At 68.4% G+C, this 224,872-nt stretch carries 203 protein-coding genes and 1 pseudogene (1 of these 204 cut by a window edge); 105 read left to right on the top strand and 99 right to left on the bottom strand.

What is annotated here, in order from left to right; all coding sequences use genetic code 11:
* The 6 genes from dnaA to E5P3_RS00030 all read left to right on the top strand — a co-directional run.
* A partial coding sequence (gene dnaA / locus E5P3_RS00005; protein WP_162584111.1) for a chromosomal replication initiator protein DnaA occupies positions 1 to 1,380 on the top strand: 1,380 nt, incomplete at its 5' end.
* A gap of 268 nt (positions 1,381 to 1,648) precedes the next feature.
* A complete protein-coding gene (dnaN, locus tag E5P3_RS00010) occupies positions 1,649 to 2,755 on the top strand; it encodes a DNA polymerase III subunit beta (protein WP_068676673.1) in 1,107 nt (368 codons plus the stop codon).
* A 101-nt stretch (positions 2,756 to 2,856) separates the two neighbouring features.
* Positions 2,857 to 5,478, top strand: coding sequence for a DNA topoisomerase (ATP-hydrolyzing) subunit B (gene gyrB / locus E5P3_RS00015; protein WP_162584112.1), 2,622 nt, complete (start codon positions 2,857 to 2,859; stop codon positions 5,476 to 5,478).
* 239 nt (positions 5,479 to 5,717) lie between these two features.
* Positions 5,718 to 6,218 (top strand): hypothetical protein, encoded by a 501-nt coding sequence (locus tag E5P3_RS00020; protein ID WP_162584113.1) that lies wholly within the window; start codon positions 5,718 to 5,720, stop codon positions 6,216 to 6,218.
* Between the two features lie 122 nt (positions 6,219 to 6,340).
* The gene (locus E5P3_RS00025; protein WP_162584114.1) at positions 6,341 to 6,802 is read left to right on the top strand and encodes a hypothetical protein; all 462 of its coding nucleotides are present in this window, start codon (positions 6,341 to 6,343) and stop codon (positions 6,800 to 6,802) included.
* A 128-nt stretch (positions 6,803 to 6,930) separates the two neighbouring features.
* Positions 6,931 to 8,121 (top strand): metallophosphoesterase, encoded by a 1,191-nt coding sequence (locus E5P3_RS00030; RefSeq protein WP_162584115.1) that lies wholly within the window; start codon positions 6,931 to 6,933, stop codon positions 8,119 to 8,121.
* 133 nt (positions 8,122 to 8,254) lie between these two features.
* Here the strand turns inward: E5P3_RS00030 and E5P3_RS00035 are convergent, their stop codons facing one another.
* Positions 8,255 to 8,755: a polyhydroxyalkanoate granule-associated phasin gene (locus E5P3_RS00035; RefSeq protein ID WP_162584116.1), complete on the bottom strand. Its 501-nt coding sequence runs from the start codon at positions 8,753 to 8,755 to the stop codon at positions 8,255 to 8,257.
* Between the two features lie 174 nt (positions 8,756 to 8,929).
* Here E5P3_RS00035 and E5P3_RS00040 point away from each other — a divergent pair, with 174 nt between their 5' ends.
* A complete protein-coding gene (locus E5P3_RS00040) occupies positions 8,930 to 9,502 on the top strand; it encodes an acyloxyacyl hydrolase (RefSeq protein ID WP_162584117.1) in 573 nt (190 codons plus the stop codon).
* Here E5P3_RS00040 and E5P3_RS00045 read toward each other — a convergent pair.
* Genes E5P3_RS00045 through E5P3_RS00065 form a run of 5 tightly spaced genes read right to left on the bottom strand, consistent with a single transcriptional unit; the run spans position 9,490 to position 15,350 of the window.
* Entirely contained in the window at positions 9,490 to 11,019 is a 1,530-nt protein-coding gene (locus tag E5P3_RS00045; RefSeq protein ID WP_162584118.1) for a UdgX family uracil-DNA binding protein, read from the bottom strand. The two genes, E5P3_RS00040 and E5P3_RS00045, sit on opposite strands and share 13 nt — an antisense overlap.
* A 42-nt stretch (positions 11,020 to 11,061) precedes the next feature.
* Complete coding sequence (locus tag E5P3_RS00050; protein WP_162584119.1) at positions 11,062 to 12,336, bottom strand: putative DNA modification/repair radical SAM protein; 1,275 nt, start codon at positions 12,334 to 12,336, stop codon at positions 11,062 to 11,064.
* Between the two features lie 37 nt (positions 12,337 to 12,373).
* Positions 12,374 to 13,378, bottom strand: a complete 1,005-nt coding sequence (locus E5P3_RS00055; protein ID WP_443083222.1) for a lysylphosphatidylglycerol synthase domain-containing protein — start codon at positions 13,376 to 13,378, stop codon at positions 12,374 to 12,376.
* Entirely contained in the window at positions 13,375 to 14,601 is a 1,227-nt protein-coding gene (gene clsB, locus E5P3_RS00060; protein ID WP_162584120.1) for a cardiolipin synthase ClsB, read from the bottom strand. Before clsB ends, E5P3_RS00055 begins: the two co-directional genes overlap by 4 nt.
* Positions 14,602 to 14,621: 20 nt before the next feature.
* Complete coding sequence (locus E5P3_RS00065) at positions 14,622 to 15,350, bottom strand: endonuclease/exonuclease/phosphatase family protein (protein ID WP_162589454.1); 729 nt, start codon at positions 15,348 to 15,350, stop codon at positions 14,622 to 14,624.
* Between the two features lie 254 nt (positions 15,351 to 15,604).
* On the opposite strand from E5P3_RS00065, the gene E5P3_RS00070 reads away from it, so the two are divergent.
* Positions 15,605 to 16,036 (top strand): serine/threonine protein kinase, encoded by a 432-nt coding sequence (locus E5P3_RS00070; protein WP_162584121.1) that lies wholly within the window; start codon positions 15,605 to 15,607, stop codon positions 16,034 to 16,036.
* Positions 16,037 to 16,098: 62 nt separating this feature from the next.
* Here the strand turns inward: E5P3_RS00070 and E5P3_RS00075 are convergent, their stop codons facing one another.
* From E5P3_RS00075 to E5P3_RS00130, 12 genes are all read right to left on the bottom strand, one after another.
* Positions 16,099 to 16,644, bottom strand: a complete 546-nt coding sequence (locus E5P3_RS00075; RefSeq protein WP_162584122.1) for a Spy/CpxP family protein refolding chaperone — start codon at positions 16,642 to 16,644, stop codon at positions 16,099 to 16,101.
* Between the two features lie 133 nt (positions 16,645 to 16,777).
* Positions 16,778 to 17,848, bottom strand: a complete 1,071-nt coding sequence (locus tag E5P3_RS00080; RefSeq protein WP_162584123.1) for a flavodoxin family protein — start codon at positions 17,846 to 17,848, stop codon at positions 16,778 to 16,780.
* Positions 17,849 to 17,942: 94 nt separating this feature from the next.
* Positions 17,943 to 18,857, bottom strand: a complete 915-nt coding sequence (locus E5P3_RS00085) for a pirin family protein (protein WP_162584124.1) — start codon at positions 18,855 to 18,857, stop codon at positions 17,943 to 17,945.
* A gap of 89 nt (positions 18,858 to 18,946) precedes the next feature.
* Positions 18,947 to 19,693 carry an aspartate/glutamate racemase family protein gene (locus E5P3_RS00090; RefSeq protein ID WP_162589455.1) on the bottom strand — a complete coding sequence of 249 codons (747 nt, stop codon included), beginning with the start codon at positions 19,691 to 19,693 and terminating at the stop codon, positions 18,947 to 18,949.
* A gap of 2 nt (positions 19,694 to 19,695) precedes the next feature.
* Entirely contained in the window at positions 19,696 to 20,601 is a 906-nt protein-coding gene (locus E5P3_RS00095) for an ABC transporter permease (RefSeq protein WP_162584125.1), read from the bottom strand.
* Entirely contained in the window at positions 20,601 to 21,515 is a 915-nt protein-coding gene (locus E5P3_RS00100) for an ABC transporter permease (protein ID WP_162584126.1), read from the bottom strand. Before E5P3_RS00100 ends, E5P3_RS00095 begins: the two co-directional genes overlap by 1 nt.
* A gap of 127 nt (positions 21,516 to 21,642) precedes the next feature.
* Positions 21,643 to 22,917, bottom strand: coding sequence for an ABC transporter substrate-binding protein (locus E5P3_RS00105; protein WP_162584127.1), 1,275 nt, complete (start codon positions 22,915 to 22,917; stop codon positions 21,643 to 21,645).
* 49 nt (positions 22,918 to 22,966) lie between these two features.
* Positions 22,967 to 24,070 (bottom strand): ABC transporter ATP-binding protein, encoded by a 1,104-nt coding sequence (locus E5P3_RS00110; protein ID WP_162584128.1) that lies wholly within the window; start codon positions 24,068 to 24,070, stop codon positions 22,967 to 22,969.
* A gap of 88 nt (positions 24,071 to 24,158) precedes the next feature.
* Positions 24,159 to 25,436 carry a biosynthetic peptidoglycan transglycosylase gene (locus E5P3_RS00115; protein WP_162584129.1) on the bottom strand — a complete coding sequence of 426 codons (1,278 nt, stop codon included), beginning with the start codon at positions 25,434 to 25,436 and terminating at the stop codon, positions 24,159 to 24,161.
* Between the two features lie 10 nt (positions 25,437 to 25,446).
* Positions 25,447 to 26,031: a hypothetical protein gene (locus E5P3_RS00120; RefSeq protein WP_162584130.1), complete on the bottom strand. Its 585-nt coding sequence runs from the start codon at positions 26,029 to 26,031 to the stop codon at positions 25,447 to 25,449.
* Positions 26,009 to 26,941 carry an exosortase Q gene (gene xrtQ / locus E5P3_RS00125; protein WP_162584131.1) on the bottom strand — a complete coding sequence of 311 codons (933 nt, stop codon included), beginning with the start codon at positions 26,939 to 26,941 and terminating at the stop codon, positions 26,009 to 26,011. Before xrtQ ends, E5P3_RS00120 begins: the two co-directional genes overlap by 23 nt.
* Before the next feature lie 13 nt (positions 26,942 to 26,954).
* A complete protein-coding gene (locus tag E5P3_RS00130; protein WP_162584132.1) occupies positions 26,955 to 29,027 on the bottom strand; it encodes a VIT and vWA domain-containing protein in 2,073 nt (690 codons plus the stop codon).
* A gap of 203 nt (positions 29,028 to 29,230) precedes the next feature.
* On the opposite strand from E5P3_RS00130, the gene creD reads away from it, so the two are divergent.
* Positions 29,231 to 30,649, top strand: a complete 1,419-nt coding sequence (creD, locus tag E5P3_RS00135) for a cell envelope integrity protein CreD (RefSeq protein WP_162584133.1) — start codon at positions 29,231 to 29,233, stop codon at positions 30,647 to 30,649.
* Entirely contained in the window at positions 30,646 to 33,000 is a 2,355-nt protein-coding gene (locus E5P3_RS00140; protein WP_162584134.1) for a penicillin-binding protein 1A, read from the top strand. The genes creD and E5P3_RS00140 overlap by 4 nt, the downstream gene beginning before the upstream one ends.
* 12 nt (positions 33,001 to 33,012) lie before the next feature.
* On the opposite strand, the gene creC is transcribed toward E5P3_RS00140, so the two are convergent.
* Complete coding sequence (gene creC, locus E5P3_RS00145) at positions 33,013 to 34,452, bottom strand: two-component system sensor histidine kinase CreC (protein WP_162584135.1); 1,440 nt, start codon at positions 34,450 to 34,452, stop codon at positions 33,013 to 33,015.
* A gap of 93 nt (positions 34,453 to 34,545) precedes the next feature.
* Entirely contained in the window at positions 34,546 to 35,304 is a 759-nt protein-coding gene (gene creB / locus E5P3_RS00150; RefSeq protein ID WP_162584136.1) for a two-component system response regulator CreB, read from the bottom strand.
* A gap of 80 nt (positions 35,305 to 35,384) precedes the next feature.
* Here creB and E5P3_RS00155 point away from each other — a divergent pair, with 80 nt between their 5' ends.
* Positions 35,385 to 36,311: a YcjF family protein gene (locus tag E5P3_RS00155; RefSeq protein ID WP_162584137.1), complete on the top strand. Its 927-nt coding sequence runs from the start codon at positions 35,385 to 35,387 to the stop codon at positions 36,309 to 36,311.
* A gap of 39 nt (positions 36,312 to 36,350) precedes the next feature.
* Here E5P3_RS00155 and E5P3_RS00160 read toward each other — a convergent pair whose 3' ends face one another.
* On the bottom strand, positions 36,351 to 37,124 hold the full coding sequence (locus tag E5P3_RS00160) for a TIGR04325 family methyltransferase (RefSeq protein ID WP_162584138.1): 774 nt from the start codon (positions 37,122 to 37,124) through the stop codon (positions 36,351 to 36,353).
* A 113-nt stretch (positions 37,125 to 37,237) separates the two neighbouring features.
* Positions 37,238 to 37,432 (bottom strand): heavy-metal-associated domain-containing protein, encoded by a 195-nt coding sequence (locus E5P3_RS00165; protein ID WP_068676631.1) that lies wholly within the window; start codon positions 37,430 to 37,432, stop codon positions 37,238 to 37,240.
* 236 nt (positions 37,433 to 37,668) lie between these two features.
* Between E5P3_RS00165 and E5P3_RS00170 the strand changes: the two genes are divergently transcribed.
* Entirely contained in the window at positions 37,669 to 38,358 is a 690-nt protein-coding gene (locus E5P3_RS00170) for a response regulator transcription factor (RefSeq protein WP_162584139.1), read from the top strand.
* Positions 38,359 to 38,398: 40 nt separating this feature from the next.
* Positions 38,399 to 39,796 (top strand): sensor histidine kinase, encoded by a 1,398-nt coding sequence (locus E5P3_RS00175; RefSeq protein ID WP_162589456.1) that lies wholly within the window; start codon positions 38,399 to 38,401, stop codon positions 39,794 to 39,796.
* On the opposite strand, the gene E5P3_RS00180 is transcribed toward E5P3_RS00175, so the two are convergent.
* Positions 39,778 to 40,881: an alkene reductase gene (locus E5P3_RS00180; protein WP_162584140.1), complete on the bottom strand. Its 1,104-nt coding sequence runs from the start codon at positions 40,879 to 40,881 to the stop codon at positions 39,778 to 39,780. The two genes, E5P3_RS00175 and E5P3_RS00180, sit on opposite strands and share 19 nt — an antisense overlap.
* Positions 40,882 to 40,996: 115 nt before the next feature.
* Here E5P3_RS00180 and E5P3_RS00185 point away from each other — a divergent pair, with 115 nt between their 5' ends.
* The gene (locus tag E5P3_RS00185) at positions 40,997 to 42,211 is read left to right on the top strand and encodes a YbfB/YjiJ family MFS transporter (RefSeq protein ID WP_162584141.1); all 1,215 of its coding nucleotides are present in this window, start codon (positions 40,997 to 40,999) and stop codon (positions 42,209 to 42,211) included.
* A 10-nt stretch (positions 42,212 to 42,221) separates the two neighbouring features.
* Here E5P3_RS00185 and gstA read toward each other — a convergent pair whose 3' ends face one another.
* Positions 42,222 to 42,830, bottom strand: a complete 609-nt coding sequence (gene gstA / locus E5P3_RS00190; protein ID WP_162584142.1) for a glutathione transferase GstA — start codon at positions 42,828 to 42,830, stop codon at positions 42,222 to 42,224.
* Positions 42,831 to 43,005: 175 nt separating this feature from the next.
* Here gstA and E5P3_RS00195 point away from each other — a divergent pair, with 175 nt between their 5' ends.
* From E5P3_RS00195 to E5P3_RS00235, 9 genes are all read left to right on the top strand, one after another.
* Complete coding sequence (locus E5P3_RS00195; RefSeq protein WP_068676623.1) at positions 43,006 to 43,191, top strand: DUF1328 family protein; 186 nt, start codon at positions 43,006 to 43,008, stop codon at positions 43,189 to 43,191.
* A 25-nt stretch (positions 43,192 to 43,216) separates the two neighbouring features.
* Positions 43,217 to 44,131 carry a transglutaminase-like domain-containing protein gene (locus tag E5P3_RS00200; protein WP_162584143.1) on the top strand — a complete coding sequence of 305 codons (915 nt, stop codon included), beginning with the start codon at positions 43,217 to 43,219 and terminating at the stop codon, positions 44,129 to 44,131.
* A 150-nt stretch (positions 44,132 to 44,281) separates the two neighbouring features.
* Positions 44,282 to 46,231 (top strand): tRNA uridine-5-carboxymethylaminomethyl(34) synthesis enzyme MnmG, encoded by a 1,950-nt coding sequence (gene mnmG, locus E5P3_RS00205; protein ID WP_162584144.1) that lies wholly within the window; start codon positions 44,282 to 44,284, stop codon positions 46,229 to 46,231.
* A complete protein-coding gene (gene rsmG / locus E5P3_RS00210) occupies positions 46,228 to 46,866 on the top strand; it encodes a 16S rRNA (guanine(527)-N(7))-methyltransferase RsmG (protein ID WP_162584145.1) in 639 nt (212 codons plus the stop codon). The genes mnmG and rsmG overlap by 4 nt, the downstream gene beginning before the upstream one ends.
* Positions 46,867 to 46,924: 58 nt before the next feature.
* Complete coding sequence (locus tag E5P3_RS00215) at positions 46,925 to 47,539, top strand: LysE family transporter (protein ID WP_162584146.1); 615 nt, start codon at positions 46,925 to 46,927, stop codon at positions 47,537 to 47,539.
* A 1-nt stretch (position 47,540) separates the two neighbouring features.
* Positions 47,541 to 48,389 carry a ParA family protein gene (locus tag E5P3_RS00220; RefSeq protein ID WP_162584147.1) on the top strand — a complete coding sequence of 283 codons (849 nt, stop codon included), beginning with the start codon at positions 47,541 to 47,543 and terminating at the stop codon, positions 48,387 to 48,389.
* Between the two features lie 38 nt (positions 48,390 to 48,427).
* Complete coding sequence (locus E5P3_RS00225; protein WP_162584148.1) at positions 48,428 to 48,970, top strand: RBBP9/YdeN family alpha/beta hydrolase; 543 nt, start codon at positions 48,428 to 48,430, stop codon at positions 48,968 to 48,970.
* 5 nt (positions 48,971 to 48,975) lie between these two features.
* On the top strand, positions 48,976 to 49,917 hold the full coding sequence (locus E5P3_RS00230) for a ParB/RepB/Spo0J family partition protein (RefSeq protein WP_162584149.1): 942 nt from the start codon (positions 48,976 to 48,978) through the stop codon (positions 49,915 to 49,917).
* A gap of 118 nt (positions 49,918 to 50,035) precedes the next feature.
* Complete coding sequence (locus E5P3_RS00235; protein WP_162584150.1) at positions 50,036 to 50,929, top strand: CsgG/HfaB family protein; 894 nt, start codon at positions 50,036 to 50,038, stop codon at positions 50,927 to 50,929.
* A gap of 45 nt (positions 50,930 to 50,974) precedes the next feature.
* Here E5P3_RS00235 and E5P3_RS00240 read toward each other — a convergent pair whose 3' ends face one another.
* Entirely contained in the window at positions 50,975 to 52,399 is a 1,425-nt protein-coding gene (locus tag E5P3_RS00240) for an FAD-binding oxidoreductase (protein WP_162584151.1), read from the bottom strand.
* A 58-nt stretch (positions 52,400 to 52,457) separates the two neighbouring features.
* Between E5P3_RS00240 and E5P3_RS00245 the strand changes: the two genes are divergently transcribed.
* The 3 genes from E5P3_RS00245 to E5P3_RS00255 all read left to right on the top strand — a co-directional run bounded on the left by E5P3_RS00245 (position 52,458) and on the right by E5P3_RS00255 (position 53,933).
* Entirely contained in the window at positions 52,458 to 53,030 is a 573-nt protein-coding gene (locus E5P3_RS00245) for a cob(I)yrinic acid a,c-diamide adenosyltransferase (protein ID WP_162584152.1), read from the top strand.
* Between the two features lie 26 nt (positions 53,031 to 53,056).
* Positions 53,057 to 53,410, top strand: coding sequence for a hypothetical protein (locus E5P3_RS00250; protein ID WP_162584153.1), 354 nt, complete (start codon positions 53,057 to 53,059; stop codon positions 53,408 to 53,410).
* 121 nt (positions 53,411 to 53,531) lie between these two features.
* On the top strand, positions 53,532 to 53,933 hold the full coding sequence (locus E5P3_RS00255) for an RcnB family protein (protein ID WP_162584154.1): 402 nt from the start codon (positions 53,532 to 53,534) through the stop codon (positions 53,931 to 53,933).
* A gap of 6 nt (positions 53,934 to 53,939) precedes the next feature.
* On the opposite strand, the gene E5P3_RS35620 is transcribed toward E5P3_RS00255, so the two are convergent.
* Both E5P3_RS35620 and phaP read right to left on the bottom strand, forming a co-directional pair.
* Positions 53,940 to 54,086 carry a hypothetical protein gene (locus E5P3_RS35620; RefSeq protein ID WP_232072928.1) on the bottom strand — a complete coding sequence of 49 codons (147 nt, stop codon included), beginning with the start codon at positions 54,084 to 54,086 and terminating at the stop codon, positions 53,940 to 53,942.
* A 223-nt stretch (positions 54,087 to 54,309) separates the two neighbouring features.
* Positions 54,310 to 54,801: a TIGR01841 family phasin gene (gene phaP / locus E5P3_RS00265; protein ID WP_162584156.1), complete on the bottom strand. Its 492-nt coding sequence runs from the start codon at positions 54,799 to 54,801 to the stop codon at positions 54,310 to 54,312.
* 122 nt (positions 54,802 to 54,923) lie between these two features.
* Here phaP and E5P3_RS00270 point away from each other — a divergent pair, with 122 nt between their 5' ends.
* Together E5P3_RS00270 and E5P3_RS00275 are read left to right on the top strand one after the other, a co-directional pair.
* A complete protein-coding gene (locus tag E5P3_RS00270) occupies positions 54,924 to 55,526 on the top strand; it encodes a TetR/AcrR family transcriptional regulator (protein ID WP_162584157.1) in 603 nt (200 codons plus the stop codon).
* A gap of 203 nt (positions 55,527 to 55,729) precedes the next feature.
* Complete coding sequence (locus tag E5P3_RS00275) at positions 55,730 to 56,650, top strand: alpha/beta hydrolase (protein WP_162584158.1); 921 nt, start codon at positions 55,730 to 55,732, stop codon at positions 56,648 to 56,650.
* 13 nt (positions 56,651 to 56,663) lie between these two features.
* On the opposite strand, the gene minE is transcribed toward E5P3_RS00275, so the two are convergent.
* The 3 genes from minE to minC are packed head-to-tail and all read right to left on the bottom strand — an operon-like array spanning position 56,664 to position 58,576.
* On the bottom strand, positions 56,664 to 56,942 hold the full coding sequence (minE, locus tag E5P3_RS00280; protein WP_162584159.1) for a cell division topological specificity factor MinE: 279 nt from the start codon (positions 56,940 to 56,942) through the stop codon (positions 56,664 to 56,666).
* A gap of 3 nt (positions 56,943 to 56,945) precedes the next feature.
* A complete protein-coding gene (gene minD / locus E5P3_RS00285; RefSeq protein WP_162572238.1) occupies positions 56,946 to 57,761 on the bottom strand; it encodes a septum site-determining protein MinD in 816 nt (271 codons plus the stop codon).
* A gap of 59 nt (positions 57,762 to 57,820) precedes the next feature.
* A complete protein-coding gene (gene minC, locus E5P3_RS00290; RefSeq protein ID WP_162584160.1) occupies positions 57,821 to 58,576 on the bottom strand; it encodes a septum site-determining protein MinC in 756 nt (251 codons plus the stop codon).
* Positions 58,577 to 58,811: 235 nt separating this feature from the next.
* Here minC and E5P3_RS00295 point away from each other — a divergent pair, with 235 nt between their 5' ends.
* Entirely contained in the window at positions 58,812 to 59,150 is a 339-nt protein-coding gene (locus tag E5P3_RS00295; protein WP_162584161.1) for a hypothetical protein, read from the top strand.
* Here the strand turns inward: E5P3_RS00295 and E5P3_RS00300 are convergent.
* Positions 59,117 to 60,481, bottom strand: a complete 1,365-nt coding sequence (locus E5P3_RS00300; protein ID WP_162584162.1) for a solute carrier family 23 protein — start codon at positions 60,479 to 60,481, stop codon at positions 59,117 to 59,119. The genes E5P3_RS00295 and E5P3_RS00300 overlap by 34 nt on opposite strands.
* A 42-nt stretch (positions 60,482 to 60,523) precedes the next feature.
* Positions 60,524 to 60,949 carry a hotdog fold thioesterase gene (locus E5P3_RS00305; RefSeq protein WP_068676584.1) on the bottom strand — a complete coding sequence of 142 codons (426 nt, stop codon included), beginning with the start codon at positions 60,947 to 60,949 and terminating at the stop codon, positions 60,524 to 60,526.
* A gap of 110 nt (positions 60,950 to 61,059) precedes the next feature.
* Here E5P3_RS00305 and E5P3_RS00310 point away from each other — a divergent pair, with 110 nt between their 5' ends.
* Complete coding sequence (locus E5P3_RS00310) at positions 61,060 to 62,379, top strand: AsmA family protein (RefSeq protein ID WP_162584163.1); 1,320 nt, start codon at positions 61,060 to 61,062, stop codon at positions 62,377 to 62,379.
* Between the two features lie 18 nt (positions 62,380 to 62,397).
* Here the strand turns inward: E5P3_RS00310 and E5P3_RS00315 are convergent, their stop codons facing one another.
* Positions 62,398 to 63,312, bottom strand: coding sequence for a LysR family transcriptional regulator (locus tag E5P3_RS00315; protein WP_162584164.1), 915 nt, complete (start codon positions 63,310 to 63,312; stop codon positions 62,398 to 62,400).
* Between the two features lie 72 nt (positions 63,313 to 63,384).
* Here E5P3_RS00315 and E5P3_RS00320 point away from each other — a divergent pair, with 72 nt between their 5' ends.
* Genes E5P3_RS00320 through E5P3_RS00330 form a run of 3 tightly spaced genes read left to right on the top strand, consistent with a single transcriptional unit; the run spans position 63,385 to position 68,070 of the window.
* Positions 63,385 to 64,785: an aminotransferase family protein gene (locus E5P3_RS00320; protein WP_162584165.1), complete on the top strand. Its 1,401-nt coding sequence runs from the start codon at positions 63,385 to 63,387 to the stop codon at positions 64,783 to 64,785.
* A gap of 28 nt (positions 64,786 to 64,813) precedes the next feature.
* Entirely contained in the window at positions 64,814 to 65,788 is a 975-nt protein-coding gene (locus E5P3_RS00325; protein ID WP_162584166.1) for a Bug family tripartite tricarboxylate transporter substrate binding protein, read from the top strand.
* Entirely contained in the window at positions 65,785 to 68,070 is a 2,286-nt protein-coding gene (locus E5P3_RS00330) for a LamG domain-containing protein (protein WP_162584167.1), read from the top strand. Before E5P3_RS00325 ends, E5P3_RS00330 begins: the two co-directional genes overlap by 4 nt.
* A gap of 3 nt (positions 68,071 to 68,073) precedes the next feature.
* On the opposite strand, the gene E5P3_RS00335 is transcribed toward E5P3_RS00330, so the two are convergent.
* Entirely contained in the window at positions 68,074 to 69,045 is a 972-nt protein-coding gene (locus E5P3_RS00335) for a threo-3-hydroxy-L-aspartate ammonia-lyase (protein ID WP_162584168.1), read from the bottom strand.
* Between the two features lie 49 nt (positions 69,046 to 69,094).
* Positions 69,095 to 69,415 carry a winged helix-turn-helix transcriptional regulator gene (locus E5P3_RS00340; protein ID WP_162584169.1) on the bottom strand — a complete coding sequence of 107 codons (321 nt, stop codon included), beginning with the start codon at positions 69,413 to 69,415 and terminating at the stop codon, positions 69,095 to 69,097.
* 123 nt (positions 69,416 to 69,538) lie between these two features.
* Here E5P3_RS00340 and E5P3_RS00345 point away from each other — a divergent pair, with 123 nt between their 5' ends.
* Both E5P3_RS00345 and E5P3_RS00350 read left to right on the top strand, forming a co-directional pair.
* Positions 69,539 to 70,102 (top strand): carboxymuconolactone decarboxylase family protein, encoded by a 564-nt coding sequence (locus tag E5P3_RS00345; RefSeq protein WP_162584170.1) that lies wholly within the window; start codon positions 69,539 to 69,541, stop codon positions 70,100 to 70,102.
* A gap of 103 nt (positions 70,103 to 70,205) precedes the next feature.
* Positions 70,206 to 70,952, top strand: coding sequence for a hypothetical protein (locus tag E5P3_RS00350; RefSeq protein ID WP_162584171.1), 747 nt, complete (start codon positions 70,206 to 70,208; stop codon positions 70,950 to 70,952).
* 52 nt (positions 70,953 to 71,004) lie between these two features.
* Here the strand turns inward: E5P3_RS00350 and E5P3_RS00355 are convergent, their stop codons facing one another.
* The 7 genes from E5P3_RS00355 to E5P3_RS00385 form a co-directional block, all read right to left on the bottom strand.
* The gene (locus tag E5P3_RS00355) at positions 71,005 to 71,775 is read right to left on the bottom strand and encodes a fumarylacetoacetate hydrolase family protein (protein WP_162584172.1); all 771 of its coding nucleotides are present in this window, start codon (positions 71,773 to 71,775) and stop codon (positions 71,005 to 71,007) included.
* Positions 71,776 to 71,852: 77 nt separating this feature from the next.
* Positions 71,853 to 72,635, bottom strand: a complete 783-nt coding sequence (locus tag E5P3_RS00360; protein WP_232072929.1) for a 2-keto-4-pentenoate hydratase — start codon at positions 72,633 to 72,635, stop codon at positions 71,853 to 71,855.
* Positions 72,611 to 74,023, bottom strand: coding sequence for an amidase (locus tag E5P3_RS00365; protein ID WP_162584173.1), 1,413 nt, complete (start codon positions 74,021 to 74,023; stop codon positions 72,611 to 72,613). Before E5P3_RS00365 ends, E5P3_RS00360 begins: the two co-directional genes overlap by 25 nt.
* Before the next feature lie 5 nt (positions 74,024 to 74,028).
* Positions 74,029 to 75,321 (bottom strand): TRAP transporter large permease, encoded by a 1,293-nt coding sequence (locus tag E5P3_RS00370; protein ID WP_162584174.1) that lies wholly within the window; start codon positions 75,319 to 75,321, stop codon positions 74,029 to 74,031.
* Positions 75,318 to 75,968 carry a TRAP transporter small permease subunit gene (locus E5P3_RS00375; RefSeq protein WP_162584175.1) on the bottom strand — a complete coding sequence of 217 codons (651 nt, stop codon included), beginning with the start codon at positions 75,966 to 75,968 and terminating at the stop codon, positions 75,318 to 75,320. The genes E5P3_RS00370 and E5P3_RS00375 overlap by 4 nt, the downstream gene beginning before the upstream one ends.
* 11 nt (positions 75,969 to 75,979) lie before the next feature.
* Positions 75,980 to 77,041, bottom strand: a complete 1,062-nt coding sequence (locus E5P3_RS00380) for a TRAP transporter substrate-binding protein (protein ID WP_162584176.1) — start codon at positions 77,039 to 77,041, stop codon at positions 75,980 to 75,982.
* A gap of 170 nt (positions 77,042 to 77,211) precedes the next feature.
* A complete protein-coding gene (locus E5P3_RS00385; protein WP_162584177.1) occupies positions 77,212 to 78,042 on the bottom strand; it encodes an IclR family transcriptional regulator in 831 nt (276 codons plus the stop codon).
* A 169-nt stretch (positions 78,043 to 78,211) separates the two neighbouring features.
* Here E5P3_RS00385 and E5P3_RS00390 point away from each other — a divergent pair, with 169 nt between their 5' ends.
* The 4 genes from E5P3_RS00390 (at position 78,212) to E5P3_RS00405 (ending at position 84,160) form a co-directional block, all read left to right on the top strand.
* Complete coding sequence (locus tag E5P3_RS00390; RefSeq protein ID WP_162584178.1) at positions 78,212 to 78,937, top strand: maleate cis-trans isomerase family protein; 726 nt, start codon at positions 78,212 to 78,214, stop codon at positions 78,935 to 78,937.
* Entirely contained in the window at positions 78,937 to 79,653 is a 717-nt protein-coding gene (locus tag E5P3_RS00395) for a GntR family transcriptional regulator (RefSeq protein ID WP_162584179.1), read from the top strand. Before E5P3_RS00390 ends, E5P3_RS00395 begins: the two co-directional genes overlap by 1 nt.
* Positions 79,654 to 80,231: 578 nt before the next feature.
* Entirely contained in the window at positions 80,232 to 81,212 is a 981-nt protein-coding gene (locus E5P3_RS00400) for a filamentous hemagglutinin N-terminal domain-containing protein (RefSeq protein ID WP_232072930.1), read from the top strand.
* Positions 81,143 to 84,160, top strand: a complete 3,018-nt coding sequence (locus E5P3_RS00405; RefSeq protein ID WP_162584180.1) for a beta strand repeat-containing protein — start codon at positions 81,143 to 81,145, stop codon at positions 84,158 to 84,160. The genes E5P3_RS00400 and E5P3_RS00405 overlap by 70 nt, the downstream gene beginning before the upstream one ends.
* Positions 84,161 to 85,177: 1,017 nt before the next feature.
* Here the strand turns inward: E5P3_RS00405 and E5P3_RS00410 are convergent.
* From E5P3_RS00410 to E5P3_RS00425, 4 genes are read right to left on the bottom strand one after another with little or no spacing between them, the layout of a single operon-like run.
* Positions 85,178 to 86,989 carry a feruloyl-CoA synthase gene (locus E5P3_RS00410; protein ID WP_162584181.1) on the bottom strand — a complete coding sequence of 604 codons (1,812 nt, stop codon included), beginning with the start codon at positions 86,987 to 86,989 and terminating at the stop codon, positions 85,178 to 85,180.
* Positions 86,990 to 87,013: 24 nt separating this feature from the next.
* Entirely contained in the window at positions 87,014 to 87,964 is a 951-nt protein-coding gene (locus E5P3_RS00415; RefSeq protein ID WP_162584182.1) for a 3-hydroxyacyl-CoA dehydrogenase NAD-binding domain-containing protein, read from the bottom strand.
* 3 nt (positions 87,965 to 87,967) lie between these two features.
* On the bottom strand, positions 87,968 to 88,960 hold the full coding sequence (locus E5P3_RS00420) for a Bug family tripartite tricarboxylate transporter substrate binding protein (protein ID WP_162584183.1): 993 nt from the start codon (positions 88,958 to 88,960) through the stop codon (positions 87,968 to 87,970).
* Between the two features lie 39 nt (positions 88,961 to 88,999).
* Positions 89,000 to 89,917: a 3-keto-5-aminohexanoate cleavage protein gene (locus tag E5P3_RS00425; protein ID WP_162584184.1), complete on the bottom strand. Its 918-nt coding sequence runs from the start codon at positions 89,915 to 89,917 to the stop codon at positions 89,000 to 89,002.
* A 105-nt stretch (positions 89,918 to 90,022) separates the two neighbouring features.
* On the opposite strand from E5P3_RS00425, the gene E5P3_RS00430 reads away from it, so the two are divergent.
* Complete coding sequence (locus tag E5P3_RS00430; protein ID WP_162584185.1) at positions 90,023 to 90,730, top strand: Crp/Fnr family transcriptional regulator; 708 nt, start codon at positions 90,023 to 90,025, stop codon at positions 90,728 to 90,730.
* A gap of 21 nt (positions 90,731 to 90,751) precedes the next feature.
* Here E5P3_RS00430 and E5P3_RS00435 read toward each other — a convergent pair whose 3' ends face one another.
* Positions 90,752 to 90,961 (bottom strand): hypothetical protein, encoded by a 210-nt coding sequence (locus E5P3_RS00435; RefSeq protein ID WP_162584186.1) that lies wholly within the window; start codon positions 90,959 to 90,961, stop codon positions 90,752 to 90,754.
* Positions 90,962 to 91,080: 119 nt separating this feature from the next.
* On the bottom strand, positions 91,081 to 91,362 hold the full coding sequence (locus tag E5P3_RS00440) for a hypothetical protein (RefSeq protein ID WP_162584187.1): 282 nt from the start codon (positions 91,360 to 91,362) through the stop codon (positions 91,081 to 91,083).
* A gap of 154 nt (positions 91,363 to 91,516) precedes the next feature.
* Here E5P3_RS00440 and E5P3_RS00445 point away from each other — a divergent pair, with 154 nt between their 5' ends.
* Positions 91,517 to 93,919 (top strand): catalase, encoded by a 2,403-nt coding sequence (locus E5P3_RS00445; protein WP_162584188.1) that lies wholly within the window; start codon positions 91,517 to 91,519, stop codon positions 93,917 to 93,919.
* A gap of 33 nt (positions 93,920 to 93,952) precedes the next feature.
* Here E5P3_RS00445 and E5P3_RS00450 read toward each other — a convergent pair whose 3' ends face one another.
* Positions 93,953 to 94,915 carry a LysR family transcriptional regulator gene (locus tag E5P3_RS00450; protein ID WP_162584189.1) on the bottom strand — a complete coding sequence of 321 codons (963 nt, stop codon included), beginning with the start codon at positions 94,913 to 94,915 and terminating at the stop codon, positions 93,953 to 93,955.
* A gap of 104 nt (positions 94,916 to 95,019) precedes the next feature.
* Between E5P3_RS00450 and E5P3_RS00455 the strand changes: the two genes are divergently transcribed.
* The 3 genes from E5P3_RS00455 (at position 95,020) to E5P3_RS00465 (ending at position 100,375) form a co-directional block, all read left to right on the top strand.
* Entirely contained in the window at positions 95,020 to 96,378 is a 1,359-nt protein-coding gene (locus E5P3_RS00455; RefSeq protein ID WP_162584190.1) for an aspartate aminotransferase family protein, read from the top strand.
* 136 nt (positions 96,379 to 96,514) lie between these two features.
* Positions 96,515 to 99,697, top strand: a complete 3,183-nt coding sequence (locus tag E5P3_RS00460; protein WP_162584191.1) for an adenylate/guanylate cyclase domain-containing protein — start codon at positions 96,515 to 96,517, stop codon at positions 99,695 to 99,697.
* Positions 99,698 to 99,724: 27 nt separating this feature from the next.
* Positions 99,725 to 100,375 carry a redoxin domain-containing protein gene (locus E5P3_RS00465; RefSeq protein ID WP_162584192.1) on the top strand — a complete coding sequence of 217 codons (651 nt, stop codon included), beginning with the start codon at positions 99,725 to 99,727 and terminating at the stop codon, positions 100,373 to 100,375.
* A gap of 1 nt (position 100,376) precedes the next feature.
* Here the strand turns inward: E5P3_RS00465 and E5P3_RS00470 are convergent, their stop codons facing one another.
* The 6 genes from E5P3_RS00470 to E5P3_RS00495 are packed head-to-tail and all read right to left on the bottom strand — an operon-like array spanning position 100,377 to position 107,256.
* Entirely contained in the window at positions 100,377 to 101,606 is a 1,230-nt protein-coding gene (locus E5P3_RS00470; protein ID WP_162584193.1) for a porin, read from the bottom strand.
* Positions 101,607 to 101,643: 37 nt separating this feature from the next.
* Positions 101,644 to 103,272 (bottom strand): 3-(methylthio)propionyl-CoA ligase, encoded by a 1,629-nt coding sequence (locus E5P3_RS00475; RefSeq protein WP_162584194.1) that lies wholly within the window; start codon positions 103,270 to 103,272, stop codon positions 101,644 to 101,646.
* A 27-nt stretch (positions 103,273 to 103,299) separates the two neighbouring features.
* Positions 103,300 to 104,271, bottom strand: coding sequence for a quinone oxidoreductase family protein (locus E5P3_RS00480; RefSeq protein ID WP_162584195.1), 972 nt, complete (start codon positions 104,269 to 104,271; stop codon positions 103,300 to 103,302).
* A 37-nt stretch (positions 104,272 to 104,308) separates the two neighbouring features.
* Positions 104,309 to 105,280: a Bug family tripartite tricarboxylate transporter substrate binding protein gene (locus E5P3_RS00485; RefSeq protein WP_162584196.1), complete on the bottom strand. Its 972-nt coding sequence runs from the start codon at positions 105,278 to 105,280 to the stop codon at positions 104,309 to 104,311.
* Positions 105,281 to 105,299: 19 nt separating this feature from the next.
* Entirely contained in the window at positions 105,300 to 106,358 is a 1,059-nt protein-coding gene (locus E5P3_RS00490) for a 3-keto-5-aminohexanoate cleavage protein (protein ID WP_162584197.1), read from the bottom strand.
* Positions 106,359 to 106,407: 49 nt separating this feature from the next.
* Positions 106,408 to 107,256 (bottom strand): TauD/TfdA dioxygenase family protein, encoded by an 849-nt coding sequence (locus E5P3_RS00495; RefSeq protein ID WP_162584198.1) that lies wholly within the window; start codon positions 107,254 to 107,256, stop codon positions 106,408 to 106,410.
* 143 nt (positions 107,257 to 107,399) lie between these two features.
* Between E5P3_RS00495 and E5P3_RS00500 the strand changes: the two genes are divergently transcribed.
* The 3 genes from E5P3_RS00500 (at position 107,400) to E5P3_RS00510 (ending at position 110,964) form a co-directional block, all read left to right on the top strand.
* Positions 107,400 to 108,449, top strand: a complete 1,050-nt coding sequence (locus E5P3_RS00500; protein WP_162584199.1) for an AraC family transcriptional regulator — start codon at positions 107,400 to 107,402, stop codon at positions 108,447 to 108,449.
* A 483-nt stretch (positions 108,450 to 108,932) separates the two neighbouring features.
* Positions 108,933 to 110,642, top strand: a complete 1,710-nt coding sequence (locus E5P3_RS00505) for a uracil-xanthine permease family protein (protein ID WP_162584200.1) — start codon at positions 108,933 to 108,935, stop codon at positions 110,640 to 110,642.
* 94 nt (positions 110,643 to 110,736) lie between these two features.
* Positions 110,737 to 110,964 carry a hypothetical protein gene (locus E5P3_RS00510; protein WP_162584201.1) on the top strand — a complete coding sequence of 76 codons (228 nt, stop codon included), beginning with the start codon at positions 110,737 to 110,739 and terminating at the stop codon, positions 110,962 to 110,964.
* 212 nt (positions 110,965 to 111,176) lie between these two features.
* Here the strand turns inward: E5P3_RS00510 and E5P3_RS00515 are convergent, their stop codons facing one another.
* Entirely contained in the window at positions 111,177 to 112,157 is a 981-nt protein-coding gene (locus E5P3_RS00515; protein WP_162584202.1) for a Bug family tripartite tricarboxylate transporter substrate binding protein, read from the bottom strand.
* Between the two features lie 122 nt (positions 112,158 to 112,279).
* On the opposite strand from E5P3_RS00515, the gene E5P3_RS00520 reads away from it, so the two are divergent.
* The 3 genes from E5P3_RS00520 to trxB all read left to right on the top strand — a co-directional run bounded on the left by E5P3_RS00520 (position 112,280) and on the right by trxB (position 115,051).
* A complete protein-coding gene (locus tag E5P3_RS00520) occupies positions 112,280 to 113,227 on the top strand; it encodes a LysR substrate-binding domain-containing protein (RefSeq protein ID WP_162584203.1) in 948 nt (315 codons plus the stop codon).
* Positions 113,228 to 113,312: 85 nt separating this feature from the next.
* Positions 113,313 to 114,065, top strand: coding sequence for a glutaredoxin domain-containing protein (locus E5P3_RS00525; RefSeq protein WP_162584204.1), 753 nt, complete (start codon positions 113,313 to 113,315; stop codon positions 114,063 to 114,065).
* A gap of 44 nt (positions 114,066 to 114,109) precedes the next feature.
* Positions 114,110 to 115,051, top strand: coding sequence for a thioredoxin-disulfide reductase (gene trxB / locus E5P3_RS00530; RefSeq protein WP_162589458.1), 942 nt, complete (start codon positions 114,110 to 114,112; stop codon positions 115,049 to 115,051).
* A gap of 323 nt (positions 115,052 to 115,374) precedes the next feature.
* On the opposite strand, the gene E5P3_RS00535 is transcribed toward trxB, so the two are convergent.
* Entirely contained in the window at positions 115,375 to 116,295 is a 921-nt protein-coding gene (locus E5P3_RS00535; protein ID WP_162584205.1) for a restriction endonuclease, read from the bottom strand.
* 328 nt (positions 116,296 to 116,623) lie between these two features.
* Between E5P3_RS00535 and E5P3_RS00540 the strand changes: the two genes are divergently transcribed.
* Positions 116,624 to 117,289: a nuclease-related domain-containing protein gene (locus E5P3_RS00540; protein WP_162584206.1), complete on the top strand. Its 666-nt coding sequence runs from the start codon at positions 116,624 to 116,626 to the stop codon at positions 117,287 to 117,289.
* A 56-nt stretch (positions 117,290 to 117,345) separates the two neighbouring features.
* Positions 117,346 to 118,332 carry an HNH endonuclease gene (locus E5P3_RS00545; protein ID WP_162584207.1) on the top strand — a complete coding sequence of 329 codons (987 nt, stop codon included), beginning with the start codon at positions 117,346 to 117,348 and terminating at the stop codon, positions 118,330 to 118,332.
* A gap of 15 nt (positions 118,333 to 118,347) precedes the next feature.
* Here E5P3_RS00545 and E5P3_RS00550 read toward each other — a convergent pair whose 3' ends face one another.
* The 9 genes from E5P3_RS00550 to E5P3_RS00590 all read right to left on the bottom strand — a co-directional run bounded on the left by E5P3_RS00550 (position 118,348) and on the right by E5P3_RS00590 (position 127,429).
* The gene (locus E5P3_RS00550) at positions 118,348 to 119,049 is read right to left on the bottom strand and encodes an ABC transporter ATP-binding protein (RefSeq protein ID WP_162584208.1); all 702 of its coding nucleotides are present in this window, start codon (positions 119,047 to 119,049) and stop codon (positions 118,348 to 118,350) included.
* Position 119,050: 1 nt separating this feature from the next.
* Complete coding sequence (locus E5P3_RS00555; RefSeq protein WP_162584209.1) at positions 119,051 to 119,797, bottom strand: ABC transporter ATP-binding protein; 747 nt, start codon at positions 119,795 to 119,797, stop codon at positions 119,051 to 119,053.
* Positions 119,794 to 120,750 carry a branched-chain amino acid ABC transporter permease gene (locus E5P3_RS00560; RefSeq protein WP_162584210.1) on the bottom strand — a complete coding sequence of 319 codons (957 nt, stop codon included), beginning with the start codon at positions 120,748 to 120,750 and terminating at the stop codon, positions 119,794 to 119,796. The genes E5P3_RS00555 and E5P3_RS00560 overlap by 4 nt, the downstream gene beginning before the upstream one ends.
* A gap of 1 nt (position 120,751) precedes the next feature.
* The gene (locus E5P3_RS00565; protein WP_162584211.1) at positions 120,752 to 121,624 is read right to left on the bottom strand and encodes a branched-chain amino acid ABC transporter permease; all 873 of its coding nucleotides are present in this window, start codon (positions 121,622 to 121,624) and stop codon (positions 120,752 to 120,754) included.
* A gap of 30 nt (positions 121,625 to 121,654) precedes the next feature.
* Positions 121,655 to 122,824, bottom strand: a complete 1,170-nt coding sequence (locus E5P3_RS00570; RefSeq protein WP_162584212.1) for an ABC transporter substrate-binding protein — start codon at positions 122,822 to 122,824, stop codon at positions 121,655 to 121,657.
* Positions 122,821 to 123,624: an alpha/beta fold hydrolase gene (locus tag E5P3_RS00575; RefSeq protein ID WP_162584213.1), complete on the bottom strand. Its 804-nt coding sequence runs from the start codon at positions 123,622 to 123,624 to the stop codon at positions 122,821 to 122,823. The genes E5P3_RS00570 and E5P3_RS00575 overlap by 4 nt, the downstream gene beginning before the upstream one ends.
* 79 nt (positions 123,625 to 123,703) lie before the next feature.
* Positions 123,704 to 125,251 carry a benzoate-CoA ligase family protein gene (locus E5P3_RS00580; protein ID WP_162584214.1) on the bottom strand — a complete coding sequence of 516 codons (1,548 nt, stop codon included), beginning with the start codon at positions 125,249 to 125,251 and terminating at the stop codon, positions 123,704 to 123,706.
* 35 nt (positions 125,252 to 125,286) lie between these two features.
* On the bottom strand, positions 125,287 to 126,846 hold the full coding sequence (locus tag E5P3_RS00585; protein ID WP_162584215.1) for a 3,4-dehydroadipyl-CoA semialdehyde dehydrogenase: 1,560 nt from the start codon (positions 126,844 to 126,846) through the stop codon (positions 125,287 to 125,289).
* 118 nt (positions 126,847 to 126,964) lie between these two features.
* Positions 126,965 to 127,429: a 4-hydroxylaminobenzoate lyase gene (locus E5P3_RS00590; RefSeq protein ID WP_162584216.1), complete on the bottom strand. Its 465-nt coding sequence runs from the start codon at positions 127,427 to 127,429 to the stop codon at positions 126,965 to 126,967.
* 167 nt (positions 127,430 to 127,596) lie between these two features.
* Between E5P3_RS00590 and E5P3_RS00595 the strand changes: the two genes are divergently transcribed.
* From E5P3_RS00595 to E5P3_RS00620, 6 genes are all read left to right on the top strand, one after another.
* Positions 127,597 to 128,523 (top strand): helix-turn-helix transcriptional regulator, encoded by a 927-nt coding sequence (locus tag E5P3_RS00595; RefSeq protein ID WP_162584217.1) that lies wholly within the window; start codon positions 127,597 to 127,599, stop codon positions 128,521 to 128,523.
* 137 nt (positions 128,524 to 128,660) lie between these two features.
* Entirely contained in the window at positions 128,661 to 130,331 is a 1,671-nt protein-coding gene (gene boxC / locus E5P3_RS00600; RefSeq protein WP_162584218.1) for a 2,3-epoxybenzoyl-CoA dihydrolase, read from the top strand.
* A gap of 25 nt (positions 130,332 to 130,356) precedes the next feature.
* Positions 130,357 to 131,784, top strand: a complete 1,428-nt coding sequence (gene boxB, locus E5P3_RS00605) for a benzoyl-CoA 2,3-epoxidase subunit BoxB (RefSeq protein ID WP_162584219.1) — start codon at positions 130,357 to 130,359, stop codon at positions 131,782 to 131,784.
* 202 nt (positions 131,785 to 131,986) lie between these two features.
* Entirely contained in the window at positions 131,987 to 133,270 is a 1,284-nt protein-coding gene (gene boxA / locus E5P3_RS00610) for a benzoyl-CoA 2,3-epoxidase subunit BoxA (RefSeq protein WP_162584220.1), read from the top strand.
* A gap of 9 nt (positions 133,271 to 133,279) precedes the next feature.
* Positions 133,280 to 133,717 (top strand): MaoC family dehydratase, encoded by a 438-nt coding sequence (locus E5P3_RS00615; RefSeq protein ID WP_162584221.1) that lies wholly within the window; start codon positions 133,280 to 133,282, stop codon positions 133,715 to 133,717.
* Positions 133,718 to 133,737: 20 nt separating this feature from the next.
* On the top strand, positions 133,738 to 133,905 hold the full coding sequence (locus tag E5P3_RS00620; protein ID WP_162584222.1) for a hypothetical protein: 168 nt from the start codon (positions 133,738 to 133,740) through the stop codon (positions 133,903 to 133,905).
* A 123-nt stretch (positions 133,906 to 134,028) separates the two neighbouring features.
* Here the strand turns inward: E5P3_RS00620 and E5P3_RS00625 are convergent, their stop codons facing one another.
* From E5P3_RS00625 to E5P3_RS00640, 4 genes are all read right to left on the bottom strand, one after another.
* Positions 134,029 to 134,916: a DMT family transporter gene (locus E5P3_RS00625; protein ID WP_162584223.1), complete on the bottom strand. Its 888-nt coding sequence runs from the start codon at positions 134,914 to 134,916 to the stop codon at positions 134,029 to 134,031.
* Positions 134,909 to 135,739 (bottom strand): DUF2182 domain-containing protein, encoded by an 831-nt coding sequence (locus E5P3_RS00630; RefSeq protein WP_162584224.1) that lies wholly within the window; start codon positions 135,737 to 135,739, stop codon positions 134,909 to 134,911. The genes E5P3_RS00625 and E5P3_RS00630 overlap by 8 nt, the downstream gene beginning before the upstream one ends.
* Before the next feature lie 12 nt (positions 135,740 to 135,751).
* Positions 135,752 to 136,354 (bottom strand): DUF1326 domain-containing protein, encoded by a 603-nt coding sequence (locus E5P3_RS00635; RefSeq protein ID WP_162584225.1) that lies wholly within the window; start codon positions 136,352 to 136,354, stop codon positions 135,752 to 135,754.
* 191 nt (positions 136,355 to 136,545) lie between these two features.
* Positions 136,546 to 137,433 carry a LysR family transcriptional regulator gene (locus tag E5P3_RS00640; RefSeq protein ID WP_162584226.1) on the bottom strand — a complete coding sequence of 296 codons (888 nt, stop codon included), beginning with the start codon at positions 137,431 to 137,433 and terminating at the stop codon, positions 136,546 to 136,548.
* Between the two features lie 123 nt (positions 137,434 to 137,556).
* Here E5P3_RS00640 and E5P3_RS00645 point away from each other — a divergent pair, with 123 nt between their 5' ends.
* Positions 137,557 to 138,102, top strand: coding sequence for a hypothetical protein (locus tag E5P3_RS00645; RefSeq protein WP_162584227.1), 546 nt, complete (start codon positions 137,557 to 137,559; stop codon positions 138,100 to 138,102).
* Positions 138,103 to 138,230: 128 nt separating this feature from the next.
* Positions 138,231 to 139,487, top strand: a pseudogene (locus tag E5P3_RS35630) (MFS transporter); the annotation flags it as partial.
* Positions 139,488 to 139,543: 56 nt separating this feature from the next.
* Here the strand turns inward: E5P3_RS35630 and E5P3_RS00650 are convergent.
* Positions 139,544 to 141,478 carry a PAS domain-containing hybrid sensor histidine kinase/response regulator gene (locus tag E5P3_RS00650; protein ID WP_197893924.1) on the bottom strand — a complete coding sequence of 645 codons (1,935 nt, stop codon included), beginning with the start codon at positions 141,476 to 141,478 and terminating at the stop codon, positions 139,544 to 139,546.
* A gap of 309 nt (positions 141,479 to 141,787) precedes the next feature.
* On the opposite strand from E5P3_RS00650, the gene E5P3_RS00655 reads away from it, so the two are divergent.
* From E5P3_RS00655 to E5P3_RS00665, 3 genes are all read left to right on the top strand, one after another.
* On the top strand, positions 141,788 to 142,651 hold the full coding sequence (locus tag E5P3_RS00655) for an alpha/beta fold hydrolase (RefSeq protein WP_162584229.1): 864 nt from the start codon (positions 141,788 to 141,790) through the stop codon (positions 142,649 to 142,651).
* A 121-nt stretch (positions 142,652 to 142,772) separates the two neighbouring features.
* Positions 142,773 to 143,879 (top strand): DnaJ C-terminal domain-containing protein, encoded by a 1,107-nt coding sequence (locus E5P3_RS00660; RefSeq protein WP_232072931.1) that lies wholly within the window; start codon positions 142,773 to 142,775, stop codon positions 143,877 to 143,879.
* Between the two features lie 155 nt (positions 143,880 to 144,034).
* Entirely contained in the window at positions 144,035 to 144,373 is a 339-nt protein-coding gene (locus tag E5P3_RS00665) for a hypothetical protein (protein ID WP_162584230.1), read from the top strand.
* A gap of 42 nt (positions 144,374 to 144,415) precedes the next feature.
* Here the strand turns inward: E5P3_RS00665 and E5P3_RS00670 are convergent, their stop codons facing one another.
* The 4 genes from E5P3_RS00670 to E5P3_RS00685 are packed head-to-tail and all read right to left on the bottom strand — an operon-like array spanning position 144,416 to position 148,867.
* On the bottom strand, positions 144,416 to 145,642 hold the full coding sequence (locus tag E5P3_RS00670) for an ABC transporter substrate-binding protein (RefSeq protein WP_443083223.1): 1,227 nt from the start codon (positions 145,640 to 145,642) through the stop codon (positions 144,416 to 144,418).
* A 19-nt stretch (positions 145,643 to 145,661) separates the two neighbouring features.
* Positions 145,662 to 146,438, bottom strand: a complete 777-nt coding sequence (locus E5P3_RS00675; protein WP_162584231.1) for an SDR family oxidoreductase — start codon at positions 146,436 to 146,438, stop codon at positions 145,662 to 145,664.
* Positions 146,439 to 146,450: 12 nt separating this feature from the next.
* Positions 146,451 to 147,278: an enoyl-CoA hydratase/isomerase family protein gene (locus E5P3_RS00680; RefSeq protein WP_162584232.1), complete on the bottom strand. Its 828-nt coding sequence runs from the start codon at positions 147,276 to 147,278 to the stop codon at positions 146,451 to 146,453.
* A gap of 32 nt (positions 147,279 to 147,310) precedes the next feature.
* A complete protein-coding gene (locus E5P3_RS00685) occupies positions 147,311 to 148,867 on the bottom strand; it encodes an AMP-binding protein (protein WP_162584233.1) in 1,557 nt (518 codons plus the stop codon).
* Between the two features lie 113 nt (positions 148,868 to 148,980).
* On the opposite strand from E5P3_RS00685, the gene E5P3_RS00690 reads away from it, so the two are divergent.
* Positions 148,981 to 149,793 (top strand): IclR family transcriptional regulator, encoded by an 813-nt coding sequence (locus E5P3_RS00690; protein WP_162584234.1) that lies wholly within the window; start codon positions 148,981 to 148,983, stop codon positions 149,791 to 149,793.
* A 38-nt stretch (positions 149,794 to 149,831) separates the two neighbouring features.
* Here the strand turns inward: E5P3_RS00690 and E5P3_RS00695 are convergent, their stop codons facing one another.
* Positions 149,832 to 150,926 (bottom strand): response regulator, encoded by a 1,095-nt coding sequence (locus E5P3_RS00695; protein WP_162584235.1) that lies wholly within the window; start codon positions 150,924 to 150,926, stop codon positions 149,832 to 149,834.
* A 151-nt stretch (positions 150,927 to 151,077) separates the two neighbouring features.
* On the opposite strand from E5P3_RS00695, the gene E5P3_RS00700 reads away from it, so the two are divergent.
* The gene (locus tag E5P3_RS00700) at positions 151,078 to 151,923 is read left to right on the top strand and encodes a plasmid replication/partition related protein (protein WP_162584236.1); all 846 of its coding nucleotides are present in this window, start codon (positions 151,078 to 151,080) and stop codon (positions 151,921 to 151,923) included.
* Between the two features lie 11 nt (positions 151,924 to 151,934).
* Here the strand turns inward: E5P3_RS00700 and E5P3_RS00705 are convergent, their stop codons facing one another.
* Positions 151,935 to 152,273 (bottom strand): hypothetical protein, encoded by a 339-nt coding sequence (locus E5P3_RS00705; protein WP_162584237.1) that lies wholly within the window; start codon positions 152,271 to 152,273, stop codon positions 151,935 to 151,937.
* Between E5P3_RS00705 and E5P3_RS00710 the strand changes: the two genes are divergently transcribed.
* The gene (locus tag E5P3_RS00710) at positions 152,266 to 152,457 is read left to right on the top strand and encodes a hypothetical protein (RefSeq protein WP_162584238.1); all 192 of its coding nucleotides are present in this window, start codon (positions 152,266 to 152,268) and stop codon (positions 152,455 to 152,457) included. The genes E5P3_RS00705 and E5P3_RS00710 overlap by 8 nt on opposite strands.
* Positions 152,458 to 152,592: 135 nt before the next feature.
* Here the strand turns inward: E5P3_RS00710 and E5P3_RS00715 are convergent, their stop codons facing one another.
* The 3 genes from E5P3_RS00715 to E5P3_RS00725 all read right to left on the bottom strand — a co-directional run bounded on the left by E5P3_RS00715 (position 152,593) and on the right by E5P3_RS00725 (position 154,583).
* On the bottom strand, positions 152,593 to 153,189 hold the full coding sequence (locus tag E5P3_RS00715) for an ATP-dependent Clp protease proteolytic subunit (RefSeq protein ID WP_162584239.1): 597 nt from the start codon (positions 153,187 to 153,189) through the stop codon (positions 152,593 to 152,595).
* 346 nt (positions 153,190 to 153,535) lie between these two features.
* Positions 153,536 to 153,961 carry an arsenate reductase (glutaredoxin) gene (gene arsC, locus E5P3_RS00720; protein ID WP_162584240.1) on the bottom strand — a complete coding sequence of 142 codons (426 nt, stop codon included), beginning with the start codon at positions 153,959 to 153,961 and terminating at the stop codon, positions 153,536 to 153,538.
* A 163-nt stretch (positions 153,962 to 154,124) separates the two neighbouring features.
* Complete coding sequence (locus tag E5P3_RS00725; RefSeq protein WP_162584241.1) at positions 154,125 to 154,583, bottom strand: adhesin; 459 nt, start codon at positions 154,581 to 154,583, stop codon at positions 154,125 to 154,127.
* Positions 154,584 to 154,796: 213 nt separating this feature from the next.
* Between E5P3_RS00725 and E5P3_RS00730 the strand changes: the two genes are divergently transcribed.
* The gene (locus E5P3_RS00730; protein WP_162584242.1) at positions 154,797 to 155,219 is read left to right on the top strand and encodes a CopG family transcriptional regulator; all 423 of its coding nucleotides are present in this window, start codon (positions 154,797 to 154,799) and stop codon (positions 155,217 to 155,219) included.
* A gap of 22 nt (positions 155,220 to 155,241) precedes the next feature.
* Complete coding sequence (locus tag E5P3_RS00735) at positions 155,242 to 156,318, top strand: extracellular catalytic domain type 1 short-chain-length polyhydroxyalkanoate depolymerase (protein WP_162584243.1); 1,077 nt, start codon at positions 155,242 to 155,244, stop codon at positions 156,316 to 156,318.
* Positions 156,319 to 156,373: 55 nt separating this feature from the next.
* Here the strand turns inward: E5P3_RS00735 and E5P3_RS00740 are convergent, their stop codons facing one another.
* The 5 genes from E5P3_RS00740 to E5P3_RS00760 form a co-directional block, all read right to left on the bottom strand.
* Positions 156,374 to 161,302, bottom strand: a complete 4,929-nt coding sequence (locus E5P3_RS00740) for an SAV_2336 N-terminal domain-related protein (protein WP_162584244.1) — start codon at positions 161,300 to 161,302, stop codon at positions 156,374 to 156,376.
* 23 nt (positions 161,303 to 161,325) lie between these two features.
* A complete protein-coding gene (locus tag E5P3_RS00745) occupies positions 161,326 to 162,351 on the bottom strand; it encodes an AAA family ATPase (RefSeq protein WP_162584245.1) in 1,026 nt (341 codons plus the stop codon).
* A gap of 21 nt (positions 162,352 to 162,372) precedes the next feature.
* A complete protein-coding gene (locus E5P3_RS00750; protein WP_162584246.1) occupies positions 162,373 to 164,523 on the bottom strand; it encodes a hypothetical protein in 2,151 nt (716 codons plus the stop codon).
* A gap of 3 nt (positions 164,524 to 164,526) precedes the next feature.
* Positions 164,527 to 165,666, bottom strand: a complete 1,140-nt coding sequence (locus E5P3_RS00755) for a hypothetical protein (RefSeq protein ID WP_162584247.1) — start codon at positions 165,664 to 165,666, stop codon at positions 164,527 to 164,529.
* A gap of 79 nt (positions 165,667 to 165,745) precedes the next feature.
* Positions 165,746 to 165,973 carry a hypothetical protein gene (locus E5P3_RS00760; protein WP_162584248.1) on the bottom strand — a complete coding sequence of 76 codons (228 nt, stop codon included), beginning with the start codon at positions 165,971 to 165,973 and terminating at the stop codon, positions 165,746 to 165,748.
* A gap of 101 nt (positions 165,974 to 166,074) precedes the next feature.
* Here E5P3_RS00760 and E5P3_RS00765 point away from each other — a divergent pair, with 101 nt between their 5' ends.
* Genes E5P3_RS00765 through E5P3_RS00785 form a run of 5 tightly spaced genes read left to right on the top strand, consistent with a single transcriptional unit; the run spans position 166,075 to position 171,031 of the window.
* Positions 166,075 to 167,247, top strand: coding sequence for an ABC transporter ATP-binding protein (locus E5P3_RS00765; RefSeq protein ID WP_232072932.1), 1,173 nt, complete (start codon positions 166,075 to 166,077; stop codon positions 167,245 to 167,247).
* Entirely contained in the window at positions 167,244 to 168,182 is a 939-nt protein-coding gene (locus E5P3_RS00770) for an ABC transporter permease (RefSeq protein ID WP_162584249.1), read from the top strand. The genes E5P3_RS00765 and E5P3_RS00770 overlap by 4 nt, the downstream gene beginning before the upstream one ends.
* Positions 168,175 to 169,005 (top strand): ABC transporter permease, encoded by an 831-nt coding sequence (locus E5P3_RS00775; RefSeq protein ID WP_162584250.1) that lies wholly within the window; start codon positions 168,175 to 168,177, stop codon positions 169,003 to 169,005. Before E5P3_RS00770 ends, E5P3_RS00775 begins: the two co-directional genes overlap by 8 nt.
* Positions 169,006 to 169,038: 33 nt before the next feature.
* Complete coding sequence (locus E5P3_RS00780; protein ID WP_162584251.1) at positions 169,039 to 170,145, top strand: TauD/TfdA family dioxygenase; 1,107 nt, start codon at positions 169,039 to 169,041, stop codon at positions 170,143 to 170,145.
* Positions 170,135 to 171,031 carry a GntR family transcriptional regulator gene (locus tag E5P3_RS00785; RefSeq protein WP_162584252.1) on the top strand — a complete coding sequence of 299 codons (897 nt, stop codon included), beginning with the start codon at positions 170,135 to 170,137 and terminating at the stop codon, positions 171,029 to 171,031. Before E5P3_RS00780 ends, E5P3_RS00785 begins: the two co-directional genes overlap by 11 nt.
* Before the next feature lie 43 nt (positions 171,032 to 171,074).
* Here E5P3_RS00785 and E5P3_RS00790 read toward each other — a convergent pair whose 3' ends face one another.
* Both E5P3_RS00790 and E5P3_RS00795 read right to left on the bottom strand, forming a co-directional pair.
* Positions 171,075 to 171,473 carry a RidA family protein gene (locus E5P3_RS00790; protein ID WP_162584253.1) on the bottom strand — a complete coding sequence of 133 codons (399 nt, stop codon included), beginning with the start codon at positions 171,471 to 171,473 and terminating at the stop codon, positions 171,075 to 171,077.
* A 29-nt stretch (positions 171,474 to 171,502) separates the two neighbouring features.
* Positions 171,503 to 172,099: a nitroreductase family protein gene (locus E5P3_RS00795; RefSeq protein WP_162584254.1), complete on the bottom strand. Its 597-nt coding sequence runs from the start codon at positions 172,097 to 172,099 to the stop codon at positions 171,503 to 171,505.
* Positions 172,100 to 172,178: 79 nt separating this feature from the next.
* Here E5P3_RS00795 and E5P3_RS00800 point away from each other — a divergent pair, with 79 nt between their 5' ends.
* From E5P3_RS00800 to hemC, 9 genes are all read left to right on the top strand, one after another.
* The gene (locus E5P3_RS00800; RefSeq protein WP_162584255.1) at positions 172,179 to 173,231 is read left to right on the top strand and encodes an extracellular solute-binding protein; all 1,053 of its coding nucleotides are present in this window, start codon (positions 172,179 to 172,181) and stop codon (positions 173,229 to 173,231) included.
* An 8-nt stretch (positions 173,232 to 173,239) separates the two neighbouring features.
* The gene (locus E5P3_RS00805; protein ID WP_162584256.1) at positions 173,240 to 174,055 is read left to right on the top strand and encodes an alpha/beta fold hydrolase; all 816 of its coding nucleotides are present in this window, start codon (positions 173,240 to 173,242) and stop codon (positions 174,053 to 174,055) included.
* A 59-nt stretch (positions 174,056 to 174,114) separates the two neighbouring features.
* A complete protein-coding gene (locus E5P3_RS00810) occupies positions 174,115 to 175,215 on the top strand; it encodes an amidohydrolase family protein (RefSeq protein ID WP_162584257.1) in 1,101 nt (366 codons plus the stop codon).
* A 9-nt stretch (positions 175,216 to 175,224) separates the two neighbouring features.
* Entirely contained in the window at positions 175,225 to 176,547 is a 1,323-nt protein-coding gene (locus E5P3_RS00815) for a metal-dependent hydrolase family protein (RefSeq protein WP_162584258.1), read from the top strand.
* A 5-nt stretch (positions 176,548 to 176,552) separates the two neighbouring features.
* Positions 176,553 to 177,554 (top strand): PDR/VanB family oxidoreductase, encoded by a 1,002-nt coding sequence (locus tag E5P3_RS00820; RefSeq protein ID WP_162584259.1) that lies wholly within the window; start codon positions 176,553 to 176,555, stop codon positions 177,552 to 177,554.
* A 46-nt stretch (positions 177,555 to 177,600) separates the two neighbouring features.
* Positions 177,601 to 178,485, top strand: coding sequence for a fumarylacetoacetate hydrolase family protein (locus tag E5P3_RS00825; RefSeq protein WP_162584260.1), 885 nt, complete (start codon positions 177,601 to 177,603; stop codon positions 178,483 to 178,485).
* Between the two features lie 63 nt (positions 178,486 to 178,548).
* On the top strand, positions 178,549 to 179,532 hold the full coding sequence (locus tag E5P3_RS00830; RefSeq protein ID WP_162584261.1) for a Bug family tripartite tricarboxylate transporter substrate binding protein: 984 nt from the start codon (positions 178,549 to 178,551) through the stop codon (positions 179,530 to 179,532).
* 15 nt (positions 179,533 to 179,547) lie between these two features.
* The gene (locus tag E5P3_RS00835; RefSeq protein WP_162584262.1) at positions 179,548 to 180,570 is read left to right on the top strand and encodes an isopenicillin N synthase family dioxygenase; all 1,023 of its coding nucleotides are present in this window, start codon (positions 179,548 to 179,550) and stop codon (positions 180,568 to 180,570) included.
* An 8-nt stretch (positions 180,571 to 180,578) separates the two neighbouring features.
* Positions 180,579 to 181,457, top strand: a complete 879-nt coding sequence (hemC, locus tag E5P3_RS00840; RefSeq protein ID WP_232072934.1) for a hydroxymethylbilane synthase — start codon at positions 180,579 to 180,581, stop codon at positions 181,455 to 181,457.
* A gap of 16 nt (positions 181,458 to 181,473) precedes the next feature.
* Here the strand turns inward: hemC and E5P3_RS00845 are convergent, their stop codons facing one another.
* The gene (locus tag E5P3_RS00845) at positions 181,474 to 182,064 is read right to left on the bottom strand and encodes a nitroreductase family protein (RefSeq protein WP_162584263.1); all 591 of its coding nucleotides are present in this window, start codon (positions 182,062 to 182,064) and stop codon (positions 181,474 to 181,476) included.
* A 136-nt stretch (positions 182,065 to 182,200) separates the two neighbouring features.
* Here E5P3_RS00845 and E5P3_RS00850 point away from each other — a divergent pair, with 136 nt between their 5' ends.
* The 7 genes from E5P3_RS00850 (at position 182,201) to E5P3_RS00880 (ending at position 194,026) form a co-directional block, all read left to right on the top strand.
* Entirely contained in the window at positions 182,201 to 183,295 is a 1,095-nt protein-coding gene (locus E5P3_RS00850; protein WP_162584264.1) for a TauD/TfdA family dioxygenase, read from the top strand.
* Positions 183,283 to 184,329: a TauD/TfdA family dioxygenase gene (locus E5P3_RS00855; protein ID WP_162584265.1), complete on the top strand. Its 1,047-nt coding sequence runs from the start codon at positions 183,283 to 183,285 to the stop codon at positions 184,327 to 184,329. The genes E5P3_RS00850 and E5P3_RS00855 overlap by 13 nt, the downstream gene beginning before the upstream one ends.
* A gap of 44 nt (positions 184,330 to 184,373) precedes the next feature.
* A complete protein-coding gene (locus tag E5P3_RS00860) occupies positions 184,374 to 185,351 on the top strand; it encodes a Bug family tripartite tricarboxylate transporter substrate binding protein (protein ID WP_162584266.1) in 978 nt (325 codons plus the stop codon).
* A gap of 302 nt (positions 185,352 to 185,653) precedes the next feature.
* Positions 185,654 to 187,825 (top strand): UDP-forming cellulose synthase catalytic subunit, encoded by a 2,172-nt coding sequence (gene bcsA, locus E5P3_RS00865; protein WP_443083273.1) that lies wholly within the window; start codon positions 185,654 to 185,656, stop codon positions 187,823 to 187,825.
* Entirely contained in the window at positions 187,825 to 190,086 is a 2,262-nt protein-coding gene (gene bcsB / locus E5P3_RS00870; protein ID WP_162584267.1) for a cellulose biosynthesis cyclic di-GMP-binding regulatory protein BcsB, read from the top strand. The genes bcsA and bcsB overlap by 1 nt, the downstream gene beginning before the upstream one ends.
* Positions 190,087 to 190,097: 11 nt before the next feature.
* Positions 190,098 to 191,288, top strand: a complete 1,191-nt coding sequence (gene bcsZ / locus E5P3_RS00875) for a cellulose synthase complex periplasmic endoglucanase BcsZ (RefSeq protein ID WP_162584268.1) — start codon at positions 190,098 to 190,100, stop codon at positions 191,286 to 191,288.
* Positions 191,285 to 194,026, top strand: coding sequence for a cellulose biosynthesis protein BcsC (locus E5P3_RS00880; protein ID WP_162584269.1), 2,742 nt, complete (start codon positions 191,285 to 191,287; stop codon positions 194,024 to 194,026). Before bcsZ ends, E5P3_RS00880 begins: the two co-directional genes overlap by 4 nt.
* A gap of 45 nt (positions 194,027 to 194,071) precedes the next feature.
* On the opposite strand, the gene E5P3_RS00885 is transcribed toward E5P3_RS00880, so the two are convergent.
* Both E5P3_RS00885 and E5P3_RS00890 read right to left on the bottom strand, forming a co-directional pair.
* Positions 194,072 to 194,548, bottom strand: a complete 477-nt coding sequence (locus E5P3_RS00885) for a C40 family peptidase (protein WP_162584270.1) — start codon at positions 194,546 to 194,548, stop codon at positions 194,072 to 194,074.
* 19 nt (positions 194,549 to 194,567) lie between these two features.
* Complete coding sequence (locus E5P3_RS00890) at positions 194,568 to 195,494, bottom strand: LysR family transcriptional regulator (protein ID WP_162584271.1); 927 nt, start codon at positions 195,492 to 195,494, stop codon at positions 194,568 to 194,570.
* Positions 195,495 to 195,634: 140 nt separating this feature from the next.
* Here E5P3_RS00890 and E5P3_RS00895 point away from each other — a divergent pair, with 140 nt between their 5' ends.
* Genes E5P3_RS00895 through E5P3_RS00910 form a run of 4 tightly spaced genes read left to right on the top strand, consistent with a single transcriptional unit; the run spans position 195,635 to position 198,570 of the window.
* A complete protein-coding gene (locus tag E5P3_RS00895) occupies positions 195,635 to 196,612 on the top strand; it encodes a Bug family tripartite tricarboxylate transporter substrate binding protein (RefSeq protein ID WP_162584272.1) in 978 nt (325 codons plus the stop codon).
* 55 nt (positions 196,613 to 196,667) lie between these two features.
* On the top strand, positions 196,668 to 197,162 hold the full coding sequence (locus E5P3_RS00900; protein ID WP_162584273.1) for a cupin domain-containing protein: 495 nt from the start codon (positions 196,668 to 196,670) through the stop codon (positions 197,160 to 197,162).
* Complete coding sequence (locus E5P3_RS00905; protein ID WP_162584274.1) at positions 197,159 to 197,878, top strand: alpha/beta hydrolase; 720 nt, start codon at positions 197,159 to 197,161, stop codon at positions 197,876 to 197,878. The genes E5P3_RS00900 and E5P3_RS00905 overlap by 4 nt, the downstream gene beginning before the upstream one ends.
* Positions 197,875 to 198,570, top strand: a complete 696-nt coding sequence (locus E5P3_RS00910) for an RraA family protein (RefSeq protein ID WP_232072937.1) — start codon at positions 197,875 to 197,877, stop codon at positions 198,568 to 198,570. Before E5P3_RS00905 ends, E5P3_RS00910 begins: the two co-directional genes overlap by 4 nt.
* A gap of 90 nt (positions 198,571 to 198,660) precedes the next feature.
* On the opposite strand, the gene E5P3_RS00915 is transcribed toward E5P3_RS00910, so the two are convergent.
* A complete protein-coding gene (locus E5P3_RS00915) occupies positions 198,661 to 198,951 on the bottom strand; it encodes a DUF1330 domain-containing protein (protein ID WP_162584276.1) in 291 nt (96 codons plus the stop codon).
* 191 nt (positions 198,952 to 199,142) lie between these two features.
* Between E5P3_RS00915 and E5P3_RS00920 the strand changes: the two genes are divergently transcribed.
* From E5P3_RS00920 to E5P3_RS00950, 7 genes are all read left to right on the top strand, one after another.
* The gene (locus tag E5P3_RS00920) at positions 199,143 to 200,072 is read left to right on the top strand and encodes a LysR family transcriptional regulator (RefSeq protein ID WP_162584277.1); all 930 of its coding nucleotides are present in this window, start codon (positions 199,143 to 199,145) and stop codon (positions 200,070 to 200,072) included.
* Positions 200,073 to 200,213: 141 nt separating this feature from the next.
* Positions 200,214 to 201,203 carry an acrylyl-CoA reductase (NADPH) gene (acuI, locus tag E5P3_RS00925; RefSeq protein WP_197893925.1) on the top strand — a complete coding sequence of 330 codons (990 nt, stop codon included), beginning with the start codon at positions 200,214 to 200,216 and terminating at the stop codon, positions 201,201 to 201,203.
* A 1-nt stretch (position 201,204) separates the two neighbouring features.
* On the top strand, positions 201,205 to 203,367 hold the full coding sequence (locus E5P3_RS00930; protein ID WP_232072938.1) for an acetate--CoA ligase family protein: 2,163 nt from the start codon (positions 201,205 to 201,207) through the stop codon (positions 203,365 to 203,367).
* A gap of 16 nt (positions 203,368 to 203,383) precedes the next feature.
* Positions 203,384 to 204,208 (top strand): enoyl-CoA hydratase/isomerase family protein, encoded by an 825-nt coding sequence (locus E5P3_RS00935; protein WP_162584278.1) that lies wholly within the window; start codon positions 203,384 to 203,386, stop codon positions 204,206 to 204,208.
* Positions 204,209 to 204,218: 10 nt separating this feature from the next.
* On the top strand, positions 204,219 to 205,049 hold the full coding sequence (locus E5P3_RS00940; RefSeq protein ID WP_443083224.1) for an ABC transporter ATP-binding protein: 831 nt from the start codon (positions 204,219 to 204,221) through the stop codon (positions 205,047 to 205,049).
* Positions 205,046 to 205,900, top strand: coding sequence for an ABC transporter permease (locus tag E5P3_RS00945; RefSeq protein ID WP_232072939.1), 855 nt, complete (start codon positions 205,046 to 205,048; stop codon positions 205,898 to 205,900). Before E5P3_RS00940 ends, E5P3_RS00945 begins: the two co-directional genes overlap by 4 nt.
* Before the next feature lie 101 nt (positions 205,901 to 206,001).
* Positions 206,002 to 207,102, top strand: a complete 1,101-nt coding sequence (locus tag E5P3_RS00950; protein ID WP_232072940.1) for an ABC transporter substrate-binding protein — start codon at positions 206,002 to 206,004, stop codon at positions 207,100 to 207,102.
* Between the two features lie 59 nt (positions 207,103 to 207,161).
* Here the strand turns inward: E5P3_RS00950 and E5P3_RS00955 are convergent, their stop codons facing one another.
* The 4 genes from E5P3_RS00955 to E5P3_RS00970 all read right to left on the bottom strand — a co-directional run bounded on the left by E5P3_RS00955 (position 207,162) and on the right by E5P3_RS00970 (position 216,827).
* Positions 207,162 to 209,588, bottom strand: coding sequence for an autotransporter outer membrane beta-barrel domain-containing protein (locus E5P3_RS00955; RefSeq protein ID WP_162584279.1), 2,427 nt, complete (start codon positions 209,586 to 209,588; stop codon positions 207,162 to 207,164).
* 1,219 nt (positions 209,589 to 210,807) lie between these two features.
* The gene (locus E5P3_RS00960; RefSeq protein ID WP_162584280.1) at positions 210,808 to 212,610 is read right to left on the bottom strand and encodes a kelch repeat-containing protein; all 1,803 of its coding nucleotides are present in this window, start codon (positions 212,608 to 212,610) and stop codon (positions 210,808 to 210,810) included.
* 492 nt (positions 212,611 to 213,102) lie between these two features.
* Complete coding sequence (gene ligD / locus E5P3_RS00965; protein WP_162584281.1) at positions 213,103 to 216,456, bottom strand: DNA ligase D; 3,354 nt, start codon at positions 216,454 to 216,456, stop codon at positions 213,103 to 213,105.
* A gap of 44 nt (positions 216,457 to 216,500) precedes the next feature.
* Positions 216,501 to 216,827 (bottom strand): hypothetical protein, encoded by a 327-nt coding sequence (locus E5P3_RS00970; RefSeq protein WP_162584282.1) that lies wholly within the window; start codon positions 216,825 to 216,827, stop codon positions 216,501 to 216,503.
* A 147-nt stretch (positions 216,828 to 216,974) separates the two neighbouring features.
* On the opposite strand from E5P3_RS00970, the gene ku reads away from it, so the two are divergent.
* Complete coding sequence (gene ku, locus E5P3_RS00975; RefSeq protein WP_162584283.1) at positions 216,975 to 217,883, top strand: non-homologous end joining protein Ku; 909 nt, start codon at positions 216,975 to 216,977, stop codon at positions 217,881 to 217,883.
* Between the two features lie 37 nt (positions 217,884 to 217,920).
* On the opposite strand, the gene E5P3_RS00980 is transcribed toward ku, so the two are convergent.
* Both E5P3_RS00980 and E5P3_RS00985 read right to left on the bottom strand, forming a co-directional pair.
* Positions 217,921 to 218,196, bottom strand: coding sequence for a hypothetical protein (locus tag E5P3_RS00980; protein WP_162584284.1), 276 nt, complete (start codon positions 218,194 to 218,196; stop codon positions 217,921 to 217,923).
* Positions 218,197 to 218,386: 190 nt separating this feature from the next.
* Positions 218,387 to 218,692: a hypothetical protein gene (locus tag E5P3_RS00985; RefSeq protein ID WP_162584285.1), complete on the bottom strand. Its 306-nt coding sequence runs from the start codon at positions 218,690 to 218,692 to the stop codon at positions 218,387 to 218,389.
* A gap of 226 nt (positions 218,693 to 218,918) precedes the next feature.
* Between E5P3_RS00985 and E5P3_RS00990 the strand changes: the two genes are divergently transcribed.
* Complete coding sequence (locus tag E5P3_RS00990; protein ID WP_162584286.1) at positions 218,919 to 219,104, top strand: DUF3606 domain-containing protein; 186 nt, start codon at positions 218,919 to 218,921, stop codon at positions 219,102 to 219,104.
* 18 nt (positions 219,105 to 219,122) lie between these two features.
* Positions 219,123 to 219,569 carry a hypothetical protein gene (locus tag E5P3_RS00995; RefSeq protein WP_162584287.1) on the top strand — a complete coding sequence of 149 codons (447 nt, stop codon included), beginning with the start codon at positions 219,123 to 219,125 and terminating at the stop codon, positions 219,567 to 219,569.
* Positions 219,570 to 219,606: 37 nt separating this feature from the next.
* On the opposite strand, the gene E5P3_RS01000 is transcribed toward E5P3_RS00995, so the two are convergent.
* Positions 219,607 to 220,551 (bottom strand): lipase family protein, encoded by a 945-nt coding sequence (locus tag E5P3_RS01000; protein WP_162584288.1) that lies wholly within the window; start codon positions 220,549 to 220,551, stop codon positions 219,607 to 219,609.
* Positions 220,552 to 220,925: 374 nt separating this feature from the next.
* Here E5P3_RS01000 and E5P3_RS01005 point away from each other — a divergent pair, with 374 nt between their 5' ends.
* Both E5P3_RS01005 and E5P3_RS01010 read left to right on the top strand, forming a co-directional pair.
* Positions 220,926 to 221,186 carry an alpha/beta fold hydrolase gene (locus E5P3_RS01005; RefSeq protein ID WP_162584289.1) on the top strand — a complete coding sequence of 87 codons (261 nt, stop codon included), beginning with the start codon at positions 220,926 to 220,928 and terminating at the stop codon, positions 221,184 to 221,186.
* A 17-nt stretch (positions 221,187 to 221,203) separates the two neighbouring features.
* Complete coding sequence (locus E5P3_RS01010) at positions 221,204 to 222,604, top strand: tetratricopeptide repeat protein (protein WP_197893926.1); 1,401 nt, start codon at positions 221,204 to 221,206, stop codon at positions 222,602 to 222,604.
* Here E5P3_RS01010 and E5P3_RS01015 read toward each other — a convergent pair.
* Positions 222,576 to 224,872 carry the 3' portion of an indolepyruvate ferredoxin oxidoreductase family protein gene (locus E5P3_RS01015; protein WP_162584290.1) on the bottom strand. It continues 1,300 nt past the right edge of the window, so the window shows 2,297 of its 3,597 coding nt (coding positions 1,301-3,597); its start codon lies beyond the right edge, outside the window; the stop codon is at positions 222,576 to 222,578. The two genes, E5P3_RS01010 and E5P3_RS01015, sit on opposite strands and share 29 nt — an antisense overlap.

Below are 224,872 nucleotides of genomic sequence, written 5' to 3' on the forward strand. Positions count from 1 at the left end.
ATGCCGAGTGAAGGCATTGGCGACAGCCTTTGGCAGGCCTGCGTCGACCAGCTCGCGCAGGAACTGTCGGAACAACAGTTCAACACCTGGATCAAGCCGCTGACCGCCAGGGTCGCGGACGATCTTTCGCGGGTCACCGTCTTCGTCGCCAACCGCTTCAAGCTGGACTGGATCCGGGCTCAGTACGCGGGCAAGATTGCAGCCATGGCTGAGAAGCTCTATGGTCAGCCGGTGATCATTGAGTTAGCGCTTGCTCCTCGGGAAATCGTCGCGCGGCCGGTGTCGATGGCCGTGACCGTCGAGACCGATGTGCCTCGCGACGTGGCCGGTCCGGGCGAGGATCCATCCGGTGGCGCCTTCAAGAACAGGCTCAACTCCGGCCTGACCTTCGAGACGCTGGTCGAAGGCACGGCCAACCGGATGGCACGCGCCGCCGCCATGCACGTGGCGGGCATGCCAGGGCATCTCTACAATCCGCTCTTCATCTACGGCGGCGTCGGCCTGGGCAAGACCCACCTGATGCATGCAGTGGGCAACCGCCTGCTCTCCGACCGCCCCGACGCCAAAGTTCTCTACATCCACGCCGAGCAATTCGTGTCGGATGTGGTCAAGGCGTATCAGCGCAAGACATTCGATGAGTTCAAGGAGCGCTATCACTCGCTCGACCTGCTGCTGATCGACGACGTCCAGTTCTTCGCCAACAAGGACCGGACACAGGAAGAATTCTTCAACGCCTTCGAGGCTCTGCTGGCCAAGAAGTCGCACATCGTCATGACGAGCGACACCTACCCAAAGGGGCTGTCGGACATCCACGAACGGCTGGTATCGCGCTTCGATTCCGGGCTCACGGTGGCGATCGAGCCGCCCGAGCTCGAGATGCGCGTGGCAATCCTGATCAACAAGGCGCGCGCCGAGAACGCCGAGATGCCGGAGGAAGTGGCCTTCTTCGTGGCCAAGAACGTGCGTTCCAACGTGCGCGAGCTCGAGGGCGCGCTGCGCAAGATCCTCGCGTACTCGCGCTTCAACCAGAAGGAAATCTCGATAGCCCTGGCACGCGAGGCGCTGCGCGACCTGCTGTCGATCCAGAACCGGCAGATCTCGGTCGAGAACATCCAGAAGACGGTGGCCGACTACTACAAGATCAAGGTCGCCGACATGTACTCGAAGAAGCGGCCGGCGTCGATCGCCCGGCCGCGTCAGATCGCGATGTACCTGGCCAAGGAGCTGACCCAGAAGAGCCTGCCCGAGATCGGCGAACTGTTCGGCGGCCGCGACCACACGACGGTGCTGCACGCGGTGCGCAAGATCTCCGGCGAGCGCCAACAGCTCACCGAGCTCAACCAGCAGCTGCACGTGCTGGAACAAACCCTCAAGGGCTGATGCATGCCTGCCATCGCAGATTCATTGGGGCGTGTCAAAGGACAACTCTGGGGAAAGTTCCGGCACAAACGGGCTGTTGTCCACAGGCGAGTCGCGCGCCCGGAAGTTGTGCGCCTTGGCGCGACACCACCGAAGCGCGCCTGCACACAGGCAGCCGGCAACGACAAGTGCCTGTCGGCAAAGCGGAAAATCGCCCTGTCCACAGCGGGGCCCGTCCCTTATCTACTACTACTAATTTGAATTAAAGAAATAAAGGAAGAGGTAAGTCATGATCGTTTTGAAGGCTACACAAGACAAAGTCCTCGCCGCCCTGCAGTCGGTGGCGGGCATCGTGGAGCGACGGCACACGCTTCCGATCCTGGCCAACGTGCTGATCCGCAAGACCGGACCCCGCCTGCAGCTGACCACCAGCGACCTGGAAATCCAGATCCGCACCCATGCCGAGCTCGGCGGTGACGACGGCAACTTCACCACCACCGTGGGCGCGCGCAAGCTGATCGACATCCTGCGCACCATGCCGGCCGACCAGACCGTGAGCCTGGAGTCGAGCGCGAGCAAGCTGGTGCTCAAGGGCGGCAAGAGCCGCTTCACGCTGCAGTCGCTGCCGGCCGAGGACTTCCCGCTGGTGCAGGAATCGGCCAACTTCGGTCCCGTGTTCAGCGTGCCGCAGAAGACCCTGAAGGACCTGCTGAGCCAGGTTTCCTTCGCGATGGCGGTGCACGACATCCGCTACTACCTGAACGGCATCCTGTTCGTGGCCGAGGGCAAGCAGTTGAGCCTGGTGGCCACCGATGGCCATCGCCTGGCGTTCGCCTCCGCCATGCTCGACGTGGAAGTGCCGCGCCAGGAGGTAATCCTGCCGCGCAAGACGGTGCTGGAAATGCAGCGCCTGCTGTCGGACGCCGAGGGCGCGATAGAGATGCAGTTCGCCAACAACCAGGCCAAGTTCGCCTTCGAGGGCATGGAGTTCGTCACCAAGCTCGTGGAGGGCAAGTTCCCGGACTACAACCGCGTGATCCCCAAGAACCACAAGAACTCGGTGACGCTGGGCCGCGCGACGCTGCTGGCCAGCCTGCAGCGCACCGCGATCCTGACCAGCGAGAAGTTCAAGGGCGTGCGCCTCAACATCGAGCCCGGTACGCTGCGCATCGCATCCAACAACGCCGAGCAGGAAGAGGCCCAGGACGAGCTCGACATCGACTACGGCGGCGACGCCATCGAGATCGGCTTCAACGTGAGCTACCTGATCGACGCGCTGGCCAACATGGGCCAGGACATGGTGAAGCTGGACCTCGCCGATTCCAACAGCTCGGTACTGATGACGATCCCCGAGAACGCTTCCTTCAAGTACGTCGTCATGCCGATGCGCATCTGACGGCGTTTGGCAGGGAGTGACGAGACCCGCTCGCGGCTTTCCGCGGGCTTGGTCTTTGAAGAGACGAATAAAACCCGGTTCCGAGAGAGAGAAAGATCCTGATGAGCGAAGACAACAAGCCGGACGTGCCGCACACCGAGCCCGTCTACACCCCTGAGATCGACAGCGCCATTCCGATCGAAGTGACACCCCCCGCCGCGGACACCTACGGCGAAGGCTCCATCACGATCCTCGAGGGGCTGGAGGCGGTTCGCAAGCGCCCCGGCATGTACATCGGCGACACCTCGGACGGCACCGGGCTGCATCACCTGGTCTTCGAGGTGGTCGACAACTCCATCGACGAGGCGCTGGCGGGCTATTGCGACGACATCATCGTCACCATCCACACCGACAACTCGATCTCGGTGGTGGACAACGGCCGCGGCATCCCGACCGGCGTCAAGATGGACGACAAGCACGAGCCCAAGCGCTCTGCCGCCGAGATCGCGCTGACCGAGCTGCATGCCGGCGGCAAGTTCAACCAGAACAGCTACAAGGTCTCGGGCGGCCTGCACGGCGTGGGCGTGAGCTGCGTGAATGCGCTGAGCAAGATGCTGCGCCTCACGGTGCGGCGCGAGGGCAAGGTGCACGTGCTCGAGTTCTGCAGGGGCTTCGTGCAGAACCGCATCGTCGAGACGGTGAACGGCGTCGAGGTGTCGCCGATGAAGATCACAGGCGATACGGAGAAGCGCGGCACCGAGGTGCACTTCCTGCCCGACACGGAAATCTTCAAGGAAAACGCCGACTTCCACTACGAGATCCTCAGCAAGCGCTTGCGCGAGCTGAGCTTCCTCAACAACGGCGTGCGCATCCGGCTGCTGGATGAGCGCACCGGCAAGGAGGACGACTTCTCCGGTGCGGGTGGCGTCAAGGGTTTCGTCGAGTTCATCAACAAGGGCAAGACGATCCTGCACCCCAACGTGTTCTACGCCGCCGGAGAGCGGCCGGCCGATACCTACGGCGGCATCCCCGGCACGCATATCGGCGTCGAGGTCGCGATGCAGTGGAACAGCGGCTACAACGAGCAGGTGCTGTGCTTCACCAACAACATCCCGCAGCGTGATGGCGGTACCCACCTCACCGGCCTGCGCGCCGCGATGACGCGGGTGATCAACAAGTACATCGAGGAAAACGAGCTCGCCAAGAAGGCCAAGGTCGAGGTCACCGGGGACGACATGCGCGAGGGCCTGTGCTGCGTGCTCAGCGTGAAGGTGCCCGAGCCGAAGTTCTCCAGCCAGACCAAGGACAAGCTGGTCTCCAGCGAGGTACGCGCACCGGTGGAGGACATCGTCGGGCGGCTGCTCGGCGACTACCTGCAGGAGCGCCCCAACGACGCCAAGATCATCTGCGGCAAGATCGTCGAGGCCGCGCGTGCGCGCGAGGCAGCGCGCAAGGCGCGCGAGATGACGCGCCGCAAGGGCGTGCTCGACGGCATGGGCCTGCCCGGCAAGCTGGCCGACTGCCAGGAGAAGGACCCCGCCCTGTGCGAGGTCTACCTGGTCGAGGGCGACTCCGCCGGCGGCTCCGCCAAGCAGGGGCGAGACCGGAAGTTCCAGGCCATCCTGCCGCTGCGCGGCAAGATTCTCAACGTCGAGAAGGCGCGCTACGAGAAGCTGCTGACCAGCAACGAGATCCTCACCATGATCACGGCGCTGGGCACCGGCATCGGCCGCGCCGGCGCGACCACCGCGGGTGGCGGCGCCGACGACTTCAACGTCGCCAAGCTGCGCTACCACCGCATCATCATCATGACCGATGCCGACGTCGACGGTGCCCACATCCGCACCTTGCTGCTGACCTTCTTCTATCGCCAGATGCCCGAGCTGGTCGAGCGCGGCCACATCTACATCGCGCAGCCGCCGCTCTACAAGGTGAAGGTCGGCAAGGAGGAGCAGTACCTCAAGGACGGGCCGGCGCTCGACGCCTTCCTGCTGAAGGTCGCGCTCAAGGATGCCAGCATCCAGACCGGCGGCGACAAGCCGACGACGCTCAGCGGCGAGACATTGGCCGAGCTGGCCCGCAAGCACCAGCTGGCGGAGGCGGTGATCGCGCGCCTGGGCAACTTCCTCGATGCCGAGGCGCTGCGTGCCATCGCCGACGGCGTCTCGCTCGACCTGGACACCACTCCCGCTGCAGAGGCCTCGGCCGTCGCGCTGCAGGCGAAATTGCGCGAACTCAGCGCCACCGGCGTGCCGGCCGAGGTGGCCAGCGAGTTCGATGCGCGTACCGACAAGCCGCTCCTGCGCATCAGCCGTCGCCACCACGGCAACATCAAGAGCAGCGTGATCACGCAGGACTTCGTGCATGGCGCCGACTACGCCGCGCTGGCCGAGGCCGCCAAGACCTTCCGCGACCTGCTGGGCGAGGGCGCTGTCGCTCGCCGCGGCGAGGGCGAGAAGGCCAAGGAAGAAAAGGTCGGCGATTTCCGCGAGGCCATGCGCTGGCTGATCGGCCAGGCCGAGAACGCCACCTCCCGCCAGCGTTACAAGGGCCTGGGCGAGATGAACCCCGCGCAGCTGTGGGAAACAACCATGGATCCCAACGTGCGTCGCCTGCTCAGAGTGCAGATCGACGATGCGATCGAGGCCGACCGCGTGTTCACGATGCTGATGGGCGACGAGGTCGAGCCGCGGCGGGAGTTTATCGAGCAGAACGCGCTGCGGGCCGCGAATATCGACGTGTGAGAGAGCGGCGGCGCGCTACGCGCCGCCCTCGGCACACCGGAGCCCGGTCCGGGCGCAGGGCAGCGGGCGCTCGAACGCAGCCATCGCCCCCGCTCCAGCATCCCATGAGAGCCAAAAAATTGCCGCATTCGGGCCCAGCCGGCGACCGAACTGCGCGTAAACGCTATACCTAGCCCGACTTTTGCTAAGCAAGAATTTCGGCCGATTGGACGCCGTTTTTTGGAGCGAGGACAGAAGCGATGAAACCGAACCGGTTCGGGTGGCCCCTGGCGGCACTGGTCTTCCTGGGTGCATGGACGTCGGCGCAGGCGCTGCCGTCGAACCCGCCAATCCTGATGACCCAAGGCATCGAGTACATGTGCGGCGGCAAGAGCAGCGCCGAGGCGGCATTCATGCGCATGGTGTCGCCGCGCTGGGCCGCCACGCTGGAGTTCTCGGTCAACCGCGCGAAGCCGGGCGACGTGCCGGACGACGTGACGGTGGTGGTGCGCGAGCGCTATACCGGCCGCCCGGTCATGCAGGCCGTCGCGGGGGCGCCTTTCATGCTGGCGCGGCTCGATCCCGGCGCCTACGAGGTCGACGCCACCCTCGGCGGGGTCACCCTGAGGCAACCGCTGACGGTGTTCAACGGCGTCGCGTCGCGGGCCGTGTTCGTCTGGCCTTCCAATGTCCATTTCGCCAATGCCGGCGGCCCGCGCATGGCGGAGCAGCAGGCCGCTGTGCGCAGCAGCAGCGACTGATGCAGCGCCCGCGGTGGGGCGCCACCTGAAGTTCAGGTTCATCTAAGACTGGCTGGCCATAGTTCGGGCGCGGGGGCGATTCGCTTCGCTCCGCTTCGCACAACCCGAGCAAGGACACGGCTATGAACACAACCCCTTTTTGGCGGCCGGTGGCCGCCCTGGCGCTTGGCGGTGCATCGCTTCTTGGTGCGCTGTCGGCGCATGCGGCCTACAACCCGCCCATCCACATGGCCAACGGTATCGAGTACATGAGCGGCGGCGTCAGCAGCGACGAGGCTGCGCTGATGGAGACCGTGGCGCCCCGGTGGCCGGCCACCTTCGAGTTCGCAGTCAAGGACGGCAGCCGTTCGGAGTTCGCGTCCGATGTCGCCGTGACGGTGCACGACGCCGCCGGGCGCACCGTGCTGTCGCAGGTGAAGGCGCAAGGTCCCTTCATGGTGGCGCGCCTCGACCCCGGCCGCTACGAGGTGGAGGCGACGCTCGCCGGCCGCACGCTGAAGCAAACTGTCGAGATTCATGCCGGCAGCCCGACCCGGACCCTGTTCCTCTGGCCCGCCGGCACGGACGTCAGCGCGCACTCGTGAACCGAGGTCCTGGTGTCGAGTGAGATCGCCCGGCTTCCCGCTTTTCCGGGTTGGCACGCGCCTTGAATGTGGCGAGGGCAGCGCCCACATGCGCTCCTTGCGTCCTGCTGGTACCGTGCAAGGCCTCGATGCCGCTTCGCCCCCTCACCCTCCTCATCACGCTGCTGCATGCCTACATCGGCCTGCGGCTGCTGCCTGCGCTTGCCGTGCTCACCGGCGCCTGGCCGCTGCTCCTGGCAGCGCTGGTGCTGTCGGCCGCCACCATGCCGCTGCCCTTCGTCGGTGCGCGCGGCGCCGGCAGGCGTGCGCCCTTGTCGGACGGCTGGAAATGGCTCGGCCTGCTCAGCATGGGGTGGTTCTCCTCGATGTTCGTCCTGACCCTGGTGCGCGACCTCGGCCTTCTGCTGACCTGGATCGTTGCCGCCTTCGGCGGATGGGCGTTCGATGGCCCGCGCACGCAGGCCTGGAGCGCGGCGGCGGTGCCCTTCATGGCGACGCTGGTCTCGCTGATCGGCTTCTTCAACGCCCGGCGCACTGCGAGCGTGGTGCGCGTGGACGTGCCGATCCGCGACCTGCCGGCGAGCCTCGAGGGCTTCACCATCGCCCAGCTCAGCGACATCCACGTCGGGACGACCATCCGGCGCGGCTACCTCCAGCGCATCGTCAATGCGGTCAACCGGCTGGGGGCCGACATGGTCGCGATCACCGGCGACCTGGTTGACGGCACCGTGGCCGAACTGCGCGATCACGTGGCGCCGCTGGGCAGCCTGCGTGCGCGCCACGGCACGTTCGTGGTGACCGGCAACCACGAGTACTACGCCGGCGCTCACGCCTGGATCGACGAGCTGCGGCGCCTCGGGCTGCGCGTGCTGCTCAACGAGCACGTGGTGCTGCAGACGCGCAACGTGAAGGGTGCGCAGACCGACGAGGAGGCGTTCGACAGCGCCCTGGTCGTGGCCGGCGTGACCGACTACACCGCCGGGCATTTCGACGCCGCCCATGCCAGCGATCCCCTGCGCGCCCTGCACGGTGCGCCGCCGCTGGTGCGCACCCGGCTGCTGCTCGCGCACCAGCCGCGCAGCGCGCCGGCCGCAGCCGAGGCGGGCTACCAGCTGCAGCTCTCGGGGCACACGCACGGGGGCCAGTTCTTCCCGTGGAACCTGTTCGTGCCGCTGCAGCAGCCCTTCACTGCCGGGCTGCACCGACTGCGCGAGATGTGGATCTACACCAGCCGAGGCACCGGCTACTGGGGTCCGCCCAAGCGCTTTGGCGCGCCCTCCGAAATCACGCTGCTGAGGCTGGTGCCGGAACGGCCCTGAACGAATGCGCCCTCAGCCAGGAGCGCGGTAGGCCGGCAGCAGCTCGCCGATGGCGGTCAGCGAGAAGCCGATGGGTCTCGCCATCGCGATGAACACCACTTCGCGCCGCATCGACTCCCTGCCGCCGCGGCGCTCAGGCTTGCGGGCCTGCGAGCCGCTGCGCGTTGGCACTCGCCTTGGCGTGGATCGGCTTGAGGCCGCGCTGTGCGATGCGTGCGCCGGCGCTCGACAGCTGGCTCAGCGTGGCGGCCGAGCGCGTGGCTGCGCCAACGAGCGCTCGGCCGTGGGTCGAGATCTGCGCCGGCGTGGTGCTGGTGGCCAGCGAAGCCATCGCGACAGCGCCGCCCAGCCATTGCCGAACGGCGCGGTGGACGAGCGCGAACTGGGTGCTGTGCAGCTGGTTGGCGATCGCGGCCCCCGACTCGGTGGCCGCCGCCAGCTTCTCATGGCCCATGAGTTGCATCTCGGCGAGGTCCGCTTCGCTGGGCGCGAGGCCGGCCCTGGCCATGCGCTCGGTGCGCAGCTGGATCACGAAGCTGGAATACAGCAGCATCTCCTGGGTCTTGAAGGCCACATCCGCCCATAGCATGAACGGGTTGAAGAACCGGGAGGAGGAGAAGAAGGCTGTGGACATGAACGTCATACGATAGGCTGGAACCCACTATAGGCCCGTCGAGGGGGGCCGTGGCAGCGCGGCGAGTTTTCGGCGAAGATTTCGTCTCATTTGTCGCGGCGACCTGGCCACGTCCGCCCCCTGTAAGGTGGCGGTGGCAGGCGCCGTTTCCGTTTCTTCCCCAGGCCTGTTGGAATGCCCAATAAAAAAACGCCCTGCGCCAAGGTTCTGCTGTGTGCCGGTCTCTTGTCGCTTTCCGCCGCCGCGTCCGCCTTCGAGGATCGCGCGCCCGCCTTCTACTTCGATGCCGGCCGTGCGCCGCACAACGACACCAGCACCCGATCGCTGACGATCGGTGCGGTCCTGCCGTGGGGGCAGCAGGACCTCGTCTGGGGGACCCAGGTCACTGCGTATGCGGACTTGTTCCTCAGCCAGTGGCGCACGCCGAAGGTCGATAGGAGCGGGCATCACAACTACTCGCAGCTGGGCGCCATTGCTGGCTGGCGCTTTCGCTTCGAAGAGGGCGCCTCGCCATGGTTCTTCGAGGCGGGCCTCGGGATCACCATGATGAACGACCGCTACCAGTCGCCCGATCGCAGCTTCAGCACCCGCTTCCAGTTCACCGAGCAACTGGGCGTCGGCCGCAACTTCGGCGCGCGCGGCGAGCACGAGCTCTCGCTGCGGATCCAGCATTTCTCGAACGCCGGCATCCGGAAGCCGAATCCTGGCGAGAATTTCTACAAGGTGCGCTACCTCTACCGCTTCTGAGCGCCACGCTTGCGCGCGGCCAGGTAGGCGCCGGCGACGGCGAGGTCCTGCAGCCACAGGGCATAAGCGGATTCCCGCTGCTCCGGATCGCCCCTGAGCAGCGCAGACGGATGCAGCGTGACCAGCACCGGCAGGCCCCGCGCATCGGTGTGCCACTGGCCGCGCTCGCGCATCACCGCCACCGGCCGCCCGAGCAGGGCGCGTGCGGCCGTGGCACCGAGCGCGATGACGGCATGCGGGCGCACCTGGGCAATCTCGCTTTCGAGCCAGTGCAGGCAGATGGCGACTTCGCGCTGGGCCGGCGTCTTGTGCATGCGGCGTTTGCCGCGCAACTCGAACTTGAAGTGCTTGACGGCGTTGGTCACATACAGCTGGTCGCGCGACCAGCCCAGGTCTGCCACGGCCTTGTCGAACAGCCGTCCGGCCGGACCCACGAAGGGCCGGCCTTGCAGGTCCTCCTGGTCACCGGGTTGCTCGCCGACGACCATCACCGCGGCAGCGGCCGGGCCCTCGCCGAACACCGATTGCGTGGCGTGCTCGCCGATCGGGCATGCGCGGCAGCGGTCCGTCGCCTGGCTCAGCGCTTCCAATGCCTGCTGGGGGTTCTCGGGCAATCCGGGAGGGTCGGGGTAGGCGGGGGAATCGGGGTTATCGGGCATGGCAACCTCCATCGATCCGGGGCCTCGTGCGGCGGCCGGAATGCGGCGCATGGGCGTGGTAGGCGCGGCTTCGATCATGCGCTCGCTGCGCGATGCCGCGTCGCCTGCGAGCGCGCCGATGAGTGGGGCTTCGGGCAGGTTGTGCCAGTAGCTGCGCGGCATCTGCCGTTGCATGGTGGCGAGCTTCAGGCGTGCCGGGTTGAAGACATGGCGGTAGTAGGTGAGCCACAGGTGCTCGCCCGCGTCGGGCGGCGGCGCACGATCGCGCGAAACGCCGGGACCGCATTCGAGCACCCCGCCGTCCCAGTGCAGGCTGCATTCGGGCGTGAGGATCGCCCAGCTCATCCCGGTGAAACGCTGCACGAAGAAAGGCGCGACCGCCTCCACGATGTGGTGCTCGGGCTCGAACCAGGCCACGTGCAGCGGGGCGTCCGCATCCGGCTCCTCGACCGTGCGGAATCGAATGAAGGCTTTCATCCGGTGCATGTCCCTTCGCACCGCCTGTGCCATGCGGCGAGCGCGTAAGCGTTCCGGATCCAGCGGGTCGTGGCGCAATCCGGGCTCGTGCACCAGGCGCCACAGCAACCGATAGAGCAGCGCGAAGCGTGCCGGATCGGCATGCAGGATCACGGATTCGCACAGCGAAACAAAGGATGCGGGCACCACGAGAGTGCCGCCGCCGGTGTCTTCGCCGTGCTCTTGAAGCGCTATCTCGCCGAAGAGCTCGCGGGTGCTTCCCTCGCGCGTGCACCAGCTCACCTGCTCCGGCGGCACGAGCCGGGCAAGCAGGCTGCGGGCCTCTCGGCGGAAGCCGGGCCAATCGGTTTCGCCGGCCAGCGTGACGAGGTGATGCACCATGCCGCACGTTAGAGAACGAGCGGGCGGCCGTGTTGTAGGCCTTCAGCCGGAAAACAGCGAAGCCTGGACCGGCGCAGGCTTGAAGCGCGCGGTGATGTCCATGGCGTCGAGAGGGCGGCCGGGCCGATGGTCCTCGGTCACGACGAACAGCATCACCGTCGCCAGCGGGACGCGCAACCGGCGCAGGTCCTCGCTGCGCAGCCGCCGCACGCGACGTGCGGCCAGCAGCCGCTCGACGGCCTTCACGCCCAGCCCCGGTACCCGCAGCAGCATCTCGCGTGGGGCACGGTTCAGGTCCACGGGAAAGCGTTCGCGATGCGCCAGCGCCCACGCGAGCTTGGGATCGACGTCGAGCCGGAGCATGCCGTGCGAGGCGGGGACGATCTCCTCGTGGGAGAAGCCGTAGTAGCGCATCAGCCAGTCGGCCTGGTACAGGCGGTGCTCGCGCGCCAGCGGCGGCGCCTGCAGCGGCAGGGAAGGCGAGGCGTCGGGGATGGGGCTGAAGGCCGAGTAGTACACGCGGCGCAGCCCATAGGCGCCGTACAGCCTGGCGCTGGTCGCGAGGATCGCGCGATCGTCGGTGGCATCCGCGCCGACGATCATCTGCGTGCTCTGCCCGGCGGGCGCGAACGGCGCGGGCGCGCTGCGCCGGGGAGGCGCACCGGGCATCGACACGGGCCTGGCGGACGCTGCCTCGAGCGATTCGGCGCGGGACTGGTCGATCTGCGTTCGCAGCCGAGCCATCGAGCGGCGGATGGCATGGGAGTTCTTTTCGGGCGCGAGCGCGGCCAGCCCTTGCACCGTCGGCAGCTCGATGTTGATGCTCAGCCGGTCGGCGTATCGGCCGGCCCGCTGCAGCAGCTCGGGCGCCGCATCGGGAATGGTCTTGAGGTGGATGTAGCCGCGAAAGTCATGCGTTTCGCGCAGCACGCGCGCGACCTCGACCACCTGCTCCATCGTGTAGTCGGGACTGCGGATGATCCCCGAGCTCAGGAACAGTCCCTCGATGCAGTTGCGGCGATAGAAGTCCAGCGTCAGCGCCACGACCTCGTCGACCGTGAAGCGCGCGCGAGGCACGTTGCTGCTGACGCGGTTGACGCAATAGAGGCAGTCGTAGCCGCAGTAGTTGGTGAGCAACACCTTGAGCAGCGAAACGCAGCGGCCGTCCGGCGTGAAGCTGTGGCAGATGCCGTGGCCATCGGTGGAGCCGATGCCACGGCCGCCGATCGAGTCGCGGCGCACGCCGCCGCTGGACGCGCACGAGGCGTCGTACTTGGCAGCGTCGGCGAGGATGGAAAGCTTTTGCTGGATGTCCACTGTATAAATATACAGTTGCCGTACTCCCCCACACGCGTCAGGGTCGCCCGATGTCGGCCGCGCGCCGGCGCTGCCGCGCGCGCACTTCGGTCAGGAAATACGCGACGGACGCGATGCACAGCGGGAGCAGGTAGTAGATCGCCCGATAGGCGAGCAGGGCGCCGAGCAGCCGATCGGTCGGCATCTGGTGCGACAGCAGCGCGACGAACACCGCCTCCAGCACGCCGAGGCCGGCAGGCACATGCGTGATCACGCCGGCCACAGCGGCGACCAGCAGCACCGCCAGCACCTGCGGATAGGGCAGTTGCTGCTGGAGCAGAAACCAGATCACCCCGCCGATCAGCGCCCAGTTGGTGCAGGACATCACAAGCTGCAGCAGCGCCATGCCGAGCGCCGGGGTCTGCAGCTCATGCCCGCGGATTTCCCAGATGTGCTCCCGCGCCACCGCGCACAGGACCAGGTAGGCGAGCGCCAGCGCCAGCAGCGTCGCGCCGAGGATGCGCAGCCCATCCGCCTCGATCTTCCAGTCGGGCGGCAGTGCCATCGGCCAGAAGAAGAAGGCGACGCCCGCCACCGCCAGGTAGCCGAACCAGTTGGTCAGCATGCTGAAGCCGAGCACGCGAGTGATGGTGAGGTTGTCCAGGCCGTGGCGCGAATAGAGGCGATAGCGGAAGGCGACGCCGCCGATCAGCGAACCGAGGTTGAGGTTGAAGGCATAGCTGATGAAGGTAATGCCCATGACCGTGCGCGCGCCCAGGCCGTGGCCGGTCATGTGCCGGCCCAGCAGGTCGTAGCTGCTGTACAGCGCGAAGCTGCACGCGGCCAGCAGCAGGGCGGCCAGCAGCGCGGGCAGCGGGATCTCGCGCACCGCCTGCAGCACCTCGCCCCAGTCGATGGTGCGTGCCTGGTGAACCAGCAGCCAGGCCACCAGGCCGAAGAAGGTCCAGGTAGCGATGCGCTTGAGCCAGGGCCACCACGCGCGCGTGGTCACGTGCCCCGGCGCGCCGCCGGGCAAGGAGGGGCGCGCGCTGCCGCTCATCATGCGTTGTCCGTTCGCGCCGCGCCGCCATGCGGGCCCTGGCCAGGCAGCGGCTTGAGGCGCGGCGCATGGCGCGGCAGCCAGCCGACCCACGAGGGATACCAGCGCAGCAGGTGGAAGATGAAGAAGCTGCGCACCAGCCGCCAGATGCTCCATTCGCTGAGATCGGCCGCCTCGACCTTCTTGCAGTGGTTGCGCATCAGGAAGCCCAGGCGCTCGTCCAGTTGCAGGGCGAACTTTGCGTCGCGCACGATCACATTGGCTTCGAGGTTGAGCGACAGGCTCAGCGGGTCGAGGTTGCTGGAGCCGATCGTGCTCCAGTGTTCGTCCACCAGCGCGACCTTGCCGTGCAGCGGCCGCTGGCAGTACTCGTGGACATGCACGCCGGCGTGCAGCAGGTGGTGGTAGAGCATGCTCGCCGCCACCTTGACGATCGGCATGTCGGGCTCGCCCTGCAGGATCAGGTTCACCTCCACGCCGCGCCGCGCCGCACGGCGCAGTGCCTTGATGAGCCGGTAGCCCGGAAAGAAGTAGGCATTGGCGATCACGATGCGCTGGCGCGCGCTGCGGATGGCGGCGAGATAGTGGCGCTCGATGTCGTTGGTGTGGCGGCGGTTGTCGCGCGTGACGAACTGCACCTGGGCGTCGCCGGCTGCAGCGTTGGCCTGCTGCGGCGCGGCCTTGAGGCGGCGCCGGAACCAGCCGGCGCCCTTGTTGCCGACCGCGATCGCGTGCAGCACGAAGCGGTGGATCTCCGAGACGATCGGTCCCTCGAGTTCCACCGCGTAGTCCTGCTTGGCCTTGGGACCGAAATCCATCATGTGGTCGGCGGAGAAGTTGATGCCGCCCACGAACGCCAGCCGGCCGTCGACCACAGTGATCTTGCGGTGCATGCGGCGAAAGAGGTTGAGACGCTGGCCGAGGAAGCGGCGGCCCGGGTCGAACACGCGCACCCGCACGCCCGCGTCGCTCAGACCCTGGATGAACTCGTCGGACAAGTCGGGCGAGCCGAAGCCGTCGATCATCAAGTCCACCTTCACGCCGCGCAGCGCTGCCTCGCGCATGGCTTCGTGCAGCGCGAGGCCTACCTTGTCCTCGAACAGGATGAAGGTCTCGATGATCACCTCGCGCTCGGCGCTGCGGATGGCCTCGAAGACGCGCGGAAAGAACTGCTCGCCGTTCTCGAGCACCTCCACGCGGTTGCCGGTTGTCCAGCGCTGGGCCATGGAAGGACTCTTGTGGGCGGTCAGAACTCGATCTCCGCCACCAGCGGCGCATGATCGGACAGGTGGGACCACGGCTTGCGCGGCAGCACCACCGGCGCGTGCACGCCCGCGTTACGCACGTAGATGCGGTCCAGCGGCAGCAGCGGGAAGCGCGAGGGAAAGGTCTTTGCGGCGCTGCCGTGGGCGTGCACGAAGACCTCGCGCAGCGACGCGCCCTGTTCGAGGATGTCATGCGCGCGGCCGCGCCAGTCGTTGAAGTCGCCGGCCACGATCAGCGGCGCGTCGGACGGCACCTCGTCGCGCACGATGTGACAGAGCAGCTCGAGCTGCTGGATGCGGTGGTTCTCGGCGAGGCCCAGATGCGCGCAGATCGCGTGCACATCGACGGGGCGGCCGGGCAGCCGCAGCACGCAGTGCAGCAGCCCGCGCTTTTCGGGGCCGACGATCGACACGTCATGGTTCTTGAAGTGGACGATCGGGAACTTCGACAGCACCGCGTTGCCGTGATGGCCGCGGGGATAGACCGCATTGCGGCCGTAGGCGAACTGCGGCCACATGGTGTCGGCCAGGAATTCGTAGTGCGGCGCCTCCGGCCAGTTGTCGATCTTGCGCGAGTGGCGCGAATGGGTGCCCAGCACCTCCTGCAGGAACACCACGTCGGCACCGACGGTGCGCACAGCTTCACGCAGCTCGGGCAGGATGAACCTGCGATTGAGCGCGGTGAACCCCTTGTGGGTGTTCACCGTCATGACCTTGAGCGAGGTGGGCGTGGTCGCCGTGCCAGCAGCGGGAGTGGAGGGCTTCACACGCGCAGTTGTAAGCCGAGGCGAAGGCACTTGCTGTAGGAGCTTGCCACCTATTCGCCGGCCTGCGCGACGCGGCGGCAGGCTCCTACAGGCGGGGCTGCCCGATCCCCACACCGGCCCCGCCGAGGGCCGCCTACGTTGAATTCAGAGCTCGCGCGAGGGCTCACGCTCAATTTGACTTTTGAAGGGGACATATCATGAAGAGAGCCTTGATCGCCAGCACCGTGCTCACCGGCCTGATGGGGCTGGGCGGCGCCGGTTTCGCACAGACCACCACGGTCCCGGCCCAACCCGACCCGGCCAAGGGTGGGCAGGCCAGCACCAAGAGCGTGCCGGGCGGCGTGGCCAACGCCACCCAGCGGCCCGATGGCAGCGACCCTGCCTCCCGCGAGGCGGTGAGGGCAGAGGCACGCGCCCACAACCGCAACAACACCAACAACCCGGTGCCCAAGGGCGAGGCGACAACCACGGTGAACAGCCAGCCCAATGCCGTGCCGAGGCCTACCGGCGAGATGTCGCGTGCCGAGGTGCGCGCGGACGCCCACAAGGTGAAGCGGCCCTTCGGCGAAAGAGGCGAGCGGCCGGAAGTGCCGACCAACCCGACCAACAAAACGGGCACGCCGCAGTAGCGCGACGCGATCGCGAAAAAGCCCGCATCGCTGCGGGCTTTCCGTGGGCGCGCGTGCCGCGCTCAGCTCTTTGCGCCCTCGCGAGGGCCATGGTGCGGGTGGCCATGGCCGCCGCGGTGCCCGGCGTGCATGGTTTCCGCATCGAAGGTCTTTTGCTGCTCCGGCGAGAGCGCCGCGTAGAAGCTGCGCGTGGCCTCGATGCGCTGGGCGAAGCGCGCGCTGCGCTCGGCCTGGCGCGCCTGCATGTGCTCCAGTCGCTGCGGCGTCGGCAGCTTGGCGAATTCGGCGCGATCCATGCGGGCCTGGCCTGCTGGGCGGGCCGGCCGCTGCTGCGCGGCAGTGAAATTGTTCCACGCGCCTTCCTGGCTGGCATCGAGCCTTAGCTTCTGCTTCAGCTCGGCCAGCCGCTGCGTGCGCTTGGCCTGCATGCGCTCGAAGCGCTGCGTGCGGTCCATGTGCGGGCGGGAGGACTTGGCGTCGGCCGGGGCAGCCTGCGCGGTCGTGGCGGGGAGGGCCGTCGAGGCCGACTGCGCGAAGCCGGTGCTGCAGGCGAACGCGGCCGAGGCGATCAGGCCGGCCATGAGCTTTTTCTGACGAGACGAGATCATGAGAGTGCTTCCTTTCGAAGAAGCCTGCCGATACCGCGGCAGGTGAGGCAAGTTTGGAAGCCCTCTGTATCGCCCCCGTCGCGCCGGAGTGAGTGCGAGGTAAAGAAAAATATCGGTCCGTTTCGCACCGCGCCTACTTGCGCCGCGGAGACTCGAGGCCTGCATCCGGCGGCTGGAGCTGCCCGGCGCGCAGCGCGGCCACCGCACGGGCGACCGCGCGCGCGACGTTGCGCACCTCTTCCTGCAGGCCGGTGTCGCGGTCGAGCGCGTCGTGGCTGGTGGCATAGGGTTCGTAGTAGCCGACATAGCGGTCCAGCCGCGCCTGCGCGCCGGCATCGATCAGGCCCATCCAATCCAGCCAGTCGCTGAGATTGCGCCGCAGGCTCTCGATCCCGGCCACATCGCCGTGCACCACCAGGCCGTAGGCGCGGCCCGCCAGGTGCTTGGGATAGTCCCAGCCCTTGAGCTCGATGGCCTTGGCCTCGTCCGCCTTCTTGCCATGGGTGGAGGTCGGGTCGGGATTGCCGCCGTCGGCGCAGACCAGGCGGTCGGCCATCAGCTTGAGCGGGCTGGTGGCCTGGTACCAATGCGTCGGCGTGAAGATGATGACGCCGTGGGCGGCGGCCCAGCGCTCGTAGATCTCGTTCATCCAGTCGCCGGTCTGCCGCAGCGAATGGTTCGGGTAGCAGCTGCAGGGCCAGTGGCACAGCGGCATCGCAGTGGAGACGCAGCCCTTGCATGGATGGATGTGGCGGCCGTAGTCGGACGTCAGCCGGCTGAGATCCAGTACATCGCAGTCGAACTGCTGCGGGTCCAGCACCTCGCGGGCCAGCTGCAGCAAGCGGAAGGTCTTCGACATCTCGCCGGGGCAGGTGCCGTCGTTGCGCGGCGAGCCGTTGATCAGCAGCACGCGCGACTTCGTCTCCGGCCTGGACCGGGCGGCCTGCGCGCGCTCGATGCGCTCCTTCGCTTCGAGCCACTCGATGGAGAGCTCGTACCCGGGGTCGGCATAGCCGGGGCCGGCCTTGCGCGTCACCGGTGCCTTGCGGCCTTGCTGGTAGGCCTCCCACGCGATCACCTCGATGCGCGCCAGCGACTCCGACTCGGCCTGGAAGGCCGGGTCCCGGTAGGTCTGCATGAAGCGATCGTGGAACTCGGTGCGCTCGATGGGCGACGGCGCCTGGCCTTTGCGGACTTCGGTCATCGCCTCAATCTACGCAGACCCTCGCGCCCGCGCTGCACCGCCGGACGCAAGCTGCCGTAGGCGCATGACTACAGCGCAGCCTGCTCTTGCGCGCTCAGCCGAGCTTTCCGCTCTGGAAATCGTGCATCGCCTGCGTCAACTGCTCGCGCGTGTTCATGACGAAGGGGCCGTACTGCGCGATCGGCTCGTGCAGTGGCTTGCCCGCGATCAGCAGCGCCCGCGCCGGGCTGTGGTTGGACGCCGGGGCACGCAGCAGCACGCCGTCGCTTTCCGCTTCGTTGGCGAGGATGGCCATGCGCTTGGTCGGGATCTCGCTGCTCCCGATGTAGAGCGACTCGCGGAACACATAGACCAGCGCGTTGCGGTCCGGCGTCAGCGGCTGGGCGAACTCGGTGCCGGGCGGCAGTGTGAGGTCGAGGTAGAGCGGCTCGGTGTGCGGGCGCTGTACCGCGCCCGCAATGCCGTGGCTCTCGCCCGCGATCACGCGCACGCGCACGCCGGCCGGCGTCACGAGTTCGGGGATCTCCTCACTCTGGATGTCGCGGTACCAGGGTTCGCGCATCTTGTCCTTGGCCGGCAGGTTGAGCCAGAGCTGGAAGCCTTCCATCAGCCCTTCCTCCTGCTCGGGCAGCTCGCTGTGCACCAGGCCGCGGCCGGCGGTCATCCACTGCACGCCGCCGTTGGCCAGCAGACCCTCGTGGCCGGCGCTGTCGCGATGGCGCATGCGTCCCGCGATCATGTAGGTGACGGTCTCGAAGCCGCGGTGCGGATGGCTGGGGAAGCCGCCGATGTAGTCGCCGGGGTTGTCGCTGCCGAAGGCGTCGAGCATGAGGTACGGGTCGAGCCGCTGCTGCAGCGGCTGGTGCAGCACGCGGGTGAGCTTGACGCCGTCGCCGTCGCTGGTGGAGACGCCGGCGACGATCTGGTCGATGCTGCGCGGGTGGGCCAGCGAGACGGGTTCGACATGGTGCGGGGAGTGGGTCGTGTTCGGCGTATGGGGAGTGTTCATGGAGGTATCTTCGCCTTCGGCTGCGGGACGAGCGCCTTCGGGCGGGCGGCGCTCATCCGCATGATGGTGGCACGGAGCCGACGACCGCGTCAGGGGTGTGGATGCCGCCCCGCCAGCGCCTCGAGCTCCCAGGAGACGCCCTGCCAAGCCACGTCGATGCTGGCGGCGAATGGGCCGGGCGCGGTGCGCCCCGCCTCGATGGCCCAGCGCGCGCCCGCGCTCACGCTGTCGACGAGCGGCACCGGAAGCCGGGGCGCGATGGCCGTGGCCAGGCCGGCCAGCCCGGCGCCGCCCAGGATCACCGCCTCGGCCCTGAAGCGGGCCACTGCCTCCAGGCAGGCGTCGGCCAGCAGCGCATGGGCGCCGGCCGGATCGGCGGCCAGCTCGGCGCCGCTTTGCGCCACCGTGTGGATGCCCGCCAGCGAGCCCGCGTGGCCGAGCGCCAGGACCAGGCGTTCGAGCATCGGCCGCCAGCGCTCGCCGCCCGTCACCACCGCAAAGCGCCCGTGCCCGGCCGCAGCCGCGAAGGCGGCCTGCGCGAGGCCGCCCACCGGCACGCCGCAGGTCTCTCGCAGGGCGAACAGCCCCGGGTCGCCAAAGCAGCCGATCAGTACTGCGTCGGGCCGCTCGCCACGCTCCACCGCCGCTGCCCAGGCGTCGAGCACGGCGTGCTGCGCCACCGCGTAGCTGGCCTCGCTGGCGATGTAGGGCGCGCCGAAGCGCGCGGTGACGGTATGCACCTTCAGGGCTGGGCTGACCTCGCCTTGCACATGGCGCTGCAGCAGCGCGCTCACCGTCGCCGAGGTGTTGGGGTTGATGATCAGCAGGCGGCCCATCGTCATCGGCGCCAGGGTCGCTGCCGCGCGGCGCGCCGGCGCAGCCAGGCCGCGGTGCCGAGCGCGATCGCCATCACCGCGAAGGAGACGACGGTGGTCACCGTCCCAAGCGCGTAGATGGCGGGTGTGGTGACGGTGGAGGTCAGGCCTTGCAGTTCCAGCGGCAGGGTATTGACATCGCCGATGGCCTGCGAGGTGCGCGCGATCTCGTCCCAGCTGAGCGTGAATCCGAACATGCCGATGCCGACGACCGACGGCCCGATCAGCGGCAGCACTACATGCCGGAAGCTCTGCCAGGGCGTGGCGCCGAGGTCGCGCGCGGCCTCCTCGTAGGCCGGGCTGAAGCGGTTGAAGACCGCGAACATGATCAGCAGGCCGAAGGGCAGCGTCCAGGTGAGGTGCGCGCCCAGCGCGGAGCTGAGCAGGCCGAGCGCGGTGCCGTAGTTCTCGAGCGCGCCGTTGGCCTCGAGGGCCGCCAGCGCGCCCTTGATGCCGCTGTCGAGCAGGCGGAACTGAAGGCCGATGCCCAGCGAGACGATGATGGAGGGCATGATCAGGCTTGCCACCGTGACGAAGAACAGCGCGTTGCCGCCCCGGAGCTTCTTGCGGAAGGCCAGGCCCGCGAGCACCGAGAGCGCGACGGTGAAGAGCATGACCACCGTGCCCAGCATCAGCGAGCGCCGGAAGGCCGCGCCGATGTCAACCGTGCCAAGGCCTTGGGCGAGCTTGTGGAACCAGTGCAGGGAAACGCCCCGCAACGGAAAGGTCAGGCCCCCTTCGGGCCCCTGGAAGCTCAGCACGAAGATCGTGATCATCGGCCCGTAGAGGAAGAGCACGAACAGCGCGAACACCATCGCAAGCGGCCAGAAACCTGGGGTGCGCTGTTCGCCGAGCGGGGCGCTGCGCATCACAGTTCCTTTCGGATGTCCACCAGCCGCGTCAAGCCCCAGATGATCATCAGCACCACCGCCAGCAGGATCACGGCGTTGGCCGCTGCCAGCGGGAACTGGAGGTAGGAGGTCTGGATCTGGATGATCTTGCCGATCGAGGCGATCTGCTGGCCGCCCATCACGCCGATGGTGACGAAGTCGCCCATCACGATGGTGATGACGAAGATCGAGCCGATGAGGATGCCGGTGCGCGAGAGCGGCACGACCACGTTCCACAGCGTCTGCCAGCCGGAGGCGCCGGCGTCACTGGCCGCTTCGAGCAGCGAGCGGTCGATGCGCATCATCGAATTGAAGATCGGCACGATCATGAACATCGTGTAGAGGTGCACGAAGGCCAGTACCACCGAGAAGTCCGAGAACAGCAGCCACTCGACGGGCGCATCGACAAGGCCCAGCCCCACCAGGCCCTGGTTGACGAGCCCGTTGCGCCCGAGCAGGGGGACCCACGAGATCATGCGGATCACGTTCGAGGTCCAGAAGGGCACGGTGCACAGCACGAACAGCAGGGTCTGCATGCCCGGCGAGCGCACGTGGAACGCGAGGAAGTACGCGACCGCGAAGCCGACGGCCAGCGTGATCGCCCAGACCAGCAGGCAGAACTTGAGCGTGCTCAGGTAGGTGGAGAGCGTGACGCAGAAGTCGCCGTTGTCGGTGAGGTGCGAGCAGCCTTCGAAGATGCTGGCGTAGTTGCGCAGCGTGAGCGCCGGGATCAGCTCGTACTCGTTGAAGTTCCAGAGGCTGACCATCGCGATCAGCGCCAGCGGGATCACGAAGAAGAGCAGGAAGACCGCCGCGAAGGGGCCGGCCTGCCACCACGCCTTGATGGCGTGCACGGGCATGGTGGCGGTGTACGCGCTGGTGGGAGAACTCATGATCCGACGAGAGGCGGCTTTTTCGGGGAACACCGCGGAACCGGCTTTGCCTGGCCGCTGGTGTTGCCCCCGGTCGGGGGTGGGAGTCGCGACACGAAGTGCGCAGCGACCTGGGGGCGAGCCAAGGTCACGCTGCGACGAACTCGTTCCACTTTCTCACCATGTACTCGTTCTCGTCCATCACCGCGTTCCAGCAAGCGATGCCACCCATGCGCTGTTCGTAGCTGCCGCCGTCGCGCACCGCGCCGGTCCTGGCCAGCAGATCGCCGTTGGGGCTCTTGATGTCCTGCGTCGCGGCCTTGCCCTCCATCCAGTAGGCCCACTCGTACGGCTCCATCCTGGCCTTTGCGGTTTCCAGCACCGCGCTGTAGTAGCCCTGGCGGTTGAGGTAGGCACCGGCCCAGCCGTCGAGGAACCAGTTGATGAACTCGTAGGCACCGTCGAGCTTCCTGCCCGAGAGCGTGGCCGGCAGGCCGAAGCCCGCGGCCCAGGCGCGGTAGCCTTCCTTGAGCGGCTGGAAGTTGCAGGCGATGCCCTTGGTGCGCACGGCCGTCACGGCGGGCGACCACATCGACTGGATCACGACCTCGCCCGAGGCCATCAGGTTGACCGACTCGTTGAAGTCCTTCCACAGCGCGCGGAACTGGCCGGCCTTCTTGGCCTCGATGAGGGTCTTGATCGTGAGGTCGATCTCCGCCTTGGTCATGTTGCCCTTGTCGGCGTACTTGTGGATGCCCTTGGCCTCCACCACCATCGCTGCATCCATGATGCCGATGGAGGGGATGTTGAGGATGGCGGTCTTGCCCTTGAACTCCGGGTTGAGCAGCTCCGCCCAGGTGTCGATCGGCCGCTTGATCAGGTCGGGCCGGATGCCCAGCGTGTCGGCGTTGTAGACCGTCGGGATCAGCGACATGAACTGGGTCGGCGACTTCGCGAACACCTTGCTTTTCTCGCCTTCCAGGAAGATCACTTTCTTTGGCGCCGTGCCCTGGTCGCCCACCTTCTTGCCGCCGACCTCGCCCTTGGTGAAGAGCGCGGTGATCTTGTCGGCGTTCTTGATCTTCTTCGTGTCGATGCCCTTGAGGTTGCCTGTGGGGACGATTTTCTTCAGCGAGAAGTACTCGGTGTCGATCAGGTCGAAGCTGTTGGGCGCGGTCACCGCGCGCTTGGTGACGTCGTCGGTGGTGACGGCCACGTACTGGATCTCGATGCCGGTGTCGGCCTTGAACTTCTCGGCGATCGCCTTGTCCTGGTTGACCGCGGTGCCGAGGTAGCGGAGCACGATCTTCTCTTGCGCGTGGATCGCGGGGAACATGCCCGTGGCGAGGATGCCGGCCGTGCCCTGAAGCAGGGTGCGGCGCTGCACGCCTTTGCCGGTGGTCGAGTCGATGGGTTCGGACATGGTTTGGCTCCTGAGGGCGCAGTGATGAATGGGGTGGATGGGCGGGAGGTCAGGCCGCCATCGCCGCGAGCGCGGACAAGGGCGCGGGCCGCGACACCGGCCCGGCGGGAGGCTCCCCCTGGGGACGGACGGCACCGGGGCCCAGCGCACGCGCATCGGACGGCGACCACGAGAGGCGCACGCCGTCGCCGGGTGCATAAGGGTGCGCGGCGAAAGCCTTCTCCGGCAGCAGCACCGAGACGCCGCTGCGCTCGGGCGCCGTGTCCGCGAGCTGCAGGCCGATCAGCACATAGGTGCCCTGGTATTCCACGTCGGTGACGCGCGCCGCGAGGCCGGGCTCGCCGCCCTCGGGCGCGATGCGCATGTGGTCGTTGCGCACCGCGATCAGCCCGCCGGGCGTGTCCAGCACGTTGTGCCCGCCCATGAAGCGCGCGACGAATTCGCTGGCCGGGTGGTTGTAGACGGCGTGCGGCGTGCCCACCTGCTCGATCAGCCCGTGGTTCATCACCACCATGGTGTCGGCCAGCGCCATCGCCTCTTCCTGCGAGTGCGTGACGTGGATGAAGGTCAGGCCCAGCTCCTTCTGCCAGCGCCGCAGCTCGGCGCGCATCTGGATGCGCAGAAAAGGGTCGAGCGCGGACAGCGGCTCGTCGAGCAGCAGCACGCGCGGCTCGGTGATCAGCGCGCGCGCCAGCGCCACGCGCTGCTGCTGCCCGCCCGAGAGCTCGCCCGGCTTGCGCTGCGCCAGGTGCCCCATGGCGACGCGCTCCAGCAGCTGGCCGGCGCGGCGCTGGCGCTCGACCTTCGAAACACCCTTCATCTTGAGACTGAAGGCCACGTTGTCGAGCGCCGAGAGATGCGGAAAGAGGGCGAAGCTCTGGAACATCATCGCCGTGCCGCGGGCCGCGGCCGGCAGGTGCGTGATGTTGCGGTTGTCCAGCAGGATGTCGCCGCTGGTCACCGGCTCGTGGCCCGCCACCATGCGCAGCGTGGTGCTCTTGCCGCAGCCCGAGGGGCCGAGCAGGCAGCAGTAGCTGCCGCTGGCGATGCGCAGGTCGATCTGGTCGACTGCGGGCGGTGCCCCGCCCGCGTAGCGCTTGCTGAGCGCCGCGATCTCGACGGCCGCGGGCGGGAGGGCGGTGACAGCATCCATCGATACCGGCATCGCAAGATGGATGCCAGCGGCCGGCCGGCTTGGGGCGGGCCGTGGGTGCGCCGACTTGGTGCGGGAGGTGCCCGCTTCAGGGCGGCGGTGCGAAGCGACCTGCGGCGATGTTCCTCTGCAGCGACTCGCGCTGGCCGCGGGTGAGGCCGCGCAGGCCCTCGGCCACCCATTTGGCGCGCTCCCCGTCGATGCGCCCGTCGCGCTGCCATTTGTCGAGCGCAGCGCCCGGGTTGTTCAGCATCGCGGCCAGCCAGACCGCCTGGGCCGGCTCCAGGTTGCGGGCGCTGCGCTTGAAGTAGCGGCGCGCCGCCGCCTCGGCGCCGCACAGGCCCCCCGGGCCCCAGGGCGCGTTGTCGAGGTAGAGCTGCAGGATGCGGGGCTTGCCCAGCGTCTGCTCCATCTCCACCGCGTAGAGCAGCTCGCGCAGCTTGCGCTCGGCGCTGCGCTCGCTGCCGGTCACGACCAGCCGGGCGAGCTGCTGGCTGAGGGTGCTGCCGCCGCGCTCGACCTGGCCGGCTTTCTGGTTGACGTCGAGGGCAGCCGTGAGCTCCGTCAGGTCGTAGCCGGGGTGGCTGAAGAAGCGCTGGTCCTCGGCCGCGATCACCGCGCGCGCGAGCCAGCTGTCGGGGGCCAGCCGGCTCGGCGGGCCGCAGCTGGTGCGAGCGTCGAGCAGGGCCTCGGTGCCCAGGCCCTCGACGCTGAACTGCTCGATGCGCGGATGCAGCGAGAGATGGTTCGCCGGCAGGTCGAGCTGGGCGCGCAGCGCCAGCGTGCCGCCGATCCGGGCCCGCTGCAGCTCGGGGATGGCGGGCGCCAGCACGCTGTACCAGCGGGCGATCGGCGCCTCCGGCGCGTCGATGTGGATCTGCAGGGACTTCTGCGTGAGCTTGCCGTCCCAGCGCGCGCGCAGCACGTTGTCGCCCGCCACGCTGGACACGGTGGTGGCGGCCGGCGTGGCTTCGAGCACGCCGTTGAGGGACCCGGCATCGCGGCGCGCGGTGAAGCGCAGGTTGTCGAGGCGCAGGGGCGTGTTGCCGAGCGCCGGCACGGCGGCGCTGCAGGGCGCGCAGTCCAGCTCGAGGGTGGTGGCGGCCTCGTTCCAGCCGACCCGGACCGGGCCGTGCTCGGTCTGGAAGCTGCGGCCGGCCAGCCACGGCGCGAACCACGAGGAGGTGGCGAGCCGGATTGCGGTGGGGACGCCGACATCGAGCGCGAAAGGCCCCGCCTTGATGCGGGTCGGCCACTCGCCCGGACCGGGCGCCAGCGCCAGCTTTACGACCAGGTAGATGGCGACTGCGGCAGTCAGCACCAGGGCCAGCAGCCCGAAGAGCAGGAAGAGCAGCGCTTTCTTCAAAAAATGTCTCTCAATCCACGAACGCGATCGGCCTTGCCAGGGTGACGGCCTGCCACGGCCCCTTGGACCGGCCACCGGCCGCCGCCCAGTACCAGGCTGAAGTGTCGGTGAAAGCCGTGCCCTCGGCATCGACGATGCGCTCGCAGACCCGCAACTTTCGTCCGTCGGGGCCCTGGGTGACGAAACAACGCCACAGTCGGTCCTTCGGATCGCGTTCCAGCCGGGTCTCGCCGATGCGAAAACCCAGTGCGCGGTAGCAGTCGGCAGCCGGATGCAGCATGCGCGTGGGCGCATTCACCTGGCGCAGCACCACGGTCTGTCGCCCGTCGGTCAGGCGGGCGATGGCGCCGGGGAAGCGCTCGGCAAACCGCTGCTCGACCGCGCCCAGGGCCATCGGCCGCAGCGCGGCGCCGTCCCAGTGGCTCGGCCATTCGTGGAAGCTGGCCACCGGCGGCGGCGCCGGCGGCGGGCGCAGGGCCGAGGCGGCGGACCACAGCAGGCACAGCGCCATCGCGAGCGCGAAGGCGGCCTTGTGCGCGATGCGGTTGAGGAAGCGGTTGCCGAAGCAGCGTTCAAGATAAAGCGGTATCGACACGGCGGGCTCCGGGGGCGGTGATCAGGCCGGGAATGGCGCTGGGGGTGAAGGAGGACGCGCGGCGCGCCGGCGCCATCAGCTGGGCGATGGCGCCGCAGACCAGCGCCAGCACGGCCAGGCCGACGGCCTCGTGCAGCCAGGGCGCGAGGGCATGGCCCGCCCCTTCGAAGCCCACGAGCACGCTGTTGCGCAGGATGTTGCCGAGCAGCACCAGCAGGCCCACGGCCGGCAGCCGGGCGAGAAAGCGCCGGTCTCCATGCCGTGCCCAGAGCGCTACCGCGCAAGCCGTGAAATAGCCGAGCCACGCCATCTGCACGCCCGAGCAGGGCGCATCGACGATGACCAGCCGGCCACCGACCAGCAGGCTGCTGCCCTCGCGCAGCACCGAGAAGCCGGGCGCCAGCAGCCAGCGGCTGGCCTCGGCCGTGATCACGCGCAGCGGGTAGCCGGCGTAGAACTGCAGCGAGGAGAGCAGGGGCAGGGCCAGCACCGCGAGGCCCAGGACGGGGAGCCTGGCCACCTGGCGCGGCAGGAAGGCCAGCAAGCCGGCGGCCAGCGCCAGCACGGCGACCAGGCCGGCCGCGAGCGGCGGGAATGCCGGCAGGGGGCCGACGCCGGTGCGCAGCAGTGTGGCCGCCAGCGTGCCGACGGCGGCGAGGGCGAGCCAGCCGAGGCGCGGCGCGGCGCGCAGCGAGCAGCGCTTCGACCACGCGAAGAGCGCCAGCGCGCCGAGCGCCAGCAGGCCGAGCGGATCGTCGGCGCCGTCCAGCAGGCGGCGGGCCATCCAGAGCCAGGTCGGCACCAGTGCGGCGGCCTGCAGCGCCAGCCAGGCGGCGGCGGGCGCGCGGTCGAGGCGAATGCCCCAGTCGAACAGGCGGGGGCGCGTGCGGGCGAATTGATCGAGGGTCATGCCTGCGTCCTCGTCATGCGGTGAAGCGGCGCGGATCGTGGCGGCGTGCGCGGCGGCGCAGCATGGCCAGCATCGACAGCAGCACCGCGATGGCGCCCCAGGTCTCGGGCTCCGGCGTGCTCGGCACTTCGGCGCCCAGCGTCTGTCCCTGGCCCAGGGCCAGTTCGCTCACGCCCTTGGGCAGCGGCTGCGGCTGGTCCACCGAGGTGCCGGCCTGCGGCGCCGGATTGCGCACCACCTTGTCGACCGCAATGAAACTGGTGTACTGCGTGAGCAGGCCGTAGCGCAGGCCCAGCCCGGTGATGCGCTGCCTGAAGGCATCGCCACCCTCCAGGGCCTCCTGGTCGCTCAGGCTGGCGATGCGGTGCCGCGCCCACAAGCTGCGCAGCGCGGCGGCGTCCTGGCGCGTCTTCCCGTCGATCACCAGTTCCTGCCGGTAGGGGCCTTCCGCACCTTGGCCCTGGATCACGACACGGCCCTTGGGCTCGCCGCGCCACTTGCCGAACACGATCACCGGGCGCTCGCCCAGCACGTCGGGCAAGGCCTGGGGTTCCACGTCGTAGACATCGAGACCGCCGAAGGTAGCCTTCACGTTGGTGAGTACCGGCGACTCGACCATGCGCTTGAAGCGCGCCGCCTGCGCGGGCGCCTGGACCGGGTCGGTGATGATGAAGGGCTCGCCCATGCCTGCGCGCGCCAGGCCTTCCATCAGGTGCCGGTTGACCGAACTGCCGATGCCGAAGGCGAAGACGTTGGCCTTGGACAGGTTGCGGCGCACCAGCTCGAAGGCCTCGCGCTCCACCGTCACGTAGCCGTCGGTGACGACCACCACGGTGCGCGACACCTCTTCGGCCTTGGGCTCGGCATAGACGCGCTTGAGCGCCGGGATGAGCTCGGTGCTGCCGCCGCCGCTGTAGTTCCTGATGGTGGAGAGCGCCTGCTCGATGTTGGCGCGGGTCGCGGGCACCGACTGCGGCGACAGCATCCTGCTGCTGCCCGAGAACAGCAGCACGTTGAAAGTGTCGCTGGGCCGCAGCCCGCCGATGAGCCGCTCCAGCAGCGCCTTGGCGGTGTCCAGCGGGAAGCCGTGCATCGAGCCGGAGATGTCCACCACGAAGATGTAGTCGCGTGGCGAGATGGCGTTGGCCGCCGCCGACTTGGGTGGCTCGACCATCGCGAGGAAGAAGTTCTCTGCGTTCTCCCCCTGCCCCTTGTAGAGCATCAAGCCCGATTCGATCTTCTCGCCGGCCAGGCGCCAGTCGAGCACGAAGTCGCGGTTGTTCGCGGGCTCGCCGGTGCGCGCCAGCGTGATGTCGGCATGCTGGTCGTCGTCGCGCTTGCCGACATCGATGGCATGGGTCGTGGAGCGCACGTCCTTGATGCCCAGGGGCGCGTCGAGCGCGACCTTCATCCGGAACGTCGTGTTCGGCGCGATCCCCGCGCGCAGCGTGGGCTGCGTCACCCATTTCGCATTGGCATTGGAGGACTGCGGACTGTTGTAGCGCGGCCCCACCACCGTCGGGAACACGAACTGGTAGTTGCCGGCCTGCGGCACCAGCAGCTCGGTGTAGCGCAGCTCCACCTTGACGTCGTCGCCCGGCAGGATGTTGGCGACGTTCATCTGGAATACGTTGGGCAGGTGCTGCTCCAGGAGCGCGGCAGTCCTGCCTTCCTTCTTCGCGGCGTCGTAGTCGATGCGTGCCTGCTGCTTCTCGCGGATCTGCGCGGCGACCAGGCGATCGCCCAGTCGCACGTTGAGTCCGCTGACGGCGGCCCGCGTCGAGCCCGGGAAAACGTATCGGGCCTCGATGGCGCGCGTGCCCTCGTTGCGGTAGGTCTGCGTGACGGTGACGTCTGCGATGACGCCCGAGACCTTGACGTCGACCTCGGTGGCCTTGAGCGGCAGCGCGTCGACGGCCGGGTCGTCGCTCTTGACGAAGAAGTACGGGCTCTCGGTCTTCAGGCGCGGCCCTGGTGCTTCCTGTGCGTGCAGGGGCCGCGCGACGAGCAGCGCGAAGCCCGCGCTCGCGAGGCCGATGGTCGCGAGCCAGAGCCAGCGGCCGGGGCGGGTGTTGGTGGCTTCCATGGCGATGGTCCTTTTCCCTCGATGTGTCGTGCAACGGTGCACGGCAGCCACTGTCGAAGGCACAGGCGAAGGCAGTTGGAAGCCCTCTTGAAGCGCTCGGCGTTGTGTGAAGTCCATGTGAAGTCCGGTGTCGTGCGCACTTCACAGGCGCTTCGGGTAGCGCGCCGAGCATCGGCCCATCGTCATCGATGAGGAGAACTTCCATGCTTGCGCGGCTTCGGCATTCCGTGCTCATCAAGGTCCTGGGCCTGCTGGCCCTGACCGTGCTGCTGTGCATCCCCCTGGCCCGGATCGAGGACCTGACCCGCGAACGCGGCAACAGCCAGCGCGAGGCGGCCGCCGAGCTGGCCTCCACCTACACCGGCGCGCAGACGCTGGTCGGGCCCTTCCTGGTGCAGCCCTACCTGGAGCGCTGGATGGAGCCGCAGCGCGACGCGCAGGGGCGGGTCGTAGGCCAGGAGGTGCGCAGCAAGGAGATGGCGCATCTTGTCTTCCCCGACAAGCTGCACATCGAGGGCAGCCTGGCGCCGCAGGAGCGCTACCGCGGCATCTTCCGCATTCCGTTCTTCGCGATGGACGCGTCGCTGGAAGGCGCGTTTTCCGCCTTCGATGCGGCTGCGGTGCCACACAGCGAGAAGGACTCCACCCTCGAGTTCAAGCCGCCCTACGTGGCCCTGCACCTGAGCGACCTGCGCGGCCTCGACGGCTCGCCGGCGCTGCGGCTGGCGAACGAGACGCTGCGCTTCCAGCAACGCCTGCCGGGCGTGGCCGAGGACGCGGCGCTGGCGGGTGGCATTCATGCGCCCCTGGCCGGCAGCGCGTTAGCGGCGTGGCAGGCGCGCCGGCCGCTGGGCTTTACGCTCAAGCTCGGCGTCGTCGGCCAGGAGCGGCTCGCGATGGTGCCCATCGGCGAGGAGACCACGGCGCACCTGGTCTCGCCCTGGGCCCATCCGAGCTTCGGCGGGCGCTTCCTCGCCTCCGAGCGCAGCGTGACGGCGCAGGGGTTCGACGCGCGCTGGCGCGTGTCCTCGCTGGTGACCACGGCGCGCGAAGAGGTGCGCGAGGCGCTGCGGGGCGGGCGTGACGGCCGGCCGGCCGGTGCGGGCGCGGCAATGCAGAGCTTCGACGTTTCGCTGGCGCAGCCGCTCAACGTCTATGCGATGTCCACACGCGCGGCCAAGTACGGCCTGCTCTTCATCGGGCTGGTGCTGATGGCTGCGTTCATGTTCGAGCTGTTCCGGCGGCTGCGGCTGCACCCGGTGCAGTACGGCCTGGTGGGCCTCTCGATCGCGGTCTTCTTCCTGCTGCTGCTCGCGCTGTCTGAAAAGCTGGCCTTCTGGCTGGCCTATGCCTGTGCGGCGAGCGCCAGCGTGCTGCTGCTGGGGGCCTACTTCAGCGCGGTGCTGCGCGGCCGGTGGCGCGGCGCCTCCTTCGCGGCCTACGTGGCCCTGCTCTATGGCGCGCTCTACGGCTTGCTGGCGTCGGAAAGCAATGCGCTGCTGCTGGGCGCGCTGCTGGTCTTCGGCATGCTCGCCGTGCTGATGCTGGCGACGCGAAAAGTCGACTGGTACGCCCTGTCGATGGGCGAAGCGGCCGCGTCCGGTGCAGGAGCGCAATCATGAAGGCCGCCGCGAAGCGCGTGCTGCTGTGGGGCGTTGCCGCGATGGCAGTCAGCGCAGCTGCCGCGCTGTGCGCGGCCGGTGTCGCGATCGCGGTGCTGGTCCCGCAGCTGCCCGACGTCTCCGAGCTCTCCGACTACCGGCCCAAGCTGCCGCTGCGCGTCTACACCTCGGATGGCGTGCTGATCGGCGAGTTCGGCGAGGAGCGGCGCGAGCTGGTCCCCATCGCCGAGATGCCGAAGCAGCTCAAGGATGCCGTGGTGGCGGTGGAGGATGCCCGCTTCTACGAGCATCCGGGCATCGATCCCAAGGGCTTGCTGCGCGCGGTGCTGGCCAACCTGCGGCATGGCGTGCACCAGGGCGCCTCCACCATCACGCAGCAGGTGGCGCGCAATGTCTACCTCACCGCCGAGCGGACGCTGAAGCGCAAGATCCTGGAGGCGCTGCTGGCCTTCCGGCTCGAGCAGCACCTGAGCAAGGACCAGATCCTGGAGATCTACCTGAACCAGATCTTCCTCGGCCATCGCGCCTATGGCTTCGCCTCCGCCTCGGAGCGCTACTTCGGCAAGCCGCTGCGGGAGATCACGCTCGCGCAGGCCGCCATGCTGGCGGGCCTGCCCAAGGCGCCGGGCACCAACGACCCGGTGAGCAACCCGCGCCGTGCACGCGCCCGGCAGCTCCACGTGCTGGACCGCATGGTGGCGACCGGCGCCATCAGCGCGGCGCAGGCGGCCGAAGCGAAGCTGGAACCGCTGCGCCTGCGCGACGCTTCCGAACCGAAGCGCCTGCATGCGGAGCACGCGGCCGAGACCGTGCGGCAGCTGATGGTCGCGCAGTACGGGGCGAGCACCTACACGCGCGGCTTCAAGGTCTTCACCTCGCTGGTGGCGAGCGAGCAGGCGGCGGCCTGGCAGGCCCTGCGCAAGGGCATCCTGGACTACGAGCGGCGGCAGCCCTGGCGCGGGCCGGAGCGCTTCGTCGAGCTGCCCGCCGATCCGGCCGGACTGGACGATGCGGTCGACGAAGCGCTGGCCGAGTATCCCGACAGCGGCGACGTGCTGGCCGCCGTGGTGCTGCAGGCCGATGCGAAGGAGGTGGTGGCCGTGCGCGCCAATGGAGAGAGCGTGCGGATCGCGGGCGAGGGCTTGCGCACGGCCCAGGCCGGCCTGTCGCCGCGCGCCGCGCCGAACCTGCGCGTGCGCCGCGGCGCGGTGATCCGCGTGGCGAAGACGCCCAAGGGCGCATGGGAGATCACCCAACCGCCCGAGGTCGAAGGCGCCTTCGTGTCGCTCGACCCGCGCGACGGAGCGATCCGGGCCCTGGTGGGCGGCTTCGACTTCGGCAGGAACAAGTTCAACCATGTGACCCAGGCCTGGCGCCAGCCGGGGTCGAGCTTCAAGCCCTTCATCTATTCGGCGGCGCTCGAGAAGGGCTTCACGCCGAGCACCCTGGTCGACGACGCGCCGCTGTTCCTCGACGCCGCGGCCACGGGCGGCTCGCCCTGGGATCCCCGGAACTACGACGGCCGCTTCGAAGGACCGATGACCTTGCGCCGCGCGCTCGAGCAGTCGAAGAACATGGTCACCATCCGCGTGCTGCAGTCGATCGGGCCCCGCTATGCGCAGGACTGGATCGGCCGCTTCGGCTTCGAGCGTGCGAAGCACCCGGCCTACCTGCCGATGGCGCTGGGTGCCGGCTCGGTCACGCCGATGCAGATGGCGGCGGCGTACGCGGTCTTCGCCAACGGCGGCTATCGCGTGAGCCCCGCGCTGGTGACGCGCATCACCGACCACAGGGGCCAGGTGCTGGTCGAAGCGCCGCTGGCAGTGCGCGACGAGACGACACGCGCCATTCCCGAGCGCAACGCCTTCGTGGTGAGCTCGCTGCTGCAGAGCGTGGTGCGGCACGGCACGGGCTTCAAGGCCTGGCAGTCGCTCCAGCGCGACGACTTGCACGGCAAGACCGGCACCACCAACGATTCGATCGACACCTGGTTCGCGGGCTTTGCCTCGACGCGCGTGGGCGTGGCCTGGATCGGCTACGACACGCCGCGCCAGCTCGGCGTTCGCGGCGAGACCGGCGGCAGCCTGAGCCTGCCGATCTGGACCGGCTACATGCAGGCGGCCCTGCAGGGCGTGCCGGTTGCGCCGGTGCCGGTGCCGGCGGGCGTGGTGCTGGTGGAGGGCGAGTGGTATTACGACGACTACGCGCCGGGCCGCGGGATCGCGAGCCTGGGCGCGGATGCGGACGCGGGTGCAGGAACGGTGGCGCCGGCCGAGACGCTGGCCGGCGTGCCTGTCAGCGACGTGCCGACGCCGGAAGAACGCAGCAGCATCCTCGATCTGTTCCGCTGAGCCACGGCCTTCTCACCCAGGCGAAGCCAGCGGTAGCGTGAGCGTGGCCAGCGCGCCGCCGCGCGGCGCGTTCGCGAGCTCGATGCGCCCGCGGTGCAGCGCCGCGATCTCCTTCACGAAGGCGAGCCCGAGGCCGGTGCTCTTCTTCTGGCTGTGCGGACGCGCCAGCGAATAGAACTTCTCGAAGACCTTGTCCTTGGCGTAATCGGGGATGCCGCGGCCATGGTCGCGCACGGTGATGCGGGCCTCGCGCGCGCCGGCATGAAGGGCCAGCGCAACCTCGGCGCCGGCGGGCGAGAAGTCGATCGCGTTGTCGAGCAGGTTGCTGACCGCGCGCCGCAGCAGGAAGGGATCGCCCTCGACATGGGCCTCGGTGTCGATGGCCACGTGCAAGCGGATCTCGCGCGCCGCCGCCGCGCCCTGCGCGCTGGCCGCCACCTCCTGCAGCAGCGGCGCGAGCGCGACGGTCTCGCTGCGGTCCAGCGCACGCTGGGTCTCGAGCGCGGTCAGCTCCATCATGCGGTCCACGATCTCCTGGATACGCTGGGTCTCGCGCGTGATGTTGGCGAGGAAGCGCTCGCGCTCGGCCTGCGGCATCGAGGGTTCCTGCACCAGCTCGGCGGCGCCGCGGATCGCCGACAGCGGGCTCTTGATCTCGTGCGTGAAGGTCTGCACGTAGTCGGCGACGTAGCTGCGGCCGGTGAACGCATCACGCATTTCGCCGAAGCCGCTGCGCAGCGTGTCCACCGCGCGGCGCGCCATGCGGGAGAGGCTCCAGCTGCGCTGATTGCGCAGCCAGCGCCAGTAGTCCGAGATCAGGCCGAAGGGCCGCACCAGCCAGACCGAGACGATCAGCGCCCCCACCAGCAGCGCGAAGGCCGACCCCATGCCCACCCACAGCGTGCGGGCGCGCGCGTCCTGCACGAACTGGCCGAAGCTCTGCACCGGCTTGCCCACGCTGACCACGCCGACGATCTCGTTGTTCCAGCGCACCGGGGCGGCGGCGTACATCACCGAGGTCAGCGGGTCGCCCTCGATGTCGCGCGAGGTGCGCGCGCCGTACAGGCCGGCCAGGGTGCGGCTGACGTCGCTCCACCGGGAGAAGTCGGCGCCGGTGCTGCGGCCCAGCGAATCGAAGAGCACGCGGCCGCTGCGATCGGTGACGTAGACGCGCAGCTCCACGCGGCTCTTGTGCAGGTTGTAGATCTGCGCCGAAAACTGACGCGCGTAGACGGAGCGGAACAGCGGCTCCAGCCGCTCGGTGTTGATGGCGCCGGCGATCACGTCCTGCTCGACCAGGCTGGCCATGAGCTGCGATGTGTCGACCAGCGACTCCTCGGCCGACTCACGGTAGCGCGGGTCGATGTCGGCGACGACGCGGTAGAGCAGGAAGGCGATGCCCGCCGCGTAGATCAGCAGGATGCCGATGAAGATGCGGGTTCTACGGCTCAAAGGATGGCCCCCACGCTCCGCACCTCGTGTCGTCGCCGGCCCCGAGGGGGCCGCAGGCCGTCTTGGGGCGGCCCGGCGCCGGCCGGTCCCGCTTCATCGCGGGGGCAGCTCTTCATTGAGCGCGTAGCCGGTGCCGCGCAGCGTGCGGATCGCCTCGACCTCGGGCGCGACGGCGCGCAGCTTGGCGCGCAGGGTCTTGACGTGGGCATCGACGGTGCGGTCGAAGCTCTCGCTGGCGTCGTCCCACACGAGTTCGAGCAGCTCGTCGCGCGTGAACACGCGGCCCGGGCGCTGGACCAGCAGCTTGAGCAGCCCGTACTCGTAGCGCGAGAGCTCGAGCAGGCGGCCGTAGTAGCGGATCTGCATGCGCTCGGCATCGAGCGCGAAGGGCGAGACCGGCACGCTCCTCGCAGGCGCGGCTGGCGCGGCTGGCGCGGGGATCGCCGTCGAAGGACCGTTGCCACGACCACTACGCCGCAGGATGGTGCGCACGCGCGCCACCAGCTCGCGCGGCGAGAAGGGCTTGGCCACGTAGTCGTCGGCGCCCAGCTCGAGGCCCACGACGCGGTCGATCTCGTCGCTGCGCGCGGTGAGGAAGAGCATCGGCACCTCCGCGCCACCCTGCTCGCGGTTGAGTGCCTGCAGCCGCTTGAAGAGCTCGAAGCCGTTCATGTCGGGCAGGCCCACGTCCAGGATGGCGAGCGCGGGCGGGTCGGCCGCGAACTGGGCGATGGCCTCCTCGGCGGTGGCGCACCAGACGGGCACGAAGCCGTCGGTCCTGAGCACGTACTGCAGGGTGTCGGCGATGCCGGACTCGTCTTCGGCGATCAGGATCCGCGGGTGGGAGAGCATGGGGCGGATGGTAGCGGCCCGGAACCTTTGCGTGCCGCGGCGAACGAACAGGGCCTTTTCATTTCCGAAAGACCCCGACCGTGACCTCATCCGAAACCCGGGCCATCCTGAGCCTGAGCCTGCTGGCGGCCTTCGTCGACGGCGAGAAGCACGAGCGCGAGCGCGCCGAGATCAAGCGGATTGCCGAGGGCCTGTCGCAGGCCGATGGCGTGCAGCTGCCCACGCTCTACCAGGACGTGCTGATGAAGCGCGTGTCGCTGGCCTCGGTGGCCGGCGAGCTGAAGAGCCCCGAGGCGCGGCAGCTGGCCTACGAGATGGCCGTGTGCGTGTGCGACGCCGACGGCGCTCAGTCGCAGGCCGAGCGCCTGTTCCTCGCCGATGCCCGCACGGCACTCGGGCTGGATACGCCGGGAGCGACGCAGTTTGCGCAGCAGGCCGAGGAGATCGCGTCGGTGCCGCTGGCGCCGTCCGCGGCGGCGGCTCCTGCCGTCGACGGTGCCGCGCTGGACCAGGCCATCCTCAACGCCGCGATCCTGAACGGCGCGCTGGAGCTGTTGCCAGAGACGCTTTCGACCATGGCCATCATCCCGCTGCAGATGAAGCTGGTGTATCGCATCGGCAAGGCCCACGGCTTCGAGCTCGACAGCGGCCATGTGAAGGACTTCCTCGCCACCGTGGGCGTCGGCCTGACCTCGCAGTACCTCGAGCAGGCCGGCCGCAAGCTTCTGGGCGGCCTGCTCGGCAGGGTGGGCGGCGGGCTGCTGGGCGGCCTGGGCAAGCAGGCCGTGAGCTCGGGCATGAGCTTCGCGAGCACCTACGCCCTGGGTCAGGTGGCGAAGCGCTACTACGCGGGCGGACGCACGCTGTCGACGCAGATGCTGAAGGAGGCGTTCGCGAGCGTGACGCAGGAGGCGCAGGGCCTGCAGACTCGCTACCTTCCGCAGATCCAGGAGAAGGCCCGCACGCTCGACGCAGGCAAGGTGCTGGCGATGGTGCGCGGCGGCTGACCTCCAGGGCGGACGCGCCGCCGCGGCAGGGGCGCGGCTTCAGGCCTGGTGCAGGTCGAAGCAGCAGCCCGCGTAGAAGGGCTTGTCGCCGCCTTCCACGAAGGGCACCTCGATCGCCTTGCCCTCGTTGCGCCAGGCGTCGCGCCGCTTGTAGCCGGACGCGGCCAGCTCGGCCAGCAGCTGGTCATGGTGCTGGATGCGGTAGGGGCAGACGGCGAAGCCGATGCTGTTGAGCGTGTAGAGCGTGCGTTCCGGGTGCACGGCGGTGGTGTTCAGCACGATGCGCCGCGGCTTCACGGGCAACGCGGCAATGATCTCGGAGATGCGTTGCGGCAGGTACTGCAGGCTGCCGGAGGCGTAGAGCACGTCGTAGCCGCTCGCGTCCCGGAAGTCGGTGCTGAAGCTCAGCTGCGCGGTGGCCTCGCGCTGCACTGCAAGCTCGCGGCCGGTCTGGACCACGGTGGGCACGTCGCAGACCGTCCAGCGCAGATCGGCCGGGTAGTTCAGCATGCGGCGAAAGGCGTAGTACTTGATGCCGACGTGGCCGCCCAGGTCGAAGATGCTGCGCATGCCGTCATCCAGCGCGCGGCCTATCCAGAACAGGCCCGGATAGTCGTAGGGGGCGACCTGATGGCTGTAGAAGGCGTCAGCCGGTGCGTTGTCGTAGCCGACAGCCTTGGTTGGCGGCGCGCCGGCCTCGGCGGCGGCGAAGCTCTCGAAGGAACCCATGAAGAGGTTCTCCTCGCGGTTCTCCAGGAACTTGCGGCGGTAGGCAGCTTCACGGACCGACGGGGGGAGAAGACTCGTAAGCATGGGGCCCTTTGCCTCTGTGTTGAATGCAATTGCAGTCGCATTTTGCACTTTGAAACAAAAGTATTCAACCTCAAACTGAACGGCGCGCAGTCCGCGCGTCCGCCGGGCGCCGGCTACTCGACGCGGTAGCCCGCGTTCTCGATCGCCAGCACGATGTCCTGGCGCGGCTGCGTGCTCAGCACGTCGACATGGCCGGTTTCGAGGTCCACCGTGACCTGCGCCTTGGGATCGACCGCTTGCACCGCGTTCTGCACCGCGCTGACGCAGTGGTTGCAGCTCATGCCCGACACCTGGAATTTCTGGCTCATCGTTGCTCCTTCATGGGGTTGAAGCGAGAGAGTGTCAACTTTGCCACGATGTCAATGTCAAGGACGATGACATCGCCACGTTTTGTTGAAGGGGATGCCATTCGCGGGGAACCGCAGCGCCTGGCGCGCTGTCGTATCCTCGTGCCCGTTTGTCGCGCCGCTGGCCGGTGGTCCGCCGAATGCCAGCTTTGCACGGACCTGGTCGCCCGGGCTTTCCGCCTTCTTCTCTTTCACCCATGCGAATCCTCCTGGTCGAAGACGATGCCGTTCTGCGCGGCGTGATGTTGCGCAGCTTTGGCGATGCCGGGCACCGCGTCGACGTGGCGGCCAATGCCGAGGACGCGGATCACTTGTGGCGGGTGCAGCTCTTCGATGCCGTGCTGCTCGACCTCAGCCTGCCGGCCACCGCGAGCGCGACCAGCGGCCTCGGGAGCGGGTTGACCGTGCTGCGCCATGCGCGTGCGCGCGGCGACCGCACGCCGGTGCTGGTGCTGACGGCACGCGGCCGGACCGAGGAGCGCATCGCCGGTCTGGATGCCGGTGCCGACGACTACCTTGGCAAGCCCTTCGACCTGGCCGAGGTCGAGGCGCGGCTGCGGGCGCTGGTGCGGCGCGCGCAGGGCACCGAGGACATCGCGACCCTGGGGCAGCTGAAGCTCGACCGCAAGGCGCGCCGCTTCGCGGTGTCCGGCGCACCGCTGGACCTGCCGGCGCGCGAATTCGAGGTGCTGTGGGAGCTGATGAGCCCGCCGGGCCGCACGGTGAGCAAGCGTGCGCTGTCCGACAAGCTCTCCACCTTCGACGAGGCGCTGGGCGACAACGCGCTCGAGGCCTTCATCTCGCGACTGCGCAAGAAGTTGAGCGGCAGTGGTGCGGCCATCCGCACGCTGCGCGGCATCGGCTATCTGCTGGAAGCGGCGACGTGAGCGCCGCGCCACGGCGCTCGGGGGAGGCCGTCCGGTGAACATGCCGGCGCGCCGTGCTGCGGCGGGCGCGCCTTCGCTCACCGCACGCGTGCTGCGGCGGGTGCTGCTGCCGCTGGCGCTGACATGGCTCGCGGGCACGGTGATCGCCGTCGCCGTGGCCAGCCATTTCACCGAGCAGGCTTTCGACCGCTCGCTTCTCGACGACGCCTACGCGGTCTCGGCCAACGTCGAGGCAGGCGAGCGCGACATCCAGCTGCGGCTGACACCGCGCGAGGTCACGAGCGTGTTGTTCGACCAGTCGGAGACCAACTACTTCGCGGTGCTGCGGCAGGACGGCTCGCTGCTGGCGGGTCGCGCAGGCCTGCATGCGCCGCTGCCCGAGGAGGGCGCGCGCTATCGCTTCTCCGACATCGTGCACGAAGGCCAGCCGCTGCGCGCGGTCGTGCTGGACCACGAGTCGCCCAACGCCTTCCGCGTGGTGATCGCGCAGACGACGCTGGCGCGCAGCGCGCTGGTGGAGCGCCTGCTGGCCTACGCGCTGGCGCCGCAGCTGCTGTTGCTGGCGCTGCTCGCGATCTGGCTGTGGCGTGGCATCGAGGGCGAGCTGCGGCCGCTGGGCGAGTTGCGGCGGACGCTGGACCGGCGCGATGCGCGCGACCTGGCGCCGGTGCCGGTGGCGCGCAGCTCGCGCGAGCTGGAGCGCCTGGGCGAAACGCTCAATGCGCTGTTCGAGCGCCTTGGCCACAGCGTGCGCGCGCAGCGCGAGTTCGCGGGCAATGTGGCGCACGAGCTGCGCACGCCGCTGGCGGGCATCCGCGCGCTGGCCGACTACGGACTGGCGCAGCAGGCCCCCGCCGTCTGGCGCGAGCAGCTGCAGCAGATCGCCGCCAGCCAGGCGCGCGCCAGCCGCCTGGTCGACCAGCTGCTCGGCCTGGCGCTGGCCGACGAAGGACGCACGGGCCTGCAGCGTGAGCCGCTGCGGCTCGACGTGTTGGTGGAACAGGCGGTGCTGCGCCATCTGGCGCGGGCCGACGCGCAGGGCGTGGACCTGGGCGCGCTGGGCCTGGAGGTGCCGGTGACGGTGCAGGCCAACGCCGCGCTGGTCGAGGGCATCCTCGACAACCTGATCGACAACGCGTTGCGCTACGGCGGCCGCACCATCACCATTGCGCTGGCCGGGCGCACGCTGTCGGTGATCGACGACGGCCCTGGCATCGCGCCCGAGCTGCACCGTGCGCTGGTGCAGCGCTGGTCGCAGGGGCCCGAAGGCATGAAGCTGGGCCAGGGCGCCGGCCTCGGGCTGGCGATCGTGGCGCGCTATGCCGCGCTGCTCGACGCGGAACTGCGCTTCGAAAAAGCCAGCGAAGCCGGCGGGCTGCGGGTCAGCGTGGCCTTCGGCGCGCCGCCCGCGACCCAGGCTCAGGCCAGCGCCGGGTAGTCGATGTAGCCCTTCTCGCCGCCGCCGTAGAAGGTGCTCTTGTCCCAGGGATTGAGCGGCGCGTCTTCCCGCAGCCGGCGCACCAGGTCGGGGTTGGAGATGAAGGGCTTGCCGAAGGCCACGAGGTCGTCGCCTTCCTTCAGCGCAGCTTCGGCCAGCGGCTTGTCGTAGCCGTTGTTCACCATCCAGGCGGCCTGGCCGCCGGCGGCGCGATAGGCGGCCTTGAGGGCCTCGTAGTCGAAGGGCCGGTCCTGCAGCTCGCGCGGCCCGCCGGTGGCGCCTTCGATGACGTGGACGTAGGCCAGGCCCAGCGGCGCGAGCTGTTTCACGACATATTCGAAGAGCGGCTGCGGGTCCGCGTCGTGCACGTCGTTGGCGGGCGTGACCGGCGACAGCCGGATGCCGGTGACGCCGCCGCCGACCGCGTCGACCACCGCCCTTGCCACTTCGAGCAGCAGGCGGGCGCGGTTCTCGATGCTGCCGCCGTAGTCGTCGCGCCGATGGTTGCTGCCGCTCTTGAGGAACTGGTCAAGCAGGTAGCCGTTGGCGGCATGGATCTCGACGCCGTCGAAGCCGGCGGTCTCCACGGCATTGCGGGCGGCTGCCGCATAGGCATGGACGATGCCGGGCAGCTCGCTCGCGTCGAGGGCGCGAGGCTCCGAGGTCTCGACGAAGGTGGGCACGCCGTTCCTGATCAGCACCGTCTTGGTCTTGGCTGCGATGGCCGATGGAGCGACCGGCTTGCCGCCGCCTGGCTGCAGCTCTTTGTGCGAGACCCGGCCGACGTGCCACAGCTGCACGACGATCTTGCCGCCCTCGGCATGGACGGCATCGGTGACGCGCTTCCAGGCCTGGAGCTGCTCCGTCCCGTAGAGGCCCGGCACGTCGGCATAGCCCTGACCCTGGTGGCTGATGGCGGTAGCTTCGGTGATCAGCAGGCCGGCGCCGGCGCGCTGCGCATAGTAGGTGGCGGCGATCGGGGGCGGCACCGCGTTGGGCGAACGGTTGCGCGTGAGCGGCGCCATGACGACGCGGTTGGCGAGCTTCAGATCGCCGGCCTGGATCGGATCGAAAAGGGAGGACATCCATTTTCCTTTTGTTGTGACGAGAATGCACCCGACGGTAATGCGATGCGCACGGCCGCGCTGTCACGGGGTTGTCGTTTTGCTGGTAGTGCATGCCGCAGAATGGCCGTCCCCGATGACGACCCTCGCCGCCCCGCTCACGCCCTCCCGAGCCCTGCGCCTTGCACTTGCGCTGTCCCTGGGGGCTGCGGTGTCGCTGGGCATCACGCGCTTTTCCTATGGCCTGCTGCTGCCGCCGATGCGCGCCGACCTGGGCTGGAGCTACACGCTGGCGGGCGGGATGAACACCGCCAACGCCGCCGGCTATCTGGTCGGTGCGCTGATGACGCCGGCCTTGATGCGCCGATTCGGGCCGCTGCGGCTGCTGGTCGCCGGCGCGGTGTGGGCCAGCATCTTCATGGGGGCCAGCGGCTTCTTCACATCGGCGCCGGCGCTGTTGGCGCAACGGCTGCTGGCCGGCGTCGCGAGCGCCTGGGTCTTCGTCGCCGGCGGGCTGCTGGCCGCGCGTCTCGGTGCGCTGCAGCCCGAACGCGCGGGCCTGCTGCTGGGCCTCTACTACGGAGGCACGGGCCTCGGCATCACCCTGTCGGCGCTGCTGGTGCCGCCGGTGCTGCGGGCCGCGGCCGGCCAGGCGCATGGCTGGGCCTGGGCCTGGTGGGCGCTGGCGCTGGCGTGCATGGCGGCGACGGCGGTGCTCGGTCTCGCGTCGCGCGCCATGCCGGCCGATGCGCCCCCGGGCGCTGCGGCATCGCCGGCGGTTGCCGCAGCCCCGCGCGACGGCGTGCATCGCCTCGGCTGGGCGCTGGCGGGCTACGCCATGTTCGGGATCGGCTACATCGGCTACATGACCTTCGTGATCGCGCTGCTGCGCGAGCAAGGGGCGAGCCCGGAGGGCATCACGGCCTTTTACGCACTGCTCGGCGTCGCCTGCGTGGCATCGGCGCGGCTCTGGGCGGGACTGCTGGATCGCTCTCGCGGCGGGGCGCCGCAGGCCATCCTCAACGCACTGCTGGGGCTGGCGACGCTGCTGCCGGTGCTCAGCACGGCGTGGCCGGTGGCGCTGCTGTCGGGCCTGTTGTTCGGCGCGGTCTTCCTCTCGGTGGTGGCCTCCACCACGGCGCTGGTGCGCCACAACCTGCCGGAGGCGCAATGGGTGGCCGGCATCAGCGCCTTCACGATCATCTTCGCGCTGGGACAGATCGTGGGGCCGACGGTGACGGGCTGGATCTCCGATGGCGCGGGCGGCTTGGCGCACGGCCTCGTGGCCTCGGCTGCGGCGCTGTGGGTCGGCGCCGCGCTGGCGTGGCGACAGCGGCCGCTCGACCGCTGAGCCGCGCGCCTTACTTGGCGAGGCCCTCGGCCTTGAGCGCCTCCTGCACGTTCGGCCTGGCACCGACGCGCGCATGCCAGGCCTGGACGTTGGGATAGGGTGACAGGTCGATACCGACGGGCTTGGCCCAGTTGGTGACGGTGAACAGGTAGCCGTCGGCGACAGTGAAGTGTTCGCCCATCAGGTATTCCTTGCCCTCGAGCTCGCGGTTGAGCCACTCGTAGCGCGATTCCAGCTTGCTCTTGAAGACAGCTTTCGCCTCCTCGGGCATGGCGGGGTTGAAGAAGGGCGAGTAGGTCTTGTGGATCTCGGTGCCTATGAAGGTGAGCCACTCCTGCAGCCGATAGCGCGACAGCGTGCCGGCCGCCGGCGCGAGGTTCTTGGTGGGGGCGAGATCGGCGATGTACTGCACGATGGCCGGGCCTTCTCGCAGGCGCGTGCCATCGTCGAGCTCGAGCATCGGCACATAGCCGAGCGGGTTGATGCCGTAGTAGTCGGTGCCGTCCTTCAGCTTGTGGCTCTTGGTGCTGGCGAGCACGGGTTCGAAGGCGATGCCGGCTTCGCGCAGCGCGATATGCGGCGACAGCGAGCAAGCGCCCGGCGAGTAGTACAGCTTCATGCAAAAGACTCCGATGGAATGTTGAGGAACGCTTGGGAAAGCAGAGCATGCTAGCGGTTTCGCGCCGCGTTTTTGTCCTACGGTGCCACGGGCGGGCCGACTATCGGTGGCCGGAGAGGGTTTTCTTATTCTGCGATGCGCCGCGGCTTGGGCCGCGATTCGAAGGAGCTCCTCTATGTTGAAGTACGCCATCATCTTCGCGATCGTCTCGCTGATTGCGGGCGCGCTCGGCTTCGGCGGTATCGCCGCGGGCGCGGCCGGCATTGCCAAGCTGCTCTTCGGCCTGTTCCTGATCTTGGCGGTGCTCTTCCTGGTGCTGGCGGCGCTGGGAATCGGCGCCGCGAAGAAAGCCTTGGACTGACGGCGCCGGGGCTCGGGGGAGGAACATGCATGCGTCGAACCTGGAAGCCGTGCTCGACTACCAGGTCGAGGCGCCTTCGCACCTGGTGTTCAACATCGAGGCGGCGCGCAGCGGTGCACAGGCCGTAGCGAGCGAGGAGCTCGTGATCGAGCCTGCGGTGCAGCGGGAAACTTTCTGCGACGAGGCCAGCGGCAACCGCTTCGTGCGTTTCGACGCGCCGGCGGGGCCGCTGAAGATCCGCTATCGGGCGCAGGTCCAGCGCTCCCACGTGCTGGTGCCGCCCGACCTCGCGGAGCTGCCGGTGAACCAGGTGCCGCACGAGTTGCTCGGCTACCTGATGCCGAGCCGCTACTGCGAGTCGGACTTGATGTCGCGCTGCGCGCAGCAGCTCTTTGGTGACCTGCCGCCGGGCATCGGACGCGTGCAGGCGATCGCCGACTGGATCCACGACAGCATCACCTACGAGCCGGGCAGCAGCGATTCGACCACCACCGCGCGAGAGGTGTTCGTCGAGCGCGCGGGCGTGTGCCGCGATTTCGCGCATCTCGGCATTACCTTCTGCCGCGCTCTCAACATCCCGGCGCGGCTGGTGGTGGGCTATGTCTGGTTCGACGAGCCACCGCAGGATTTCCATGCGGTGTTCGAGGCCTGGCTTGGCGGGCAGTGGGTGCTGTTCGATGCGACGCGCATGGCGCCACCGGACCGGCTGGTGCGGGTGGGCACCGGCGCCGATGCGAAGGATGTGGCCTTCTGCACCTTCTTCGGGCCCGTTCGCATGACCGGCAAAACCTTGAGCGTGCAAGAGGTGCAGGACGAGCGCCTCGTCGTCTCCGCCGGGCCAGTGCCCAGCGGGCAGCTGGTGGGCATCGAGAAGCCGGTGCCGGTGGCAGCGGCCTCGGTGTCCCTGCTCCAGGCCCCCGCGACTGCGCACGTGCTATAAAAAAGATAGCAGACCGGCGCGACGGCAGGCGCTTTCGAGGCAAAAGCAGCAGCCCGGTGGCCTTGCCCCTGCGGGCCTATGGCTGCGGCCTGCGCGATTAAAATCGACACCCCCTTTCCGCAAGCGCACGCGCAAGTGCGCCCCTCCCCAATGCTGTATCCCGAAGAATTCGATGTGATCGTCGTCGGCGGTGGCCATGCCGGCACCGAGGCCGCGCTGGCTTCGGCGCGCATGGGCGCCCGCACCCTGCTGCTCACCCACAACATCGAGACGCTGGGGCAGATGAGCTGCAACCCCTCGATCGGCGGCATCGGCAAGGGGCACCTGGTCAAGGAGGTCGACGCGCTCGGTGGCGCGATGGCGATTGCGACAGACGAGGCGGGCATCCAGTTCCGCATCCTCAACTCGAGCAAGGGCCCGGCGGTGCGGGCGACGCGCGCGCAGGCCGACCGGGTGCTCTACAAGGCGGCGATCCGGCGGCGGCTGGAGAACCAGCCGAATCTTTCGCTCTTCCAGCAGGCGGTCGACGACCTGATGATCGAGGGCGACCGGGTGGTGGGCGCGGTGACGCAAGTCGGCATCGCGTTCCGGGCGCGCGCCGTGGTGCTGACGGCCGGCACCTTCCTCGATGGCCGGATTCATGTCGGCCTCGACAACTACCAGGCCGGCCGGGCGGGCGATCCGCCGGCGGTCAGTCTTTCGGCTCGGCTCAAGGAGCTGAAGCTGCCGCAGGGCCGGCTCAAGACCGGCACGCCGCCGCGGCTGGACGGCCGCAGCATCGATTTCTCCAAATGCGTCGAACAGCCCGGGGACGGCATGCCGGGCGGGGCAGGGCCGATGCCGGTCTTCAGCTTCATGGGCCGGGCGGACATGCATCCGCAGCAGATGCCATGCTGGATCACCAACACGAATGCCCGCACGCACGAGATCATCCGCTCCGGCTTCGACCGCAGCCCCATGTTCACCGGCAAGATCGACGGGGTGGGGCCGCGCTACTGTCCCAGCGTCGAGGACAAGATCAACCGCTTTGCCGACAAGGAAAGCCACCAGATCTTCCTGGAGCCAGAGGGGCTGACAACCAACGAGTACTACCCGAACGGGATCTCCACCAGTCTCCCCTTCGATATCCAGTACCAGCTGGTCCGCTCGATGGCAGGGCTGGAGAGCGCGCATATCCTGCGGCCTGGCTATGCGATCGAGTACGACTACTTCGATCCCCGCGGGCTCAAGAGCAGCTTCGAAACGCGTGTCATACAGGGGCTCTTCTTCGCTGGGCAGATCAACGGCACCACCGGCTATGAAGAGGCCGCAGCCCAAGGGCTCTTCGCCGGGATCAACGCAGCGCTGTTGTGCCGCGGCGAGGCGGCTTGGCTGCCGCGTCGCGACGAGGCCTACCTGGGTGTCCTTGTCGACGACCTGATCACCAAGGGCGTGACCGAGCCCTACCGCATGTTCACCAGTCGGGCCGAGTTCCGGCTGCAGCTGCGCGAGGACAACGCCGACATGCGCCTGACAGAGGCGGGCCGCAAACTGGGGCTGGTGGACGACGTGCGATGGGAAGCGTTCTCGCGCAAGCGCGATCTTGTTTCACGTGAAACAGAGCGGCTGCGTTCGATCTGGGTGAATCCGCGGAACCTGCCGGTCAGCGAGTCGGAGCGCGTTCTCGGCAAAGCCATCGAGCGCGAGTACAACCTCGGCGACCTCCTGCGGCGCCCCAATGTGGACTATGCGTCGTTAATGTCGCTGGACGGCGGCAAATATGCGTCAGCCCAAGCGCTGGGCGAATCGGAGATCGAGCAGATCGAGATCGCCGCGAAGTATGCCGGCTACATCGATCGGCAGCACGACGAGGTCGAGCGGGCCGCGCATTTCGAGAATCTCAAGCTCCCGGCCGATCTCGATTACGGGCAAGTCAAGGCGCTGAGCTTCGAGGTACGGCAGAAGCTGGCCAAGCATCGGCCTGAAACGCTGGGACTCGCTTCGCGCATCTCCGGCGTGACGCCGGCGGCTATCTCGCTGCTGATGATCCACTTGCGCAAGGGCGGACAACGCGCCTTCGCACAGAACGCGGCGGCCGAGTCGCAGCAAGTCGGCGAATGAGTTCCGATCGGGAGTTGCGCGAGGGCGCGGCGGCGCTCGGGCTGAGCCTGGATGACCGCCAGCGCGAACAGCTTCTGGCCTACGCCGCGCTGATTCTGAAATGGAACAAGGTTTACAACCTGACTGCGCTGCGCGACCCCACGAGCGTCCTGACCCATCACTTGCTCGACAGCCTGTCCGTCATCGGGCCCTTGGCTCGTGAGTGGCCGGGGAGGGCGGCGCTGCTCGATGTGGGGACGGGTGCCGGTTTGCCGGGGGTGGTGATCGCGATCGTGCGCGGCGACATCACAGTCACATGCCTGGACGCGGTCGCCAAGAAGGCGGCTTTCGTCCAGCAAGTGGCGGCTGAACTCGGCTTGCCGAACCTGCGGGGCTCGCACGGCAGGGTGGAGTCGCTGTCCGGCAGCTTTGAATTGGTCTGCTCGCGCGCCTTCGCGTCCTTGCCCGATTTCTTTGAGGGGTCGAAGCATCTGCTCGCGCCCGGTGGCCTTTGGCTAGCCATGAAAGGCAAGACGCCAAGCGAGGAACTGTCCCAGGTGCCGGCCGAGATCGAGGTGTTTCACGTGGAACAACTGCGTGTTCCCGGCTTGGACGCCGACCGCTGCATCGTCTGGGCGCGAAAACAGGCGGCTTGAGCGACCTTGGCTCACCGACCTCGCTTAGACTCGAAGCCTCCCCTTCCGAGGCAAATCCATGTTCGGCATCGCTGACTACGGCGCGTTCGTTGTCGCCATCATCGTTTTTCTGGCGATCCCCGGGCCAGGGAATCTGGCCATCATCACCTCCACGGGCAAGGGCGGCATCCGCGGCGGGCTGGCGGCCGCCCTCGGCCTGATTGCAGGCGACCAAGTCCTGATGTGGGCGGCCGTGGCGGGGGTTGCTGCGCTGCTGAGTGCCTACCCACCGGCCTTCAAGGCAGTGCAGTGGCTGGGTGCTGCCTACCTGGCCTGGCTGGGATTCCGGATGCTCACCGCCAAGCCCGGCGCCGCGCCAATCCTCAACATCCGTCCGCGGCAGTACTTCCGGCAGGCAATGATGATCACGTTGCTGAATCCGAAGGCGATCGTTTTCTACATGGCCTTCTTCCCGCTCTTCGTCGACCCGGCCCGCCACCAGGGCGTGCTGACCTTCGGTGTGATGGCCCTGACGATCGCGGCGTTGACCTTTGCCTATTGCCTCGGCGCCACGCTGCTCACGCACTTCCTGGCGGAGCGCCTGCGGGCCAATCCCCGCATCAAGGCTCTCCTCGAAAAGCTGGCTGGCGTCTTCCTGATTGGCTTCGGCGCCAAGCTGGCGGCCTCTCAGTAGCATGGCCAAGATCTTCTGCATCGCGAACCAGAAGGGAGGCGTGGGCAAGACCACGACCGCCGTCAATCTCGCTGCTGGCTTGGCCAAGGTGGGGCAGCGGGTCCTGATGATCGACCTGGACCCACAAGGCAACGCCACCATGGGTTCCGGAATCGACAAGCGCCAGCTGGAAACCACGGTCTATGACGTGCTGCTCGAGTCAGCCTCCGTGGCCGAGGCGCGGGTGAAATCCGAAAAGTGCGGTTACGACGTGCTGGGCGCCAACCGCGAACTGGCGGGCGCGGAGGTCGAGATGGTGACGCTCGACCGCCGCGAGAAGCGGCTGCGCACGGCGCTGGTGACCGTCGGCGCCGAGTACGACTTCATCCTGATCGACTGCCCACCGAGCCTCAGTCTGCTGACGCTCAACGGCCTGTGCTCCGCGCACGGCGTGATCGTGCCCATGCAGTGCGAGTATTTCGCGCTCGAAGGGCTGACCGATCTGGTGAACACCATCAAGCAGGTGCACGCCAATCTCAACAAGAACCTGCAGATCATCGGCCTGCTGCGCGTGATGTTCGATCCCCGCATCACGCTTCAGCAGCAGGTCAGCGAGCAGCTCAAGGCGCATTTCGGCGACAAGGTGTTCGATACCGTGATCCCGCGCAATGTGCGCCTGGCGGAGGCCCCCAGTTATGGCTTGCCGGGGGTGATCTTCGATCCGGCGGCGCGGGGCAGCCAGGCCTTCGTCGCCTTCGCGGAAGAACTGGTGCGGAAGATGCCGCCGGCGAGCGCGCTCGCCGGTGCCGCACCGGCGCCGGTGCCGATGGAGGCCCCGCCGGTCACCGTGCAGGACCCGGACGGCGCCTGAGTCCCTGTCGGCCTTCTTTGCTATCCATATTGCAGCAGATGCCCACGCCCACCATCCTGTTGCTGCCCGGCTGGCAGAACAGCGACCCGCCGCACTGGCAAAGCCGATGGGAGGCGGTTCATGGCGACCGCCGTGTCGAGCAGCATGAATGGATGCGGCCGCTGCGCGGCGACTGGGCGGCCCGACTCGAGGAGGAGGTGCTGGCCGCGCCCGGCCCCGTGGCCCTGGTCGCGCACAGCCTGGGCTGCATCCTCGTGGCCGCCTGGGCCGCCCATTCGCGCAACACTCGCAAGGTGCAGGCTGCCTTCCTGGTTGCCCCGGGCGATCTGGAGCGCGACGATCTGCGCCAGATGATCCCCGGTTGGGCGCCGATCGTGCGCGAGCGCCTGCCTTTCCGGGCGCTGATGATCGCCGCCAACGACGACCCCTACTGCAGCGCCGCACGCTCCCGCGAAATGGCGCGCGACTGGGGCGCCTGCTACCACGATGCCGGTCCGGGCGGCCACCTCAACGGCGAATCCGGTTTGGGGGACTGGCCCGAAGGCCGGCAATTGCTGAACGAACTCCTGAAAGAAGAATGACCTCGATGGCCACCAAGAAACCCAAGGGCCTCGGCCGCGGACTCGAAGCCCTGCTCGGGCCCACCTTCACCGGCCCCGACAGCTCGGCCAACGATGATGCCGCGCCGCCCAACCCGACCACCCTGAACCTGGACCAGATGGTCCCCGGCGTCTACCAGCCGCGCACGCGGATGGACGAGGGCGCGCTTTACGAGCTGGCCGAGAGCATCAAGGCGCAGGGCATCATGCAGCCCATCCTGGTGCGGCGCCTCGATGGCGACGCCTCGCGCGCCAAGAACGCCGAGTTCGAGATCATCGCCGGCGAGCGGCGCTTCCGTGCCGCCAAACTGGCAGGCCTCGACAGCGTGCCCGTGCTCGTTCGGGACGTGCCGAACGAGGCCGCGGCGGCCATGTCGCTGATCGAGAACATCCAACGCGAAGACCTCAACCCGCTGGAGGAAGCTCAAGGCCTGCAACGCCTGGTCTCCGAGTTTGGGCTCACTCACGAGTCAGCGGCGCAGGCTGTCGGCCGTTCGCGCAGCGCCGCCAGCAACCTGCTGCGCCTGCTGAACCTGGCTGAACCTGCCCAGGCCATGCTGATGGCGGGTGACCTCGACATGGGCCATGCGCGCGCTCTCCTGTCGCTCGACAAGGGCACGCAGATCACCGCCGCCAACCAGATCGCGGCCAAGAAACTCTCCGTGCGCGAGACCGAGGCACTGGTCAAGAAACTAAGCGCCGAGTTCAGCCTGCGCCCGCCGGTGCGGCGCGGCGGTGCAGACAAGTCGCGCGACCTGCAGCGCGTCGAGGAGGAACTTGCGGACCTGCTCGCAGCCGAGGTCGAGGTGCGCATCAAGAAGCGCAGCAAGCGCGGTGGCCGGGTGGAGCAGAGCGGCGAGCTCGTCATCCACTTCGGGTCGCTCGAGGCCCTCAACGGCCTGATCGACCGCATCCGCCAAACGGCCTAATTGCTAAGTCGGGAAGTCCTAGCTTCCGGACAGTTGTCCGGGGCCTTCATTCCGCCTATGCTCTGCCGGTTACTTTTTCTAACCTATAACCTGAAAGTACTCTGAGGGGATTCCGACCATGAACACCGCCCGTCTTTCGCTCGTTACCGTCGCCGTGGGTGCGCTTTTCCTGACCGGTTGCCAGACCACCGACATGCAGATGGGCAGCCAGAGCGCGAAGACGGTAGCCACCGGCAGCGCCGCCGGCAGCGCCTCGGCCAACACCAGCAGCGCGCTCGAGCGCTGCGCCTCGCCGCTGGGCACCGTCTCGCTGATCGAGAACCAGTCGGCCGGCTGGTACACCATCCTGCGCAACGAATACCGCCTTCCGCCCACCGCGAACCTGCTGCGCCTGCTGGTGCAGCAGTCCAACTGCTTCGTGGTGGTGGAGCGCGGCGCGGCCGGCATGAACGCCATGTCGCGCGAACGCGACCTGATGGCTTCGGGCGAGATGCGCCAGGGCAGCAACTTCGGCCGCGGGCAGATGGTGGCTTCCGACTACGGCCTCTCGCCCGAGATCGTCTTCAACAACAGCAATGCTGGCGGCATGGGCGGTTCGCTCGGCGGCCTGGTCGGCGGGCGCTACAGCGGCGTGCTGGCGGCCGTGGGTGGCAACCTCCAGACCAAGGAAGCCAGCGCGTTGCTGACCTTGATCGACAACCGCTCGGGCGTGCAGGTCGCCGCCTCCGAGGGCAGCGCCTCCAAGACCGACTTCGGTGCCTTCGGCTCGGTCTTCGGCAGCGGCGGCGCAGGCGGCCTGGGCGGCTACACCAACACGGCGCAGGGCAAGGTGATCAGCGCCGCCTTCATGGACGCCTTCAACCAGATGGTCGTCTCGCTGCGCAACTACAAGGCGCAGACGGTGCAGGGCCAGGGCCTGGGCGGCGGCGGGCGGCTGGGTGTGGACGGCGGGGTGGCGCCGTCGCAGACCTCGGCACCGGCCGAGCGCGCGCCGGCGCGCCGCCGAAAGTAGATCGGAGGGGCGCGGGTGCCGGAGGTCCGACCCCGGTCCCCCGCCTCAGAGGCTGAAGATCTTCCCCGGGTTCATGATGTTCCTGGGGTCGAGCGCGCGCTTGATCGTGCGCATCATGTCGATGGCCCCGACGCCGGCCTCGTTCACCAGGAACTCCATCTTGTGCAGCCCTACGCCGTGCTCGCCGGTGCAGGTGCCTTCGAGCGCCAGCGCGCGCGACACCAGTGCGTGGTTGAGCTTCTCGGCGGTCACGCGCTCCTCCGGCGCGTTCGGGTCGAGCAGATAGCCGAAGTGGAAATTGCCGTCCCCCACGTGGCCGACGAGGAAGTAGGGGATACCGCTCGCATCGGCCTCGGCGACGGATTCGAGCAGGCAGTCCGCCAGCCGCGAGATCGGCACGCAGGTGTCAGTGGAGATCACGCGGCAGCCGGGGCGCGACTGCACCGCCGCAAAGTAGCTGTTGTGCCGCGCGGTCCACAGCCGCGTGCGTTCTTCCGGCGTGCTGGCCCACTCGAAGGCGTTGCCGCCGTGGCCGCTGGCCAGCTCCTGCACCGTCTCGGCCTGCTCCTTGACGCCGGCCGGCGACCCGTGGAACTCCATCAGCAGCATCGGCTCCTCGCGCAGCGCCAGCTTGGAGTACGCATTCACCATGCGCACCGTGTTCACGTCGATCAGTTCCACGCGCGCGATCGGCACACCCAGCTGGATGATCTCGATGGTGGTGCGCACCGCGGCCTCGATGCTCGGGAAGGAGCAGATCGCGGCCGAAACCGCCTCGGGCAGCGGGTAGAGGCGCAGGGTGATTTCCGTCACCACGCCCAGCGTGCCCTCGCTGCCGACGAAGAGGCGCGTGAGGTCATAGCCGGCCGATGACTTCTTCGCGCGCGTGCCGGTGCGGATCACCTCGCCGCTGGCGGTGACGACCTCGAGCGCGAGCACGTTCTCGCGCATGGTGCCGTAGCGCACCGCGTTCGTGCCGCTGGCGCGCGTGGCGGTCATGCCGCCGATCGAGGCATCGGCGCCGGGGTCGATGGGGAAGAACAGGCCCGTGCTCTTGATCTCTTCGTTGAGCTGCTTGCGCGTGACGCCGGGCTCCACCGTGACCGTGAGATCCTCCGCATTGACCGAGAGCACGCGGTTCATGCGGCTCACGTCCACGCTGATGCCGCCCTGCACCGCGAGCAGGTGGCCTTCGAGCGAGGAGCCGACGCCGAAGGGAATCACCGGCACGCTGTACTCGCTTGCGAGCTTCACCGCGTCGGCCACGTCCTGCGTGCTCTCGGCGAAGACCACGGCCGCGGGCGGCGGCGCATCGAAGGAGGACTCGTCGCGGCCGTGCTGCGTGCGCACCGCCAGCGCGGTCGAGCACTGCTCGCCGAAGCGCGCCTTCAGCGCCTGGAGCAATGCGTCCGGCACGTCGCGCAGCGCAATGGCGGGGGTGAGATGGGCGAGGGCGGTGGGCGCGTTCATCGGCGGGTCTCCAGAGGGGGCTACCATTCTACGAACCAGCTTCCACGAAGACAGCGACATGGGCAACCGACTCACGCAGATCGCCACGCGCACCGGCGACGACGGCACTACCGGCCTCGGCGACAACACGCGCGTCCCCAAGGACCACCGGCGGGTGCACGCGATGGGCGATGTGGACGAACTCAACTCTCACATCGGCCTGCTGCTGTGCGAGCCGATGCCGGTGGCGCTGCGCGAGCTGCTGGTCGACGTGCAGCACCAGCTCTTCAACCTGGGCGGCGAGCTGTCGATGCCCGGCTTCACGCTGCTGAAGGCCGATGCGCTGCTGCAGCTCGACAACGCCCTCGCCGAACACAATGCGGCGCTGCCTCGGCTGGCCGAGTTCATCCTGCCGGCGGGCACCCGCGCGGCCGCGCAGGCGCATGTGTGCCGCACTGTCGCGCGGCGTGCGGAGCGCGCGGTCGTCGCGCTCGGTGCCGAGGTGGAGCTCAACGAGGCCCCGCGCCAGTACCTCAATCGACTGAGCGACCTGCTGTTCGTGCTCGCGCGCGTGCTCAATCGCGTGGACGGCGGCGACGACGTGTACTGGAAGAGCGAGCGGCTGGCGCGCGCCGCCGACGCCGACGAATGAAAGACCCGATTTCCGGAGACCGACTCATGCCCATGAAGCCCCTCTCGTGCGCCTGCGCCGCCGCGCTCGCAGCCTGGCTCGTGCTGCCGACGGCCGCAGCCGCGCAGAACGCCAACGCTCCACCCACCGCGCAGCGCGCTCATACGCTCAAGGCGCCGCCGCAGAACGGCAAGGTCCTGGGCGGGATCCAGCGCGGCTCCGATGCCGCTGGCCGCGGCATCGACAACGCCGACTCGGCCACGCGCCGGGGCATCGGCAACGCCTCCGAGCGCGCCAGCCGGCCGATCCGCAACTTCGGTGAATCGCTGGGCCGCAAACTGCCCGGCGGGCAGGGCCGTGGGGCGCAACCGGCTGTAGGCCCGCAGGGCAGCGCGCCCTGATCCGTTCAGAGGGTCTTTACCTGCGCTTACACCCTTCATGCCGGCCACACCGGTGCCGCGCTGCGGAGATACATGGGCTTTCCATACTGCACCCATGTTCCAACGCACTGAAGGAGTCGCAATGAACAACAAGCGCATCAGGACCCGTACAAGCATCGTCGCCGCCGTGCTGGCTCTCGGCATGGCCGGCAGCGCGCTGGCGCGCGACGGTGGCTACGGGGATCGCGGCCGTCACGACGACAATGGGCCGCGCCATTCGCAACGCTTCGATCGCGACCACGACCGCCGCGGGCATTGGGACGCACGCGCCAACGACCATCGCCGCTGGGACGACCGTCGCAACTGGCGTCGCGGCGGCTACCTGCCGCCGACCTACCGCGGCCACTATCACGAGGTCAGCGACTGGCGCGCCCATCGGGTGCAGGCGCCGCCCAGCGGCTATCACTGGGTGAGCGCGGACGGCAACCTGGTGCTGGCGGCGATCGCGACCGGGCTGATCGCCCAGATCATCGCCTCGAACTGAGCTCGGTCAGGCGGCGGTGGCGGCGGTCTGGGCACACACGTTGTGTCCCGTGATGGTGAGCCGCAACCCGCCGCCGTGCCACTCGAGCCAATTGAGCGCCACGTAGGCCTCGATGTCCGCCGGGGCGATCTGGTCGGCCTGACGCTGTTTCAAGAGATTGACCGTGGCGGGCAGAGCCTGCCGCAGCCTTTCCCTCGCGGTGGCCCGATCGGCTGCCGCGGGGGAAAGGTTGCGCGTGGGAAGAGAAGTCGATGCCTTGGCCAAAATCGCTCCGATCGCAGACGAAAGAGACCAATGTACGCTTCCTGCGAACGCCGTCACGGACCTTTTTCGCAAAATCCACCGGCGGGCGGGCGCCGCCCGGCCGCGAGGGCCCCTACTTGCGCGGCGTCTTCAGCAGCTTGCTGACCTCGTCCACGTTGTCGCGGATGCGCTGGCTCACGATGTCGAAGGCCTCGGCCTGCGATTTGGCCGCCAGCTCCGACAGCTCCCGGATGTCGTCGAGCGCCTGTTTGAAAGCCGCCTTGCCCAGGGCATCGAGCTTGGCGAGGTTCTCGCGCGGCTCGGCGGGCGACATGCCCTTCACTGCGCCCTGCCATTCCTCGATCGAGGCCTTCAGCATCTCGGTCTGGCGCGCCACCACAGTCTGCAGCCCTTGATAGGACTTCTGGTTCGCCTCCATCAGCGCCTGCAGGTCCTTGCGCCCGCTTTCGACGATGGTGCTGGCAGCGCCGGCCAGCGGAAGGTTCTGCAAACGCTCGGCCATGCCCTTGAGCGGCTTGATGAAGGCGTCCTGGACATCATCCGCGGCCGTCGGCCCCGCCTTCCTGGCGCCGGCCGTGCTGCTCGTCTTGCTGCTGGTTGCCATGCTTGTGTCTCCGGGTTGTGTTGGAGCCGCCACGATACGCCCACACCCCGGCTGGATGGAAGCCGCAAACGCCCCAATTCTTTCGGTCTTGCTATTTCGCACGTCTGTGCTAAATTTGCCGGATGGATGCCAAGACCCAGAAGAGCGAGCTGACCCGCACCGCCATCGTCGGCGCGGCGATGGATCTCGCTTCGGCGGAGGGTCTCGACGCCATCACCCTGCAGGCCGTGGCCACGCGGCTGGGCCTGTCCAAGAGCGGTGTGTTCTCCCGCGTGGGTTCGCGCGAGGCGCTGCAGAAAGCAGTGATCGAGGAATACGGCCGCCGTTTCCTGGCCGACGTGTTCGTGCCCGCGATGCAGAAACCCAAGGGATTCGCGCGGCTGGACGAGATCGTCTCGCGCTGGATCGTGCGCACCCGCGACGTCGAGACCGAGACCGGCTGCATCTACACCGCCGGCGCCTTCGAGTTCGACGACCGCGAAGGCGAGTTGCGCGACCTGCTGGTGGAGGAGGTCACGCGCTGGCGCACCGCCCTGCGCCGCACCGTGCTGCAGGCCATCGAGACCGGCGAGCTGAGGGCCGACACCGATCCCGCGCAACTCGTCAGCGAGATCAACGGGTTGATCATGTCCCTGCTGCACGACGCGCGCTTCCTGCGCGATACGCGCGCCGCAGACCGGGCCCAGCTCACCTGGCAGCGGCTGGCCGCCAGCTACCGGGCTTGAATTCCATGCGTCGCGTCCTCCCTGCCTACCGCCCGTTCATATTTCGCACAAACGTGCGATAAAGGAGAAGCCATGTTGATCGCTCTTTTCTTTCTGGGTGCCTGCCTGCTGGGGCTGGGCGTGCGTACGGTGCTCGACACCGTTCGCAGCCTGCCGCTGAGCAACGACGACTGGGTCTGGTACTGAAGAACCCGCAAGCCACGATGCCGACCTCCACGTCCACCACCTCCACCGCCGCCGCTCCCTCTGCCGCGGCCTCCAACTACTATGGCGCCAGCCCCTGGATGCGCGCCCTGCGCCTGGCCCTGGCTGCAACGCAGCGCGCCTGGCCCGCGTTCGGCGTGCGCGCCGCCTACCGCGTCTTCGGCACCCCGCTGCCGCTCAAGTGGCTCAACCGTCGCCACGGCCCCGACGCCGGATGGCAACGCGAGGCCTGGGCGTTCGAGGAGGCCAGCCTCGGCCTCTACACGCCCGATGCCGCGCCGTCCGAGGCGCCGCGCGTGCTGCTCATCCACGGCTGGGGCGGCCACGCGGGCCAGATGCTCCCGCTGGCGCAGGCCCTGATCGCCGCCGGCTTCGCCCCGCTGCTGCTGGAAATGCCGGCCCATGGCCGCAGCGCCGGCATGGTGAGCAACCTGCCGCAGTTCGCGCGGGCCATCGACTATGTGGCCGCCCGGCTGGCGCTGGAGGGCACCGCGCTCAAGGCCATTGCGGCGCACTCGCTGGGCGCGAATGCGCTGGCCTACGCGGCCAGCCGCGGCCTGCGCGCGGAACGGCTGGTCCTGCTGGCGCCGCCCGCGTCACCGCATGCCTTTACCCGCTATTTCGCGCATGTGTTCGGCCTCAGCGAGCGCACGCGCGCCGCCATGCAGCTGCGGATCGAGGCGCGCGAGGGCATCCTGATGCCGCTGCTGGAGCCCGCCGCCGTCGGCCCGCGCATCGCACAGCCCACGCTGGTGGTGCATGACCGCGACGACCGCGTCAACCGCTTCGCCGACGGCGTCGCCTACCGCGATGCCATCGCCGGCGCGCAGCTCATTGCCACACAGGCACTGGGCCACCGCCGCATCCTGCGGGAGCCCTCGGTGCTGCAGCAGGTGGTTGCCTTCGTTGCGAGGGCCTGACCGGGGAGGGTGCTCAGCGCGCCGCCAGTGCAGGCCCGTCGGGCAGCTCGATCTTGACTTCGAGCACCTCGAGGTCGTCCTGCTTCTCCAGGTGGACCTTGATGTCCTCGGCCTTGATGGACACGTACTTCGAGATCACCGCGATCAGCTCGCGCTGCAGCTCCGGCAGGTAGTCGGGCCGACGCTTGCCGCTCAGGCTGCTGCGCTCGTGCGCCAGGATGATCTGCAGGCGCTCCTTGGCGACGTTCGCCGTGTTCTTCTTTTCGCCCAGGAGGAACGAGAGGAAGGACATTGCTTATCTCCCCCCGAAGAAGCGCTTGAAGAAGCTGGGCTTCTCGGCCTCGACGAAGCGCATGGGCCTGTCTTCGCCGAGGAAGCGCGCCACCACGTCGCTGTAGGCCTGGGCCACCTCGGTCTCCTTGTCGTGGATCGCCGGGATGCCCTGGTTGGACGCCTGCAGCACGCTCTCGGATTCCGGGATCACCCCGATCAGCTTGATGCGCAGGATGTCCTGGATGTCCTCCAGCGACAGCATCTGGCCGCCAGCGACCCGGTTGGGGTTGTAGCGCGTGATCAGCAGGTGCTCCTTGATCGGTTCGCCGCCTTCCTTGGCCCGCTTGGTCTTCGAGCCGAGCATGCCGAGGATGCGGTCGGAATCGCGCACCGAGGAGACCTCGGGGTTGGTCACGATCAGCGCCTCGTCGGCGAAGTGCATCGCCATCAGCGCGCCGGTCTCGATGCCCGCGGGCGAGTCGCAGACGATGTAGTCGAAGCCCTGTTCACTCAGCTCGTTGAGGATCTTCTCGACGCCCTCCTGCTTGAGCGCGTCCTTGTCGCGCGTCTGCGAGGCTGCCAGCACGAACAGGTTGTCGCACTGCTTGTCCTTGATCAGCGCCTGGCTCAGGTTGGCCTCGCCCTGGATCACGTTGATCAGGTCGTAGACCACGCGCCGCTCGCAGCCCATGATCAGGTCCAGGTTGCGCAGGCCGACGTCGAAGTCGATCACGGCCGTCTTCTTGCCCGCCAGCGCGAGCCCCGATGCAAAGCTCGCGCTCGTGGTCGTCTTGCCGACGCCGCCCTTGCCCGAGGTCACCACCACAATCTTGGCCATTCGAATCCTTCTCTTCTGTTTCGTTTGTTCAGGTGCGCGCGTTCGCGCCGATGGGCGCTTCATTCGATGGCGCTCATCACGATCTTCTTTCCGTCCAGCGAGATCTGTGCCGCCTTGCCCGCGACTTCCGCCGGCAGCGCGACTTCCGCGGTGCGGTAGATGCCCGCGATCGCGACCAGCTGCGCTTCCATGCAGGTGGTGAAGATGCGTGCCTCGGTGTTCCCGCGCGCACCCGCGATCGCCTTGCCGCGCAGCGGCGCGTAGACGTGCACGTTGCCGTCCGCGATCACCTCGGCGCCGAAGCTGACCACCGCGGTCACCACCACGTCGCCGCCGCGCGCATACACCTGCTGGCCCGAACGCAGCGGCTTGTCGATCACCAGCGTGCCGTTCGCCGGCACCGGCACCTCGCGCACGATCTGGGGCTGGGGTGCCTCCGCCGGCGGCGGGGCCGGCCGTGGGCTCGGTGAGGGCGGCACCGGCATCGCGCTCACCGACAGGCCGGCGGCGCGCGCCGCGGCGTTCTGCGCATCGCTGCCGCCGCGCACCGCGATCGGCTGCGTCTGGTGGCGTGCCAGCAGCGCTCGCAGCGCGGCGAAATCGAGACCCGCCGCCGCCTCGCTCTGCTCCAGCTGCGAGAGGTCGATGACGACCGGCTCCTGGTCGAAGAAATCGGGGGAATCGGCGAGTTGAGCGTCCAGCGCCTCGGCCAGCACGCCCAGGTCCGCGGTCTTGAGGATCACGGCGATCAGCGGAAGCGTCGCGCTCTTGAATTCGAAAACCGCTCGGGTGCGCGCGGCGGATGCGTCGGCCATGTAAAACGTGGGTGCGAAAAGCGTTGGAGTCTAACGGGGAGTGGCGGGCAACCTGTCGATGCTTCCCGGAAAGATGACGGGGCACAACACTTCTTGCACCGGGTTTCATATTGAACCGTGCATGCAACACCGGCGTCAACGTGCGCTTGACTCCTACACGCACGCAAGCGTTCTTTTTGGAGACTCGCCCGCTTCAGTCCTCCCGGGCTGCTCGTTTCCCTCCTTTCCTCCTTTTATGCAACCTATCCTCGACATTCGCTCGGTGCGCCCGGACCTGTACACCTACAGCCTCGGCGCTGCACCGGCGGCCGAGCTCCAGTGCGGCGATTTCTTCGACACGGCGGAACGCTGCCTGCTCGACGCGGGGCGGGGGCTGTACAGCTACTTCGACAGCGTCCAGATCCGCTTCGCAGGACTCGCGCTCGGCAGCTACCCGGTGGCGCGCATGGTGGAAGACCCGCTGGGCCTGTTCCAGGAGCTCATGGGGTGCGTCTTGCGCATCTGCCGGACGCACGCGCTGCCCAACTGGTGGAGCCCGCCTCAGGCGGCGCGCGAGCGGTTGAGCAGGGCGTAGAGCAGGATCGCGCCGAAGGTGGCGGTGCCGATGCCACCCAGTGCGAACTGCCCGAACTTGAGCGTGAAGTCGCCGGTGCCCAGGATCAGGGTGATGGCCGCCACGATCAGGTTCCGGTTCTGCGAGAAGTCCACCCGGTTGTCGACCCAGATCTTGGCCCCCGCGACCGCGATCAGGCCGAAGACCACGATGCTCACGCCGCCCATCACCGGCAGCGGAATGGCCTGGATCAGCGCGCCGAACTTGGGGCTGAAGCCCAGCAGCAGCGCGATCAGCGCCGCCACCACGAAGATCGCCGTGGAGTAGATCTTGGTGGCCGCCATCACGCCGATGTTCTCGGCATAGGTGGTGACCCCGGTGCCGCCGGCCGCGCCGCTCACCATGGTCGCGATGCCGTCGCCGATGAAGGCGCGCCCCAGGTACGGGTTGAGGTCGCGCCCGGTCATCGCGCTCACGGCCTTGATGTGGCCCAGGTTCTCGGCCACCAGGATCACCGCCACCGGCGCGATCAGCAGCATGGCGTTCACCTCGAACACCGGCGCCGCGAAACTCGGCAGGCCGAACCAGGGCGCCGCCGCCAGTGGGCCGAGGTCGATCGGCTTGCCCAGGCCCAGGCCCAGGCCGTTGGTCAGCACGGCGTAGATGAGGCTGGCCGCGATCAGGCCCATGAGGATCAGCAGCCGTTGCACCATGCCGCGCGCGTAGACCGCGATCAGCCCCACGCACAGGAAGGTCAGCGCCTGCATCCAGGTGTCGAAGCCGGTCGGCGCCATGTTCTTGATCGGCACGCTCGCCAGGTTGAGCCCGATCACCGCCACCACCGCGCCCGTCACCACCGGCGGCATCAGCCGCTCGATCCAGTGCACCGCGACGTCCTGCTCGATCTCCTCCACCTCGACGCCGCGGATCGGCGTCGACTTGCGGTGCCGCTCGTTGGTGAGCGCCACCAGCACGCCGATCAACACGTAGACCGCGCCGCAGGCGATGATGCCGCCGAGCGCCACGCCGAGGTTGGCGTTCGGCCCCTGGCCGGCATAGCCGGTGGCCGCGATCACCACGCCGATGAAGGCGAAGCTGGAGCCCAGGTAGCTCGGCACCCGGCCGCCGGTGACCAGGAAGAAGATCAGCGTGCCGACACCGCTCATCAGGATCGCGATGTTCGGGTTGAAGCCCATGAGGATCGGCGCCAGCACGGTCGCGCCGAACATCGCGATCACATGCTGCACCCCCATGGCGGCCGTCTGCGGCCAGGGCAGGCGCTCGTCGGGCGCCACCACCGCGGCGTGGCCCGCGGCCACCTCGCGCCAGCGGGGAAGGTAGGAATCGCTCATCGTCTTTTCTCCTCGGTTGTTGTTCTGGGCCGCCCGGCGGGCTCAGCCTTGCGGGATCAGCACCGCCATCGTCAGTCGCGAGACGCAGGTCAGCTCGCCGGCGTCGTTCGTGAGGTCGATCTGCCAGACCTGCGTGCTGCGGCCGCGGTGTACCGGACGCGCCACGCCCGTGACCCAGCCCGAGGTCGTGGCCCTGATGTGGTTGGCATTGATGTCCAGCCCCACCGCGCGGTGGCCTTCGGGCGCCGAGTAGTGCGCGCCGCAGGAGCCCAGGGTCTCCGCCAGCACCACCGACACGCCGCCGTGCAGGATGCCGTAGGGCTGGCGCGTGCGCTCGTCCACCGGCACGCGGCCGCGGATGAAGTCGGGGCCGATTTCGAGGAACTCCACCCCCAGCGTGGCGACCGCCGTGTTCACGTGGCTGCGGGTCAGCTCCTCGATCGAAATCTCTTTCTTCCAGATGGACATACGCTTTCTCCGGTTCGGTTGGGTGCGGCCAAAACTATAGCGACTGGTCCTGACACGGCCACGAGCCCGCGGCCGATGCGGGCGCCGGGCGATGGATCTAAGCTGGCGCCATGAAGCTGACGCGTGCCCGGCGATGGGTCATCGGCTCGGTGATCGTGCTGCTCCTGCTGGCAGGCGGCGGGGCATGGTTCGCCTGGCGGCTGCTGCCGAGCGACGAGGAACTCGCGGCCCGCATCAGCGAGAGTTTCGAGCGTGCGAGCGGCATCGGCCTGCGCGTGGGCAGCGCGAGCTGGTCGCTGCGCCCGGAGCCGGTCGTGGTGCTGCGCGACCTCGCCACCGAGCAGCCGCGGCCGATCACCGTGCGCCATGTCGCCCTTCGGCCGCGGCTCGTTGCGCTGTGGCGCCGCACCATCGCCATCGAGGCCCTCGAAGTCGAAGGCGCCGTGCTCCCGCGAGCCTCGGTGCGCGCCTTCCGCGGGCGCTGGAAAAAGGGCGAGCTCCCCGGCGTGATGGCCGGCGCGTGGACCCCCGCCGAGATCCCGATCGAGCGGCTGCAGCTGCGCGACATCACATGGATCAACCGCCGCGACATCGCCCTCGCGTACGACGCCGAGCTGCGCTTCGACCCCGGCTGGCGCCCGCGCGAGGCGGAAGTGCTGCGCCCCGGCGTCTCGCCCACCACCCGGCTGCGTCTCGCGCGCGAGGGCGGGGAAGATCGCTGGCGCGTCGAGATCGATGCCGGCGGCGGCACCTGGAACGGCCAGGCCGAGCTGCAGGCGCCGGACAAGGGTCCCCTGCGCCTCAGCGCCCAGCTGGAGCCCCGGGGCGTGGACGTGGGCGAACTCGTGAGCGCCTTCCGACGCAACCAGGCGGTCGAAGGCCGCTTCGATGGCCGCACCGAAGTGCGCAGCGAGGGCGATGACGTCGACGAGCTGATCCGCCACCTGAACACCCGCACCCGCTTCGCCATGAAGCCCGCGACCCTCAAGGGCTTCGACCTGTCGAAGGTAGTCGGCGCGCCCGGCGCCGCGCGCGGCGGCCAGACCGTGCTCGACGAGCTCACCGGCACCGTCGAGACGCAGAACACCGAGGACGGCGTCCTGCTGCGCTACACCGGCCTTAAGGCGCGCTCCGGCGTGCTCAGCGCCAGCGGCAGCGCGAGCGTGCTCAATCGACGCCTGAACGGCGAGATGGCGATCGACCTGGTCGATGGCATGGTCGGCGTGCCGCTCAAGCTGGCCGGCACGCTCGACGATCCCCAGCTGTCGATGACCGGTGGCGCGCTGGCCGGCGCCGCGGTGGGCACGGCCGTGCTGCCGGGCGTGGGCACCGCCATCGGCGCGCGCATCGGGCAGCAGGTGGAAAAACTGTTCGGCGGCGAGGACGAGAAGAAGAAGCCGCAGCGCCCCGCGCCCTCCAAGGCGCGTTGAGCCGGCGCTCCTTCGTCGTCACGCGGGCCTGAATCCCGGCAGCGCGTGCATGCGCTGCTTCAGTGCTTCGATGAAAGCCGTCACCCGCGCCGGCCGGTACAGCCCCGGCGGCAGCGCCACGTGGATGCCGATCGGCTCCAGCCACCAGCGCGGCAGCACCCGCTTGAGCCGGCCGGCCTGGATGTCCGCGTGGCACATCCACGGCGCGGCGGCGCCGATGCCGGCGCCGTTGAGGATGGCGCGGTAGCTCGACAGCAGGCTGTCGGTCTTGATCGGTGTGTCCAGCCGCACCATGCGCGAACGGCCCGACCGGTCGAGCAGCCGCACGCTGCCCTCCACATAAGGCACCAGGCCCACGCAGGGCAGCGAGGGCAGCCGTGCCAGCGTGACCGGGCCGATGCGCTTGAGCAGGGCCGGCGTGGCGATCAGCACGCGCTCCATGGCCCCCAGGTGGCGGCTGACCAGGCCCGGGTCGCGCACCTCGCCGACACAGACCCAGCACTCCGCGCCCGAGGCCGCGAGGTCGACCACGCGATCGGTCAGCGTCAGCTCGATGCGCAGGCCCGGATGCGCGGCGCGCAGGTCCGTGACCGCGTCCGTCAGGAAGCCGGTGCCGTAGCCCGAGGGGCCGATCACGCGCAAGGTGCCCTCGGGCCGGCTCTGGCCGCCCGACAGCCGGTGCGACAGGCCCGACCATCGATCGGTCAGGTCATGCGCCTCGGCCAGCAGCGAGCGGCCTTCGTCGGTCAGCGAGAAGCTTGCGGTCGTGCGCAGCGCCAGCTTGCAGCCCAGCAGCCGCTCCAGCTCCAGCAGGCGCCGGCTCACCGTGGGCTGCGTGGTGTCCAGCAGACGCGCCGCCTTGCTGAGCGATCCGCTCTCGCCGATGCGGATGAAGGTCGCGAGCAGGTCCAGGCGGTCGTGGGTGTGCTTCATGCGCATGACGTATAGCACTTCATCGCTCGATACGTCTACCCGCCGGGGCGCTCTGTTCGTATCGTGCCCGGCATGAACAACACGGCTCCCATCGCCCGCACTGTCGGGGATACGCCCCAGGGCGGCACCGTCCTCGGCTTCTACGCGCCCAAGGGCGCGCCGCGCCCGCCGCGCATCGCCCGCGGCGAAGGCATCTTCCTGTGGGACGCCGACGGCCGGCGCTACCTGGACGCGACCGCCGGCGCGGTGGTGGCCAACATCGGCCATGGCAACCCGCGCGTGCTCGCCGCGATGACCGAGCAGGCCGCCAAGGTCAGCTTCGCCTATCCGCGCTTCTTCGAGAGCGAGCACAACATCGCGCTGGCCGATCGTGTCTGCGCGCTGGCGGGCGAGGGCTTCGACCGCGCCTTCTTCGTCTCGGGCGGCTCGGAGGCCAACGAATCGGCCATCAAGCTGGCGCGGCAGTACGCGGTGGTCACGGGTCAGGGCAGCCGCAGCAAGGTGATCTCGCGCGACCCCAGCTACCACGGCTCCACGCTGGGTGCGCTCGCGGTCACCGGCGATGCCAACACGCTGACGCTGTACGGACCGATGATCCGTTCGATGCCCAAGGTGCCGGCGCCGCTGTCCTACCGGGTGCCGGAGGGCCACACGGTCGCCTCCCACGAGATGGCCTGCGCCGACGAACTCGAGCAGACCATCCTGCGCGAGGGCCCCGAGACCGTGCTCGCCTTCATCCTCGAACCCATCGGCGGCCTCTCGACCGGCGCGGTCGTCTCGTCGGCCGCGTACTTCGAGCGCGTGCGGCAGATCTGCGATCGCCATGGCGTGCTCGTCATCTACGACGAGATCATGAGCGGCGCCGGCCGCACCGGCGCCTTCCTCGCAGCGCACCACTGGCCTGCCGCGCGGCCCGACCTGGTCACCCTCGCCAAGGGGCTGGCCGCGGGCTACACCCCGCTCGGCTGCCTGCTGGCGCCCGACCGCATCGTCGACGCGGTCGCCGCCAGCGGCGGCTTCGTGCATGGCCACACCTACTTCACCAATCCACTCTCCTGCGCGGTTGCGCATGCGGTGGTCGACGAAGTGATCCGCCAGGACCTGGTCACGCGGGCGCACGAGCGGGGCGAGCTGCTGATGGCGCGGCTGCGCGAGATCGCGGCACGCTCGCCCATCGTCGGCGACGTGCGCGGCAAGGGCCTGCTGACGGCGATCGAGATCGTCGCCGACAAGTCCACCAGGCGGCAGCTGCCCACGTCCTTCAACGCGCCGGCGCGGCTCACCGAGCATGGGCTGAAGCATGGCATCGCGCTCTACAACCGGCGCGCCAACCTTGGCGCCTTCGGCGACTTCCAGATGATCACGCCGCCGCTCACCATCAGCGAGGCCGAGATCGACATGCTGGCCGAGCTGCTCGAGACATCGCTCGCGGACCTCGCCGACGAGATCGCGCGCAAGGGCCTCGCGGCCTGACCTTTTCCCCATCCTCCAAAGGCTCACCATGATCCATCGTCTCCTGCAGACCGCGCTGGCCTGCGCCAGCCTTGCCTTCGCCGCTGCCGCGCCCGCACAGATCGCCACCAACAAGGGCCCGGTCAAGCTGATCGTCGGCTACCCGGCCGGCGGCTCGGCCGATGTGCAGGCGCGCACCCTGTCCGACAAGCTCGCAGCCGAGCTCGGCACCACCGTGGTGGTGGACAACCGCACCGGCGCCGGCGGCCAGATCGCGGCCGACTACGTGCGCAACGCCGCGCCCGACGGCCTCACCGTGCTGCTGGCCAACATGCACATGATGGTGATGCTGCCGCTGACCTCGAAGTCGGTGCGCTACGACCCGGTGAAGGACTTCAAGGCCGTGGGCCGCGTCGCCAGCTTCTACGAAGGCATCGCCGTACCCGCCGCACTGCCGGCCAAGGACGTGAAGCAGTGGCTCGACATCGCGCGCGCCGATCCGCAGAAGGCCAGCTACGGCGTGCCCGCGCCCGGCAGCGTCGCGCAGTTCATCGGCTACCGGCTCGGTGCCGAAGCCAAGGTCAACCTGGTGGCCGCGCCGTACCGCGGCGCCGCACCGCTGGTGCAGGACCTGCTGGGCGACCAGATCGCGGCCGGCATCACGCCCATCGCCGACCTGGTGGCCCACCAGCAGAGCGGCAAGCTCAAGGTGCTGGCGGTCAACGGCGCCAGGCGCGCCGCGCTGCTGCCCGACGTGCCCACGCTGAAGGAGCTGGGCCAGCCGCAATTCGACAACCTCGAATGGACCGGCCTGTTCGTGCCGGCCGGAACGCCCAAGCCCATCGTCGACCAGCTGCACGCCGCGCTGGGCAAGGCGCTGGCCGACAAGGAGGTGCAGGAGCGCCTGCTCAAGCTCAGCAGCGATCCGCACCCGAGCAGCGGGGAAGAGCTGAGCCGTCTCATCGAAGACGACCTCAAGCGCTGGGGCCCGGTGGTCAAGGCCTCGGGCTTCACCTCCGAATGAGCACCATTCCCCCGCACAAGCCTCTTCATCTTCCCGGCGTCCACGGCTATGCCGACCACAAGAGCGTGGCGGCCGGGGAGCTGCTGCGCTTGCACGTCAGCAGTGATCGGGCCTGCCAGCTTTCCGTCTGCAGGCTGGGCAGCGATGTGGAAGGGCGCAGCGACGACGTGGTGCTGCATCGCTTCGCGCCCTCGGCGGCGCGGGTGCAGCCCATTCATCCGGGCTCCTATGTGCATGTCGAGAAGGGCTTGCCCGCCGCACTGCCCTTGCGCGGCCTGACGGTGGAATGCTGGGTCAAGCCGTGGCGCATCGACACGCGGCAGAGCCTCATCGGCCAGTACGACTTCCCGGCGCATTGCGGCTGGGGCCTTTTCATCGAGGAGGGCGGGGCGCTGGGCTTCCACCTCGGCAGTGGCGGCGCCTTTCGCGCCGATGCGCTGCAGGCCCGGGGCCGCCTGGCCGCGCGGCGCTGGCAGCATGTGGCCGCCACGTGGAACGGCCGCGTCGCCGCGTTATGGATCGATGGCGTGCAGGCCGGGCAATGGGAGGCCGCGCAGGAGCTGCGGCCCGGCCCCGCGCCGCTGCGCCTCGGCGCCGCCGCCATCGACGGCCTGGCCGACCTCTTTCTCGACGCCGACCTGGCGATGCCCGCGCTCTACGACCGCGCGCTCGAAGCGCAGGAGATCGCGCAGCGCTTCGCGGCACGCGGCCTGATCGTTCCCACCGGCCGCTCGGTGCTGGCCTGCTGGCCGCTGCGCGAGGAGCGCGGCGCGCAGGTGGCCGATGCGAGCGGCCATCAGCGCAGCGGCCGCATCGTCAACCACGGCACCTGGATGATCGTCGGGCCGGCCTTCGAGCCGGCCAAGGTCGGCACCTACGAAGACGCCGAATCGGCCTACGATCCCTTCAGCGATCCCACGCGCGGCCATGGCCTGCGGCTGGCGAGCGATGACCTCTACGACTGCCGCTGGGAGGCCACGCACGAGTTCCGCGTCCCGGAGGATGCAAGGCCCGGCCTCTACGTCGCTCGCCTGCGCTTCGAGCTCGACGGCCGCGACGCCGACTACGACATCACGTTCATCGTCCGCAAGCCCGCGCATGCGGCGCCCGCGCCCGTCCTCGTGCTGTGCGCCGTCAACAGCTGGCTGGCCTATGCGAGCACGCCCTTCGCGAAGAACGTGGTGAACGATCCCGTGTGGCCGCGCCGCTCTGCGGGGCTCGAGAGCTGCCATCCGCAGGCCCCCGCCTATTGCAGCTACACCTACCACCGCGCCGGCCAGCCCTGCTACCAGGTCGGCCTGCGCATGCCGTGGCCCAACGCGAGCCCCAATGCGCTGTACGACCCCGAAGGCAGCGGTTTCAGCCAATGGGCGCGGCTCGAGCGCCGTCTCCATGTGTGGCTGGAGCGCGAGGGCTACGACTTCGATGTGGTCGGCGACATCGACCTGCATCGCGACCCATCTCTGCTCTCGCGCTACCGCAGCGTCATCGTCAACGGCCACAGCGAGTACTGGTCGACCCCCGCCGTGGATGGCCTGGACGATTACCTGCGCCGCGGCGGCAGCGCGATCGTGCTCTCCGGTAACACCATGTACCTGCGCGTGAGCTACGACGAAGACATGACGGTCATGGAGCAGCGCAAGGTCAATGGCCCCGGCCATGACGAGACCGTGCCGCCGGTGGGCCCGCCCGCCGGCCCCTTCGGCGAGCAGTACCACAGCCAGGACTGGGCGCGGGGCGGGCGGCTCAAGGCCTCGGGGCGGGCGGCCGCCGACATCGTCGGCCTGGAGACCGCGGGCTGGGCCTTCGCCGACGGCGAGGACTTCGGCGTCTACCACGTGACGCAGCCGCGGCATGTCCTGTTCAACGAGCCGCACCCGCTGGGCCTCGCCGAAGGCCAGACCTTCGGCCATGCGCCGGGCGGCGGGCTGCCGCGCGCGATCGGCCACGAGTGGGATCTCACCATCGCCACCCTCGCGCGCATGACGAAGCAGGTGCCCCCGGGCGCGTCGCTGCCCGTGCCGCAGCAGGGCATCGAGGTCATCGCCCACGGCATCCGCCGCGTACCGGGCCGGCTCGACGCCTACCTCGACTGCTTCTCCAACCTCACCGAATCCATCGACGGCCTCTCGGCCGAGATGATCTACTGGGAGCGCCCCCAGGGCGGCCGTGTGTTCCACGCCGGCGCCGTGGGCGCGGCCTGGGTGCTGGGCAGCGACCCGGTCTTCGGCCGCTTGCTGCGCAATGTGCTGTACCGCTTCGGCGTGGAGCCCAGGGAGTGAAGCTCAGCCTGCGAGCAGGGCGCCCAGGCGCTCCACGTCGACATTGCCGCCGCTGATCAGCACGCCCACGCGCAGGCCGCGCAGCTGCGCCTTCATCTCGCGCGCTGCCGCGAAGCCCAGGCAGCCGGTGGGCTCGACCACCAGCTTCATGCGCGCGGCGAAGAAGCGCATCGCCTCGACCAGTTGTGCGTCGCTCGCCGTCAGCACGTCGTCGACGTCGCGGCGGATGACGGCGAAGGTGTGCTGCCCCAGGTGCTGCGTCTGCGCGCCGTCGGCAATGGTCCTGGGCGTGTCGATGTGGACGATGCTGCCGCTGCGAAAGGACTGCTGCCCGTCGTTGCCCGCCTCCGGCTCCACTCCGTAGAGCTTGCATTGCGGCGCCAGTGCCCGCGTGGCCAGTGCCGAGCCGGAGAGCAGCCCGCCGCCGCCCAGCGGCACGAACAGCGCATCGAGCGGGCCGGCTTCCTCGAACAGCTCCTTCGCCGCCGTGCCCTGGCCGGCCATCACGTCCGGGTGGTCGTAGGGCGGGATCAGCGTCATGCCGTGCTTCTGCGCCAGGTCGCGTCCGATCTGCTCGCGATCGTCCTTGTAGCGGTCGTAGATGACCACCTGCCCGCCGTAGCCCTCGGTAGCCGCCACCTTCGCGGCCGGTGCGTCGTGCGGCATCACGATGGTGGCCGGCATGCCGAGGATGCGCGCCGCCAGCGCGATCGCCTGCGCATGGTTGCCGGAAGAGAAGGCCACCACGCCGGCGCGCCGCTGCTGCGCGTCGAACTTCGCGAGCGCGTTGAAGGCGCCGCGGAACTTGAAGGCGCCCATGCGCTGCAGGTTCTCGCACTTGAAGAAGAGCTGCGCACCCAGTTCCTCGTCGGCGGTGCGCGAGCGCAGCACCGGCGTGCGATGGGCATGGCCTTCGATGCGCCGCGCGGCGGCGGCGACATCGTCATACGTGGGGAGCTTCAGGGGGTCTGGCATGGCGGTAGTTCCTGTTTCTTGGACGGATTGTTCATGTCTGGACGAATCGTCAAAGCGCCTCGAACCAGCGGTCGGCCCACTGGTTGAGCGGCTTCAGGCGCTTGACGAGTTCCACGCCCGATTCGGTGAGCACATAGCCCAGCTCGGCCAGTTCGACGATCTGCAGCGCGCGCAGCTCCTTGAGCCGGTCGTTCAGCACCGAGGGCGACATCTCGCCCGCGTTCGCCTGCAGCACACGAAAGCTCTGCGGCGCGCCGTCGCGCAGCTCCCACAGGATGCGCAGCGTGCCCTTGCGGCCCAGCTGCTCGAGCAGCGCCATGATGGGGCGGCGGGCGGCGAGCTGGGCGTTGTCGGTGGCAGCAGGGGGCATGGCGGCGGGTGAAGGGCGTGGCACGGCTTGCGCTACGAAATCCGTAGCGATAGACTGCGTTCGATCGCTACGGATTTCGTAGCGCATCGCAAATCGCCGCCATTCTAGTCAGAGGAGTCTTCCATGACCACCCACCCCCCACCCCGCATCCTGCCGCCCGAGCCGCCCTATCCGGAGGAGCTCGGCGCGCTGCTGAGGAAGATGACGCCGCCCGAAGCGCCGGAGATCCTGGCGCTGTTCCGCGTGCTGGCCGTCAATCCCGCGCTGGCCGAGCGATCCCTGCCATGGGGCGGCTACCTGCTGGGCCGCAAGGCGAGTCTTGCGCTGCGCGACCGCGAGATCGTCATCCTGCGCGTGTGCGCACGCTGCGGGGCGGAGTACGAGTGGGGCGTGCACTGGGCCGCGTTCGCGCAGGCCGCGGGTCTGGGCGAGCGTGAACGCGAGGCCATCGTCTCCACCGGTGCCGCGCTCGACGGCCTTGCACGACACGATCGCCTGCTGATCGAGCTGGTGGACGCGCTGCACGACCGGGGCGATGTCAATGATGCGTTGTGGCAGGCGCTGTCCGTCCATTGGACCCCGCCGCAACTCATCGAGCTGCTGATGCTGGCGGGCTGGTACCACGCAATCAGCTATGTGTGCAACGTGGCGCGGGTACCGCTGGAATCGTGGGCGGCGCGTTGGTGAACCTGTCCGGAATGAAGTTGGAGTAAGCGGCGCCCACGCGGCGCACGTCGTGTTTTTCCCCTGATGCCCTGTTGGCGAGCCCCTGGCCTGCCGATAGACAGGCATGAGCACGTGGAAGACGCCGGCCGAGGGCGCGCCGAACTACCGAATCCTGCAGCGCGAAGGCTGCACGATCGTGTACGGCCACATGCCGCTGGGTGCCTGGCTGCGCCTGCTGCGCCAGGCCAGCGATCTGCATGTGCTGCATGCCGATGTGGCGCGCATGCTGGGTGCCACCGCCGTCATCGGTCCGCCCGAGGGCCTGGCGCGCATCCGCGAGCAGGAGGCCGCGGCTGCCACCGGGCGGGTGCGCGCGCAGCTGGGCCGCGCCGCGCGCCGGCTGGACGCGCAGGCCGTGCGCTGGCTGGCGGCCGGCGAGCAGGGCCTGTCGAGCCTGGCGCTCTTCACCTTGCTGACCGGCATCCGTCCGCCTCACTACGGCGGCACCGCGCTGGACCTGCCCCGCGACGCCCAGGAGTTCCGGCGCTGCCGCCTGCTGGTGGAAGAGGTGCCTTCGATGCAGCGCGCACTGCTTCGGCTCGCGCGCCGCGTGGCCGACCCCGAACTGGTGTCCTGGGCGGCTCTCGCCGAGACCTGGAAGGACCTCTGCGCCCAGATGGACCATGAGTGGCCGTCCTGGCGCACGCAGGCCGGCCGGGCGCCGGGCGTGAACGCGATGCTGGCCTGCTTCCACGAGGTCGAGACCGACCGCGCCGTGCTCCAGTCCAGCCGCACGACCGCGTCGCTGCCGCTGCCCTATGGCTTGCCGCACGCGGGCCCGGGCCGCGGCGAGGCCCGCTGGCTGCGGTAGGGCGCGCGAAGCCTTCGCGCCCTGATGTCCCGGCTATCCCTTTTAGACCGCCCTACAACTGCACCGACGCCCGTCCAATGCCCGGGAACTCGGCCGTGACGAGATCGCCCTCGGCCGCGTGAAGAATGCCGACCCAGCTGCCGGTGGTCACCACGGTCCCCGCCGCCAGCGTCGCGCCTTCGCGCGTGGCGTGGCGCAGCCAGCCCGGCAGCAGAAAGGCGGGATCGCCGAGCGTATGGGTGCCGTGCCGCTCCACCGGCGCCTGTGCGCCGATGCGCACACGGCAGGTCTGCGTACGCCAGTCGCGCGCCTCGAAGGGAATCCAGTCCCCGAGCACCAGTGCGCCATGCGACTGCAGGTCGGCCAGCTTGCAAAGCGCAGGCGCCTCCAGCGCTTCGCGCCAGCGCGAGTCGACCAGTTCGATCGAGACGGCCATCGCATCGACCAGCGCGCTGGCGCTGGCCACGTCCAGCGTGGCGGCGAGCGCGGCATCGACGTCGCGCGCCAGCCGCAAGGCCACTTCCGCCTCGATGCCGCGCTGGTGGAAGGGCCAGGCTTCGCTTCGGGCCGGGCTGGTCCAGACGCCGGCCGGCGGCAGCGGCGCATGCGTCAGCACCGCCTCGCGCGACGGGCCGCCCGATTTCCAGTGACGCGGCGCCGCGCCGTCGAACCAGCCGAGTTCGGCGCCCACGCGCTGCTGTACCGCATAGGCATCGGCTGCATCGGTGAGCGCGGCAGCGAGTGGCGCCGCGTCGGCCGGCACATGATCGCGGCGTGCGCGCACCAGCGCATCCACCACGGCGTCGATAGGCGAAAGGGTCATTTGCATTCCTCTGTTGCTCAAAAGGGGCGAAGCCCGGTCGACCGTAACAGCAATCGGCATCGGCTATTGGAGGCCCGCTAGAACGACACGCTCAAGGGCGCGAGCCCGCCGATCTCCACCTGCACCTCCGTGCCCCGGGAGGCGAACAGCATCCCCGTGCAGGAGCCGCTGGTGATGACCTGCCCCGCCTTGAGCCCCGCACCACGCGCGGAGCAATGGTTGGCCAGCCATTCGAGCAGCGTGCCCGCATCCGGGCTCGGATGCTCGCCCACGGTGTGGGCCACGATCTGCTCGCCGAAGCGCAGCTCGGCTTCGACGCTCGCCAGGTCGAACCACGCCGGCTCGAAGGGCTGGCGCCGGCCCAGCACCAGCGCACCGTGGCTCAGGAGATCGGCCAGCTGCGCCCGGGCGCCCGCACCGAGCCAGTCGGCCAGGCGGGTCTCCACCACCTCGATCACCGGCAGCACAGCCCGCACCGCGAAGGCCAGGTCGTCCCGCGTGTAGGGCGCGGCGCGGGGCGGCAGGTCGACGCCGAGCTGGAAGCCCACCTCGACCTCGATGCCGCGCAGCCGCCAGGCCGGGCCGGTCAGGAATGCGCCGTCGGGCAGCAGCCCCTCGGCCGGCAGCGGCGCGCAGGTCGGCGCCTGGCCGGCGCGGGCGCCGACCTTCCAGCCGCCGATGCTGCCGAGGGCGGCCAGGGTCGCATCCTGGATGGCGTAGGCCTCGTGCTGATCCGCGGGCTGCACCAGCGCCGTGGGCACGCGCCGGCCGTCGCGCCGCGCCACGAACAGCGCCCGTGCGGCGGTTGCCGGCGTGACGGTGGCCGCTGCCTGCGTCACAGCTCGGGAAAGCGCTGCCACGGATGGGCGCCTTCGAAGGCGCGGGCCAGGGCGAGCAGCGCGTCGTCGCCGCCTTCGCGCGCGACCAGCTGCAGGCCGACCGGCAGCCCCTGGGCGAAGCCGCAGGGCAGCGCGATCGCCGGCAGCCCGGCTGCGTTGACGAAGCCGGCGAAGACGGCGTGTCCGCGGGGACCGACCTCGCGGCCGTCGATGCGCGGCGGATGCGTTTCACCCGCCGGCCACGGCAGTGCCGCCGCCGCCGGCGTCAGCAGGAAGTCGTGGCGCTCGAACAGGCTCGCCAGCGCCGTGCGCAGCCGTTCGGCCTCGAACAGGAGGTCGAACAGCGCGAGGGCGGATGCATCGCGGCCGGCCTGCGCATTGGCTTGCATGACCGGCCCGAACGAGGCCGGATCGAACGGACGCGTGGACGACAGCGCCTGCGGATGCGCAACCAGCCACGCCAGCCCGACCTGCGAGAGCAGCGGCCATCGCTCATTCACGGCCTGCGCCATCTCGAAGCGATCGGCCGTCGTGACTTCGTGGCCCAGCGCCGCGAGCTGGCGCGCGGCGGCATCGGTGAGCGCCGCGATCGCCGGGTCGACCGGGTGATCGCCGAAGCGCGGGATGTAGAGGATGCGCGCCGGTATCGTCGCTACAGCCGGCACCGGCTGCACGCCGCCGCGCCCGATCACCTGCATCATCGCGGCCACGTCGTCCACGCAGCGCGCCAGCGGCCCCGCGACCTCGAAGTCGAGAAAGATCGGCGGCAGTCCGCCACCGCGCGGCACGCGGCCGCGCGAGGGCTTGAGCCCGACCAGGTTGGTGTGCGAGGCAGGTCGCCGGATCGAGCCGCCGCCGTCGGTGGCGAGCGCGATCGGGCACCCGCCGGCCGCGACCAGCGCGACCGCGCCGCCCGAGGAGCCGCCGGGCGTCAGCGCCGGGTTCCAGGGATTGCCGGTCGCGCCGAACACCGGGTTGCCGGTGTAGCCCTGCATGGTGAACTCGGGCACGTTGGTCTTGCCGAAGATCACCGCGCCGGCCTCGCGCAGCTTCGCCACCGGCAGCTCGTCGCGCTCGGCCACGAGCCCGGCCAGTGCCCGGCTGCCCCAATGCGTGGGCAGGCCGCGCACGTGCAGGTTGTCCTTGATCGTGAGGGGCACGCCGTCGAGCGGGCCGAGGGCGCGCCCGGCCCGCCAGCGTGCGCTGCTCTGCTCGGCCGCGTGGGTCGCGCCCTCGGCATCCAGCGCGACCAGCGCGTTGAGCCGCGGGTTGACCTCGGCGCTGCGCGCCAGGCAGGCCTCCAGGGCCTGCAGCGGCGTGAACGCGCCTTCCCGGAATCCGGCCGCGAGCTGCGCGGCCGTGAGTCGCCAGAGCGGAGTACGCGAGGTGAGCGCAGTGGTGGATCTCATCGCGCTCACATGTGGGCCGGCAGCCACGTCACCAGCTGCGGCACGGCCATCAGCAGCAGGGTGAACAGGATCATGATCAGCGCGTAGGGCAGCGCGCCCCAGATCGCGTCCTGGATGCCGCCCTTGTCCGGGCGGATGCCGTGCACCACGAACAGGTTCATGCCCACGGGCGGCGTGATCAGGCCGAGTTCGCACATCAGCACGATGAAGATGCCGAACCAGATCGGGTCGACGCCGAGCGCGACGGCGATCGGGTAGGTGATCGGGATGGTCGCGACCTGCATCGACAGCACGTCCATGAACATGCCCAGGACCAGGTAGAACACGATCAGCGCAAGGATCAGCCCGGTGGCCGATAGGCCGAGGCCCGCGACCCATTTCGTCATCGACTCGGCGACCCCGGTCAGGCTGATCGTCAGGTTGAGGATGAAGGCGGCGGCGATGATCAGCAGGATCATCCCGCTCACCCGCGCCGTCGAGACGAAGCAGTTGCGCATCAGCTCCCGGCTCAGCTTGCCCGAGTGCCAGACGAAGCCGAGCGCCGCGACGACGCCCAGCGCCGCGCTCTCGGCCGCTGTCGCAATGCCGAAGTAGAGGCTCCCCATCACGATGCCGAACACCACCACGGGCGGCACCAGGTGCACCAGGGCGCGCAGGCGCTGGTCCAGCGGGACCTTGGGCTCGCGCATCGCCTTGCCGCTGGCCAGGCTGGAGATCGCGATCCACAGCATGAAGAGGCCGGTCAGCAGCAGGCCGGGAATGATGCCGGCGATGAACAGCTTGCCGATGGAGTTGTTGGTGAGCGAGCCGTAGACGATCATGTTCACGCTCGGCGGGATCAGGATGCCGAGGGTGCCGCCGGCAGCCAGGGAGCCCAGCGAGGCGCGCATCGGATAGCCACGCTTCTGCAGCGAGGGCAGCGCCACCGTGCCAACGGTGGCCGCCGTGGCCACCGAGGAGCCGGAAGTGGCGGCGAACAGCGCGCAGCTGCCGATGTTGGTGTGCAGCAGGCCGCCCGGCAGGCGGCCGAGCCAGGCCGACAACGCGATGTACATGCGGTCCGCAATGCCCGAGCGCAGCAGCAGCTCGCCCAGCAGCACGAACAGCGGGATCGAGGTGAGCAGGCTTTCGTTCTGCACGCCCCAGACCACCGGCGCGATCGAGTCCATGAAGGGGGTCCCGTAGGCGGCGATGCCGCCGACGATGCCGACCAGCGCCATCGAGACCGCGATCGGCATGCCGACCAGCATCATGGCGAGCATCGCGAAGAATGCGACTGCGATGACCATCACGTTCATGGCCTGCCCCCTTCGGCTTCCTGGCGCACCGCGAGATCGTCGAGCTCTTCCTTCAGCTCCTCCTTGGCGCTCTTCGGATGGAAGTCGCTGTTCAGCCTGGCGATGTCGCCCGCAGCGAGGAGGCGCGTCGCGCGCAGCGCGAAGCCGCAGGCCACCAGCGCGAAGATCACGAGCCCCGCGTACCACACGCCTTGCGGAATGATCAGCGGCGTCGCCCAGGGCGTCTGCGCGGTGCTGCGATAGGCCATCGTGTCGCCGATCACCTTGAATGCGACCCAGGCGATGAAGAGCGCGAACGCGGCCAGCAGGACGATCGAGATCCAGTTCAGCAGCGCCTGTGCGCGCGCCGGGAAGCGTTCGTGGAACACGTCGACGCGGATGTGGTTGCGCCCCATCAGCGCGAGGCTGAAGGCGATGGTCGAGCCCACCGCCAGCGCGTAGCCGCCCAGCTCGTCGGCACCCTGCAGCGAGATGTTGAACAGCTTGCGCGCCAGCGTCTCGACGGTGACGATCGCGGCCAGGCCGAGGAAGATCGTGCCGAACACGGTGGCCAGCACGGTTTCGATGCGTGTCTTGAGGCCGGCAGGCTTCGCGCGCGCCGCCGCCCCCTGGGGCGGGGCCAAGGGCTCCTGCCTGGCGCTCGTCATGGCGGCATCGCTCACTTCAGCCCCAGCACCGGTGCCACGGTCGCCTGCCAGGTCTTCGAACACGCCGCGTTGGACTTGTCGCAGACCTCGGCCCACACCGGCAGCGAGACCTTGCTCACAGCGCTGCGCACCAGCTCGAGGTCCGACGGCGTGACCGGCACGTTCACCAGGTTGAACTTCTTGCCCGTGGTGCATGGGTCCTTCCCGGCGTTGCAGTTCAGCGCATCCTGGAACAGCTCCTCCGAGTACTTCCAGACTTCGTCGGTGAGACCGTCGAAGGCCGACTTCAGCTTGGCCTGCTGCTCGGGCTTCAGCGCGTTCCAAGACTTCATCGTCATGCCGTAGCCGTTGAGCGCCATCTGGAAGCCGATCGGCAACTGGTGCGTCGTCACCTCGGGCCAGCCTGCCGAGTTCGCCGAGCTCGGGCCGGTGATCGCGCAATCGACGACGCCGAGCGACAACGACTGATGCGTGTCGGCGAAGGAGATCGGCACCGGCGTGCCGCCCACCATCTCGATGAACTTGGCGAGGTTCTGGTCGTACACGCGCACCTTCATGCCCTTGATGTCGGCCAGTTTGGCGACGGGCTTCTTGCAGAACAGGATCTGCGGCCCGAAAGGCCACACGCCGAGCAGCTTGACGCCGAACTGCTGCTGCAGCCGTGCATCGACGGTGTCGAAATAGGCCTTGGCCACCTTGCGCCCGGTCGCGTAGTCGGGCGCGGCACCCACCAGGTCGAGGCCCAGGATGGTCGGCTCGTCGCGCGAGTTCTGCGACACGCGCAGCGAGACGAGGTCGAACAGGCCGGCCTTCATCACGCGCAGCTGCTCGGTGTCCTTGATCCCCAGCGTGTCGATCGGCTTGTAGTCGACATCGATCGGCAGCCCGGTGCGGGTGGCGAAGTTCTCGAAGAAGGGCTGTTCCTTGTTCTTCTGGATCAGTCCGGTGGCCAGGGGCTGGCCGATGGCCTTGAGCTTGATCCGGTCCTGCGCCTGTGCGGCGGGCAGTGCGAAGAGGGCGGCCAGCGCGAGTGCGGCGGCAAAGATCTTGGAGGAACGATGGGGCAGTGGCATGGAGGCTCCTGGAGAGGGGAGGGTCGGAATGGGGGCGACACAATGAAGAAGACGGGTCATTGGAGCGCGTGCCAAGGCTTGCCTGCGGACTTTCCCGCGCTGCGGGAAAGCCGGCAGAAGCCTTTTGAAATCAATCACTTGGCGCGATGCGCCGGTGGAAGAAGGCGCCGTTACGGCAGGCGTCCGCCGTAGGCCGCGGTGATGTCGTCGGCGGCGGCCCGCACCGCCGCCCCCAGCTGCGCGAAGTCGGCGCTCTTGATGCGCTGCGTCGGACCCACCAGCGAGATCGCCCCGAAGGGCTGCCCGTGCTCGTCGCGGATCGCGGCGGCGATGCAGCGCAGGCCGACCGCGTTCTGCTCGTCGTCGATCGCGAAGCCGGCGCGCCGCACCTCGCCCAGCGTCTCGTGCAGCCGCGAGGCGCGCGCGATGGTGTTGGCAGTGAGCTTCGGCAGGCCGTAGGTGCGCAGGTACTGCAGCACGTCGTCCTCGGCCATCGCGGCGAGGATCGCCTGTCCCATCGCGGTCCCGTGCAGCGGAGCGCGGAAGCCCGGCTTGCCCATGGCACGCATCACCTCGCGGCTTTCCACCTGGGTCACGAACACGATGTCGCCGAGATCGGCGACGCCCAGGTTGACCGTCTCGCCATGGCTGTCGCGCAGGCGGCGCATCACCGGCAGGGCGAGCTGGGCGATGCGGCGCCGGCGCGCGAAGGCGGCGCCGACCGAGAAGCAGCGCACGCCCACATACCAGAGGTTGGTCTCGCGGTCGAACTGGACGAACTGCCGCTGCTCCAGCGTGGTGAGCAGGCGGTGCGCGGTGGAGGAGGACAGCCCGCTGCGCGCCGCGATGTCGACCAGGCGGTAGCCCTCGTCGTCCTCGGCCAGCACCTCCAGCAGCTGCAGCGCCCGCGTGAGCGACTGCACGGTGCTGTCGCTATCGCGGTCGATGCGGGTGATCGGGCTGGCAGCGTTGCGGGGCGTGCGGCGGGGAGAGGCGGTCATGGCGTGCGCCTTGCAAATTGCACGCCAGCAGGCGTGGGGCTTCTCGGCCGTCGAGCCGGCTCCTTTGTTAACAAAACGGCTTTGTATTGTCGACATAGTCGTCAACAATAGCGCCCGAGAACATGGTGGTAACACTGATGCCGCAACAACTGCTTGCCAAAGGAAGCTCATGCCCCCGACCCTGCGCCTCGGCGTCCTGACCCCTTCGTCCAACACTGCGCTGGAGCCGCTGACCAGCGCGCTGGCCGCCGCCGTGCCCGGCTGCAGCGCGCACTTCTCGCGCTTCCAGGTGACCGAGATCGCGCTCTCGGCGCAGGCGCTGGGCCAGTTCGACGACAGCAAGATCCTGGCCGCCGCCGAGCTGCTGGCCGACGCGAAGGTCGACGTCATCGGCTGGAGCGGCACCTCCTCGGGCTGGCTGGGCTTCGAGGCCGACTTGCGCCTGGTCGAGCGCATCCGCGAGCGCACCGGCATCGCCGCCACCACCGCGGTGCTGGCGCTCAACGAGCTGCTGGCGCTGCGCGGCGTGAAGCGGCTCGCGCTGGTCACGCCCTACACCGGGGACGTGCAGCAGAAGATCGTCGACAACTACCGCCGCCTTGGCGTCGAGGTGGTGGCCGAGCGCCATCTCGGCATCCGCGTGAACCACGACTTCGCGGCCGTCGAGCCGGACCGGCTGCTGGAATTGATGCGCGAGGTCGCACCGGCGCGGCCCGAGGCGATCACCACCTTCTGCACCAACCTGCGGGCAGCGCCGTTGGCGCAGGCGGTGGAGGCCGAGCTCGGGATCCCGCTGCTCGACACCGTGAGCACCACCGTCTGGGGCCAGCTGCGCGCCGCCGGCGCGGACCCGGCGCAGGTGCGCGGCTGGGGCGCACTGTTCGGCTGGCGCTGATGCCGACCCCCCGCGCGCGCAAGCGCGCCGCCACGCCCGCGCGGCTCGAACGCGAGAACACGCAGGACGAGATCTACGAGAAGATCTACGCGGCCATCCTCGAACACCGCCTGCATCCCGGCACCAAGCTGGGCGAGGAGCGGCTCGCCGAGATCTTCGGCGCCAGCCGCGCGCGCATCCGCGAGGTGCTGGCGCGGCTGGCCCACGACCAGATCGTCGAGCTCTTCCCGCAGCGCGGCGCCTTCGTGGCCAAGCCCACCATCGAACAGGCGCGCGACGTGTTCGAGGCTCGCCGGCTGATCGAGCCGGCCATCGTGCGGCGACTGGTCGAGACGCTCTCGCCCGAGAAGCTCGCGCGCCTGCGCGAGCACCAGGCGCGCGAGCTCGACGCGCGGCGCCGCGACGACAAGCGCGCGGTGATCCGCCTGTCCGGCGAGTTCCATTCGCTTGCCGCCGAACTGGCCGGCAACACCGCGCTGGCGCGCAGCATGCGCGAGCTGTCGGTGCTGACCTGCCTGATGATCTTCCTCTACGACGCGCCGACCTCCGTCAGCTGCCGGGCCGATGAGCATTCGAAGATCATCGAGGCGATCGCGAAGCGCGACGCGGCGCGTGCGCAGAAGCTGATGCTGGAGCACCTGGCGCACATCGAGGGCAGCATGAAGCTCGACGGCGCGAACGAGGAAGTCGATCTCGCGGCGATCTTCCGGCCGTAGCACAAGAAGCCTGAGTCATTGTCGAGCGCCCGCACGGCCGTGCATTCGATGACGGCAATCTGACTCTTTCTGACGCCGCTGCCGATATTGCGGAGGTACACAGCAGAATCCGGCCCTTTCAAAAAGAAGAAGGGTCGATGTGATGACTGCCAGGGAGGCTTCGGGTCCGCGGCCCGAAGGAAGACGCGCGCGCGAGATGCGGGTGATGGCATGAACAAGCACCTTCACAGGATCGTCTTCAACGCTGCGCGCGGCATGCGCATGGTCGTGCAAGAAACGGCGCGCAGCGCGGGCAGAGCCAGCGGCGCCACTTCCGCCCGTGTCGGGAGTGCGCTGGCGAGCCTGCTGGTCGCCATGGCGGCGCAGGCGCAGATCGTCGGCGCACCCGGTGTTGCACCGGGCCTCAGGCCCACGGTGCTGGTGGCGCCCAATGGGGTTCCTCTCGTCAACATCCAGACTCCTTCGGCTGCGGGCGTCTCGCGCAACCTCTACCACCAGTTCGACGTCCAGCCGCGCGGCGTCATCCTCAACAACAGCCGCACCGATGCGCAGACCCAGCTGGGTGGCTGGGTGGCTGGGTGCAGGCCAATCCCTTCCTCGCAACCGGGCCGGCGCGGATCATCCTCAACGAGGTGGTCAGCGGCAACCCCACGCAACTGCGCGGCGCCATCGAGGTCGGCGGCCAGCGCGCCGAGGTCATCGTGGCCAACCCTGCGGGCATCGCCGTCGATGGCGCCACCTTCATCAACGCCAGCCGCGCAACCCTGACCACCGGCACCCCGCAGCTCAATGCGGCAGGCGGCCTGGACGGCTACGTGGTGCGCGGCGGCACCGTGAGCATCGACGGCGCTGGATTGGATGCAAGAAGCACCGACTACACCACCATCCTGGCGCGCGCCATCAAGGTCAATGCGGGGCTCTGGGCCAACGAGCTGAAGGTAGTCACAGGCGCCAACCAGGTCTCTGCCGATCAAGGGCAGGTCAGCCCGACCACCGGCACGGGCAAGGCGCCCGTCTTCGCGCTCGATGTCGCCCATCTCGGCGGCATGTACGCCGGCAAGATCACCCTCATCGGCACGGAGCATGGCGTCGGTGCGCGCAATGCGGGCACGATCATGGCCGCGGACGGTTCGGGTCCGCTCTCCGGCCCGGGCGAGTTCGTCATCACCGCGGACGGGAGGCTGGAGAACATCGGGACGATCCAGGCCGCGCGCCGCGCCGACATCGCGGCCGAGAGCCTCGCCAATAGCGGGCGTATCGCCAGTGGCGGCGAACTCAAGATCGCCACGCCGGGGCCGCTCGCCAATGCGGGCACGCTCGAAGCGCAGAGCCTGCAGCTTGCGAGCGCCAGCGACATCGACAGCTGCGTGTCACCACCGCCGGCCAGACCGTCAATGCGGCCGGCAAGCTTCAGGCCGGCGGCGCCGTCGCGCTTGCCAACGGCGGCCTGGTCAACACGGCGGGCCAGGTCTCCGGCAGCAGGGTGTCCGTGGACACACGCGGCAATGCGCTGGCGAACACGCAGGGCACGATTGCAGCCGACACGACTGTCAATGTGAACTCGGGCGCGCTGGCTAACGATGCGGGCCTGATCCACTCGGGCGGCGCGATGACCATCGACAGCCATGGCGCCGGATACGACAACAAGGGCGGCCAGACCCTCGCCGGGGGCGACCTGCGCATCGATGCGGGCGCCATCGACAACACCGGTGCGTTGATCCGCTCGGGCGCCACCACCACTTTGAACGCCGGCAGCATCGCCAACGCCGATACGCTGGGCGCGGACCAGGGCATCGAGGGCGACAACGTCGCCATTGCCACCGGCGCCCTCGTCAACACGTCCGGCGCCATCCGTGCCAACCTGAACGCCACCCTCACCAGCAGCGGCACCGTCGACAACACCTCCGGCTTGATCTCCGCGGGCGACACGGTCGCCATCGTCGACCCGAACGCGCCCAACCCGGCCGCCAAGACCTTGGACGTGACCAACACGGGCGGCACCGTGCTGGCGGACAAGCGCCTGGCCGTCGATGCCGCCTCGCTCGGCTTCGACGGCAAGCTGCTCTCCGGAGGCGACATGCGCCTCGCGTTGACGCAGGACGTGGTCACTGCCGCCGGCAGCCGGACCATCGCCAACCGCGACCTGAGCGTCGCCACCCGCGGCAACGTCACCCATGGCGGCATGCTGGCTGCCGGCAACGCGCTCACCCTCTCGGCGCGCAGCATCGACAACACCGCCACCGGCGACATCCAGGGCGCTTCCACCACATTGAGCACCTCCGGCACGGTGACCAACCGCGGCGTCATCGACGGCTTTGCCACCCGCATCGACGCGGGCACGCTCGACAACATCGGCACCGGCCGCATCTACGGCGACCAGATCTCGATTGGCGCGGGCACGCTGAACAACCTGGCCGAGACCGTCAACGGCCTCACGTCCGCCGCCACCATCGCCGCGCGCGATCGCCTGGACATCGGCGCCCAGACGATCGGCAACCGCGATGGCTCGTTGATCTTCAGCGCCGGCGACCTCGTCATCGGCGGCAGCCTCGATGCCGACGGGCGGGCCACCGGCGCCGCCGCGGCGCTCGGCAACCACGCCTCCACGATCGAGGCCGCGGGCAACGCCGGCATCAGTGCCGCGGTCCTGAACAACACCAGCGGCGGCGTCACCTGGACCTTGCAGCCCGGCACGAGCGAACACGTGGTCGAGTACGCCATCCCGGGCAATGCCACGCGCCATCCGGCCTCGGAGGTCCTGCTTGCCGCCGGCGGCAGCCTCCTGACCAACAGCACCGGCTGGAACAACTGGGTGGCCACGGACGCCTCCAACCCCCTCGCGCCGGGCAGCAACGCCGCCGCCCGGCTGCTGGTGCCGTCGCCCGACTACCCGCTCGAGCGCTTCCGCACCTACTACCTCCAGAGCCCGGCCAACAGCGCAGATCGCAGCTACCAGACCTGCAACGTCGACACCTGCGAAACCACCGCCAGGCCAGGCGCGTGGTACGCCATCAGCGATCCCATCTGGTCCACCTTCGGCGTGGCACCGCCGGCGGCCGAACTGCCCACCAGCCATCCCGGGCGCATCGACCCCCACTTCATGGTGGGCCAGGAGGGCCTGGGCAACACGACCACGATGGATGTGAACGGCGTGGCGACGCCGCTGAATCGGATCAAGGCGATCCATGGTGCCGGCAGCTTCCAGGGGCTGGGTCGCAATCTGATCAATGGGACCACACGGGCGCTCGTCGACACGGCCATCAGCGGCGCAAGCCTGGAGGACAGCCTCACTCGCAGCATCGCCACGGCGTTCATCGATACCGGTGCAGCCTTGGGGGCAACCGCCATCGGAGCGAACACCGCCCCCGGCAGCTTCGCGAACTTTGCGGGCCATCTCATCGCAGGTTGCGCAACAGGCGCCCTGCGTGCCGACAGGGCGGCCGGCTGCGGTGCCGGTGCCCTCGGTGCCACGCTGGGTGAAGCCACCGCGCTCGTGCTCAATGGAAACCGCACGGCCGAAGACATTCTGGCCAATGGGCTGCTTCCGGGCACCTTGGAGATGGCCAGCCTCGTGGGCGGTCTCGGCGTTGCGCTCGCTGGTGGTGATGCCAGTTTGGTCTATCTCGGTGCAGGTGCCGGATCGAACGCGGCAGAGAACAACATGGCTGGCCAGCTGACGATGCTGGTGCAGAACGTCGTGCGCTTCAATCAAGCAGGCTGGCAAGCCCTGAGCGCCGCGGGGCAGGTCGCCATATTGCGATGCGCCGCCAACAACTGGTGCGCCTCGCTGCCGCTGATGGCCGCGGCCGTGGGTTACGTCAACAGTGCCCAGTTCGCGGCCAACCAGCCGTCGCTTGCCGATCAGATCCCCACGGGGTATGGAGCAGGCGGCGTTCGGGTCTTGGATGGGTCAACCAGTACATCGGCAGATGTCATGCAGGGGGCCAACACTACTGCGACACCTGCGACGGCGCTAGTGAGTCCGGGTACGCCTGGATATGGCGCCTCCAACCCGACGGCTGGCGGCACATCGACCGTATCGCCCCATATGGCGCCGGCGGGAGGCTCGATCGTCCTCAGTCAGTCGAGTTCAGGGCATCAGCTATTTGGAAACCAGCTTCCAAGTAATCTCGCCGCTGAAACTGCGGCGGCAAACGCGGTCGGCGTGCGTCCTATCCCTGCAAGCGATCCTTCATTCCCCTCGGTCGTCAATCAGGGGCAGATAAAGTTCGTAGTCACTGCTGGGGGACAGCTCTTGATTGCTCCACATACAGTGAATGGCATCGAAATATCTCATGCTGTTCTTTCCAATGGGCAGCCTGTTATTGCCGCTGGACAAGCGAATATTGCTGGTCTGCCTGGGGCGCTGTTTGGACTGGACATCGAGCCCTATTCGGGGCATTTTCTGAATGGCGCGACGCCGGCCCAATCTGCTGCCGCAGACCAAGCTGCGCGCACTGCATTCAGCAGTGTCGGCATCAACTTTCCAGAGAGGGACGGTAACTGAATTGAGAGTTTTCAACTGGAGTGAATTCTCCGACATGCCAATCTCCGAAGAGGAGATCCAGAGAAGGTTCCCGGCGCCCGATTTTCGCGTTAGCCGGAGTGTTTATCGACACGGCGAAACTAGGCCAAAAGGGTCAGCGCGACAGGGCTTGTGCTTTGTCGCCCAAGGGAGGTGTCGATGCCACTTTGGAGGTCAGCACGCGGAACCGGTCGTACTGGCGCAGGGGCAGTACGTGGAATTTCCTTCTGGCACTTACCATATTGAGCCGCTGGATGGCAGAGATGCTTTGGTGGTCAAGGTATGGGATCTCGGGGCTCTGCTATAGAAGGAATTCGACGCGCGAGAGCCTGGCTTATCGACACAAGCGGAAAGCTCAAGCTGCTCAGCAGTCCACCACGCGCAAGGAGGTCGACAATGTCATGCGGCCTTCTCCTCAGCTTGGGCCACGGGGTGCGGACGAGACGAGCCATTGCAACAGCTTTGATGTAAGAACCTCGGCATCCGGGGCCGCCGGCGGGGGCGAAGGCGCAGCTCGGTCAGAACGCCAACCTGGCGGCACTGGCGCAGCAGCCTAGCATGGAGTGAGCGAACCAGTTCGTCAACGAGCTGGCCTTCGTCAACAGCGTCGAGTGGCAGCGGGTGCGGGTGCATCCGTGAGGGGGACCGCAGGCGCGGCAGCCCATCCCGCGACGACGGCAGCCATGCAAGCCGGCATCGCGACGATGGCGAGCAGGGCGATCGCCTCGTTAGTCAACAACGGGGGCGCCACCCTGGCCACGCTGGCGGGTGCAGAGTGCCGACAAGGTCGGCGATCTGTAGGGGCCGGTCGCCGTCCTCGACGGCTTCACCAACAAGCTCGCCCATGCGAACGCAGGGTGCGCGGTCGGTGCGGCCCGTGCGGACAGCAGCAGCGGCTGCACGCCTGGTGCGCTGGGCGCCGTGGAGCTGACGGCCGAAGCCGTCGGCCGCCAATGGCGTCAAGCGCCAGCTCCCCAAGACAACAGGGCTTGGCAACCCTCAGTCGCCCCGCACCACCTCCGGATCATGCACATCCGCGTGCAGCCGTTCCACCTCCGCTGCGCGCCGCAGCAGCACCGCGCGCTGGTTGATGTAGCCCTTGTCGGTGATCTCGCCGGCATCGATGTCCGGCGGCGAGGCCAGCACCAGCGCGCGCACCGGGCATCGCGAGGAGCCCGCGCCCTCGTCGTGCAGGGCCCGCATCGTGCGAAGCAATGCCGCCGCCAGCTCCTCGCGCGGGCGCTGCGCCGCTTGCGCGCTGGGAAAGACCAGCATGCCGACTGCGTCGCGGTCATGGCCGGTGATCACCACGTCCTGCACCAGCGGGGCCAGCCGCGACACCAGCTCCACACGCAGCGTGCCCACCGAGACCCAGGTGCCGCTCGTGAGCTTGAAGTCCTCGGCCACGCGGCCGTTGAACATCACGCCGCATTCGGGCCGCTGCGCATCGACCAGGTAGCCCGCGTCGCCGATGCGGTAGTAGCCCTCTTCGTCGAAGGCCTGCGCCGTTTCGCGCGGCGCGTTGCGATAGCCGGGGAAGACCGAGACGCCCTTGACCCGCATCTCCAGCTTGTCGCCGTTGGGCACGAACTTCAGCTCCAGTCCCGGCAGCGGTGCGCCGATGCAGCCGGCGCCGTCGAGCTTCCAGTGGGCCGAGGTGATGGCCGGGGAGGTCTCGGTCGCGCCCCAGGAGGTGGTGAGCCACAGCGGCGCAGCCGGCCGTGCGCGCTTCGCCACCGCCTCGAGCCGCTGCCAGGTCGAGGGCGCCAGCGCCGCGGCGGCATAGAAGCACAGGCGCAGGCGCGACAGCACATCGGCCGCGAGCGCTTCGTCGGCCTCGAGGAAGGGCAGCAGCATGTCGTAGCCGCGCGGCACGTTGAACAGCAGCGTGGGCCGCACCTCGCGCAGGTTGCGCACCGTCTTCTCGATCAGGCCCGGCGCCGGCCGGCCTTCGTCGATGTAAAGCGCGCCGCCATGGCAGAGCACGATGTTGAAGTTGTGGTTCGCCCCGAAAGTGTGGCTCCACGGCAGCCAGTCCACCAGCACCGGCGGCTCCTGGTCCAGGAAGCGCCAGGTCTGCGCGATCATCTGCTGGTTGGCGCACAGCATGCGGTGCGTGTTGATCACCACCTTCGGCCGGCCGGTGGAGCCCGAGGTCAGCAGGTACTTGGCATGGGTGTCGGGCAGGATCGCCTCGAAGGCCTGCATCACGGCCGGCGTCTCTTCGGTTGCCAGCAGCGCGTCGAAAGAGCGCGCGCCGGGATGCGCGTCGGCGTTGCGGCTGAAGACCGTGATCGCATCGACGCCGCAGCCGGCAAGCACCCCGCCATAGAGCCTGGCGTCCGAGGCATAGATCAGCGCGGGGTCCAGCGCCTGCAGCATGCCGTGCAGCCGCGACGGGTCCTTGGCCATGCGCGAGTAGGCGCTGGACAGCGAGCAGGCCGTGCGGCCGATGTGCATGGTGGCCAGCATCAGCACCGCATGGTCGATCGCGTTGTCGGAGAGGATCACCACCGGCCTGTCCCGCGGCACGCCCAGGTCGAGCAGGCCTTGGGCCACCGCGCCGACGGCACGGCGCAGCGCGCGGTAGTCCAGCTTGCGCCAGCCCTCGCCGCTCTCGTCGCGCTCGGCCAATGCCAGTGCATCGGGCGTCTCGCGTGCCCAGCGCTCCAGCCATTCGCCCACGCAGCGGGCGTAGGGGCGCAGCGCGACGGGCGAGCGCAGTGCGAAGGAGCCGTCGTCGAAGTCGATGCGGATCGTGCGTGGCGGGGCGAGCTGGGTTTCGTCGTCGAAGAAGCCTTCGGCCTTCATCGCTTGTCTCCTCGATGCGCGTTGTTATTCGAGTGTGCCGGAGGCTGCCTTGGCGCGAATCAGGTTCAACAGCAGGGTGTCGCGCGTCCGCTCGAGCTCGCTTTCATGGCGCTGGCCGAGTTCCGCGGCAACGCCCTCGGTCACCTGTTGCTTGAGCTCCTGGGTCATCAGGGGCGATCCCAGGTCTTTCCACCAGTCCTCGATCGGCCCGCCCAGGTGCGCCAGCACATGCGCGATGCCGCCGGCGCCGCCCGAGAGGTGCAGGTTCATGAAGGGCCCCATCACCGCCCAGCGCAGCCCGGGGCCCTGCGAGATCGCGGTGTCGATGTCGGCCACCGAGGCCACGCCCTGGTCGACCAGGTGGAAGGCTTCGCGCCACAGCGCCGCCTGCAGCCGGTTGGCGATATGGCCCTTGACCTCGCGCTTCACGTGGATCGGCCGCTTGCCGATGGCCGCATAGAAGGCCATCGCGCGTTCGACGGCGTCGGCCGAGGTGCGCTCGCCGCCGATCACCTCCACCAGCGGGATCAGGTGCGGCGGATTGAAAGGGTGGCCCAGCACCACGCGCTCCGGATGCGCGCAGCCCGACTGCATGCCGCTGACCGTCAGCCCCGAGGAGCTGGAGGCCAGGATCGCATGCGGCGGCGCGGCGGCGTCCATCCGTCGGAACAGATCGATCTTGAAGTCCATCCGCTCGGGGCCGTTCTCCTGCACGAAGTCCGTTTCGCGCAGAGCGTCTTCCAGCGACGCGTGGAATCGCAGCCGTTCGATGGACGCGCCTTGGGCGAGCCCGAAGCGCTCCAGCGTGGGCCAGTGCTGCGCCACGGCCTGTCGCAGCCGCGCCTCGGCCCCCGGCGACGGGTCGGTGGCATCGACGTCCAGCCCCTGCGCGAGGAACCAGGCGGCCCAGCTGGCGCCGATCACGCCGGTGCCGACCACCGCGACGCGTGTGATGGGCGTGTCCTTGCGCGACATGCCTCAGGACTCCGCCGTGAAGCCGACCTTCTTGACCAGCGGGCCCCAGCGCTCGAACTCCTCGCGCTGCGAACGGGCCATCTCTTCGACGCTCGAACCATGCGCGATCAGGCCGACCACCGCCAGGCTGTCGATCACCGACTTGTCCTTGATCGCGGCGTTGATCGCCGCGTTGGCAGCGTTGACCACCGCGGCCGGCGTCCTGGCAGGCGCATAGAAGCCGAACCACTCCTCGGTCGTGAGCTCCGCGAAGCCCTGCTCCGCCAGGGTCGGCACCTCGGGCGAGAAGGGCGAGCGTGCCTTGCCGGAGGTCGCCAGCAGCCGCAGCTTGCCGGCCTTGTGGTTGGCGACGAAGTCGCCGCTGGGCGTGACCATCGCGGCGATCTGGCCGCCCACCACGTCGGTCACCCCGGGGATGGAGCCGCGGTAGGGCACGTGCTTGAGCTCGACGCCGTTGTTGATGCCGAGCAGGGCGCCGATGAAGTGCGGCGTGGAGCCGGCCGCCGGCGAGCCGTAGCTGGCTTGCCCCGGGTTGGCCTTGGCCCAGGCCAGGAAGTCCTTGACGTTCTTGACGCTGGCCGGCACCAGCGGGCCGACCGCCAGTCCGTGGTGCATCACCGCCGCGATCGACACCGGCGTGATGTCCTTGACCGGGTCGTAGCTCAGCTTGCTGTAGATGTGCGGGTAGATGGAGGTGCAGGAGAAGGGCGACAGCGCCAGCACGCTGCCGTCCGCCGGCGCGCCCTTGAGCACCTCCAGCGCGATGCGGCCGCCCGCGCCGGGCTTGTTCTCGACCACCGCCGCGTTGCGGGTGTAGGCCGAACCGGCCAGCTTCTCGCCGGCGCGGCGCGCCACGCTGTCGCCGGCGCTGCCGGCCGGGAAGCCGTAGTAGATCTTGACCTGCTCGATGCTCTGGGCCCGGGCGGTCAGCGGCGCCAGAGCGCCGAGGGCGGCAGCCGCGCCCAGGGTGTGGAGGAAGTGGCGGCGATCGGTCATGGCATGTCTCCTCGGAGGTTGTTTGCAGAAGAGCGTCGGTCAGACGGCGAATTCGGGGCGCGGCAGGCCGATGCGCGGCAGGCCCATCATGTCGCGCGCCTCCGCCGGCGTGGCGGGCTCCAGGTCCATCTCGTGCAGCACGCGCACGATGCGCTCCGTCAGCTGCAGGTTGGTGGCCAGCTCGCCGTGCCGGTAGTAGAGGTTGTCCTCGAGCCCGACGCGCGCATGGCCGCCCAGCAGCAGCGCGCTGATGTTGGCCTCCAGCTGCGACGGCCCGATGCCGCTGACGCCGAAGATCGCGCCCTTGGGCAGCGTGTCCACCATCATCTGCAGGTGGCGCGGCGAGAAGGGCATCGCGTTCTGGAAGTTGCGGTGCACGTTCATCACCAGGTTGATGAAGTAGGGCTGCTCGTCCAGCCCCTCGTTGATCAATGTGGTCGTGTCCTGCAGGATGTGGGTGGGGCTGAACACCTCCCACTCGGGCTTGATGCCGCGCGCCTTCATGCCCGCCGCAAGTTCGCGGCCCTTGCCGAGCGGCGTGTCCATCAGGATCTCGCGGCCCTCGAATCTGAGGTTGAGCGTGGTCGCGTCCAGCGTGCACATCTCGGCGCCCGCGTCCATGCCCTTCACCCGCTCCTCGAAGGCGATTTCCCAGCGCCCGCCCGGCAGCGGCTTGACCATGTCGCCATGCACGCCGCCGCCGGTGGAGTTGTTGATCACGATGTCGCAGCCGGCATCGCGGATGCGCTGGTTGATCTCGCGGTACACCGCCGCATCGCAGGTCGCGCCGTCGTCCGGCCGCCGCGCATGGATCGCGGCCACGCTGGCGCCGGCCTTCCAGCAGCGCACCACGTCGGCGGCGATCTCCGCGGGCTGGGTGGGAAGATGGGGGTTCTGCGATTTGTGCGCCATGCCGCCGGTAGGGGCGATGGTCACGATCACCTTGCGCTTGGACATCGATCGGTCTCCTTGGATGAGCGCGCTATTATTTTTGGCCGCCGCCGGCCCCACAGTCATTGCGACGACATTTGGAGTCAGGGTTTACGCGGCGCAGGAGCGTCGATGCACAACAAGCCGAGCCGGAGACAGGCGGCCTCCCTTTCCATCCCCGACCTGCTGCAGCGCTCGGGCTGGTTCCCAGCGCTGGACGCCGGCGCCCAGGCGCGGGTGCTGGACGAGATCCGCGAGCAGCCCGTGGCCGCCGGCTGCGCACTGTGCCGGCGCGGAGACACGCCGCTGCACTGGTACGGCACGCTGGAAGGGCTGCTCAAGTGGTCCATCACCGCCGACGACGGCCGCTCCGTCACGCTCGGCGGCCTCTCGGTCGGCAGCTGGTTCGGCGAGGGCACGCTGCTGCGGGCGCTGCCGCGCTCGGCTGACATCATCGCGCTGCGCGACAGCCGGGTGGCGCGCCTGCCGGTGGAGACCTTCGAGTGGCTGCACCAGACGCAGCTGAGCTTCAACCATTTCCTGCTGCGCCAGCTCAACGAGCGCCTGCACTGGTTCATGGGCAACTACGCGGCGCACCGGCTGCTCGACGCCGACAGCCAGGTGGCGCGGGCGTTGGCGGGGCTGTTCCATCCCTGGCTGCATCCGGGCAGCGATGTGCACCTGCAGACTTCGCAGGAGGAGATCGCGAATCTGTCGGGCCTGTCGCGGCAGCGCTGCAATGCGGCGCTCAACCGGCTGCGCGAGGCGGGGCTCCTGCACATCGAGTACGGCGGGATCACCGTGGTCGACCTGGAAGGCCTGCGGCGCTTCGTCGAGTAGCCCGCGGCAGGGCGGCGGGCCTCAGTGCTGCTGTTGCTGCGTCTTGTGCAGGGGCTTGGCGCCGGGGCTCTGGGGCTGTTCGTCTTCCTCGGCGGGCCCGGCGTTCGGGCGGGCCGCCCGCAGCTTGTCATGCTCTTCGGCGAGGCGGCGCACTTGCTCGTCACGCTTCTCATCGTCCGGATGGCGCCGCGGCCAGCGTCCCACAGGACTGGCGGCATCGTGTCTGGGCATCATCAAGCTCCTTGAAAGGCGATTGCCTCGCAGGCTAGCCAATGCCCGGCACGTCGATGTCGGGAGGGCGCGGGACTCACCGTGGGAGAACTCGCACGCGCTGCACGCGCCGTCCCTCATCAGAACTTGTGCGTGAGATGGGGCGGTCCGTCCTCGTCCCCCGTGCTTTCGTCGTCCACCGAGGCGAGCTTGAGGCGGGCGGCTTCATGCCGCACCTTCAGTTCCGCGTAGCGGTCGCGCTGCGCCGGCCGCGCGGGCGTCTGCTGCATGCACGCGATGAAGAAGCGCGACTCCTCCGCATCCATGCCCAGCAGTACCTCCTGGCCACGCCCATCGATGGCCAGGGCGCTGCGGGCTTGCAGCTCGGTGCGTAGCGCTTCGGGCATTTCGAGCAAATTCATCATCGGCTCCTTCGGTCGGCTCGAGACAGCCCGACAGTCTGCCACTGCATCCCGGGCAAAGCGGCGGAAGTTGCCGCACTGCTAAAGCGGTCATGGCTGACATCGGCACCCGCATCCTTGAAATCGAATCGTGTTCCAACCAAGGAGCCATTCAATGCCCACGTCCAGGAAGAAGCCCGCCACCGAGGCGGCCGGCAAGGTCGCCGCCAAGTCGGCTGCTCGAAACACCGCCAGCGGCCCCGCAAGCACGAACAGCGCCGACGGCGATGCGCTCGCGGCCCGTGCCGCCGAGCTGAACGACATGGCCGCGGCCATGCCCTACAACCCGAACAAGATGCTCGATGTCGGGCGGGAGAGCGCGGTCGTGCCGCCCGAAGGCGCCACGACGAAGACGCCCTCCGCGCAGGCCGGCGCCAGCACGCTGAGCGAAGCCAACTTCTCGCCCAAGACCGGCGAGGGCGCCGCGCCCGGCGAGAACCGCACCGCCGGCTCGCTCGACCGCGTGCGCGTCGATTCCACCGGACAGGTGCTCACCACCAACCAGGGCGTGCCGATCGCCGACAACCAGAACTCGCTGAAGGCGGGTCTGCGCGGGCCAGCGCTGCTGGAAGACTTCATCCTGCGCGAGAAGATCACCAACTTCGACCACGAGCGCATTCCCGAGCGCATCGTGCATGCGCGCGGCTCGGGCGCGCACGGCTACTTCGAGGCCTACGAGGCGCTGACCGACCTCACCCGCGCCGCGCCATTCCAGGAGAAGGGCAAGATCACGCCGGTCTTCGTGCGCTTCTCCACCGTGGCCGGCGAGCGCGGCTCGGTAGACACGGCGCGCGACGTGCGCGGCTTCGCGGTGAAGTTCTACACCGACGAGGGCAACTGGGACCTGGTGGGCAACAACATCCCGGTCTTCTTCATCCAGGACGCGATGAAGTTCCCGGACCTGATCCACGCCGTGAAGCCCGAGCCGCACCATGCCATGCCGCAGGCGGCGAGCGCGCACGACACCTTCTACGACTTCATCTCCCTGTCGCCCGAGTCCACGCACATGATGCTGTGGGCCATGAGCGACCGCGCGATACCGCGCAGCTACCGCATGATGGAAGGCTTCGGCGTCCACAGCTTCCGGATGGTGAACGCGGCCGGCGAGAGCCGCTTCGTCAAGTTCCACTGGAAGCCGAAGCTCGGGACCCATTCGCTGGTGTGGGAAGAGGCGGCCAAGATCCAGGGCGCCGACGCCGACTACCACCGGCGCGACCTGTGGGAAGCCATCGAGGCCGGCGAGTACCCCGAGTGGGAGCTCGGCCTGCAGATCTTCACCGAGCAGGAGGCGGCCAACTGGAGCTTCGACATCCTCGACGCCACCAAGATCGTGCCCGAGGAACTGGTGCCGGTGCGCATCGTCGGCCGCCTGGTGCTCGATCGCAATCCCGACAACTTCTTCGCCGAGACCGAGCAGGTCGCCTTCTGCACCGCGCACGTGGTGCCGGGCATCGACTTCAGCAACGACCCGCTGCTGGCCGGGCGCATCCATTCGTACAAGGACACGCAGATCCTGCGCCTGGGCGGCGCCAACTTCCACGAAATCCCGATCAACTCGCCGGTCGTGCCGGTGCACAACAACCAGCGCGACGGCATCAAGCGCCAGGCCCTGCACCGCGGCCGCGTGGCTTACGAGCCCAACTCGCTGGCCGGCGGCTGCCCCTTCCAGGCAGGTGCCAAGGGCTTCGTCTCCTTCCCCGAGCCGATGCAGGGCGACAAGCTGCGCGGCAAGCCGGAGAAGTTCGCCGAGCACTACCAGCAGGCCACGCTGTTCTGGAACAGCCAGACGGAATGGGAGAAGGCGCACATCGTCGGCGGCTTCCGCTTCGAGCTCTCCAAGTGCACCGTGCCGGCGATCCGGGAGCGCATGGTCTCCAGCCTGGCCAACGTGGCACCGGAACTCGCCGCGCGCGTGGCCGAGGGGCTGGGCATCGCCGTGCCCCCGCCCATGCCGCGGGCCGCGGAGAATCCGCAGGCACCCGAGGTCGCGACCTCGCCCGCGCTGTCGCTCACGGCGCGGCCCGGCGACGGCGGCATCCGCACGCGCAAGATCGCGCTGCTGGCGGCCGATGGGGTGGACGGCGCTTCCCTCGAGGCGCTGCAGGCGGCCCTCGTCGAGGCGGGCGCGGTCGCGCGCATCGTTGCGCCTCGTATCGGGCCGGTGCGCACCGCCGAGGGCGGCACGCTGGACGCCGATGCCTCGCTGGAGAACACGCCTCCCGTGTTGTTCGACGCCGTCGTGCTGCCCGATGGGGCGGCCGGCGTCGAGCTGCTGGCCCGCGTCGGGCAGACGAGCGAATTCGTGGTCAACACCTACCGCCACTGCAAGACGCTGCTGGTGCTGGGTGCCTCGAAGACGCTGACGGACAAGCTGGGCATGCCCACCACGCTGCCCACGGGCGAGCCGGACCCGGGCATCCTCTTTGCCGGCGCGGGGGAGGACAGGGCAATGGACTTCATTGCCGCGGTGGCGCGCCACCGTCACCCCGAGCGCGACTCCGATCCGCCGCGCTTCTGAGACCGGTGCTGCGGCGGAACGCGGCGTCGTCGCTCAGGCCGCGCCGTGCGCCTGCAGCAGCGCCTCCCTGAAAGCCAGCGCCGCGCGCGAGGGCGCCGGCGAGCGCCGCATCACGCACACGAAGCTGCAGTCGTAGCGGAACATCGACTTGCGCACCGGCCGCATGCGCCCGCCCTCCTCGAAGATGCGTCCGTAGTGGTCGGGCAGGAAGCCCAGGAAGCGGCCCGAGAGGATCAACGTCGCGATCGCCTCCTGGTCCAGCCCGGTGGCTGCGCGCTTGAGCCCGGCGCGATGGCTGGCCTCCATGTTGGGCGAGTGGTAGCCCAGCCCCGCGAAGCGGTGCGCGCGCAGGCCCTTCCAGTCCAGCCCCGTGTTGCGGCCCTCGAACAGCGGATGGCCGGCGCCGCAGTACAGCAGCATGGTCTCGTCGAACAGCGGGTCGTAGGCCAGGCTCTCGGAGCTCCGGTGCGCCGGGATGATGCCCACGTGCAGGCTGCCGTCGATCAGCTGCCGCTCGATGGCGTTGATGGTGCCGATCTGGATCTGCAGCGCCACCTCCGGCGCGCGCTCGACGAAGCCGGCGATGGCTTCGCCGATGCGGGCCTTGGGGTTGGTGGCCGTCTTGTCGAAGAGCCCGATTTCCAGCCGCCCGCCCATGCGCTGGTGGATGTCGTCCACGCCGCTGCGGAAGGCGTCCACCGCGCTCAGCAGGCGCATCGTTTCCTCGTAGATGCGCTGGCCCTCCACCGTCAGCGCAAAGCCCGCGCGCCCGCGCCGGCACAGGGTGAGGCCCAGTCGCGTCTCCAGGTCCTTGATCTGCCGGCTGATGGTGGAGGTGCCGACATTCAGCTCCAGCTCGGCCGCCGCCATGCCGCCACAGTCGGCCACGGCCTTGAAGACCTTCAGCATGCGCAGGTCCGATTCGCCGAGCTGGCCGAGGCGGGGAGGTGTCGAAGGGGTGGAAGGGCCGGAAGAAGAGGGCGCTTTTACTTTCATGAATCGGCAAGTGAACGTGGATATTCCTGCATTGGACGAAGTATCCGGGCTCTCCAGAATCGGTGCCACCTCCAACCGCCGGCGCGCGCCCCGCGCCTCCTGCCATGACCCCCCTCGCCGCCGACACGCCCGCCCCCGCCTCCACGGTCCGCACCGACGCCGCCTGGCTGGACGCCCACTGGATGCCCTTCACCGCCAACCGCCAGTTCAAGGCCGACCCGCGGCTGATCGTCGAGGCCAAGGGCCTGTACTTCACCGACAGCGACGGCCGCAAGATCTTCGACGGGCTGTCGGGCCTCTGGTGCTGCGGCCTGGGCCACGGCCGGCCCGAGATCGTCGAGGCCGTGAGCCGGCAGATCGCCACGCTGGACTACTCGCCGGCCTTCCAGTTCGGCCACCCGCTGTCCTTCGAGCTCGCCAACCGGCTGCGCGAGCTCACGCCGAAGGGTTTGGACTACGTGTTCTTCACCGGCTCCGGCTCCGAGGCGGCCGACACCTCGCTCAAGATGGCGCGCGCCTACTGGCGCACCAAGGGCCTGGCGGGCAAGACCCGGCTGATCGGCCGCGAGAAGGGCTACCACGGCGTCAACTTCGGCGGCATCTCGGTCGGCGGCATCGCCGGCAACCGCAAGACCTTCGGCCAGGGCGTGGAGGCGGATCACCTGCCGCACACGCAGCTCGCCGCCAACGCCTTCTCGCGCGGGGAGCCCGAACAGGGCGCCGAGCTGGCCGACCGCCTGCTGGACCTGATCGCGCTGCACGACGCAAGCAACATCGCCGCCGTGATCGTCGAGCCCTTCGCCGGCTCGGCCGGCGTGGTCATACCGCCCAAGGGCTACCTGAAGCGGCTGCGCGAGATCTGCACCGCGCACAACATCCTGCTGATCTTCGACGAGGTCATCACCGGCTTCGGCCGCGCCGCCGCCATGACCGGCGCCGAGGCCTTCGGCGTCACGCCGGACATCATGAACGTCGCCAAGCAGGTGACCAACGGCACCCAGCCGCTGGGCGCCGTGATCGCCAGCAAGGAGATCTACGACACCTTCATGGCGGCCGGCGGGCCCGACTACATGCTGGAGTTCCCGCACGGCTACACCTACTCCGCCCACCCGGTGGCCTGCGCCGCCGGCATTGCCGCATTGAACGTGCTGGTGAAGGAAGACATGGTCGCCCGCGTGCAGGCGCTCGCGCCGCACTTCGAGGCCGCGGTGCACAGCCTCAAGGGCAGCAGGCATGTGGCCGACATCCGCAACTATGGCCTGGCCGCGGGCCTCACCCTGGCCGCGCTGCCCGGCGAGCCGGCGCGCCGGCCCTACGAGGTGGCGATGGCTTGCTGGAAGAAGGGCTTCTACGTGCGCTACGGCGGCGACACCATCCAGCTCGCCCCGCCCTTCGTGGCGGAGAAAGCGGACATCGAGCGCCTGGTCAGTGCGCTGTCTGACGCGCTGTCGGAGACAGCCTGACTCCCGCTATGGGGCAACAGGGGCTCGGCGGCCGTGCTGCATGCCCTCTTCCCACGCCGCCCTGATCTTCGCCAGGAACTCGGGGGCACGCCTGGCGCTGATCTCCAGCGTCATCGACGAGGATCTGCTCTGATCCTTGAGGGACCTTCACCTGACGCTCGCCGGCGTGGCGCAGTACCATGGCCGCGCCATGGCTTGCCCCTCGTGTGGATTCGACGTCGATCGCGAATTCGCCTTCTGCCCGAAGTGCGGGACCCGGCTCGCCACCGCCGCCCCCCCGCCCCCGGCGCCCGACTCCGACCGCCGCATGGTCACCGTGATGTTCGCGGACCTGTCGGGCTTCACCGAGCTGGCCGAGACGATGGACGCCGAGGACCTGCGCTCCCTGCAGACCGAGCTCTTCGACCAGATGGCCTCCACCATCCGCCGTTTCGACGGTTTCGTCGAGAAATTCGTCGGCGATGCGGTGATGGCCGTGTTCGGCGCCCCGGTCGCGCACGAGGAAGACCCCGAGCGCGCCTTGCGCGCCGCCCTGCTGCTGCACCGGAGGGCCGCTGCGCTCGGCGAGCGCTGGCGGGCGCGCACCGGCCGGCCGCTGGCCCTGCACATCGGCGTCCACACCGGCCCGGTGGTCGCGGGCCACCTGGGCTCGGAGGGCGATGCCGCCTATGCGGTCACGGGCGACACGGTGAATGCGGCCTCGCGCCTCCAGGGCGCCGCCGGCCCGGGCGAGACCGTGGTCAGCCACGTGACCTGGCAGCTCACCCAGCATGCCTTCGGCTTCGAGCCCCTGGGCGAGCTGGCGCTCAAGGGCTTCGCGCAGCCGATGGCCGCCTACCGGCTCGAGGCCGCGCTGCATGCCCCGCAGCCGACGCGCGGCCTGCAGGCGCACGGGCTCGCCAGCGAGCTGGTCGGCCGGGAATCGGAAATGAAGGCGCTGCTGCACGCCTTCGAGCAGATGCGCGCCGGGCAGGGGCGGCTGGTGCGCATCGTGGCCGAAGCAGGCAGCGGCAAGACCCGGCTGCTCTCGGAGTTCCTGGAGCGCCTTCGAACACAAGGGAGCCTGGAGAACGTGGCCTTGCGCTCCGCGGCCTGTTCCCCACTGGGCGAACGTGCCTACAGCGTGCCGGCGGCCCTGCTGCGCGATGCCTGGGGCCTGGACACGCGCGACCTGGACGCCACGGCGCGGCAGAAGATCGCCGCGGCGCTCGCCGCCCTGGGCCTGCCCGAAGCCGAGATGGAGGCCCTCGCGGCCTGCCTGGGCCATGTGCTGGGCCTGGAAAGCGAGGACATGCACACCCGCTACCTGGATCCGGAGCAGCTCAAGCAGCAGATCTTCTTCGCCGTCCACGCCGTGCTCGATCGCCGGCTCCAGCAGACCCCCGTGATCATGATCGCGGAAGACCTGCACTGGACCGATGCCGGCTCCCTGGAGCTGCTGCGCTTCCTGCTGGAGCGCATGCGCGACCGCCCCTTCATGCTGCTGGTGACGCAGCGCCCGGCGCCCGCCCTGGAGGCCTGGGCCGCCGGCGCGACGGCGCAGACCATGCTGCGCCTCGACCCGCTGTCGGCGCGCCACAGCGACGCCATGCTCGATTCGCTGTTCGGGCCGCGCACCCTGCCGGGCGCCCTGCGGCAGCGCATCGTCGAGCATGCGGGCGGCAACCCGCTCTTCATCGAGGAGATGGCGCGTGCGCTCATCGCCGATGGGCTGCTCACGCGCCGGCAGGCGCGATGGGTCTACAGCCCCGGCACCGCCGCGGTCCAGGTGCCGCAGACCATCAACGGGCTGCTGCTCGGCCGCATCGACCGGCTGGCCGCGCCCGTGCGCGGCGTGCTGCGCGAGGCCGCGGTGATCGGCCCCGAGTTCGACGAGGCCCTGCTGCGCAGCGTGGCGAGTGCGCCGGAGTCCGTGCCCCAGGCGCTGGACGCCCTGGTCGAGGCCGGCCTGCTCGCGTCGCTCCCGGCCGAAGACGGCCGGGAGTTCCGCTTCCGCCAGGGCCTGGTCCAGGAAGTCGCCTACCAGAGCCTGCTGCTGCGCCGCCGCAGCGAGCTGCACACCCGCATCGCCGAGGCATTGGAGCGGCAGTGCGGCGGGGTGCCCCGGCGGCTGGAAGAGCTGCAGGCCCTGGCCCACCATTTCCGCCTGGGGGCCGACAAGGCGCGCGGCGCGCGCTACCTGGTCTCCGCAGGCGACTGGGCGCGCGGCACCTACGCCAACGCCGACGCGATCCGCGACTACACGCTCGCCCTGGAGACCTCGGCCGCCGGCGAGGGCGCAGACGACCAGCACCTGGCCGTGCGCGAGCGCCTGGCCGACGTGCTGGCGTCCGCCGGCCAGATCGCCGAGGCCACCCAGCACCTGGCGGCCGCGCGCGAAGGCCGGGCGCAGCGCGGCGACCGCATGGCCGAGGCCCGCCTGCTGGGCAAGATCGCCTCCCTGCGCTGGGAGGCCGGCGAGCGCGCCGAGGCCCGGCAATGCCTGGTCACCGGGCTCGCGCTCGTCGACGGCGAGGCGCCGCACATCGAGCGGGCCTGGCTCTACCAGCGCATGGGCGAGCTGCTCTTTCGCAACGCCGACAACCACGGCGCCCTCGAATGGACCCAGCGCGCGCTCGCCCACCTGGAGACGCTCGAGGCGGGCCGGACCATGGACGAGGACGAGCGCCGCAACGCGCGCACCACCGCCGCGCTCGCCCTCAACACCCAGGGCGTGGCCCTGGCGCGGCTCGACCGGCTCGACGAGGCCGTCACCCGGCTCGAGCAGAGCGTGGCGGTCGCGAGCGAGGCCGACCTCCCGCAGGCCGAATGCCGGGCGCTGTGCAACCTGGGCGTGCTCTACAGCTCCAGCCACCCGCAGCGCGCCATCGAGGCCTGCGAGCGCGGCCTCGAAACCGCCCGGCGCATCGGCGACCTGGGCCTGCAGTCGCGCCTCTCGGCCAACCTCGCCGTCGCCTACTGCACGCTGACCAGCCGCTGCGACGAGCGCGGCGTCGGCGCTGCCCATGCCGCCATCGAGATCGACCGCAGCACCGGCCAGCTCGACCACCTGGCCGTGTCCCTGGTCGTGCTGGCCCAGATCTACCAGTGCCACGGCGAATCGGCCCGCGCGCTGCGCCATTACCAGGAGGCCCTGGCGCTGGCCGAGAAGAGCGCGGAACCCCAGTTACTCTTTCCTTGCTACGAAGGGCTTGCAACCCTGTACCTCGATGCCGATGATGGTGTGCAGGCCGAGCGCTATATGGCGCTCGCCCGGGACATCTGCGATCGCGCCGGGCTCGATCCCGACGCGCTCGTCGTGCTTCCGTTCCTTTGCTGATCCCGCTCGCGGGAAGGAGTCCTTGACATGGCCTCGACGATGCATCCCGTGGCGCCCGGCGAACTGGCGCCGAACTTTGCCCTCCCGGCGGTCGCCGGCTCCGGCATCATCTCGCTCGACGACTACCGCGGCCGCAGCCCGCTCTTCCTTTCGTTGATGCTCGGCCTGTGGTGCCCCTTCTGCCGGCGGCAGCTGGCGCAGCTCGGCACCTTCGAGGACCGGCTCAAGGGCATGGGCGTCGAGAGCCTGGCGGTGGTTGCCACGGCGCCGGAGAACGCGCGGCTGTACTTCAGGTTCAGGCCCACCAAAGTGCCCCTGGCCGCCGACCCCGAGCTCTCCACCCATCGCGCCTACGGGCTGCCGAAGCCGGAGCCCACGCCGGCCCTGATCGAGGCCTTGGATACGGTGCGCGTCAATCCCTTCGGCGACCTGCCCGAGCCGCTGCCGATTTCGCAGGCGGGCAAGGTGCTGCAGGAGATGGACGGCTACCAGTACACGCCGGCCGACCAGGTCGATGTCGAGAAGCAGTGGCCGCAGCTGAAGGGGCTGTTCATGATCGACCGCACGGGGCTTGTGCGATGGGCCTACGTCGAGTGCGCGACGGAGGGGCTGGCGGGGCTCGGGAAGATGCCGTCGGAGGATGAGATCGTCGGGGCGGCGCGCGAGTGCTCGGTTTGAATCAGAAGGCGTGCCTGATGCCGAAGTCGTAGCCGTAGGAACGGCGAGGCTCCATGCCGCCGGTGCTGACGTAGGCGGGCTGGGGCAGGATGGCAGGGAGACTCAGCACCAGCGGGGTGACGCCCATCACCGCCGGGTTGTTGTGGCCGTTGCGCACGCGGATGCGCGCCACCGACGCATACAGCGCCGTGCGCTTGGACAGGTTGTGCACGTAGCCGAGTGCCAGCTTGTTGACCGAGGCGTCGCTGTTCGGCAGGCCGTTGCCGTTCTCGAAATTCACCCGCGCAAACGATGCGCGAATGACGCCCGGCCCCACCGGCACGTTGACGCCGGCAACGAGGCCGTCGTAGCGGTCCGTCAGCCGGATGGGGAGGGCCGCGGTGCCATCGCGCACATCGCGCACGCGCGACCACTCGCCGAGGACCTTCACCATTCCGAAATCGTAGGAGCCGCCGATGTTCAGGCTCTTGATCTTCTCGCCACCGGGCAGGATGCTGACCAAGGTGCTTTCGCCATAGCCCAGTGCCACGTCGGCCTTGCCGTCGGTCCAGCCCAGGCGGCCGCCCACATAGCGCCCGCGCTCGGACGTACCGGTCAGCGAAGTGCTGACCTTGGCGTTCTCGTGGAACGCGTACTGCACCTGCCCGTAGACACCCGCCAGCCCCGACGGCAGGAAGTAGCTGACGGCGTTGCTGGTGCGCAGATAGCTGTCGGTTCCGGCCGAGAGCCCCCCATTCAGGAGCCCGCCGGTGGCCAGCGCCCGCGAAGCCGCCAGGTTGCTGTTGACCACCGCGACCAGATTGGTGCCGACGCCGTTGACGCCGAAGGGATCGAACACCGCGTCGTTCCAGAACGAGGCCGTGTAGTCGCGGCCCAGTCGAACTTCGCCGAAGGGGCCGGACAGGCTCACCGTGGAGCGGCGGCCGAAGTTCGCGATGCCGGAGGCGCCCGAGTCGTTGGCCACCGGCGCTTCCAGCCAGAAGCTGGCCGCCAGCCCGCCGCCCAGGTCCTCGGTCCCTCGAAACCCGATCCTGCTGGAGTTGTAGCCCGAGCTCGACAACACGGTCTGGCTTTGCGTCACCTCCCGCGGCAGCGTCGCGCCCCAGGAACGGCTCTTGACGCTGTAGTGGCTGATACCGGCATCCACGACGCCGAACAGGGTGAGCGACGATTGCGCCGAGGCAGTCCCCGCGGCGGCGAGCGCGCACAGCGGCAGCACGAGTTTCTTCATGGTTTGTGTCTCCTTGTGTTGATGGTTGTTGCGCGCTTCAAGCCGAAGCCAGCAAGTGGTCGCGCCAGGCGTCGCGCAGCAGGTTCTTCTGCACCTTGCCGGTTCCGCCCAGGGGGATGCTGTCGACGAACACGACGTCGTCCGGTGTCCACCACCGGGCGATCTTCCCTTCGTAGAAGCCGAGCAGTTCGTCGCGCGACAGGTCGTGGCCGGGCTTCTTCACCACGATCAGCAGCGGACGCTCGTCCCACTTCGGGTGGCGCGCGGCAATGCAGGCGGCGGCTGCCACCGCGGGGTGCGCCACGGCGATGTTCTCCAGGTCGATGGAGCCGATCCACTCGCCGCCCGACTTGATCACGTCCTTGCTGCGGTCGGTGATCTGCATGAAGCCCTCGGCGTCGATGGTCGACACATCGCCGGTAGGGAACCACCCGCCCACCACCGGGCCGGCACCTTCGCCGCGGTAGTAGCCCGAGGCGATCCAGGGGCCGCGCACCATCAGTTCGCCCGCGGCCCGGCCATCGTGCGGCAGGCGCTCGCCGTCGGCATCGACGATCTTCATCTCCACGCCGAACACCGCGCGGCCCTGCTTGGCCTGGATGGCCAGGCGCTGCGACGCATCGAGCCGCAGCTGCCGCGGATGCAGCTTGCACACCGACCCCAGAGGGCTCGTTTCCGTCATCCCCCAGGCGTGCACCACCTGCACACCATGGCGCTCCTGGAAGGACTGGACCATGGCCGGCGGGCAGGCCGAACCGCCGATCACGGTGCGGCGCATGGTGCTGAACTTCAGCCCGTTGGCTTCCACATGCGCAAGCAGTCCCTGCCACACGGTCGGCACGCCGGCAGACACGGTGACGCCTTCGGCTTCGAACAGCGCGTGCAGCGACGCGCCGTCGAGCCGCGGTCCGGGGAACACCAGCTTGGCGCCCACCATGCAGGCGATGTACGGAATGCCCCAGGCGTTCACGTGGAACATGGGCACCACGGGCAGCACGGTATCGCTGCCGGAGTAGCACAGCGCATCCGGCAGCGCCGCGGCGTAGGCGTGGAGCACCGTGGAGCGGTGGCTGTACAGCACGCCCTTGGGGTTGCCGGTGGTGCCGGACGTGTAGCACAGCGACGAGGCACAGCGCTCGTCGAACTCGGGCCACTCGAATGCGGGCGACTGGGCTTCGAGCAGGTCCTCGTAGCACAGCAGGTTCGGGACCGTCGTGGAGGCGGGCATGTGCGCACGGTCGGTCATCGCGACGAAAGTCTTGATGGTGGCCACGCGCGGCGCGATGGCTTCCACCAGCGGGAGGAAGCTGAGGTCGAAGAACAGGATCTGGTCTTCCGCATGATCGGCGATCCAGGCCACCTGGTCGGCATGCAGGCGTGGGTTGACCGTATGCAGCACGGCGCCCGAGCCTGACACGGCGTAGTACAGCTCCATGTGGCGGTGCCCGTTCCAGGCCAGCGTGGCCACCCGCTCGCCATGCCCGATGCCATGCGCGGCCAGCGCGTTGGCCAGCCGGCGCGCGCGCTGGCCGAGCTCGCGGTAGGTCATGCGGTTCAGGTCGCCCTCGACGCGGCGCGACACGATCTCCTGGTCGCCGTGCTGGCTCTCTGCATGCGTGAGCAGGCTGGAGATCAGCAATGGCCTGTCCATCATCAAACCGTTCATGGGAAATGCTTTCAGGTTGAAGGAGGGTCAGGGCACCAGGACGGTGGACCCGGTGGTCTTGCGCGACTCCAGCGCGCGGTGGGCTTCTGCCGCGTCCGCGAGCTGGAACACCTGATGGGGCTCGCTGACGATGCGCCCGGCCAGCACGTGGCCGAACAGCTCCCGGGCCATCTCCAGCATGTGCGCGCGCGGCTGGATGTAATGCACCATCGCCGGCCGCGTGACCCAGAGGGAGCCCTTGGCGGCCAGCATCTGCGAGTCGATCACCACCGGCCCCGACGAAGTGCCGTTGCTCACCAGCGAGCCCCGGGGCTGCAGGCAATCCAGCGACGCCTCCAGCGTGTCCTTGCCCACCGAGTCGTAGACGACCGGCACGCCCTTGCCGCCGGTGATCTCCTTGACCCGCTGCACGATGTTCTCGCGCGAGGTCACGATGGTGTGGGCGCAGCCGTTGGCCTTGGCGAGCTCGGCCTTCTCGTCGGTGCTGACCGTGCCGATCATGGTCACGCCCATGGCGCGCGCCCATTGGCAGGCGATCAGGCCCACGCCGCCGGCCGCCGCGTGATAGAGGATGGTCTCCCCGCCCTGGAGCGGAAACACCTGGCGCAGCAGGTACTGCGCCGTCATGCCCTTCATCATCAAGGTGGCGGCCGTGCGGTCCGATATGCCGTCGGGCAAAGGGATCAGCACGTTTGCCGGCATCACGCGCGCCTGCGAGTACGCGCCCTGCGGTCCGATGAGATAGCCCACGCGGTCACCGACCTGGATGTCCTCCACGCCGGGCCCCACGGCTTCGACCACGCCCACCGCATCGGAGCCCAGGCCGTTGGGCAGTGCGAGCGGATAGCGCCCGGTCCGGAAATAGATGTCGATGAAGTTCAGCGCAACGTAGCTGTGGCGCACGCGAGCCTGGCCGGGACCGGGATCGCCCACCTCGACGTCTTCCAGCTTCAATACCTCGGGCGCGCCGGTCTCGTAAAAGCGGATGGCCTTGACCATGTCTCGTCTCCTCTTTCTCTGTCTTTGCGGTCGGCGCTCAGTTGAGCTTGATGTCGAAGGTCTTGACGATCTCGGCGTTGCGGTCGTATTCCTCCCGCAGTTCGCTCTGTGCCTGCGCCAGCGAACGATCCGGCATCGGCTCGAAGCCGGCGCCCACCAGGCGCTCGCGCACCGATGCGTTCGCCGCGACCTTCTGCAGCGTCGCGTGAACCTTCTCGGCCAGCGGCGCCGGCATCTGCGACGAGGCGATCACGCCGGTCCAGTTGCTGAAGTTGAGCCCCGGGTAGCCGAGCTCGGCCAACGTGGGCGTGTTGGGAAACTCCGGCAGCCGGGTCTTGGTCGCGACCGCCAGCAGCCGCACCTTGCCGCCGGCGATCAGGTTCTTGGAGGTGACGGCCCCGTCGAACATGAGCGGAACCTGGCCGCCCATCAACTGCGCCAGCGCCGGCGCCGACCCCGGATAGGGCACGTGCTGCATGTCCAGGCCCGCCGCCTTGTTCAGGATGGCGCCGGCATACTGCGATGCCGTTCCCGCGCTGTAGGAGGCATAGGACACCTGGCCCGGGTGCGCCTTCACGTAGGCGATGGCCTCCTTCGCGTCCTTGGCAGGGAACTGCGGCGAAGAGATGAAGAGCATCGATGAACGCGCCATCAGCGAGAGGGGCCTGACGTCCTTGAGCGGATCGAAGCCGCCCTTGAGCACGTGCGGCACCTCGGTGAGCACGTTGCTGGCCGTCACCATCAGCGTCTGGCCGTCGGCCGGCTGCGAGAGCAGGTACTTGACGGCGATGGAACCGCCCGCGCCGGGCTTGTTCTCGACCACCACCGGCTGGCCGATGTCGCGCGAGAGCTGGTCGCTCACGATGCGCGCCATCACGTCGATGGTGCCTCCCGGCGGCGCCGGAACGATCATCTTGATCGGCTTGTCGCCAAAAGCAGATGCCGAAGCCGGGGCCAGCCCCGTGGCGGCGAGCGCGGCACACACGGCGAGATTGAAAATGCGCTTCATGGGTGTTCCTGTGCCGCGTTCAGGCGGCCTTGCGCAGGAAGCCTTGCTGGCCGCCATTGCGATTGGGTGCGAAGCCGTTGGCCAGCAGCGTCTCTTCGACCGTGTCGTAGAACACGCCGATCTTGCAGATCTCGCGCGCCTGCTGCGCGGTCGCGATCGGCCGGCCGAATTCGCCGGCGATGCGCACCAGCTGCTCGATCTGCGCCACCGTGCCGATCTTTGCGGTGCGCGTCTGGTTCCAGAGGTTGTCCTCGGTGCCGCAGCGCACGTGCAGCCCCAGGGCGATGCCCATCATGTTGATCGGCAGCACATTCAGCACCGAACTCTCCACCGTCAACATCGCGCCATCGGGCACCGCACGCACGAAGTTGGCGAGGTTGTAGATGTTCGGCGCGTCCATCCCGCCGCCGATCGCGACCCAGTTCAACGCCAGCGGACCCTTGTAGATACCGCGGCGCATCAGGCGCTCCACCGACTCGAAGCTGTTGATGTTGTAGCACTGGAACGCGCTCTGGATGCCCGCGGCGGACAGGCGGCGGATGTGCTCCTCGGCCCAGCCGGGCTGGGCCGGCACCGTCATCTCCTTGTAGGCATTGAAGACCGCCGGGTCTTCCATCGAGGTGCCCTGGATGTCCCGCGCGTCGAACTGCTCCAGGATGTTCATCTGCGAGGTGTTGATCGTCACCGTCACCTGGTCGGGCTTGGGCTCCAGCTCCGCCAGCATGTGGCGCGTGTCGTCGCTCAGCCACTTGGCGGCCGCGCCATCGGTCTCGGGCGCAAAGCTGATCGAGCCGCCCACCTGGATGATCATCTCCGGCACACGCTCGCGCACCCCGGCGATCAACTCGTTGAACTTGGAAAGCCGCTTCGAGCCCTTGCCGTCCAGTTCGCGCACATGCAGGTGCAGCACCGTGGCGCCGGCCTCGTAGCAGTCCACCGCCTTCTGGATCTGCTCTTCCATCGTCACGGCGATCTCGCCGGGAAAATCCGAGGGCACCCACGACGGCGCGTAGGGCGCGGCCGTGATGACCAAGGGCTGCTGGTTCTCGGGGAACAGGTGACCGTCGAGGAAGTTCATTGAAGGCTCCGGGGAATGTCGAGGGGTGTCGAGGGGAATAGGGGCGCAGTCAGGACGTCGGCGTGCCGATGATTCCTGCGCGTTCCATCTTTCGATGGCAGGGTGGGTAGTCCATCACCGCGTAGTGCTGCGTGGCCCGGTTGTCCCAGATCGCCACGCTGTTGGGCTGCCAGCGCCAGCGCACCTGGTATTCGGGAATCGCCGCCTGGCTGATCAGGTACTGCAGCAGGGCCGATGAGCCTTGCACGAAGTCCTGCCCGTAGCGCACGTTGGCCGGCGTGTGGAAGTTGGTGAAGTGCGTGGTGAAGCTGTTGACGAACAGCACCTTCTCGCCCGTTTCGGGGTGCGTGCGAACCACGGGATGCTCGGCGTCCGGGAACTGCGCCTTGAGCATCAGCCGCTTCTCGGCCGGCATGGCAGCGCCGAAGGTCGCCTCGATGCTGTGGCGCGCCCGCAGCGGGGCGATCAGCGTCTTGATGTGCTCGGGCAGCCTTTCGTAGGCCAGCGCCATGTTGGCCCACATCGTGTCGCCCCCCACCGGCGGGCACTCGATGCAGCGCAGCACGCAGCCCATCGGCGGCACTTCGCGCCAGGTCGCGTCCGTGTGCCAGCTGTTCTCGTAGCGGTCGTTGGGCGCATCGGGCGTCTTGTAGATGCGCACCAGCCCGGGGTATTCCGGATCGCTGCCGGCGACCGGATGGTCTTCCAGTTCGCCAAAGCGGCGGGCGAAGGCCACGTGGTCCTCGCGACTGAACACCTGGTCGCGCAGGAACAGCACCTTGTGCCGCAACAGCGCCGCCTTGATCTCCGAAAACAACGCGTCGCCGTGAATCGCGTCGGCAAGGTTCACGCCATGGAGCTGTGCTCCGATGGCGCACGTCAGCGCTTCGATCTGCATGTCTTGTCTCCTTCTTTGCCCTGAACCTCGAGGGCTCGGGCAGTGATCGAACTGTAGGAGTCGCACCATGCCGGCGCTTTGCACTTCATGCCATTCGCTTGACATTTGATGCCAGAATCAACGCACCACTGAAAGGCTCCGCCATGGCCGCCCTGGTGCGCGCAGCCGCGCTGACGAACTTTTCCGAAGTTGCACAGGAGCTCGGGCTCGACCCCGGCGCAGCGCTGCGCCGGGCAGGGCTGCGCACCACGCTCATTCGCCAGCCCGACCAGCTGGTCGAAGCCGATCGGGTTGCACGCCTCTTCGAGGAGGCCGCCCGCAGGACGGGGTGCGAGTCCTTCGGCCTGCGCATGGCGGCGCGGCGCCAGCTGTCGAACTTCGGCGTGGTCAGCCTGCTGCTCATGCACCAACCCACCCTGCGCCAGGTGCTGCTCACGCTCATCGAGCACCTGCATCTGCTCAACGAGAGACTGGCCATCGAGGTCGAGGACGTCGGCAACATGGTCGTCCTGCGCGAGGAGCTGGCGCTTTCGGTGGCTGCCCCTCAGTCGATCGAATTGGCGATCGGCGTTCTCTACCGCATGGGCGAGGTCCTTCTCCAGGAGCGCTGGCGTCCCACGAGCGTGAGCTTCACGCACGCAGCGCCTGCGGACCCGGCATTTCATCGCCGCTTCTTCAAATGCCGCATCGATTTCAATGGCGCCTTCAACGGGCTCGTGTGCCGCGCCGCCGATCTGGACGTGCCCAACCCGGCCGCCGACCCGGTGCTCGCCGAGTACGCGAGGAAGATGATTGCGGACCTCCCGGATGACCGGCAGCGCTCCATGGACGAGGAGGTTCGCAAGGCGATCTACCTGATGCTGCCGACGGGCCGTGCGACCTGCAAATCCGTCGCGGCAGGCTTGGGCATCAGCATGCGCACCTTGCAACGGGAGCTCGATGGACGCGAAGTCACCTTCAAGGCGCTGATCAATGAAGTGAGGCAGGAGCTCGCGCGCCGCTACGTTGCCAATACCCACCACAGCCTTGGCGAGGTGGCGGCGATGCTGGGCTACACCACGCACAGCGCATTCACCCGGTGGTTCGGCACCCAGTTCGGCTGCTCTCCGGAGGCGTGGCGCAGCCGTTCGGCGTCATCGACCCGTCCTGCCAGCACCAGGCGGAGCCCGCGTGCGAGGGAAGGCGCCGTCTAGCGCCGGAGCACGTTTATCGCCCAACGCCAGTACTTTGCACATATCGCCTTTGAGCAATAAGGTGCAATTAGTGGCTTTGGCCGATAAATGCACTCACAGTCATGGACTGCTACCCAATCCGACTCGCAGACCAACTGAGGGCGCATCTTCGCGCCCTGCGCAAGCAGCGCGGGCTGACTCAGACCCAGCTCTTCAGCCGTGCTGGCCAGTGAACCCGCTGCGAAGGCGCTGGCGAAGCCAGCAGCAAGGCAAGCGGCAGCCCGTACACCGCCCAAGGCCCTCGTTATCCCGCCAAAGAAAGGCTCCTGGTGAGCGCCACCCTCGGCATCTGGATGAGCCAAGTTGGTCTGTGAGGTATCTGGTCACCCTTCGCGGACCATTGTGTTGACGTCAACAAAATGGTCGAACTTGGCTCCGGCAACCAGCGCCAAGTGGACGACTTCCTTCGCCCGCAAGCGCCTCAACCCAAAGGAAGGCAAGCCGATGTCGCACAAACCCGTCGGGTTGGTCTATGGGGTCGACGAGACGCCTCCTCTCGGCGTCAACATCTTCAGCGGTTTGCAGCATGTCGGCCTGATGTCGATCTTCCTGGTCTACCCGGTGCTGATTGCGCAGGCGGCTGGCAGCACGGCGGAGGTGGCGGCAGCGATGGTCAGCGCCACGCTCATCGCGATGGCCGTCGGTACGGTGCTGCAGGTGATCACCGTGGGGCCCATCGGCTCCGGCTATCTTTGCCAGCCCTCGCCCAGCGTGGTCTACATCGTTCCCTCGCTGATCGCCGCGCGCAGCGGCGAACTTTCGGCGGTGTTCGGCATGACGATCCTGGCGGGCCTCTTCGAAATGGCCTTGTCGCGCGTGCTGCCGCGCCTGCGTGCGCTCTTCACGCCGGAGATCACCGGCCTGGTGGTGCTGCTGGCCGGGATCTCGGTCGGCGTGGTCGGCCTGCGTACCGCATTGGGCGGCCCGCAAGCCGACACGCAGCCGGCGCAGATCGACCTGTTGCTGGGCCTGGGCACGCTCGCACTGATGGTCGCCCTCAACGTCTGGGGCCGTGGCCGCATGCGCGTGTTCAGCGTGCTGATCGGCCTGGGCGCCGGCTGCTTGATCGGCGCGGCACTCGGCCGGCTCGACGTCCACGACGTGGCTCGGGTGGCGGCCGCACCGTTGCTGGCCTTTCCCGCCTTGGGACCGGTCGGCTGGTCCTTCGATGCGACGCTGGTGCTGCCCTTCCTCATCGCCTCGGTGGCCGCCGTGCTCAAGGTGATCGGCAACGTCACGACTGCGCAGAAGGCCAGCCAGGCCGGGTGGGTACGCGCCGACATGCGCTCCATCAGCCGCGGCGTGTTGGCCGACGGGCTTGGCGCGGTCGCGGCCGGCTCGTTGGGAGCGCCCGGCATCAACTCGTCCACCGCCGCGGTCGGCCTGGCAACCGCGACCGGCGTGGTCAGCCGGCGCATCGGCTGGTCAGTCGCGGCGATCCTGCTGCTGTTCGCCTTCATGCCGAAGCTGGGCATGCTGTTCAACCTCATCCCGCGCCCGGTGCTCGGTGCGGCGCTTGTTTTCTCGTCCACCTTCATCGTCATCAACGGCTTGCTGATCATGACCTCGCGGCTGCTCGACGCGCGCAAGACATTGGTGATTGGCCTGGCGATCGTGTTCGGCTTGGCGGTGGAAATCTTTCCGGGGCTGCTGGTGGTCCTGCCGGCGTCGATGCGGCCTTCGTTCGGCAATTCTCTGGTGCTGGGCACGCTGGTGGGATTGGGGCTGAACCTGCTGTTTCGCATCGGCCTTCGGCGCAGCGTATCGATGACGGTGGCGCCGGGCGCCGTCGATCCGATCGCGCTGGAGCGGTTCCTCGACGAACACGGGGCTGCCTGGGGGGCGCGCAGCGACGTCATCGCGCGCGCCAAGTTCAACCTGGTGCAATCGGTGGAGACGTTGGTGTCGCTTGGCGTTATCTCGGGTCCGCTCGAGATTGAAGCCTCGTTCGACGAGTTCAACCTCGACCTGCAGGTGTCGTACGAAGGTGCCGACCTCGAGCTGCCGCACCAGCGGCCGACAGTCGATGAAATTGTCGATTCGGATGACGGGGAGCGGCGGCTCGCTGGCTTTCTTCTGCGGACCTTTGCGGATCGCGTGACTTCGCGGCGTTCGGGGCTGCGGGCATCGGTCGGGTTTCACTTCGATCACTAGCTGTGCGGGTGGCAGCTGCGATGCATGGCTACGGGCGAGAGCGCCGGAGCAGCAACCAGCCCGAGGGGGTGATCTGGCTGACTACCACGCCGACATGTGGGCCGCCGCCAAGTGGATCGACTACGACGCGGACTACGGCGTCTACATGACCTGCTTGGAACAGGGCGCTGACGGCGAGGAGGTTTTCGTCACCTGTCAAAACACAAGGGAGAGGCCCGCTGGCGATGCGACGGAGCAAGCTGTGCTTGTTGCGCTTCTCGCGGAGGCGCGATCGGGGTATTTCCAACGGGTCATATTTCACCGGGTGATCGTCATCAAGTGATGACGATAAGTCCACGGACTAGAGTGCTCATTTTGGAGAGGGCGTCGGCCCTCATGCCAACGGACCTGTCTGCTGTGCAGCGTTTGCCGCCCTTCGCATCGCCGCGACCTACGACTCAGATCGGCCATATCCAGCCATTCGATGTGGATGCCTGAAAGCAGCCGCTCGACGCCGCTCATAGCCAAAGCGGAAATTGTTCCGCCGCTTCCGGACTAATCCAGTTGCACGCCGATTGTTCTTACAAGCTCTCGATTCAAGGCAGCATCGTGGGCCAATGAGGCCTTGAAGTCAGCACGTCCTTTGGGCGCTTGGACGATGCCTTGCTTAAACAGTCTTGAGCGCACTTCGTCGGTTTCGCCGATCGCAAGCAACTGTCGCTCTAGATTCGCGATTTCCGCTTCCGGCATGCCCTTCCGGCCAAGGACTCCCATCCAAGCGCTGTATTCGTATTTGGGGAACCCGCATTCCTCGACTGTCGGAACCTTCGGCAGGTCCGGCCAGCGTTCCTTGGTTGTCACTGCCAGTCCAATCAATTGTCCCGAAAGGATGAAAGGCTGGGCTGCGACCACCGAAATCACGCCGACAGGCAACTGCCCACCAACCACATCCGCAGTAAGCGGACCGGAGCCCTTGTAGGGCACGTGCTGCATGGAGACCTTGGCACGATCCTTCAGCAGCTCAGTTGCAAGATGCGCAGGGTGCCCATTGCCACCGGTTCCGAAGGAAATGGCACCCGGTTTTGCCCGCGCCGCGCTCAACATGTCCGCGAGCGTCTTGAAGTTTGTCGAAGGGTGCGCCACGATCGCAAAACCTGTCACCCCAATCTGCGCAATAGGTTCAAATTCCTCGAGGGTGTAGCCCGGCCTCTGGTAGAGCGCTAGGTTGATCGTATGGTTGTTGGACGTAACCAGCACACTGCTGCCATCGGGATCTGACTTGGCGACGAGGCCGGCAGCAATGTTGCCTCCGGCGCCTGGACGGTTATCAACAATGACCGTTCTGCCCTGCAGCGTAGCTGGTAGCTTTTCTGCGAGCACTCTTGCGAGCGCGTCAACGGCTCCTCCTGGCGGGTATGGAACCACGAGGCGGAGCGCTTTCGGGCTCTGCGAGAACGCTGGTAGGGCGCACAATCCGGACGTGGCAGCCAAGGCTGCGATCAGCGTGCGCCGGCGAATCAAGGGTGCTTGTCTCATCTGTGGCCTTGGAGTAGTAGTGGCCAGAGTATCTGTTTCGCTTTGGGCGCCCGCTATTCAATCGACAGATGCGGGGATCGAAACAGAAGATGGTCCGCGGTCTACACTTCCTCTTGAGCGCCATGGACCTCCGCCAACTCAAGTATTTCGTCAAGATCGTCGAGCAACGCAGCATGTCACGGGCTTCGGTAGAGCTGCACGTGGCCCAGTCGGCACTCAGCCTGCAGATCTCAAATCTTGAAACGCGCCTTCAGCAGAAGCTGCTGATCAGACGCTCTACGGGTGTTTTCCCTACGAAAGCCGGCCAGACGCTCTACAACCATGCAGTGGCGATCCTGCGCCAGGTGGAACGCGCTGCTCTGGACGTGGAACGGTCAGCTGCCGAAGTGAGCGGACCAGCATCGCTGGGATTGCCCGTGGTCGTCCAAGATCTCCTCGCGATCGATCTGTTGAAGGCGGCGCACGAGCGGCTCCCGTCTGTCCGCCTCCATCTGGCCGAGGGCATGAGCTACCTGCTGAAAGAGATGGTGCTGCAGGGCAGGCTCGACATGACTGTCACCTACCAGTTCGAGCAGTCGCCCGGAATTCTGGAGCAGCCACTTTTCAACGAAATGATTTATCTTGTGTCGCCCGCAGTTTCGAAAGTCAAGACGAGCACACGCACGATGTCGATTCCCGAGGTCGCAAAATTCCCTCTGGTTCTTTCAAGCCGCCAGACAGGGATGCGACGCATCGTAGAAGCCGAATTTGCCACACACGATGTTTCCGTAGAAGCGATTGCGGAAGTGGACTCCCTCCGGACGCTCGTGGATGTTGTCGAAGCCGGGTTTGCCCACACGATCCTGCCAGCATCCGCCCTCCAAAGGCACTTTCGCGATCGGGGCCCTCATCCACTGGTGATCAATCCTCTGGAGATCTCCCGGAATGTCGTATTGTGTACCTCCGAGCACCTTCCGCTTGGTGTGACAGCAACCGCCGTCTACGAGCTCCTGGAGAGCCTGATCCGGCAGGCGTTGTCTGAAGGCCGCTGGAGAGGCATACGCCCCATCAGTGACGCGCCATCGGCTTGAGCGAACGCGCCTTCTGAACATTGAATAGCGCCGTGGCGGTGATGCTTCTAGAGTGCAGTCATCGTCACTCAAATGAAGCCGCACCATGGAAGCAATCAGCGTTTACTGGACAACTGGGTGCTCCAGCTGTGTCAGGGTCAAGGAGTTTTTGACTCGTAAGGGTGTTCCTTTTGAATCGATCAACGTCGCTACCAACCCCGCGGCAATGAAGTTCTTGGCGTCGCTCGGCGCCCGATCGATTCCTGTCGTTGTTCGTGGCCGAGAGTTCACGTTCGCACAATCGCTCGATGATGTCGCCACGTTCGTAGGCATCGAGCATGCCGTTGATGTGCTGCCGCCGGACGTTCTTGTTGAGCGGTGGAAGATCATCATGGAGATCGCAACGACGGCGATCTCAAAAATTCCCGACGCGCTGTTGGAGGAGCTGCCAGCGCCCCCGCGTGCGCGCACAGTTCGGGACGTGGCCTATCACATCTTCCAGGTGCCGGACGCCTATCTGCAGGTTGTGAATCACGGTCTTGAGGACTGGACGGTGGTCGCGAACGTCGATGCGCCGCCAGACTTAGACATAGCGGGCATTCTTGCGTATGCGGACGAGCAAAAGGATGGTATTTCTCAATGGTGGGACACCCTCGAAGACCGAAGCTGCAAGAAGCCGCTGAAGATGTTCTATGGCGTTCACCCGACGCATTCTTTCCTGGAGCGCTCTGTATGGCATACCGCGCAGCACACGCGTCAGTTGCTCTGGTGGTGCAACGAAAACGGACTCGTTGTCGAAAGGCAACTAACCGAAGAGGTCTTGGAAGGTCTGCCCGTGCCCAAAGGACTCTGGGAGTAGCAGGTCGCCAAGGCGTCTTACAAAACTTCGTGGACTACCTCCAAATGGTCGAACATTCCAAACTGATAATCTTGGGCTCCGGCCCCGCCGGGTACACCGCGGCCATCTATGCGGCCAGAGCGAATCTGTCGCCCATGCTCATTACCGGCAACGTCCAGGGTGGCCAGCTGACCACCACCACGGACGTCGAGAATTGGCCTGCCGATGTGCAAGGCGTCATGGGGCCGGATCTAATGGAACGATTCTTGAAGCACGCAGAGCGCTTCAACACACGCGTGGCGGCCGACCACGTCCTCAGCGTTGATCTGCAAAGTCGACCTTTTGTGCTGAGAGGGCAAGCAGGCAGCTATTCGTGCGACGCGCTCATCATTGCAACGGGCGCCTCGGCAAAGTATCTAGGACTACCGTCGGAGGAAGCGTTCCTTGGGCGTGGCGTCTCGGGATGCGCAACATGCGACGGGTTTTTCTTCATGGATCAGGATGTATGCGTGGTAGGCGGGGGAAACAGCGCAGTGGAAGAAGCTCTGTACATGTCCAACATCGCCAGGAAGGTCACGCTAGTCCACAGGCGCGAGAAATTCCGAGCTGAGCCGATCCTTCTCGACCGACTTAAGAAGAAGGTCGAAGATGGCAGGATCGAGCTCAAGATCAACTGCGTCGTCGAGCAGGTCGTGGGTGACGAGGCTGGCGTAACTGGCGTGCAACTGCGCGACCAGCTACGCGCCACCACTGAGACGGTCGAGGCCCGAGGCTGCTTCATCGCAATTGGCCATCAGCCCAATACGACTCTCTTCAGTGGGCAACTTTCCATGGCGGACGGTTATATCAAGACCAAATCGGGTGCGGATGGCTATTCCACCATGACAAGCGTCCCCGGCGTTTTCGCTGCAGGTGATGTGCAGGATCATGTCTACCGGCAGGCCATCACCAGCGCGGGTAGCGGCTGTATGGCGGCCCTTGACGCCCAAAGGTACCTCGACTCATAAAGGTTTCTCGGGGCGGGCTTCGGCGCAATGCACTACCGCCAAGAGCGGGACGTGCGCCGCTGGCGATGGCGGGAACCATGAGTTCCTCCGCAGGCCGGCGGGTCGACGAAGGTCAGCTTGTAGTCGCCAGCAAATTTGGCGAAGGTCCGCTTCCGTTGTTGCTGAACGACCGTACAGGGCCCTGAACCGCCTTGCGGCCGATCACGCCGAAGGTCCGAGATCAGTCTGAAGCGGACCTACAGGCCGACCGCGCCGATGAAGGTGTAGCGTGCGGCGCGCGGCTTGCAGGCGCGCGGAGGAAGTCCAGGAAATGGGGAATCGAGTCATGCCTCGTCAAAGTAGTCCGAGTCGATCCTCTTGACCGTGTAGCTGGCTGCCGCAGCGACGCCAACATCAAAGTCGATCATGAGGCCGGCCAGGGTTTGGCCATCGATAAGGACCACCTTGGTATCGATCTGCGCCGCGTAGTGGACCGCGTCAGCGGTGTACGTCGAGGTGGTGATGAAGACGCCCTTGCGCGCTCGCTGACCCTGCAGCGCGCCCACAAACTTCTGAATCTCCGGCCGGCCCACGGACCCCTGCCAGCGCTTGGCCTGGATGAAGATCGTGTCGAGTCCAAGGCGGTCCTCTTTGATGATCCCGTCGATACCGCCGTCGCCGCTCTGGCCAATCCTCTCGCCAGCATCGCGGCGGCTTCCTCCGTAGCCCATCTTGACCAGCAGCTCGACGACCAGGTATTCGAAGAAGGTTGGAGAGCAGCCAAGTATTCGGGCCAGCAGCTCCTGGACAAGTTGCTGTCGCAATCCCTGGTACGCGCTCTCGATGGCCTCCTCGGGCGTCGCTTCCGTCTCCACGGCGCTGGCCACCAGCGCGGCAGAGGGACTCTCGTCGCTCGACTGTGAAGCCCTCTGGAACTCCTGGAACTCGGGGAAGCGTGCCAAGTACTTTGCGTCAAGCGCCTTCAGGCCTTCGCCCAGCACGGTCAACCCTCGCGCGGTGATCTTGAACACACCGCGCCTCGGCGACTCGATCAGCATCGCCTTCTTGAGGTAGGTGCGGGCCCAACCGACACGGTTGACGAAGATGCCGGTTTGGCCGCTGGGCAGCAACTCGGCGCGCTCGGCCGGAGTGAGTGCGAAGTGTTGAGCCAGGGCCTCTTCAACTTCACGGATGTGTCGCTCCTTGCAGTCCTTGAGCTGGGCAAGGAAAGGGAGCATGCAGTCTTTGTAGGTCGGGATCGGCATGCGTCTGATGATAGGAGAAGCCCGCGGCTGCAAGGCCAGCCGAAGCCGCGCTCAGCGCCCTCCGATCTGTACGAATGGACCTCGATTTGATAGAAAGTCCTACGAGCGCAATTGCGTCCCGTGCTCGAAATCATGAAGATGCGCCGTCGCGGTCAGATAGCTTGCCAAGCAGTCACGCTGTTGCCGCCGCGCGAAAAATGAGGAGAAACATGCCGCCACAAAAGAATAGCTGCCTGCCGGCCGAGCAAACGGCGCTGCGCCGGAGAAACAGCGTTGCGCCGGTGCGCCATCAAGTCAGGAGCGCGGTGCAACTCGTCGGAGTACCGTGATGAACGAGATCGCCCAGCAAGTCTCAATCATCATCGGCCTGCTCGCCGCGAGCTTTGCCGGCCCATTGCTAGCAATAGGCTTTCTTGTCGTTCGTAAACGCCGGGCGAGGGCTCGCCGCAGATCACCTGTCGCCATTGACTTGCTTCGTGGGCCCGTGCATACGCTTCGAGAGCAGCTCGACGACGTCGGCGCCGACGTGTTGTCCGACGTGTTCATGCTGATGCTGGTCCCGTTGCTGGCGCTTGCAACCTTCCTCGCGCAGAGTCACCTTCGCGGCCCTCAGAAAATGTCGCATCTCGTTCCGATCTACGCGGTACTTGTCCTGATCTTCGTGGCAGTCGTCGTGCGAAAGCTCTGGAGGGCAGGCGAGCAACTCGACAAGCTCAAGGCTGACTATGACGCCGAGCTCGCCGTGGGACAGGAACTCGACCAGTTGATGCGCCATGGTGCGCATGTGTTCCATGAGTTTCCGGCAGGCAATTTCAACATCGACCATGTTGTGATCGCCCCGGAAGGCATCTTTGCAGTGGAGACAAAGGGCACTGCTGAGGTCACGGGGGGCCAGCCCCTGTCCGATCAAGATGTTCAACGCGTTGTGCACCAAGTGCAGCGGCGTTGCCGTACGGTCGCTCCGAGGTATTCGGAGAAGGAGCGGGCGTCTTGAGCACATCGCGGGTTCATGCGAAGGTGCCGAGCGGCCACGGGTAGCTGCTCATTCATATGCGCTTTTGGTGGGTCAACCAGAACCAAACTTACCGCCACGAAGTGCGCGGTGGCTACCTATGGTCGCCGAAGCGAAAGGCCAATCAAGCCCAGAACCCCTTCTACGATTTCATGCGCGAGGTGGCACCAGGCGATGTCGTCTTTTCGTTCGCGGACACTGTCATTCGCGCCATCGGAATCGCCGGTTCGCATGCTTACGAGGGCCCCAAGCCGCTGGAGTTTGGTGTTGCCGGCGCCTATTGGGACAAGATTGGCTGGCGCATCGATGTGCGCTTCAGTGAGCTGCGCTTGCCGATCAAGCCCTCCGAACACATGGCTGTGCTGGCGCCGCTATTGCCTGCCCGCTATGCGCCGTTGCGCTTCAACGGGGCCGGGTTGCAGAGCGTATACCTCACTCGCATCCCCGACCGGCTCGCAGCCGCGCTGGTCGACTTGCTGGGCGCCGAGGCACGTGACTTGGTGCTGGGCTATCGCGTGGCCGAGGAGCCATCAGTCGCCACAGCCGTTGGCCTGTTGGAGTGGGAAGAACACGAACTGAACCAAGTGCAGTCCGATCTGTCTCTGCCGGAGACTGAACGGCAAGCCATTGTGCTAGCGCGTCGGGGCCAAGGTCTCTTCAAGAAGCGCGTGATGACGATCGAACGTGCCTGCAGGATCACCGGCGTGGACCGCGAAGAGCACTTGCGCGCCAGTCACTGCAAGCCATGGCGCGACGCAACCAACGAGGAGCGGCTTGATGGCGAAAACGGTCTGCTGCTCACCCCTAGCATCGACCATCTTTTCGATCGTGGCTTCATCGGCTTTGAAGACAACGGGCAGGTGATCGTATCGCCAGTCGCTCACCGCGAATCACTGACGCGGATGGGGATCGAACCCGAGCGCCCGCCCAAGGTGGGCAGCTTCTCGACCGGGCAGCGAAGATTCTTGGGGTTTCATCGGGACAACGTGCTGCTGCGGTCGAGCTTTCTGGATCAGCTGACCTGAGGCTCGCCTCAGCACTCACACTCCCAACAACTCCTCCAACACCTTCGGCTCCGCCAACAACCCCGCCGAAGGCCCCTGCCTAACAATCTTCCCCTTCTCCATCACCACAGCCTGCTCGGTGTGCCCCAGCACCTTCCGCCAGTCCCGATCCACGATCAGCGTCGCGATCCCGGTGGCCCGTATGCTCGCAATCACCCGCCAGATCTCCGCCACGATCAACGGCGCCAGCCCTTCGGTGGCTTCGTCGAGGATCAGCAACCGCGGATTCGTCATCAACGCCCGCCCGATCGAAAGCATCTGCTGCTCCCCACCCGACAGCTGCTGCCCGCCATGCGACAGCCGTTCCGTCAGCCGCGGGAACGTGCTCATCACCCGATCAAAGGTCCACTCCCGCTTCCCATCGATCCCGGCCCGCGCGCTCATCACCAGGTTCTCCCGCACCGAGAGATTGGGAAAGATCCCGCGTCCTTCCGGCACATACCCGATGCCGCGCCGCGCCATCTTCTCCGGCGCCCAGCCGGTGACGTCGTCGCCATCCAGCTTCACCCGCCCCGAGGCCGGCCGCACGTAGCCCATCAACGACCGGATCAGCGTCGTCTTCCCCATCCCATTGCGCCCCAGCAACCCCATGGAGGTGGCCGTGGGCAGCGCCACATCGACGCCGCGCAGGATGTGGCTGTCCCCGTAGTAGGTGTTCAACCCTTCGATCTGCAGCATCTCAGTGGTCCTCGCCCAGGTAGGCCGTGCGCACTTCCGGATTCACGCGAATCGAAGCCGGGTCGCCCGTCGCAATCACGGTCCCATTGACCATCACCGTGATCCGATCCGCGATGCGGAACACCGCATCCATGTCGTGCTCCACCAGCAGGATCGCGTGCGTGGCCTTGAGGTTGCTGAGAAGGCCCAGCATGCGCTCCGTCTCCTCCGCCCCCATCCCCGCCAGCGGCTCGTCGAGCAGCAGCACGCGCGGCTTGGTCGCCAGGCACATCGCGACCTCCAGCTGCCGCTTGGCACCATGGCTCAGCGTGCCGGCGATGCGGCCGGCCACCGCGCCCAGGCCGGCGGCCTCCAGCGCCTCGCGGGCGGCGCCATTGCTGTATTCGCAACTCTCCGAGGACTGCCAGATCGCCCACGGCTTCGGCGCCGCGGCCTGCGCTGCGAGGCGGCAGTTCTCCAGCACGGTGAACTCCGGAAAGATGGTGGTGCGCTGGTAGCTGCGGCCCACCCCGGCCAGCGCGCGGCGGAACTGCGCGCGCTTGGTGATGTCCTCGCCGTCCAGCGTGATGCGCCCGTCGGACGCCTCGATCTCGCCCGAGAGCATGTTGATCAGCGTGGACTTGCCCGCGCCGTTGGTGCCGATCACCGCATGCACCTCGCCGCGGTGCAGGTCCAGCGTCACCTTGTTGACCGCGACCAGCCCGCCGAAGCGGCGCGTCAGCGTCTCGACCTCCAGCAGTTTGCTCATGCCGCAGCCTCCTTCTTCGGCATCACGCGCACCCGCAGGCCGACGATGCCCTTGGGCAGCAGCGCGACGAAGGCGATGATGGCCAGGCCCAGCGTCAACTGCCAGTGGTCGGCCAGCGGCCCGACGATGGCGTGGGTGGACAGCAGCTCTTTCAGCAGCGTGAAGGCGACCGCGCCGATCACCGCGCCGCGCAGGTGGCCGAGGCCGCCCAGGATGATCATCAGCAGCACCTCGCCGGAGTTGTGCCAGGCCAGCAGCTCGGGGTTGACGACGCCGTCGCGCGAGGCGACGAGAAAGCCCGCCAGCCCGGCGAGCGCGCCGGCGATGACGAAGGCCGCCAGCTTGTAGAGGTACACCGGAAAGCCCGCCGCGCGCATGCGCTGCTCGTTGACGCGGATGCCCGCCAGCGCGGCGCCGAAGCGCGAGCGGCGGATCAGCGCGAGCAGCCCGTAGGTGAAGACCAGCGCGCCGAGCACGAAGTAGAACTGCACCCTGCTGTTCTCCATGTCGAGCGCACCCAGCACCGGGCGGATGTACATGTAGATGCCGTCGCTGCCGCCACCCACCGCGGTGTCGTGGAAGACGAAGAAGGCCATCTGCGCGAAGGCGAGCGTGACCATGATGAAGTACACGCCCCGCGTGCGCAGGCTGAGTGCACCGGTCACCAGCGCGTAGGCTGCCGCACAGCCCATGGCCAGCGGCAGCAGCATGGCGATCGAGCCGCCTTCCTTGCCCGAGCCCAGCACCGTGGCATAGGCGCCGATGCCGTAGAAGGCCGCATGGCCCAGGCTCACCAGGCCGGTCATGCCAACGAGCAGTTCCAGGCTCAGCGCGAAGATGGCGAGGATCATCACCTTGACCACCAGGTCGCCAAGATAGGGGCCGAGGAAGGGGCCGAGCACTGCGAGCGCAATGGCGCACAGGAGCGGCAGGTAGTAAGAAAAGCTTTTCATGTCAGGTCTTGCGCCCCATCAGGCCTTCGGGACGCCAGATCAAGATGATCGCCATCAGCACGTACACGCCGATGCCGCTCAGCTCGGCAAAAAATACCTTGCCGAAGGTATCGACGAAGCCCACCAGCAGCGACGCGACCAGCGCGCCGGTGATGGAGCCGATGCCGCCGATCACCACCACCACGAAGCAGATGATCAGCACGCTGGCGCCCATGTTCGGGTACACCGACGACATCGGCGCCGCGATCATCCCCGCCAGCGCGGCCAGCGCCACGCCGGCCGCGAAGACGATGCGATAGAGCCGGCGGATGTCGATGCCCAGGCCGCGCACCATGTCGCGGTTGCTGGCGCCGGCGCGGATCATCATGCCCAGGCGCGTGCGGTTGACCACGTAGTACAGCCCGATCGCGAGCACGATGCAGGCGGCCGAGGCGAAGAGCCGGTACCACGGGTAGCTCATCAGGTCGCCGAGCGCGAAGCTGCCGCTCAGCCACGGCGGCACCGGCACGCCGTGCACGTCGTTGCCCACGAGGATCGAGCGCAGCTCCTCGAAGACGAGGATCAGGCCGTAGGTCATCAGCACCTGCTGCAAATGGTCGCGCTGGTAGAGGTAGCTGAAGAAGGCCCACTCCAGCACGTAGCCGAAGAGCGCCGTGAGCACCACGCCCGCCAGCAGCATCAGGATGAACTGGTCACCGAAGAGCGGCGACAGCGCGAACGCCATGTACGCGCCGACCATGTAGAAGCTGCCGTGGGCCAGGTTGATCACGCCCATGATGCCGAAGATCAGCGTCAGTCCGGAGGCCACCAGGAACAACAGAAGCCCGTACTGAACCGAATTCAGGCATTGGACAAGAAAGGTACCGAAGTCCACGACAGGTCGTCTTTCAAGGTTGGAGGCCGATCACATCTTGCAGCCGCGTGCCGGGTCGGCCAGGCCCTTCACGGCCACGTTCACGACCTTGTTCTCCTTGCCCTCGACCTTGCGCAGATAGATGTCCTGCACCGGGTTGTGCGACTTGCCCATGGTGAAGGCGCCGCGCGGGCTGTCGATCTTCGCCTTCTCGATGGCGGCGGCGAAGTCGGCCTTCTTGGTGATGTCGCCCTTGGTCGCGTTCAGGCCGATGGCCAGCATCTGCGCGGCGTCGTAGCCCTGCACGGCGTACACGTCGGGCTGCATCTTGAACATCTTGGCGTAGTCGGCGCGGAACTTGTTGTCGCGCGGGGTGTTCAGGCCGTCGGCATAGTGCAGCGTGGTGAGCATGCCTTGTGCCGCCTCGCCCTGCGCGTCCAGCGTGCCGTCGGTCAGGAAGCCGGGGCCGTAGAGCGGGATAGTCTTGTTCAGGCCCGCAGCCGCATAGTCCTTGACGAACTTCACCGCGCCGCCGCCCGCGAAGAAGGAATACACCGCATCGGGCTTGGCCGCCGCGATCTCGGTCAGCAGCGCCTGGAACTCGACGTTGGGGAAGGGCACGGTCAGCTGCTTGAGTACCTTGCCGCCGCCCTTCTCGAAGCCTTCCTTGAAGCCGGCCACCGACTCGTCGCCGGCCGCGTACTTCCAGGTGAGCGTCATCGCGGTCTTCTTGCCCTGCTTGGCCGCGACCTCGCCCATGGCGTAGGCCGGCTGCCAGTTCGAGAAGGAGCTGCGGAAGATGTTCTGCGCGCACATGGGGCCGGTCACCGCATCGGCACCGGCGTTGGGCACGATCAGCACGGTGCCGCTTTCCTTGGCGGCCTTGGCCATCGCCATCGCCACGCCGGAGTGCACGGTGCCGATGATGACATCGACGTTGTCGCGCTTGATCAGCTTGTTGACGTTGTCGGTGGCCTTGGCCGGGTCGGACTCGTCGTCGACCTTGATGTACTCGATCTCGCGGCCGCCGAGCTTGCCGCCGTGCTCCTCGACATTGAGCTTGAAGCCGTTCTCGATGGCCGTGCCGAGCGCGGCATACGTGCCGCTGAAGGGCAGCATCAGGCCGACCTTGAGCTTGCCTTGCTGGGCGTGGCCCAGCGTGGCGATGCAGGCCAGCGCCAGGGCGGTGAGCGTGCTGCGTGCTGTGGTGCGGGGGGTCATGGAGATCTCCTGTCGTCGTTGATGAATGAAACGGTCGCAACTATCGCTTTTTCGGGCTGGTCGCGATGCGGGGAATGCCCGCAGTCGGGGAGTTCCACCAATGTGGTGCCGGGCACGCGCTCGGCGATGCCGCGGACCTGCGCGAGTGTGCCGTACTCGTCGTCGATGCCCTGGATAGCAAGAACCGGGCAACGGATGGCATCGAGCTCGGCCTCGATGCTCCATTGCTTGAAAGGGGGATGGAGCCAGATGCGGTTCCAGCCCCAGAAGGCCGAATCGACATCGTCGTGGTAGCGGCCGAGCTTCTTCGGCAGGTCGGTCTCGAGGTAGGCCTGTCGTGCGAGCGCGATGTTGGCCACGGTCACGTCCTCGACGAAGATGTGCGGCGCCAGCACCACCAGGCCGGCGACGCGCTCCGGGAAGCGCGCCGCGTACAGCAGCGAGATGGAGCCGCCGTCGCTGTGGCCGAAGAGCCAGGGTTTCTCCTGCAGGCCGATGGCCTCGAAGAAGGCCGGCAGCACCTCGTGGGCCTGGCGGTGCATGAAGTCGACGTCCCAGATCTCGTCCGGCGCGCGCGGCGTGGAGCGCCCGTAGCCGGGGCGCGAGAACACCAGGCCGCGAAAACCCCCCGCGTCGCACAGGCGCTGCGGGAAGTCCTTCCACATCGCGATCGAGCCCAGGCCCTCGTGGAGGAAGACGAGGAGTGGGGCGTGTGTGCGTTCGGGGGCAATGCGCAGGTATTCGACGCGCACATCCTTCCCCCGCCAGCGGATGGCGGCGAACTCGGAGACTGCGTTCATGGTTTCGCCGCCGGGCCGCCCCAAGGCGAAACGCGCCCCCTCGGGGGGCAGAGAGGACACGAAGTGCCGAACGTGGGGGTCATGATTTCTCCCGCTCTCGCAGGCGGAAGCGCTGGATCTTGCCGGTGGCCGTCTTCGGCAGCTCCTCCACGAACTCGATGAAGCGGGGGTACTTGTAGGGCGCGAGCCGCTCTTTCACGAAGGCCTTCAGTTCCTCGTCCGTCACGCCCTGGCCAGCCTTGCGCACCACGTAGGCCTTGGTCTTGGTCAGCCCGTCGGCATCTTCCTTGCCGATCACCGCGGCCTCGAGCACGGCCGGGTGCTGCATCAGCGTGGCCTCGACCTCGAAGGGCGAGACGTAGATACCGCTCACCTTGAGCATGTCGTCGCTGCGGCCGGCGTAGGTGTAGTAGCCGTCGGCGTCGCGCGAGTACTTGTCGCCGCTCTTGGTCCAGCCCTCGCGGAAGGTCTCGGCGCTCTTCTCGGGGTTGCCCCAGTACATCACTGCGGTGCTGGGGCCCTTGATATAGAGATCGCCCACCTCGCCCACGCCGACGGGCTTGCCGTCCTCGCCGCGAAGCTCAATCGCATAGCCTTCGACCGGGCGGCCGGTGGTGCCGTAGCGGATGTCGCCAGGCCGGTTGGAGATGAAGATGTGCAGCATCTCCGTGGAGCCGATGCCGTCGATGATCTCGCAGCCGAAATGCTGCTTGAAGCGCTGCGCCAGCTCGCCCGGCAGCGCCTCGCCGGCGGAGGAGCACATGCGCAGCGACACCTGGTCGCGCGCGGGCAGGTTGGGCGAGGCGAGCATGCCGGCGAAGCCCGTCGGGGCGCCGAAGAAGACGGTGGGCTTGTGCTCGGAGGTCCAGCGCTTGAAGGTCGCATCGGGCGTCGGCCGCTCCGCCATCAGCAGCACGGTCGCGCCCACGGAGAGCGGGAAGGTCAGCCCATTGCCCAGCCCGTAGGCGAAGTAGAGCTTGGCGGCCGAGAAGCAGACGTCGTTCTCCGTCAGCCCCAGCACCGGCTTGCCGTAGAGCTCGGCCGTCCACCACGGGTTGCCGTGCGTGTGCACCGTGCCCTTGGGCTTGCCCGTGGAGCCGGAGGAATAGAGCCAGAAGGCATGGTCCTGCGGCGCGGTCGCGGCGGGCTCCGCCAGCGGCTCGTGGGCGGCGAGGGCCGCCTCGAATTCTTGCGCGCCCTCGGGCAGCGGGCCCGCCGGCTGCGAGACGAACAGCGCCTTCAGCGCATGCGAGCCCTTGCGCTGCGCATCCTGCAGCACCGACAGCAGCGCGCCGGAAACCAGCGCGGCCTTGGCGTCGCTGTTGGCCAGCATGTAGGCGTAGTCGTCCGAGGTCAGCAGCGTGTTGACGGCCACGGGCACGATGCCGGCGTAGAGGCAGCCGAGGAAGCTCACCGGCCAGTCGCTGCTGTCGAGCATCAGCAGCAGCGCGCGGTCGTCCCGCTTCACGCCGGCGGCGAGCAGGGCGGCGGCGAGCCGGCGCGCGCGCTCTTCCAGCTGGCCGTAGGGCAGGGTGCCGCGGTCGTCGACATAAGCGATCTTCTGCGCGCGGCTCCGGTTGAGGGCGAACAGGTGTTCGGCGAAATTGAATCGGGCGGGCGGGCTCATCGTGTTTTCTCCTCGGGTCATCCCTGTGTTGTTGCTCACGCCTGCGCCAGGCCCAGCTGCGCCAGCACGCCGGGGCTGGCCTGCACGGCGGCGCGGCGGTGGTAGAAGTCCAGCGCGCGCAGCCCGCCCAGCTCGGCGCCGCCGCCCGCCCGGCGGGGGCCGCCGTGCAGCGAATGGGGCATGACGTTGCCGTGGCCGGTGTGGGCCTGCGCGACGTCGGGCGTGATCACATGCACGCGGCCATGGCTGGCGGCGAGCTGGACCGCGGCCTGGCCCAGCGCGGCCTCGTCGGCGCCGTAGAGCGAGGTAACCAGCGAACCCTGGCCGCGATGCGCGAGCGCGATGGCGTGGTCGAGGTCCCGGTAGGGCAGCAGGGTGGCGACCGGGCCGAAGACCTCCACGTCATGCACCTGCTGTGCCGCGTCGGCATCGCGCGCGCCCAGCAGCACCGGGCCGATGCAGGCCGCGACGGCCGGGTCGGCATCGATCAGTTGCGCCTGGCTGCCGTCGTGCAGCACACCGGCCTGGGCCTTGAGTGCTTCCAGCCCCTCGCGCACGGCATTCAGCTGCGCGCGGCTCACCAGCGAGCCCATGCGCACGCCTTCGTTGCGTGGGTTGCCGACGGTGATGCCCCCGAGCTTGGCACCGATCGCTTCGGCCGTTGCGTCGTACAAGGCGGCCGGCACGAGGATGCGGCGGATCGCGGTGCACTTCTGGCCCGACTTGACGGTCATCTCGCGCACCACCTCGCGCACCAGCAGCTTGAAACTCTCGCTGTCCGGCGCGGCGTCGGGCAGCAGCAGGGCCGAGTTGAGGCTGTCGGCTTCGATGTTCACGCGCACCGAGCGCTGCGCCACCGCGGCATGCGAGCGGATCACCGCGCCGGTGTCGGCCGAGCCGGTGAAGGAGACCACGTCGAAGCCTTGCAGTTGGTCCATCAATCCCGCGGAACTGCCGCAGACGATCGACAGCGCGCCGGCCGGCAGCACGCCCGCCTCGACCACGTCGCGCACCATGCGCTGCGTGAGCCAGGCGGTGGCGGTGGCGGGCTTCACGATCACCGGCACGCCAGAGAGCAGGGCCGGTGCCGCCTTCTCCCACAGGCCCCACGACGGGAAGTTGAAGGCGTTGATGAAGAGCGCCACGCCGCGCGTAGGCACCTGCAGGTGCTGCGACTGGAACACGGGCTCCTTGCCCAGCTTGACCGCGTCGCCGTCGCGCAACGCGCGCACGTCGCCCAGCGCGTCGCCCCATTTGGCGTACTGGCCGAGGGTGAAGATGGCGCCATCGATGTCCACGGCCGAGTCGTTCTTCACCGTGCCGGAGTTGGCGGTGGCGATCTCGTAGTAGGCATCGCGGTTGGCCTGCAGCACCTTCACGACCGCGGCCAGCAGGCCGGCGCGCTGTTTGTACGTCAGCGCGCGCAGCGCCGCGCCCCCGGTTTCGCGCGCGAAGCCGAAGGCCTCGGCCAGATCAAGGCCGCCCGCATCGACGCGAACCAGCTCCGTGCCCAGCACCGGATCGAAGAGCGGCGTTCCGGCGCCGCTGCCGGCCTGCCAGCGGCCGGCGATGTAGTTGGAGAGAAGTTCTGTCATTTCATGGGCTCCGGTTTTGATCGGGGGGCACCGCGGAACCGGCTTTGCCGGGCCGCTGGTGCCGCCCCCGGTGAGGGGGTGGGCGGCTACACGAAGTGAGCCAATCTGGGGGAGAGCGTCATTTGCTGAAGTGGATTTGCCCCTCGGGCAGCAGATAGAGCACGAGGGCGCGGCCCTGGGCCACGGTCGGGTGGTGCGCCGATCCCGGCGGATAGACGCACCAGCCCGCCGGCCGGCCGTCGAAGGTCGCATCGCCTTCCAGCGGCATGATCAGGTCGACCTCGCCGTTCGGATGCGTGTGGTGCGGCCCTTCGATGTCCTGCATGTCCACCACGTCGACCGAGAACCGGTGCAGCTCGTCATCGGCCTTGAACACGCGGCCGTACTTGATGCCGCCGCCCTCGCGGTCGCACAGCCAGCCTTCGGTCACGCCGTCGATGCAGGCCTGTTTCAGGCGCTCGTAGGTCTCGCTGCCGGCGCCATGCACGGTGTTGAGCCAGCGGTCGAGCTCGGCGTCGAGCGGGCGGCCGGCGATCTGCGAGGTCACGTCGGCGACGATCTGGTGGAAGGATTCCTTGGACATCGTGGTGCGCTCATTCATGGGTGGAAAGAGAAACTTGCGGCAAACGGCTGCGTGCAGTATCTTGCCTGTGCATGAACCATAAGCACCGACACAAAAGGTGTCAAGCAATATAGTGCATCTATGGTGTTTACCCGGATAAGACAGGACCGCGTAGCGGAAGGAGCGACATGAATGACCGAGCCGAGGCGGTGCTGAGCGCACCCGCCGATGCGGCCCCACCGGCCGATGAAGCGAAGAACCCGCTGCTGGTGGCGCTGGGCGAGCGCGTGCGCAACCTGCGCGCGCGCCGGGGCCTCACGCGCAAGGCGGTGGCGCAGGCGGCCGATGTCTCGGAGCGGCACCTGGCCAATCTCGAGTACGGCATCGGCAACGCCTCCATCCTGGTGCTGCAGCAGGTGGCGACCGCCTTGCACTGCTCGCTGGCCGAGCTGGTGGGCGACGTGACGACCAGCTCGCCCGAGTGGCTGCTGATCCGCGAGCTGCTGGAGCGCCGCGGCGAGGCCGACCTGCGGCGCGCCCGCATCGCCCTGGGCGAACTGCTGGGCACCGCCGCCGGCGACCCGGCGCGCCATCGCCGCATCGCGCTGGTCGGCCTGCGCGGCGCCGGCAAGTCGACCCTGGGCCAGATGCTGGCGGACGATCTCGACGTGCCCTTCATCGAGCTCAGCCGCGAGATCGAGAAGCTCGCCGGCTGCAGCGTGCGCGAGATCCACGACCTGTACGGCACCAACGCCTACCGCCGCTACGAGCGCCGCGCGCTCGAAGAGACGATCCAGATCTACAGCGAGGTGGTGATCGCCACCCCCGGCGGCATCGTCTCCGACCCTGCCACCTTCAACGAGTTGCTGTCGCACTGCACCACCGTCTGGCTGCAGGCCGCCCCCGAGGAGCACATGGGCCGCGTCGCCGCCCAGGGCGACACCCGCCCGATGGCCGCCAGCAAGGAAGCCATGGACGACCTGCGCCGCATCCTGGCCGGACGCGCCGCCTTCTATTCCAAGGCCGATCTCGGCGTGGACACCACCGGGCGGGACTTGGCCGAGAGCTTCCAGGTGCTGCGCACGGCGGTGCGCGAGGCGATGAGCCGGAGCTGAAGGCCGGATCGGTCCGTGCATTTGTAATAAAGCAGCCAGCAGCTTGACGCGCCCGGAAACATGCAGCATGATGCATGTCACGCCGATCGATAACTGCACTATTATTCATTGACCCCAGGCACCCAGGAGACCGCGACATGACCGAGACCGCTGCCCATCCCGCCCGCGTCGACTACCGCACCGACCCGACCCAATACCGCCACTGGAAGCTCAGCGTCGAGGGCGCCGTGGCTCGCCTGTCGCTGGACATCGCCGAGGACGGCGGCATCCGCCCCGGCTACAAGCTCAAGCTCAACAGCTACGACCTGGGCGTGGACATCGAGCTGCACGACGCGCTCAACCGCGTGCGCTTCGAGCATCCGCAAGTGCGCACGGTGATCGTCACCAGCGCCAAGGACCGCATCTTCTGCTCGGGCGCCAACATCTTCATGCTGGGCGTCTCCAGCCACGCCTGGAAAGTGAACTTCTGCAAGTTCACCAACGAGACGCGCAACGGCATCGAGGATTCGTCGAAGCACTCGGGCCTCAAGTTCATCGCCGCCGTCAACGGCGCCTGCGCCGGCGGCGGCTACGAGCTGGCGCTGGCCTGCGACGAGATCCTGCTGGTGGACGACCGCTCCTCCTCCGTCTCGCTGCCCGAGGTGCCGCTGCTGGGCGTGCTGCCCGGCACCGGCGGCCTGACCCGCGTGACCGACAAGCGCCACGTGCGCCACGACCTGGCCGACATCTTCTGCACCAGCGTCGAAGGCGTGCGCGGCCAGCGCGCGGTGGAGTGGCGCCTGGTCGATGCGATCGCCAAGCCCGCGCAGTTCGCCGCCGCCGTGCAGGAGCGCGCCGCCAAGCTGGCCGAGGGCAGCAACCGCCCGGCCGCCGCCACGGGCGTGACCCTGACGCGCGTCGAGCGCGAAGACGGCCCGGACAGCATCCGCTATGAATTCGTCACCGTCGAGATCGACCGCGCCCGCCGCACCGCCGCGCTGACCATCAAGGCCCCGAGTGGCGAGCAACCCACTGACATCGCCGGCATCGAGGCCGCCGGCGCCGCCTGGTGGCCGCTCGCGATGGCGCGCCAGCTCGACGACGCCATCCTCAACCTGCGCACCAACGAGCTCGACGTCGGCACCTGGCTGCTCAAGACCGAGGGCGATGCCCAGGCCGTGCTCGCCAGCGACCAGACCCTGCTCGCGAACAAGGACCATTGGCTGGTGCGCGAGACCATCGGCGCGCTGCGCCGCACGCTGGCCCGCCTGGACGTCTCCTCGCGCAGCCTGTTCGCGCTGATCGAGCCCGGCTCCTGCTTCGCCGGCACCCTGGCCGAGCTGGCCTTCGCGGCCGACCGCGCCTACATGCTCGCCCTGCCCGACGAGCCCGAGCGCGCGCCCAAGCTCGTGCTCGACGAGTTCAACTTCGGCTTTTTCCCGATGGTCAACGACCAGAGCCGCCTGCAGCGCCGCTTCTACGAAGAGTCCGCACCGCTGGAGGCGGCCCGCGCCGCCGCCGGCAAGCCGCTCGATGCCGACGAAGCGTTCAAGCTCGGGCTCGTCACCGCGGCGCCGGACGACATCGACTGGGACGACGAGATCCGCATCGCCATCGAGGAGCGCGCCGCCATGTCGCCCGACGCCCTCACCGGCCTGGAGGCCAACCTGCGCTTTTCCAGCCAGGAGAACATGCTGACCCGCATCTTCGGCCGGCTCACCGCCTGGCAGAACTGGATCTTCAACCGCCCGAACGCCGTCGGCGAGAAGGGTGCGCTGAAGGTCTACGGCACCGGCGAGAAAGCCGGCTTCGACTTGAACCGCGTCTGAACGTCTGACTTTGCAAGGAACAACGATGAGCACGATCAACTACAGCGAGAAGATCCCCAACAACGTCAACCTGGGCGAAGACCGCACGCTGCAGCGCGCGCTGGAGGGCTGGCAGCCCAACTTCATCCACTGGTGGGACGACGTCGGCCCGGACGACTCCACGAACTACGAGGTTTACCTCCGTACGGCCGTGAGCGTCGATCCGAACGGCTGGGCCCAGTTCGGCCACGTGAAGATGCGCGACTACCGCTGGGGCATCTTCCTGAACCCGGGCGACGCCAACCGCGAGATCCACTTCGGCGACCACAAGGGCGAGAAGGCCTGGCAGGACGTGCCCGGCGAGCACCGCGCCAACCTGCGCCGCATCATCGTCACGCAGGGCGACACCGAACCCGCATCGGTCGAGCAGCAGCGCCACCTCGGCCTGACCTGCCCGAGCCAGTACGACCTGCGCAACCTGTACCAGGTCAACGTCGAGGAAGGCCGCCACCTGTGGGCCATGGTCTACCTGCTGCACAAGTATTTCGGCCGCGACGGACGCGAAGAGGCCGAGGCGCTGCTGCAGCGTGAGTCCGGCGACCAGGACAACCCGCGCATCCTCGGTGCCTTCAACGAGAAGACGCCGGACTGGCTGGCCTTCTTCATGTTCACCTACTTCACCGACCGCGACGGCAAGTTCCAGCTGTCGGCCCTGGCCGAGAGCGCCTTCGATCCGCTGGCGCGCACGACGAAGTTCATGCTGACGGAAGAAGCGCACCACATGTTCGTGGGCGAGAGCGGCGTCTCGCGTGTGCTGCAGCGCACCGCGCAGGTGATGAACGAGCTCAAGACCGACGACCCGCAGAAGGTGCGCGCGGCGGGTGCCATCGACCTCGGCACCATCCAGCGCTACCTGAACTTCCACTACAGCGTGACCATCGACTTGTTCGGCGCCGACCAGTCGAGCAACGCCGCCATCTTCTACAGCTCCGGCCTAAAGGGCCGCTACGAAGAAGGCAAGCGCACCGACGACCACGTGCTCAAGGGCCAGACCTACAAGGTGCTCGAAGTCCAGAACGGCCAGCTGGTCGAGAAGGATGTGCCGATGCTGAACGCGCTCAACGAAGTGCTGCGCGACGACTTCATCAAGGACTCGGTCGCCGGCGTGAGCCGCTGGAACAAGGTGCTCGAAAAGGCCGGCATTCCCACGCGACTGACCGTCCCGCACAAGGCCTTCAACCGCCAGATCGGCGCGCTGGCCGGCATCAAGATGTCGCCCGACGGCCGCGTGGTGAACGAGGCCGAGTGGGCCGCGAAGAAGAGCGAATGGCTGCCCACGCCCGAAGACTTCGCTTTCGTGGCATCGTTGATGGGCCGCGTGGTCGACCCCGGCAAGTTCGCCGGCTGGATTGCGCCGCCGGTGATGGGCATCAACCGCCAGCCGGTGGATTTCGAGTACGTCCGCTTCGGGTGACTGTTGCTCGGGTGACTGTTGCTCGCCCCCAGGTTGCCCGGCACTTCGTGTCCGGGCGCCCACCCCCTACCGGGGGCAACACCAGCGGCCCGGCGAAGCCGGCTCCGCGGTGTTTCACGAAGGGGCCTGCGCTTTGCGCGGCCTTGGGGCGATACAAGGCCCTGAACGGTTATGGGCCGTTGGGCGGCAAAGGAGATAAATCATGGACACGGCCACCATCCAAATCGGCGTCATCAAGCAGCACCTGATCGACCCCGAGATCTGCATCCGCTGCAACACCTGCGAGGCCACCTGCCCCGTCAACGCCATCACCCACGATGACCGCAACTACGTGGTGCGTGCCGATGTCTGCAACGGCTGCATGGCGTGTATCTCGCCCTGCCCGACAGGCTCCATCGACAACTGGCGCACCATGCCCGTGGCGCGCGCGTACTCGATCGAGGAGCAGCTCACCTGGGACGAACTGCCCGCCGAGCTCACGCCCGAGCAGCTGGAAGCCGAGGGCATCGCTTCTTCCGACGAGGTCGTGATCCAGGCGCAGGCGGCGGCCGCGCCGCAGCCGCCCTCCGGACCCGGCGAAGTGGCTTTCAACTCCGCGCAGTACGGTGCCACCGTGCCGCCCTGGTCGGCCGCGCATGCCTACACCAACCTGTTCCCGCCGAAGAGCCCGACCACCGCCACCGTAGTCGGCAACTTCAACTGCACCGAGGCCGGCTACGAGAACCAGACGCACCACGTCGTGCTGGACTTCGGCGCCATGCCCTTCCCGGTGCTGGAGGGCCAGTCGATCGCCATCATCCCGCCGGGCACCGATGCCAACGGCAAGCCGCACTTCGCGCGCCAGTACTCCATCGCCAGCCCGCGCAACGGCGAGCGGCCCGGCTACAACAACATTTCGCTGACGGTGAAGCGGGTGCTCCAGGACCACCACGGCAACCCCGTGCGCGGTGTCTGCAGCAACTACGTGTGCGACCTCAAGGTCGGCGACAAGGTGCAGGTCATCGGGCCCTTCGGCACATCGTTCCTGATGCCCAACCATCCGAAGTCGCACATCGTGATGATCTGCACCGGCACCGGCAGCGCGCCTATGCGGGCGATGACCGAGTGGCGCCGCCGCCTGCGCAAGAGCGGCAAGTTCGAGAGCGGCAAGCTCCTGCTCTTCTTCGGCGCGCGCACCCAGCAGGAGCTGCCCTACTTCGGCCCGCTGCAGACCCTGCCCAAGGACTTCATCGACATCAACTTCGCCTTCTCGCGCACGCCGGGCCAACCCAAGCGCTACGTGCAGGACGCAATGCGCGAGCGCGCCGCGGACCTGGCCGCATTGCTGAAGGATGGGCAGAGCCACTTCTATGTCTGCGGCCTCAAGAGCATGGAAGAGGGAGTGGTGCTCGCGCTGCGTGACGTGGCGGCGGAGGCAGGCCTGGACTGGGACACGGTCGGCGCCGCGCTCAAGCGCGAAGGGCGCCTGCACCTCGAGACCTACTAAGCTCGGGGCATGAAGTTCGCCGAATTCCACGTGGGCCAGGTCATCGAGGCCGGGCCCTATCTCGTCACCGAGGCCGAGCTGCTGCAGTTCGCCAAGGCCTATGACCCGCAGTGGTTCCACACCGACACCGCGGCAGCCGCGGAGGGTCCCTTCGGTGGACTGATCGCGAGTGGATGGCACACCGGCGGCATCGCGATGCGGCTGGTGACCGATGCGGCATTGGCCGGCTCGGAGTCTTTTGCCTCGCCGGGCCTGGCGTATGTGAAGTGGCCCAACCCCGTGCGGCCCGGCGATGCGCTGCGCCTCGTCGCGGATGTGATCGAGGTGCGGCGTTCGGAGAAGCGTCCGACGCTGGGCATCTTGCGGTGGAGATGGCGGCTGTTCAATCAGCGGGAGCAATTGGCGCTGGATCTGGAGGCGACGAGCTTGTTCAAGCTCGAGGTCTAAACAACGCTTGAGCCGCGATCGTGACCGCCGGCGGCCAAACCCTGCTGGAGTACGCCTATGACGCCGCTGGCCGGGTGTACTCGCTGACCCAGCAGGTTGCCCGGCCGGATAACCCAGCCGGCCCCAACATGACGGTGAGCATCGCGCCCGTCAGCAGGGAAAGAGTTGTGGACGCGTACCAACTTTGACGGTCCTTCTCCTGGATTGGCATATGGAAACGGAAGAATCTGTCGGCTGAGAGTCCTGAGGTTGCAATTGGAGCCTCAAGTCCAAAGCGCAAACTCCTCATTCATCCGGCATGGATCCCTCGGCTACGACGACCCCTGCGACCGCACCGCTCTAGTCTTCGCTGCCAGCACCAACCCAATCCCCCCGAGAATCGCGACCGAGCAGAGCATCAATCGCGGCGTAATCGCCTCCGACAGAAAAATCACCCCCCCGAAAGCCGCAATCAGCGGCACCGACAGCTGCACCGTCGCCGCCCGCATCGCCGACAACCCAGGCAGCGCCGCATACCAGATCACATACCCGATGCCCGAGGTCAGCGCGCCCGAGGCCACGGCGAGCGCGACGCCGGCCGCATCGGCGTGCGCGCTGCCGGCCAACACGACGCTCAGCGCCAATGCCATCGGCGCCGCCCGCACGAAGTTGCGCGCCGTCGCGGCCAGCGGGTCGGCCACGCCCCGCCCGCGCAGCGAATACACGCCCCAGGCCACGCCCGCGACTGCCATCAGCGTCGCGCCCAACGGCGGCGGCGCCGCCACGCCCGGTGACACCAGGTAGACCAACCCCGCAACCGCCAGCACAAAGCCCGACCACGCCACCGGCCCGAACATCTCGCCCGCGCGCAGCCCGGCGCCGAGCATCGTGAGCTGCACCGCGCCGAACAGAATCAGCGCCCCGGTCCCGGCCGGCAGGCTGAGGTAGGCGAAGGAAAAGAAAGCGACATACGCGAACAGCATCGCCGCCGCCAGCCAGTCCGCGCGCCCGCCCGCCTCCGGCCGAGAGCGAAGGCGCACGACCAGCGCGAGCGTGAGCGCGCCCGCCACCAGCCGGATGCTGCCGAAGCTGGCCGCGTCGATGCCGCCTTGCTGCAGCGCCATGCGGCACAGCAGCGAGTTGGCCGCGAAGGCCAGCATGGCCGCGACGGTGAGAGCGACGACCCGCAAGCCGGGCGGGCCGTCGCGCGGCTCAGGCATGAAGGACCACCAGCAACGCGGCCCCGCCCAGCAGCGCGACGCCCAGCGGCGCGCTGAGCCGCCGGCCCCACGGAACGTTCTTCTCGACCGCCATCAGCGCAGCCAGCAACAGCATCCAGCCCAGGCTGCCGGTGCCCATCGCGAACATCAGCAGCATCAGCGCCCAGCAGCAGCCCACGCAGAACAGGCCGTGGTGCGCGCCCAGCGCGAAGGCCTGGCGCGCCGGCGCCGGCCCGCGCCAGTGCGCCATGACGAAGCCCAGCGGCGTGCGGCATTTGTCCAGGCACCGGTGCTTGAGCCGGCTGAACTGGAAGGCGCCGGCCAGCGCAAGGGTCGCGGCGCCGATCAGCCAGCCGTGCCACGCCAGCGTGGGCGAGCGCGCCAGCAGCGCGAGGATCAGCTCGTGCAGCCCGTGCGCGAGCAGCCCGAAGACGCCCCACACCGCCATGTAGCCCAGGCCGAGCAGCGCGAGCAGGCGCCCATGGTCCGGCCGCCGCGCCGTCATGCGGTCGAACACGTCGAACAGGGGCAGGGTGGTGGGCAGCATCATGGCCGCGGTCATGAGGATCCAGGCCAGGGCATAGAGCATCGCCGGCACCAGCAGCTCGCCTGCGGGCAGGGCGCGGCAGAGGGAGGCCGCGGGCCCCGAAGCCAGCCAGTCGCCGTGCTCGAGGTAGCGCCCGTAGGGGCTGCGGGCCCACGCCCACAGCGCCACCCAGGCCAGCGCGACGAGGGCCACGAGCAGCGGCAGGAACACCCGCCGATGGCGCGCGGCGCCGGGGCGAAGCCGGGCCGGCCGCGCGATGCCCGCAGGGGCGTCCATCGCCTCACCGCTTCAGGCGTCGAAGACGAAGGTGCTCTGCAGCGCGTTGTGGTTCTTGATGTCGACGTCGATGCCCAACGCGGCGTTCTTCGAGCGATAGACCGGCGCCTTGCCGACGAAGACCGGCGCGCCCGGCACGGTGGAGAACACGGTGTCCGACAGCACCGTCTGCCCGCCGGTCGCGCCGCGGTAGGGTTCGAGCTCGGCGTAGTAGGCGGTGCCGATCTCGAGCTTGCCCTTGCCCTCGTTCACATGGAAGCCGATGGGCGCCCGCTCCACCGACACCACCGTGCCGATCAGCTTGGCCAGGTCTGCGATCGGCCCGCCGGCCTGTCCGGTATAGACCTTGAGCAGCGCTTCCTCCTGCTCCTTGGAGGCGTTGTCGTCCACGAAGATCGCCGCCGTCCAGTTGCCTTCCAGGATGTTGCCGGGCACATGGGCCACGGCTGCGATGGTGTTGCCGCCGACGTCGAGGCCATCGACCGTTCCCTTGTCGATGCGCCACGCGACGATGGTGTCGCAGGTGCCGTTGTCCGGGTCCTCGCCGATCCAGCAGGGGCACAGCACGTTGCAGTTGCAGACCTCGAGCAGGCGACCTTCCAGGTGATAGCTCATTGCGACCTCCGTTGCAGCATCACTGACAGGGACCTTGTCGCCGCGATGGGCGGCAAGAGGGGAGAGAAATGCTACGCCTCGCGGCCCGGCGCGTCCATGTGCCGAATGGCCGGGCCGCGGGTCGGTTGGCTGGCGGGAAGAGATGGCCGATCAGTGGCGTCGAAGCGTGCCTCACCTCTGCGCGCGTGGTGTCATGCGCAAACCTCTCGGACACGGGCGCGTAGCCAGCGATGCGCGAGATCGCCATCCATTCGTGGATGCCACATCATCGACACCGTGAGCTCCGGTGCCGCCATCGGGAGCGGGAAGCTGTGCAGCCCGCTTCTCAGTCCCGCGGTGTGCCGTTCGGGAACACTGGCGATCAGGTCGCAGGTGCGTGCCAGTGCCAACGCGGTCGAAAAGCCGCCGACGACCGTGGCGATATCCCGCTCCAGGCCGAACGGCCTCAATGCCTCGTCGATCGGACCCTTGTCGAAGCCGCGGCGCGACACGGCGACATGCCTCCCGGCTGCATAGCGGGCCGCAGTGATCTCGGCCTGGCACAGCGGATGCCCTGGGCGCACGACGCCGATGAACCGGTCGCGGAACAATGCCTGCACACGGACTTCGGGACTCGTCGTCTCGCCGATGACGCCCGTCTCCAGATCCACGCTCCCGTCCCGGAGCAAGGTGCTCTCCCTGTCCGGTTTCTGCACGAAGCGCAGCCGTACGCCAGGCGCTTGCACGCCGATCAGGTCGATGAGGCCGGGGCCGAAGGTTTCGACAAAGCCTTCGCTGGACCGCAGCGTGAATATCCGCTTGAGCTCCTTCGGATCCAGTGCCTCGGCAGGTCGCAGGACCGCCTCGGCTTCCTGGACAAGGCGATTGACCTGCTCGCGCAGTTCGACGGCGCGTGGCGTCGGCACGAGGCCGCGCCCGGCCCTGACCAGGAGCGGGTCACCGGTCGTGTCACGCAGTCGCGCCAGCGCCCGGCTCATCGCCGACGGGCTCAGCCGCAACCGCCGGGCCGCGCGCGCGACGCTGCCTTCGGCGAGCAGGACATCCAGGGTGACAAGCAGGTTGAAGTCGGGCGCGGACATCGGCCAACGCTAGCACGGGACGGCCGTGACATGGCGTCAAACGCATGAATATCCTGCAACTGCTGCGTCTTCCGCTATTTCAGGCGGCGACCTATCTTCCTGGACATGAATCAAGGAGTACTCATGAACAGCAATACCTTTGAGATGTCGATCGATGGAATCAGGTCGGTTTGGGGGCCTCTCGACGACCATGTGATCGCCAGCTGCAGCCGGCACCTCGAGAACCTCCTGCGGGCCCCAGCCACGGAGCCGTGGCTGGCGGCGTTGCACCGCGAAGCACCGGCCAACAAGGAGTTGTACCGGGACCCGACGCACGGATTCGTGCTCCTGGCCCACACGGAACATGCGGGGCTCTACAGGCCGCCACACGACCACGGGAGGGGTTGGGTCATCTATGCGGTCCAGCACGGCCAGGTCGAGATGAGAACCTATGCCCGGGTCGCGAATGCCGATGGCAGCGTACGGTTGGTGCGCAGGGATTCGACCTTGCTGCGCCCCGGGCAGGTGCAGGTGTATCTGCCAGGCGACATCCATGACACGCGTTGCATGACCGGGACCGCGCTTCTGTTCCGCTTCACGGAGCGCGACTTGAAGAAGGAGGACCAGGAAGAACATCGGGTGTCGAGGTTCGTGGAGCGTGACGGCAACTGGACGCTCGGCACGCCATGACGAAGCGCCTCACCCCAGGTGTGGGAAGCCGCGTGGCGCCGGGGTCGATGGCATCCAGCGCGCTCGATGCGGCCCCCGCGCCTTCCTTGCCGTCGGGCGCCGTCGCGGTCGCGGCTGTGCTCGCGGCCATGGTGCTTGTGGTGCTCGACGCGGGCATCGTCAACGTGGCATTGCCGACGATCGCAGGAGCGCTGCAGGTGACGCCCGCCATGTCGGTATGGATCGTTACGGCGTACCAGGCGGCGCTCGTGATGGGCTTGCTGCCCTTGGCCGCACTCGGGGAGAGCGTGGGCCATCGCCGGGTTTTCACGGCCGGCGTTGCCGTGTTCACGGCAGCATCGGTCTTGTGCGCCTGCGCGCCGTCGCTACCGTGGCTGGTCGCCGCCCGCTTCCTCCAGGGCCTCGGTGGGGCTGGCGTCATGGCGCTCGGCGTCGCCCTGTTGCGTGCCGTCGTTCCGCACCGGCAGCTTGGCGCCGCCATCGGCTGGAATGCGCTTGCGGTTGCGCTGTCTTCCGCAGCCGGTCCGGCGATCGGCGCGATGATCCTGTCGGGGCTGGGTTGGCACTGGCTGTTCGCGCTGAACCTGCCCCTGGGAGGCGCCGTGTTGCTCGCCGCCCGGGCGCTGCCGCGCCGCGGCGGTACCGGTCGACGGCTGGACCGGCTCAGCGTGGCGCTCAATGCCGGCGCCTTCGCGGCGCTGGTCTTGGGCGCCGACCTGCTGCTGGAGAAGCCGTTGGCGGCGGCCGCACTGTTGGCCGTGGGCGGCTTTGTCCTGACGGCGCTGGTCCGGCGCGAAATGCCCAAGGACGCGCCCATGATTCCGCTCGACCTGCTTCGTGCGATGCCGTTCCGGATCTCCGTGGTCGCGTCGGTCTGCTGCTTCGCCGGTACGACCGCCGGGTTGATGGCGCTGCCTTTCCATCTTCAGCATGGCCTGGGGCAGGACGCCTTCACGGCCGGGCTGTGCATGACGCCCTGGCCCTTGACGGTGGCTCTTGTGGCGCCGCTCGCCGGGCGCATCGCCGAGCGCGTATCGACCGCCTGGCTCTGTGCCGCAGGCGGTGCGCTGGTCGCCGTCGGCCTCGCGGCTGCCTCGCTTTGGCCGCTGCAGGGTCCGGTGCCGCTGGTCCTGCTCACCGTGCTGTGCGGCCTGGGCTTCGGCATCTTCCAGGTGCCCAACAACCGCAGCATGTTCCTCTCGGCACCACCCGAACGAAGTGGAGCCGCAGGCGGCATGCAAGGCACCGCCAGGTTGGCCGGCCAGACCGCCGGCGGGGTCATCACGAGCCTGCTCTTCAGCGTCGCGCCCGACGATCTGGCGCCGCGGATCGGCCTCGCCATCGGCGCCGTGCTGGCCTTGGCGGCAGCCATCGTGAGCATGGCGCGCGCAAGACCCGCGATGCAGCAACCCTCAGGCCGGCGGCACGCGACGCCGCACGCTCAGCGCCTGTCGAGCAGGCGCCTGAGCAGGTCCTCGAGCTGGTCGGCGTCCACCGGCTTGGTCAGGTGTGCGAAGAAGCCGGCGTCGAAGCTCAGCTGGCGGTCGCGCTCCTGCCCGTAGCCGGTGATCGCGATCAGCGGGGGCGGGTTCGCGACCTCGGCGCGCACGCGCTCGGCCACCTGCAGGCCGCTGAGTCCGGGCAGCCCGATATCAAGCAGCACCAGGTCGGGCGCCAGCTGCTTGATGGCGTCCAGCGCCGTCGGGCCGTCGTGCCGCACCGACGCGCGGCAGCCCAGCACCTCCATCAGCTCGGCCATGGTGTGGGCCGAGTCCTGGTTGTCGTCCACCACCAGCACCAACGGACGGCCGTCGAGCTGTGTTCCGTCCGCCTGCCCCCGCTCGGCGATCGTCGGCGGCACCGACAGCGGCAGCCGCACCACGAATTCGCTCCCTTCGCCCGGCACGCCCCTGCTGTAGGCAGCCACGTCCCCACTATGCAGGCTGACCAGCTGCTGGACCAGGCTCAGCCCGAGCCCCAGCCCGCCCTGCAGCCGCGCGACGTCCTGCTCGCCCTGCTCGAAGAGGTTGAAGATGCGCCCGATGTCCTGCGACGCGATGCCGGGCCCGTCGTCGCGCACCGTGAGCACCGCCTTGTCGCCGTCGCGGTCGGCGCGGACGTGCACATGGCCACCGGCCGGCGTGAACTTGATGGCGTTGCCCACCAGGTTGCTCAGCACCTGGATCAGGCGCGCCCGATCGCCGGTGACCCACAGCGCCGTGTCATCGGCCTCGATCCGCAGCTGCTGCGACTTGTTCTCGGCCGCGGGTGCCGTCGCCTCGATGGCCTCCGCCACCACCTCCTTCAGGTCGACCGGCTTCGCTTCCAGCCGGATCTTTCCGCTGGTGATGCGGCCGATGTCCAGCAGGTCGTCCACCAGCCGCACCATCTGCTTGAGCTGGCGCGCGATCGTCTCTTGCGCCAGCCGCAGCGTGCGGCTCTCCAGCTTCTCGCGGGCCATCAGCGCCAGCGCGTTCGAGATCGGCGCCAGCGGGTTACGCAGCTCGTGGCCCAGCATGGCCAGGAAGGTGCTGATGCGCCGGCCCTCGTCCTCCAGCGAGCTGGCACGGCGCTGCTCGGTAAGGTCGCGCGTCACCTTGGCGAAGCCGCGCAGCGTGCCGGTCTCGTCGTGCAACGCCGTGATCACCACGCCGGCCCAGAAGCGGGTGCCGTCCTTGCGCACGCGCCAGCCTTCGTCCTGGAACCGCCCGTCCCGGCGTGCGATGCGCAGCTCCTCGTTGGGCCAGCCGGTGGCCTGCGCGTCGGGCGGGTAGAAGGTCGAGAAATGCCGGCCGATGATCTCGTGCGCCTCGTAGCCCTTGAAACGCCGCGCGCCGGCGTTCCAGCTCACCACGTGGCCGCTGGGGTCGAGCATGAAGATCGCGTAGTCCTTCACGCCCTCCATCAGCAGCCGGAAGCGCTCCTCGCTCATGCGCAGCTGCTCTTCGTGGCGGCGGCGATCCGTCAGGTCGCGGGTGATCTTGGAAAAGCCGCGGAAGTGTCCGTCCGCGTCGATCAGCCGAGTGATGATGACGTTGGCCCAGAAGCGCGTGCCGTCCTTGCGCAGGCGCCAGCCCTCGTCCTCGAAGCGCCCGGTCTCGCGCGCCACCTTCAGCTCGTGCTCGGGCCAGCCGCGCTCGAGCTGTTCCGCCGGATAGAAGATGGAGAAATGGCGCCCGATCACCTCGTGCGCCGCGTAGCCCTTGATCCTGCGTGCACCGGTGTTCCAGCTGCGAACCACCCCGCCCGGGTCCAGGAGGAAGATGGCGTAGTCGCCCACCGCGTCGACCATCAGCCGGAAGTCCGCGTCGCCGGGTGCGGTCAGCGCCGGCGGCGGGGCGACGGGCGGGAATGGGACTTCGCGGGCATCTGCCATGCTGTGGGTCGATCGAGGCCGGTTGCCGCGTCCGCCATGAGGCTGGCACGGCTGCGTAGAGCCGGCGCGTCCTCGGGGGTGCCGGGATGCGCCGGGGCGGAATCGTCGCAGTCTAGCGGCGCGGAACCGGGTGCGCAGTCGGACAGATGCCCGGGTTTCGCGTGCCTCCTGCCGCTCGGCAGTGGCTGGCGAGCCCGCGCCGCATTCACCGGGCACGGCAGGCTGCGGGGACGGACAAGCGGACGATGAGGCAGGCGCCGCAGACGCCGGAGCAGGACGCCGCGCCCTGGGCGCGTCACAGTTCAGGCCATGCAGCAAGCCCTTGTTCCCTACTTCCGCGAAGGCGGCGCCGGCCCTGGCGTGGTCTGTCTCCACGCCAATGCCAGCAGCTGCGCGCAGTGGCGCGGACTGATGGAGCGACTGGCCGCGGGCTGGCATGTGCTCGCGCCCGATTCGCTCGGGGCCGGCCGCAGTCCCGCCTGGCCGGCCGACCGCATCGTGACGCTGGCCGACGAGGTGGCGCTGCTGGAGCCGGTGTTCGCGGCCGCCGGCAATCCCTTCTGCCTGGTCGGCCATTCGTACGGCGGCGCCGTGGCCCTGATGGCCGCCCTCGCATGGCCCGACCGGGTGCGTGCCATCGCGCTGTACGAGCCTACGTTGTTCTCGCTGCTGGAGCAGGAGGCGCCCGGGCAGGAGGCGGCGAACGGCATCCGCTTCGCCGCCGCCGATGCCGCGGCCGCCGTCGCGGCCGGCGACCTCGATGCCGCCGCGGAACGCTTCATCGACTACTGGATGGGCGCGGGCAGCTGGCGCCGCATGCCCGAGGCCCGCCGCGCGCCGATCGCGTCGTCGATGGCCAATGTCGCCGGCTGGGCCCGCGCCCTGTTTTCCGAGCCCACGCCGCTGCAGGCCTTCGGCGCGCTGGAGGTGCCGGTGCTGTACATGACGGGCGCGCAATCGCCGGCCTCGGCGCGCGGCGTCGCGCGGCTGCTGACCGGCGTGCTGGCCGATGCGAGCGTGGTCGAGTTCGAGGCTCTCGGGCACATGGGGCCGGTGACGCATCCCGACGTCGTCAATGACGCGGTGGCCGAATTCCTCGCGCACGGCCGCGCGGCCGAGGCGCACGAACGGTCCGGACATGCGCATGCACCGAGCACGAACGCCGGCGCATAGCGGCCCGGCCGGTGTGTTCTGTTGCCTGCACGCCACCACCGTCGGATAGCATTCGCGCTGACGTTCCTGCCGCGTCCATGGACCTTCGTCCGGGACGGCGGGGCGCATCGAGGACCTGCGCTTGGGCACCGACGACGCTTTCGCCGAATTGGGTTTGGCATCCGGCGCGAGCGAGCGCGAAGTAAAGGCGGCATGGCGCCGGCTGGCCTCGCAGTGGCACCCGGACCGCAACGACAGCGCCGATGCCGTCGCCAGGATGCAGCGCATCAACCAGGCCTTCGAGGAGATCCGCCGCGCCGGATTCTGTGCCGCTCCCGAAGCACCGGCCGCCGAAGCCGATGTCACGACGCCCGCTTCGGCAACCGATCCCGGCTGCGCGGACGACGAGCGCGATGGCGACCCGGCCGCGTACCGCGACGGCGACGGCGACGGCGACGGCACGGCCCGGCAGCGGCGGCCCATCTACCGCAAGGTGAAGTTGACGCTCGAGGAGGCCGCGGCCGGCTGCATCAAGGTGCTGCGAGGCAAGGTCACGCAGACCTGCCGGACCTGCGCGGGCGCGGGCCACCAGGTGCTCGGCGGCCACTGCGTCCGGTGCGGCGGCTCGGGCGCCGTGCCCAAGCGCTCCTTCTTCGGCTGGCCCACCGGCCTGGTCGAATGCGAGGCCTGCCTCGGCGGCGGCATCGCGAGGCAGCCGTGCGCGGCCTGCAGGAGCACCGGGAAGGCGGCCCCGCGCAGCTACCAGCTCAAGGTCCGCATTCCGCATGGCCTGCGCCATGGCGACCTGCTCCACGTCGACGGCCGGCGCCTGCGCCCCGAGCGGCTTCCGGCCGATCTCGAAATCCGCGTCGAGCTGCTGGACCATGCCTTCTTCAAGCTCGACGATGACGGCACCCTTCGCTGCGAGATCCCGGTCGATGGCTTTGCCTGGATCGCGGGCAAGCAGCTCCAGGTGCCGACCCTCACCGGCCTCCAGCCCTTGCAGCTGAGCCGCGGCCGGCTGGCCTACTGCCTGAAGGGCCAGGGATTTCCGGTGGAGCGCCGCGGCGCGCGCGGCGACCAATGGGTCACGCTGGTGCCGGTCTTCCCGGAGCGGCTCAGCACCGACCAGCAGATCCTGCTCGACCAGCTCTGCGCCACGACTTCCGGCGCCGGTGGGGCCGCGGACGAACGGCTCCAGGCGTGGCACCGCGGGCTGCGCGCGTGGGAGCGCGGCCTTCAAGGCTAGTCCACTGAATCACTGAAACTGCTCGGTGGTCGTCCTCCCGATACGGGCGCGCTGCGGCGTTGCAAGTGCTCGGGACCTTCGTGGCATGCGTGTTGCACCAGCGGGCCGGCGGTGCTTCAATGGTCGGCTCCCCGCATGTACACACTGGAGGCGCCATGGCCTACGAAGCCCGCTATGTCTTCAAGCCGAACCCGAGTGCCGATCTGGCTGCCATCATGAAGACGATGGAGCAGGGCGCGGCGCTCTGGCGCAAGCATGGGGCGCCAAGCCCGCGGCTGTGGGCCATCACCGCCGGCGAGCTGGGCAACTACGTGCTCAGCGTGCAGTTCGAGAACGCCCTCGCATTCGCCCAGGTCGTCGACGGCTTGTCGGTCGATCCGGAGTTTCGCGCCTGGCAGGCCCGCAACGCCGAGGCTGGTCTGGTCAGCTGGGTGCGCAGCAACCACGCGCGCGAGCTGGACCTCGGCCAGGATGAGGCCACCGGCACGGCCTAGGCCGGTCGAACCACGCGCAGGCCGCAGCGAGACCGCGCAGGATCAGGACCCCTTCCGGACCAGCGGGCACGCCGACTTCGCGAGCGGCTGGAACGCTTCCGCCGCCGGAATCACCGCCAGCCGCTTGTAGTAGTCCCACGGGTACTTCGACTCGGCCGGCGTCTTCACCTGCATCAAATACATGTCGTGCACCATCCGGCCGTCCTCGCGGATGCGGCCGTTCTTCGCGAAGAAGTCGTTGACCGGCGTGGCCTTCATCTTCGCCATCACCGTGCCGGGTGCGTCGGTGCCGGCATCGCGCACCGCCCGCAGGTAGTGCATCGTCGACGAGTAGTTCGCCGCGTGGATCGCGGTGGGCATCTTCTTCATGCGCTCGAAGAAGCGGCGCGACCACTGGCGGGTCTCGTCGTTGCTGTCCCAGTAAAAGGCCTCCGTCAGCATCACGCCTTGTGCCGCCTTCAGGCCGACGCCGTGGATGTCGGTGATGAACACCGCGAGGCCGGCCAGGTTCTGCTTTGCCGGGTCGATGCCGAATTCCTGCGCCGACTTGATCGCGTTGACGGTGTCGCTGCCGCCGTTGGCCAGGCCGATGATCTTCGCGCCCGAGCCCTTGGCCGCCACCATGAAGGACGAGAAGTCGCTCGCGTTGAAGGGATGGCGCGAGGTCCCCACCACCTTGCCGCCGGCCGAGGTCACCACCTCCGTCACGTCGCGCTCGATCTGCTGGCCGAAGGCGTAGTCGGCCGTGAGGAAGTACCAGCTGTCGCCGCCCTTCTTGACGATCGCGCGGGCGGTGCCGTTGGCCATGGCGTAGGTGTCCCACGCGTAGTGGATGCTGTTGGGCGTGCAGCTCTCGTTCGTGAGGCGCAGCGCGCCGGCGCCATTGATGATGGCGATGCGGTTCTTCTGCTTCGCCATGTCCACCGCGGCGAGGGCCACGGCCGAGTTGGTGAGGTCGGTGATCATGTCCACCTTCTGCACGTCGAACCACTCGCGCGCCTTGTTGGCGGCAATGTCGGCCTTGTTCTGGTGGTCGACTTCCAGCACCTCGATCGGCTTCCCGAGGACCTGGCCGCCGAAGTCTTCCACCGCCATCTTCACCGCCATGGCCGAGCCGCGGCCCGACAGCTCCGACAGCACGCCGCCCATGTCGGTGATGACGCCGATGCGCACCGCGCCGTCGGAAATGCCATCTCCCTGCGCCTGTGCTTGCGCGATCGAGGCGATGGCGAGGGCGGCGGCGCCGCATGCCCCTGCAATTCTGTTCACGATGATGTCTCCTTCGTTGTCAGATCACGTTGCGGGTGAGGCCGCCGTCCACGCAGATGTTCTGGCCCGTGATGTAGCTGGCGTGCACCGAGGCCAGGAAGGCGCAGAGCCCGCCGAAGTCCTCCGCCGTGCCCAGCCGCTGCATGGGGATGCTGCGGGCCATGTCCTCGCGCACGGCGGCTTCGTCCTGGCCGGTGCGCCGCTGGCGGTCGGCGATCACGCGCTGGAGCGCGCCGGTGTCCATGAGTCCCGGCAACAGGCCGTTGACCGTGATGCCGTGCGGCGCCACCTCCCGGGCCAGCGAGCCCATCGCGCCGGTCAGGCCCACGCGCAGGCTGTTGGAAAGGGCCATGTTCGGATAGAGCTCCTTCACCACGAAGGAGGTGATGTTGAGGATGCGCCCGAAGCGCGCCGCCCGCATCGCGGGCAGGAACGCGCGCACCACCTCGAGCGGGCCGATCACATTGGTCTCGTGGCTGGCACGCCAGGCGGCGAGCTTCGTCTCCTCGAAGGGCGCCGCCGGCGGGCCGCCGGCGTTGGTGACCACGATCGACGGTACGCCGATGCGCGAGACGGCCTCGATCAACCGCGCCCGCTGGTTCTCGTCGCCGATGTCGCCGGGCACGAACCGGGCCTGCGCCGACAGGCCGCGCGCGGTCGCCTCGCCATGGGCGGCATCGCGCCCATTGAGCAGCACGCGCACGCCTGCCTCGGCGAGCGCACGCGCGCAGGCCAGGCCCAGCCCGCGCGTGCCGCCGAGTACCAGCGCCGTCCTGCCCGCAATGCCGAGGTCCATGGCGGGTCTCTTCTAGAAGGGGCAGGAAGGGTCGAACTTCGGGCTGCGCTTCTCGCGCAGCGAGGCGATGCCTTCCTGCACGTCCGGCCCCGAGAAGCCCATGAACTCGAGCGCCAGCGAGCTGTCGAAAGTGGGCCCGGCCAGGCGCAGCCAGTTGTTCAGCGCGTACTTGGTCCAGCGAATGGCTGTCTGCGAACCGGCGGCCAGCTTCTCCGCCACCTCGAAGGCCTTGGCCACCAACTGGTCCTCCGGCACGGCCAGCGAGACCAGGCCGATGCGCTCGGCCTCCTCGCCCGAGACCGCCTCGCACAGCATCAGGTAGTACTTGGCCTTGGCCATGCCGCACAGCAGCGGCCACACGATGGCCGCGTGGTCGCCGGCCGCGACGCCCAGGCGCGTGTGGCCGTCGATGATGCGCGCCGTGGTGCTGGCGATCGACACGTCGGCCAGCAGGCCCGCGACCAGCCCGGCGCCGACGGCCGGGCCGTGCATCGCCGAGACCACGGGCTTCCCGCAGTTGATCACGTTGTAGACCAGGTCGCGCGCCTCGCGCCAGACGCGGGCACGCACATTGAAGTCGTTCGCCATGTCCTCCACCAGGCCCAGGTCGCCGCCGGCGGAGAAGCCCTTGCCTTCGCCGCGGATCAGCGCCACGCGCGTGGCCGGGTCCTTGTCGATGTCGCTCCAGATGGAGGCCAGCTCGCGGTGCAGGTTGTGGTCGGCGGTGGAGAGCTTCTTGTTGGCGCTCTGCGAGGCGCCCATCACCACCTCGAGGATGCCGTTGGGGTGGGGCTTCAGCGTGAGCGCGCTGTAGTGCGCGTAGGGGTTTTCGTTGGCCATGTTCAAAGTCCTTGTCGGGATGGGAAGAGAGCTCAGATCTTCTTCCTTCCGGCCCAGTAGGGTTCCTTCAGCAGGTTCTTCTGGATCTTGCCGATCGGCGTCTTGGGAAAGCCCTCGACGAAGCGCACCAGCCGCGGCCGCTTGTGGCGCGCGAGCTTCTGCTCGCACTGCGCGACCACCCGCGCCTCTTCCAGCGTGCAGCCCGGCTTGAGCTGCAGGTAGGCGGCCGGCACCTCGCCCCACTTGGCATCGGGAATGCCGAAGACCGCGCACTCCGCCACCTCGGGCAGCTCGTAGAGCACCTGCTCGATCTCTTTCGGGTAGACGTTCTCGCCGCCCGAGATCAGCATGTCCTTGGCGCGGTCGATCAGCGTGATGAAGCCCTCGGCATCTATCACGCCGATATCGCCCGACAGGCCCCAGCCGTTGCCGAGGCGGAAGAACTCGGCGGTCTGCTGTGGCTCGCCGTAGTAGCCGATCATCAGGTTGTCGCCGCGCGAGGCCACCTCGCCCAGCTCGCCAGCGGCGGCGGGCGTGCCGTCGGGGCGCAGCACCGCCACGTCCACGTTGTAGGGCTGGCGGCCCACGCTGCCCAGCTTGTCGTGCGCGCGCTGCCAGGGCAGGGCGGCGATCACGCCCATTTCCGACTGGCCGTAGATCTGCGTCAGGCGCAACTGCGGCAGCTTGCGCATGAGTTCCACCTGAACCCAGTCGGGCATGGGCGCGCCGGCGAAGGAAAGCTTGGTCCAGCTCTGGAGCTGGCGCTGCTCCAGGTCGGGCAGCATGGCCAGCGCATTGGCCTGGGTCGGCACCATGAACGTGGCAGTGATGCGCTCGGCCTCCACCGCATCGATGAAGGCCTGCGGCGACCACGGCGTGACGAAGACCGTCGTGGCGCCGACCAGGATGGCCGGCTGGAACATGATGTTGAGGGCCGCGACGTGAAACAGCGGCGTGACGATCGCGACCACGTCGCCCGCCTCCAGGTGCTCTTCCACCACCACCGTGTGGGCGGTGATGGCACGCGCGCGGTGGTTCATCAGCACGCCCTTGGGATGGCCGGTGGTGCCGCCGGTGTAGGTCATGCAGAAGGGGTCGCGCTCGTCGATGGCGACCTCGGGCGGCATCGACGGCTGGCCGTCGATGAAGCGCTCGAATGCGATGGCGCCCGGCACCTCGGCGCTGCCGCTGCCGATCGCGACGAAGTGCCGGATCTCCGGGCAGGACTCGCGCACCGCCGCCACCTTGTCGGCGAACTGCGCGTCGTAGATCAGCACCCGGGTGTCGGATTTGGCCAGCACGTAGGCCAGCTCCTCCGGCGCATAGAGGATCGAGATGTTGTTGAGCACGCAGCCCGAGCGCGCCACGCCGAAGAACACGGCGCCGTAGGCGGACAGGTTGCGGCACAGCATCGACACGGTCGCGCCGCGGGGCAGGCCCAGGCCCAGCACCGCGTGCGCGACGCGGTCGGCCAGGGCATCGAGCTCGCGGTAGGGCACGCGCTCGCTGCCCTGCGGCCCGCGCAGGACGATGGCCGTCTTGTCCGGGAACCGGTGTGCCGAACGGCGCAGCATGTCTCCTGTCAGCATTTCCAATACCTTTACGAAATGCGGAAAATATTTTCGTTTAGCGTAAATGCGCCGAGGCGCCGATGTCAATCCGAGGACAACCCGAACCCCGCCATCCCGTACAGTCGCCCCCGATGAGCACCTCCGCATCCCCCGCCCGCCGGAAGCGACCGGGCGCCAGCACGGCCCCGAAGGCCGGCGTGCAGTCGGTGGAGAACGGCCTCGACCTCATGTTGATCGTGGCCCACCATCGCCGCCCGATGAAGATCACCGACATCGCCGAGCAGGCGGGCATCGCGCCCAGCAAGGCGCACCGCTACCTGGTGAGTTTTGTGCGCACCGGCTTCCTGGCGCAGGACCCGGAGACCGGCCTGTACGGCATGGGCCCGGTGGCGCTGGAGTTCAGCCTGTCGTGCCTCGCGACGCTCGAGCCTGTCTCGCTCGCCACGCGCGCGGCCGAGCACCTTTGTGCGTCGCTGGGCCACACGGTCGCGGTTTCCGTCTGGGGCAGCTTCGGCCCGACGGTGGTGCGCTGGGAGCAGCCGGCGCGGCCGGTGATGGTCAACATCGGCCTGGGCTCGGTATTTCCGCTCTACCGCTCGGCGACGGGGCGCGTGTTCGCGGCCTTCCTGCAGCCCGAGCAGATGGAGGCCTACCTGGCCTCGTCCGCCAACCGCGAAGAGCCGGCCGAGACCGATGAAACCGTCGACCAGGTGCGCGAGCGCGGCATGGCGCGCGCCATGGGTGACTTCATGGCAGGCATGAGCGCCTTCGCGGCGCCGGTGCTCGACGACCGCGGGCGCCTGGTGCTCGCCATCACCGTGCTCGGCTACAAGGCCGGCTTCGACCACCGCTGGAACGGCCCGGTCGCGCAGGCGCTGCGCGAGGCGGCGCAGACCCTGTCACGCACGCTGGGCCACCAGCACGAGCGGCTGGCGCTGGGCTGAGGGTCGGAGCCCGGCAACCGCCGGCGAACCGACGAGCCTCAGCGCGCGCTGCCGTCGCGGGCGGGGGCGAGAGCGGCTGCGACGCGCAGCACCTTCTCGAGCTGCTCCACCGTGTAGGGCTTCTGCAACCAGAAGGTGCCGGGCGCGAGCCGCGGTGGCCGCGGCAGGCCGGTCGCGAAGATCACCGGAAAGCCGCTTTGCCGCTGCACCTTCTGGGCGAGCTCGAGCCCGGAGAGGGCGGGCAGGTTGATGTCTGCCATCAACACGTCGAAGGCACCGTCGAGAAAGCGGTTGATCGCCACCTCCGCGCTCTTCACCCCCGCGGCCCAGTGGCCGAGCGTGCGCAGCAGCTCCAGCGTGACCGCCAGCATGTCGGGATCGTCCTCGACCACCAGGATGCGCAGCTTGCGTGTCGATGCCGGCACGCGGGCGGCGGCGGTGCCGCTGGCCAGCTCGGCGCGCCGCTGCGCGATCCAGTCGAACAGGCAAAGCCGGAACTCCGCATCCCATGCCGGATGGGAGAGGGCATGGTCCGCGCATTCCAGCATCCGCACCTGCAGCGAGCGCGCCTGCGCGAAGGCCACCGCGTAGTTCTCGATGACCGGGCGCGGCACCGTGTCGTCGCTGCCCGATCCGACCAGCAGCACATCACCCCGGAAGCCGGCACAGGCGGCCAGCGCGCGGTTGTCCTTGGCGCGCAGCCGCAGCAGCCGATAGGCAGCCAGGTCGTCCTTGTCGAGCTCCTCCTTGGGCGTCGTCCAGCCGATGTCGCGATAGAGCGCCGGGGCGCGCAGCGCGAGCCAGCGCACCGGGCGCAGGGCACTCGCGAACGCGGCGAGGTAGCCGCCATAGCTGACCGCCACCATGCCGATCGCGTCGCGGTCGACTTCCGGCTCGGCCGCCAGCGCGTCGTACGCCGCCAGCACATCCTGCAGGTTGTCCTCGCGCGTCACCGCTGCCCGCTCGGCCGGCGACCAGCGCTCGTTCGGCAGGTCGACCAACCGGCAGGCCCAGCCTTGCGCACAGAGGTCGCTCGCCAGCGCGCGGTAGCGCTCGCGGTGGTCGTCGTCCCAACCGGGCACCAGCAGCGCCCCCGGCTTGCGGGCGGCGGTCGAAGAGGCCGGGCTGTCCATGGCGCTGGATTGTTGTAGACGAGGCACGCGTGGAAGATGCCGTCGTCCCGGCTCGCGGTCCGTCAGCAGCGACCGCGTGCAGGTGCCCGCCGATGGCTCGGTGCCCCGTCTCTACAATGCGGGCCCTTTCCCTGCCCCTGATTCGCGCGCCATGGACATTGTCGTCAACGAAGAACTCAAAGCCTATATCGACCCGTTGACGCCCGAGGAATACGAAGCGCTGGAGCGCAGCCTGCTCGCCGAAGGCTGCCGCGATGCGCTGGTGCTGTGGGGCGACGTGCTGGTGGACGGCCACAACCGCTACGGCATCTGCCGCAAGCACGGCCTGCCTTTCCAGACGGTGCAGAACGCACGCTTCCGCTCGCTCGAGGACGTGCACCTGTGGATGATCGACCAGCACCTGGGCCGCCGCAGCATCTCCGACTTCCAGCGCGGCGTGCTGGCGCTGCGCAAGAAGGAGATCGTGGCCGAGCGGCGCGCCCGTGCGGCGGCCAGCCCGGCGCCGACTCCCGACATCCCGGCGAGCGCAGTCCCCGCCGAGGCCAACGACAGCGCCGCGCCGCCCGCCCCGCTCGACAGCCGCGAGGCCGTGGCCAGGGCGGCACGCCTGAGCAGCAGCCAGGTGGTGATGATCGAGAAGATCCGCAAGCAGGCCGCGCCCGAGCTGGTCGCGGCCGTCAAGTCCGGCACCATCTCCATCAACGCCGCGGCCGCCGTCGCCACCCTGCCGGCCGAGGAACAGGTCGCCGCCGTGGTCGCCGGCAAGGACGAGCTCAAGCAGGCGGCCAAGCGCGTGCGCGAATCGAAGCGCAAGCCGCGCGACGATTCGGCCGATGCGCCGCAGGAAGGCGCGCAACCCGGAGACGACGAACTGAAGGCCCTGCGCCGTCGCGTCGCCGAGCTCACGGCCGAGAACGAGTCGCTGCGCCGTCTACTGGCGGCGCTGCAGGCGTCGAGCAATGCCGAGGAGGGGGCCGAGCTGCCGGCGCCCTTCTAAAGCGGGAGGGTCTAGTAGCGGATCTTCACGCCCGCCTTGATGCCCTTGTTGTCCCTCCCATCCGAGTGCGCGCCGGCGGAAAAGGAGACGTCGCCGCCCGTGCTGGCGCCGAGCGAGTAGTTCGGGCGCGCACCGGAGGTGTCCATGCCGCCGTAGAGACCGCTGCCGTCCTTTCGCTGCACGCCCAGCGTCCCGCCGTTCGCGGTCGCCGCCTTCTCGGTCGGGGACAAGTTCGGACTGACGTAGATGGAACCTTCGTCGTTGCTCTCGACGGGGAGCTTCGGCGCTTGTGCAAGGGCGGCCGCGCAGCAAGCGGCGAGGACGAGCGATGTCAGGAGGGGCTTGTTCATCAAGACAGGGACAAGGCGTCTGGCAAACGAACGACCTTATCTGAAGGCTGCAAGGCAGGGCAAGCCTTCCGGCCGCGATGCGATGATCCCGCCGTTGCCGTGCGGCTTCAAGGAGACAGAAATGTTTTCACATGTATTCGTGAGCGTGGCCGATTTCGAGAACGCCAGGGCGCGGTCGGGCTGAGCGACAGCTTCTGGACGAAGCTTCAGAAGGACTATGAGACAGCCATCGCCAAGGAAGAGCTTGCCGAAGAGCTCGCAACGATCGAGCTCCTCGAGGCTGCCTGACACGTACCGTTTGACGTAGCCGCAGCGGCGCTCAGCCGTTCAGCTCGCGCTTGCGCTCGATGATGCGCGACACCAGCCCGTACTCCACCGCCTCCTGCGCCGACAGCCAGCGGTCGCGCTCGATATCGGTCATGACCGCCTCGAAGGACTTGCCGGTCTCCCGCGCGATCGTCCTTGCGATGCGCTCGCGGGCCTTGAGGATCTCCTGCGCATGGATCGCGATGTCGCTCGCTGGCCCGCCGGCGCCGCCGCTGGGCTGGTGGATCAGGAAGCGCGTGTTCGGCAGGCAGAAGCGCCGCTCGCGCGGCGCCGCCAGGTACAGGTGCGTGGCCGCGCTGCCGACCCAGCCGGTGCCGATCATGCGCACCGGGGCCGCGATGAAGCGCACCACGTCGTGGATCGTGTCGCCCGACTCCAGGTGCCCGCCCGGCGAGCTCACCAGGATGTCGATGGGCGCGTCGCTGTCGGCGTCGAGCGCGATCAGGCGCCGCGTCACGTCGCGGGCCGAGGCGTCGGTGATCGCGCCGAAGATCAGCAGCGTGCGCGATTTGAAGGCCTTCTCCTCGAGGTAGGAACTGCTGCGCGGCTCGCCCGTCGGGGTGTCCGGTGCGTCTTCGGGGGTTTCCATGTCGTGTTGCTCCTTGACTGGATGAGGTGCCATGACGAACAGGCAGCTTACCTCCGCATCGCGCGGCGCGTCGTGCGATGAGGGCCGCTCCCGCAGGCGCATCGCGTGAACGCGGGATCGCCAGGACGCGCGCACCTGTCCACAATCGAGCCCAGGGATCGGGCATCTCGCCAGGCTGTCACACACCGATCCCCGCACGTGCCGCCGCGCGTGCTTCGTTTGCTTGTCAGTCAGGGAGCCGGAAAGAAGCGCTGCAAGGCCTCGGCCGTCGGGCGGGGCGCTTCCTCTGGAAAGAAGTGGCCTGCGTCGACGGCGTGGCCTTGCACGTCGTCGCTCCACGCGCGCCTCAGCGCGTGCGGCGCGCCCCGCTGTCCTCGATGGACTCGCCATCTTCCTTGGTGAAGGGCGAGATCCTGCCCACGGGCAGGATCTCCAGCACTTCCTCCGAGGGGCGGCAGAGCTTGGTGCCCAGCGGTGTCGCGACGATGGGGCGGTTCATCAGGATCGGGTGCTGCGCGATGAAGTCGAGCAGCTCGTCGTCGCTCCATTTCGGGTTGCCGAGGTCCAGCTCCGCGTAGGGCGTTCCCTTCTCGCGCAGCAGCGCGCGCAGGGGCTGGCCCGTGGCGGCCGCGATCTCGCGCATCTGCTCGCGGGTGGGCGGCGTCTTCAGGTATTCGATGACCGTGGGCTCGATGCCCGCGTGGCGCAGGAGCGCGAGCGTGTTGCGCGAGGTGCCGCAGGCGGGGTTGTGATAAATGGTGACTTCGGACATGGGGGGATTCTCGAACAATGCATGAATGCCGCGCCTGGGACCTGCCTATGGTGCCCACGGTGCTCATGTCCTCGAGCATGCCCTCGTGATGTGACGAGAGCGCGCAAGCACCAGAGAAAAAAGCACCGCGACGCGCGCGCCGCGGGCTCTTCCTTTCCTTCGCTTACTTCCTCACGCCGATCGCGCCCGAGCCGGCGGCATTGGCGCCGCCGCCGAGGGCCGGCACCGCACCGCTCACCGCATTCGTGGCGCCGCCCACTGCATTGGTGGCGCCGCCGACCGCGCTGGTCGCGCCCTGCACCCCCCCGCTCAGCGTGGAGCCGACGCCGCCCACCGTGCTGCCCAGCGTGCTCGCCGGCGTGCTGCTGGTGCCGGTGTCGGCACCCGCGCTCGCACCGGCCCGGGTTTGCGCGGACCCTGCGGCACGGCTGCCGCGCTGCTGGCGTTGTTGCTGTCCGGGTGCGGCCGCAGCGTCGCCCGATGCGTTGACGTCCGCCTGCACGCCGACGCCGACCCCCACCTTCGGTGTCTGCACGTTTTGCGCGTTGGCGAACCCGCCGGCGGCCAGCAGGCCCGCGAGCAGGGCGCCGAGAGCGATGCGGTTCGGGTGTTGTTGCTTCATGTGTGACGGTCCCTTTCGTTGATGAATGGTCACTGACAGAGAGAGAACCGGCTTGGGCGCCGGTCCGGGTGGACCATAGGGAAGCGTCCGCGTCGCACCGTGTGGGGAACCGGCGCTGGAGGGCGTGGGAGCCGGCCGTCGGCGAGATGTGTCGCTCATGCGTTGCAGTTTTTCCCGCTTTGACCATCCACTTGGATGGTGTTAGGATGGGATATGCCACGAAAAAGCGCTTCCCTCTCGGCCTCGCCCAGGCCGGCCGACGAAAAGATCACCATCAACGTCGGTTGCGTGGACCTCGGCCAGATCGACCTGCTCGTGCAGGAAGGCTTCTATGCCAATCGCACCGATCTCATCCGCACCGCCATACGCAACCAGCTCGCCACGCAGGTCGACGTCGTGCGCCAGGTCGTGTCGAGCAAGTCCCTGGTGCTCGGAATCCAGCACTACGACGCCGCCGGCCTGCAGGCCATTCAAGCGGCCGGACAGAAGTTGCAGATCCGGGTGCTCGGCCTGGCCGTGATCGCGGCCGATGTCACGCCGGCGCTCGCACTTGCCACCATCGAATCCATCACGGTACTGGGCGCGCTCCACGCGAGCCCGGCCGTCAAGGCGGCACTGGCCGCCCGCATCCGCTGACCCATCAACCCGAAGGACCCCGATGAACTTTGACCTCAAGCACCTGATGACAGAAGCAACCCGTCTGACCCGCGCCGGTGACCTGCAGGCGGCCACTGCCGCGATCCAGGCCGCGCTGCGCGGGCTCGAACCGGTTCAGCCGACGACCCGCGAAACAGGCGGCGCGATCGATGTCGAGGCGAGGCAAGTGCCCGAGGGCTCGCCGGCCGGCATCGTCGACGATGCGCCCGGGGCGTACGACGAGGTCTCCGTACCCGGCCGCTTCATCGCCGGCAGTTTTGCCGACGCGGCCAGCCGCCGCGACTACAAGCTCTACATCCCGCCCGAGGCGGGCCGAGGCCCCTTGCCGCTGGTCGTGATGCTGCACGGCTGCACCCAGGACCCTGACGATTTCGCGGCCGGCACAGCGATGAACGCAGCCGCACTGGCGCACGGCTTCTACGTGCTGTATCCGGCGCAGTCGCGCCAGGCCAACCCCCAGGGGTGCTGGAACTGGTTCAAGCACAGCCACCAGAAGCGCGGTCGCGGAGAACCGGCGCTCCTGGCCGGAATGACGCAGTCGGTGATGGCGCAACACGCAATCGACCCGCAGCGCGTCTATGTTGCGGGGCTGTCGGCCGGCGGCGCGATGGCCGCGATCCTCGGCGATGCCTATCCCGATCTGTACGCAGCCGTCGGCGTCCACTCCGGCCTGGCGGCCGGTGTCGCATCCGACCTGCCGGCTGCGTTGATGGCGATGAAGAAAGGCGGTGCCCTGCAAAGCCGCGCTTCCAGCGGCATGCCCACCATCGTCTTCCATGGCGATGCCGACGCGACCGTCCATGCGAGCAATGGCGAACAGGTCATCGCCGCCAGCGTCGGAAACACGACCACGGTCGAAGTCCAGCGTCTGAACGCCAACGGCGCCCGCGCCGCGACGCGCCGCTTGCACCGGTCAGCCGACGGGCGGGTCGTTGCCGAGCACTGGACCGTGCACGGCGCGCCGCATGCGTGGGCGGGCGGCAGCACCAAGGGCTCCTATACCGATGTTCGCGGGCCGGATGCGAGCGCGGAGATGCTGCGCTTTTTCTTCGAGCATTCGCGCAAGCCGATGCACTGAGTCGTGCGTTGCACGTGTGGCGCTGCCGGCCGCGCTCAAAGCGCGCTCGGTCCCTTCACGATGGCTCGAAGGGCTGAAAGAGGGTCGGCTGGTCCAGGACCAATGCATCGACGAAGGCGCGGGCGCTGGGCGCCCCGCCGAAGTAGTTGAAGTGCGTTGCGTCCAGGCCCTCGGCCAGCCAGGAGCTCGAGCCTCCGCGCCGTCGCGCGCCTGCGTACATGGAAGCGGTCTGCACCACCAGGTCGCTCTCCGCCCAGGAGGCGCCCCGGGTTCCCAGGACTTCGACCCAGGCCGCATTGCCGAAGCCCCGCGTGTTCCCGGCAATCACGCGCAGATCGCCCGGCAAGGGTTCGACCGGGCTGTTGAGCCATTGAATCAGCGGCGCGTCGGGCAGCAGGGATGCGATCCCGGGCACCCTCGAGGGCCCCGTGCGGGAGCGGACCGCTTCCACGAGGAAGGCCTCCAAGGCGGGCTGAGTGGAGATGTGCCCAAGCCGGAGGGCGTTCCTGAGCAGCGACAGCCAGATGTCGAGACGCTCTTCCTCGATCCTGATGCCCTTCGCAGGGCAGGCCACACGCACCACGCGATCGATGCTGACGTGCTTCTCGCGCATCACGCTTCCCAGTTCCAGCAGCGCGCGGCGGTCGGCCGCATCGGCATCGGCGGAGAAAAAGGTCGAAGCGACACGCTCGATCTGCGCGGGCTGCGCGGCAACGCGCGCCAGCACCTCGGCCACCAGCCCTCCGCTCGAATGCGTCGCCAGATGCACCGGCGCCGTGGACGGCAGAGCCCTGGCGAGCGTGAGAGCGGCGGCGACGGGACTGACGCCGAGGGTCGGATGGTCCAGCGCATACACCCGGTCTCGATAGGCGCGGAACAACTCATGGCGTGCCTGGTCATGCGCGGTCCACAACGCGCCGAACGTGCTGGCCGTAGTGAGGAAGACTCCGTGCACGAACACCAGGATCGGAACGCCGCCCGGAAACTCCCATGCCAGCGAGTCGGCGGTGGGGCTGCCCTTGAGTGCTGCCAGCGAGTCGGGCCGCAACGCGTACAACCCGGCGTCGACCTGGGCATCGAGCCGATGCAGCGCCTCGGCCAGCGTGGCGCTTGGGTCCTTCACGACGCCGCCCAGGACCTCGATGCGCGAGAGGAGCGGCGATGGCTGCGCAAGGCCGCCGGAGCGCTGGGCATCTGCGTTGCCCTCGCGGCGAAACAGCTCGGCGGCATTCGCAGGGTGCAGGATCAACGTGGCGCCGTCGGAGGTCTCGATGGCAACCACGTCCTCGCCAGCGACCGCAGACTCCAATTGCCGCGCGGAAGAGGGCAACGCTTCGGGCGCGTTCCCGGCCGCCTTGCCGATGCCAGGCACGTATCTCGCACGGCCTTCCTCCGTGGCATGCGCCAGCAGCAAGCCGCGAAGTGCCGCCCCCCGAAGCCCGGTGATCTCCATGTAGCGGGCTGCCAGGCCCACGACCGCTGCGCACGAGAACGACGTGCCCGACATCGTGGTGTAGCGCGCCGGCGGCAGTACCGGCCCGCCTGAGTCGCCACGCGTTCCCGCACCCACGGCGGCCAACGCATTGGCGCCAGGCGCCCAAAGATCCGGACCCTCCTTCTGCAGATTGCCCTCCGATGTCGCCGATGCGCGATTGCTGAAGCCGAGCGGCCGTCCTTCCTGGTCCAGCGCGCCCACCCCGAGCACCTCGGGCATCGAGGCCGGAAACTGCACGGGCTCCTGCGCGCCCTCGTTGCCGGCCGCGGCCACCACCAGGATGTCCTGCGCCGCGACCAGGCGCAGGGCGTGAGCGATCGCGCCATCCGATGAACCCATGCCGAGCGGCACGCACAGGATGTCCGGACGTTCATCGGGCGGCACGTTCAGCATGGCGTCGACGGCCCTGAGCACGGTGCTGGTCGCGCCGTGGCCCTGCGCGTCCAGTGCGGCGTAGGACTGCAGCCGCACCATCGGTGAAATGCCGACGAAGCGCCCTGCGATCACGCTCGCGACGGCCGTGCCATGGCCCTGCGGATCCGTGCGCGCGCCGTCGATGACCAGATGCTGAAGCTCAGGATGCGTGGCATCGACGCCGGTGCTGATGATCGCCACCCGCACCCCTATGCCGAAGGTCTCGCGCAAGCGCAGCTCGGGCAGGCCGAGCCACGCCGGCCAGTTGGGCGCCGGCGCAAGGCCCTCGCGCGCGTGGTCGGCGAGCACGTCGATGGGCGCGCCCGACTGCAGTTCGTCGGCCACCCTGGCCAGCTGCCTGTCCTTGCGTGCCAGCGGCGCCAGCGCGCGCAGCATCCGGGACCGGTCGCCGTGCAGGATCTGCACGAGCAGGTGGCGGTCGAACAGCACGCGGCGCGCACCCTCCGCGCCGCGGGCGGCGATCGCATGATGCAGCAGGTGGTCGCGCAGATAGGTCGGCGGCAGAAGCGGCGTGGGGGTGCCGAGCGTGAGTTCGCCCAGGATGCCTTCATGGGCCGCGCGCACCTCTTCTCGGTAGGCACTCTGCAGGAACTGCGACACCGCCGGGTGCAGCGTGGCGGCGGTGCCATCCGGCGTGCGGCATTGCCAGGCGAGTTGCACCGCGAGGGCTTCGCTGCCGGTCTTGCGATCGGGGTAGCCGGGGCGGCGCGCCGACATCACGATCAGCCCGTCGCGCTCTGCCGCAGTCAGCTGGCGCAGCACCTTCAGGCTGAGTGCGCCGTAGTTCGACTCCGGGCGCTCGGTATCGCGGCGCGGCCAGCGGCGGATCCCGCGCAGCCAGCCGGCGCCCACGATCGGCACCAGCGAGGGCACGCCCTGGTGCACGGACCACAGATCCCTCGCCTCCGTACCTTGCAGGCCCATCTGCACCAGATGGGCCTGGGCCTCGGTGGCGTCCAGGTGGCCGACATCGATGTCGCCCTGGCGTTGCATGCGTACGTCGATGCACGTGTCGCCGCCGACCCGGCCCTTTGCGCCGAAGCGGACCACGAGCCGTTGCAGGTGGGCCGCTGCGGGCTCGGCCGGCGGGTCGACGTCGAACCAGATTCCCCCGCCGAAGCGCGAGCGGACCGAATGCCGCCGCAGCACATTGCCCAGGAGCGTGCGCACACCCGCGCCCGGCATCGCGCGCAGGCGCAACACGCCACCCGATGCCAGCGCGAGCACGCGCTCGGCCAGCCGATCCTCGAGCGCGGGCCTTGGCACCAGGCCTTCCATCAGCGGCGGGAAATTGCGAAGCGCACCCAGCTCGGCGGCTGCCCCTTGCACATGGACCCCGCCGCGTTCGATCCCCGGCATCGACGCGCCACCCCCGCGCAGTGCGCGAAGGCGGCGCGAGAGCTCGAGGAAGGAACGCGCGGACGCCGGCAGGAACTCGGTACCGCGCGGGTCCCGGAGCAGGGCGCTGAAGCTGGCCAGCTTGACGCCGCTCTTGGCCTCGACGAAGCGCCGGATCGCCTCGCGCGATTCCGCCATCGCGCTGCTGGCCTGGCGCTGCTCCTCGCCCGACAGCGACCCGTGCAGCCATTCGCGCAGGCCGGGCACGAAGTCGAACACCATGTCCTGCGGTGCACCGCCGGGCGGCGAAACGCGCACCAGCAGCCCCGACAGCAACACCTCGGCAGCCGGCGCCAGGGAGCGCGGGCCGGGCAGCGAATGCAGCAGCAGGCGCATCACCGGCAGGGTGATCCATGTGCCGGCCAGCAGGCGCAGCAGGGCGAAAGCCTGCGCCGATGCGATTGCGCGAAAGCGCAGCACGCGTTCGCGCGCGGCTTCCGGCGTACCGGCGGGCGCGGTCGCCGCGCCGGCGGCCGGCACGCCCGGCGGCAGCACCGACGCCAGGTCGTCTTCGAGCGACACGGCGGCATGCTGAAGCAGGCGCGGCGACATGACGAAGTCGGCCCACGCCTCCAGCGCGGGTGCGTCCAGCGAGAGCATCGGCACGGCGTCCAGGCCCCCGCGATCGCGGAAGCCGCCGCGCCACACGTCGAGCCGTTGGAGCAATCGGTTGACGCTGCCGCGCTCGCGCGCGCGGACCAGTTCGGGCGCCTCGCCAAGCGCAGTGAAGCCCCAGGCCTTCGGCGGCAGCATCTGCACGATCGCCAGCACCGAACGCGCGCCGAGGTCGCGCACGAACTTGCGCAGCACGGGCCCTTCCCACTGCGCAGACGCGCCATGCGTCAACACCAGCGCAAGCAGTGGCCGTTGCGATTGCAGCATCGCGCGCGGCGCGCAAGGCATGCCCGACGGCGACTCCACATTCACCGCACCCGCCTTGATCGACCAGCGCCACAACCTCACCTGGCCGAACGCACCGTGGCGCGCGAGCAGGTTGCGCAACTCGATCAGCGTGTCCTCGAAGGCAAGCATCGCCTCGTCGCGCTCGGCAAGCAGCACGACGTCGAACCAGCGCTCCGCCACCGGCCGCAACACCGGCACCAGCGCATAGGCGCGCGTACCGGGCGCCGCGCCGGCCAGCAGTTCCGCGCAGGCCTGCGCGCTGGCCTCGGCGGTGGCCTGGGTGTCGACCACGCGCCGATTGGCCGACGGCCGCTTGCGCAGGAAAGGCTTCAGCGCCCGCTCGATCGCGGCGCGGCCCGGCAAGGCGTCGGCCACCGGGACCTGCACGCGGCGCGCACTGAGCTGCTCCTCTCCCTCCTTGCCGGGTTGCGCCACGAAAAGCGAGGTGCTGCCGCCGAACTGCTGCGGCGTGCCGTCACGCTCGGTGCGGTCGCCGCCATGGTGCCGGTCTGCCGAAGAAGACTTCTTCGCCGCGGGCGTGCCGCCCGCGTGCGCACCGGCGCCCGCCGTGGGCAGCTTGGCCGGGACGCCGGCGGGCGTTGCCGGCACGGGCAGGAGCCGCGCGAGCCACAGTGCATCCGCACGTTCCAGCGCATCGGCGCCAGCGATGTCGGTGCCCAGCAGGCGCAGCGCCTCGGTGAAGCGCCGCCGCCAGTCCTGCGGCCCCGGTGCAGGTGCGGTCGTCTGGGCCATGCGTGGGTTCCGTGGGCTCTGCGTCAGTCGAGACTCTTGAACAGCACGTCGAGGATGCGCTCCTGCTCCTCCTTCGACAGGCCTTGGCGCTGCGGGCTCAGGTACTGGGCATTGAGCAGCTGGTCGGTGGCCAGCGCACCTTGCTCGCGGCGGCCGAGGAACTCCTTGAGCAGGTCTTGCATCTGGGGGTCGCCCGCCATCGCCGGCAGATGCGCGCGCACGATGCTGGCGAGCTGGGTCTCGTCCGGATCGGGCAATGTGCACTGCACGCAGCGGCGAAGGAAGGGCGCCGGGAAATCGCGCTCGCCATTGCTCGTCATCACGATGAACGGGTATTCGCTGAAGCTGACCACGCCCTTGCGCACCGTCACCGGCTTGCCCTCGATGGAGCGCACCGCGACGTCGGGCTGGCGCGCGGCCACGCGCTGCAACTCGGCAATGCTGAACGAGCCCGTGTCGAGCACGCCGAGCAGGTCGTTGGGCAGGTCGACGTCGCTCTTGTCGATCTCGTCGATGAGCAGCGCGCGCGGGGCATCGGCCGCGGCGAGCGCGCTGCCGAGCGGCCCGAGCGTGACGAAGGCGCCCAGCTCGTCGAGATCATCTGCGGTGGCGGCGGCGGTGGCGGCCGCGCGGACCGCGTTCCTGGCGGTCTTCTGCGCCGGCAGCCCGCTCTCGGGCTTGGCCGCCGAGCGCGCCTGCTGCTGCTGGATCTGCTGCAACCGCGCCAGCGCGTCGTAGCGATAGAGGCCCTCCTGCAGCGCCGAACGCGAGTTGATGGGCCACACCAGCACTTCGCCGAGCCCGAGCTGTTGCGCCACCGAGTAGACCAGCGAGCTCTTGCCCGTGCCCGGCTTGCCGGTGATCAGCAGCGGCCGGCGCAGGTGCAGCGCGACATTGACCGCGTCGCGGACCTCGTCGGTCGCGCGAAAGGTGCTCGCGATCACGGCGCGGCGTCGCGGTCCAGGCTGGCGCCAGGGCGGCGGGGCGGGCAGCTTCACCTTGCTCTTCGCAGGCTTGGCATCCGGGTCGTAGATCTTCCAGGTGGCCATGTCGGGTCCTCGTTGCGTGGATCAGGTCGGCGCTGCGCCCAGGGTCTGGAAGCGCTGTGTCTGCGCATAGGGATTGCGGTCGGGCTCGTCGAGGAAGAGCACCAGCTCGGGCAGCTTGCTGCCGCTGCGCGCCTGGCAGAGCGCTTCGGGCAGCTTGTTCAGGCGTTGGCCGGCGAGCCAGTTGCGCACCGTGGCCTTGAAGGCGGCCGCGTCGGCCGGCTCCACGCCGGGCCACAGCATGTAGGGCTCGCCGTCGATCAGCTGCTTGAAGAACTTCTCGAGGTTGCGGCCTCGCTGCGCGGGACTCGGCGGCAGGTAGATGAGGCCCAGCACGTGCGCCTCGTCCTCGCCGGCCGCGGGCTGCTCGTCGTCGAAGCGGCAGTGCAGCTGTGCGCTGGCGCGGGCCCGCTCCTGGGCCTGCCGGCCACGCTGCTGCCAAAGTGCCGGCTGCAGCTTCGATTGCTTGCCCTGCAGACGGTCCTTCCAGCGCCAGCAGATCGGCCAGACCGCGTCCAGCCCCACACGCTGCAGCGCCGCGCCGGTTTCCGCCGGGATGCCGGTGAGCTCGCCCATGTCGATGCTGTAGCTCAGCCACTCGCGCTGCCCGCACAGCAGCAGGAAGGGGGCCAGCAGTTCCACGCGCACCGGCCGCACCTCCCCCGCCTGGACATGGTTGATGAGGGTGTTGAGCTGCTCGCCCATCGGCCCTTCGAGCGCCAGCTCCGCGCCCGGCTCGATGACGGACTCGCGCAGCAGCCAATACCGCTGTACCGAAGGTTCCGCGGCATTGGCCGGGAGTTCGAGTTCCACGTAGATCACCACCGAACCCTTCGGCAGCTCGGCGGTGGGCTGCACGGCGGCCAGCAGCGGCGCCATCAGGGGATCGGCCTGGAGGTCGGCATCGAGCCGCGCCGCGGCGGCCGCCGAGCGTGCGGAAGCGCCGGGCGCGGCCGACTGCTTCATCGCCATCAGCATCAGGCGCAGCAGGGCGGCATGGGAGCGGCCCTGGTTGCGCGCCACGTCGCGGTTCATGTCGAGCGACCACAGCAGCAGCTCGCGCAGCTCGGCGAACTGCGGCGCGTGGCGCGCGTCTTCGTTGACCAGGTGCCGCGCGAGCTCGGTCCACTGCGGCACGCTGAGGCCGAGCGCGGCCAGGCCGGGGGCCCATTGCTGCACCAGCTTCACGCGGCCCCAGGCGTCGCGCAGCAGGTCGGGCTCGGGCGCATCGGGCGCGTTCCGTTCGATCTTCCTCGCCATCGCCTCGACGGTGTCGTCGCGGATCGCCTTGGCCAGCGCGGCCGGTGTCTCGCCGGTCGATGCAACGTCGAGCCACAGGTGGCGAAACAGCACCTCCGAGAGCCGGGCCCGCCTGGCGTGCGCCGCCATGGCCTTGTCGTCATCGCCCGAGCTGGAGCGGCTGGACCACTGGTCGCCCGAGCCTTGCGTCCACTCGAAGCGCACCGGCCGCGAGGCCAGGCTCTCGACCCGGTCCATCAGCAGCGTGTCGAGCGGTCGCGGGAGCGGCGGCCAGTCGATGGCCTTCAAGACGTCGAGGGCCATGCTCGCCAGCGTGGGCTCGAACGGGTTCACCGAAGCGATGGCGGCAGCCGTGGACGCGAAGTAGAAGTGCTGCCGGCGCGAGGTCTTGCCGGTGCCGCTCAACTGCACATTGCCGGGCCGGTCGCTGATCACCTGCGCGCAACTGTCGATCACCCCGATCTGCAGGGGAGGCATCCGCGCGCTGCGCAGGTGCTGCAGCAGGGAGTCGAGGTCCCACGATTGCAGGTTCTCCAGGTCCTCCGTGTCCTGCGTCAGCAGGTAGCGCTGCCGGTTGTTCATCACGCCATGGCCGATCCACAGCAGCAGCAGGATGTCGGCGGGCTGGGTGCGGGCCACCTTGCCCACCGAAGCCCGCAGCGACGCCGCGTCGGCACGGTGTGCCTCGGCGCCGTTCCGCAGCCGTGGGCGCAGCGCCTCGATGCGGGCCGCTTCATCCGAGCCCGGCGCGGCACTCACGTTCAGCAGCAGTTCGACCTCTTGCCGGTCGCGCAGCCATTCGGCCCACTCGAGGGCCCGGCGCGACACCGGCGCCTTGAAGTCGAGACTGTTGCGCTTGCCGGGCGGCGCGGCGTGGCATTCGACCGCGACGATCCACGCCAGGATGGAGGCCACGCCTCATCCGCCTTTCAAGAAGTCGGCGATCGCCGGCCAGACCTGCGTGCGGTTGCTGAAGTAGGCGCCGTGCGCTTCGGGAAAGGGCGCGCCGTTGTCGACCTGCAGGTCGAGCACCTTGCCCTTGAAGATCCCGGCGGCCGGGTAGCCGAGGATGTCGTTCTCGTCGTAGATGTTGAGCCAGCGCTCCGGAAAGAAGTCCGGCAGGCCGGAGCCGAGCACGCGCGAGGCCAGCGCATCGATCTCGTAGAAGAAGGCCGCCTGCGAGCCGACCGTGATCAGCACATCCACCGGGCGTTTCTCCAGCGCCAGCCAGTCGACCGCAGCAATGCCGCCCAGGCTGTGCGCAAGCAGCACCCGTGCGCCGGTGTTCTCGACGTTGAGGCCGATGAAGTCGCGCAGGGTCGAGCCGCGCGCCTGGTAGCGCAGGATGTCGCCGACCACCGGGCTGGTGAGGTCGGTGAGGCTGCCACGCCGCCGGCGGCCGTAGGCGGTCATGCGCTCGAGCAGCCAGTCCTTGATGCCGGCCGGCGGACCTCCCAGCGGCGGCACCAGCGCATCGGCCAGTGCATCGCGCATGGCCACGGCGAGCGTCGGCAGGTTCAATTCGCGCAGCCGCGCCTGCAGGCCGGCCACCAGCGCGCGTGCGACGAGCGGGCTGGCGGCTGCCTCCGACAGCGTGAGCGCGGTGACCACGGTCTGCCATTCCACGTCGGCGAGCACCGAGTCGATGAAGGGCGCCCACTGCGCGGGCAGGCCGGCGTTGGACAACAGCGCCTCGATCGCCGCGTCGTCGCGCAGCGCGGCGATACGCACCCCCCAGATGTCCGGCCCGGGCGGCGCACCGAGGTAGGCCTCGTCGGGCGCGACGCGCAGTTCGATGAGCGGATCGTCGGCCAGCAGCGTCCAGCGGGCGCGCTGCTGCGCGTCGAGCGAGGGCGTCGGGTCGCCGGTGCGCACATAGCTCGGCACCGAGGCGCCGTGCTTGTTGAGGGCGGCGCCGAACGCATCGCCCCAGGGGCAGGGCGCGATCTTCCAGCCTGGAAGGTACTCGGCCACCTGCGCCTGCAGCAGCTTCATCGACGCGGCAAGGCCTTGTTGGCGAACGCCGGTTCCATGGATGAACAACAAGGTCGATGTCATGCGAACCGCCCCTCCGGCATTGGATGGCACGCATGCTCAGGCCTGGGCTGCGCTCCGTCAACCCCAATCCGGGGGAGCCCTAATCGATCCAGGGACCGCCCAGCATGGCTTGTATATAGGCGGCGACCTTCACCAGGTCCTCGTCGGACAGCGGGATCGGCGGCGCGTCGACCAGGTGCTCGGCGACCATGTGCAGCTTTGCCGCTGCATTGGGCTGCTCGTGGAGCAGAACCGCGATCGCCGTGGTCTGGGCAACTGCCCGCAGCTCGAGCGCACGGAGTCGCGCATCGACTTCTTCCATTTCCATTGAGCCTTCCTCCCTGAGGGCAAGTTGAGGAAACTGGATTCTGCTTCCAAAAGCGGGGCACCTCATGCCGAGGTCCGGCGACGCCTGCCACCGGCGGGGCGTTGACAGCGCAGGCCAATCATGTAGCATCCTTATTGGCATACCATTTGGGAATGCATTTGATGGGGATCGTTATGGAAGCACGCAAGTCTCCCCCCGTCCTGCAAGTGCAGGGCGTGGACATTCGCTATGGCGGAAACCTGGTGGTTTCCGGGGCGTCCTTCGACGTTCGAGAGGGCGAGTTCGTGACGCTGCTGGGCCCGAGCGGCAGCGGCAAGACATCGCTGCTGAGGACGATTGCCGGCTTCATGCCGGCCAGTGCCGGCCAGATCCGGTTGCGCGGCGAGCCGATGGAAAAAGTCCCGGCCTACCAGCGCGACGTCGGCCTGGTGTTCCAGAACTACGGGCTGTTCCCTCACATGACGGTGGCGGGCAATCTGAGTTTCGGGCCACGCATGATGAAGGTGCCCGCAGCCGAGATCGAAGCCCGCGTCGCCGAGGTCCTCGCTCAAGTCCGGCTGGAGCGGCTGCGGGAGCGGTATCCCCATGAACTGTCCGGCGGCCAGCAGCAGCGCGTGGCCATCGCGCGGGCGCTGGCCATGCGGCCTTCGCTGTTGCTCCTGGACGAGCCGATGTCCAACCTGGACGCGAGGCTGCGTTCCGAGATGCGCGTGGAGCTGCTCGTCTTGCTGAAGCGGCTGGGGATGACCGCCGTGGCGGTGACCCACAACCAGGAGGAGGCGCTCGGGATGTCGGACCGCATCGTGGTCATGGCCGAGGGCGGCATCCGCCAGGTGGGAACACCCGCGGACATCTACCTGCACCCCGCTGATTCCTTCGTGGCCAACTTCGTCGGTGACGCCAATGTCGTCGAAGCGCGGCACGTGGGCTTTGCGCCGGACGGCGATTCGCTGTACCGCTGCGCCGAGGGAATGGTGATCCGGGGGACGGCTGCCGGGGCGCAGCATGGGCAGACGACGCGCCTTCTGATCCGGCCGGAACTGATCGAAGTCGACGTCACGGGCAAGGAGGCCGGCAGCGATTCCATGAGCGGACTGGCCGCTCGTATCGTGAGCACCGCGTACATGGGAGCCTTCACCGAGATCAGGGCGCGGGTGGGCACGGAGCGGCTCCTGGTCAAGTTGCCAGCTGGGGTGCATGCGCCGGCATTCGAAGTTGGCCAGCCGGTTCTCATGCGATGGGCACCAGAGGCCGTGAAGGTGTTGCAGCCATGAGCCGCACGGCAACTACCGTCCTCCCTGTCCACTCAGGCAACGGGCCTCCGGGCGAGGTGCCATCGATTCGCGCCCCGAAGGTCGCGGGCTCGCTGCAGAGATGGCTGCTGCTGGCGCCTGCGTTGCTCGTGCTCGGCGTGTTCGCCATCGCGCTGCTCGACCTGCTGAACTGGAGCTTCTACAGCGGCGGCAAGCTGGGCGCGGCACCCAGCGGCGAGATGGGCTGGGCTACCTACAGCCGCATCCTGGGCGACCCGCTCTACATGGGGGCCATCCTCGCCACGATCCGCCTGTCCGCAGTCTCGACAGTGTGCAGCCTCGCGCTCGGTCTGCCGGTCGCCTACTGGATCGTGCGCACCGAATCGAGCCGCGTCAGGGCGCTGCTCATCATCCTGGTGGCGGTCCCGTTCATGACGAGCCTCATCGTCCGCCTCTATGCGCTGCTGCTGGTGCTGGGCAACAGCGGCCTGCTCAACACCTTGTTCCAGGCGATGGGCTGGATCGCGGACAACGACTTCGTCGCGCTGGTGCGCAATGAGATCGGCGTTTCCATCGGGCTGACCTATTTCGTGCTGCCCTTCGTCATCTTCACGCTGGCCGGCAGCTTCCGCCGGTATGACCGCACGCTGGAAGACGCCGCGCAGAACCTCGGTGCCGACGAGGTGGTGACCTTCGTGCGCATCACGCTCCCGCTGCTGGCGCCCGGCATCCTTGCCGCTTGCACGCTGGCCTTCGTGTTGGCGGGCACCGCGTTCGCCACGCCCCTGATCCTCGGCGGCAGCGCCGTGCGAATGGTGGCGAACGTCATCTACGACCAGGCGATGTTCGCGCAGAACATGCCCGTGGCCGCCGCGCTGAGCGTGCTGGCCCTGTTGTTCACCATTGCCTGCCTCTACGCAGCCGGGCGCCTGTCCCACGGGAGGAAGCATGCGTAAACACCGCAACCGCGCCCATCGCGCCCGCCGCTCGCTGGCCTTCGGCGCCGTCTGGGCCCTCAGGACTGCCGCGTTCGGCTTGCTGTTCCTTCCTATCCTGCTGGTGGTCCTGCTTTCCTTTTCCGGCGATGCCTACACCACGCTCCCGCCGCAGAGCTATTCGCTGCGCTGGTACGCGAACGCGATTTCCAAGGGCGAGTTCGTCGAGAGCTTCATGACGAGCGTGCAGGTCGCGGCGCTCGCCACGCCGCTGTCGGTGGTGATTGGGACACTCGCAGCCTACGGCCTGTGGAAGTACCCGCGTCCCGGCGCGCGGGCCCTGGAGTCCCTGCTGATGGCGCCGATCCTGCTGCCGCTGGTGGTGACCGGGCTGGCCTTGCTGGTGTTCTTCAACCGGGGGTATCTCTACACGGGGCTGTGGAGCATCGTGCTGGCCCACGTGATCGTCACCTTCCCCTACAGCTTCCGTTCGGTGCTGGCGGTGCTCGCGCGCTACGACAGGCAGCTCGACGAGGTCGCGGCATCGCTGCGCGTGCACCCGGCCACGGCCTTCTGGCACGTGACGCTTCCCATGATCCGGCCGGGCCTCTTCGCCGGCGCCTTGTTTGCGTTCGTCATGTCCTTCGACGACTTCGCCACCACGATCTTCCTGATCACGCCAGGGACGAAGACCCTGCCCATCGCCATCTATCAGTACATGGAATTCAATCTCGATCCCACCGTGTCGGCGGTCTCCGCCATGCTGGTGCTGCTGTCGGTCGTCGGCGTGCTGGTGATCGACAAGGTCCTGGGCATGGATCGTTTCATCGGGCTGCGTGCCTGAGACAAGTTGAGACAAGTGACAAGGAAAGAGCAAATGGAATCATCAAACCTGACACCCCTGGAAGGACCTTGCGTCTGGACCGGCGAGGCGCTGGCTGCGGCTGAAGGCTGGAGCTCGGTCCTGAGCGCCGACGAGGCCGCCGCCCTGAAGCGCGCTGCCCGCGCGGTCATTGCCAGCGGCAAGCCGCTGGAGGCGGTGCGGCGCAGCGACTTCCAGGTGCCGCAGCTGCAGTCACGCTGGGTCCGGATCAGCCGCGAACTGGAGCACGGGCACGGCTTCGTCCTGGTCCGTGGCGTGCCCGTGGAAGACCTGTCGGACGAGGAATGCAAGTTCCTGTTCTGGGGGATCGGGCACCAGCTGGGCGCGCCGGTGTCGCAAAGCCGCCTGCAGAACTACATCGCCGAAGTCAGGGACGTCGGCGAGAAGATGGGGCAGGCCACCACGCGCGCCTATCGCGCGGGCGGGCCGCTGCGCTTCCACACCGACCAATGCGACGCGCTCGCTCTGCTGTGCCTTCGCGAGCCCGTCTCCGGCGGCCACAGCCGCGTGGTGAGTTCGGCGGCCATCCACAACGAGGTCATCCGGCGCAGGCCCGACATGCTGCCGGTTCTCTACGCGCCTTTCTGCTTCAGTCGCCAGGGCGAGGAAGTGGAGGGTGAGGCGCCGTGGTACGAGAGGCCCGTCTTCGACCGGGGCGCGGACGGCAGCTTCACCAGCCTGTTCTCGCTCTCCTTCATCGAGAGCGCGCAGCGGCTGCCCGAGGTGCCGCGACTCACCGCGATACAACGCGAGGCGCTGGAGCTGGTTGCGCAGCTGGCCGATGAACTGAGCACGACGATCGAGCTGCGCAAGGGGGACATGCAGTTCTTCAACAACCACGTCGTCTACCACTCGCGCACCGACTACAAGGACCACGAGGAGATCGCGAGAAGGCGTACGCAGCTGCGGCTCTGGCTGGCCACGCCCGACAGCCGCCACCTGCCCGACGGCGCAAGCGTGTTCTTCGGCTCGACGCAGCCTGGCGCGATGCGGGGCGGCGTCATGCCTCCATCGGGGCGGCGCTTCGCCTTTGCAGACTGGCGCAGCGCTGGCTGGACGGATGCCGAGCTTCGCATGTTCAGAGGCGGTCATGCTGCATGAGCGCGCGGGGGGCTTCGACGAGGAAGAGGGCCGTGCGTTTCACGATAGACTTCGTGCGGACCCCCTCCCGAACTCACCGCAGCCAGTCAGTCGTGCACGCATCATGAGCAAATCTACGGAAGCCGATCGTGTCTTCAACGGCATCGTCACTGATATCCTGGCCGGCGCGATCCGTCCCCGGGAGCGGCTTTCCGAACGCGAGCTGGTGTCCCGTTTCAAGGTGAGCCGCACGCCGGTGCGTGAGGCCACCAAGCGGCTGCTGGAGCGTGGCTTCATCGAGACCGGTCCGCGCGGCGTCGCCGTCGTCGTCGACGTCAGCTCCGAGGAATTGCGCCAGCTCTATGCCTTGCGACTGCAACTGGAGAGCACGGCGGCGCGCGAGATCGTGGCGAACATCACCCCGCAGGAGATCGTTTCGCTCAAGCAGATCAACAAGGAGTTCAAGCAGGCGCTGGAGCAGCGCGACCTCGTGAGGATGCTCGAGGTTCGTGCCGACTTCCACGCACTTCTCGGCAGGGCCACGCGCAACCGATGGCTCGGAGAGGTGTTGGTGATGTTGCGCGACAAGGCCTATGTCGTTCGCCACTATCACTGGCAGGATTTCGACCGCGCTTCAGCGACCCTGGACATCCACAACCAGATGATCAAGGCGCTCGAGGCCAAGGACACCGAGGTGTTCGTGCAACTGGTCTGCCAGCAGATCAGTGCGGCCATCGCCACCTACGAGAACCGGCTGCAGGCGCCGTCATGGAGCGCTTCCGCCGGCGCGATGCCGGTGGTGGTGGCCAAGACGCCCCGGCCCAAGCAGCCACCCGGCCGCGCCGCGTCGAAGACGGTGAAGCCGAAGCCTGCGGCCAAGCCGGTGCGCGGCAAGGCCGTCGCCTGACACCGACGGGGGCGGCGAACGCACCCGCCTCGCCCCACGCCGCTCAGAGTGCAGCAATTGCCTGGAACTCGATCAAGAGCCCTGGGTCCGCCAGGTGGTTGACTTCGACGATCGTGCTGGTGGGTAGCCGGTCCTTGAAGAACTCCATGCGCGCCGCAACGATCTCCTTGAACTGCCGCACGTCCGTCGTGTAGACCACGATCGAGACGATGTCCTCGAGCGTGCCGCCCGCGGCTTCCAGGACGGTGCGCATGTTCCGGATGCACTGGCGCGTCTGCTCGGCCATGTCGCCCGGTCCGACGAGCTTGCCATCGCCATCGCGCGCGAGCTGCCCCGAGAGGAAGATCAGGGACGAGGGCTTGTCGACGCGAATGAAATGGTGATAGACGGTCTTGCGCACATTGGCCAGGCCGGCGGGATCTCCGCGTGTGATTTCGCTCATGTTGTTCAGTCCTTTCTTGGGTTGATGATTCAGTGCGCGTCGAGCCAGCGGACCACGCGGTCCGGCTGCGCGTCAGGTCGTCGCGGGATGGGTCGCTGCGGATTCGGATAGCCCACGTTGATCACGCCGACCACGTGGGCGCCCGGCGCGTCCAGCCCGACGAGGGCGGCAACCTCGGGAGACTCGGCCAGTGCGCCCGTGGTGAGCAGGGAGCCGACTCCCGCATCCGCGAGCGACAGCAGAAAGTTCTGGACGGCGGCCGCGGTGGCGAATTCCTCCTCCCTGGCCACGACCCTGGGGTTGTCCAGCGTGGGCACGCACGCGACCACGACGTTCACCGGCGCATCCTGGGCGCGCTGGGCCGCGCGCGCTACATCGCGCTCCGTGCGCCGTGCCGCGGCCTCATAGGCGCTGACCAGCCTGTGGCGTGCGTCGCGCGTGATCACGAAGAAGCGCCAGGGGGCGGTGCGGTGGTGGTTGGGCGCCAGCACGGCGTCGGCCAGCGCACGCTCGATGACGTGGCGAGGCACGGGCTCGTCCACGTAGGCGTAGACCGAGCGGCGGCGCTGGGCCAGCTCGCCGAAGGAGCTGGGTGCGGGCCCGGCGGGATTGACAGAAGCGTTCATGATGTTCAGGATACTCAAATGGTATGCCAATAATACATACCATATCCCGAACCGTCCACTTCACAACGAGGACCCCGCCATGAAACTGCACACCTGCCTCCGGCGATCCGCCATCGCCATCGCCGCCTTCGCCGCCCTCCACGCCGCAGCACAAACCCGGGAGGTCGTGCTGGCCACCTGGGGAGGAACCTGGGGCAAGGCCATCGCGGAGCAGGCGATCGCACCTTTCGAGAAAGCCACCGGCGTGAAGGTGAAGGTCATCTCCGGCGTATCGCTCGCGAACATCCAGATGATCTCGGCCCAGCGGGCCAGCCCGAAGATCGATCTCGTGATGGCGACATCGCAGGATGCCGTGACCGCGTACGACGACGGCCTGCTCGCGACGCTGGACCCGAAGGAAATCCCCGTCCTGGCCAGCTTGCCGGCCAGCGGGCTGCGCCGCGACGCGAGCGGCGCGGTCAAGTTCGCCGGCATGTGGGTGTACCCCTACGGCATCGTCTACCGCACGGACAAGGTCAAGACCGAAATCAAGTGCTGGAAGGACCTCTGGCGCCCCGACCTGCGCAACAAGGTCGGCGTCTCCTCCCCCAAGTACATGAACGGCTTTTTCCTGCTCATGGCGAACAAGCTCGCCGGCGGCACGGAGGCTGACGTGAAGCCCGGCCTGGAGCTCGTGAAGACGATGGGCCAGAACCTGGTGGCGGTGGTGGACGATTCCGCCGGGCAGCAGCGCCTGCTGGCGCAACAGGAAGTCTGGGCCGTGCCCATGGTGTCGAGCCCCGCCTACAAGATGATCGACGAAGGCGTGCCCGCGAAGTTCGCAATCCCGTGCGAGGGCGCGCCCGCCGGCATGGACGTCATCGCCCTCGTGAAGAACGGGCCCAATGCCGCCGACGCCAGGAAGTTCGTCGACTTCTACCTGAGCCCGGAGACGATCGCCAACGTCACGCGGGAACTGAAGATCACACCGGTCAACCGCAACGCGAAGATCACGCCCGAGCACGCCAAGTACACGCTTGCGGACGCGGAGTTCCAGAAGCTGATCGTGTTCGACGAGCAGGCGACCGCGGCCGGCCGAGGCAAATGGCAGGACGCGTGGGACCGCGAAGTCGCTCCCCTGACGCGGCGTTGATTCCGGCCATGCCCCACATCACAGCCAACGGCGTGCGGACCTTCTACCGCACGCTCGGGGAGGGCCCGCCCCTCCTGCTGATCGCCGGGAATGGGATGGACCACACCGCATTCGACGAGCAGTTGCCGGTGTTTGCAGAGCACTTTCGCTGCATCGTGTACGACCTGCGCGGCATCGGGTCGAGCGAGGTGCCGGAGTCAGGCTACACGCCCGCCGAAATGGCGAAGGACGCGTTGGCGCTGATGTCGGCGCTGGAGATCGATCGGGCCCACGTCGCCGGCTATTCGCTGGGCGGGGCCATCGCGCAGGAAATGGCGCTGGCGCAGCCTGAGCGCGTGCTTTCCCTGTCGCTGTACTCCAGCTACGAGCGGCCGCTGCCCTACATGCGGCTGCGCTACGACATCCTGATCAAGGTGGTCGAGGAGACGACGCCCGAGCTCTGGGCCATGTACAGCGCGTTCTCCGCCTTCGGGCCGGAGTTCATCAATGCGCATGAGCGTGCGCTTCGGGATGAGATCGCGAAGCGGGTCGATCGATGGAGGCAGGGCGACGCGCCCTCGCGCACGGGACTGGCCGGCCACTACCGGGCCATCCTTGCGCATGACACGTCCACCCGCCTGGGCGATATCCGCTGCCCGACCTGGATCGCAGTGGGCTCCACCGATGCGGTGACGCCGGCCTGGCATTCGCAGCGCATGCACCAGCTGATCGCGGGTTCCACGCTGACCGTGTTTCCCGACAAGCCGCATCGGATCCTGAACTTCGAGGCCGCCGGGTTCACTCGCAGCGCTCTGGAGTTCCTCCTGAAAAATCGGAGTCCTTGACTGGCATACCAATACGGCATATATTTCCCCATCGATTCACCAACACCAGCTGAAAGATCATGGACAAGATCATCATTTCTTCGGACTCCCACGTGTTCGAGCCGACCGACCTCTGGAAGAACACCCTGGGCAGCCGCTTCGGCGACAACCTGCCCCAGGGCGTCACCAACTTCGAGGGCCACGAGGGCAACTTCTTCTACGTCGGACGGCCGGGCGAAGCGGCGCGCCTCGAAGAGCTGGTTTCCGACGACGGCAAGGACCGCCGCCTGGACGACCTGGCCAAGGCCGGTTCCGATCCGGTCTACCGCCTCGAACTTATGGACAAGGACGGCATCTACGCCGAAGTCCTCAACCCGACGTGGGGCCTGTGGATTCCCCGCATGGCCGATGGCGCCGCGCGCAACGCCTGCGCCGAGGTCTTCAACGACTGGATCCAGGAGTACTGCTCGCAGAACCTGAAGCGCCTGCTGGCCGTCGCGATGATCCCGATCGTCGATGTCGACTGGGCCGTGAAGGAGCTCGATCGCGTCGTCAAGCGCGGTGCCCGGGCCATCATGATCGGCACCAATCCGGTGGACGGCGCCGCTCCCTATCGCGACCGCAAGTACGACAAGTTCTGGGCTGCCGCCCAGGAGGCGGAACTGCCGGTCACGCTGCACATCGTCACGGGGCGCGTACGCGACCCCTTCACCTATCACGGCGACAAGGAGCGGGAGAACATCCCGGCCAGCTTCCTCGACCTGTTCTACGAGGTGCAGCCCGCGCTGGCCAACGAATTCATCTTCGGCGGCATCTTCGACCGCTTCCCGCGCCTGAAGATCTTCCTGTCCGAGTACGACGCGTCCTGGCTGCCGATCCTGAAGTACCGCCTCAACCGCATCCAGACCTTCCCCGGCTTCGATCACCTGCAGAAGAAGCCGGCGAGCCGCTACGTCGAGGAAAACATCTACGCCGGCATCATCAACGATCCGCTGGCCGCCAAGCTGCGCAACGAGATCGGCATCGACCGGATCATGTGGGGCTCGGACTTCCCGCACCCGCCCTGCCCCTATCCCAACACGACTCAGAACATCGATCGCATCCTCAACGAGCTCTCGCCGGAGGACCGGTTCAAGGTGGTGGCGGGCAACGCGGCCAAGTTGTTCAAGATCGACCTGTAGGCGCTGGCCATGAGAAGGATCCTGGAGATCGCGGGCTGCACGCTGATCGACGGCACCGGGCGCGCGCCGATACCCGACGCGACGCTGCGCGTGGTCGACGGCCGCATCGCGGCCGTATGGCGCAACGGCGAGCGCCCGGCCGACCCGCAGGGGCCGGCCGAACAGGTGGTCCAGGCGCGGGGCAAGACGGTGATCCCGGGCCTGATCGACGCGCATTGCCATATCTCCTACGGCGAGGGCAAGACGGCCGAGGAAGTTGACATCTATGGCGGCCCGGAGTGGGCCGCGGTGCGCGCGGTCTGGAATGCGCAGAAGGTGCTGCAAAGCGGTGTGACGAGCTTCTGCGATCCAGGCTCCACCTGGAACGTGGCGGTCACTTGCCGCGACGCCATCAACAACGGCATGTTCGACGGCCCGCGCATCCTTGCGGCCGGCCGCCACATCAGCGCCGACGGAGGCTTCGCCGACTACTTCCCCAGCTGGCTCGGCATGCCGGTCTCCGCCGAGGGTGTGCTGTGCTCGACGAGCGACGAGATGCGGCGCGAGGTGCGGCGCCAGGTCAAGAACCGCGTCGACCTCGTCAAGATCAGCGGCGACAGCCAGGCCCAGGACACGCGCCTCGATGCCGGGCCGTGCTTCTCCGCCGAGGAACTGTCGTGCATCGTCGACACCGCACATGGCCTCGGCCGCAAGGTCACCATCCACTCGCGCTACGCGAAGACCGTGGCTGCCGCCGCGCGAGCTGGCGTGGATTGGGTGATTCACGCGTCCTACATGGATCCCGGCGACATCGGACTCCTGCTGGACCGGCAGGTCCCCATATGCGCCACCATGACCTACACCGCCAACATCGTGCAGCACGGGCGCGACGTGGGCGTCGATCCCAACTACATCGAGGTCAAGAAGCGCGAGCTCGACGCGCTGGTCAAGGCTCACCGCAAGGCGATCGAGGCCGGTGTGCCGATGATGGCCGGCTCGGAGGCGGGCTTTGCCGTCACCCCCTACGGCCAATGGCACGCACGCGAGATCGAACTGATGGTCGAGCTGCTGGGCATGAAGCCCCTCGATGCCATCACGGCAGGCACTTTCAACAATGCGAAGGCCTTCGGCTGGGAGCAAGAGGTAGGCAGCCTGCAGCCGGGCCGCTGGGCCGACCTGCTGGTGCTGGACGGAGATCCCATGGCGGACATCCGCGTGCTGAGCGATCGCAAGCGCATTGCTGCGGTCTACAAGGGCGGCGAGCTCGTGCCGCGGGCAGACTCCCTTCCGACCCGCCGCCGCATGGGGCACGAGCGATCGCTTGCGGTCTCGAGCGTCCCACTGAACAGGTGAGTCAAATGGAAGTCATCGAATCAAGCGCCGTCGAGGTCGAGGCTGAAGCCGGCGACTGGCTGCAGGCAACGGTCTGCGAGGCCGTGAAGCTCACCCCCGACACCCTGCTGGTGCGCCTCAGGTCGGCCACCGGCGACCCGTTGCCCCCGCATGAGCCCGGCGCCCACGTGGCGTTGAAGTGCGGCGAAGGCGTGACGCGCCACTACTCGCTCACCGGCGCGCGCCGGCACGCGGGGCTGTACGAGTTGGGCATCAAGCGCGCGGAAAACAGCCAGGGCGGCAGCCGATGGGTGTTCGACCACGTGGCCGTCGGATCGCGGCTGCTCATCTCCAGGCCGCGCAACCACTTCCCGCTCGTCGCGCAGGCGGGGCAGTTCCTGTTTCTCAGCGGAGGCATCGGCGCGACCCCGATCATCTCCATGCTGTACGAACTGCAGGCCAGGGGCATTCGGGCGCGCCTGGTGCACATGTGCCGCTCGCGCGCGGACCTGGGCTTCCAGGCCTGGCTGTCGGAAGTGGCGGCCTTCCACGACGTGCACCTCCACTTCGATGCCGATGCGGGGCTGTTCGACCTCCAGGCCGAGCTGGGCCGCGCGCCTGCCGAGACCCACGTCTACTGCTGCGGACCGACAGGGATGATGGACGCGGTCCGCCAGCACGGCGAAGCCGTGGGCCGTGCCGAGCGCTTCCACTTCGAATACTTCGCCGCACCGCAGGTGCAGCGCGACGAGGCGCAGGACGGCGAGTTCACGGTGGTGCAGGCCAGCACCGGCCGCAGGATCGCGGTCCCGAAGACCAAGACCATGCTGGCGGCCCTGCGCGAGGCCGGCCTCCCGATGAAGAGCGAGTGCGAGTACGGCGTCTGCGGCTGGTGTGCCGTGGGGGTGAAGGAGGGCGTCCCAGCCCATTTCGACTCCTACCTGACGGCCTCGGAAAAGGAGGCCAACAAGCTGGTTCTTCCTTGCGTGTCGCGTTGCACCAGCGCGACCATCACGCTGGACATCTAGCCCTGACACACCCTGACGTCATTCATAAGCAGAACCAGGAGCTCCCATGAGACTCGCCACTTTTTCCCTTCGCTCGTCGCCCGAGAGGCAGCTTGTCGGTGTGCTGCGCGGTGACCGCCTGCTGGAAGTCGACGCGCCGTCCATGAAGGCCTTGCTCGCCCGTGGCCGCGAGGCGCTGGATGCGCTCGCGGGCAAGGTCGAAACCTGGCCCGGTCCGGGGCATGCCCTTCAGGATGTCCATTTCCTGCCGCCGGTGCCGGACGCCAACAAGTTCCTCTGCGTCGGCAAGAACTACCGCACCCACCTCGAGGAGCTCAAGAGGACGGACCTGATCAAGGAACTTCCGAGCGAGCCGACAGGCTTCGTGAAGCTCAACGACGCGCTCACCGGCCACGACGCCGAGGTGGTGCGCCCGGCCACGGTCATGCGCCTGGACTACGAGCCCGAGCTGGTCTTCGTCATCGGCAAACCCGCCCACAACGTGAAGCCGGACGATGCAATGTCCTATGTGGCGGGCATCACGATCCTCAACGACCTCACATGCCGCGACACGCAGAAGCGGGAAGTCGCGTCGGGTTCGCGCTTCTGGACGGCAAAGAATGCGCCGGGCTTCGGTCCCCTGGGGCCGTTCATCATCACGATGGAGGAAGTGCCTGATCCGTATGACATCTGGGTCACCTGCAGCGTGAACGGCGAACAGCGCATGCGCGTCAACACCAGCGAACAGATCTGGAAGCTCTCGCGGATCATCGAGCACTTCTCGCGCCTGGTGCCGCTGTTGCCGGGCGACATGTTCTCCACCGGTGCCCCGGGCGGGGTCGCCGTGGGCAAGGCGAATGCCGAGGACTTGTTCCTGAAGCCGGGCGACGTCGTCGAATGTGCGTTCGAGGCGCCCGCCATGGTCTTGCGAAACCGGATCGCCGCTGCCTGATCCAACGCCCGTGCTCCTCGCCCGCAGCGGCTGCTTCTCCACGTTCAACACGAAAGCTCCACCATGAATGGTCTTCCAACTTCCGCTCTCAGTCGGCGCTCGGTCCTGGCGCTCGGCGCCTTGAGCGCCTCCGGCCTGGTACGGGCCCAGGAGCCCGAGGGCACGCTGCGCCTGGTCGTTCCCTTCGCCGCCGGCTCCACCATCGACGCGCTGGCACGGCTGATCGCCAACAAGCTGCCGGAGGTTTCCAGGCACAAGGTCGTGGTGGTGGACAACCGGCCGGGAGCGGCGGGCATCCTGGGCACGTCCTTCGTCGCCAAGGCCAAGCCGGATGGCCGGACCTTCCTGATCCAGGCCAACGGCCTGACGACGACACCGGCAGTGCGCAGCGACCTTCCCTACGACCTGCAGAAGCACCTGGCGCCGCTCACGCTCGTCGGCCTGGCGCCCTATGGGCTGGTGGTGCCGGGCGACTCGAAGTCTCAAACCCTGGCCGAGGTGTTTAGTGCGGCGCGCGCGTCCAGGCAGCCGATCGCGTTCGGCACCAGTGGCCCCGGCAGCCAGAGCGAGTTCGTCCTGGCGCAGATCGCCAAGGCGGCGAAGGTGGACTTCCTCAAGGTGCCGTTCAAGGGGCAGGCCGACATCATGCTGGCGGTCATGGGCGGGCATGTGCAGATGGCCATGATCAACATGCCCTCGGCCATCAAGCAGGCGAGCGATCGCAAGGTGAAAATCCTCGCGACCATGACGGACAAGCGAACGCCCGCCACGCCGGACGTGCCGACGCTGACGGAGGCCGGCATCCCCGGCATCAACGAGAGTGCCTGGTACGGCCTGCTGACCACCGCTGGCACGCCGGCACCCGTGGTGGACGCGCTGAGCAAGGATCTGCTCAACGTGCTGGGCCTGCCGGATGTGCGCGCGAAGCTCACCGAACTCGGCATCGACATCGTGGCGAGCACGCCGGCGCAGTTCAGCGATCGCATTGCGGGCGAGCTCAGCCGCTACCAGGCGATCGCCAAGGAAGAGAACATCAAGGCCGAATAAGGCACCGGAGACCCCATGAACGCAGTAGTCAACGCAAATCGCAACGCCACCAAGGTGGCGATTATCGACCTCACCGATCTGCGCAGCCCCGATATCGAACGGCGCAAGCGGTTGGGTGGCGAGATCGCGCGCGCCTGCCGCGAGGTCGGCTTCTTCTACATCGTGAACCACGGCATCCCGAAGGCGAAGATCCAGCGGATGTTCGAGATCGCCCAGAAGTTCTTCGGCTTGACGGGCGAGCAGAAGCAGCAGCTCTCGATGGCGAACAACAATTCCTACCGCGGCTACCTGCCGATGAAGACCACCGGCAACGACCCGACCATGAAGGGCCTGCTGCTGGAGGCCTTCCATGCCTGGCAGGAGCATGCGCCGGGCGACCCCGGCGTCGCAGCGGGCAAGCCGTTGCACGGCGTCAATGTGTGGCCCGCGCAGCTGCCCGGCATGCAGGAGGAGGTGATGGATTACGCGGGCATGGTGACCGCGCTCGCGCGCGATCTCATCGGCATCGCGGCGCTCGGCATCGGCCTGCCGCAGGACACCTTCCTGCGCCACTTCGACGAGCCCCTGTCGCTGCTGCGCCTCATCCACTACCCGCCGCAGGAACCCTCCGAAACGGAAGGCCGCTTCGGCACCCGTCCCCACACCGACAACTGCGCGTTCACCATCCTGGCGCAGGACGACACCGGTGGCCTGGAGATCATGGGCGAAGACGGCGAATGGGTAGGCGTGCCGCCGGTCGCGGACAGCTACGTCATCAACCTCGGCGAGGTGATGAAGATCTGGACGAACGGGATGTTCATGGCCACCCCGCACCGCGTCATCAACCGCTCGGGCAAGGAGCGGTACTCGATTCCGTTCTTCATGAATCCCACCCACGACGCGCTGGTCCGCCCCATCCTCGAGGACGCAGGGACGGGCAAGGCGGAGCCCGTGTTCCACACGACCGTGGGGATCGAGGAGGGGCTCACCAGCGGCGAGATCCTCATGCGCCTGTACAAGAGGATCTGGCCCTCCATCGACGGCCAGCGGGTCAACTGAACCCGCTGGTGATCGCCACGCGCAGGAGCCCTCTCGCGCTCTGGCAGGCCAGGGAGGTCCAGCGCAGGCTGCAGGCGAGCGGAAGGCCCGTTCGGCTCGAGCCGATCACGACGACCGGCGACCGCATCCTGGACCGCGCCCTCGACAAGGTGGGCGGCAAGGGGTTGTTCCTCAAGGAGATCGAACAGGCCCTGCTGCAGGGAAAAGCCGATCTCGCCGTGCATTCGCTCAAGGACATGCCCATGGCGCTGCCGGCGGGCTTCAGGCTCGCCGCGGTGTTGCCGCGTGAAGATCCTCGGGATGCATTGGTCGCCAGCGGCGGGCAAGTGCTGGCCGAGCTGCCGGAAGGCGCGCGCGTCGGCACCTCGAGCCTGCGCCGCGCCATGATGCTGAGCCGCATGCGCCCGGACCTGCAGATTGCGTTCATCCGAGGGAACGTCGAGGGTCGCCTTGCCAAATTGGCGTCCGGCGAGTTCGCCGCCATCGTGCTGGCACTGGCCGGGCTGCGGCGCCTCGGCCTGGAGCAGCGTGTCACGGAAGTGTTCGAGCCGTCTCGCATGCTGCCTGCCGTGGGGCAGGGCGCCATCGCCATCGAAACGTGCAGCGGCCGGTGCGACCTGGAGGAGATCATTGCGCCGATGAACGACCGCTGCACCGAGCTCTGCGTGTCGGCGGAGCGGGCCGTGGGGCGCCACATGGATGCAGGCTGCTCGCAACCCTTTGCCGCCTACGCGCGCCTGAGCGCCGGTGTCATGCACCTGGAAGCCGCGCATCAAGGCCAGGGCGGCGCCGAGCCGCGGTTCTCCATGGCCAGCGCGCCGGTCAGCCAGGTGGAGCAGGCGCTCAGCCTGGGCGAAGAGGTCGCCGCCAGGCTTCGCAAAACCTGAAGGCGGCCGCCTTCTCCTACCGCCAGCGCACGACGCCCGCGGTGCCCGGCTGCGGCCGCTTGAACAACTCGCGTTCGGAGTCCCTGTATCCGACCTGCAGCACGCCGACGACGCGGCCACCCTCGATGCCGGCGGCCTGTTCCACCTCGTCGGAAAGCTGCAGCGGCGATGAGCTCATCGCGCAGGATAGCTGCATGGAGGTGAGGGCCAGCATCAGGTTCTGCGTTGCCGCCGCGGTCGCGAACTCCTCCTCGAGGGGGCGCACCCTCGGATGGCTGACATCGGGGACGCACCCGATCACCACCATCACGGGCGCATCGAAGGCCCGGCACCGCGCCCGGCCCGGGTGCCAGCCGATGCGCACCGCTGCCTTCTCGTAGGCAGTGGCAAGTTCGGCGCGAGCGCTGCCGCGGAACACAGTGAAGCGCCAGGGCCGCGTGTGGTAGTGGCTGGGCGCCAGCACGGCCATTTGCAGCGCACGCTCGAGCAGATGCCTGGGCACGTCCTGGTCCAGATAGAAATAGACGGAGCGACGCTGCCGGACGATGTCCTCGAAGACGGACGACAGGTCGACGCGGCTCACGGGTTCCTCGATGTCGATGGTCATGGGATGTTCCTGTTTCGGCGATGCTGAGGATACCGTGAAGGTATACCAAACGTCAAGAACCTGGATTTCGCGCATTGACGCGAATTTATATGTGGACCAGAATGGCATGCCAATAAGGGATAAGGAAGAGCCCGCGATGAAGATCAGTCCGATTGAAGGTGCTTGCGTATGGGACCGGCGTTCCGTCGAACTCGACGACCTTGTCGTCCGGATTCCCCCTGACTGCGTCGAGGAGGCCCTGGATGCCGTGCGCGCCGTCCAGGCGCGCGGACTGCCGCTCCAGCAGATCCATCGCGCGAGCTTCCCGCTGCCGCGATTCGGTGAATGGTTGCTGCAGGTGCGCCGCGAGCTGGAGGTTGGCCGCGGCCACCAGCTCCTGCGCGGCCTCGGCCTCGAAAGCCTGACGCAGGAAGAGATCCGTACCCTGTACTGGGGCGTCTGCGTCCACCTCGGCATCCCCTTGTCGCAGAGCCGGAACGGCGAGTTCCTCGGCGAGGTGCGGGACGTCGGCGTCAAGAAAGGCGAGGCCGACTCACGGGCCTATCGCACCGGCGGTGCGCTGCGCTTCCACATGGACCGATGCGACATCCTCGGCCTGCTGTGCGTGCGCGAGGCCCGAAGCGGCGGCCTGAGCATGGCGGTCAGCTCCGCGGCGGTGCACAACGAAGTGTTGCGGCGGCGCCCCGACCTGATGGAAACGCTCTACCAGCCCTTCTACTTCAGCCGCCAGTCCGAGCAGGTCGAGGGAGAACGGCCCTGGTACGCCGGGTCGGTCTATGCCGTGCTCGACGGCAAGTTCATGAGCCAGTTCTCGCTGACCTACATCGAGTCGGCGCAACGCTATCCGGAAGTGCCGCGCCTCACCCCATCCCAGGAAGAGGCGATCCGCCTCGTGGCCACGGTCGCCGAAGAGCTCTGCATCACGTTCCAGATGCAGCCCGGCGATATCCAGCTCCTGAACAACCACGTGATGTACCACGCGCGCACGAACTACGAAGACCACGCGGACCCGGCCAGGATGAGGCTCCTGCTGCGGACGTGGCTCACCACACCCGACAGCCGCCGGCTTCCGCGCGAGCGCGAAGAGGTCTGGGGCAGCACCGAGCCGGGTGATGTTCGCGGCGGCGTGACGCCTCCCACTGGCCCCCGCTTTGCATTCAAGGACTGGACTGGCGCGGGCTGGCCGGAGAACCGACATACCCCACCACTGGAGCCCCCATGGAAATCCTGAAGCAACCCATTCATCATCCGAGCGCCTGGAAGGGCAGCGACTTCCGTTCGAAGGAGGACATCACGCTGCACTTCGAGGCGGAGCATCTCGAAGAGATCGATCGGACCCTCCAGGCCGCAGTACAAGCCGGCTTGCGGCTGGAGACCGTCGAGCGCCAGCACTTCGAGCTGCCTCGCACGGCATCGCTCCTGCGAGCTGCGCGCGAAGCGCTTCGCCTTGGCCGCGGCATCGTGATCCTGCGCGGGATCGACGTCAGCCGCTACAGCCTGCCCGAGCTGGAGATGATCTACTGGGGCATCGGCACTCACCTCGGTCTGGGTGTGTCGCAGAGCGTACTTGGCGACCGGCTGGGCCATGTCCAGGACAAGACGGCAACGGATCCCCATGCACGTGCCTACCGCAACAAGCAGGAACTCACACCGCACACCGACACGTCGGACATCGTCGGCCTGATGTGCATACGCACCGCGCGCGAGGGCGGGATCTCCATTGCGTCCAGCGTGGCGGCGGTACACAACGCGCTCCTGGCGCAATTCCCCGACTATCTCGAGCCCCTGTATGAAGGCTTCCCGTACCACCGCCGCGGCGAGAACCTGCCCGGCGAGGCGCCGATCACGCCACATCGCATTCCGGTGTTCTCCTATGTGGAGGGGCAGCTGAGCTGCCGGTACACACGTTCCTACATCGAGACCGCTGCGCGCGAAGGCGGTGCCCCGCTCAGCCAGCTGCAGGTCGATGCACTCAACTGCCTCGAGCGCTTGACCTACGAGTTCGCATTCGAGTTCCAGCTCGATCCAGGCGAGATCTATCTGCTCAACAACTACACCGTGCTCCATGCGCGCACTGCATTCGAGAACTGGCCCGAGCCGGAGAAGGCACGGCTTCTTCTGCGCTTGTGGTTGACGGCGGACGACTGGCGCCCTCTCGATCCCCGCATCAATGCGACACGCAGCGGGATCGCGGCGCAGCAAGGAAAGCTGCCGTCGTTCGAACGCTCATTCGGCTCCGGCCGCATTGCGACTCAGCGCAACTGAGTCCGAACCACCAGCATCAACCAGGAAAGGAGTCTCGTATGAGAATGAAGCGTCTTCTGAGCGCCACGATCGTGGCTGCGGCAGGGATCGTACTGGCCGGCATCCCGGGGCTTGCTCCGGCGCAGGCCTATCCCACCAAGACCGTGACGATCATCAATCCCTTCGCTGCCGGAGGATCACTGGACGTCATGGCTCGCCTGCTCGCAGAGCAGATGACTCAAAGCCTGGGCCAGCCTGTCGTTGTCGAGAACAGACCGGGTGCCGGCAGCACGATCGGCACCGCCCTGGTCGCGCGCGCGCGCCCCGATGGGTACACCCTGCTCATCACTGCCGCCAACATCGTCTCGGCGCCGGCGCTCGGTGCGCCTGTCAACTACGACTGGAAGAAGGACTTCGCGCCGGTGACCAAGCTCGGCAACATCGCGCAGGCTTTGGCCGTGCCGGAGGACCTGCCGGCAAAGACCATGAAGGAATTCGTTGCTCTCGCGAAGTCGACGCCTGGGGGATTGAGCGTCGGCTCGCTGGGTCCGGGCAGTGGCGGTCACATCAACGGCAAGCGACTCGAACAGGTCACGGGGGTCGCGCTCACGGACATCCCGTTCAAGGGCATGGCCGAAACGATGACCGCGCTCGCCGGAGGCCACATCCAGCTCGCCTTCGGGAACCTGCCGGAGGTACTCACCTATCAACGCGGTGGGCGAGTTCGGCCCATTGCGATCGCAATGCCGACACGCTCCGAACTCGCGCCCGGTGTTCCGACGATGGCCGAGTCCGGTTACGCGAGCGTGGCCATCGTGCCGTGGTATGGCGTGCTGGCTCCTGCCGGAACACCCCCGGACGTGGTGGCGAAGTTGCAGCGGTCATTCGTTGCGGCCCTTGCGCATCCTGCCGTCGTGGGACGTCTCAAGGAAATGGCGATCACGCCCATCGGCAGCTCGCAGGATGAGTTCCGACGGGAACTTGAAGCCGAACACGCGATGTACGTCAAGATCGGAAAGGAACTGGGCGTCAGCTTCAAGTAGAGATCTTCAGCGGCCTTCTGCCGTCGAGGCGAACAGCGCGGAGTTGGGAGTCGCGCTCCCCGCGTCGCGCCGAATGCATACCTATCACCTAAACCGCGACATGCGCGTTTACAACATGCGGGAGATATCTGGCATCCGCACCGCGGTTTTTGTGCAAATCTCACGCACCATCGCACCAGCACATATCGCGAACATTCGATGAACGACCAGGCCCACCCTCCGTACGCTGCGCGCCGTGGCGGCGCATCCCGCGCTCGCACCCCTTGGCTCCACCGCAGCGCGGCAACGCCGCGTTCCCGCTGGTGAGCGAGGGCAGGCTGCCCCCACAGCCACCCGCGCCTGGTGCGACCCGCGCGGCCATCCATGCGGCCGCGTGGGTTCTCACGCTGTGCACGCTGCCGGCGCTGGTCATCGTGCCGCTGACGCTGTATCAGCAACTCACCCTCTCGGTTGCAATCTTCATCGCGGCACTGGTCGTGAACCGGTTCGCCGGCAGGTTCGCGACCCTGGCGCTGATGTTCATGTCCGTGGTGGTGTCCTCGCGCTACTTGTACTGGCGCATCACCGACACGATGTACATGGACCATGCGCTCGACCTGGTCCTGGCCTGGGGCCTGCTGCTCGCCGAAATCTACGCCTTCGTGGTGCTGCTGCTCGGCTATCTGCAGACCGTCTGGCCGCTCGGGCGCGCGCCCCATCCGTTGCCGGCGGACCGCAACGCCTGGCCCGTCGTCGACGTGCTCATACCCACCTACAACGAGCCGCTGGCGGTGGTGCGGCCGACCGTGCTGGCAGCGCTGTCGATGGACTGGCCGCGCGACAAGCTGCGCATCCACCTGCTCGACGACGGCCGCCGCGAGGAGTTTCGCGCGTTCTGCGAGGCGGTTGGCGTGGCCCACGTCACGCGCAGCGACAACCGCCATGCCAAGGCCGGGAACATCAACGCGGCGCTGAAGCACACCGGCGGCGAGTTCGTCGCGATCTTCGATTGCGACCATGCGCCGGTACGCTCCTTCCTGGAGTTGACGATGGGCTGGTTCGGGCGCGAGCCACGCCTCGCGATGGTGCAGACGCCGCACTACTTCTATTCGGCCGACCCTTTCGAGAAGAACCTCGGCACCTTCGGCACGGTGCCCAACGAAGGCGAGCTGTTCTATGGGCTGATCCAGGACGGCAACGACCTGTGGAACGCCTCCTTCTTCTGTGGTTCGTGCGCAGTCCTGCGGCGCAGCGCCTGCGAACAGGTCGGTGGCATCGCCGTCGAGACGGTGACCGAGGACGCGCACACCGCCCTCAAGCTGCACCGGGCAGGCTACGACACCGCCTACCTCGCGATTCCGCAGGCGGCCGGCCTGGCCACCGAGAGCCTGTCGGGCCATGTCGGCCAGCGCATCCGCTGGGCGCGAGGCATGACGCAGATCTTCCGCACCGACAACCCGCTGCTCGGCCGCGGGCTGAGCTGGGCGCAGCGGCTGTGCTACCTCAACGCGATGTTGCACTTCCTCTACGGGCTGCCGCGGCTCATCTACCTCACCGCGCCGCTCGCGTACCTGGTGTTCGGCGCCAGCGTCATCCATGCCTCGGCCGCGATGATCTTCGCCTACGCGCTGCCGCACATCCTCCATGCCAACCTGACCAACAGCCGTGTGCAGGGGCGCTTCCGCTATCTCTTCTGGAACGAGGTGTACGAGGCGGTGCTGGCGTGGCACATCTTCCGCCCGACGCTGATGGCGATCATCAACCCGAAGCTGGGTGCCTTCAATGTGACGGCCAAGGGCGGATTGATCCGGCGCCGCTACTTCGACACACAGATCGCCAGGGCCAGCATCTTCCTGCTGCTGCTCAACTTCATCGGCGCGGGCTTCGGGCTGTGGAGGCTGACCTGGGTGGAAGAAGAGCGCATCGCCACCGTATGGCTCAACCTGGCCTGGACGTTCTACAACCTGGTGATCCTCGGCGCCTGCGTGGCGGCCGCCAACGAATCGCGCCAGATGCGTGCCGCGCACCGCGTGACGCTGCAGATGCCGGCGGTGGTGCACATGTCGGGCCAGGCAAGCGTGGCTTGCCGGACCTTCGACTTCTCCGCGAGCGGACTGGGGATCGACCTGCCCGCCGGCATGCACTACCCCCACGACGCCGCGCTGGAGGTGTCGCTGTTCGACGGGGAGGTCGAACACCGCTTTCCCGCCACCGTGCGATTCAGCCGCGACAACCGGCTGGGACTGCGCTTCGAAGGCCTGAGCCTGGCGCAGGAACAGGCGCTCGTGCGCTGCACGATCTCGCGTCCGGACATCTGGTCGCGGCGCTGGGGCCGGCACCCGCGGGCAGGTGCCATCGGCGTGCTCGCGCACATCGCGCGCATCAGCGCCGTCGGCTTCAAGGACATGTTCGCGCATTACCGCGACGCCGTGGCCGGAAGGCTGCGTTCGCCAGCGGCCGCGAGGCGCTCGGCCGATTCGAGGGAGTCGACCTGATGCCGGCTCCCAAGCTGCTGCTCGCCGTGATCCTGGTCTCGATGGGGTGCGGCGCGGCGCAAGCGCAGGTGCAGCCGGCGCACGATCCGGCGCACGTTCCGGCGCCGCATGCCACGGCGAACCCTGCCGCCGGCGCCGTGCGGGAAATGAGCCTTGCGCAGCTCGGCGTCGACTACGCGATCACGCTGCGCGGCACCCAGGCCAGCGTCGGAATTCCGTTCAGCGTGCGTGGCGACGAGCTGGTGACGGCAGCCTCGCTGCAGCTCCACTACTCGTACTCGCCCGCACTGCTGCCCGAGCTCTCGCACCTCGCCGTGACCGTCAACGACGTGGCGGTGGCGACATTGCCGCTGCCGCGCGAGGGCGCGGGCCAGCCGCGCAGCGCCACCATCCCCATCGACCGCCGCCTGGTGGGCGACTACAACCGCATCAACATCGAGCTCATCGGCCACTACACGCGCGAGTGCGAAGACCCCGCCCACTCCAGCCTGTGGGCGAAGGTGGACGCATCGAGCAGCCTGCGCCTGACGGCCGAGCCCTTCGCAGCCCATGCCGACCTCGGCACGCTGCCCGTGCCCTTCTTCGACCCGCGGGATCCGCGCCGCCTGCGACTGCCTTTTGTCCTTGGCGATAACGGCTTCCCGACGCTCGAGGCCGCGGGCATCGTGTCTTCCTGGTTCGGGGCGCTGGCGGGCTACCGCGGGGCCGTGTTCCCGGTGTCGGCGGGTGTGCTGCCGGCCGATTCGAATGCCGTGGTCTTCGCGATGCCCGGCACCACCGTCCCTGGGCTGCAGTTGCCTGACATCCAGGGACCGGGCCTCGCCGTGATCGACCGGCCGGGCGATCCGATTCGCAAGCTGCTGCTCGTCATGGGCCGCAACCCGGCCGAGTTGCGCACGGCCGCCGCCGCGCTTGCGCTCAACAGCCGCGCCCTGAGCGGCAGCACGACAGCCGTCGCCAACTTCCAGGAGCCGCCCGTGCGCCGGCCCTACGACGCGCCGCGCTGGATCGCGGGCGACCGGCCGGTGCGGCTCGGCGAACTCGCCGCGGCCGAGGACCTGAACGTGGAGGGCTACACGCCGGACGTGGTCAAGGTCAACCTGCAGGTGCCCCCGGACCTCTTCGCCTGGCGCTCGCGCGGCATCCCGCTCGAACTCGGGTACCGCTACACGCCGAGGGCCCACGCCGACCAGTCGACCCTCAACATCAACCTCGGCGAAAACTTCATCGGTTCGCTGCCCCTGCGCGCGGCCAACCCGAACCCCTGGTGGAACCCGTTCGCGCGCACGCTGCTGCCAGACGGCACGGCCGGTGAACGCAAGACCATCCACCTGCCGCCGCTCGCGCTCGGCGCCCGCAGCCAGCTGCGCCTGCACTACTACTTCCAGCCCGATGCCGGACCCTGCAAGGCGCTGCTGGGCAACGTGCGCGGCAGCATCGATGCCGACTCGACCGTCGACATCTCGCGCCTGCCCCACTACCTGGCGATGCCCGAGCTGGCTGCCTTCGCCAACGGTGGCTTTCCGTTCACGCGCCTGGCCGACCTGGCCGACACCGCGGTGGTGCTGCCCGATGCGCCGGGGCAGGCGGACCAGGAGATCTTCCTTGCGCTCATGGGCCAGCTCGGCAATGCGACCGGCTATCCGGCGCTGCGGGTCTCGGTCGGCGGTGCGTCGAAGGTGTCGCAATGGGCCGGCAAGGATCTCCTGGTGCTCGGCAGTCTCCAGGGCCAGCCTCTGTTCGCGCAATGGGCCGGGCGCATGCCGCTCGCGCACGGCCATGGCGTGCAGGCGTTCCGGGTGGGCACGTGGTTCGACGAGGCCTTGAAGTTCGTGGCCGGCACGCGCCGGCGCGAAGACCTCCCCTCGGTCGCGCAGATGGCCATCTCGGTCGGTGGGCAGGATGCCGCGCTCGCGGGCTTCGAATCGCCGCTTGCGGCAGGCCGAAGCGTGGTGGCGGTGGTCGCCAGCGCCGAGTCGCAGTCCGCGCTGCTGAACGCGATGATGTCGCCGGAGATGCTTCGCCGCATCCAGGGCAGCACCTCGATCGTGCGGGGCACCGAGGTCCACAGTCTGCTGGGCGGCGAGACCTACTACGTGGGCCGCCTGCCCCCCGTCGCCTGGGTGCAGTGGAAGCTCTCGCGCAACCCCCTGCTGCTGGCCGGGCTGGTTCTCGCGCTGGCATTCATCGGCGCCGGGGCCGCGTACTTCAGCCTGCAGCGGCGCGCGCACCGGCGGCTGCGGGAAGGGCCGCCGTCGTGAGCGCGCGCGGCATGCCTCCCACGCCCATCCGTTCGGGGCGCCGCCGCTGCCTGGCGGCGCTCGCGCTGTCACCGCTGGCCGCGGTGTCGCAGGGCCCGGCGCGCGCGGCCCGCACCGCCTGCCTGCCGATCGCCGACTGGACCGGCTTCGCCGCCCGCCATCTCCAGGCCGACGGGCGCGTCATCGACTTCGACACCCAGGAGCAGCACTCGACCTCCGAAGGGCAGTCCTACGGGCTGTTCTTTGCGCTGGTCCACAACGACCGGGCCGCCTTCGACCGCGTGCTGCAATGGACCGACGCCAACCTCGCTGGAGGCCGGCTCGCGCAGCGCCTGCCCGCGTGGCGATGGGGCCGCAAGGTCGACGGCAGCTGGGGCGTGCTGGACGCCAATCCGGCCTCCGACTCGGACCTGTGGGTCGCCTACGCGCTGATCGAGGCCGGGCGGCTGTGGAACCACCCGGCCTACCAGGCGCTGGGGCGCAGCGTGCTCGAGAACGCGGTGCGCGAGGAGGTGAGCGTCTTGCCCGGCCTGGGCCGCATGCTGCTGCCCTGGCCGCGCTCCGTCGCCAACGGACCGGTATGGCGCCTCAATCCGAGCTACCTGCCCGTGCAGTTGCTGCGCCGCTTCCAGCAGGAGGAGCCGCAGGGCCCGTGGGGCGAGATTGCACAGCACACCGTGCGGATGCTCGAAGCCGTCGCCCCTCGCGGCTTTGCGCCCGACTGGTGCGCCTGGTCCGAGAAGGACCGCGCCTTCGTGGCCGATCCCCAGAAACGTGCCGTGGGCAGCTACGACGCGATCCGCGTCTACCTGTGGGCCGGCATGTTGCACGCGCAGGAGCCTGCGCGTGCGGCCTTGCTGAAGTTCCTGCGCGGGCCGCGCACGCAGCTGCTGCAGTCGGCGGCCTTTCCGGAATACGTCGACACCGACACCGGCGCCACGCGCGGAACCGCGCCGGTCGGCTTCGCTGGAGCGCTCCTGCCCTATCTGCAGGCCCAGGGGCTGCAGGACGCGCTCGCGCAGCAGCTCGCCCGCATCCGCGAGCGCACGCAGGCCGCCGTGGCACCCGCGCCCCTGCCCTATTACGAAAGCGTGTTGCTGCTCTTCGGCCAAGCCTGGCTCGACGGGCGCTATGCCTTCGGCCGCAATGGCGAGCTGCAACCTGACTGGAGACGCCTGTGCCCCGTGCCGCGTTCCGCATGAGACGGTGGGTCTGCGTCGCGGCATGGGCCGCGCTGGGCACCGGGCCGGTCCTGGCGCAGGCCGACGCACGCGCCTCATTGGCCGAGCAGGCCATCCATTGGCAGAGCCTGGGCCGGCTCGAGCTGGCCGAAGCCAGCTGGCGCAAGCTGCTCAGCGCCGACCCGCAGTCCGCCGAGGCGCTGTACGGCATGGCCCAGGTCGAGCTCGCGCGCGGCCGGGCCGATGCGGCGCGAAGCTGGCTCGTACGCCTGCGCGCCGCGCATCCGGCGGATGCCAGGGCGATCCAGCTCGAGGCACGCATCGCCCAGCCGGGCGGCCCGGCCAGCGACCTGGAAGCCGCTCGCGCGGCCGCCCGCGCCGGACGCACCGCCGAGGCGCTGCAGGCCTACCGTGCCTTCCTCGGCGACCGCGCGCCGCCGGAGCCGCTGGCCCTGGAGTACTACCAGGCGCTTGGCGGCACCCCTCAGGGTTGGGACGAAAGCCGCCGAGGCCTGGAGCGCCTGGCGCGCAGCAGGCCGGACCGCTCCGACTACAAGCTCGCACTGGCGCAGTTGCAGACCTATCGCGAGGCCACGCGGCGCGAAGGCATCCATAGCCTGGCCGAGCTCGCGAAGCAGCCGGCCGGCGCGCCGGCCCGCGATGCATGGCGCCAGGCCCTGCTGTGGCTCGATGCCCGCGCCACCGATGCCGAGCTCTACCGCGACTACCTGGCGCTGCAGCCGGATCCCGCGGTGGCGCAGCGCTTGTCGCAATTGGGGTCCCCGGAACCGCCCCGCGCACCGGAGGGCGCCCCCGTGCAGGGCGCCCGGCCCGCCCCGCCGGACCCATTGCGCATGGGCTTCGCTGCGCTCGAGCGCAGCGACCTGCCGGGCGCCGAGCGGCGCTTCCAGCAAGTGCTGCGCCTGCGCCCGGCCGACGCCGATGCGCTCGGCGGCCTGGGTGTGGTGCGGTTGCGGCAGGAGCGATTCGCCGAAGCCGAAGCGCTGCTGGCCCGTGCCTCGAGGACGGGCGGCCAACGCTGGGCTTCTGCGCTTCGCAGCGCCACCTACTGGAACCTTGTCGGGCAGGCGGCCGACGCGCGCGGCCGCGGCGATCCGACGCGTGCGCGGCAACTGCTGGACCGCGCCATGCAGCTCGACCCGACGGGGCCCGCCGCGCGCGATGCACTCGCGAGCCTGCGGTCCGCGCGCGCCGAGCAGGCACGTGCGCAGGCCCGCCGCGAGTCCGAAGCTGGCGACATGGCCGGTGCGCGGCGCACGCTGGAAGCAGCGCTGGCCGAGGCTCCGGAAAGCCTCTGGGTCCGTCATGACCTCGCGCTCGTCTATCGCCGCATGGGCTTGGCGTCGCAGGCGCGCGAGCTCGTCGACGCCATGCCTGCCGCCCAGCGCGACACGCCGGAAGGACTCCATGTCCAGGCACTTCAGGCCGGCGAGGCCGGCGATGCGCTTGCGGGCCTGCAGTACCTCGACCGCATTCCGGAAGCTTCGCGCACGGCCGACATGAATGCGCTGCGGCAAAGCCTCCAGTCCCGGGACGAGGCCCGGCGCACCGAACTCGACCGGCTGCGCGCCGAGCGCAATGCCCAGGAGGCGCGAGCCCGGCAAGCCGAGGCCGAACGCGCACCGCAAATTGCGGCCGGGCCGGTGTACCGCCATCGCAGCGGCGAGGCGGGGCTCGGGCGGTTGACCGATGTGCAGACCCCCTTGGAGGCCAGGCTCCCGTTCGGCGACGGCCGCCTCTCGCTCGGCGTGACGCCGACCTCGCTGCGTGCCGGCACGCTGGCATTCGACGCCGCCACCGCGGCCCGCTTCGGCGGCGGCACGCCGGCCGCACAGTTGCAGGCCACCGGTGCGGCCGCACCGCCGGGCGCGCAAACCGAAAGCGGCGTCGGGCTGAGCGTCGGCTACGAAGGACCGAACTTCAGCGCCAGCCTGGGCACCACGCCCATCGGCTTCACGCGCAGCAACGTCATCGGCCACCTGGGCTACAGCGCGCAGCTCGCGGAAACGCTCTCGCTCAAGGCCGAACTCTCACGCCGGCCCGTGACCGACAGCCTGCTGTCCTTTGCCGGCACGCGCGACCCGCGCACCGGCCTCGAATGGGGCGGCGTGGTCGCCACCGGCGCACGCCTGGATCTCGCGCGGGACTTGGGGCCGTATGGCGTTTACGGGTACGGCGCCGTTCACGGCATCACCGGCACGAGCGTGGCCAGCAACCGGCGCCGTGAACTCGGCGGCGGCGTGTACGTGCCCGTCCTGCGCGGCGACGGCTCGTCCCTGACGCTGGGCGTGAACCTGGGGCTGATGTCGTACGACAAGAACCTGAGCCATTTCATCTACGGCGAGGGCGGCTACTTCAGCCCCCAGCACTTCTCCAGCCTCACCTTCCCGCTGGATTGGCAGGGGCGCGACGGGCGGCTTGCCTGGCGGATCAACGCGTCCATCGGCATACAGTCCTTCAGGGAGGACCCTTCGCCCTTCAACGCCGTGGCAGGCCCCGCGGCCTTCCTCGCCGTCCCGACGCGCCACCGGGGCATCGCCTACAACGTCGCGGCAATCGCCGAGTACCAGATCGGCCCGCAGCTCTACCTGGGCGGCGCCCTCGGGTTCAACAATGCGCGCGACTACCGGCAGGTCACGGGGAATGCGTATCTGCGCTACGTGTTCGGCGCAGGCGGTGGGGTGCCGGGCGCCATGATGGTCAAGCCCTTCGGCTCTCCCTACACACCGCTGCCTTGAGGGCGATGATCGAGCGGTGATGCAGCAAGCCCGGGTGTCTCGAACTCAGGGCCGCCGAACATCCACCCGCTGGCGCGACCAGTACGGACCGTCGAGCCGGTCCAGCCGCACCTCGCCGCCCGTGGAAGGCGCGTGGACGAACCGGTTCTCGCCCACGTAGATGCCGGCGTGCGTGGGCCGGCTGCCGCCGAAGACCACCAGGTCCCCGGTGCGCAGGTCGTTGCGCGATATCGGGTTCCCGAAATCGGCGAGTTGCGCCACGGTGCGTGGCGTTGCCAGTCCGGCACTTTGGCGGTACACGAAGCCGATCAGCCCGCTGCAATCGAAGCCGCCATCGGCCGTGTTGCCGCCGTACCGGTAGGGCGTGCCGACCAGTCCCATGGCATGGATGGCCGCATCACTCGATTGCTCGGCGGAAATCAACGATGGCCGCAAGGTCCCGGGCGCCCGGGGCGGTGTGCTGCCGCAGGCCGCGAGCAGCAGGCAGGTGCACAGGACTGTCGATCTACGCAGGGTCGGCATGGCCGAGGATGGTAGTTGCTCAGGCCGTGCCCGTGCTGCGCGCGACGATCTCGAACTGCTGGCGCAGCCAGCGATGGGCCGGGTTGTGGTGCATGCGCTCGTGCCAGAACATCGAGGTGCTCACGTCCTCGAGCGGCACCGGCGGCTCGAGCACCTGCAGCTGCCAGACCGCCGAGAAGTGCCGGGCAATGCGCTCGGGCAGCGTGGCCAGCAGGTCCGACTGCGCAACCAGCCCCGGCGAGACCAGGGTGGAGGACACGCGCGCGCCGATGGTCCGCACCAGCCCCGCGCGCTCCAGCGCCTCGTCGACCACGGCTTCGAGCGTCGACGCCCCGGTCCGGCCCAGCGCATAGAACACGTGCGGGTGCGCCACGTACTGTGCCCGTGTCAGCCGGCCCTGCACGTCGGGGTGCCCGGCCGCCGCGATGACCCGCATGGGCTGACTCATGAGCGGCGTGAAGCGCAGGCCCGCCGGCGCATCGCGGATGAAGGCGACCAAGAGGTCGATGCCGCCTTCCTCGAGGTCGTGGCGCACGCGGCCCAGGTCGGGCGGCTGCACCGTGAGCTGCACGGCGGGCGCGAGCCGCCGCACGTGCGCGATCAGCGAAGGCATCAGCAGGTAGCCCAGTGTCTCGCTGGCGGCGATGCGGAAGCGCTCGGTCGCCGCCGCGGGGTCGAAGTCGGCACCATCGGCCACGGCCTGGTCGACCAGGTCCAGCGCCTGCTGGAACCGGGCGGCCAGCTGCCGGGCGCGCGGCGTGGTCACCATGCCTTTTTCGGTACGCACCAGCAGCGGGTCGGCGAACAGGGTGCGCAGCCGCGCCAGCGTTGCGCTCATCGCCGGCTGTGTGATGCCCATGCGCTCGGCCGCGCGCGTCACGTGGCCCTCGGCCACCAAGGCGACCACGCAGCGCAGCAGGTAGACGTCGAGATGGCGGGCTTGCATGGCCCGCGGATTATCCCCGTGCCCCCATGAAGCATGCGGGGTCGCCATACAGCCCATGGCATGTCCGCATGCCGGGCAGGACATGGCGGGCGCGTGCGCCGCTGACCACAATCGTCGCAAAGCCCAAGGAGACACACACGATGAAGTCATTCGCCATTCATGCCGTCATGGCCGGCACCCTGCTCGCCCTCGGCCAGGCAGCGTTCGCGCAGCAGGCCGACAGCTACCCCTCCAAGCCCGTGCGCATCGTGTTCGGGTTTCCCGCCGGCAGCGCGACCGACGTGGCGGCGCGGCGCGTGGCCGCCAAGCTCAGCGCAGAGCTGGGCCAGTCCTTCTACGTCGAGAACCGCCCCGGCGCAAACGGCAACATCGGCGGCGAGGCCGCGGCCAAGGCGCGTCCCGACGGCTATACGCTGCTGGCCGCGACCATCAGCGAGATGGCGATCAACAAGCCGGCCGGCATTCGCATGAGCTACGACCCGGCCAAGGACTTCGTCCCGGTCGGCCTGCTGTTCACCAGCAACCCGGTGCTGGTGTCGAGCAACGCGTCCAAGCTCGAGACCGTGCCCCAGCTCGTCGCACGTGCCAAGGCACGGCCCGGCGAGGTGAATTGGGCGGCGGTCAACGCATTCCAGCAGGTATTCGTCGCCTCGTTCGAGAAGGCCGCGGGCGTCAAGCTCAACGTCGTGCCCTACAAGGGCACCGCCTTCGCCATGACCGACGTGATCGGCGGCCAGCTCGACGGCATGGTGGGCTACCCGGCCGAAGCCATGGGCCACACCTCGGCCGGCCGCGCCAGGGCCCTGGGCCTGGGGGGCACGCAGCGCAACGCGTACATGCCCGACACGCCCACGCTCGGCGAGCTGGGCTATGCCGACATGGACCTGATCGCGTGGGGTGGCCTCTTCGCGCCCGCGGGCACGCCGCCCGCCATCGTCGACAAGCTCAACCGCGCGATCCGCAACGCCAACGCCACGCCCGACGTGCGCGAGGCGCTGGCCAAGACGGGCTCGGAGGCCAAGCCCTACACCGCCGACCAGTTCGCCACCTTCGTGCGCAACGAGATCGCGCGCTGGGACAAGCTCGTGCACGAGACCGGCGTGAAGATCGGCGAATGAGCGCGTCGCCGGCCCGTCCTGCACTTTTCCAACCCGTCCACAAGAAAGCCGACCCATGACCGCCGTCCAGAAGACCTACGAGATGCCCATCCAGACGCCGACCCCGCAGCAGATGCAGTCTCGCGTGGCCCGCTTCAAGAACCTGCGCTACCCGCCCGACCGCTACCCCGACAGCCAGCTGCCGGGGCACGTGCGGCGCAACTACCTCGTGATCGGGCGCGGTCTCGTCGTCGAGGGCGGCAAGGACCCGATGTCGGCGATCGCCATCGACGAGGGCTTCCAGATGTCGTACGTCGAGGCCGAGCCCGGCAACGGCCCGAAGCTGCACAACCACGACACCAACGAGACCTTCGTCGCGATCAAGGGCCGCTGGCGCGTCATCTGGGGCCTGAACGAGGAGCACTCGGTCGACCTCGACCCGCTGGACGTCTGCTCGATGCCGGCCTACACGCCGCGCCGCTTCATCAACCTCGAGCCCGGCGAAGGCAGCACCCAGGGCCTGCTGCTCGCGGTGCAGCCGGGCAACGCGCCCAACTGCGAGTTCATGTGAGCGGCGCCGCAGACGACATCGCGCGCGAGGTGGTGCGCACCGCGCGCCGCGGCGTGCCGCTGGCGATCTGGCACCGTGCGGGCCTCGACGCGCCGCGGCCGCTCGTGCTGATCGGCCATGGCGGCGCCGGCCACAAGACCGCGCCCGCGGTCGAGCGCGTGGCACATGCGCTGGTCCGGCAGGCCGGCTTCGTGGTCGCCGCAATCGATGGCCCCGTGCACGGCGAACGCGCCGCGGCGGGCGAGGGCGCCGACGCCGTGCGCGACCGCTTCCGCATGCTCTGGGCGGATGGCGGCAGCGTGGAGCCCATGGTGGCCGACTGGACCGACGCCCTGGATGAGCTGTGCGCCATGCCCCTCGTCGATGCCACGGCCATCGGCTGGTACGGCCTCTCGATGGGCACCGCGTACGGCCTGCCCGTCGTCGGCCGCACGCCGCGCGTGCGCTGCGCCGTGCTCGGGCTCTGGGGCGCCTGCCGCCCGCGCGCCGACGAGATCCTGCAGCAGGCCGCGGCGGTGCGCGTGCCCGTGCTGTTCCAGTCCAAGCCGGACGACGAGATCATCACGATCGCCGGTGCGCGCGCGGTCTTCGCGGCGCTCGGCTCGGCCGACAAGCGCCTCACGCTGCACCCGGGCCGGCACATCGACATCGGCGAGCCGCAAATGGCCGAGGCGGTGGATTTCCTGCAGCGCCAGCTGCAGCGCGTGCCTGCATGAGGGACGGTGCATCCGCGCCCGTGCAGCCGCGCCACCGCATCCTCCAGGCGCCGCCGGCACCGCCCGCCACGCTCGTCGAGGCCCTGCGCGCCTGTGCGACCGCGAACCTCGCCGACGGCCTGCCGCAGGTGCAGGTCGCCCTGGGCCTGGTGCCGCGCCATGCCGCGGCCGGCGTGCTGTGCGGACCCGCGCTCACGGTGCGCGTGGATGCCGGCGACAACTTGTTGGCCCAGCACGCCATCGACCTGGCGCGGCCGGGCGACGTGATCGTGATCGACGGTGCGGCCGGCCCGGAGCGCGCGCTCGTGGGGGAGACCATGGCCCGCTGGGCGCATGCGCGCGGCGTCGCCGGCTTCGTGGTCGACGGCGCTGTGCGCGATCTGGAGTACCTGCGCCAGGGGCCGTTGCCCGTCTATTCGCGCAGTGTCTCGCCGCGTGGCCCCACGCGAACGGGCGGCGGCGAGGTCTACGGCGAGGTCGGCGTGGGCGGCGCGGTGGTGCGTGCGGGCGACCTGGTCGTGGGTGATCTCGACGGCGTGGTCTGCGTGCCGCAGGCGCTGGCCCAGGCCGCGAACGAGGCCTGCCTGCAGCTCATGGCGCGCGAGCGCGAGACCTTCGAGGCGATCCGCCGCGGCACGCTCTCGCGGGCCTGGATCGCGCAGGCGCTGACCCGCGACGCTGCATCCCGTTGAACCTAAGCCTTCGATGGCGAAGAAGCAAACCCATGCCGACGAACACAGTGAAGGCGGCGCGGGTACACGAGTTTGGCGGCCCAGGGTGGCTCAGGCCCCTTCGATGATCCGCAGATCCCGTTCGGCACCGTCGCCGAGCGCGTGCAGCGCGGCCTGGTAGGCGGGGCTGTCATGCACGGCCAGCGCCTGCTCGACGCTGTCGAACTCGATCAGCACGGTGCGTTCGGGCAATCCGTACTCATAGACTTTCGCGGGCAGGCCGCGCGCCAGGAAGCGCCCGCCGCCGGCGGTGATCGCAGGGCCGGCGAGCTTCGCGTAGGCGGCAATTTTGTCGGCGTCCTTGATGGCACGGTATGCGCTGACCCAATAGGCTTTTGCCATGGTGATTCGTCTCTCTCTGTTGCTGAGCGAGCAATATAGCCTGGGCTTGCTGCTGGCCTGCCGGCCGCAGGCTGACCCCATCACCGATCGCGCGGCGGTTGCGATCGACCGGCCATGATCGGGACGCCGGCGGCTCGGCATCGAATCGCCGGTTAAGCTGGCCTGGTCGATCACCTGCAGGCACATGCACCATGTCCCGAGACCCCGGACTCCACCTCAAGAACCCGACCTCGCTGCGTTACTTCTACGAAGTGGCGCAAGCCGGCTCCTTCCGGCGTGCGGCCGAGCGCACGCATGTCGCGGCATCCGCCATCAACCGGCAGGTGAAGAATCTCGAAGAGGAGATCGGTGCAATGCTTTTCGAGCGCGGACGCGGGCGCGGCGGCCTGAAGCTCACCTCCGCCGGTGAGGTCTTCATCCACCACGTCAAGCGCGCAATGGGCGAGATCGCGACGGCCCGCACCGAGGTCGATGCGCTGCGCGGGCTGCAGCGCGGCACCATCAACTTCGGCGTCAACGAAGGCTTTTCGCGCGAACTGCTGCCGCAGATGCTGGCTTCTTTTCACAAGAAGTACCCGGGCGTGAACTACGAAGTCACGGTCGCGAGCTCGCCCCGGCTGGTGGAGCTGGCGCTCGGCGACGAGATCGATTTCGCGCTCGGCTACAACACGCCCGCGCATGCGGGCCTGACTATCCTGGCCAAGCGCGACGTGGGCTCCTGCGTGATGGTGCCGCGCAAGCATCCGCTGGCCCAGCGCAGCTGGGTGCGGCTGACCGACTGCGCGGCCTACGACCTGGTACTGCCCGACACCAGCCTGGCGCTGCGCGCCACGCTGGACCAGATGTTCGCGCGCGTGGACATGAAGCCGCGCGCGGTGCTCACCACCAATTCCTACGAGTTGATGCGCAGCGCGGCCTCCGCCGGCGTCGGCATCGCGATCCTCACCCAGTACCTCTTCGGACGAGACCCCAATCATCCCGACGCAGCCTTCGTGCCGATCCGCGACTCGCGCATCAAGCCGCAAGTGCTGGTGTGCTGCACGCGCGCCGGGCGCCATCTTTCGGTGGCCAGTCTTTCGCTGATCGAAGAGATCCGCAACGCGTTGCGCCACAAGCTCTAAGGCGGCGCCCAGAGGGAAACAGCATGGGGAGGGTTTCCCCTTGCGTTCGAATATTGCGAACGCAAATGGACGCTTTTCATTCTTGCCGGGCGCATTGGCCGTCGATAGATTCGCGCTCATCGACAACCAAGAAGGACCGGAATGGGCGTGTTCAAGGCCATATTGCTGGAGCGTCGCGAGGAGCGATTCGATGCTTCGCTGCGCAATCTAGACGACTCGGCACTGCCCGATTTCGACGTGACGCTGCGGGTCGAATATTCGTCGCTCAACTACAAGGACGCGCTGGCGATCACGAACCGCGGCCCCGTGGTGCGCCATTGGCCGATGGTGCCGGGCATCGACGGCGCAGGGGTCGTCGAGCACAGCCGTCATCCCGAGTTCTCGGCCGGCGACCGCGTGATCCTCAACGGCTGGGGTGCCGGCGAGCAGCACTGGGGCTGCCTGGCCGAGCGCGCTCGACTCAAGGGCGAATGGCTCGTGCCGATGCCCGATCGGCTGGATGCGCGCACCGCCATGGCCGTGGGCACCGCGGGATACACGGCCATGCTCTGCGTCCAGGCGCTGGAACGCCATCGCGTGCGCCCGGACGATGGCGAGATCCTCGTGACCGGCGCCTCGGGCGGCGTTGGCAGCGTGGCGATCAGTCTGCTTGCCGGCCGTGGTTTCCGCGTGGTCGCATCCACCGGCCGCGCTGCCGAAGCGGACTACCTCAAGCGCATCGGCGCAGCGGAAGTGGTCGACCGCGCAACGCTTTCCTCTCCGGGCAAGCCGCTCGGCAAGGAGCGTTGGGCCGGGGTGGTCGATTCGGTGGGCAGCCACACCCTGGTGAATGCCTGCGCCACCACCCGCTATGGCGGTGTGGTCACGGCCTGCGGCCTGGCGCAGGGCATGGACATGCCCGGCACGGTGGCGCCCTTCATCCTGCGCGGCGTGACCCTTGTCGGCGTCGATTCGGTGATGGCGCCGCGCGCAGATCGGCTGAGCGCCTGGCAGCGGCTGTCGCAGGAACTCGACCGCGAGCGGCTGGCCCTGATCACGCACGAGATCCCGCTGGCCTCGACGCTCGACGCCGCGCCCGCGCTGCTTGCGGGCAGCGTGCGCGGCCGCACCGTCGTGAACGTGCGTGCCTGATATGCACGCTCCTTTCTCCGACGCCGTGCCTCTGCGCGATCTCACCCCCTTGATGCGCCCGGCCTCCGTGGCCGTGCTGGGCGCTTCGCCGCGGCCGGATTCCTTCGGCAACTCGGTGGTGAAGAACCTGCTCGCCGCGGGCTATGGGGGCAGCATCTACCCGATCCATCCCTCGGCTGCCGAGGTGGAAGGGCTGCGCTGTTTCGCCGACCTGCAGGATCTGCCCGAGGCACCCGACTGCGCCGTGGTCGCGTTGCCGGCGGACAAGGTGTTGCCCGCGCTGTCGCAGGCCGCCCGGCGCGGCCTCCGTGCGGCGGTGATCTTCGCCAGCGGTTTTGCCGAACTGGGCGAGGCCGGTCGCGCGCTGCAGGCCGAGCTGGCCGAGCTGTGCGCGCGCACCGGGCTGCTGGTGTGCGGGCCCAACTGCCTGGGGCTCGCCAATCTGCACGACCGCATCTCGCTCTACAGCGCACCGTTGCCGGAACCGCTGCGGGTGGGCGGTGTCGCCATTGCGTCGCATTCGGGCTCGGGCTGCATTGCCCTGGCCGGGGTCGGCCGCTTCGGGCTGAGCCACCTCGTGTCGGTCGGCAATGCGGCCGTGCTCGACGTGGACGACTACCTCGGCTTCTTTGCCGACGATCCGAACACGCGGGTGGCCGCGCTCTTCATGGAATCGGTCCGGCATCCCGCGCGCTTCCTGGAAGCCGCGGCGCGCATGCGTGCGGCAGGCAAGCAGGTGGTGGTACTGAAGGTCGGGCGTTCGGCGCAGGGCGCGGCCGCCACGGCTGCGCACACTGGCTCGCTGGCGGGCTCGCACGCGGCGGCCGTGGACTTCTTTCGCCGGGCCGGCGTGGTGCTGGTCGAGGACATGGACGAGATGGTCGAGACTTGCGCGCTCATGGTCGAGTCGGCCAGGCGGCCGGCAGGCGATGGTCTCGCCGTGATCAACGTCAGTGGCGGCGAGGTGGCGCTCACCTGCGACCTGGCGCAGGCGGCGGGGCTTCGCTTCCCGCCGCTCGCTGCGACCACGCTCGATGCCTTGCGCGCCTGCCTGCCGGCCTTCGCCACGCCGAGCAATCCGCTGGATGCCACCGGCGCGGCGGTCTTCGACATGACGATGTATGCACGGGCCGTCGACGCCCTGCTCGAGGACCCGGGCGTCGCACTGCTGGCCGTCTCGCAGGATTGCCCGGTGAGCCTGGGCGCCCAGGGGGCGCAGACGTACCGGGCCATCGCCGCCGCGACAGCCGCCGCGGCCGCACGGACGGACAAGCCGATCGCCTTCTACAGCAATGTGGGCGGTGGCTTGCACCCGCACGCCATCGAGCCACTGGCGGGCAGCGGCGTGGCCGCGCTGCAAGGCGCGCGGGCTGCGTTGGTGGCGATGCGGCACTTCATCGATTGGCATCTCTGGCAGCCGCCCCTCGCGCCCGGGGATGTCGCCGTGCTCGAAGCCGATGCGGCATGGTCCGATCGACTCGCCAGCGGACAGGCGCTCTCGGAGCACGAGGCCAAGCGCTTCCTCGAGGCGCATGGCATCCGCACCACCCGCGAAGCGCGCGCCGCGGACGCGGAGCAGGCCGTGCAGGCAGCGGAAGCGATCGGCTTTCCCGTCGTTATGAAGATCGATTCGCCGGACATTCCCCACAAGACCGAGGCCGGCGGCGTGCGCCTGGCGCTGCGTACGCAAGCGGAGGTGCGCGCTGCATTCGGCGAGATGCTGGCGACGGTGCGCGAGCGCATGCCCGCGGCGCGCGTCGACGGTGTGCTGATCCAGGAGATGGTGCACGGCGGCGTCGAGATGATCGCCGGGTTGTCGCGCCAGGCGCCCTTCGGCCATGCGGTGGTCGCGGGCTCGGGTGGCGTGTGGGTCGAGCTGGTGCGCGACAGCAGTCTCGCGCTGTCGCCGGTCGATGCGCCGCGCGCCACTGCGCTGGTGGGCAGCACGCGTGCCGCACGGCTGCTCGACGGATTCCGTGGCGCCGCGCCGGCGGATCGCCGGGCCTTCGAGGCGCTGATCGTGCGCCTGTCGCAGATCGGCAGCGCCTACGCCGACTACATCGAGGCCATCGACCTCAATCCCGTTGCCGTACTCGCCCAGGGCGAAGGCGTGCGAGTGCTGGACGCGCTCGTCGAGCTCCGGGCCCCAGCCTTCCATCCATGAACTCTGGAGACTCACCATGAACTACCGATGCATCAGCGTGTCCGTCGACCGCTGGATCGCGACCCTCACGCTCAACCGTCCCGAGAAGATGAATGCGCTCGACGACGACATCCTGCTGGAGATGCAGCATGCACTCGATGCGCTGGAGCAGGACGAATCGGTGCGCGCACTGATCATCACCGGCGAAGGCCGCGCCTTCTGCGCCGGTTTCGACCTGAGCCCGCGCGAAGAGCCCCTGACCACCGTCAAGGACTGGCGCGACCACGTGAAGCTCGGCAACGACACCTGGTTTCGCATCTGGCGCTCGCGCCTGCCGGTGGTCGCGGCGGTCAACGGCTATTGCCTGGGCGGCGGCTGCGACCTGTCGATGGTGTGCGACATCACGATCGCCTCCGACAAGGCCGAGTTCGGCGAGCCCGAGATCCAGTTCCAGTCCGCGCCGCCCTTTGCGATCATGCCCTGGGTCCTGGGCATGAAGAAGACCAAGGAACTGCTGCTCACGGGGGATCGCATCGGCGCCGAAGAAGCGGTGCGCATCGGCCTGGCCAATCGCGTGGTTCCCGCCGCGAACCTGATGCAGGAAGCGCAGCGCCTGGCGCTGAAGCTCGCGATGATCCCGCCGCCCGCCATGCAGCTCAACAAGCAGGGCCTCAACCGCGCCTACGACCTGCGTGGATTCCAGTCGACGGTCGACCTCGGGGCAGAGATCTTCACCCTGGTGCTGATGTCCGAGTCGCAGGAGTCGCGCGACTTCTTCGAGGTCGCGGCAAAGCAGGGCCTGAAGGCCGCTTTCAAGTGGCGCGACGCGCGCTTCGCGCTCGCCGGCGAAACCGTCGCCTAGGGCACCGGCCATGACTGCATCCGCCAAGCTCAGCGTCATTCCTTCCACTGCGCCGGCCGAGCGCGGCAACAGCGCGATGATCGAGGTCACCGGTCTCAACAAGATCTATCGCAGCCGGGAGGGCCAGCACATCGAGGCCCTCAAGGACGTGAGCTTCGACATCGCCGACGGCGAGTTCGTCACCGTGGTCGGCCCCAGCGGGTGCGGCAAGTCCACGCTGCTGAAGATCCTGGCCGGCACGCTGCGGCGCTCCACCGGCTCGGTCAAGGTGCGCCAGCGTCCGATCGACGGGCCGAGCCGCGACGTCGGCGTGGTCTTCCAGTCGCCCGTGCTGCTGCCATGGCGCACCGTGCTCGAGAACGTGCTGGTGCCGATCGAGATCCAGCGCCTGAGCATGAAGGAGTACGAACCGAGGGCGCGCGCCTACCTCAAGCTCGTCGGACTCGAGGGCTTCGAGAACAAGTACCCGAACGAACTCTCGGGCGGCATGCAGCAGCGCGTGGGCATCAGTCGCGGGCTGGTGCACGAGCCGGCCTTCCTGCTGATGGACGAACCCTTCGGCGCCCTCGATGCCATGACGCGCGAGACCATGAACCTGGAGCTGCTGCGCATCTGGTCGCAGAGCCGCAAGACGGTGATGCTGGTCACCCACAGCATTCCGGAGGCGGTGTTCCTTGCCGATCGCGTCATCGTGATGTCGCCCCGCCCAGGTCGCATCAGCGAGATCCTGCACGTCGACCTGCCGCGCCCGCGTACGCTGGAGATGATCAATTCGGAGCGTTTCGGCGGCTACGTGTCTGCCATCCGCAAGCATTTTCATTCCCTGGGACTCGACGCATGAACACCGCTTCCGTTGCCATGGCCGCGGCGCTGGACGACGATCCGGCCGCACAACGCCCGGCGCTCGCCTGGCTCGGCCCCAGGCCGGAGCTGCCGCTCTCGGCGCTGCTCTTCATCGTGGTGGTCGGCGGCTGGGAGCTGGCGGTGCGCGTGCTCGGCGTCACGCCGCTGCTGCTGCCGGCGCCGTCGGCGGTTGCGGTGGCGCTGTGGGAAGGCATCCGCAACAACACGTTCACCTACCATCTCGGCGTTACCTTCTACGAGACCATGGCGGGCTTCGTTCTCGGTGCCGCCCTGGGCCTGGTGCTGGGCGCCGTGATTGCGCAGTTTCCGCTGGTCGAGCGCACGCTGTATCCCTACGTGGTCGCCTTCCAGACCATTCCCAAGGTCGCCATCGCGCCTCTGTTCGTGATCTGGTTCGGCTACGGCATGACCTCGAAGATCGTGATCACCGCCACGATCGCCTTCTTTCCGGTACTGGCCAACACGGTGGCCGGGCTGCGCTCGGTGCCCGAAGACCAGCTCGAACTTCTGAAAGCCTTCACGGCCTCGCGCTGGCAGGTCTTTCGCATGGCGCGCATTCCCCACGCGCTGCCCTACATCTTCGTGGGGCTCGACGTGTCGATCGTCCTGTCGGTGATCGGCGCCATCGTCGGCGAGTTCGTCGGCGCGCAGGCGGGGCTGGGCTACCTCATCCTGCAGCGCACCTTCTCGATGGACACGGCAGGCATGTTCGCCATCCTCATCCTGTTGTCGGCGATGGGCTTGGGCCTGCATTGGCTCGTGCACGCCGTCCAGCGCAAGGTGGTGTTCTGGGCGGAGGACGAGCGCCGTCGCATTTCGGGCGCCTGATCGGCCGGACTGCCATTCGACCGTTGTCTTCCCTCTTTCCTCTTTCCTCTGTTGTTCCATTCATTCAAGCAAAGAAGGCAGGTTTCCAGATGCTGAGACTGATGAAGATCAAGTGTGTACTGGCCGCCCTGGGCATTGCCGCCGCGGCCATCTCGCCGGACATGGCGCTGGCGCAGTCCGCCAAGCCGCTGAAGAAGGTGACCATCGCTGCCGGCGGCGTGACGGTACTGAACGTGACCTACCCGTGGCTCATGATGCCGATCGCGCTGGACTACTGGAAGAGCGAGGGCTACGACGTCCAGGTCATCGCCGCGCCCGGCTCCGTCCAGGCCGTGCAGCAGCTCGCCACCGGCAACGTCGACTTCGCGCAGGTGAGCTCCAACGTCGCGATCCAGGCGAACGTCACCAGCAACATTCCGGCGCGCGTGGTCATGAACAACAGCGTGATCGACTGGGCCCTCGCCGTGCAGGCCGACGGTGCCATGCAGAAGGTGAGCGACTTCAAGGGCAAGAACATCGGCATCGTGAGCCTTGCGAGCGGCGGCCTGCCGCTCCTGCGGTCGCTGTTGAAGGCCAACGGCCTCGACCCCGACAAGGACGTGAACATCATCGCGACCGGCGCCGGCGCGCCCGCCCTGGAGGCGCTGAAATCCAATCGCGTGCAAGGACTGATGTTCTGGAATGCCGCCATCGCGGGGTTCGAGAACGCAGGTGCCAAGCTGCGCCTGTTCCGCAGTCCCGAGTGGCAGCGCCTGCCCGACTTCTCGCTGGCCACGACCCAGCGCGCCATCGAGCGCGATCCGGCGATGGTCGAAGCCATCGTGCGTGGGGCAGCCAAGGCCAGCCTGTTTGCCGTCTCCAACCCCGAGTGCGTGCGAAAGCTCCACTGGGCGCGCTTCCCCGAGAGCAAGCCGACCGGGTCCGATGACGCCACGCTCGCACGCTGGGACGACAATCTGCTGCGTGCCCAGGTGCAGTCGATGAAGGCGGCCTTCGAGATGAACGGCGGCAAACTCTGGGGCCGGGCGACACCCGAGGGCTTCGGACGCATGCAGGACTTCATGCTCGACGCCAAGCTGATCGATCGCAAGATCGCACCAGCGACCTTCATTGTCGCAACCGAAGGATTCTTCGAGCGCGTGAACGACTTCGACGCGCAGGAGGTTGCGAAACAGGCGCAGGCCTGCGCAGCGGCGCGATAGGCCAGGCGCAGTTCGAGCCGGGCCATCGGCCGGACACGTCAGCAGCGTTTCAACCCGGCTCAGAACACGACGGTCAGGGTCCCGCGCAGCGTCCTGTCGCTCGTGTCATCGCCGAACTGCCCTTCGAAGGACAGACCCAGCGTCGCCCGCCTGGACAGCTGCAGGTCCAGCCCCGCGCCGACGACGGCGGCATCCTTGGCGATCGGCACGCCGCTGACGGTGAACGGCAGCCCGCCCGCGAAGAACACGTTGGACCTGGGCGTGATGTCCCCGTAGGCATGGCGCCAGCCGATCGTGCCGCGCAAGGTCCCGGGCACCTGGCCGATCTGCACGTCGGTCGCCACGCGCGCGCCGAGCGTGCTGAAGGTCGTGTTCGTGCTGCTGCTGCCGCTGGTCAGCGCCGCCACACCGCCTCGCTCCATGAAGCCGTCGGTGCGCAGCTTGACATGGGCCAGGTTGGCGAAGGGCTCGATGGCGACGTTTCCGGCCTGGAACTGGTAGCCGAGTTCGCCGAAGGCCTGCGCGGTCGTGCCGTCGTAGTCGGCCTTCAGGGCATTGAAGGAGCCGGGCAGCACGACGGTGCGATGCGACGAGATGTCGTGCCGTGTGTAGCCCGCGCCCAGGCGCAGCACCAGGCGGTCCCATTGGGCGCCGCCGTAGATGCCGAGGTGGTAGTTGTCGCTTTCGCTGCCGGCGCCCTGGGTATTTGCGTCGAAATCGCCGCGGCTGTAGCCGGCCAGCGCGCCCGCGCGCCAGTTCGGCGAGACCGATCTGTCGAGCCCCACGACAAGGCCCGCGCTCGAGCGATCCATGCCCGCGGCATTGCCGTCGCCGCGGGTCCGGCCGCGGGCCCCGAAGGCCTGGGCCCACACGGTGTGGCTGTCGCGATTCGACGTGCAGCCGCCGGCGGCCGGCCCGCCCTCGGACAGCCGGCCCTGCGAGGCATGGCCGACCGTGCAGAAGGCGTTGCGCAGCCGATCGACGGCGAGCTCGCGCGTGTAGCGGCTGTCGTAGACCAGCGCGCCCTTGGTCGAGGCCAGCGCGCTGCCCGACAGCAGATCCAACGCGCTGCGCGCCGCCCACTCGGTCGGGGAGTTCAGCAGCGGCGTTTCCACCACCGAGCCGCTCGCGCCGCCGGCGGTGGCGATCTCGTTGGGCGTCACCGCGACAGCACCGATCGGCTTGGTCTGGATCACCGTCACGTACACGTTGTTGGCGTCGTAGGTATCCGTCCAGGCCAGGAAGGGCGTCAGGGCCTTGTCGCCGCCCAGCGCATAGGTGCCGCTGACGCCGCCGCTGGCGCTCAGGACCGTGTAGGTCGTGCCGACCGAGTAGAAGAGGCCCGGCTGCGCCTTGGCGATGGTCATCCCGGACCCGGGCGCCAGCGTGGCCGCGCCGTTCACGGCGACCAGGTCGGAGGCTGTGGAGGTGGGGTCCAGCTCCGCGGTGTAGACCGATCCCGCTTCCTGTACCAGGGTGCCGTTCACGTGCAGGGTGCCGATCGAGTTGCCCGGCGTGATGTTGCCGCCGGACCGGACCGTCGTCGCGCCGACCGTGCCGTTGCCCGACAGCGTCGCGCCGCTCGCGACATTGACGGGGGAGCCGGCCAGCGATGCGTTCACCGCCAGGGCGCCGGCCTCGATGCTGACGGGGCCCGTCATCGCGAAGGTGCCGACGAGGTTCAGCCGCCCCGCCCCCTGCTTGGTGAAGCTGCCGGCACCGCTGACGCTGTTCGCCATCACGGCGTCGGTGGGCTGATCGACGACCAGGGCCGCATCGTTCACGATCGCGCCCGAGCCGAAGCTCGCGGCCGAGCCGACCAGCGTGCCCGCCGCGATGCGGGTGCCACCGGCATAGCTGTTCGCAGCGGCGAGCCGCAGCTGTCCGGCGCCCTGCTTGGTCACGCCGCCCGAGCCGCCGATGCTGTTCGCGAGCACGCCATCGCCCGCCTGGTCGAGCACCAGGGCCGCGTTGTTCACGATGCCGCCCGAGCCGAAGCTCGTGGACGAGCCGACCACGGCGCCGGCCGCGATGGTGGTGCCGCCGGTGTACGTGTTCTGCCCGGTGAGCGTCAGCGTGCCGGCGCCGGTCTTGATCAGGCCGCCGCTGCCCGAGACCGTGCCCGAGGTGCTGAAGTCCGCATCGGTCTGCATCACGCCACCGCCGCTGTTCACGGCGATGGCGCGCGTGGTGTCGATGGCGCCGGTGTTCTTGAGCGTGCCGCCGTTGAAGGTCAGGACACCGCTCGTGTCGCCGAGGTTGGCATCCGTGCCGATCGACAGCGTCCCGCCGGAGATCGTCCAGGGCGAGACCGCCGTTGTCGTGCCCGTCAGCGTCCAGGTCGAGGCGCCCGCTTTCTCGAAGATGCCGAAGCCGCGGTACTGGGCGGCGGCGCCGATCGCGGAAACGTCGAAGGTGGAGTCCGTCGCGCCACCCAGCCTCAGCGTATCGGCGCCGCTGAACGCGACGGCGTTGCCGTTGAGCACCCGAGCCGGCGTGGACTTCCAGCGCGTTGACGCCGCCCGTGAACTCGACCGCGTTGGCCTGCGTCGGCGTATAGGCCAGGCCGGAAAGACGGTTCCCGCTCCATCCGCCGGTGATGGTGCCGGCGTTGATCACCGTGAGACCGGCGCCCTTGACCCCCGCGCCGCCGCGGCCGGGCACGATGCCGTTGGCCAGCACACGCGCGTCGCCACCGGCACCGCCCGTGATCTGGCCGCCCGCCAGGTTGGTGACGGTGCCGCCGTCCACCATCTGCGCGCCGGCGCCGCCGTCGCCGCCGCCGCCGGTGAGGCCAAGGCTGGAGCCGTCGCCGCCCGCACCGCCGGTGAGGGTGCCGCTGTTGGTCACCGAGCCCCCGCCGCGCACGAGCACGCCCATCCCGCCGCCGCCGCCGGCGTGGCTCTGGCTCAGGGGATTGGTGTTGGGATAGGTATTGCCGCCGCCAGTGCCGCCGGTAACCTGGGCGCCGGCCTGGACCTGCACGTTGGCCGTCGAGAACACGCCGACGCCGCCGCCGCCCGCGCCTGCCGTGCGGTTGCTCGCGCCGGTGCCGCCCTGCATGCGCGCGCTTGCATCGATCACGATGTCCGCCGTGGCCGAGACGGCTGCCCCTCCGCCGCCTCCGCCGCCTGCCGTGTTGACGCCGATCACCTGGGCTACGCCGGGCGCGCCCGCGCCCCCCGCGATGGTCCCGCCGACCGTGGCCGGTGCATCGATCCGGAGGCCGACCGCCCCTGTCGCGCCGGGCGTGCCGTGCACGCCGCCATTCGTGCCGATGCCGGTCGCGCCGCCATGGCCGCCCGAACCCGTCGACAGGTCGACCGCGCCCCCACCGCCTGCGTTTCCGTTGGACCCGTTGGTGACGTCGGTGCCGTTCCTCCCGGCTGCTTCATCCGCGGTGCCGTCGGTGCCGCCGGGGGTCGGGGCGTTCGGGAAGACCGGGAAGCCGGCACCACCCTCCGCCCGCACTGCCTGCCCGGCCAGCATCAACGCCACTGCCACAGCGGCTGCAACAGCCGAACGCTGCGCCCCGCTGCCTCGGCCGACGCGGCGCGCCGTCTCGTTCTCGTCCTTGTTCTCGCTGACCGCGACCCACGCCGTTCTGGAGCTCCGATTCATTTCTATCCTTGTCGAAGATGGTCAAGACCTCGTTTGATGAAAGCCTCACGACCTGAGGCATGCGGAATTTGCGTGAGTGCCGGATCAGGGCATGTAGCGCTCTGCGGCGTCGATCTCACCGGCGTCGAACCCGCCGACGGTCAGCACGCTCCCGTCATTCAGCAGGACCGCCGAGGCTGCCGAGCGCCCGGTCGCCATGGTGGCTGCCGTGGTCCAGACATTGACCTCGGGGTTGTAGATCTCCGCAGTGTTCAGGCGAATGCCGCCGGACGCGGTGCCGCCGGCCAGCAGCACGCGTCCATCGGCCAGGGTGGTCATCGTCGGAAGCGAGCGCGCGCTCGAGCCGTTGAGGCTGCTCGTCGTCCAGCTCGACGTGGCGGGATGGAAGCGCCACGCGGTGCTGCTGCCGTCCGTCGTCGCCAGCACGCTGCCGTCGGGCAGCTGCACCGACGTGTAGACATTGCCCCCGGGAACAGCGCCCGCGACCGGCGTGGTGCTGCCGCTGTCGTTCACCGGAAACAATTCAGCGGATGTCACGAACCCCGAGCCGTTGACGCCGCCGATCAGCAGCACGCTGCTGCCGCCGGGCAGCAGTTGCGCCGCGTGCTGCGCGCGTTGGGATGACATCGGCGTTGCCATCGGCGTCCAGGTGCCGGTGGCCGGGTCATACAGTTCGGCCGTTTGGGAGAAGCTCAGCGCCGGGGCCCGGCTGTAGCCGCCGATGACCAGGAGCTTTCCGTTGGGCAGCAGCGTCGCCGAGTGCCGGGTCCGGGCCTCGGCCATGCTGCCCGTCGCCGTCCATGTGTTGGCGACGGGGTCGTAGATCTCTGCGCTCGCCAGGCTCACGTTGCCGGGGGCATCCCCCCCGACGACCAGGACCCGGCCGTCCGGCAGCACCGTGGCCGAAGGATCGGAGCGGGCGGACAGCATCGGGGCTGCGGCCGTCCAGTGGCCGGTTGCCGGGTCGTAGATGACGACGGAATTGGTGACGCCCGAACCGGTAAAGCCGCCCACGGCCAGCGCCTTGCCGTTCGGCAGCAGCGTCATCGCGAAGTAGTGCCGCGCGGACGGAATGGCATCCGTCGGCGTCCAGCTGCCGCGTCCGGTGACGATGATGCGAACCTGCGCCTGCGCCGAACCTGCGCTGTTGCTGGCGGTGATCGTGTACGTCGCCTGTGACTGGATGATCGTCGGCGTACCGGTGATCGCACCGGTCAGTGCGTTGAGGCTCAGGCCCGCCGGCAGCGCCGGCGATACCGTGAACCCGGTCGGTGTCCCGCCGGTCACCTGCGGCGTATTGGGAACGATGGGTTCGGTGGTCACGTACAGCGCCTGGGGCGTGCCGTAGGCGACTGCGGTGGGCGCCACCGGAGCCGCATTCACCGTCACCCGCAGCGCGACAGCGGTCGATCCCGAAGCGTTGGTGCCGGTCACGAGGTGGGTCGACTCGGCAGCGGGCGCGGCGGGCGTCCCGCTGATCACGCCGGTGTGCATGTCGAACAGCAGCCCCGCGGGCAGCGCGGGCGCGATGCTGTAGCTCGTGATCGGCCCGCCGCTGCTGGTGGGTGCGTTGCTGGCGATGGCTTCGCCTGCCGTGTAGACGGCGGCGGTCTCGCGGTACGTCAATCCCGTCGGCGCGGCCGGCGTGCTGCGCACCTCGATCTGCACGCGCGCGGTGGCGCTGCCCCCGGCATTCTCGGCCGTCACCTCGTACACGGCCGACGGTACGACCGCCGTGGGCGTGCCGCTGATGACCCCGGTGGCGGCATCGAGCACCAGGCCGGCCGGCAGCGCCGGTGCTACCGTATAGCGCGCGACGGCCCCGCCGCTGGCACTGGGCCGGTTCGGCACGATGGGAGAGCCGACTTCGTACACCGCCGAAGTCATGGCATAGCTCAGTCCGGCGGGCGGCGATGTGCCCTCGGGAGGGAAGAAGAATCCAACACCACCCCCGGAGCCGCCGCCACCGCATGCGGACAGCATCGCGATGATGCCGAGGAGCAGGGGGAGGAGAAGGGCGCGGAGAAGGCAGCGGAGTGCCCGCAGGCCGGCGAACGGCGCGGGCGTGGCTACGGGGACAGCAGAAATCATCATGTGGTGGCCGTGAATCCGTCAGCGGGTTGCTTTCTGGAAGCGCCTGGAGGCCACCGTTCGAGGACGGCGCTACCGAGGATCGCTTCGTACGGAGGGCCACCTCCCTCCCGATGCGAGCGCTATGAAGCGCTACATGGGACGGCCGATTTTTTTGGCAGCGACTGTAACACCGCGCCACAAGTGTTGCTTGATGTTGGGGCGCGGGACTACTGCGCTGCATGGTTGCCACGACTGCAACAGGGCGTCCAGCTCACGCCACCCTCGCGCGCCGGCGACGGTCGGGGCTTACGGCCGCGACTTCCGCTTGGGGGCAACGAATCCCAACGTCGTCATCGCCGCGGTGAGCGACAGCCTGGTGGTCCAGTACGCCGACCACGGGTCCGTCCTTTGAAACGACAGGTACTCCCGCGCGGTCCCGATCGTCCACTGGGCGCCGCTCTTGAGCTTGGGCAGGTCATCCCAGCTCACCGGCATCGATACGCCAAGGCCCGGACGTGCGCGCGCCGAGAACGCCGTGGCCGTCGTTGCGCCGTGGCCGTTGCGCAGGTAGTCGACAAAGAGCTTGCCCACGCGATTGGAAGCGCCGCTCTTGGCGACGAACCTCGATGGAATGGTCCTGGCCAGATGCTGGACCACCGCCTGCGAGAACGCCTTGACGGTGTCGTAGTCGAAGCGCGGCGCCAGCGGCACCACGACGTGCAGGCCCTTGCCGCCGCTTGTCTTCAACCAGGACTCGAGCCCGAGCTCCGACAGCAAGGCCCGAACCAGGGTCGCGGCCTCCTGGACGTGCTGCCAGCTCGTGCCTTCCCCGGGGTCGAGGTCGAAAAGCATCCGGTCCGGCTTGTCGACGTTCTTTGCGAGCGAGTTCCATGTATGGAACTCGATGACGTTCATCTGGGCACAGGCCACCAGCGCACGCGCACTGGACACCTCCAGCAGCTCGGCGTGGCCGGGCCAGAGATGCGCGGGCAAATTGCGCACATGCGGAATGGAGAGCTTGTCGTCGTGCTTCTGGAAAAACAGCTCGCCCGTGATGCCCGTGGGGCCCCGCACCAGCGACACCGGACGACCCTTCAAGTGCGGCAGCATCCATTCGGCCACGCTCTCGTAGTACCGCACCAGGTCCACCTTCCGCATGCCGGTGGAAGGGTCGATCACCCGCTCGGGGTTCGTGACCTTCACCCCGGTGGCCTGCGGCATCTTCGGCGCGGAACGCGCAGCCCCCGTCGGCTTGGCGTCCTCGCGCACGATGTCCGCCGCCGGCTTGTCGCTGCGCACGCCGCGAAACACAGGATGTCTGATGCGACCGTCCGGCGTCCACTCCGAGAATGCAACCTCGACCACCATGTCGGGCTTGACCCAGTGCTCGGAGCCGGCCCTGCGCCTGGACCATCGGCCGGGTTTGGCCTCCTCGGGCGCGACGGTGGGCTGGCTGACCCGCAGCTTGGACAGCGCCGTCTTCAACTCGCGCCCGGTCGCCGAGCCCCACCCGGTGCCGACAGAGCCGGCAAACCGCAGCGCGTCCCCTTCGTGGTAGCCCAACAGCAAGCTGCCGACCTCGCGGGCAGCGCCGGCGCGGTCGGTGAAGCCGACCACCACGAACTCCTGCCTGTGCGTGCACTTCAACTTCAGCCAGGTTTCCGTGCGACCCGCGGTGTAGGGCGAGTCGGCGCGCTTGACGATGATGCCTTCCATGCCCATCCGGCAGGCGGCATCCAGCAGTTGCCCTGGCAGCACGTCGAAGGACTGGCTGAACCGGACGATGCCGTCCTCGCGCTGCTCGAACAGCGCTCGGAGCGCCTCCCGCCGACTGGCCAGCGGCACGTCGCGCAAGTCCATGCCGCCCAGGAACGGCGCGTCGAACACGAACATCTGGATGTCGCTGGTGCGGGCGTTGTCGATGGCGTTCTGAAGCCGGTTGAAATCGGGCACGCCGGCCTCGTTCAGCACCACGATCTCACCATCGAGCCAAGCGCTGTCCAGGCCTAGGTCCGCGACGGCCCGTGCAATGGACTCGACCTTGCTGGTCCAGTCATGGCCGTTGCGGGTCAACAGCCGGACATCGCCTTCATCAATGCGTGCGAGCAGGCGGTAGCCGTCGAACTTGCTCTCGACAATCCAATCATCCCCCTGCGGTACGGACGACACCAGCGTGGCAAGTTGGGGCTGCAGCTTCGCAGGCAACGGTGCCCGCTTGGCTTGCCGCAGGTCGGCCGTGTCGGCACGCGGCCGCAAGACGGCTGCGCTGCGGGGCTCGCGCTCCTCGACCAGGCCCAGCGGTTGCGTGATGACGCTGTCCGGCAGTGCGGCTATCACGTCGTACTCCGTACTCGGGCGGGCCCACGCATCGCCGCGCTTCTTGAAGAAAATCCACTGTTCCTGCTTCTTGTCGCCTGGCTTCGAGATGCGCACCAGCTCCCACAGCCCCGCGAGCTTCTGTCCGTGCAGCTTGAAGATGAGCTTGCCCTTGGCAAGCCCTTCCCGTGGGTCGCCGACCGGCTCCCAGGTTCCCTGGTCCCAGACGATGACGGTTCCGCCGCCGTACTCGCCCTTGGGGATGTCGCCTTCGAAGGTGTTGTAGTCGATGGGGTGGTCTTCGACATGGATGGCCATCTGCTTGACCGCCGGGTCGTAGGACGGCCCTTTTGGCACGGCCCACGACACCATCACGCCGTCGAGCTCCAGCCGCACGTCGTAGTGCAATCGCGAGGCCCAATGCTTCTGTATGACGAAGACTTGCCGGTCGCGCTTTGCCTTGCTTCGTCGCACCGGGGTGCCGGCCGGCTCTGCGGTCTTGGAGAAATCGCGCTTGGCCTTGTAGCTCGAGAGCGGCTCGGTCTGCTGTTTTTTCCCGGCCGCCCGCCTTGGCCTGGCCGCTCGGAGTTCTGCCCATACGGGAGCATGGTCGCTGGCATTCTCGCGTCCACGTTCCTCGCGGTCCACGCCCGCATCCACGACCTTCAGGGACTCGCTCACGAGGATGTGGTCGATGCGCAGGCCCGCATCGCGCTCCCAGCGTTTGCGGCGATAGTCCCAGAAGGTGAACAGCTTGTGCTTGGGATGGGCAGCCTGGAGCGCATCGGTCCAGCCCTGGGCCAGGATCGCGGCAAAGGCCTCGCGCGGCTCGGGTTGCAGCAATGCGTTGTCGCGCCACGTGTCCGGCTTGTAGATGTCGGCGTCCGTCGGGACCACGTTCCAGTCGCCCAGCAGCACGACCGGCTGACCGGACGACCAGAGCTCTTCGGCGCGATTGCGCATGCGCTCGAACCAGCGCAGCTTGTAGTCGAACTTGGGCCCGGGCTGAGGATTGCCGTTCGGCAGGTACAGGCAGGCGTACAGGACCCCGTTGACCGCGGCCTCGACATAGCGGGCATCCTTGTCCTTCGGATCGCCCGGCAGAGCCGTGACGACCGGCAGAGGTTCATGTCCGCGGGCGAGGAGGGCGACGCCGTTCCAGCTGCGTTGGCCGACGACCAGGCATTGGTAGCCGAGTGAACTGAGCCGCTCGGCGGGGAACTCGGCCGTGGAGGTCTTCAGCTCCTGCAGCGCCACCACATCGGGCTTGGCGCGTTCGAGCCAGTCGCACAGCAGGTCCAGGCGCTTGACGACGTTGTTGATGTTCCAGGTTGCGATCCGCACGGCTTTGAATCTCTGGGCAGTCAGCAGCCACGGTTGCTACGAAGTTACTGCGCGGGCCCGAATCCGAAGTACCGCTTTCCAGGTGCGGTCTCCTTCGCAGGAGCGGCGCGCTTCGCTTCTTGATGGGGGCTCTCGCCGGCATCGCTTTCGAGCTCAGGCGCATCAGCTTCGCGTGGCCCGATGTCCAGGTCCTCCGCCGTGGCCTGCAGCGCAACCAGCCCTTCGGCCATGGCCGCCTTGTAGCTCGCCACCGGCGAGTCGGATTTTTCCAGCTGCCGCCAACTGCGGCCCTTGAGCTCGGCCAGGACCCACGCGAAGCGGCCCGCCTTCGGCTCCTCGACGTAGACCGCGATGTGGCGCAGACTTGACATAGCCCGTAGGGTAGCCGTTCCGTCATTCGGTCACGCTCGAAAGCGCAGCCTCCCTACGGCCAGGTGCTACGCGCACCTACGCCGCAACGGCTCAGGGGCCGCAGGCTGCGCGCTGCGGGGGTCATCCCGTCGTAAGGAAGCTGAGGCATGGCAACAGGTAGTCGCACGCTCTGGAAGGGGGCCATCACCTTCGGTCTCGTCCACATCCCCGTGGGTCTTCACACGGCAGCGACCGAGGAAGGCGTGGACTTCGACTGGCTCGACAAGCGCTCGATGGACCCTGTCGGCTACAAGCGCATCAACAAGCGGACCGGCAAGGAAATCAGCAAGGACAACATCGTCAAGGGCGTTGAATACGAGGACGGGAAGTACGTCATCATCAGCCCCGAGGAAATCGAGGCGGTCTTTCCCAAGACGACGCAGACCATCCAGATCGAGCGCTTCATCGATGCGGCCGAGATGCCCTTCATCTTCCTGGAGCGGCCCTACTACGTGGCGCCCATCAACAAGAGCGACAAGGTCTATGCCCTGTTGCGCGAGGCCCTCGTCGACAGCGGGAAAATCGCGCTTGCCAAGGTGGTGATCGCCACCAAGCAGCACCTTGCCGCGCTGGTGCCCTCCGGCGCAGTCCTGGTCCTGAACCTGCTGCGCTGGGGTGACGAAGTCAAAACGCTGGACTCGCTGGACCTTCCGCCTGCCGGGCGAAAGAACGTCAGCGCCGCAGAGATGAAGATGGCCAGGCAGCTGATCGCCGAGATGTCCGGCAAGTGGGACCCGGAAGATTTCAAGGACGAGTTCCGGCACCAGGTGATGAAGCTGGTCGACAAGAAGGTGAAGGCGGGCAAGACCGAAACCGTCCTGGAGCCCGAAGAGGAAGCGCCGGAAAGCTCCAACGTCATCGACCTCACCGAGCTGCTGCAAAGGAGCTTGAAGGGCCGCTCGAAGGCAAGTGGCAAGGCCGCGAACAAGTCTGCGGCCAAGACTGCTCCAGCGAAGAAGTCCAAGCCCAGGCGTGCGCCGGCGAAGAAGAGCACGTCTGAGCGAAAGGCAGCGTAGCTCGGTTTCGACAGCCACGCGAGGAAGCGAAAGCTGGCTACTTTTCCTTGGCTGGAGTGACAGAGACCTTCGGCACTTCGATCACCTTCTCCTCGGTCTTCACCGTTGGAACTGTCACGGTCTTCTCTTCCTTGGTCACTTTCACGTCAGGCGTCGTCACGTCATACTTGGGAAGTGTCACGTCGCCGGCCTGCTTCTTCTCGACTTCGTACTTGGGCACCGTAACGTTCCCCTCGGCCGTCTTCTTCACGTCGCACGCGGCGAGCGTCACGACGCTGCAGATGGCGATGGCGATTGATGCGATGGCTTTCATGAAAATCTCCGTTTGAGTTGTTGCTCCTGGAGCATCTCGAACGCGGGGTACAGTGAGCTGTAAGACCGCACCGTGTTGTCCGGGAGGCGCGTTGGCTCAAACGGTGTCGTCCGTCATAAGGCGTGCTGCATAGGGCCTTCGCACGGCCGAGAACGCCATCGGCTGCCTGGGCCATGCCCTTTCGGACAGCTCAGCGCTTCACCCCATCCGGCCCGAAGGCATAGCGTGCCAGCACGCGCAGATCGGCCTCGTCGTCCATCTCCGCGCTCATCGCTGGCAGGGATTCGCCCAGCGCCACTGCCGCCAGCGCCTTGTGCGGGCACAGCCCCAGACAGCGCGTGCGTGTGACGCGCGCACGCACCGGGGAGTCGGCGGAGAGGCGGCGCAGTTCCTTGGTTGCCGACTTGCTGCTGAGATGTCGCGGGCCATCCGAGCGGTCTTCGCAGTCCGCACACACCACGACGATGCGCTTGAATTTGAACGTCTCAAGTTTCACCGGAGTCTCCCGCGAGCAGCAGGCAGGTACACGGGGCTGTCGATCCAGGCAGGGTCAGCATTGCAGAACATCGTAGACGCTTTGCCGTGTGTCCTGCGTAGGCTGCGGTCGTTCCAATGTCGGACTGGCCTTCCAACGGGCGCCGTCGTTCTCCGACCCGCTGTGCCCGGTCGTCGGAGAAAGCTCGCCGTTCCCACTGCGCCAATGCGCGAACGAAAGGAACAACATGGCAGACGACAAGACGAAACCCGGCGGGCAGGACCGCTCGCGCATCAACGTCAACGAAGATTACGAGCTGAGGGATTGGTCCCAGAAGTTTGGTGTCTCCGCGGACGAGCTCAAAGCCGCGGTGAGAGCCGTTGGCACCCATGCGCCAACCGTCGAGCAGCACCTGAAGGCGAGAAAGAAGTAAGACGACGAGGAGCACTGCATGGCAACCGACAACGTGAAGAGTCCTGCCGAGCTTGCTGACGAGGCCCGGCAGGTTGCGCAAGACGCCCTTGAGGCTGCGAAAGGGTATGCCCAAGAGAGTGGACAGATTGGCAGAGACGCCGCCCAGTCAATCAGGTCGACCGTCGAAGACGTCAAGGAGACCGGCGCGGAGGCCCTGGACACCGTCAGGGGCCTCTCCCATGACGCCAAGGACATCGCGAGGAGCGCTGGCGCGACGAGCAAGGCCTATGCTCAGAAAGCCGTGGGCGCCACGGGTCGGAAGCTGCGCGACTGGCAGGGGCAAGTCGACGAGGTGAAGGAAAGTTGCACGCGGTACATCGCCAACGAACCGGTGCGCTCGGCACTCATTGCCGCCGGCGCTGGCGCACTCCTGATGACATTGCTGCTTTCCATGATGAGAAGGCGCAGGCACTACGAAACGTGAGCAGCGCGACCTGAACGCTGCCGCGCGAGACCGTCCCTCATTTGGCCTTGGCCACCCGTGCTCCGTTCATCCCCAGCTTCTCAGCCAAGGCGCACGCAAACTTCCCGAGGGAGTGATCCTTGACCGGATCTGCCTTGAGAACAACGCTGTATCGATAGCCGGTAACGACAGGGTCTGCTTCCGACGGCTTGAAGAAGACGCTTTGAAGGGAGCGCAGCAAGGCCAGGATCTCGCCGCGTTCGTAGATCCGCTCGATCTCCAGGTCTTCCGAGTTCTTTTCGCGCGTGTGTTGCTCGACGGAGAAGTAGCCGGTGACGGGGGAGGGGTGGAAGGCGTAGACCCTTGAAACCCTCGGGACGTTGCCGTCCAGAGGGAGCGCATAGGCGAACTGCTGCGCAAGGCCTCCGCCCAGCGAGTGACCGGTGGACACGACCGACGGCTTGGCGTCGCCCCATTCCCGTTGCGCCATCCTGCGCTTGAACTCCTCGTTGAATGCAGGCCCCAGGTGTTTCACCACAAGGGTGTACTGGTCGTCGTGTTTGGGAAGAAACCAGCGCAGATTCGCTCGCCAGTCGTTTCGGTTGTCGAAAACCGTCCCCCCGAAGGCCACGGCCACTTGAGGCGGGCTCTCCTTGCTCCACACCTCGACGCGAAGGTGGTACTTCTCGATCTCGGTCTTCAAGCTCTCTTCGCGCGGAAACCCGTCCCAGCGCTTCCAATGGGCTTCGCCTAGCGCTTGATCCGCGTCTCGGCATGGATCGGCCTCTTCTTTGCCCGCCGGCGTCTTTTCATACGCGGATTGGGATAGCCATGCATAAGGCAGGTGGCGCCTTGCCTCGGGCTCATAGGGGCGCAGCTCGGCGATCAAGCGCTTGCCGGGTGGCCGGATGGCAACCTGGTCCTCGGTCTGCTGCAGCGAGATGCACCCGGTGCACGCAATGGCGAGCAGCGACGCACTCAGCGTCCGGATCGTTGGGTTCATGGCGCCTGACCTCCTCAGCGAGCATAGGCGGCTTCGGCCTCAGGGCGCAATCCACAGGAAGGAGGAGCGTTCAAACCCATCGCCCGCACAAGGCATGGACACGATGAGCGGCCAGAGCCAGGAGCGAAACTTCGCCGACGTCTCCGCTTTTCGTCCCGGCAAGCTGAGCGCCAGGGATGTGCCTTTTGGTTGCCGCCTACACGCGGATAACAAATGGAGAACAAAGTCCGGCGGTCCCGAAACATGCGAGATACGTCCGCGCAAGAGACTTTCGCATGGGCTTCTGGGACGGCACCGCGGCCCGAGTGCCCGACATGCGGATCACCCGCAGGGTGTCCCGTCCATCTCCACCCGCACCACCTGAGGAACCCTCGATGAAGCTCACCCTTCGCCAGATTCAACTCCCCGGCCGCGCGCGGCTCGAGTTCGCCGAACAGGGCGGCCGCTCTGGCACGCCGGTCATTGCGCTGCACGGGGTCACCGACTCGTGGCGCTCCTTCGAGCCGGTGCTCCCCTGCCTGCCATCCGAGCTGCGCGTGATCGCGCTCACCCAACGCGGCCATGGCGCCAGCGACAAGCCGGCCGGAGGATACCGGACCGCCGACTTTGCCGCCGACGTGGCGGCCATCGCCTGATCCCGGAGTGCCCGACGATGACCGCACTGATCGACACCCTCGGACACCCGGTGAGCGGTGCCACCGCTGCCGGGATCGACTACTACGAACAGGCCGCGCACGAGATGCGCTGCCTGATCGGCGACCCGCTCGCGACGATCGACCGTGCGCTCGCCGAGGCGCCAGGCATGTCGATCGCGCACACGCTGCGAGCCTGGCTGCACCTGCTCGGCACCGAGGTGCCGGCGCTGGCGACCGCGCGCGAGGCGGCCGAGGCTGCGGCGCGCCACGCCGGAACCGATCGCGAGCGGATGCATGCGCGCTCCGCTGCGCTCGTCGCCGCCGGCCGTTGGCGCGATGCCGCGCGCGTGCTGGAGGACCTGTCGGCGCAGCACCCGCGCGACCTGCTCGCCCTGCAATCCGGCCACCAGGTGGACTTCTTCACCGGCGATTCGCGCATGCTGCGCGACCGCATCGCGCGCGTGCGACCGCACTGGAACGACGCGATGCCCGGCCATCATGCGGTGCTCGGCATGCACGCCTTCGGGCTCGAGGAGACCGGCGACTATGCGCAGGCCGAGCGCACCGGACGCCGGGCCATCGAATTGCAGCCGCGCGACACCTGGGCCTGGCATGCGGTGGCGCATGTGCACGAGATGCGCAATGCGCCGAATGACGGCATCGCCTGGCTCGAGGCGAATGCGGCGCACTGGTCGCGCGACAGCTTCTTCGCAGTGCACAACTGGTGGCACCTGGCGCTGTTCAAGCTCGAGCAGGACCGGCACGACGAGGTGCTCGCGATGTACGACGCTTCGATTGGCGGGCCGGGCTCCGCGGTCGTGCTCGACATGATCGATCAAAGCGCACTGCTGTGGCGCCTGGCGCTGCGCGGCGTGGACGTCGGCGATCGCTGGAAGCCGCTGGCCGAGCGCTGGGCGCCGCATGCCACCGCGGGCAACTACGCCTTCAACGACCTGCACGCGATGATGGCCTTTGCGAGCGCCGGGCGCGTCGACCTCGCCGCGCAGCTGCGCGAGACACAGCGCGCAGCGCTCGCCGGTGACGGCGACAACCGCGCCTTCACCGCCGAGGTGGGTGAGGCAGCGACGCGCGCCGTGCAGGCCTTCGTGGCAGGCGACCAAGCGACGGTCGTCGCGCTGCTGCGGCAGATCCGCTCGCGCGCACATCGCTTCGGCGGCAGCCACGCGCAGCGCGACCTGCTCGACCTGACGCTGATCGAGGCGGCGCTGCGCAGCGGCGATCGGTCACTCGCAACAGCGCTGGCGGCCGAGCGCGCCGCGATGCGACCGGCAAGCCCGCTCGCCCAGCGCTTCGTCGCGCGAGCCGCAGAGCCACCCGCTTGTTATCGAGCCCGGGAAACGGCTACGCTCCGCGCGCAAGGGATCATCTTCATGTCACGGGCGCCGGCGAGACCCTGATCACGCGAGCACTGGTTTCGCGAAGAGCGAAGCGCTCGTTCAACTCGGCTGCCTTCATCTTCGTCGCGTGAATGCCCTCTGTCTTGATGTGCTCGTACCCGCGGATGCCTTCGGGCAGCGACAGCAGTTCCAACGCCAGCGCCCGTGTCGCAGGCGTCAAGCGGCTCATCGTCGACTCGACGAGTTCGGTGTACCAGCGCAGTACGTCGCGCTCCTGGCGGCGCACCGCCCCATAGCCGAACGGATCGAAGGGGGTGCCGCGCACGAACTTCATGCATGCCAGCGCCTGGAGAACGGGTCGCATCCACGGGCCGAGTCCAATCTTGCCCTTGAGGCCGAACCAGCGCATGAACGGCGGCTGCAGATTGAAGACCATCCGCACCGGGCCGGTGAACATCTCCTCCACGCGGCGCGCGAAGGTGCGTTGGGTCAACAGGCGCGCGACTTCGTACTCGTCCTTGTAGCTCATGAGCTTGTGCAGATTGCGCGCCACGGCGCCGGCGAGCGAAGGGTCCGTCGGCTCGCCGAGAACGGCGCGCTCCAGCCTCGCGACGCGCCCGACCGTCTGGACGTAGCGCCGCGCGTAGGCCGCGTTCTGGTAGCGCATCAGGTCCTCGGCGCGCAGGCGCACCTTCGCGCGCAGCGCGTAGCCGGCTTCATCGTCGGGCAGCTCGACTGCCGCCATCATGTCGTCGATGCGGCGATCGCCGGCGATGCTGCCGCGGCAGGCATTCTCCTCCAGACGATCGGCCAAGGTCTCGTACGGCCGCGCCAGCATGCGTTCCAGCGTCGCGTGGTCGTGCTGTGCCAGGCGTCCAGCACGAAAGGCCAGGATGTTCACCTTCTCCTGCGAGCCGTTGAGCCGGATGGCGGCTTCGATGCTAGAGGCCGTGATCGGCAGCAGCCCCGCCTGGTACGCCGCCCCGATCGTCACCATGTTGGCCATCACGTAGTCGCCGAACAACCCTTCGGCGATGCGGCGGGCGTCGATGGCGATGCAGGTCCCGCCCTGCGTGGCCGAGCGGATGGCGCCGAGCATGTGCTCGATCGGCATCGCAAGCTGCGGGTCGCGGATCATTTCGCCGCTCGGCAGCAGCCCGGTGTTGACCACCGCCCGCGTCGCTGGTCCGCAGCTGGCCAGGTTCTGCGCGTCGACGCCGGCCAGCAGGTCCAGCGCGAGGTACAGGTGGGCGCGGCCCGCTCCGACGCGATTGGTGATCGACGGGTTCGCAGGCGACGAGAGCACCAGGCTCGACACCACCGGCCCCCATTTCTGGGCTGCGCCGGTCTGGTCGTAGCTCTTGACGTCAGTGCCATCCAGCGCGGCCGCTTGGGCGAGGATGGCGTTGGCGGTGAGCACGCCGGTGCCGCCGAGCCCGGGGATGTACACGTTGTACGGCAGGTCCAAGGCCGGCACTCGCGGCTGCGGTATCGCGGCATCGTCGATCGCCGCCGGCGCAGGCCTGCGCACCTCGGTGCCCGGCTTCACCTCGACGGTGACGAACGAGGGACATTCGCCTCCGAGGCAGGCCCGGTCCTGGTTGCAGGACGACTGGTGGATCTGCGTCTTCGCGCCGAACTCGGTGTCGACCTTCTGCAGCGACATGCAATTGGCGGTGCGGCCGCAGTCGCCGCAGTTCTCGCACACGTCTTCGTTGACCACTGTGAAGCGCGTCGGCGCCGGCAGCTTGCCGCGCTTCTGCTGGCGCCGGCGCTCGTTCGCGCATTCGCCGTCGTAGAGAAGGATGGTCGTGCCGGGCGTGGCCTCGAGTTCCTTCATCGACGCCTCGAGCGCGCTCACGTCCCGCAGGAGCACGCCATAGGGAAGCGACACCTTCTCGTAGCGCGGCAACTCCTTGGCGATCAGGACGATCTTCGACACGCCTTCGAGCACGAGGTGCGAGAGCAGCGTCACGATGGAGGGCGCGCCGACCGAGCGTTGCCCGCCGGTATTGGCGATGACGCCGTTGAACAGGATCTTGAAGGTGATGTTCACGCCCGCCGTCGCCGCGAACCGGATGTTCTGATAGCTCGAATGCATGAGCGAACCGTCGCCGAGGTTCTGCACCATGTGCTTGCGGCTGGTGAAGGGCGCGAGCCCGATCCAGGGCAGCCCTTCGCCGCCGAGCTGGGTCACGGCCTCGATGCGCTTGTCCGGCTTGTCCATCAGCGCGGCAAAGATGTGGCAGCCCGGCGCGCCCCATGCGACCTGGCCCGGCGCCAGCTTGGTCGACACGTTGTGCGGGCAGCCGGAGCAGTAGTTCGGGC

The sequence above is a fragment of the Variovorax sp. RA8 genome, from assembly GCF_901827175.1.
GTDB lineage: Bacteria > Pseudomonadota > Gammaproteobacteria > Burkholderiales > Burkholderiaceae_C > Variovorax.

Excerpts from the sequence above, each read along its gene's own strand:
- E5P3_RS00910 (WP_232072937.1), top strand. The coding sequence starts at position 197,875 with ATGAGGGACGGTGCATCCGCGCCCGTGCAGCCGCGCCACCGCATCCTC.
- acuI (WP_197893925.1), top strand. The coding sequence starts at position 200,214 with ATGGGCGTGTTCAAGGCCATATTGCTGGAGCGTCGCGAGGAGCGATTC.
- E5P3_RS00505 (WP_162584200.1), top strand. The coding sequence starts at position 108,933 with ATGTCGCACAAACCCGTCGGGTTGGTCTATGGGGTCGACGAGACGCCT.
- E5P3_RS00390 (WP_162584178.1), top strand. The coding sequence starts at position 78,212 with ATGCCCCCGACCCTGCGCCTCGGCGTCCTGACCCCTTCGTCCAACACT.
- boxA (WP_162584220.1), top strand. The coding sequence starts at position 131,987 with ATGGACACGGCCACCATCCAAATCGGCGTCATCAAGCAGCACCTGATC.
- E5P3_RS00215 (WP_162584146.1), top strand. The coding sequence starts at position 46,925 with ATGTTCGGCATCGCTGACTACGGCGCGTTCGTTGTCGCCATCATCGTT.
- E5P3_RS00240 (WP_162584151.1), bottom strand. The coding sequence starts at position 52,399 with ATGAACGCGCCCACCGCCCTCGCCCATCTCACCCCCGCCATTGCGCTG.
- E5P3_RS00730 (WP_162584242.1), top strand. The coding sequence starts at position 154,797 with ATGCCACGAAAAAGCGCTTCCCTCTCGGCCTCGCCCAGGCCGGCCGAC.
- E5P3_RS00105 (WP_162584127.1), bottom strand. The coding sequence starts at position 22,917 with ATGTCCGAACCCATCGACTCGACCACCGGCAAAGGCGTGCAGCGCCGC.
- E5P3_RS00020 (WP_162584113.1), top strand. The coding sequence starts at position 5,718 with ATGAAACCGAACCGGTTCGGGTGGCCCCTGGCGGCACTGGTCTTCCTG.
- E5P3_RS00825 (WP_162584260.1), top strand. The coding sequence starts at position 177,601 with ATGAGACTCGCCACTTTTTCCCTTCGCTCGTCGCCCGAGAGGCAGCTT.
- E5P3_RS00960 (WP_162584280.1), bottom strand. The coding sequence starts at position 212,610 with ATGACTTCGGCGGTGTACGAAGTCGGCTCTCCCATCGTGCCGAACCGG.
- E5P3_RS00545 (WP_162584207.1), top strand. The coding sequence starts at position 117,346 with ATGCGCTTTTGGTGGGTCAACCAGAACCAAACTTACCGCCACGAAGTG.
- E5P3_RS00440 (WP_162584187.1), bottom strand. The coding sequence starts at position 91,362 with ATGAATTTGCTCGAAATGCCCGAAGCGCTACGCACCGAGCTGCAAGCC.
- E5P3_RS00990 (WP_162584286.1), top strand. The coding sequence starts at position 218,919 with ATGGCAGACGACAAGACGAAACCCGGCGGGCAGGACCGCTCGCGCATC.
- E5P3_RS00420 (WP_162584183.1), bottom strand. The coding sequence starts at position 88,960 with ATGACCGATCGCCGCCACTTCCTCCACACCCTGGGCGCGGCTGCCGCC.
- rsmG (WP_162584145.1), top strand. The coding sequence starts at position 46,228 with ATGAGTTCCGATCGGGAGTTGCGCGAGGGCGCGGCGGCGCTCGGGCTG.
- E5P3_RS00295 (WP_162584161.1), top strand. The coding sequence starts at position 58,812 with ATGCAACCTATCCTCGACATTCGCTCGGTGCGCCCGGACCTGTACACC.
- E5P3_RS00560 (WP_162584210.1), bottom strand. The coding sequence starts at position 120,750 with ATGAAAAGCTTTTCTTACTACCTGCCGCTCCTGTGCGCCATTGCGCTC.
- E5P3_RS00430 (WP_162584185.1), top strand. The coding sequence starts at position 90,023 with ATGCACAACAAGCCGAGCCGGAGACAGGCGGCCTCCCTTTCCATCCCC.
- E5P3_RS00130 (WP_162584132.1), bottom strand. The coding sequence starts at position 29,027 with ATGGAAGCCACCAACACCCGCCCCGGCCGCTGGCTCTGGCTCGCGACC.
- E5P3_RS00895 (WP_162584272.1), top strand. The coding sequence starts at position 195,635 with ATGAAGTCATTCGCCATTCATGCCGTCATGGCCGGCACCCTGCTCGCC.
- E5P3_RS00415 (WP_162584182.1), bottom strand. The coding sequence starts at position 87,964 with ATGTCGCGCAAGGACACGCCCATCACACGCGTCGCGGTGGTCGGCACC.
- E5P3_RS00980 (WP_162584284.1), bottom strand. The coding sequence starts at position 218,196 with ATGAAAGCCATCGCATCAATCGCCATCGCCATCTGCAGCGTCGTGACG.
- E5P3_RS00380 (WP_162584176.1), bottom strand. The coding sequence starts at position 77,041 with ATGCCACTGCCCCATCGTTCCTCCAAGATCTTTGCCGCCGCACTCGCG.
- E5P3_RS00915 (WP_162584276.1), bottom strand. The coding sequence starts at position 198,951 with ATGGCAAAAGCCTATTGGGTCAGCGCATACCGTGCCATCAAGGACGCC.
- E5P3_RS00370 (WP_162584174.1), bottom strand. The coding sequence starts at position 75,321 with ATGAACGTGATGGTCATCGCAGTCGCATTCTTCGCGATGCTCGCCATG.
- E5P3_RS00815 (WP_162584258.1), top strand. The coding sequence starts at position 175,225 with ATGAGAAGGATCCTGGAGATCGCGGGCTGCACGCTGATCGACGGCACC.
- E5P3_RS00310 (WP_162584163.1), top strand. The coding sequence starts at position 61,060 with ATGAAGCTGACGCGTGCCCGGCGATGGGTCATCGGCTCGGTGATCGTG.
- E5P3_RS00655 (WP_162584229.1), top strand. The coding sequence starts at position 141,788 with ATGCAGCAAGCCCTTGTTCCCTACTTCCGCGAAGGCGGCGCCGGCCCT.
- E5P3_RS00790 (WP_162584253.1), bottom strand. The coding sequence starts at position 171,473 with ATGAGCGAAATCACACGCGGAGATCCCGCCGGCCTGGCCAATGTGCGC.
- E5P3_RS00855 (WP_162584265.1), top strand. The coding sequence starts at position 183,283 with ATGGAAATCCTGAAGCAACCCATTCATCATCCGAGCGCCTGGAAGGGC.
- E5P3_RS00165 (WP_068676631.1), bottom strand. The coding sequence starts at position 37,432 with ATGAGCCAGAAATTCCAGGTGTCGGGCATGAGCTGCAACCACTGCGTC.
- E5P3_RS00820 (WP_162584259.1), top strand. The coding sequence starts at position 176,553 with ATGGAAGTCATCGAATCAAGCGCCGTCGAGGTCGAGGCTGAAGCCGGC.
- E5P3_RS00475 (WP_162584194.1), bottom strand. The coding sequence starts at position 103,272 with ATGAACGGTTTGATGATGGACAGGCCATTGCTGATCTCCAGCCTGCTC.
- E5P3_RS00065 (WP_162589454.1), bottom strand. The coding sequence starts at position 15,350 with ATGACGGTGAACACCCACAAGGGGTTCACCGCGCTCAATCGCAGGTTC.
- E5P3_RS00950 (WP_232072940.1), top strand. The coding sequence starts at position 206,002 with ATGAAGATCAAGTGTGTACTGGCCGCCCTGGGCATTGCCGCCGCGGCC.
- bcsZ (WP_162584268.1), top strand. The coding sequence starts at position 190,098 with ATGCCTCCCACGCCCATCCGTTCGGGGCGCCGCCGCTGCCTGGCGGCG.
- E5P3_RS00715 (WP_162584239.1), bottom strand. The coding sequence starts at position 153,189 with ATGGAAACCCCCGAAGACGCACCGGACACCCCGACGGGCGAGCCGCGC.
- E5P3_RS00995 (WP_162584287.1), top strand. The coding sequence starts at position 219,123 with ATGGCAACCGACAACGTGAAGAGTCCTGCCGAGCTTGCTGACGAGGCC.
- E5P3_RS00045 (WP_162584118.1), bottom strand. The coding sequence starts at position 11,019 with ATGGTGCATCACCTCGTCACGCTGGCCGGCGAAACCGATTGGCCCGGC.
- E5P3_RS01005 (WP_162584289.1), top strand. The coding sequence starts at position 220,926 with ATGAAGCTCACCCTTCGCCAGATTCAACTCCCCGGCCGCGCGCGGCTC.
- E5P3_RS00455 (WP_162584190.1), top strand. The coding sequence starts at position 95,020 with ATGACCCCCCTCGCCGCCGACACGCCCGCCCCCGCCTCCACGGTCCGC.
- E5P3_RS00350 (WP_162584171.1), top strand. The coding sequence starts at position 70,206 with ATGAGCACGTGGAAGACGCCGGCCGAGGGCGCGCCGAACTACCGAATC.
- dnaN (WP_068676673.1), top strand. The coding sequence starts at position 1,649 with ATGATCGTTTTGAAGGCTACACAAGACAAAGTCCTCGCCGCCCTGCAG.
- E5P3_RS00195 (WP_068676623.1), top strand. The coding sequence starts at position 43,006 with ATGTTGAAGTACGCCATCATCTTCGCGATCGTCTCGCTGATTGCGGGC.
- E5P3_RS00735 (WP_162584243.1), top strand. The coding sequence starts at position 155,242 with ATGAACTTTGACCTCAAGCACCTGATGACAGAAGCAACCCGTCTGACC.
- E5P3_RS00880 (WP_162584269.1), top strand. The coding sequence starts at position 191,285 with ATGAGACGGTGGGTCTGCGTCGCGGCATGGGCCGCGCTGGGCACCGGG.
- E5P3_RS00335 (WP_162584168.1), bottom strand. The coding sequence starts at position 69,045 with ATGCCAGACCCCCTGAAGCTCCCCACGTATGACGATGTCGCCGCCGCC.
- E5P3_RS00275 (WP_162584158.1), top strand. The coding sequence starts at position 55,730 with ATGCCGACCTCCACGTCCACCACCTCCACCGCCGCCGCTCCCTCTGCC.
- E5P3_RS00410 (WP_162584181.1), bottom strand. The coding sequence starts at position 86,989 with ATGAAGGCCGAAGGCTTCTTCGACGACGAAACCCAGCTCGCCCCGCCA.
- E5P3_RS00665 (WP_162584230.1), top strand. The coding sequence starts at position 144,035 with ATGGCCTACGAAGCCCGCTATGTCTTCAAGCCGAACCCGAGTGCCGAT.
- E5P3_RS00940 (WP_443083224.1), top strand. The coding sequence starts at position 204,219 with ATGACTGCATCCGCCAAGCTCAGCGTCATTCCTTCCACTGCGCCGGCC.
- E5P3_RS00700 (WP_162584236.1), top strand. The coding sequence starts at position 151,078 with ATGGACATTGTCGTCAACGAAGAACTCAAAGCCTATATCGACCCGTTG.
- E5P3_RS00830 (WP_162584261.1), top strand. The coding sequence starts at position 178,549 with ATGAATGGTCTTCCAACTTCCGCTCTCAGTCGGCGCTCGGTCCTGGCG.
- arsC (WP_162584240.1), bottom strand. The coding sequence starts at position 153,961 with ATGTCCGAAGTCACCATTTATCACAACCCCGCCTGCGGCACCTCGCGC.
- gyrB (WP_162584112.1), top strand. The coding sequence starts at position 2,857 with ATGAGCGAAGACAACAAGCCGGACGTGCCGCACACCGAGCCCGTCTAC.
- E5P3_RS00930 (WP_232072938.1), top strand. The coding sequence starts at position 201,205 with ATGCACGCTCCTTTCTCCGACGCCGTGCCTCTGCGCGATCTCACCCCC.
- E5P3_RS00385 (WP_162584177.1), bottom strand. The coding sequence starts at position 78,042 with ATGACCGCCTCTCCCCGCCGCACGCCCCGCAACGCTGCCAGCCCGATC.
- E5P3_RS00635 (WP_162584225.1), bottom strand. The coding sequence starts at position 136,354 with ATGAGCTATCACCTGGAAGGTCGCCTGCTCGAGGTCTGCAACTGCAAC.
- E5P3_RS00570 (WP_162584212.1), bottom strand. The coding sequence starts at position 122,824 with ATGACCCCCCGCACCACAGCACGCAGCACGCTCACCGCCCTGGCGCTG.
- E5P3_RS00740 (WP_162584244.1), bottom strand. The coding sequence starts at position 161,302 with ATGGCCCAGACGACCGCACCTGCACCGGGGCCGCAGGACTGGCGGCGG.
- E5P3_RS00835 (WP_162584262.1), top strand. The coding sequence starts at position 179,548 with ATGAACGCAGTAGTCAACGCAAATCGCAACGCCACCAAGGTGGCGATT.
- E5P3_RS00535 (WP_162584205.1), bottom strand. The coding sequence starts at position 116,295 with ATGCCGATCCCGACCTACAAAGACTGCATGCTCCCTTTCCTTGCCCAG.
- E5P3_RS00025 (WP_162584114.1), top strand. The coding sequence starts at position 6,341 with ATGAACACAACCCCTTTTTGGCGGCCGGTGGCCGCCCTGGCGCTTGGC.
- E5P3_RS00615 (WP_162584221.1), top strand. The coding sequence starts at position 133,280 with ATGAAGTTCGCCGAATTCCACGTGGGCCAGGTCATCGAGGCCGGGCCC.
- E5P3_RS00900 (WP_162584273.1), top strand. The coding sequence starts at position 196,668 with ATGACCGCCGTCCAGAAGACCTACGAGATGCCCATCCAGACGCCGACC.
- E5P3_RS00500 (WP_162584199.1), top strand. The coding sequence starts at position 107,400 with ATGGCCGCCCTGGTGCGCGCAGCCGCGCTGACGAACTTTTCCGAAGTT.
- E5P3_RS00435 (WP_162584186.1), bottom strand. The coding sequence starts at position 90,961 with ATGCCCAGACACGATGCCGCCAGTCCTGTGGGACGCTGGCCGCGGCGC.
- E5P3_RS00755 (WP_162584247.1), bottom strand. The coding sequence starts at position 165,666 with ATGACATCGACCTTGTTGTTCATCCATGGAACCGGCGTTCGCCAACAA.
- E5P3_RS00355 (WP_162584172.1), bottom strand. The coding sequence starts at position 71,775 with ATGACCCTTTCGCCTATCGACGCCGTGGTGGATGCGCTGGTGCGCGCA.
- E5P3_RS00685 (WP_162584233.1), bottom strand. The coding sequence starts at position 148,867 with ATGCTGACAGGAGACATGCTGCGCCGTTCGGCACACCGGTTCCCGGAC.
- E5P3_RS00300 (WP_162584162.1), bottom strand. The coding sequence starts at position 60,481 with ATGAGCGATTCCTACCTTCCCCGCTGGCGCGAGGTGGCCGCGGGCCAC.
- E5P3_RS00225 (WP_162584148.1), top strand. The coding sequence starts at position 48,428 with ATGCCCACGCCCACCATCCTGTTGCTGCCCGGCTGGCAGAACAGCGAC.
- E5P3_RS00185 (WP_162584141.1), top strand. The coding sequence starts at position 40,997 with ATGACGACCCTCGCCGCCCCGCTCACGCCCTCCCGAGCCCTGCGCCTT.
- E5P3_RS00585 (WP_162584215.1), bottom strand. The coding sequence starts at position 126,846 with ATGACAGAACTTCTCTCCAACTACATCGCCGGCCGCTGGCAGGCCGGC.
- E5P3_RS00040 (WP_162584117.1), top strand. The coding sequence starts at position 8,930 with ATGCCCAATAAAAAAACGCCCTGCGCCAAGGTTCTGCTGTGTGCCGGT.
- E5P3_RS00485 (WP_162584196.1), bottom strand. The coding sequence starts at position 105,280 with ATGAAGCGCATTTTCAATCTCGCCGTGTGTGCCGCGCTCGCCGCCACG.
- E5P3_RS00775 (WP_162584250.1), top strand. The coding sequence starts at position 168,175 with ATGCGTAAACACCGCAACCGCGCCCATCGCGCCCGCCGCTCGCTGGCC.
- minC (WP_162584160.1), bottom strand. The coding sequence starts at position 58,576 with ATGGCCGACGCATCCGCCGCGCGCACCCGAGCGGTTTTCGAATTCAAG.
- E5P3_RS00645 (WP_162584227.1), top strand. The coding sequence starts at position 137,557 with ATGAACAGCAATACCTTTGAGATGTCGATCGATGGAATCAGGTCGGTT.
- E5P3_RS00695 (WP_162584235.1), bottom strand. The coding sequence starts at position 150,926 with ATGGACAGCCCGGCCTCTTCGACCGCCGCCCGCAAGCCGGGGGCGCTG.
- E5P3_RS00860 (WP_162584266.1), top strand. The coding sequence starts at position 184,374 with ATGAAGCGTCTTCTGAGCGCCACGATCGTGGCTGCGGCAGGGATCGTA.
- E5P3_RS00525 (WP_162584204.1), top strand. The coding sequence starts at position 113,313 with ATGGAAGCAATCAGCGTTTACTGGACAACTGGGTGCTCCAGCTGTGTC.
- E5P3_RS00395 (WP_162584179.1), top strand. The coding sequence starts at position 78,937 with ATGCCGACCCCCCGCGCGCGCAAGCGCGCCGCCACGCCCGCGCGGCTC.
- E5P3_RS00680 (WP_162584232.1), bottom strand. The coding sequence starts at position 147,278 with ATGGCCAACGAAAACCCCTACGCGCACTACAGCGCGCTCACGCTGAAG.
- E5P3_RS00920 (WP_162584277.1), top strand. The coding sequence starts at position 199,143 with ATGTCCCGAGACCCCGGACTCCACCTCAAGAACCCGACCTCGCTGCGT.
- E5P3_RS00810 (WP_162584257.1), top strand. The coding sequence starts at position 174,115 with ATGGACAAGATCATCATTTCTTCGGACTCCCACGTGTTCGAGCCGACC.
- E5P3_RS00255 (WP_162584154.1), top strand. The coding sequence starts at position 53,532 with ATGAACAACAAGCGCATCAGGACCCGTACAAGCATCGTCGCCGCCGTG.
- minD (WP_162572238.1), bottom strand. The coding sequence starts at position 57,761 with ATGGCCAAGATTGTGGTGGTGACCTCGGGCAAGGGCGGCGTCGGCAAG.
- E5P3_RS00490 (WP_162584197.1), bottom strand. The coding sequence starts at position 106,358 with ATGAACTTCCTCGACGGTCACCTGTTCCCCGAGAACCAGCAGCCCTTG.
- E5P3_RS00575 (WP_162584213.1), bottom strand. The coding sequence starts at position 123,624 with ATGAACGCAGTCTCCGAGTTCGCCGCCATCCGCTGGCGGGGGAAGGAT.
- clsB (WP_162584120.1), bottom strand. The coding sequence starts at position 14,601 with ATGGCCCAGCGCTGGACAACCGGCAACCGCGTGGAGGTGCTCGAGAAC.
- E5P3_RS00805 (WP_162584256.1), top strand. The coding sequence starts at position 173,240 with ATGCCCCACATCACAGCCAACGGCGTGCGGACCTTCTACCGCACGCTC.
- E5P3_RS00785 (WP_162584252.1), top strand. The coding sequence starts at position 170,135 with ATGCTGCATGAGCGCGCGGGGGGCTTCGACGAGGAAGAGGGCCGTGCG.
- creD (WP_162584133.1), top strand. The coding sequence starts at position 29,231 with ATGCTTGCGCGGCTTCGGCATTCCGTGCTCATCAAGGTCCTGGGCCTG.
- E5P3_RS00515 (WP_162584202.1), bottom strand. The coding sequence starts at position 112,157 with ATGAGACAAGCACCCTTGATTCGCCGGCGCACGCTGATCGCAGCCTTG.
- E5P3_RS00320 (WP_162584165.1), top strand. The coding sequence starts at position 63,385 with ATGAACAACACGGCTCCCATCGCCCGCACTGTCGGGGATACGCCCCAG.
- boxB (WP_162584219.1), top strand. The coding sequence starts at position 130,357 with ATGAGCACGATCAACTACAGCGAGAAGATCCCCAACAACGTCAACCTG.
- E5P3_RS00945 (WP_232072939.1), top strand. The coding sequence starts at position 205,046 with ATGAACACCGCTTCCGTTGCCATGGCCGCGGCGCTGGACGACGATCCG.
- E5P3_RS00160 (WP_162584138.1), bottom strand. The coding sequence starts at position 37,124 with ATGCTTACGAGTCTTCTCCCCCCGTCGGTCCGTGAAGCTGCCTACCGC.
- E5P3_RS00885 (WP_162584270.1), bottom strand. The coding sequence starts at position 194,548 with ATGCCGACCCTGCGTAGATCGACAGTCCTGTGCACCTGCCTGCTGCTC.
- E5P3_RS00625 (WP_162584223.1), bottom strand. The coding sequence starts at position 134,916 with ATGCCTGAGCCGCGCGACGGCCCGCCCGGCTTGCGGGTCGTCGCTCTC.
- E5P3_RS00935 (WP_162584278.1), top strand. The coding sequence starts at position 203,384 with ATGAACTACCGATGCATCAGCGTGTCCGTCGACCGCTGGATCGCGACC.
- E5P3_RS00650 (WP_197893924.1), bottom strand. The coding sequence starts at position 141,478 with ATGGCAGATGCCCGCGAAGTCCCATTCCCGCCCGTCGCCCCGCCGCCG.
- phaP (WP_162584156.1), bottom strand. The coding sequence starts at position 54,801 with ATGGCAACCAGCAGCAAGACGAGCAGCACGGCCGGCGCCAGGAAGGCG.
- E5P3_RS00640 (WP_162584226.1), bottom strand. The coding sequence starts at position 137,433 with ATGTCCGCGCCCGACTTCAACCTGCTTGTCACCCTGGATGTCCTGCTC.
- E5P3_RS00555 (WP_162584209.1), bottom strand. The coding sequence starts at position 119,797 with ATGAGCAAACTGCTGGAGGTCGAGACGCTGACGCGCCGCTTCGGCGGG.
- E5P3_RS00890 (WP_162584271.1), bottom strand. The coding sequence starts at position 195,494 with ATGCAAGCCCGCCATCTCGACGTCTACCTGCTGCGCTGCGTGGTCGCC.
- E5P3_RS00705 (WP_162584237.1), bottom strand. The coding sequence starts at position 152,273 with ATGAACAAGCCCCTCCTGACATCGCTCGTCCTCGCCGCTTGCTGCGCG.
- E5P3_RS00080 (WP_162584123.1), bottom strand. The coding sequence starts at position 17,848 with ATGACCGAAGTCCGCAAAGGCCAGGCGCCGTCGCCCATCGAGCGCACC.
- E5P3_RS00030 (WP_162584115.1), top strand. The coding sequence starts at position 6,931 with ATGCCGCTTCGCCCCCTCACCCTCCTCATCACGCTGCTGCATGCCTAC.
- minE (WP_162584159.1), bottom strand. The coding sequence starts at position 56,942 with ATGTCCTTCCTCTCGTTCCTCCTGGGCGAAAAGAAGAACACGGCGAAC.
- E5P3_RS00495 (WP_162584198.1), bottom strand. The coding sequence starts at position 107,256 with ATGCAGATCGAAGCGCTGACGTGCGCCATCGGAGCACAGCTCCATGGC.
- E5P3_RS00315 (WP_162584164.1), bottom strand. The coding sequence starts at position 63,312 with ATGAAGCACACCCACGACCGCCTGGACCTGCTCGCGACCTTCATCCGC.
- E5P3_RS00770 (WP_162584249.1), top strand. The coding sequence starts at position 167,244 with ATGAGCCGCACGGCAACTACCGTCCTCCCTGTCCACTCAGGCAACGGG.
- E5P3_RS00375 (WP_162584175.1), bottom strand. The coding sequence starts at position 75,968 with ATGACGAGCGCCAGGCAGGAGCCCTTGGCCCCGCCCCAGGGGGCGGCG.
- E5P3_RS00330 (WP_162584167.1), top strand. The coding sequence starts at position 65,785 with ATGAGCACCATTCCCCCGCACAAGCCTCTTCATCTTCCCGGCGTCCAC.
- E5P3_RS00480 (WP_162584195.1), bottom strand. The coding sequence starts at position 104,271 with ATGGTCAAGGCCATCCGCTTTTACGAGACCGGCGCGCCCGAGGTATTG.
- E5P3_RS00510 (WP_162584201.1), top strand. The coding sequence starts at position 110,737 with ATGTGGGCCGCCGCCAAGTGGATCGACTACGACGCGGACTACGGCGTC.
- ku (WP_162584283.1), top strand. The coding sequence starts at position 216,975 with ATGGCAACAGGTAGTCGCACGCTCTGGAAGGGGGCCATCACCTTCGGT.
- E5P3_RS01010 (WP_197893926.1), top strand. The coding sequence starts at position 221,204 with ATGACCGCACTGATCGACACCCTCGGACACCCGGTGAGCGGTGCCACC.
- E5P3_RS00690 (WP_162584234.1), top strand. The coding sequence starts at position 148,981 with ATGAGCACCTCCGCATCCCCCGCCCGCCGGAAGCGACCGGGCGCCAGC.
- E5P3_RS00630 (WP_162584224.1), bottom strand. The coding sequence starts at position 135,739 with ATGGACGCCCCTGCGGGCATCGCGCGGCCGGCCCGGCTTCGCCCCGGC.
- E5P3_RS00800 (WP_162584255.1), top strand. The coding sequence starts at position 172,179 with ATGAAACTGCACACCTGCCTCCGGCGATCCGCCATCGCCATCGCCGCC.
- E5P3_RS00085 (WP_162584124.1), bottom strand. The coding sequence starts at position 18,857 with ATGAACACTCCCCATACGCCGAACACGACCCACTCCCCGCACCATGTC.
- E5P3_RS00170 (WP_162584139.1), top strand. The coding sequence starts at position 37,669 with ATGCGAATCCTCCTGGTCGAAGACGATGCCGTTCTGCGCGGCGTGATG.
- E5P3_RS00250 (WP_162584153.1), top strand. The coding sequence starts at position 53,057 with ATGCCCATGAAGCCCCTCTCGTGCGCCTGCGCCGCCGCGCTCGCAGCC.
- E5P3_RS00850 (WP_162584264.1), top strand. The coding sequence starts at position 182,201 with ATGAAGATCAGTCCGATTGAAGGTGCTTGCGTATGGGACCGGCGTTCC.
- E5P3_RS00035 (WP_162584116.1), bottom strand. The coding sequence starts at position 8,755 with ATGTCCACAGCCTTCTTCTCCTCCTCCCGGTTCTTCAACCCGTTCATG.
- E5P3_RS00230 (WP_162584149.1), top strand. The coding sequence starts at position 48,976 with ATGGCCACCAAGAAACCCAAGGGCCTCGGCCGCGGACTCGAAGCCCTG.
- E5P3_RS00345 (WP_162584170.1), top strand. The coding sequence starts at position 69,539 with ATGACCACCCACCCCCCACCCCGCATCCTGCCGCCCGAGCCGCCCTAT.
- E5P3_RS00220 (WP_162584147.1), top strand. The coding sequence starts at position 47,541 with ATGGCCAAGATCTTCTGCATCGCGAACCAGAAGGGAGGCGTGGGCAAG.
- mnmG (WP_162584144.1), top strand. The coding sequence starts at position 44,282 with ATGCTGTATCCCGAAGAATTCGATGTGATCGTCGTCGGCGGTGGCCAT.
- E5P3_RS00100 (WP_162584126.1), bottom strand. The coding sequence starts at position 21,515 with ATGAGTTCTCCCACCAGCGCGTACACCGCCACCATGCCCGTGCACGCC.
- E5P3_RS00270 (WP_162584157.1), top strand. The coding sequence starts at position 54,924 with ATGGATGCCAAGACCCAGAAGAGCGAGCTGACCCGCACCGCCATCGTC.
- E5P3_RS00200 (WP_162584143.1), top strand. The coding sequence starts at position 43,217 with ATGCATGCGTCGAACCTGGAAGCCGTGCTCGACTACCAGGTCGAGGCG.
- E5P3_RS00180 (WP_162584140.1), bottom strand. The coding sequence starts at position 40,881 with ATGTCCTCCCTTTTCGATCCGATCCAGGCCGGCGATCTGAAGCTCGCC.
- E5P3_RS00305 (WP_068676584.1), bottom strand. The coding sequence starts at position 60,949 with ATGTCCATCTGGAAGAAAGAGATTTCGATCGAGGAGCTGACCCGCAGC.
- E5P3_RS00675 (WP_162584231.1), bottom strand. The coding sequence starts at position 146,438 with ATGGACCTCGGCATTGCGGGCAGGACGGCGCTGGTACTCGGCGGCACG.
- E5P3_RS00090 (WP_162589455.1), bottom strand. The coding sequence starts at position 19,693 with ATGGGCCGCCTGCTGATCATCAACCCCAACACCTCGGCGACGGTGAGC.
- E5P3_RS00465 (WP_162584192.1), top strand. The coding sequence starts at position 99,725 with ATGGCCTCGACGATGCATCCCGTGGCGCCCGGCGAACTGGCGCCGAAC.
- E5P3_RS00580 (WP_162584214.1), bottom strand. The coding sequence starts at position 125,251 with ATGAGCCCGCCCGCCCGATTCAATTTCGCCGAACACCTGTTCGCCCTC.
- creB (WP_162584136.1), bottom strand. The coding sequence starts at position 35,304 with ATGCTCTCCCACCCGCGGATCCTGATCGCCGAAGACGAGTCCGGCATC.
- E5P3_RS00340 (WP_162584169.1), bottom strand. The coding sequence starts at position 69,415 with ATGCCCCCTGCTGCCACCGACAACGCCCAGCTCGCCGCCCGCCGCCCC.
- E5P3_RS00235 (WP_162584150.1), top strand. The coding sequence starts at position 50,036 with ATGAACACCGCCCGTCTTTCGCTCGTTACCGTCGCCGTGGGTGCGCTT.
- E5P3_RS00470 (WP_162584193.1), bottom strand. The coding sequence starts at position 101,606 with ATGAAGAAACTCGTGCTGCCGCTGTGCGCGCTCGCCGCCGCGGGGACT.
- trxB (WP_162589458.1), top strand. The coding sequence starts at position 114,110 with ATGGTCGAACATTCCAAACTGATAATCTTGGGCTCCGGCCCCGCCGGG.
- E5P3_RS00450 (WP_162584189.1), bottom strand. The coding sequence starts at position 94,915 with ATGAAAGTAAAAGCGCCCTCTTCTTCCGGCCCTTCCACCCCTTCGACA.
- E5P3_RS00055 (WP_443083222.1), bottom strand. The coding sequence starts at position 13,378 with ATGATGAGCGGCAGCGCGCGCCCCTCCTTGCCCGGCGGCGCGCCGGGG.
- E5P3_RS00745 (WP_162584245.1), bottom strand. The coding sequence starts at position 162,351 with ATGGCCACCTGGAAGATCTACGACCCGGATGCCAAGCCTGCGAAGAGC.
- E5P3_RS00425 (WP_162584184.1), bottom strand. The coding sequence starts at position 89,917 with ATGTCCAAGCGCAAGGTGATCGTGACCATCGCCCCTACCGGCGGCATG.
- E5P3_RS00110 (WP_162584128.1), bottom strand. The coding sequence starts at position 24,070 with ATGGATGCTGTCACCGCCCTCCCGCCCGCGGCCGTCGAGATCGCGGCG.
- E5P3_RS00845 (WP_162584263.1), bottom strand. The coding sequence starts at position 182,064 with ATGACCATCGACATCGAGGAACCCGTGAGCCGCGTCGACCTGTCGTCC.
- boxC (WP_162584218.1), top strand. The coding sequence starts at position 128,661 with ATGACCGAGACCGCTGCCCATCCCGCCCGCGTCGACTACCGCACCGAC.
- E5P3_RS00175 (WP_162589456.1), top strand. The coding sequence starts at position 38,399 with ATGCCGGCGCGCCGTGCTGCGGCGGGCGCGCCTTCGCTCACCGCACGC.
- E5P3_RS00070 (WP_162584121.1), top strand. The coding sequence starts at position 15,605 with ATGAAGAGAGCCTTGATCGCCAGCACCGTGCTCACCGGCCTGATGGGG.
- E5P3_RS00595 (WP_162584217.1), top strand. The coding sequence starts at position 127,597 with ATGAATGACCGAGCCGAGGCGGTGCTGAGCGCACCCGCCGATGCGGCC.
- xrtQ (WP_162584131.1), bottom strand. The coding sequence starts at position 26,941 with ATGACCCTCGATCAATTCGCCCGCACGCGCCCCCGCCTGTTCGACTGG.
- E5P3_RS00550 (WP_162584208.1), bottom strand. The coding sequence starts at position 119,049 with ATGCTGCAGATCGAAGGGTTGAACACCTACTACGGGGACAGCCACATC.
- E5P3_RS00245 (WP_162584152.1), top strand. The coding sequence starts at position 52,458 with ATGGGCAACCGACTCACGCAGATCGCCACGCGCACCGGCGACGACGGC.
- E5P3_RS00760 (WP_162584248.1), bottom strand. The coding sequence starts at position 165,973 with ATGGAAATGGAAGAAGTCGATGCGCGACTCCGTGCGCTCGAGCTGCGG.
- E5P3_RS00325 (WP_162584166.1), top strand. The coding sequence starts at position 64,814 with ATGATCCATCGTCTCCTGCAGACCGCGCTGGCCTGCGCCAGCCTTGCC.
- E5P3_RS00365 (WP_162584173.1), bottom strand. The coding sequence starts at position 74,023 with ATGAGATCCACCACTGCGCTCACCTCGCGTACTCCGCTCTGGCGACTC.
- E5P3_RS00445 (WP_162584188.1), top strand. The coding sequence starts at position 91,517 with ATGCCCACGTCCAGGAAGAAGCCCGCCACCGAGGCGGCCGGCAAGGTC.
- E5P3_RS01000 (WP_162584288.1), bottom strand. The coding sequence starts at position 220,551 with ATGAACCCAACGATCCGGACGCTGAGTGCGTCGCTGCTCGCCATTGCG.
- gstA (WP_162584142.1), bottom strand. The coding sequence starts at position 42,830 with ATGAAGCTGTACTACTCGCCGGGCGCTTGCTCGCTGTCGCCGCATATC.
- E5P3_RS00075 (WP_162584122.1), bottom strand. The coding sequence starts at position 16,644 with ATGATCTCGTCTCGTCAGAAAAAGCTCATGGCCGGCCTGATCGCCTCG.
- bcsB (WP_162584267.1), top strand. The coding sequence starts at position 187,825 with ATGCCGGCTCCCAAGCTGCTGCTCGCCGTGATCCTGGTCTCGATGGGG.
- E5P3_RS00970 (WP_162584282.1), bottom strand. The coding sequence starts at position 216,827 with ATGTCAAGTCTGCGCCACATCGCGGTCTACGTCGAGGAGCCGAAGGCG.
- E5P3_RS00725 (WP_162584241.1), bottom strand. The coding sequence starts at position 154,583 with ATGAAGCAACAACACCCGAACCGCATCGCTCTCGGCGCCCTGCTCGCG.
- E5P3_RS00520 (WP_162584203.1), top strand. The coding sequence starts at position 112,280 with ATGGACCTCCGCCAACTCAAGTATTTCGTCAAGATCGTCGAGCAACGC.
- E5P3_RS00540 (WP_162584206.1), top strand. The coding sequence starts at position 116,624 with ATGAACGAGATCGCCCAGCAAGTCTCAATCATCATCGGCCTGCTCGCC.
- E5P3_RS00795 (WP_162584254.1), bottom strand. The coding sequence starts at position 172,099 with ATGAACGCTTCTGTCAATCCCGCCGGGCCCGCACCCAGCTCCTTCGGC.
- E5P3_RS00590 (WP_162584216.1), bottom strand. The coding sequence starts at position 127,429 with ATGTCCAAGGAATCCTTCCACCAGATCGTCGCCGACGTGACCTCGCAG.
- E5P3_RS00095 (WP_162584125.1), bottom strand. The coding sequence starts at position 20,601 with ATGCGCAGCGCCCCGCTCGGCGAACAGCGCACCCCAGGTTTCTGGCCG.
- E5P3_RS00780 (WP_162584251.1), top strand. The coding sequence starts at position 169,039 with ATGGAATCATCAAACCTGACACCCCTGGAAGGACCTTGCGTCTGGACC.
- E5P3_RS00140 (WP_162584134.1), top strand. The coding sequence starts at position 30,646 with ATGAAGGCCGCCGCGAAGCGCGTGCTGCTGTGGGGCGTTGCCGCGATG.